Below are 195,071 nucleotides of genomic sequence, written 5' to 3' on the forward strand. Positions count from 1 at the left end.
CGCTTCGCCAACGCGGCGGGCGCCCACGTAGCGGCGCGCCTGGCCTGCGCCGACGCGATGCCCACCACCGACGAGGTCCTCACCCTCCTGAAAACCGGAGAACCCGCCCCCGGAACCGCCGGGACCGACTCCCACGCTGACTCCGGGAGCGAGGTGCGTCGTTGAGCGACGTCACGCTGCCCGGGACCGCTCCGTACGAGCGGCTGACCCACATCCGCGCCACCAGCCCCGCGGAGATCACCCAGGCGGCGGCCCGCCGGCGACGCCGGGAGCTGCCCAGTGAAGGCGGACGCCTGCTGATCATCGCCGCCGACCACCCGGCGCGGGGTGCGCTGGCGGTGCGCGACCGGCCGCTCGCCATGGCCAGCCGGACGGACCTGCTCGACCGGCTCCGGGTCGCGCTGGCCCGCCCGGGCGTGGACGGCATCCTGGCCTCCCCCGACGTGCTGGAGGACCTGCTGCTGCTCGGCGCGCTGGAGGACAAGCTGGCGTTCGGCTCGATGAACCGGGGCGGCCTGCAGGGCTCGGTGTTCGAGCTGGACGACCGGTTCACCGGGTACGACGCGGCCGCGATCGACGAGATGCGCCTCGACGGCGGCAAGATGCTGTGCCGGATCGACCCGTCGGACCGGGCCAGCGTCGCCACCCTGGAGTCCTGCGCCCGCGCCGTCACCGACCTGGCCCGGCGGCGGCTCGTGGCGATGGTGGAGCCGTTCTGGACGACCCGCGCCGAGAACGGGACGGTCCGCAACGACCTGTCCCCCGACGCGGTGATCCGCGCCATCAGCGTCGCCCAGGCGCTCGGCGTCACCTCCGCCTACACCTGGCTGAAGATCCCGGCCGTGGCCGAGATGGAGCGGGTCATGGCCGCCACCACGCTGCCGGCGCTGCTGCTCGGCGGCGACCCGCCGGACGCCGCGGCCGCCTTCGCCGGGTGGGGGCGCGCGCTGCGCCTGCCCGGCGTGCGGGGGCTCGTCGTCGGGCGCGCGCTGCTCTACCCTCCGGACGACGACGTCGCCACGGCCGTGGACGGCGCCGCCGCACTGGTTCGAGAGGCTGAAGAATGACATTCTTTCCGTACGGCAAGGCAGCGAACGAGCCGTGGGCCGTGGAGATCACGCCCTCGCTGGCCGGGTGGGACTACTCGGGGCTGCGGGTGGCAGACCTTGCGGGCGCGCCGGTGTCGTTCGGCACGGGCGGGGAGGAGATGATCGTCCTGCCGCTGGCGGGTTCCTGCGTGGTCACGGTCGCCCCGGACGGGGGCGGGGAACGGGTGTTCGAGCTGGCCGGGCGGCCGTCGGTGTTCGACGGACCCTCCGATTTCGCCTATATCCCGATTTCTGCGCAGGTGACGCTGACGGGGACAGGCCGGATCGCGCTGCCGTCCGCGCGCGCCACCCGCCGACTGGAGCCGCGCCATGTGCCCGCCTCGGCGGTGCCGGTGGAGCTGCGCGGCGCCGGGCAGGCCAGCCGCCAGGTGCACAACTTCGCCGCCCCCGGCGCCTTCGACTGCGACAAGCTGGTCGCCGTCGAAGTCCTCACCCCCGGCGGCAACTGGTCGTCCTATCCGCCCCACAAGCACGACACGCCGAACCCGGGCGAGGCCGTGCTGGAGGAGATCTACTACTTCGAGGTGGCCGACCAGGGCTTCGGCTACCAGCGCGTCTACTCCTCCGAGCGGGGCCGGATCGACACCCTGGCCGAGGTGGGCTCCGGCGACGTGGTGCTCGTCCCGTACGGCTATCACGGCCCGTCCATGGCCGCGCCCGGGTACGACCTCTACTACCTGAACGTGCTGGCCGGTCCCGCCGAGGAGCGGTCCATGGCGTTCTGCGACGACCCGCGCCACGCCTGGATCCGCGCCTCCTGGCAGGGCCAGGCGATCGATTCCAGGCTGCCCTTCGGGAGGACCCCGTGAAGCTGCCAGCGAGATTGACCGTGGCCCAGGCGGTGGTACGTTTCCTCACCGCCCAGCACACCGAGCGCGACGGCGTCGAGCACCGGATGTTCGGCGGCGTCTTCGGCATCTTCGGCCACGGCAATGTGGCCGGGCTCGGCCAGGCGCTGGCCGCCTCCGACGGCCTGCCCTACTACCTCAGCCGCAACGAGCAGGCGATGGTGCACACCGCCGCCGCGTACGCCCGGGCCCGCAACCGGCTGTCCACGCTGGCCTGCACCACCTCGATCGGCCCCGGCGCGACGAACATGGTCACCGGCGCGGCCGCCGCCACCATCAACCGGGTGCCGGTGCTGCTGCTGCCCGGAGACCTCTTCTCCACCCGGGTGGCCAGTCCCGTGCTGCAGGAACTCGAGGACCCTCGCTCGTACGACGTCTCCGTCAACGACTGCCTCAAGCCGGTCTCCCGCTTCTGGGACCGGATCAACCGGCCCGAGCAGCTGCCGTCCGCTCTGCTGGCGGCCATGCGGGTGCTGGCCGACCCGGCGGAGACGGGCGCGGTGACGCTGGCGCTGCCGCAGGACGTGCAGGCGGAGGCCGCCGACTGGCCGGAGGAGCTGTTCGCCCGGCGCGTCTGGCACATCCCCCGGCCCCGGCCCGAACGCGCCGCGCTGGCCCGGGCCGCCGAGCTGATCAAGACCGCGTCCCGGCCGCTGATCGTGGCGGGCGGCGGGGTCATCTACAGCGAGGCCGCCGGGGAGCTGCGGGCGTTCGCCGAGACGTTCGGCGTCCCGGTCGCCGAGACCCAGGCGGGCAAGGGCGCGCTGCCGCACGGGCACCCGATGGCGATGGGCGCGATCGGCGCCACCGGCACCACCGCCGCCAACGCGCTGGCCCGCGAGGCCGACCTGGTCATCGGGATCGGCACCCGCTACAGCGACTTCACCACCGCCTCCCACTCGCTGTTCGCGCCGGAGGCGAGGTTCGTCAACCTGAACATCACCGGCTTCGACGCCGCCAAGATGTCCGGGCTGCAGCTCGTCGCCGACGCCCGCGAAGGGCTCGCGGAGCTGGCGGCGGCCTGCGCGGGCTGGGCCACCGGCGAGGACTACCGGGCCCGCGCCACCGCCCTGTCACGGGAGTGGGACGCCGTCGTCGACGCCGCGTACGCCCAGGACGGCGACCCGCTGCCGCAGCCCGCCGTGATCGGCGCGGTGAACGCGGCGGCGGGCGACGACGGCGTGATCGTCTGCGCGGCCGGATCCATGCCCGGCGACCTGCACAAACTCTGGCGGCCCAGCGGGCCGGGGAGCTACCACGTCGAGTACGGCTACTCGTGCATGGGCTACGAGATCGCCGGCGGGCTCGGGGTCAAGCTGGCCGCCCCCGAGCGCGAGGTCTTCGTCATGGTCGGCGACGGCTCGTACCTCATGATGGCGCAGGAGCTCGTCACGGCCGTCGCCGAAGGGGTCAAGCTGACGGTGGTGCTGGTGGACAACGCCGGCTTCGCCTCCATCGGCCGCCTGTCGGAGAGCGTCGGCGCCGAACGGCTGGGCACCGCGTACCGCTACCGCGGCGCGGGCCGCTACGACGGCGGGCCGCTGCCGGTGGACCTGGCCGCCAACGCGGCCAGCCTCGGCGCCACGGTGCTCCGCCCCGGCTCCGCGGACGAGCTCCGCAAGGCGCTCGACACCGCCCGCGCCTCCAGCGGCGTCACAGTCGTGTACGTACGCACCGACCCGGCCATCGACGGCCCGTCCTCGGAGGCCTGGTGGGACGTCCCGGTCGCCGAGGTCTCCACCACCGACCCGGGCCACACGGCCAGAAGCACGTACGAGGCAGCAAAGAAGACCCAGCACCGCCGCCTGACCCCACCAACCAGTTGACCCCCACGCCCGGAACCTCCGCCCGGCCGGACACCCGTCCACCCAGAAAGCTCACCCGGCCGGGCACCCCATCCGCCCGGAAACCCCCGTCCGACGGGACACGCCCTCCCCCCGCCTGGCGGACAACCCAACCCAGCCCGCGACCTCCGTCCGACCGGGCACCTCATCCACCAGGCGGGTGAGTCGTCCGTGACGGCTACAAGCGCTGTGACGTGCAGGGTTGTCGTCGTCGCGCCGGGGAAAGCCACTGTCCGGGGGGGATCTCGGGGGAGGCGACGATGGACCCATGGCGCGTGCTGGGCTGGGTGGGCATCGTCGCGGTGGTGCTCTACTGCCTGACCCATGTCGGCACCGTGGTCCTGTCGATCATCCTGGGCCTGTTCGTGGCGGCGCTGCTGCTGCCGCCGACGCGGTGGCTGATGCGGCGCGGGGTGGGCAGGGCGCTCGCCACCACGGTCACGTTCGTGGGCGGCCTGCTGCTGGCGGCGGGGCTGTTCGCGCTGCTGGTGCCGCCCACCATCAGCGGCCTGGCCGAGCTGCGGGCCAGCGTGGGCACGATCCTGGGGCAGCTGCACGCCCTGGCCGCCCAGTTCGGCCTGGACTTCCAGGACCTGCTCGAACAGGGCAGGCAGTGGGCGGAGGAACGCCAGCAGCAGCTCACCACGGGCGCGGTGGCCGGGGTACGCACCGCGACCGAGATCATCGTCGGGGCCGTGCTGGCGGTCATCCTGGGGATCTACTTCGTGCACGGCGGCGACCGGCTGTACCGCTGGCTGACCGGCCTGTTCCCGCCCGGCGCGAGACGCCGGCTGCGGACGGCCGGGCCGATCGCGTTCGGCGTCATCGGCCGTTACATCCGCGGGGTGGCTCTGGTGGGCGCGGTGGACGCGTTCTTCATCGGGATGGCGCTGTGGATTCTCGGGGTGCCGATCGCGGTGCCGCTGGCGGTGCTGACCTGGATCGGGGCGTTCCTGCCGATCGTGGGCGCGTTCACGGCCGGGCTGCTGGCGGCGGTGGTGGCGTTCGTGGCGAAGGGCTGGCTGATCGCGCTCATCGTGGTCGGGGTCACCGTGCTGGTGCAGCAGATCGAGGGTCATGTGCTGGCGCCGCAGATCTACGGCAAGGCGCTGGACCTGCCGGGGCCGGTGATCCTCATCGCGATCGCGGTCGGCAGCCTGGTCTTCGGCATCGCGGGCGCTTTCCTGGCCTCACCGGTGGTGTCGGTCATCGTGACCCTGCTGAACCGGGAGGACTTCAGCGAAGGCCGCCCCCGCGCTCCCGCCTGAGTCCTTCTTGCCGGAACACGACCGCGGTGCCCAGCGCGGCCACGAACAACTCGTCCGGCCCGGTCCTGGTGACCGGGACGTCGTTGCCGCGCAGCAGCCGCTCGGTGGCGGCGAGTTCACGTACAGAAACCCCGTACGCGACGAACGCCGGAGACCCGGCAGCCCGCTCCCCCGGCAGGAGACCGCCGAGCGCCGACGCGCCCACCACCGTCACCCCGGCCCGCCCGAACCGCGCCACCTGCCCGGCCACCGCGGGCTCCTGCCCGAAGTACGTGCCGTAACGCCGGGTCACCTCGGGCAGGGACGCGTCATCGACACAGAGCACGCACTCGACCAGCCTGATCGCACCGTTGGGGTGGCTGTGGTCGGCCGGACGGTCAGCGGGTGCGGTGGCGTTCTGGGCGAAGCCGATCCTGCCTTCCGGGACGCGGCCCAGGGGCAGGTCCGGGGCGGAGATCTCCAGGTAGCGGGCGGGCTCCATGAGGGTCCCCGCCTCGGTCTGGACGGGGCGCTGGATGGCGTGCACACCGCCGTGAGGGACACCGGAAGCGGTCAGCCGCGACGCGACACCGTCGATGCCGGACGTATCGGCGATCATGATGTGGACGCCCTCGAACCGGTCGGCGAAGGACCGGATGTTCTCGACGGTGGCGCGGATGGCCGCCGCCAGTCCGGGTAGCCGATCGTCCGGCACCCGCAGCGGGAACGGGCGGGCCTCCACCGGCGGGTGGTTCGCGTCCAGGACGGCCACCAGTTCGACGAAGCCGTCGGAGAAGTACACATGGGCGTTGGCCACGGCGACCGCCTCCTCGGAGACGCCCGGGAGCACGGGATACGCGGGTGGCGCGACGGTGAAGCCGAGCCGCCGGTAGGTCTCCATCGCCTGGCCCAGGTCCCGCACGACGTGGCCGACGTGGTGCAGGCCGTTCACCTCGTTCATCGCGCCCCCCAATTCTGATAGTTGACTCTCAGATGAGAGTAAACCATCAATTGACCGTACGCTAAAATCCGCCGCATGAACGGCGGGCTGCGTGAGCGCAAGAAGGCGAAGACCAGAGAGGCGATCCTGCGCGAGGCGTTCCGGCTCTTCCGCGAGCGCGGCTACCACGCCACCACCGTCGAGCAGATCGCCGAGGCCGCCGAGATCTCCCCCGCCACGTTCTTCCGCTACTTCCCGGCGAAGGAGGACCTGGTCAGGCTCGACCGCTTCCCCCCGCTCGTCGAGGCGCTGGCCGAGCAGCCCCCGGGGCGTCCGGTCACCGTGCTGCGCGGCGCGTTCCGTGCGGCGTTCGCCAGCCTGTCCGCCGAGGAGATCGCCGCCGGCCACGAGCGGGAGGTGTTCGCGGCCACCGTGCCCGAGCTGCTGGTGGCCAACCTGCGCCGCAGCCCCGACCTCATCCGCGAGGTCCGCGCCCTGGTGGCCGACCGGGCCGGGCTCGCCCCGGACGATCCGGGCGTACGCGACGCCATCGGCGCGGTCTTCGGGGTCGTGGCGATGGTGTGGCTGGAGTGGGCCCGCACCCCCGGCATGGACGGGCCCGCCGAGATCGACCGGGCGCTGGCGAACCTGGAGTCCTGCCTGCGCGGCTAGTTCCGCTGCTCCAGCACCTCGGCGATGCCCGCGAGGAACGCGTCGACATCGGCGATCAGATACCCCGGCCGGAGCATGACGGTGGCGAACGTGACCTCGCGCACCTCCTGCGGCGTCACCGGATACTGCGTCGTGCCGCGGAGGGTGGCCACGATCCGGTCGAGGAACCCGTCGACCTCGTCCTCGTGGTAGCCGGAGCCCAGGCGGGCCGACCGGAACGCCACCCGCTCCACGCGGGCCGCCTGGCTCTCGAACCACTGCTCGCGCAGCATCTCGCCGGTGGGTTCGGCCAGGGCCAGCCGGACCGGCCGCTTGGCCGTCGCCTCCAGCGCCACCACGAACGCCTCCAGCGCGAAGTCCACGGCCGTCTCCTGATAGCCGCCGCGCCGGGACGTGAACGTGGCCCCGCGCACCTCGTCGACGGTGACGGGCTCCAGGTCGAGCGGCCCTCTGCCCAGCGTGGCCTCGATGCGCTCGATCAGTGCGTCCACTTCGGCGGGTTCATAGCCTGAACGCAGACCCATGACGCGCGGAAAGCGGTTCAAGCTCACTCCTTCGGAATTCTGCCGGGCGGTCGGTGCGAACCTTTACCCCGGCCATGCGACACGACTTGTACGGTAAACACCACCATGATCCTGACCAAGGTGGCGTTCCGGTACCGAAGACGTGATAGATCCGTCATACGGGAGATCGACGCCCAGTTGTCCCCCGGTGACGTGGTCGAGCTCTCCGGGGTCAACGGCGCGGGCAAGTCCACGCTGCTGCGCCTGCTCGCCGGACTGCTCAGGCCGACGAGCGGCACCATCACCGGCCGGCCCGCGATCGTCGGGCTGGCCCCCGACCGGTTCCCGGCCGAGCAGCCGTTCACCGTGGCGGCCTATCTGGACCACCTGGCGCGGGTGTGCGGCGGGCGCTGGCGGCCGTGGGCGGAGCGGCTGAACATGGAGCACCTTCTGGGGGTGCGGCTGCCGGAGCTGTCCAAGGGCAGCGCCCACAAGGTCGGCCTGGCGCAGGCGCTGATGGCGGACCCCGGGCTGCTCCTCCTGGACGAGCCCTTCGCCGGCCTGGACACCGGCACCCGCGGCGAACTGCCCCCGATCGTCGCCGAACTGTCGGCGCGCGGCACCATCGTCGTGGTCAGCGACCATCAGGGCGGCCTCCGCGACCTCCCGTCCCTGCGCCACTGGACCTTGACGAACGGCCGCCTCACAGAAACCGGCGATGCCGCCGAAGCGGGCGAGGTCGCCGTGGAGGTGATCGTGCCGGTCGGCGAGGTGGGGGGCTTTCTGGAGAGGGTGCGCGCGGAGGGGTATCAGGCCCGGCTGATGAGCACGGAGGAGAGCCGGTGATCGCGCTGGCCGTGTTCCGGGTCGCGGCCTATGTCCGGTCGCACCGGGTGTATCAGGCGCTGCTGGGGATTCTGGCGGCGCTGGCCATCCTGTACGCGGCCCGGGCGCCCGCCGGGAAGGAGGCCGACGTCCTGGCGGGGTCGGCGGCGCTGATCGTCCCGTTTCTGGCGTGGGCGGCGCGGAGCCTGCTCGACACCGAACCGGACCGGCAGCGGGAGATGTCCGCGGTCCTGGTGGGCGGCCGGGGACGGGAGCTGGCGGCCGGGCTGCTGGCCGCGCTGACGGCCTGTGTCGCGTTCGCCGGGCTGGCCCTGCTCTGGGGAGTGCTGCTCGGGATGAGCGCCGCCCCGGACGGCCCGGTGCTGGCGGCGGGGGTCGCGCTGCACGGGCTGAGCACGCTGACCGGGCTCACGCTCGGGGCGCTCACCAGCCGCGCCCTGCTGCCGTCACCCGCCGTGTCGATCATGGCGCTGGTGGCGGGCTTCCTGGCGATGCTGATCATCAGCGTGTCGCCGCTCTACTGGCTCACGGTCCCCATCACCGCGTGGATGAGCGCGGCGAACGCCGGGCAGCTCGTGGCCAGGCTCCCCGAGCTGGGCGCGGTCTCGCTGGTCTGGATCGCGATCGGCCTCACCTGCTACGCCTGGCTGCGCCGTACCAGACCGTAGGTCACTCGGCGGCGGCGAGCTGGCCGCAGGCGCCGTCGATCTCGCGCCCGCGGGTGTCGCGGACCGTCACCGGGACGCCGTGGAACTCCAGCCGCCGGACGAACGCCTGCTCGTCCTCCGGCCGGGAGGCCGTCCACTTCGAGCCGGGGGTCGGGTTGAGCGGGATCAGGTTGACGTGCACGAGCTTGTTCTTGATCAGCTTGCCGAGCAGGTCGGCGCGCCATTCCTGGTCGTTGATGTCCTTGATGAGCGCGTACTCGATGGAGACCCGCCGCTTGGTCTTCGCCGCGTACGCCCAGGCGGCGTCGAGCACCTCGGCCACCTTCCAGCGGGTGTTGATCGGCACGAGCGTGTCGCGCAGCTCGTCGTCGGGGGCGTGCAGCGACAGCGCGAGCGTGACCGGCAGGCCCTCGTCGGCGAGCTTGCCGATCGCGGGCACCAGCCCGACAGTGGAGACGGTGACGCCGCGGGCGGAGATGCCCAGCCCGTGGGGCGCGGGCTCGACCAGGCGGCGCACCGCCTGGATCACCTGCTTGTAGTTGGCCAGCGGCTCGCCCATGCCCATGAAGACCACGTTGTTCACCCGGCCGGGGCCGCCCGGCACTTCACCCGCCGCCAGCGCGCGGGCGCCCGCGACGACCTGCTCGACGATCTCGGCGGTCGACATGTTACGGGTGAGCCCGGCCTGGCCGGTGGCGCAGAACGGGCAGTTCATGCCGCAGCCCGCCTGCGACGACACGCACATCGTCACCCGGTCGGGATAGCGCATCAGCACCGACTCGACCAGCGCCCCGTCGAACAGCCGCCAGAGCGTCTTGCGGGTGGTGCCGCGGTCGGTGGTCTGCTCGCGCACGCGCGTGAGCAGCGGCGGGAACAGGGCCGCCAGCTTGTCGCGGGAGGCGGCGGGCAGGTCCGTCATGGCCTGCACGTCGGTGGTGAGCCGCTCGAAGTAGTGGCGGGAGAGCTGGTCGGCGCGGAACGCCTTCTCCCCCAGCTCGGTGACGGCCGCGCGGCGGTCGGCCATGGACAGGTCCGCGAGGTGCCGGGCCGGCTTGGCCCTGCGCGGGGCGACGAAGGTGAGCTGGCCTGGCTGCTGGGACACGATCCTGCCTCTGCTTGTTCGCGGGGATTACGACCAGGGTAGTGAACACCGGCCGGGCGGGGCGAATTCCGCCGGGTGCTCCTGATCGCGGAAGGCTCGCCTGAGGGTGACTCCCGGATCTACAGTTTTCTCGTATGGCGATTTACCGGTCTGCGTCGGGCGAGGGGCATACCGAGGTCGTCCTCACTTCCGGCAGCCCGTACGGGAGCCGGACGCTTGTGGTCGAGCGCGACGAGGACGCCTCGGTCGCTTACCTGTGCTCTCCTGACGGCACCGTGCACGGCGCGTGCTGGCTGGCCAACCACCGGCCCGCCCCGGCCGTGGTCGAGCTGGCGCGGATCAACGCGGGGCTGCCGCCGCTGATGCCCCGGGCCAACACTCTTCACCCGGACGGGCGCAGGCCGCTGGGGGAGCTCACGCCGCTCTGGTTCGAGGAGGGCGACGGGGTGGCGCTGTACGAGGGGGACGACCTGCTGGCCGTCATCCCGGGCTGGGCGGACATGCACCGCGGCATGCCGGGGTACGCGCGCGACGCGGTGGGCGAGTCGCCGTTCGCGTGGGCGCTGTCGGAGGCGCTCGACGGGCTGCGGCCGCGGCTGGCCAACGCCGAGTCCTACTGGCGGTGGCGCTACTCGGAGGGGTCGTGGCCGTCGTTCCAGCAGTTCGTGATGGGCCATCTGGACCGGGTGCTCGGCCCTGCCGGGCGCTACTGGGACGCCGGCGGTGACCGGCTGCCGACGGTGGGCATCACCGAGCGCCCGCCGCACGGCGACCGGCCGGCCACGGTGCTGTCGACGGTCGGGATGAGCTGTCAGCGGATGCCGACCGTGGAGCAGTGGATCGACCAGCCCGGCGCGTACGCCAGGATCGAGCTGGCGGTGTCCACCCTCGGCGACCCGCGCGACGCGGCGCTGCTGCTGGTGTGGCTGGCGCAGTATCCGTGGCACTCGGTGACCTGGCTCGGCCACGGCCACACCGCCAAGTGGTACCACGAGCCGGACACGTTCCCGCTGGGCTCGCAGTACTCAGGGGTGCTCATGCAGGCCGACCCGCCCGACATGCCGGACATGTCGGGGTTCGCCTTCGGCGGGGAGGCCGTACGGTGGCTCTGGCTCACCCCGATCACCAGCGACGCCCTCACGGGCTGACCCCTCAGACGAAAAGCGCGAGCAGCAGCCAGACCGGCAGCAGCGTGGCCACCAGCGAGTCCAGCCGGTCCATCAGCCCGCCGTGACCGGGCAGGATCGTGCCCAGGTCCTTGATGCCGAGATCCCGCTTGATCATCGACTCGATCAGGTCGCCCGCCGTGGCCAGCACCGCGGCCAGCGCCCCGAGCAGCGCGCCCTGCCACCACGCGCCGCCGAGCAGCCACGTCACCAGCCACGCGCCCACGGCCGTGCAGGCCACCACCGAACCGGCGAAGCCCTCCCAGGTCTTCTTGGGGCTGATCACCGACATCGGGTGCCTGCCGAACAGCACCCCCGCCGCGTACCCGCCGGTGTCGCTCGCCACCGTGACCGCGATGAAGACCACGACCCGGTGGCTGCCGTCGGGCGGCGCCAGCAGCAGCGCCACGAACCCCGCCAGCAGCGCCGGGTAGAACAGCAGGAACACCGACGCCGAGGCGTCGCGGACGTAGCCGTCGGTGCCGCCCGTGAACATCCGCCACACCAGCAGCACGAACGCGAACACCACGAACGTGCCGAGCAGCCAGACCCCGCCGCCCCAGTAGGCCGCCGCCTGCATCGTGACGAGACCCGCCAGGACCGGCACCCCCGGCACGTGGATGCCCCGGGCCGCGAACGCCCGCACCAGCTCCATCACACCCACGCCGACGGCCGCGACGACGACCAGGAGGAAGAGCTCCTTGACGGTGTAGAGGGAGATCAGGACCAGGGCGCCCAGACCCAGGCCCACGGCGATCGCGGCGGGGAGGTTGCGGCCGGTGCGGCTACCGCCGCCGGGGTTGGTGCCGGCCGTACGTTCTTTCAAGACTTCTCCATAGGCCACGGCCCCCGCCGTCAGGCGAGGGCCGTAGATGCGCTACCTTCAGCGGGCCGCTCAGACTTCGAGCAGCTCGGCTTCCTTGATCTTCAGCAGCTCGTCGACCTTGGCGACGTGCTTCTGCGTGATGTCGTCGAGCTCCTTCTCGGCCCGCCTGACCTCGTCCTCGCCCGCGTCGCCGTCCTTCATCATCTTGTCGAGCGCCTCCTTGGCGGAGCGCCGGATGTTGCGGATGGAGACCTTGGCGTGCTCGCCCTTGCCCCTGGCGATCTTGATGTACTCGCGGCGGCGCTCCTCCGACAGCTCGGGGAAGGTCACCCGGATCACCTGGCCGTCGTCGGTCGGGTTGACGCCGAGGTCGGAGTCGCGGATGGCACGCTCGATCGCGCCCATCGAACTCTTGTCGTACGGCTGGATCAGCACCATGCGAGCCTCGGGCACGTGGAACGACGCCAGCTGCTGGATCGGCGTCGGCGTGCCGTAATACTCGGCGGTGATCTTGCTGAACATCGCGGGGGTGGCCCGGCCTGTCCGGATGGTCGCCAAGTCTTCCTTCGCGACGGAGACGGCCTTTTCCATTTTTTCCTCGGCTTCGAGGAGAGTTTCGTCGATCACAGCGGCTCCCTGTCTTCTAGCTGGCGGTGTCGGGCTCACACCTCATTTGCCTGCGGGACTCACCAGTGTGCCGATCTTCTCACCGCGGACCGCTCGCAGGATGTTGCCCTCGCCCATCAGGTCGAAGACCACGATCGGCAGATCGTTGTCCTTGCACAGACTGATCGCCGTGGCGTCCATGACCGCGAGGTCACGCAGCAGCACTTCTCCGTAGTCGAGATGGTCGAACCGCACCGCGTCGGGGTTCTTCCGCGGGTCGGAGTCGTAGATCCCGTCCACCTGGGTGCCCTTGAGCAGCGCCTCGGCGCCGATCTCGAGCGCCCGCTGGGATGCCGCGGTGTCGGTGGAGAAGTACGGAGAGCCGAGCCCGGCGCCGAAGATGACCACGCGCCCCTTCTCCAGGTGGCGGATGGCGCGCCGCGGCAGGAACGGCTCGGCGACCTGCTGCATGGTGATCGCGGTCTGGACCCGCGTCTCGACGCCGCGCCGCTCCAGGAAGTCCTGAAGTGCCAGGCAGTTTATGACCGTGCCGAGCATGCCCATGTAGTCGGCCCGGGCGCGGTCCATGCCCCGCTCGGAGAGGGCGGCACCGCGGAACATGTTGCCCCCGCCGACGACGATCGCCACCTGGACGCCCTCGCGCACCGCTTCGGTGATCGAGTCGGCCAGGTGATCGACGATCACCGGGTCGATGCCCAGTGGCTCGGCTCCGGCGAACGCCTCACCGGACAGCTTCAGCATCACCCGCTTCCAGCGCAGCTGGTTACGGGACGGAGCAGCCGCCGACGTGGCGGGCTCCTGATTGTCCTGCACGGCGGCGGCCTCCCTTTCTCGGCGGTTCGTCTGAATCGAAAGCTCGCTCCAGCCTATGCCTGACCAACCTTGAACCGGACGAAGGCCTGGATCTGAACGCCGTTCTCCTCGGCGTACTTGCCCACGGACTTCTTGTTGTCCTTGACGAAGGCCTGCTCCACCAGCGTGAAGTCCTTGTACCAGCCCTTGAGCCGGCCGTCGACGATCTTCTCGATGGCGGCCTCGGGCTTGCCCTCCTCGCGGGTCATCTCCTCGAAGAGCTTGCGCTCCTTCTCGATGACATCGACGGGCACGGCGTCGGCCTTGAGGTACTGCGGCGCCATCGCGGCGGCGTGCTGCGCGATGTCCTTGGCCACCTCGGGGTTCGCCTTGTCGAGCTGGACCAGCACGCCGACGGTCGGCGGCAGCGCCGGGTCGGTCTTGTGCATGTAGGCGCCGATGTAGCCGCCCTCCAGCACCGCGAAGCGGCGGATCTCGATCTTCTCGCCGAGCGCGGCGTTGGCCGAGTCGAGGTGCTCCTTGACCGTCTGGCCGTCGAAGGAGGACTCCAGCAGCGACGGCACGTCGGCCGGGCGGGTCTCCAGCACGTGCGCGACCACCTGGCCGGCGAGCTCCTGGAAGCGCTCGCCCTTGGCCACGAAGTCGGTCTCGCAGTTGAGCTCCAGCAGCGCCGCGGCGGAGTCGCCGTCCTGCTTGAGCGCGACCAGGCCGTTGGAGGCGGTGCGCGCCTCGCGCTTGCCGACGTCCTTGGCGCCCTTCAGCCGGAGCAGCTCGATGGCGCGGTCGAAGTCGCCCTCGGCCTCCTCCAGAGCCTTCTTGCAGTCCATCATGCCGGCGGCGGTGATCTCGCGAAGCCGCTTGACGTCGGCCATGTTCACGGAAGCCATTGCTTTTCCTTGTGGGATGTCTGTGGATGTCGTCGTTCGGGCGGGCGCCGCGCTCGGCGCCCGCCCCTGTCGTCACGGCAACGCGTGCCGCACAGAAGCCGGTACGTGTCCCGTGCCCGTCAGCGCGGGCCCGGAACGTCCCGCCTGCCCGCCCGGCGGCTTCCGGAGCCGGAAGCGGCCGGGACGGGGAAGGCCGGTCAGGCCTGCTGCTGGCCCTCGGGCTGGGCCGGGGCCTCCGCGGCCGGAGCCTCCTCAGCCGGGGCCTCCGCGGCCGGGGCCGCCTCGGCGGACTCCTGCGGCTGGGCCTGGGCCTGCTCGCCACCGCCCTGCTCGATGAGCTCGCGCTCCCACTCGGCCAGCGGCTCGGCGGCGGCGGGCTTCTCGTCACCGCGGGAGGCGCCCGAGCGGGTCATGAGCCCGGCGGCCACGGCGTCGGCGACGACGCGGGTCAGCAGGCCGACGGCGCGGATCGCGTCGTCGTTGCCCGGGATCGGGTAGTCGACCTCGTCGGGGTCGCAGTTGGTGTCGAGGATCGCGACCACCGGGATGCCGAGCTTCTTGGCCTCGCTGATCGCGATGTGCTCCTTCTTGGTGTCGACGACCCACACCGCGCTGGGCACGCGGCCCATGTCGCGGATGCCGCCGAGCGTGCGCTCCAGCTTGTCCTTCTCGCGCTTGCGCATGAGGAGCTCCTTCTTGGTGAGCCCCGACGCGGCGACGTTCTCGAAGTCGAGCTCCTCAAGCTCCTTGAGGCGCTGCAGCCGCTTGTGCACGGTGGAGAAGTTGGTGAGCATGCCGCCGAGCCAGCGCTGGTTGACGTAGGGCATGCCGACCCTGGAGGCCTGCTCCGCGATGGCCTCCTGAGCCTGCTTCTTCGTGCCGATGAACAGGATCGTGCCCCCGTGGGCCACGGTCTCCTTGACGAAGTCGAAGGCGCGGTCGATGTAGGACAGCGACTTCTGCAGGTCGATGATGTAGATGCCGTTGCGCTCGGTGAAGATGAAGCGCTTCATCTTCGGGTTCCAGCGGCGGGTCTGGTGGCCGAAGTGAACGCCGCTCTCGAGGAGCTGTCGCATGGTGACGACGGGGGCCATGAGCTGGACCTCCAGGTTGGGCGCCCTGCTGGGGCCGGGCGCGATTCTCGGTTGTCGCGGTGGCCGGTTGGCACCGCCCTGATGCCCCGAACCGCTCCAGCCGGGCGGAGCCCGGACCGATGGCGCGGCCCTTGACGAGGCATGCGAAGTCGGCCTGAGGTGTCAGGCCACCGAAAAGTCTACCTCGCATGCCGCCTCCGCCTGACCGGACAGATCAATGGGAGCCCTCCCGGTCACGCGCCACGTCGTGGTCCTCGGTGGGCAGGCCGGGGACCGGTCTCGGGGACCGTGCGAAGAGATTGACCTGCGCCTCGGCGATCCGCGCGCCCTCCGGCGCGTCCTCGGCGCTCCGCCTGCTCGCCACGTACGGTTCGAGCAGCTTCTCGATCTGCCTACCCAGGTGCGCCATCTCGGCGGCGTCGACTCTGAGCGTCACCCGGGCGAAGAGGGTGGCGTCGCGCCACTCCTGGGGTTCCCGCTCGGTGGCGGCCTGCGCCCGGTCGAGCTCGTCGTCGGCGTTCCGGCGCAGCGCCCGTACCAGGAGGTTCTTGGCCTCCCGTACGTCCGGCCGGTCCGCGGAGCTCATGGCGACGGCGAGGGGTGCGCCGGTCGACTGCCACAGGCGCTCGCGGCCGTCGCCGCGCGGCGGCGCGTCCTCGACGAAGCCGTACTTGGCCAGCATGCGCAGGTGGTAGCTGGCCGCGCTGGGCGTGATGCCGGCGCCCTCGGCCACCTCGGTCGCGGTGGCGCTGCCCTGGGTGCCGAGCTGGGTCAGGATCGCCAGTCTCGCGGGGTGCGCCAGGGCCCGCATCGCCTTCGGATCGCTGAGCCCTTCCGTCCTCATGCGCCCAAAGTACCCGCGATCAGATCTGAAGGGTTGCCTTCACATCTATGAAGGATTACTTTCACAGTTCCGAAGGGTTTCTTTCACATTCGGGGAGACGCATGACACCCCTGCGCCAACAGCGCGACTACCGCCTGCTCTGGTCGGCCCGCACGATCTCGATCACCGGCTCGGAGGTCTCCAAGCTGGCCGTGCCGCTCACCGCGATCACCCTGCTGGCCGCGTCCCCGTTACAGATGGGCCTGCTCACCGCCGCCGCCTCGCTGCCCGCCCTGCTGTTCGGCCTGCACTCGGGCGCGATCGCCGACCGCCTGCGCCGCCACCGTCCGGTGATGGTCGCCTGCGAGCTGGTCTCCGGCGCCGCCGCCCTCACCGTGCCCGCGGCCTGGCTCCTCGGGGTGCTCACGATCCCGTGGCTGCTCGCCGTCGCCCTCGTGATCGGCACCGCCGCGGTGCTCTTCAGGGCCGTCAGCTTCCCGTACGTGGCCGCGCTCGTCCCTCCTGACCAGAGGACCGCCGCCATGGCCGGGTTCAACGCCTCCTACTCGGTCGCCTCGGTGGCCGGGCCCGGGCTGGCGGGCATGCTGGTCCAGCTCATCACCGCGCCGCTGGCCGTGCTCGTCGAAGGCGTCTCGTTCCTGCTGTCCGCGCTGCTCCTGCGCGGTATCCGCACCCGCGAGGACCGCCGGCCCGCCCCCTCACGCGGCCTCCGGCGCGACGTGGCCGAGGGCCTGCGGGCGAGCGTCTCCCAGCCCGTGCTCCGTGCCCTGCTCGGCGCCGGGGTCACGATCAACTTCTTCGCGATGGCGTACGTGGCCGTCTCGATGCTCTACATGCTCCGCACGCTCGGCATCCCGTCGGGCCTCATCGGCCTGCTCATCGCGTTCAGCGGCGCGGGCGGCGTCCTGGGCGCCTGGGCCACCACCCGCCTGGCCAAGCGCTACGGCGAGAACCTGGTGCTGCTGGGCTCGGTGCTGTTCTTCCCCATCGAGATCCTGGCGGTGGGCCTGGTCTCCGGGCCGCTCTGGTGGAAGGTCACCGTCCTCGCCTTCACCGGGACGGCCACGGGCGCCATCGTGGTGGCCTTCGCCTCGTGCATGAGCGGCATCATCATGCGCGACACGGCCGAAGAGCTGCGCGGCCGGGTGAACGCCACCATGACCTTCGCCGTCCAGGGCGTGATGTCACTCGGCGCACTCGCGGGCGGCGCGCTCGCGGAGATCCTGGGCCTGCGCCCGGTGATCCTGCTGTGCGCCGCCGGCATCGCCACCGCCATCCTCTGGATCTGGCTCTCCCCCCTCCGCCCCAGCACTCCCCCTCTCCGCCTCCGCCTGCGCCGCACCCCCTCCGTCCCCCTCGACACCTCATCCGTGTACGAGCACACCGTCCTCAAACGCCAGCCCCTCGTCTAACCCCACCGGCTGGCTCGCCCCGCAGCACCGCGCCCTCCCCGCCTCTCTCGCAAGGGATGTCTGCCTAGGCTTCGCCCGTAGAACGCACCGCGCCCTCCGCCCACACAACCGCCCCCCGGCACCCTCGCCCACAAGGCCGCCGGCACCCGCTCACTTCCCCCACAGAACCGGAAGCGTCCTCGTACCTCGTCCACAGAACCCTGAGCGCCCACGCACCTCGTCCACAGAACCACGTTCGCCGCGACGCCCTCGGCCCGCTGCACCGCACACTCGCGGGCATGCCTTCCCGCACCGCTCTGGCCACGCTCCTGCTCGCCCTCACGCTGCCCCTGCTCACGGTGCCTCCCGGCGCGGCGAGCGCCGCCCAGCACGTGCGCTTCCCCGCCCGGACCCCTGTCGCCGCGCCCTCTACCGGTGGCATGCCCGCCCGTACTCTCTGGCGCTGGCCCCTGGACGGCACCCCCGAGGTCCTTCGCCGTTTCTCCCCACCGCCCGCACCCTGGCTGGCGGGCCACAGAGGCGTCGACCTCGCCGCGTCACCAGGCGAGCCGGTCCTCGCCGCCGGCCCGGGCTCGATCGGTTTCGCGGGTCCCGTGGGGGGCCGCGGCGTCGTCACCGTCAACCACCCCGGCGGCCTGCGCACCACCTACCTGCCGGTCACCCCAGCAGTCCACGTCGGTGACCCCGTAACGGCCGGAGACCCCCTCGGCACCCTCAGCGGCCCCACCCCGCCGCACTGCCCGGAGTCCTGCCTCCACTGGGGGCTCCGGACAGGCACGACCTACCTCGACCCTCTCCTCCTGCTGGCCGGTGCCCGCATCCGCCTCCTGCCCTTCTGGCCATCAGGACCACTCACCACCCAGCCAGGCATTCCGCCATCAGACCCACCCGTACCTGCGGAGAACTCCCGGACAGCCCGGACCGCACCCACCGCGACTCCCGCCCAACTCCCGACGACAGCTCGCCCCCCGCTTACCGACGCCTCACCAGCACAACCGGGCGCGGCCCCCAGCGAAACCCAGCTCCCGCCCATCCGCCGTCACTCCGCCACCACCCCGCTACCGCACCCCCTCGGCCTGGCGGCCCTACTCAGCGCCCTCTTCCTGCTCGGACTCCTGCTCCGCATCCTCCGTAAGAGAACGCACGGCAAGCACTCCCCCCGCCCTCCCACCAGAGGCCAACACCGAAAACAGCGCCGACGCTGAAAACAGGGGAACGCCTACCCGTCAGGTAGGCACAGCGCAGACCCCACCCTCAGACACAAAGGTCGGCCCAGTCGAAGGCACTCAAGCACGAGGATGAGCCTGCTCGAAAGCGCGGCGAAGGCGTTCTATCGAGACGTGCGTATAAACCTGGGTGCTACTCAGGGATGCGTGACCGAGCAGCTCCTGAACACTGCGCAGGTCAGCGCCACCTTCGAGCAGATGAGTGGCCGCGCTGTGCCGGACCCCGTGCGGCCCCATGTCAGGCGTGCCCTCCACCTGCCGCAGCCGCGCATGCACGACCCGCCTGACCGTACCGGCGTCGATCCTCCCTCCCCGCACCCCCAGAAACAGCGCGGGACCACTCTTCTCACGCATGAACAGGGGCCTGCCATGCACACACCACCGATCGAGCGCCCCCAGCGCCGGCGCCCCGAACGGAACCGCCCGCTCCTTACGCCCCTTGCCCAGCACCCGCACGACCCGCCGATCCCGATCCACGTCGTCGACGTCGAGCCCGCACAGCTCACTGACCCGGATCCCCGTCGCGTACAGCAACTCCAGCATGGCCTGATCGCGCAGATCCTTGGGCTCCCCAGCGGACGACGCGTCAAGCACCTGCCGGGCCTGCTCCTGATCGAGTACGGCGGGCAATGCGCGAGGCGCCTTGGCCGTGCCCAGCAGCAGACCCGGATCGTCGGGCAGCCACCCCCGCCGATGACAGAAGGCCGTGAACGTCCGCAAGCACGCCGTCCGCCGTGCCAGCGTCGCCCGAGCCTTCCCCGCGTCGTGCTGCGCCGCGAGCCACTCCCGCAGCGCCGCCACGTCCGCGCCCTCCAGCGTGCCGCCGAGGTGCCGCAGCAGCGAGGCCACGTCGCCCAGGTACGCCCTGACCGTATGAGGCGAAAGGTCACGCTCGAACCGCAGATACGCCTCGAACTCCCCCAACACCTCATCGACATCCACAGCCGCCCCCATGCCCTCATCCTCCACCACCCCACAACGCCCCCGAAAGAGGCACTGCCGGGCAAGCCAGGACAGCCCCAGAACGACACCCGAGGGGCACCCCTCCACGACGACAGCCCGCCAGACGAGCCAGGACACCACCGAAACCACGATCAAGGCCCACCACCCCGAAAAGGGATCGCCGGGCGAGCTAGGGCAGGGCCGGGACGGCGGGAGGGGAGTCGGTCCAGCCGACCTCGACCAGCGTCTCGTTCAGGGTCTTACCCTCGACCGTCTTCCCGTCGAGCGTGACCCTCTGGTCCCATGACAGCAGCAGCATCGTTCCGGTGTCGACGATCAGCCTGACACTGGCCGCACTCCTCCTCTTCTTGTCCTCGTTCTGACGGATCAGGACGGCGACCCCTGACCTGCCCAGCGGATCCTTCGCCTGACCCGCGACCTGGACGTCCGGCATGGTCAGCAGCGCCTGGTAAGCGGCGGCACGCACCTCCTTCGGCGCGGGAATGCGGTGCAGGAGCTCCATCAGGCTGTGCACGACCCAGTTGTCGAGGGTTCCGCTCTGTACCCGGAAGACCTGGCCCGCCCTCCTGAGCCAGTCCTTCAGGTTGCCCGGGTCGGCGGGCAGGCGCTGGACCTCGTCGTACGTCAGGGACTGCCCCGCGAGCTGGAACGAGGTCTGGCTCCGTACGGGGGTCACGTGGCCCCTGGTGGGTTTGGTGGACAGCTTCACGATCTTGCCGTCGATCGACTTGCTCCACTTGGAGGGGGAGCCATCACGCCGCCACGCCTTCTTGTCCGCCGCGCTTTCCGGCAGTGTCCCGAGCTCCCGGTACCCCGCCCACTTCCGGCCGTCGGGCGCGCTCCAGCTTTCCGAGATCGTCCGCTCGACGAGCGAGTAGGGGTCCCGCTTCGAGCCGAACCGCCAGGGGTGGGTGCTCGTCATGATCGCCCTGGAGTGCCAGTAGGCGCCCTCGGGCGGAGCCGCCGCGGCCGGCTCAGGCATACCCGCGAGAGCGGTGGCGGCCACGGCCAGGCCGACGCCTAAAGAGATCAGCGGCCGAATCGCCGCGGTCGCGAGCTTCATAGGACTCCTCCGTGAACGCGAAGTGACGTTCTTCAATACGCCTGGGCCCCCCGATTGGTTGCCCGTCATGCGCGTGTCGATGATGGCGAGGCTCATCAGGCGGCTTCTCCTTCCGGTACGGCTGCCGGGCCTTCCGCCTTGAGCCGGGCGACACGGCGGAGCCGCGCTTCACGCCAGGCCCGGACACGCTTTCTCCGCCCGGCGGGCAACGCTCGGGGCCGCCGGGGCGTATTAGGAGGCGTGACAACGGAAAGTCTGCCGTGAGCGGCATGGAACACGACTTCGGCTCCTTCGTGGCCGCGCGCGCCACGAGCCTGCTGCGGGTCGCCTATCTCGCCTGTGGTGACGAGACAGAGGCCGAGGACCTGTTACAGACAGCGCTGGAGCGTACGTACCGGAACTGGGACCGGGTGCGCCACGACAGCCTCGAACCCTACGTGCGCCGCGTCATCATCAACGCCGCCATCAGCCGCGCCCGCCGCCGGGCGATCCTCAGCATCATCCCGACGCACAGCCCGCCGGAGAGGTCGGCCGGCGGGCGCGACGTCGACCTCCGCCACGTGCTCATGGAGGCACTGCGCGCCCTGCCGCCCCGGCAGCGCGCGGTGGTCGTCCTGCGCTACTGGGAGGACCTCAGCGAGACGCAGACCGCCGAGGTGCTCGGCTGCTCGGTCGGCACCGTCAAGAGTCAGGCGTCGAAGGCCATGACCAAGCTCCGCTCGGCGCTCGGCCGGGAATCAGCGGAAGGAGTGATCAGGAATGCCCACCTTTGAGGACAAGATCCGCCGGATCATGGCGGACGAGACCGCGAGGCTCTACGCCGCGCCCGACCTGGCGGACCGGGTCATCCGCTCCTCCCGCGACAGGCGCAAGAAGGCCCGGGTCGCCGCGCTGGCCACCTCCGCCGCCGTCATCGCCGCCGCACCCGTCGGCTACCTGACCCTAGGCTCGACGCTTGCCACCGTGCAGCAGCCCACGGCCTCCGCCACACCGGACGCCACCACCGCCGCCACCCTGGAGCCACCCCCCATCGACGACATCCCGCCACCCCCCTCCCAGACACCGGACCTCGGAGACCTGGGCGACGGAAAAGAGTTCAAGCACGTCAAAGTCGGATATCTACCCCCACGGCTGCAGTGGTCGAACTGGTCCCTGGACTTCGGCGACAGATACACGACCTCGTACAACTTCGACGGCGACGAGCACGGCTTCTACTGCGTCCAGATCTACATGTACGAGGACGCGGCGGTCCACGAGCTCGACGACCGCATCCAGGTCTACCGCGACGAGGGCGACGGCGAGGAGGTGACCATCGGCGACCGGACCGGCTACCTGATCATCCAGCACGTAGGCGAGGACGGCATGGCCGGAACCCCCACACTCTTCCTCCGCATGGGCGAAAGGCAGCGCGCCGAAATCATGTTCAGCCCCACCTATGCCAAGGAGTTCTCCGGCGCCAAAGCCGTCACCGCCGAACTCAAAAAAATCGCCGCCGGTCTCACCTCAACCCTCTAGCGGGTGAGTGACGTTCCGGGACAAAGTGCTGGCTTGTGAGTTCCTGATCGATGGATGGACCAGATGGCGCGGAGACGGTTGATGAGTGGGACGACAGAGAGGGCCGCCTCGCGCCGCAGTGGTGGCGACGCGAGGACGGAAGCTCATCCGACTCGGCTCAGTCAGGAGATGGGCGAGCTGCGGGGATCAAGGTGTCGAGGGCGGCAGGTGAGGCGTCAGAAGAGAAGGCGGGTGACTCCTCCGACGTCGAGACAGGGTCCGGAGGCTTCTCTGCTAGGGCAGGCGCATGATGTACGGACTCGACGGGCGGGTCTGACGGCCCGGTGGAGTCCGGTTGTTTCATGGGGTCCGGCAGCGCGGAGGAGTCCAGCTGACCGGTGGAATCCTGCAGCCCGACGGAGTCCTGCAGCCCGATGAGGTCCCGCTGACCGACTAGGTCCCCCTGACCGGCGGCGTCCCCCTGACCGGTGGCGTCCCGCTGACCTATGAGGTCCGGCTGACCGGTGAAGTTCTGCAGCCCCGCAGGGTCTGGCTGACCGGCGAAGTCCCGTTGACTGGTGGAGTCCGGCTGCCCGGTGTCCGGTGGCTCGGTGGGGTCCGGTGGCTCGGTGGGGTCCCGCGGCTCGGTGGGGTCCGGTGGCTCGGTGGGGTCCCGCGGCTCGGTGGGGTCCGGTGGCTTGGTGGGTGGGGGAAGGGCGGTAGCGGGGGCTTGAGGGTAGACGGGTGAGGCTGGGCGGCGGGCTCGCCAGCCGTTGGGGGTGCGGTCGAGGTAGCCCGCTGCTGCCAGGGAGCCGAGGGCACTGAGGGCGGTGTTGAGGTCTACGCCGGCGGCGACGGCGATGGTGGCGGGGCCCGCGCTGACCCGGGTGGGGACGGCGTCCAGCACGCGTCTGGTCGGCTCCGGCAGGGAGTCTCTGGGCAGGGCGGGGGCCCGTGGGACCGGGGCGAGGTCGTCGCCCATGACGCCGACGAGTTCGATCATCTCCTCCGGGGTGGTGACGCAGACGGCCTTGTTCTCGCGGATGAGGCGGTGGCAGCCGTCGGAGAGGCTGGAGGTGATGGGGCCGGGGACGGCGCCGAGATGTCTGTCGAGGGCGAGGGCGTGGCCGGCCGTGTTGAGGGCGCCACTGCGTACGGCCGCCTCCACGACCACGGTGCCTCTGGACAGGGCGGCGATCAGCCGGTTCCTGATGAGGAAGCGGGCCCGGGTCGGCCGGACGCCCGGCGGGCATTCGCTGACGAGGACGCCCTGGTCGCGGGCGCCGGCGAACAGGGAGCGGTGCTCGGCCGGGTAGCAGTAGTCGACGCCGCAGGCCAGGACCACCACCGTGGTGCCTCCGGCGGCCAGTGATCCCCGGTGGGCGGCGCCGTCGATGCCGAACGCGCCGCCGGACACCACCGTCCATCCCGCCTCGCTCAGCCCGACACCGAACTGGGCGGCGACGTGGACGCCGTAGGAGGTGGCCGCTCGTGCGCCGACCACCGCGACCGAGCGGAGGCAGGAGAAGCGCAGGTCGGCTGTGCCGTGGAGCCAGAGGCCGAGCGGGCGGCCGGCACCGAGCGCGTCGAGTTGGGTGGGCCATTCGGGGTCGCCGGGGATGATCAGGCGGGCGCCGGTGCGCTCGCCCGCTTCGAGGTCGGCCGCAGGGTCGGAGCCGTCCAGGCGGGCGTGCCAGGTCTGGAGGCGGCGCGTCAGCTCGTCGGTGGCGAACCCGGGCGGTGCGGCCCTCTCGCGGATGGCCTGGACCGCTTGCGTGGGGCCGATCTGGGCGACCAGGTCGCCCATGACGGTGTCGCCGGCGTCGGCGGCGCGCATGAGGGCGGCTCTCGCCTCATGCTCGGGGGTACTCATCGTGGTCCCTCCGGGATGGTCATGATGGGTGGTCACGGGTCGAGGCCTAGCCAGAGGGCCAGTGCGGCTGAGGTCTCGTTCTCGTCGGGGCGGGCTTTGCCTGCCAAGTCGGCGAGGGTCCAGGCCACTCGGACTACCCGGTCGAGGCCGCGGGCGCTCAGTGAGCCGGAGTCGAGGCAGCTCGTCATGGGCTTCATGGCGGCGTCGGACGGGCGGAAGCGGGAGTGCAGGGCCGCTGAGGGGATCTCGGCGTTCGTCCGCCATGGGGTGCCGGCGAGGCGTTCGGCCGCCCGGAGGCGGGCCTCGCGGACGCGGGCGGCCACGGTCTCGCTGGTCTCGACGAACTGCCGGTCGGCCATCAGCTCGCGCCTGGACGAGCGCGCCACGGTGACCTTCATGTCGATACGGTCCAGCAGCGGGCCGGACAGCCTGCCCAGGTAGCGGCGGCGGACCTTGGGCGAGCACTGGCACCCGCCGCCCTTGTCGCGCGGCTGGGCGCAGGGGCAGGGGTTGGCGGCCAGGACCAGGATGAAACGGGCAGGGAAAGTGACGGATCCCGCCGATCTCGACACGGTGACCTGACCGGACTCCAGCGGCTGGCGTAGCGAGTCGAGCACGTGGGAGGGGAACTCGGGCGCCTCGTCCATGAAGAGGATGCCCCGGTGAGCCAGGGAGACCGCGCCGGGACGGACCACGGAGCTGCCGCCGCCCACGATCGCCGCCGCCGTGGCGGTGTGGTGGGGGCTGATGAACGGCGGCCGGAACACCATCGGGCTGTCCGGCGGGAGCGCGCCGGCGACGGAGTGGATGGCCGTCACCTCCAGGGCATGGTCGAGCTCCAGGTCGGGGAGGAGGGTGGGCAGGCGTTCGGCCAGGAGGGTCTTGCCGGTGCCGGGCGGGCCGAGCATCCAGAGGTTGTGGTTGCCCGCGGCGCAGATCTCCAGGGCTCGCCTGGCCATCGGCTGGCCGACCACGTCGGACAGGTCCACGTCGGGTCGCACGCCGGTCGCCATGTGGAGGGCAGGGGACGGCTGGGGATGCCCGGTCTGCCCGAATGCGGCACGTGCCTCGGCGTCGAGCCCGGCATGCCCGTCCACAGGACTCGTACGTCCGGGCTCCCCCGACCTCGCACGCCCGTCGGCACGACCCGTATGCCCGGACTCCCCCGGCCCCGCACGCCCGTCGGCACGACCCGTATGCCCGGACTCCCCCGGCCCCGCACGCCCGTCGGCACGACCCGTACGTCCCGATTCCCCGAAGCCCTCGCCTGGGTAGCCCGACGGGGAGGGGCCTGGATCCGGGGACGGGCACGGTGGGAACTCGCCCGCGCGTAGCCATTCCACGAGCCGTCGCAGGTCGGGTGCCGGAACCACCCGCACGCCGGGGACCAGGGCCGCCTCCGCGGCGTTGGCCGCCGGGACCACGACCGTGACGTCGTCGCCCTGCTTGGCCGCGCTCAGCACGGACGGGAGCACGCCGCGCACCGGGCGCAGACGGCCGTCGAGGCCGAGCTCGCCCAGGAAGAACGGCGCGGCGACGCCTGCCACCGGCACCACGCCTGCGGCGCCCAGGATGGCCATCGCGATGGCCAGGTCGAACTGGCTGCCGCGTTTCGGGACGCTGGCGGGGAAGAGGCTGACGGTGATGCGGGCGTCGGGCCACGGGAAGTGGCTGTTGACCAGGGCCGAGCGGACTCGCTCTCTGGCCTCGCTCAGCGCCGCGTCGGGCAGCCCGATGAGATGGATGCCCGCCAGCCCGTTGCCGACGTCGGCCTCCACCTCCACGCAGCTGCCGGTGACGCCGACGAGGGCGACGCTGCGGGTGCGCGCGACGGCCATCTACGACGCCCCCCGCACGTGACGCAGGGAGTAGTCACCGGCGAACCGTTCCAGGGCGATCACGTCGATCCTGACGGCGGCGTACGAGCGGGACTCCGCGGCCAGCCACTTGGCGGCCAGGGCGCGCAGGCGGGCCAGCTTGGCGGGGCGCACGGATTCCAGGGCCGTGCCGTGTGACGTGCTCGATCGGGTTTTCACCTCGACCACCACGAGGGTGGAGCCGTCCTCGGCGAGGATGTCGATCTCGCCGTGGCGGCAGCGCCAGTTGCGCTCGATGATGGTCATGCCCTCGGCACGCAGGTAGTCGGCGGCGAGTTGTTCGCCGTGCCTGCCGAGTTCGTTCTTCGCGGCCATGTGTGCCACCTCCGGGCACCGACCTTGGCGCACGGAGGGTGGCGGGCCTCGGCCCGAACGGGGTTCTGGGGATAGCGAAGGGGACGGAGGGCGCCCTGTGGACAGCGGAAAGCGGGCGCTCGGCGGGCAGCAAAAGGCGGACGCCCTGCGGGCAGCAGAAGGCGGGCAGCACAAGGCGCCCTGTAGACAGCGAAAGCCGGGCGCTCTCCCTACAGCACAAGGCATCCTGCAGACAGCAGAAAGGGGCGCGAAGCACTCGCGCCCCCTTCCATCAGCCTGTCACCCCGAGAAGCCCTCCTTGGGCATCTCCAGGTCGGCCTTGGCCAGCTCTTCGACGTTGACGTCCTTGAACGTGACCACACGGACGTTCTTCACGAACCGCGCGGGCCGGTACATGTCCCACACCCACGCGTCCTGCATCTTCACGTCGAAGAACACGTCCCCGTTCTCCGCCGTGCGGACCTCCAGGTCGACCGAGTTCGTCAGGTAGAAGCGCCGCTCCGTTTCCACAACGTAGGTGAACAAGCCGACGACATCGCGGTATTCGCGGTAAAGCTGCAGCTCCATCTCGGTCTCGTACTTCTCGAGATCCTCTGCGCTCATCGCGGTCCTCCTGTCGTACCGGTCCCCCGGTGTGCCTGATCAGGCAACCCCGGCCCCCAATTCATTCTCGCCCATCCCCCTGGCCACCGTGACGAAGGAGTATCGGTGGTGCGGGCACGGGCCGTATGTTTCGAGTGCGAGACGATGCTGTCGTGTGACATACCCCTTGTGATCGGCGAAGCCGTACTGCGGGAACTCCTCGTCGAGGGAGGCCATCAGCCGGTCCCTCGTCACCTTCGCCACGATCGACGCCGCCGCCACGCAGGCGGCCACCTGATCTCCCTTCCAGACCGCCAGGGACGGCGCCGGCAGGCCCGGCACCGGGAAGCCGTCGGTGAGGATGTATCCCGGGTGACAGGTCAACCGCGCGACGGCCCGCCGCATTCCCGCCACGTTGCACTTGTGGAGCCCGCGGGCGTCGATGGTCTCCGGCGGGATGACCACGATGCCGACGTGCGCGGTGGCGAGGATCCGGTCGTGCAGCCGCTCCCGCACGGCGGGGGTGAGCAGCTTGGAGTCACCCAGCCCCTCGACCGGCCTGCGCAGGACGACGGCGGCGACGACCAGCGGGCCGGCACAGGCGCCACGGCCTGCCTCATCGACTCCGGCGATGGGGGTCAGCCCGCGGCGGGCCAGCGCCCGCTCGTACGCGTAGAGCCCGGAGTCTCGCCGGACCACGCTCGGCCGAGGGCGGAACGCTACTGTCATGACACAGGAAGCGTACGCCCCATCCGGCGCAAACCGCGACTACTCGACCTCTGCGAAGCTGTCCGGCTTGGTGAAGATCGTCCCGCGGCCGAGCGGCCAGTAGCGGACGACCGCCGTGCCGATGACGTCGTCCACCGGGATGAAGGCGCTGTCGCCGTCGTCCACGTGGCTGCGCGCGTCGGCGGAGGCGCTGCGGTGGTCGCCCATCAGCCAGAGCGTGCCCGGGGGCACCTTGACGTCGAACTCGTCGCCCGACGGGTAGTCGTCGGGATAGAGGTAGGACGACTCGTCGAGCGGCTTGCCGTTGATCGTGATGCGCCGCTCGGAGTCGCAGCACTTGACCCGGTCGCCGCCGACGCCGATCACGCGCTTGATGGTGTCTTCGCCGTTCCAGCCTTTGAACACCACGATGTCGCCGCGTCCGGGCGGCCCGGCGAGCTTGTTGACGAACACCCGGTCGTTGATCTTCAGGGTGTTCTCCATCGACTCCGAGGGGATGTAGAACGACCCGATCACGAACGCCTGCAGCAGCAGCGCGATGCCGATGCCCGTGATCAGCAGAAGGATGGTCTCCCGAAAGGTGCCCTTTTTCTTCTTCTCCAAGGACTCCGCCTTCTCGGTGCCGGCCATCAGCGCTTTCTCCCCAGCCAGCGCCGACGTACCAGAATCAGGGGAACGGCCAGCGCGAACCCGGACACCAGCGGTGCGGCTCCGGTGAGCGCCTGGAGCGCGGGCTGCGCGAACGTCTCAGGGATGGGGATCGTGGTGGCCCGGGAGAACGGCCAGACGATGACGAAGGCGCGCCCGATGACCTGGCTCTCGGGGATGGCTCCGCCGCCGGGGTCGCCGGTGTGGGAGCGGGAGTCCATGGAGACCTGGCGGTGGTCGCCCATCACCCAGAGGTGACCGGGCGGCACGTCGGCCTTGAACTCCTCCCGGGAGGGCAGGTCGCCCGGATAGAGGTAGGAGCTTTCGTCGATCGGCACCCCGTTGATGGTGATGCGGTGTTCCTTGTCGCAGCACTCGACGCGGTCGCCGCCGATGCCGATGACCCGCTTGATGTAGTCCTTCTCGCCGGGCACGACGCCGAACGCGGTGCCGACCCACCGGAAGAACCCCTCGACCGGGTTGCTCGGCTCCTCCATCTGGAACTCGCCGTCCCAGGAGTTGACGCCGGAGAAGACCACGACGTCGCCGCGCTCGATGTCGCGGGTGTGGTAGACGAGCTTGTTGACGAGGACCCGGTCGTTCGTCAGGAGGGTGTTCTCCATCGACTCGGAGGGGATGTAGAACGCCTGGATGACGAAGGTCTTGATGAGCAGGGCGAGTGCCAGGGCCACCACGATCAGGACGGGCAGCTCTTTCCAGAAGGAGCCCTTCTTGTCCTTGTCCGTCGTGTCGTCCTTCGCGCCTTCGTCCGGCTCTCCGCTCCGTGCCGGTTGTTGAGTGTCTTCGGCGACCACGTCCACCTCGTCCTCGACAGGGCGGCGCGTAGCGCCGTGCTCCTGGCTCTCGCTAGTCATCGGTGACGAGCCTAGATGATGTGCGGGCTCGACAAGCCTCGACCGACGTTACACCCGGCACGGGTCGCTCCACATAAAGGGAAGACCTCCGCAAAGGAGGAACGGCCCGCCCCCGGAAGGGACAGGCCGTCACCGCGCGGACCTCACTTGGCGGACGTCTCGCGCTTCTCGCGGATGCGGGCGGCCTTGCCGCGCAGGTCGCGCATGTAGTAGAGCTTGGCGCGGCGCACGTCGCCGCGGGCGGCCACGACGATCTTGTCGATCACCGGGCTGTGCACCGGGAAGGTACGCTCGACGCCGACGCCGTAGCTGACCTTGCGGACGGTGAAGGTCTCGCGGGAGCCGCCGCCCTGACGGCGCAGCACGAACCCCTTGAAGACCTGGACGCGGGACCGGTTGCCTTCGACGACGCGTACGTGGACCTCGAGCGTGTCGCCGGGCCGGAAGTCCGGCACGTCGCTGCGCAGGTTGGCCTTCTCGATCTCCTGGATCTTCGTGTGCATGAGAGATGCTTCCTCAAGTCTCGCGAGCACGCGGAGGTCCACCCGGCCGGGGCTCGCGGTGGACACGCCTGCTGATTCGGTGAACCCGGGAAGCCTCCCGGGCATGCTGGGCCAACCGCGGGGCAGTTGGCAACGCTTCAGTGTGCCATATCTTCCGGAGGGACGCGAAACTCCAGCTCCTCCAGAAGCCGCCGATCGTGCTTGTCGAGCGTGTCGGGGTCGATCGCCGCGATCAGGTCGGGCCTGGTCTCGACGGTACGGCGGAGCGCCTGGTCACGCCGCCACCGGGCGACCTTGCCGTGATGGCCGGACAGCAGCACCTCGGGCACCTCGTGCCCCCGCCAGCGGGGCGGCTTGGTGTAGACGGGGCCTTCGAGCAGGTTGCGCATGGCCCCGGGCGCGAAGGAGTCGTCGACGGCGGAGAGGGTGTTGCCCAGCACGCCGGGCAGCAGCCGGCCGACGGCCTCCACCATCACCAGCACCGCGACCTCGCCCCCGGCCAGCACGTAGTCGCCGATGCTCACCTCGTCGACGCGCAGGCGCGACCCGTACTCGACCATGACTCTGGCGTCGATGCCCTCGTAGCGGCCGCAGGCGAACAGCAGCCACTCCTCCTCCGCCAGCTCCTGGGCGAGCTCCTGGGTGAACGGCCGGCCGCTCGGCGTCGGGACGATCATCCGGGGGGCGCCGTCTCCGATCACGTCGTCGATGGCCTCGCCCCAGACCTCCGGCTTCATCACCATGCCGGGGCCGCCGCCGTACGGGGTGTCGTCGACGGTCTTGTGGACGTCGTGGGCCCAGTCGCGGAGCTGGTGGACGCGGATGTCGAGGATGCCGCGCTCGCGTGCCTTGCCGATCAGCGAGACGTCCAGCGGCCCGAAGTACTCGGGGAAGATCGAGATGATGTCGAGCCTCACAGCAGCCCTTCCGGCGGGTCGACGACGAGCCTGCCGCCCTCCAGGTCCACCACCGGGACCAGCGCCTTCACGAACGGGATGAGCGCCTCGTCGCGGCCGGCGCGGCGCACCACGAGCAGGTCCTGGCCGTGGTGGAGGACGTCCTCCACCTCGCCGACGGTCTCGCCGCCGACGGTCTCCACGGTGAGCCCGATGAGCTGGTGATCGTGGAACTCGTCGGGGTCGTCGGACGGCTCGATCTCGGAGGAGTCGATGACGATCATGGTGCCGCGCAGCTCTTCGGCCTGGTCGCGGTCGGTGACGCCGGCCAGGGTCAGCAGCAGCATGTCCTTGTGCCGGCGGCGGCCCTCGACCACCAGCGGCCCGCGCTCGGGCGGGTCGGTGGCGAGGGTGTTGCCGACGGCGAAGCGCAGCTCGGGATCGTCGGTGCGTACCTCCACGGTGACCTCGCCGCGCACTCCGTGCGGGCGGCCTATCCGGCCGACGACCAGCTGCACGTGGACCTTCCCTCTCCAAACCACGACGCCCTCACCGGGATGACCCGATGAGGGCGCGCGAATCCTGACGCTAACGGACTGCTTCGTGCAGGTCGAGCAGGTCGACCCGGACGTACTTCCCGTCGGCCAGGGCGTTCACGACCGTGCGCAGGGCTTTGGCGGTACGGCCGCCGCGGCCGATGACCTTGCCCAGGTCGTCAGGGTGCACCCGGACCTCCAGGACGCGCCCGCTGCGGATGCGGCGTGCGCGGACCCGGACATCGTCGGGATGTTCGACGATGCCCTTCACGAGGTGCTCGAGGGCCTCCTCGAGCACGTCAGCCCTCGCCCTCGGACGGGGTCTCGGCGGGGGCCTCGGCCTCGTCCTTCTTCTTGGACTTCTTCGGCGGCGTGGTGGCGGCCGTGCCGGTGTCGCCACCGGCCAGGGCCTCCTTGGCCGCGGCCTCGTAGATGGCGTGCCGGTCGGGCGCCGGCTCGGCCACCTTGAGCGGGGCCGGGGCGGGCTCGCCCTTGAACTTCTGCCAGTCGCCGGTGAGCTTGAGCAGCTTCAGCACGGGCTCGGTCGGCTGGGCGCCGACGCCGAGCCAGTAGGCCACGCGCTCGCCGTCGACCTGGATGCGCGAAGGGTTCTCCTTCGGGTGGTACAGACCGATCTCCTCGATCGCCCGGCCGTCACGCTTGGTGCGGCTGTCGGCGACGATGATGCGGTACTGAGCGTTGCGGATCATCCCGAGCCGCTTGAGCTTGATCTTGACTGCCACGGGTGTGGTCTCTCCTGCGTTCACAGACACGAGCGAGCGGCTCCGCATCGAGTGGGGCACGATGTGAGTCCGCTCAAGGGACAGGCGCGGCCGGCGGGAGGTGAGAGGGCACCCACCTGGTCACGATGTTCCAACATGTCATTCTGCCAGATGCCGGACACTGCCCGGGACTCACACGCCCGCCGCGCGACGATTACTTCTGACCGGGCAGCCGCAGCTTCGACGGGTCGAAGCCGGGAGGCAGCTCGACGCCCGGCGGCAGCTTGCCGCCGCCGAGGTTGCCCAGCAGGCCGCCCTGCTTGGGCGCGGCCGGCTGCTGGCCCGAGGAGGACTTCTTCCCGAGCGCCGCCTTGCGCGGGTCGCCGCTCACGCGCCGCCCCTTCTTGGCCTTCTTGGAGCCCTTGCCCTTGCCCTTGCCGCCGCCCGGCATGCCGGGGATGCCCATGCCGCCGGCCATCCGCTTCATCATCTTCTGGGCCTCGAAGAAGCGGGTGACCAGGTTGTTGACGGCGCTGACGGTCGTGCCGGAGCCGGCCGCGATGCGGGCCCGCCGGGACCCGTTGATGATCTTCGGGTCCTGGCGCTCGGCCGGGGTCATCGAGCGGATGATGGCGGCGATGCGGTCGAGGTCGCGGTCGTCGATCGAATTGATCTGGTCGCGCATCTGCCCCATGCCGGGCATCATGCCGAGCAGGTTCTTGATGGGGCCCATCTTCTGGACCATCATCATCTGCTCGAGGAAGTCTTCCAGGGTGAAGTTCTCGCCCGAGGTGAGCTTGCCCGCCATCTTGGCGGCCTGCTCCTCGTCGAACGTCTTCTGGGCCTGCTCGATCAGGGTGAGGATGTCACCCATGTCGAGGATCCGGGAGGCCATCCGGTCAGGGTGGAAGGCGTCGAAGTCCTCGATCTTCTCGCCGGTGGAGGCGAACATGATCGGGCGGCCGGTGATGTGGCGGACCGACAGGGCCGCGCCGCCGCGGGCGTCGCCGTCGAGCTTGGTGAGCACCACGCCGTCGAAGCCGACGCCGTCCATGAACGCCTGGGCCGTGGTGACGGCGTCCTGACCGATCATGGCGTCGACCACGAACAGGATCTCGTCGGGGCTGACCGCGTCGCGGATGTCGGCGGCCTGCTGCATCAGCTCCTGGTCGATGCCGAGGCGGCCGGCGGTGTCGATGATGACGACGTCGTGCTGCTGGCGCCTGGCCTCCTCGACGGAGCGGCGGGAGACGTCGACCGGGTCGCCGACGCCGTTGCCGGGCTCCGGCGCGAAGACCGCGACCTGCGCGCGCTCGCCCATGACCTGCAGCTGCTGCACCGCGTTGGGGCGCTGCAGGTCGGCGGCGACCAGCAGCGGCACGTGACCCTGATCGCGCAGCCACTTGGCGAGCTTGCCCGCCAGCGTGGTCTTACCGGAGCCCTGGAGGCCGGCGAGCATGATCACGGTCGGCGGCGTCTTCGCGTAGCGGAGCCTGCGCGTCTCACCGCCGAGGACCTCGATCAGCTCGTCGTTGACGATCTTGACGACCTGCTGGGCCGGGTTGAGCGCCTGCGAGACCTCCGCTCCGCGGGCCCGTTCCTTGACTCGGGCGACGAAGGCCCTGACCACCGGGAGCGCGACATCGGCTTCGAGCAGCGCGATGCGGATCTCGCGGGCGGTCGCGTCGATGTCGGCGTCGGACAGCCGACCCTTGGATCGGAGGGAGGAGAAGACCGATGTCAGCCGGTCGGAAAGCGTCTCGAACACGTGGTTGGCCAGTCCTCGAAGCGAATTGGGTCTCTACTCAGCCTATCCGCTCTGCTACCCGTTCCAGCCTGGCACAGCCATCCGAACCGACAACGCGTGTTCGACGAGGTTGATGAGAGCGGCCTTGACCGACTCCTTGGACCGCGCGTCCAGCCGGATGAGCGGGATGTGCGGCGCCAGGGTGAGCGCCTCGCGCACCTCGTTGTCGGTGTGCGCGTACTCGCCGTCCCAGCCGTTGATCCCGACGATGAAGGGAAGCTGCGCCTCCTCGAAGTAGTCGATCGCCGGGAAGCTGTCGGCCAGGCGGCGCGTGTCGACCAGTACGACCGCGCCGATCGCCCCTTTGACCAGGTCGTCCCACATGAACCAGAACCGGTGCTGGCCGGGTGTGCCGAACAGGTAGAGGATCAGGTCCCTGTCCAGCGACACCCGGCCGAAGTCCATGGCCACCGTGGTGGTCGTCTTCAGCGGGGTCATGCCGAGATCGTCGATGCCCTTCGAGGCGTCGGTCATGATGGCCTCGGTCGTGAGCGGCATGATCTCGGACACCGCCCCGACGAACGTCGTCTTGCCCACCCCGAAGCCGCCGGCCACCACGATCTTCGTCGAGGTGAGCCCGGGGCTAGAGCCTGCGAAGTCCACTGAGCACCCTTTCCAGCAGGTTGACGTCCGGCCTGCCCTCGTCCAGCTGCGGCTGGTGCACCCGTACCAGACCCTCAGCGGCCATGTCGGCGATCAGCACCCGCGCCACGCCGAGCGGCATCCGGAGCAGCGCCGACACCTCCGCGACCGACCGCACCTGGCGGCAGAGCTGGCTGATCGCCTGGTACTCGGGGGTGATGTGGGAGAACTCCCGGTGTTCGGCCGTCGCCGACGACACCAGTGCCTCCATCGCCAGCTTGAGCCTGGGGGCGGTGCGCCCTCCGGTCACCGCGTAGGGACGGACGGGCGAGGCCGGATCGCTGGCGGGCGGCGGAGGCGGCTGGGAGCTCCAGCCGCCGGTATTCCATCGGGGGTCCGTCACTCACATCACCTGGTCTGGCTGGCACGCAGCTCGGCGCGTACCGCCGGGGTCAGCACCTTGCCGGCGCGGTCCACCATCAGGGTCATCTGGTACGCGACCAGCCCCATGTCGCAGTCGGGCGCGGCGAGCACGCCCAGACAGGATCCATCGCTAATGGACATGATCAACATGAGCCCCCGTTGCATCTCGACGATCGTCTGGTTGACGGCCCCGCCCTCGAACACCCGGGCCGCGCCCTGGGTCAGGCTCACCAGGCCCGAGGCGATGGCGGCCAGCTGGTCGGCACGGTCCGCCGGGAACCCCGACGAGGTGGCCAGCGGCAGTCCGTCGGCCGACACCACCACCGCGTGCGCGACTCCGGGAACACTGTTGACGAAGTCCGTGACCAACCAGTCGACACCCCGGGCCGCCTGACTCAGGTCGTTCACGTGCCCTCCTCCCTGCTCTCGTTCCTCGGGTCAGAGGCGAAGCTCGCCCTGCCCTCGCTGATGTCGTCGCGTGCCGCCCTGAAGCCCTTCTGGAAGCTGGACAGGCGGCTGCGCACCCGATCCGGTGAGACCGGCGGCGCCGGCGGGGCGCTCTTGGGCGCGGCCGCGGTCTCGGCCGAGCCCGGCACCAGGTTGGCCTTGGGCACCCGCTTGGGCAGCCCGGAGGCCGTCGCGCCGTCCTTCACCGGCTCCGCCGCGGCCTGGGCGGCGGTCCATCCCGCGTCCGCCGTCTCCGATCCCCAGGCGCCGCTGCTGCCGCCGCGCTCGAACCAGGCCGACTCCACCGAGGCGAAGATCGGCAGGAAGTCGTCCCCTCCCCCGGAGGGGTTCACCGTGGGGATGGGGCCGGTGGCGCCCGCCTCGACCGTCTCGGGGAAGTCGTACGTCTGCCTGCCCCGGTTCGCCGCGTTCCTGCTGGGCAGCGGCTCGGCGGGGCGGTCCAGCGAGGGCGGCGGCGGCTCGGTCATCCAGCTGCCGGGGACGCGGGAGGGGATCCACACGTCGTCGGTGTCGAACCCGCCGCCGCCGCGCGGCTCGGACGTCCACGAGTCCGTGCCGGCGGAGGGCCACTCCATGCCGGACGGCCAGGAGCCGCTGGGCTCGGCGTTCTGCGGGTAAGAGGGGTGCGCCGGGCTCATCTGGAACCCGCCGTCGCCCCACTGCTGGCCGGGCGGGGGCGGCGTGAAGCTGTCGGACCGGGCGCGCTGCGCGCCGGCCAGGGCTCCCGCGGCCCCGCCGTTGTAGGTGAGCGACTGCGCGCCGAGCAGGGTCTCGGGCAGCAGCACCATCGCGGTGAGGCCGCCGCCGCTCTGCGTCCTGAGCTGTACGCGGATGCCGTGGCGCTGCGCCAGCCGGGAGACCACGAACAGGCCCATGCGGCGCGACACGGACACGTCCACGGTCACGTTCTCGGAGAGCCGCTCGTTGGCGTGGGTGAGTTCCTCGGCGGTCATGCCGATGCCGGAGTCGCTGACGGACATCATGACGCCGCCGCCGTCGATGCGGCTGCCGGACAGGGTCACCCGGGTCTCGCGCGGGGAGAACGACAGCGCGTTCTCGACCAGCTCGGCCAGCAGGTGGATGACGTCGTTGACGGCCTGGCCGGCGATGGAGACGCCGTCGGGGACGTGGAGCACGACCCGCTCGTAGTTCTCGACCTCCGAGAGGGAGGCTCGGGCGACGTCGACCAGCTTGACCGGCTGGCTCCACCTTCGCGGCGGGTCCTGACCGGCCAGCACCAGCAGGTTCTCCGAGTTGCGGCGCATACGCGTGGCCAGGTGGTCCAGCTTGAACAGGTTCGCCAGCCGCTGCTCGTCCTGCTCTCCCTGCTCCAGCCCGTCGATCAGAGTGATCTGCCGCTCCACCAGAGTCTGGGAACGCCGTGAAAGGTTCACGAACATCGCGTTGACGTTCGCCCGCAGCCGCGCCTCCTCACCCGCCAGCCGCACCGCCTCACGGTGCACCTCGTCGAACGCCCGCGCCACTTCGCCGATCTCGTCCTTGGAGGAGATCTGTATGGGCGGCACGTGCACCGACTCCGGATCGGTCTCGCCGTCGCGCAGCTGCCGGACCAGGCCGGGCAGCGTGGTGCCGGCGACCTTGAGCGCGTCTCCGCGCAGCCGCCGGAGCGGGGATACGAGCGAGCGCGCCATGATCGCGGTGACCGCGAGGACCAGGATCAGCAGCGCGACGACCAGGACGACGCTGAGGACGGCGGTCTGCCGGTCGGCGGCCTGGAGGTCGGCGGTGCGCGTGGCGATCTGCTGCGACAGCGCCCTCTGCACCTCGTTCAGCTTCTCCACGGTCCGCGTGATGGAGTCGAACCACCGGTCGACGTCCTTGGTGGTCGTGGTGTCCAGGCGCCCGAGGGGCAGCTTCGCGTTGTGCAGGAAGATCGCGCGGTTGGCGTAGAACTCGGCGCGGCCGACCTCGGCGCTGGCGACGGTGTTGTCGAAGAGCTGGCGCTGTTCCGGCGTGGCGGCGCTGCGGAAGGTCGCGCGCTCGCTCTCCCGCCGGGCTCTGGCGTCGACGAAGGCGTTGAACTCGGGGCCGGTGAACTCCGACTTCAGCAGCGCGGCCGACAGCAGCGCACGCTGCCTGGATGTCTCCTCCTCCGCGCGGGCCACGGCGCGCATGGCGGTGCTGACCGCGATGAGCTGCTCGTCGGCCGCGCCCTGGCCCACCTCGTCGAAGAGGTGCAGCAGGTCGGCGATGACCTCGCTGTACTTCTCGATGGTGGGCAGCGGCGGGAGCTGGGTCTCACGGACCGCCTTGCGCATCGTGGGGAGCTGGCCGAGCCGGAAGCGGGCCAGGGCCAGCCGCTTCTGGCCCGCTTCCGACAGCAGTTCCTGGGCGGGGCCGGCGACCCCGAGCATGCGCTTGACGCTGGCGTCGACGATGTCGTACTGCGTGGTCAGGCTCTGCAGCTCGGCCTGCCGCCGGTTGGAGGCGACGAAGCGGGCGGCGCGGTCGCGCTCGACCGCCAGGTTGTGGATCAGCGCGCCTGCCTCGCTCACCAGGCTGTTGACCTCACCGACCTGCGCGTACTGCTGGGCGCTGCTGATGGAGGTGCCGACACGCAGGCCCCCGAGAAGTACGCCGACGATCGTCGGGATGGCGATGAGGGCGATCAGGCGGGTCCGTACCCGCCAGTTACGCAGAGCGAACGAGCTGCCCGGGCTGGGCAGGAGCCGTTCCGCCGGCGCCAGCGTGGAAACGGGTGGTCCCGGCAGGTCTTGCGCCCTGCTACGACCGGAATCGGTCGTTGGTGTCCTCACTGTGGCTACCTCTCGCCTTAGCCTGCGGGTAGAGGGGATGGTGCGCATTTTTCACGCCGACGCGTGATCGCAGGCAAGTTCGGTGCCCAATTTGAGCACAAACCTCATAGTTGAGCCAACGTCTCAGGAGTTTTCCTGCCGCCAGGCGGATGCTTTGTTCGTGCCGCTCACTCCTGTTCACAGAGAGCAACCAATGCCGATCCGGACATATAACCCGTTAGATGACAGATAGTCATATATGCGACTATAAAGTGAAAAGCCGCATTTGGCGGAAAACTAGTGGATTAAAGGCATAGTGTCTTCAGCTCCCACCAGCCCTCCGGTACGCTTCACGCCCGGCAAACGAATGCCGAGCTTGAAAAGCTTCCCCCCTGGTAGGAGAGCCTCCCCATGACACGCACTCTGCGCTGTCGCGCCATTGCCGTCGGCGCCGCAGTCGCACTCGCCCTTACCGCCTGCGGCGGCGGAGAGTCCACCGACACCTCGGCCAGCACCGGCGGCCTGGAGAAAACCACCATCAAGGTAGGGGCCCTTCCCATTCCGGACCCCGTCGCCCTCTATATCGCGAACGAGAAGGGTTTCTTCAAGGAGGAGGGCCTCACCGTCGAGCCGGTCATCATTACCGGTGGCGCCGCGGCGATCCCGCAGATCAAGAACAGCTCGCTGGACATCGCGCAGACGAACTACGTCTCGACCTTCGCCGCCGTCGAGCGGGGCGAGAAGATCAAGCTCGTCGCGGACATGTACCAGGCTGGTGAAAACACCTTCAACATCATGGTCCCGAACGACTCCGACATTAAGACGGTCGCGGACCTGAAGGGCAAGACCATCCTGGTCAATAACCTGCGGAACGTCGCCACGCTCGCCGTGGAGACGCAGCTGAAGGTGGCCGGTCTTACTGAAGCCGACGTCAAATTCGCGGAGAAGCCGTTCCCCGAAATGGGCAACGCGATCGCGGGCGGCCAGGCCGACGCCGGCTGGCTCACCGAGCCGTTCATCACCGCGACCCAGAGCCAGCTCGGCTTCCGCAAGCTCGCCGACACGATGACCGGCGAGACCGAGAACCTGCCCATCGCCGGCTGGATGGCCACCGACGACTGGGTGCAGAAGCACCCCAAGACGCTGGCCGCCTTCCAGCGCGCGATCGCCAAGGCCCAGGCGCTCGTCTCGAACGACCGCAAGGAGCTCGAGGCGATGATCCCGACGTACACCAAGATCGACGCGCAGACCGCGTCGGTGATCACGCTCGGCAGCTTCCCGAGTGAGCTGAACGCCGACCGGCTGCAGAAGGTCGCCGACCTGATGCTCGAGTACGGCTATCTCAAGCAGCAGATCGACGTGAAGTCGATCATCGTGGCCCAGCCGTCCGACGGATGACCAGAGCACGTCTGACCCGCGGCGCCATCGGCGTCGCGGGCTTCCTCATCGTCGGCGAGCTGGTCATCCGGCTCTGGGTGGGCCGGACGTTCGACTTCCCGGCCCCGTCGGCGATTCTGTACGAAGCCGCGCTCCTCCCCGTCGACCCCGAGTTCCTGGAGGGGTCGCTCGTCACGATGGGGAACTGGGGGCTCGGCCTGCTGGTCGCCGTCGGCATCGCGGTCCCGCTGGGTGTCCTGCTGGGCTCGCTGCCGACGGCCGAGCAGGCGGTCCGGCCGCTGCTGGAGTTCCTGCGGCCCATCCCGTCGGTGGCCATCATCCCGCTGGCGATCCTGCTCATCCCGGACGACGCGATGATGAAGGTCTCGGTCATCGTCTACGCGTCGCTCTGGCCGATCCTGATCAACACCCTGTACGGCATGCACGACGTCGACCCGGTGGCCAAGGAGTCGATGCGGACCTTCGGCTTCGGCTCCCTGGCCGTGCTGGGCCGGGTCAGCCTGCCCAGCGCGGCGCCGTTCATGGCGACCGGCGTGCGGATCGCCGCCGGCATCGCGCTGGTGCTGGCGGTGAGCGCCGAGCTGGTGGCCGGCGGGGTCAACGGCCTCGGTGTGTACGCGGTGAAGGCCAGCTCGGGCAACCGGATGGACCTGATCATGGCGGCCACCCTCTGGGCGGGCCTGTTCGGCGTGGGCGCGAACCTGGTGCTGCAGGCGGCCGAGCGGCGGCTGTTCCGCTGGCACTGGCTGCGGACGGGAGGGGTCCGGACGTGAACGTGCTCAACCGGCTCTGGTTCGTCCCCCTGGTGCTGGCCGCGTGGGAGGTGACCACCCGCTTCGTCGTGGTGAGCATCGACTTCCCGCCGCCCAGCGAGATCGTGGTACGGGCGTACGAGCTCTGGTTCTCGGGGCCGGCCGCCCGGCTGTTCCTCACCGACGACGCGCTCGACAACATCCTGCCCAGCCTCGCCCGCATGTTCGTCGGCTGGTTCCTGGCCGCGCTGCTCGGCGTGGTGGCCGGGGTGGTCCTGGGGCGCTCGCGCAGCCTCTCCGGGTACGTGGACGGGCTCATCGAGTTCGGCCGGGCGGTGCCACCGCCGATGCTGCTGCCGCTCTTCCTCGTGCTGTTCCAGTCGGGGCTGGCGACGCAGCTGGCCACGATCGTGTTCGGCGTCATCTGGCCGGTGCTGCTCAACAGCGTCGACGGCGCCCGGTCGGTGGACCGCACCTACACCGAGACGGCCACGGTGTTCGGGCTGTCGAAGGCCCAGCACCTGCGGGTGGTCGTCATCCCCGCGGCGTCGCCCAAGATCTTCGCCGGGCTGCGGCTGAGCCTGTCGCTGGCGCTGATCCTCATGGTGATCTCGGAGATCTTCGGCGGTACCGACGGCATCGGCTACCAGCTGCTGCAGGCCCAGCGGAGCTTCGACGCGGCCGGCGTCTGGTCGGCGATCGCGCTGCTCGGCGTGCTGGGCTACCTCGTGAACTCGCTGTTCGTGCTGGCCGAACGGCGTGTCCTGGTCTGGCACCGCCAGGCCAACCGCATCCCGTGACGACATGAGATCAGAAGGGACCTGATGAGCCACTCCGACGAGCTCCTCTGGGGCGCGATAGCCGACCTCTCCCGCTTCGCCGCCTTGCTGACGATGGCCGAGCTGGGCATGGCCGACGAGCTGGCCCGCGGCCCGCTCGGCACGGACGAGCTGGCCCGGCGGTGCGAGGCGGATCCTGGAGCGCTCCGGAGGGTGCTGCGCGAGCTGGCGGCGATGGGCCTGGTGCGGCGCGCCGGGGACGACGGCTACGACCTGACCGAGCGGGGCACCGTGCTGCGCTCGGACGTCCCCGGCTCGCTGCGCTCCTCGATCCGGTCGCTGGGCGAGGAGAGCCTCTGGTACGCGCTGGGCAACCTGCCCGCCACGGTCCGCGCGGGGTCGTCGGCGCTCACCGCCCGGTTCGGCGACTTCTACGACCACCTGGCCGCCCACCCCGAGGCCAGCAGGATCTTCGGCGAGTACATGTCGGCCCGGGCGATCCCGTTCATCGAGGGCCTGGTGAAGCGGTACGACTTCACGGGCGTGCGGAGCCTGGTGGACGTGGGCGGCGGCCGGGGCCACATCCTGAGCGCGGTCCTGCAGGCGAACCCCGGCATGCGCGGCGTCCTGCTGGATCAGGAGCACGTCATCGAGGAGGCCAGGCCGGCCGTCGCCGCCGACGGGCTGAACGGCCGCTGCGAGCTGGTGCCGGGCGACTTCTTCCGCTCGGTCCCGGAGGGCGGGGACGCCTACCTGCTCGGCAGCGTGCTGCACAACTGGGACGACGAGGACGCGCTGACGATCCTGCGCAACGTGCGCCGGGCGATGAACCCGGACGGCCGCGTGCTGATCCTGGAGATCGTGCTGCCCGACGACGACTCCCCCCACGTGGGCAAGGACGTCGACATCCGGATGCTCGCGGTCTTCGACGGCGGGACGGAGCGCAGCAGGGCGGAGTACGCCGCGCTGCTGGCCGGGGCGGACCTCCGGCTCACCAGGGTCGTCGCCCTGGAGGGCCCGGCCAGCCTGGTCGAGGCCGTGGCCGCGACTCCCGCCGGCTAGCCGTTCCAGCCGGGCACGGCCGTGCGGACGGTCAGGGCGTGCTCCACCAGGTGGATGAGCGCGCCCTTGACCGAGTCCTTGGAGCGGGCGTCCAGGCGCATGAGCGGGATGTGCGGGGCCAGCGAGAGCGCGTCGCGCACGTCCGCGTCGGCGTGCTGGAACTGCCCGTCCCAGCCGTTGATCCCGACGATGAACGGCAGCTGCGCCTCTTCGAAGTAGTCGATGGCCGGGAAGCTGTCGGCCAGCCGCCGCGTGTCGACCAGCACCACCGCGCCGATGGCGCCGCGCACCAGGTCGTCCCACATGAACCAGAACCGGTGCTGGCCGGGCGTGCCGAACAGATACAGGATCAGGTCCCTGTCCAGCGATACCCGGCCGAAGTCCATGGCGACGGTCGTGGTGGACTTCAGCGGCGTCATGCCCAGGTCGTCGATCCCGGCCGAGGCGTCGGTCATCACCGCCTCGGTCGTCAGCGGCATGATCTCGGACACGGCCCCCACGAACGTCGTCTTGCCCACGCCGAAGCCGCCGGCCACCACTATTTTGGTCGAGGTCAATTCCCCGCTAGAGCCTGCGAAGTCCACTGAGCACCCTTTCCAGCAAGTTGACATCGGGGCGGCCGGCGTCCAGTTGCGGCTGGTGCACCCGTACCAGTCCCTCTGCCGCCATGTCGGCGATCAGCACCCGCGCCACGCCCAGCGGGATGTGCAGCAGGGCCGAGACCTCGGCGACCGACCGCACGTGGCGGCATAATTGCGAGATCGCTTGATATTCCGGGGTTATGTGGGAGAACTCCCGCTGTTCCGCCGTCGCCGACGACACGAGGGCCTCCATCGCCAGCTTCACCCGCGGCGCCGTCCGCCCGCCGGTGACCGCGTACGGGCGCACCGGCGACGCCGGGTCGGCCGGCGTGCGGGGCGGGACGCCTGGCTCCCACCCACCCGTGTTCCACCGCGGATCCGTCACCGGCATCACCTGGTCTGAGCCGCGCGCAGCTCCGCACGCACCGCGGGCGTGAGCACCTGCCCTGCCCGATCCACCATCAAGGTCATCTGGTACGCGACCAGTCCCATGTCGCAGTCGGGCGCGGCCAGCACGGCCAGGCAGGAACCGTCCGAGATCGACATGATGAGCATCAGCCCCCGCTGCATCTCGACGATGGTCTGCGCCACGCCGCCGCCTTCGAAGACCCGCGCCGCGCCCGCGGTGAGCGACACCAGGCCGGACGCGATGGCGGCGAGCTGATCGGCCCGGTCGGCCGGGAACCCCGCCGAGGCCGCCAGCGGCAGGCCGTCGGAGGAGACCACCACGGCGTGGGCCACGCCCGGAACCGTGCTGACGAAATCAGTGATCAACCAGTCCACACCGCGCGCTGCGTGGCTCAGCTCGTTCATATGTCGTCCTCGCCTGTCTCATCGTTCCTGCCGTTGATGCCGCCGAAGGTGTTGCCTCCGGACGCGTTGCCGCCGAAGGCCGGGCCGGGCGGGGGTGTGCCCGAGGGCGCCCGGCCGCCGTGGAGGTCGTCGCGGGCCGCGCGGAAGCCCTGCTGGAAGCTCGACAGCCGGGACCGGATCCGGTCGGGTGAGACGGCGGGCACCGGGGTGACGCCCTTGGGCGCGGACGCGGTCTCGGCCGAGCCCGGCACCAGGTTGGCCTTGGGCACCCGCTTGGGCAGCCCGGCCGCGGTCGAGCCGTCGCGTACCGGCTCGGCCGCCGCCTGCGCGGCCGACCAGCCCTCGTCGGCCTTGGACGACGAGCTCCAGCTGCCGCCGCGCTCGAACCAGGCCGACTCCACCGCGGCGTAGATCGGCAGGTAGTCGTCGCCCGCCCCGGAGGAGCCGGGGCCGACCGCGGGGAGCGGCCCGGTGGACGCCTCGTTGCCGGGGAATTCGTACTTGGGGCGTTCGGGCGGTTCGATCCGCTCGCCGTAGGCGTAGCCCATCGGCTGCCGCTCGTCGGGCATGGCGCGGCGGGGCAGCGGGTTGCCGCCGTTCCATCCGGCCGTCCGCGGGGGCACCCAGTCGTTGGTCTCGTAGGCTCCGCCGCCGCCCCGGCTCGGCTCGGGCCAGCCGCCGTCGGCCGGCCACGGCGGGGCGGGCCAGACCGAGCCGTTGCCGGGGCCGTCGGGTCCGGGGAAGGACGGGTGGCCGGGGCTCATCGGGTAGACGTTGAGCGGCATCGGCGCGGGCTGCGGCCCGGTGTAGGCGTCGCCCTGGCCGCCGGAGGCGCCCGCGAGCGCGGTCGGCTGGGCGAGCAGCGACTCGGGGATGAGCACCATCGCGGTCAGCCCGCCGGAGGCGTGCGGCCGCAGCTGCACCCGTACGCCGTGGCGGTGGGCGAGCCGGGAGACCACGTACAGGCCCATGCGGCGCGAGACCGCCACGTCCATGCCGGGGGTCTCCGCCAGCCGCTCGTTGGCCTGGGCCAGCTCGTCCTGGGTCATGCCGATGCCGGAGTCGGTGATCGACAGCATGACGCCGCCGCCGTCGATGCGGCTGCCGGACAGGGTCACCCGGGTCTCGCGCGGGGAGAACGACAGCGCGTTCTCGACCAGCTCGGCCAGCAGGTGGATGACGTCGTTGACGGCCTGCCCCGCCACCGCCACGCCGTCGGGGACCTGGAGCACGACCCGCTCGTACCCTTCCACCTCCGACAGCGAGGCTCGGGCGACGTCGACCAGCTTGACCGGCTGGCTCCACCGCCGCGGCGGGTCCTGACCGGCCAGCACCAGCAAGTTCTCCGAGTTGCGGCGCATACGCGTGGCCAGGTGGTCCAGCTTGAACAGGTTCGCCAGCCGCTGCTCGTCCTGCTCTCCCTGCTCCAGCCCGTCGATCAGAGTGATCTGCCGCTCCACCAAGGTCTGGGAACGCCGTGAAAGGTTCACGAACATCGCGTTGACGTTCGCCCGCAGCCGCGCCTCCTCACCCGCCAGCCGCACCGCCTCACGGTGCACCTCGTCGAACGCCCGCGCCACTTCGCCGATCTCGTCCTCGGTCTTGACCCCGATCGGCGCCACCGGCGCGGTCGTCGGGTCGCCGCTCTCGCGCAGCGTGCGAACGGTCTCGGGCAGGCGGTGGTTGGCCACCTCCAGCGCCTCGCGGCGCAGTCTCCGCAGCGGCCTGATCAGCGAGCGGGCGATGAGCGTGATGATGGCGAGCACCACGACCAGCAGGATCATGATGAGTACGGCCGAGATCAGGGCGGACCGGTTGGCCCCGTCCTCCAGGTCGCGGGCGCGCACGATGAGGGATGCGGCCAGCGTGCTCTCCACGTTCCGCATCGCGTCGATCTTGCCGGTGCTCACGTCGAACCAGGTGTCGACGTCCTTGCCGGGGTTGGTGCCGATGCTCAGCGGCTTGTCCTCGCCCGACTGGGCGATGGCCCGCAGCCGGAACAGGTCGGTCTGGTCGACGTCGCGGCCCACGACCGAGTTGCGGAAGAACTCGAGCTGGTCCTGGGTGGCCAGCGTGGCGAAGAGCGTCTCCTCGCTCTCCTCGCGGGCCTTGGCGGCGGTGAGCGAGTCCAGTTCGCCGGCGTCGAAGCTCTTCTTGTCCAGCGCGCTGGCGAGGATGCCGCGCTGCCGGGACGCCTGCTCCTTGGCGCGTGAGATCGCCGCCATCGCGCCCGCGGTGTGCGCCACCACGTCGTCGACGGCGACCTGGCCGAGCTGGTCGTGGAACTGCAGGATGCCGGCGTTGATCTGGGAGTACTTGGAGATCGTGGGCAGCGGCTGGATCTTGCCCTCGACGGCGGTGTCGCGCAGCGCCCTGATCTCCTCCAGCCGCCGCAGCACCGGGCGCACGGCGTCGCCGTGGGTGTCGCCGACGGTGGAGGCACGCTGCCTGACGTCGGCTATCAGGTCGTCGACCTCGTCATGCAGGCCGCGTAACTGCGGCTCGCGCACGTCGGGCCGGCCCTGGGCGATGTAGAGCGCGGTCGCGTCCCGTTCGGCGCCGAGCGCGTGGCTCACCGCGCCGAGGCCCTCGCTGAGTTCGGCGACCTCGCGCAGGGTCTGGTACGTGTTCGCGTCCCGGAGCGAGCTGACCACGTTCAGCCCGCCCATCGCCACGGCCACCGCGGTGGGAACCACGATGAGCGCGACCAGGCGTGAGCGCACGTGCCAGTTGCCCAGGCGGAACCTGCTCGGTGAGGGTCTGGCCTGGGGCCGGGCCGGACGGCCGTGCGGCTCGCGGTCGACGGTAGCTACAGCACCCTGCTTACTCACTGCCTTCGCAACCTCTCGCCCCTGAGGGGGAATCTCGATGACCATGGCTGGATTGCGGATGGGGCTCAATGCCTACCGAGATGAGGGCTATTTCGAGCATGGGGGATCCGAATCGGCCCCGATAATGCGACACGACCGGACCGTCCGTCCCACTGGAGAAATAGGACGGCCTGCTCACAGCTCGTATTAGCCGATCACCGAACGCATCACCTGTATCGGGGACCCACGGATCACCTCCCTCACCACCCGGCCCGGGCCCCTCAACCCGGGTCAAGCGCGGCGAAAGCACGAAGATGGTTAATTGTTCAAGCCAATCCCCACGATAGAACGTCAAACTGGCAATGCAACCATAAGTGTTATTTTCGCGATGATGGAACCCCATCTGGTGCTACCGTCTGTGCTTGTTGCGTGTCAGGCGCACCTCCCGCGAGAAACAGACCACCCCCCTACCTTCCGGCTCCGTCTCACCGTGCGAAGGGAGTCCCCGACATGAGGTTTGGCCGTCCCAGCAGGGCCGCCATCATCGGACTGGCTCTGGCGCTGGGAATCACCGCGTGCAGCGGTGAAAGCTCCACGACCAGCGCGCCGACCTCGTCCGCTGCCGCCTCCGGCGGCCTGGAGAAGACCGAGATCAAGGTCGTCGGCCTGCCGGCCATCGACACCGCCGCCCTGTACGTGGCCATCGACCAGAAACTGTTCGAGAAGGAGGGCCTCAAGGTCACCCCGCAGATCGTGCAGTCGTCGCCCGAGGCCATTCCGATGCTCCTGAATGGCGAGATCGACGCCATGTTCGGCAATTACGTGTCCATGTTCCAGGCACACGACCAGGGCGCGCTGAAGCTGCGGATCCTGGCCGAAGGCTCACGGGCGGCCCCGGATTCCCTGAGTATCATGGCTTTACCTGATTCGCCGATCAGGTCCGCGAAGGACCTCGAAGGCAAGACGATCAACGTGAACGTGCTGCACAATTTCCAGGAGCTCGCACTCACCCAGGTCCTAAAGGCCAATAATGTCGATCCGAAAAAGATCAAATATGTCCAGGTGACGTTCCAGAACATCATGCCCGCCTGGCAGAAAGGCCAGATCGACGCCGCATACCTGGGTGAGCCGATGGTGACCGCCGCGACTTCCGGAATGGGCGCCCGCAAGATCCTCGACCCGGCGTCCGGCCCGGCCGCCGAGTTCCCCATCTCCGGGTACGTCAGCACCCAGGACTGGTACGAGAAGAACCCGAAGACGGCCGCCGCCTTCCAGCGCGCGCTGCACGCCGCGGCGAAGATGATGGAGAGCAACCGCGAACTGGTCGTCGACGTGCTGCCCAACTTCACCCAGATCGACAAGGAAACCGCCGCGACCGTGACGTTCCCGTACTTCTCCAGCTCCGACAACCCGGTGCGGCTGCAACGGGTGGCCGACTGGATGGTCGAGGCCGGATGGCTCAGCAAGGACATCGACGTGGCCTCGCTGATGTCCCCCACCACCACGTCGGGGTGAACACACCCGCACTCGCCCGCTCACCTCTGGCGCGCCCCCGGTCCTACCGGTGGGCGCGCCGGGTGACGGGCGCGCTCGCGTTCATCGCGCTGGTGGAGCTCGCGGGGCGGGCCGGCCTGGCCGAGTTCATGCCGCCCGCCTCGGAGATCCTCCAGCGCGCCGGCGCGCTGCTGCTCGACCCGGCCTTCCGGGCGCACGCGGGCACCAGCATGCTCGCCTGGGCGATCGGGCTGGCCATCGCGGCGCTCGTCGCGGTGCCGCTCGGCGTGCTGTTCGGCAGCTTCCCGCTGCTCGACGCGGCGACCCGGGCGATCATGGAGTTCCTGCGGCCCATCCCGTCCGTGGCGCTCATCCCGCTGGTGGCGCTGCTCATCGGGACCGGTCTGCAGCACCGGATCGCCCTGGTGATCTACGCCGCCGTCTGGCCCATCCTCTACAACACGATGTACGGCATGCACGACGTCGACCCGGTGGCCAAGGAGTCGCTGCGCTCCTACGGCTTCAGCCGGCCGGCCGTGCTGTGGTGGGTGTCGCTGCCCTCGGCGGCGCCGTTCATCATGACCGGCTTCCGGCTGGCCACCGGGGTGGCCCTCATCCTGACCGTGAGCACCGAGATCGTGGCCGGGCGGGGCGAGGGCATCGGCGTGTTCATCTACTTCGCCGGCATCGCGGTGCCGGCCCGGATGGACGACATCCTCGCCGGGGTCGTCTGGGTCGGACTGTTCGGCGTGCTGGTCAACGCGCTGCTGGTGGCGGCCGAGCGGCGGCTGTTCCGGTGGCATCTGGCGCGGACGGGAGGCGGCGCATGAGGCGGCTGGCCCGGGGGCTGTCCCGGTGGCTGCTCCTGGCGGTGCTGGTGATCGTGTGGGAGCTGGTGACGAGGGCGGCGGGCAGCGCGTTCTTCCCGCCGCCGTCCACGATCGTGCGGCGGATGCACGCCATGTGGTTCTCCGGGCCGCCCGACCGGCTGTTCTTCACCGACCTGGCCGTGGAGAACATCCTGCCGAGCCTGGGCCGGATGGCGGGCGGGCTGGCCGGGGGCGCCGGGGCGGGGATCCTGCTCGGGCTGGCGCTGGGGCTGTCCGCCCGGGCCTACGACTATCTCGACGGCGTGCTGCAGTTCCTGCGCGCGATCCCGCCGCCCGCGCTGGTCACCGTGTTCCTCGTGGTGTTCGGCTTCGGGCTGCGGATGCAGCTCGCCTTCATCATGTTCAGCGTCGTCTGGCCGGTCCTGCTCAACACGGCCGACGGCGCCCGCGCGGTCGAACCGCTCTATCTGGACACCGGCCGGACCTTCCGGCTGTCGCGCCGCGAGAGGGTGATGCGGATCGTGCTGCCCGCCGCGCTGCCGAAGATCTTCGCCGGGCTGCGGCTGGCGCTGTCGCTCTCGCTGATCGTCACCGTCTTCGCCGAGCTGCTGCCCGGCACCACGAACGGCATCGGCTTCCAGCTCACCGTCGCCTACTCGATGTTCAACCTGCCCGCGATGTGGGCGGGGATCGTGCTCCTGGGCATCCTGGGCTACCTGCTGAACGAGCTGTTCCTGGTCGTCGAGCGCCGCGTGCTCGGCTGGCACCACGCGCGAGAGACGGCCGGCGCGTGAGGCTCAGTCGGCGAGCAGCACGCTCCGCACGTCCAGCCTCTCGCGCAGGTATCCGTACCGGAGCATCAGGACGGCCACCCGCTGCAGCTCCGCGGGCTCCGGGCGCAGCGGGTAGCGGCCGAGCGCGATCTGCCGCGCCGTCACCTCCCCGATCCTGGTGTACGAGGGGAGCACCGCGACGACCTCGTCCCGGCTCGTGGCGGCCAGCCGCTGACCCTTGGCGACGGCCCGGCGGAAGCCGGCCAGCGCGCGCGGGTGGTCGGCGGCCCATCGCTCGGTCACCACCCAGCCCGCGACCGGCAGGTCCCTCAGCTCTCCCGTCATGGTGTCGGCCAGCGGGCGCAGGCCCTGGCGGCGCTCGCCGGCGGTGATGAACGGCTCCGTCATCCAGGCCGCGTCGCCCTCCCCGGCGGTCAGGGCGCCGGCCATCGCGGGGAACGGCTCGGTGGCGAAGCGCACCTCGCCGGGGGCGACCCCGGCGCGGGCGAGCGTCGCGGTGACGACGAGCGTGCCGATGTTGTGCTCGGTGTTGACCAGGACGGTCTTGCCCTTGAGGCCCGCCACGTCCCTGATCGGCGAGTCGCCGGGCACCATGAGCTGGAACGTCTTCGGCCCGGCGTGGTACAGGTCGGCGACGACCTTGACGGGCTCGCCCTTCTCGGCCGCCATGAAGGTGGAGACGTAGTTCGCGAGGGTGATGTCCAGCGCGCCGCTCCGGATCAGCGGGAGCCCTTCCGCCCCGCCCCGGATGACCACCGGTTCGACGATCAGTCCTTCCTGCCGGAAGAAGCCCTTATCCTCGGCGATATACAACGGCGCGGCATCGGGAATGGGCAGCACGCCTACTTTGAGAGCTGATTTCTCCAGGTTCTTTCCCGCCACGGGCCCGGGCCCGGTCGTGCCGCAGGCCATCGGCGCCAGGGCCGCCACCAGGGCCAGGACGACCGCCTGACCTCGAAGGATGCGTGACATCGGAGTCGCTCTCACACGGTGTGTCATGACAGCGGTGAAGCGTACTCGCAGTTCATCCCATCGGAATGCGCCTTTAGCATTTGCAACCAATGGGCCCTTCGGTAGAGTCGCCGTGTTATCTGTGGACTCGCCCCTAGGAAAATCGCTTTGCTCGAGATAGAAAACCTCACCCACATCTACGGGACCGGCGGGCCCAACGCGCACCACGCCATCGACGGGCTCAACCTGAGCGTCGCCGAGGGTGAGTTACTGTGCATCGTCGGCCCCTCCGGCTGCGGGAAGTCCACTCTCCTGCGGTCCATCGCCGGCTTGATCACCCCGACGGGCGGCCGGATCAAGGTCGACGGGCATCTGGTCAAGCAGACCCCCGACAACCTGGCCGTGGTGTTCCAGGACTACAGCCGGTCCCTCTTCCCCTGGATGTCGGTGGCCGACAACGTCGCCCTGCCGCTGCGCCGTAAGAAGATGGACAAGAAGCAGCGCCGCGAGGCCGCCGCCGAGGCCCTGGCGTCGGTGGGGCTGGCCGACGCGGGCCGCAAGTATCCGTTCCAGCTCTCCGGCGGCATGCAGCAGCGGGTGGCGATCGCCCGCGCCCTTGCCTACCGGCCCACACTGATGCTGATGGACGAGCCCTTCGGCTCGGTCGACGCGCAGACCCGGGAGGATCTCGAAGATCTCGTCCTGGAGGTCCGCGGGCATCACAAGATGACGATCGTGCTGATCACCCACGACATCGACGAGAGCGTGTACGTGGGCGACCGCGTGGTGGTGCTGTCCAAGGCGCCCGCGCACGTCGTCGGCGACCTCCAGGTGGACCTGCCGGCGCCGCGCGACCAGATCAGCACGCGCGAGCACCCCGACTTCGTCCAGCTGCGCGCCGAGGTGGGCCGGCTGGTCCGCGGCCAGCCGGTGCCGCACTGACGCCCCTGAGACACCACGGCCGCCGCCCGGTGAGGCGGCGGCCCGCTCCGCACTGACGCCCCGGACCCGGAGACACGACGGCCGCCGCCCCACGTGGGGCGGCGGCCGTTCTTCACTCCCGCGGTCAGGCGGGCGCGTGCATGTGCCGGGAGAGCGCGTGCTCGACCAGCGTGATCAGGGTGGCCTTCACCGAGTCCCTGGCCCGGGCGTCCAGGCGCACGATCGGCGTCTGAGGGCCGATCGAGAGCGCCTCGCGCACCTCCTCCTCGGAGTGGGCGAACTGCCCGTCCCAGCCGTTGATCCCGATGACGAAGGGCAGCTTGGCCTCTTCGAAATAGTCGATCGCCGGAAAGCTGTCGGCCAATCGGCGCGTGTCGACCAGCACCACCGCGCCGATCGCGCCTTTGACCAGGTCGTCCCACATGAACCAGAACCGGTGCTGGCCGGGCGTGCCGAACAGGTACAGGATCAGGTCCCTGTCCAGCGACACCCGGCCGAAGTCCATGGCCACCGTGGTGGTTCTCTTGTTGGGAGTGAGCGAGACGTCGTCGACGTGCGCCGACGCGTCCGTCATCACCGCCTCCGTGGTGAGCGGCAGGATCTCGGACACCGCTCCCACGAACGTCGTCTTGCCCACGCCGAACCCGCCTGCCACGACGATCTTCGTCGAGGTCAGTCCGGGGCTAGAGCCTGCGAAGTCCACTGAGCACCCTTTCCAGCAGGTTGAGGTCCGGCTTGCCCGCGTCCAGGGCAGGCTGGTGCACGCGGATCAGGCCTTCTGACGCCATGTCGGCGATCAGCACCCGGACCACCCCCAGAGGTTGCTTTAAGAGGGCGGAGATCTCGGCAACCGACCGGACGTTCCGCGTCAGTTGGATGATCGCCTGATATTCCGGACTCAGCATTGAAATGTCTTGGTATTCGGACGTCACGGAGGACACCAGTGCCTCCATGGCGAATTTCATCCGCGGGGCCGTTCGCCCCCCGGTCACGGCGTACGGCCGGACCAGGGAGCTGGATCTAGGCGGACGTGGGGCCGACGGATGCGGCGGTGTGTTGCTGTCCCCAGCCCAACCCTGACCTGACACCATGATCTCCTGTCACCGCCCGTCTAGCGGGGGCGGGCCGCCTGCAGTTCCGCGCGTACGGCAGGCGTGAGCACCTGCCCCGCGCGCTCGACCAACAGCGTCATCTGGTAAGCGACCAGACCCATGTCACAGTCCGGCGCCGCCAGTACGGCCAAACAGGAACCGTCGCTGATCGACATGATCATCAACAGGCCGCGCTGCATCTCGATGACCGTCTGGGTCACCATTCCGCCCTCGAAGACCCGGGCGGCGCCCTGCGTCAGGCTGATCACACCCGAGGCCACGGCGGCGAGCTGGTCGGCCCGGTCCTTGGGGAACCCCTCGGAGTAGGCCAGCGGCAGGCCGTCAGACGACACCACCACGGTGTGCGCGACACCGGGCACGTTGTTGACGAAGTCCGTGATCAGCCAGTTGATGCCACGCGCTCCCTGGCTCAACTCTCTCATTGCTCCTCCTCATTCACATCTCCACGGGTGAACGCGCGGCCTTGACGCACACCTTGCTGGAAACTCGACAGCCGGCTCCGCAACCGCTCGGGCGAGATCTGCGGAGCGGGCGAGGTGGCCGCGGGTTCGGGGCTGGCCGTACCGGGCACCAGGTTGGCCTTCGGGACGCGGCGCGGCAGGCCGGACGCGGTCGTACCGGACTGGACGGGCTGCGCGGCGGCCTGGGCGGCCTGCCAGCCGCTGTCGGCGGGAGAGGACCAGGACGCGCCCGCGCCCGACTGGCCGGGCGTGCGCTGAGGCAGCGCGGGCTTGTCGGTGATCGCCGCGTGCTGCGCGGTCTCCGCCTCCTCGACCGGGGCCGCAAAGCGCGGCTCCGGCTCCGGCTCCGGCGCGCTCTGCTGGAACTGCTCGGATTCCGGGCGGCGGAACCAGTCGGAGCCTACGGAGGAGAAGATCGGCAGGAACTCCTCGCCCTGCTCCTCCATGGGCGAGTTGCGCACGGCGGGAAGCGGGCCGGTCAGATCCTGCGAGGAGTACTCGCCGGGCCCGAACGGGTCGTGGTTCCCGTTCGACGGGTAGGACTGGGCGGCCTTGACCGTCTCCGCGAAGGAGGGCCAGTTGTACTCGCCGAAGGCGTTCGGGTCCGGGCCGGCCGACCGGCTCGGCTCCTCGCCGAAGGGCGCCTGCGGCGCGGGGTCGCCGAAGCTCCCCCAGCGCGCCTCTTCCGGCTGGGGCGGGGGCTCCGTGGCGAAGGACGGCCAGCGCGGTTCCTCGGCCTGGGCGGGCTGAGGAGGCTGCTCGCCGAACGAGGGCCAGCGGGGCTCCTCGGCCTGGGGTGGCGCAGGAGGCTGCTCCGCGAAGGACGGCCAGCGGGACTCCTCGGACTGCCCGGGCGCGGGAGGCTGCTCCGCGAAGGACGGCCAGCGGGGCTCGCCCTGCGGACCGCCGGCGGGCTGCTCCGCCGTGGACGGCCAGTCCTGCTTGCCGGGCTCGGGGAAGGACGGCCAGCCGCCGTCGCCGCCGCCGGGCGCCGGGATCGTGCCGGGCCACTGGGTGTCGAGCGGCGCCTCCTCACCGCTGCGGACGTCCCGCGTCTCCATGGACAGGGACGGCGGAGCGCCGAAGATCGAGCCGTTCGCCGCCGCGGCGGCGGAGTCGAACTTGGCCGGGTCGAAGCTGGTGAACGCGTCGTACTGGGAGCGCGGCTGCGGCATCGTGCCCTGGCCGCCGACGAGCAGCACCGCCGGCAGCAGCACCATGGCGCTCAGGCCGCCGCGCTCGCGCTGCTTGAGCTGGACGCGGATGCCGTGGCGCAGCGCCAGGCGGCCGACGACGAACAGGCCCATGCGGCGCGAGACCGACACGTCGACGACGGGCGGGTTGGCCAGCCGCCAGTTGGCCTGGGCCAGCTCCTCGGGGCTCATGCCGATGCCCACGTCGTCGATGGTCACCAGCACGCCGCTGTCGGTGGGCTGGCTGCTGACCTGGACCTTGCTCTCGCGCGGGGAGAACGAGATCGCGTTCTCGATCAGCTCGGCCAGCAGGTGGACGGTGTCGGTGACGGCCGGGCCGACGACCTGGATCCCGGACGGGATCTGGATCTGGACGCGCTCGTAGTTCTCGACCTCCGACAGCGAGGCGCGGGCCACGTCGACCAGCGGCACCGGCTCGCTCCACTTGCGGGCGGCCTCCTGGCCGGCGAGGACCAGGAGGTTCTCGCTGTTGCGGCGCATGCGGGTGGCCAGGTGGTCGAGGCGGAACAGGTTGGCGAGCCGCTGCTCGTCCTCCTCACCCTGCTCCAGACCTTCGATGAGCTGCAGCTGCCGCTCGACCAGCGTCTGGCTCCGGCGGGAGAGGTTGACGAACATCGCGTTGACGTTGGCGCGCAGCTTGGCCTCGTCTCCGGCCAGCCGGATCGCCTCGCGGTGGACCTCGTCGAACGCCCGTGCCACTTCCCCGATCTCGTCTTGGGTGTCGATGCCAATGGACGGCACCTCGGGGATCTGCGCGTCCTCGCCGCTCTCGCGCAGGATGCGGACCGTCTCCGGCAGCCGGGTGGAGGCCACCTGGAGCGCCTCGGCGCGCAGCCGGCGCAGCGGGCGGACCAGCGAACCGGCCACCCGGCTGGTGATCACCAGGACGAGCAGGAGCAGGATCAGGATGGTCGCGCCGGAGACGATCGCGTTGCGCTGCTCGGCGTCGCTGAGCTCCCGGGTCTGGGTCACCACGCGGGTGGCCAGGCCGTCCTCGACCTTGCGCATGGCGTTGGCCGCCAGCGTCGTGCTCTCGTGCCAGAGGTTGAGGTCACGCTTGGTGGTGACGTCGAGGTCGCGGATGGTGCCGTACTCGCGGAGCTGGGCCAGGGCGCGCTGGCGCATCGCGTCGGCGCGGTCGATCTGCGGGCCGCGCACGGCCTGCCGGTAGGCGGCCTGGTCGGCGGCGCTCCCCTCCTGCTCGAACTGGTCGAGCTCCGACTGCTGCCGGTTCCACGAGCCCAGGAAGTCGGACAGGTCGTCGTAGTCCAGCTTCCGCTCGACCAGGGCGACGACGAGGATGCCCTGCTGGCGCGAGACCTCCTCCTTGGCCCGCTGGAGCGCGGTCAGCGCGGCCACGTCGCCCTGGAGGGTGTCGTCGGCCATGCCCGCGCCGAGGCCGTTCTGCAGGCCGAAGAGCACCTCGATCATGTCGGAGAAGGTGCTGATGGAGGCCCGCGGCGGGACGTTCTGGGCGGTCATCGACCTGCGCAGGCCGTCGAGGCCGTTGAGCCAGCGCTGGATGCCGTCGACGTCGGAGCGGACGCGCGCGGGGTAGGAGTCGTCGATGGCGGAGGCCGCCTCGAGCACCCGGTCCCTGGCGGCGTCGACCGTTCCACGCTGGGTGCGCAGCTGAGCCAGGCGGCCGGCCCGGCGGCGGTCGGCGATGTACCACGCGGTGAGCGTGCGTTCCTTGCCGACCTCGTGCGCGAGCGCGCCGACGCGCTGGGCGAGCTCGGCCACCTGGGTGAGACGCCGGTACTCGGCGCTGGTGCCGACGGCGCTCGTGAGCTGGATACCGGCGAGCAGCACGCCCACGACCGTGGGAATGAGGATCAGCGCCACCAGCCTGGAGCGCACGCGCCAGTTCGCCAGCCGGAAACGTCCGCCTGTGTTCTCCCCCGGCCTCGTGTGCTTGGGGTTTTCCGTCCTCACTGACTCTCGCTACCTCTCGCCGTTACGTGCTTGAAAAATCAGACACGCGTGTGGCGCATGGGAACCTGCCGGGCTGGGTAATTGGAACACACTCCGTACCAGATCGGCCAACCGGTCATTTCCCATCAAATGCCCCCAAAGCGACACTTGGGGGGACATTTTGCCGCACACGCTTTCAGGCTGGCCGAAAAGAGTCCCGCTCCGCGGGAGCCTCGTGCTTGATCATGAGATGCCGCGTCACCGCGTACTCCAGGACGGCTTCCTGACTCATGTCCTTGCCGAACCCGCTGCCCTTCACGCCGCCGTGCGGCGCCTCGCTGGCGATCGGCAGGTGGTCGTTCACCCAGGTCACGCCCACATCGAGCCGGTGCGAGACACGGACGGCGCGCGCCACGTCACGCGACCAGATCGAGGAGGCGAGCCCGTAGCTGGAGTCGTTGGCCAGCCGCACGCCCTCGTCCTCGCCGTCGAAGGGCAGGACCACGAGCACCGGGCCGAAAAGTTCGCCCTGAACGATCTCGCTCTCCTGTGCGACATCCGTCACAAGCGTGGGCGGGTAGTAGAAGCCCGGCCCGTCGACGGGCGCGCCGCCGTGCACGATCCTGCCGCCGGAGCGCGCCACGAAGCCGTGCACGCGCTCCCGGTGCTCCTCGGAGATCAGCGGGCCGATGTCCGTGGCCGGGTCCCAGGGGTCGCCGACCTTGATCTGCGCCAGGGTCGCCCGCAGCGCCTCCACGGCCTCGTCGTAGCGCTCCCGGGCCACGTACACGCGGGTGGCGGCGGTGCAGTCCTGCCCGCTGTTGTACGTGGCACCCAGGGCCACGCCGCGGGCCATCTCGGCCAGGTCGGCGTCCTCGAAGACCAGCGCCGGCGCCTTGCCGCCCAGCTCCAGGTGGACGCGCTTGAGCGTGGCGGCGGCACCGGTCATGACCGCCCGGCCGGTCTCGGTCGAGCCGGTCACGCTCACCATGTCCACACCGGGGTCGGTGACCAGCGCCTGGCCCACCTCGGCGTCGCCGGTGACCGTCTGGACGAGCCCGGCGGGCGCGCCCGCCTCGGCGAACAGCTCCGCCAGCCGCAGTGTGGTGCGCGGCGTCTGAGGAGCCGGCTTGATCACCACGGCGTTGCCGGCGGCGACCGCCGGGCCCACCTTCCAGACGGCCATGACCAGCGGGAAGTTCCACGGCGCGATCGACCCGACCACCCCGACCGGACGGCGCAGCAGCACCGAGGTGTAGCCGGAGCTGAAGACCCCGGCGCCGGTGCCGTCGAGCGAGCGGGCGGCCCCGGCGAAGAACCGCAGGTTGTCGGCGAGGAAGGGCAGCTCGCCGTCCCTGAAGACGGCCGCGGGCTTGCCGGTCTCCTCGACCTCCAGCCTGGTCAGCTCCTCCGCCTCGGCCTCCACCAGGTCCGCCACCCGGAGCAGGAGCCGGGCCCGCTCGGCGGGCGTGGCCTCGCTCCACTCGCCGAAGGCGGTCCTGGCCCGCCGCACGGCGGTCTCGACGGCCTCCACCGGGGTGTCCGGCACCTCGGCGAAGACGGTGCCGGTGGCTGGGTTGATCAACTTACGCATGGTCGTACTTCCCGTGCTTCTCCTCGGCCGCGGAACCAGCCGCGGCCGAAGTTCTCGATCCGGTCGCGGAACTACCCGCGGCCGAAGTTCTCGATCAGGTCCGCGGCCTTGCGCAGGCCGTCGCGGCGGCGGATCTCCTCGCCCGCCTCGGCCAGCCTGGCCCGCATCTCCGTGTCGCCGAGGAGGCGGTCGAGCGCCCCCGTCAGCTCCTCATCCTTGAAGGTGTAGGTCGAGAGCCTGACACCGTAGCCCAGTTCGTCCACCCGCTGGGCGTTGTCGTACTGGTCCCAGAAGATCGGCAGCAGGATCATCGGCTTGCCGAAGTGCATGGCCTCAGTGGTGGTGTTGTTGCCGCCGTGCGTGATGACCAGGTCGCAGAGGGGGATGATCTTGGTCTGGGGCAGGAACTCGGCGCCCCACATGTTGTCGGCGAGCTTGATCTCCTCGTGCAGCGGGCCCATGGAGACCACGTACTGGTGCGGCGTGGTCGCGAGCACGTCGATCAGCCGCTGCATGAGCTCCACGTCGGCCGAGCCCAGCGAGCCGAGCGAGAAGTAGATCAGCGAGGAGCCCTCCTTGCGCTCGAAGGGCAGCTCGAAGTCCTCGTCGGTCTCGCGGACGGAGGAGTCGACCCGGTGCCACGTCGGGCCGAGCGGCCGCTCGGCGGCGTAGTCGAGGATCTCCGGGTACACGTAGATGTTCAGGTCGCCCTCGTGCATGAACTCCAGCTCGGGCAGCGGGCGGGTGCCCTGCTCGACGCACCAGGCGTTGAACTCGTTCCACAGCTCGCGGTGGGTACGGTCGAACTCGGCCCGGAAGGCGTCCCACTCCGAACGGTCCGCGGCGGGCAGCCCGGAGAAGACCGGCGGGATGTTCTCGCCGCGGATCTCCAGCGGGTTGCAGGAGACGATGCGGACGAACTTCTTGCCCGCCGTCAGCAGCGCCGGGAAGGTGACCACGTTGTCCTCGATGATGACGTCCGGGTCGACCTTCTCGATGATCTCCTTGAGCCGCGGCTCGCAGTACTTGGCGCCGTCGACCAGCTCCTTGTAGATCGGGGCGGTGACGGTCTCCAGCTGCTCACGGGTGCTCTTGCGGTACTCCGCCCGGGTGTCGCGGATGAAGTCCTTCCAGAACTTGCCCGGGTCCGGGTCCTCCTCCTCTTCGGACGGCGGCGCGAGGTCGACGAGCTCCTCCCCGAAGCCCTGGGCTTCGAGCTTGCCCTTCCAGGACGACTCCGCCGCGAAGACGACCCGGTGGCCGCGGCGGCGGAGGATGTCAGCGATGCCGATGCAGTTGTTGGTGGGGCCGTAGGCGCTTTCCGGCCAGAACAGGATGGTGAGAGACATGGGGTACTCCGGAGGGGGTCTTGCGTGTTGAACGGGAATTCAATTACGCATCTGGCGCAAAGGTCAACTTCAGGGCACTATGGTTCACGGATTCCTGAATGTAAAGCCAACTCTGGGAAGCGAAGGCGAAGATGGCCCAGCGTAAGAGCCGCAGTGACCGGCGCATCGACCTGATCGAGGCGGCGCGGCGGGCCATCATCAGACACGGCCTCGACCGCGTCCAGCTCTCGCACGTGGCCGAGGAGGCCGGGCTGACCTCCGGCGCGGTGCTCTACCACTACCCCGACCTGAGCGAGCTGCTGGTCGAGGCGCAGCACGCGGGCATGGAGCGCTTCTACGAGCAGCGGCTGCGGCAGATCGCCTCGCTCACCGACCCGGTCGCCAAGCTGGTGCTCACCATCCGCTCGGGCCTGCCGACCGGGGCGCTCGACCCCGACGTGCGGCTGCTCAACGAGATGGGCGGCGCGGCAGGCCGCAACCGCGTCTACGGCCTGCTGCTCACCTCGCTCTACGACCGTCAGGTGTCGATGTATCAGTCGATCCTCGACACGGGGGCGGCGCTGGGCGTCTTCCGGCTCACCACCGACACGCTGACGATCTCGCGCAACCTCGTCGCGCTGGAGGACGCGTACGGGTACCGCATCACCGCGAGGCACCCCCTCATCGGGCCCGACGAAGCCGCCGAGCTGATCCTGTCGTACGCGCGGACGGTGACAGGGAACGATCTCATTCATTGATCCACCGGGATGATGACCGCCTCTTCGGCCTGCCATGCGAGCCGCACCTCGGCGCCCGGCTTCACCTCGCTCGCGCCCTGGACCGCCACCAGGACATGCCGGGGCTGGCCGGGGACGTCGACCGAGATGTGCGAGACGCCTCCGTAGAAGCTTACGTCCACCACGGTGCCCTTAAGCCCGGTTTCGCCCGTGACTTCCGAGCTTTCTGTGCCTTCTGCGCCTTCCGCGGCTTCTGTGGTCTCTGAGTCCTCTGAGACCTGGCTCAGCCCGATTTTCTCCGGCCGCACGGCCAGCAGCGCCTTGTCGCCCTGCTTCACGTCCTCGGCCGGGGTGCCGGGCAGCACGCCGAAGTCCTCGGTCTCCAGCTCGTCCTTGGCTCCGGCCGTACCCTCGAAGAGGTTGTTGGCGCCGACGAAGTCGGCGACGAAGCGGCTGCGGGGCCGGTCGTAGAGCGCGACCGGCTCGTCCACCTGGCACACCCTGCCGCGGTCGAAGACCGCGATGCGGTCGGCCAGCGACATGGCCTCCTCCTGGTCGTGCGTGACGACCACGAACGTGATGCCGACCTCGTTCTGCAGCCGTTTCAGCTCCAGCTGCATGTCGGCGCGGACCTTCTTGTCCAGCGCCGACAGCGGCTCGTCCAGCAGGAGCAGGCGCGGGCGCTTGACGATGGAACGCGCCAGCGCGACGCGCTGGCGCTGGCCGCCGGAGAGCTGGTGCGGCTTGCGGCCGGCCAGCTCCGACAGGCCCACCGTCTCCAGCACCTCGCCGACCCGCTGCTTGATCTCGGCGCGGGGCAGCTTCTCCTGCTCCAGGCCGTACGCGACGTTCTTCGCCACGGTCATGTGCGGGAACAGCGCGTACGACTGGAACATGAGGCTGATGGGCCGGCGGTTCGGCTGCCTGCTCAGCAGGTCCTCGCCGTCGAGCGTCACGGTGCCGGCGTCGGGCGTCTCGAAACCGGCGATGATGCGCAGCAGCGTCGTCTTGCCGCAGCCGGACGGGCCGAGCAGGGCGAAGAACTCGCCCTGCTCGATCTCCAGCGTGACGTCGTCGAGCGCGGTGACGTCGCCGAACCTGCGGGTGATCCCGTCAATCTTGAGCACGCGGAACCCTCTCCCCGATCTTGGTCAGTCGCTGTCCGGCGATCACCGCCGTGAAGCTCACCAGGAGCAGGATCGCGGCCAGCGCGTTGATCTTCGGGGTGACCCCGAAACGGATCATTGAGTAGATGACGATCGGCAGCGTCTGCTCGGTGTTGCCGATGGTGAAGTAGGCGATCACGAACTCGTCCAGCGACAGCGTGAACGCCAGCAGCGCACCCGCGATGACCCCGGGGGCGAGCTGGGGCAGCGTGATCCTCATGAAGGTGGTGACCGGCCCGGCGCCCAGGTCGCGGGAGGCCTCCTCCAGGGAGCTGTCCGCGCCCGACAGCCGGGTGCGGACCACGGCCGCCACGAACGCCATCGAGAACAGCGCGTGCGCCAGCACCGCGGAGTACAGCCCGAGCGTGAGCTGGATCAGGCCGTAGAAGAGCAGCAGCCCGATCGCGAGCACCAGGTCCGGCAGCACGGCCGGCATGAACGCCAGCGCGTCCAGGACCTTCGATCTGGAGTGCCTGGCCAGGCCGACGGCCAGCATGGTGCCGAGCACGGTGGCGATCACGGTGGACCCGCCGGCCACGATGAGCGTGTTGACCAGACCGCCCATGACCCGCTCGTCCCCGGCCAGCTCGCCGTACCACTCGAGGCTGAAGCCCTCGAAGGTGTAGGCGGAACGGCCGGAGTTGAACGACATCACCACCAGCACCACGATCGGCGCGTACAGGAACACGTACGTCGCCCAGAACGGGAGGTGCAGCCATCCTGATCTACGCACGGCGCGTCACCCACGCCTGCAAGACCAGGAGCACGAGCAGCACGGCGATGAGCGCCAGCGCCAGCGTCGAGCCGAACGGCCAGTCACGCGCCGACAGGAACTCGCTGCGGATCAGGTTGCCCACCATGTTCGACTTGCCGCCTCCGAGCATCTCGGGGATGACGAAGTTGCCGAAGCTGGGCACGAACACGAACAGGCTCCCGGTGATCGCGCCCGGCAGTGTCAGCGGCAGCGTGACCTTGCGGAAGGTGGTGAACGCCGAGGCGCCGAGGTTGGCCGAGGCCTCCCGCAGCTGCGGGTCGAGCTTCTCGATGGCGGCGTAGAGCGGCAGCACCATCAGCGGCAGGTACGAGTAGAGCAGGCCGAGGACGATCGCGCCCCGGTTGTAGAGCAGCTCGTACGGGCCGAAGCCGAACGCCTGGAGCCAGCCGTTGATCAGTCCTTCCGGGCTCAGCAGGATGATCCAGGCGTAGACCCGGATGATGAAGTTCGTCCAGAACGGCAGCACGATCGCGACCAGCGCGATCGTCTTCCACTTACGCGGCAGCTGGGCGATCAGGTAGGCCGTGGGGTAGCCGAGCAGCAGCGCGATCAGCGTCGCCAGACCCGCGATCTGCAGCGAGTCGAGGAGCACGCGCAGATAGAGCGAGTCGAACAGGCGGGTGAAGTTCTCCGTGGTGAACTCGTACACCACCCCGCCGAACCGGCCGCGCTGGAAGACCGTGTAGCTGAGCACCAGCCCCAGCGGCACCAGCAGCAGCACGGCCAGGTAGGCCAGCCCCGGCGCGAGGAACACGAACGCACCCAGCCGGCGCCCTCTGGATAGGGACACCGGCCGGGATTCGGGCTTGTCCTTCACACTTACTCGGCCTTGACCTCGGACGCCATCCGGGTGTACTTGGTGCTGGCCTGGCCGATGTCGATGATCGACTCACCGTTGAGCAGCTCGGCCGGCTTGATGCCCAGCAGCGAGCCCGGGACGATCTTGACCTTGTCCATCGCGGCCTTGTTGGGCACCTTGTAGTTGATGTTCTCGGCGGCCCAGCGGTGCACGTCGGGGCTGAGGATGTAGTTGATGAAGGCGTGCGCGGCCTCCTTGTTCTTGGAGGACTTCATGATCACCATGGTGTCCACCCAGAGGTCGCTGCCCTCCTTCGGCACCGCGAACTTGATGTTCTGCTTCTCGTCGGTGGTCGGGCACCAGCCGTCCCACGCCTCGACCATGACGGCCTCGCCCTTGATCAGCCGGTCGCCGAAGGTGAGGTCGTCGTAGGCCAGCAGGTGCTGCTTGGCCTCCAGGAGCAGCTCCTTGACCTTGGCGATCTCGTCGTCCTTGTCGGTGTTGACCGAGTAGCCGAGGGCCTTGATGGCGGGCAGGGCCAGCCAGCGCTCGGTGGTCATCATGGTGACCTTCTTCTCGGCCCAGGACGGCGGCTTGAGGATGTCCATCCAGCTCGTCGGCTCCTGCTTCACCAGGTCACTCCGGTAGCAGATGCCGGTCGTGCCCCAGGTGTAGGGCACCGAGAACTTGTTGCCCTTGTCGTAGGACAGCTGGGTAGCCTCGGGGTACAGGTTGGCCAGGTTCGGGATGAGCTCGGCGTGGATCGGCTCCAGCAGCCCCTGCTCGTTGAGCGCCTGCGCGTACTGCCCGGAGACGAAGGCGACGTCGATGCCGTGATCGCCGCTGGCGGTCAGCTTGCTCATCGCGACTTCGTTGGTGTCGTGCAGGGTGACGTTGATGTCAGAGATCTTGAGCTCGTTCTTGACCATGTCCTGCAGCTCCTGCGGCGTGTAGCCGTCCCACACGGTGACCGTGAGCTGCTGCTTGGTCAGGTCGGCGTTGGGGTCGAGCTGGGCTGCCTGGGCCGTGGTCTCTGCGCTGTCGGTCGATCCACCGCCGCACGCCGCGACGGCGAGCGCGAGGCCGGCGGCCGCGACGGCAGCCGGAAGACGACGGGTGAACCGGGTTCGGAACACGGTCGCTACTCCTTAGGAACTGTGCGATTGGGGGGGTCGCGCGACCAACCGGGCACGACAGACCAGATGAGGAGTGTTGCAGCAGAAATCAACATGAGCAAGACTTTGACGGACATTGCTACCTGGAAGTTTGATCTCTGTGTTGAATTCGAATTCAATTTGGGACCGATTGCTGTCTCTGGGTGAGAATCCGCTCACCGAGCGAGACCGCGGTCTCACCGCCGCTCTGCTGGAGGCGATCAAGGGGGAGGTGCCGCCGCCGTTCGAGGTCCGGCGCTTCCTGCCGCTGCCCAGCCTCTCGCATGACGCCACCGGATGCCACATCGGGGTGCCGGCGGAACGCGAGTTCGGAGCCCACGTCGATCAGACGAATTACTCCGTGGTGGTGAATGAGCGCGTCGTCGTGAAATGGCTCACACCGCCGGTCCCGATTCCGCACCCGGCGCTCGACGTGCTCCCGGAACTGGCCCGCGCCGGATTCACGCACACCGCCCCGCCCTACGCCGCGCTGCTCGCCGGGGACCGGCTGCTGGCCCTCGTCACCGGCTACCTGCCCGACGCCGTGGACGGCTGGACCTGGTGCGTGGACGACGCCGAGGCCGGCGACACCGCCTTCGCCCCCGTCCTGGGCGCCCTGGCGGCCGACCTCCACCTCACGCTCGCCGCCCTGCCCGGCGAACCGTCCGGCGGGCGCGACTACGCCGGCCGTGCCGAGGACGCCCTCAAGGAGGCCCTGGCCCTGACCGGCGGGCCCGACGGCGCCTGGCTGGAATCCGCCGCCGGTCGCCTCCGGGCGGAGCTCGCGCCGCTGGCCACCGCCCCCGCCACCCCCCTGATCCGCATCCACGGCGACCTGCACGTCGGCCAGATCCTCCGCTGGCGCGACGGCTACGCCGTCATCGACTTCGACGGCAACCCCACCGTCACCGACGCCGACCCGTACCAGCCCGCCGCCCGCGACGTCGCCCAGCTCGCCACCAGCGTCGAGCACGTCGCCCAGGTCGCGGTCAAGCGCCGCGGCCTGCCCGCCGGCCGCGCCGCGGCCTGGGCTCGCGAGGCCCGCGACCTGATGCTCGGCGCGTACGAGCGACGCCTGGCCGAACGCGGCCGGCCCGAACTGCTGGACAAGAACCTGATCAGGCCCTTCGAAGTCGAGCAGGAGTGCCGCGAGCTGATCTACGCGGCCCGCCACCTGCCTCGCTGGCGGTACGCCCCGATGGGCGTGCTGCGCACCTGGTATCCCGAGGAGAACCCGTGAATCCCGACCTGTTCCTGGCCGACCTTGAGGCCAAGCCCGCCGCCCTCGCCGACCTGGCCGCGGCGCTCGACGCCGAGGACCCGTTCGCGGGGCTGCCCGAGGGCATCGACCGGGTGCTCTTCCTCGGCATGGGCAGCTCCCGGTTCGCCGCCGGGGTCGCCGCGCTGCGGATGCGCGCCGCCGGGGTGAACGCCTGGGCCGAGTACGCCTCGGCCGCCGCGACCTTCCCGCCCGACCCCCGTACGCTGGTCGTCCCCATCTCGGCGACCGGCGGCAGCCGGGAGACGCTGGACGCGGTGGAGCGGTACGCGGGCGGCGCGTCGCTCCTGATGGCGCTCACCAACACGCCCGGCTCGCCGATCACCGAGGCCGCGAACCTGGTGGTCCCCATGCACGCCCGCGAGGAGCGCGGCGGGGTGGCCTGCCGGTCCTACCAGCACACGCTCGCCCTCCTCCTCGCCCTGGAGTCCCGCCTCACCGGCGCCGGCCGGAACGTTCCCGCCTTGGTGCGGCGCGCCGCCGAGGCCACCACCGACCTGCTGGAGCGGCGCGACGACTGGCTGCCGCGGGTGCTGGAGCTGCTGGACGGGCCGCACGGCGTCTACATGATCGCCCCCACCGAGCGGCTGTCGTCGGCGGAGCAGTCGGCGCTCATGATCCGCGAGTGCCCCCGCAGGCCGTCCGACGCCTGCGAGACGGGCGACTGGGCGCACGTGGACGTCTACCTGACGAAGACGCTGTCCTACCGGGCGCTGCTCTTCCCCGGCTCCCGCTACGACGAGCAGGCGATGGACTGGGTACGCGAGCGCGGCTCCACGATCGTCACCGTCGGCGGCGAGGTGAAGGACGCGGCGGCGGCCGTGCGGTACGCGCACGACGACGACCCGGACGTCCGGCTGCTGACGGAGACCCTGGTGGCGGAGCTCGTGGCGGCCACCTGGTGGTCGGCCCAGTAGCCGGGCTCAGTAGGGGGAACGGACCGTCAGAGCGTGCTCGACCAGCGTGATGAGGGTCGACTTGACCGCTTCACGGCTGCGGGCGTCGGTCCGGACGACCGGGATGTGCGGCGCGACGGTGAGCGCGTCGCGCACCTCGTGCTCGTCGTGCGGGAACTCGCCGTTCCACCCGTTGAGCGCGATCACGAAGGGCAGCTTGGCCTCTTCGAAGTAGTCGATCGCCGGGAAGCTGTCGGCCAATCGGCGCGTGTCGACCAGCACGACCGCGCCGATCGCCCCTTTGACCAGGTCGTCCCACATGAACCAGAAGCGATGCTGGCCGGGGGTGCCGAACAGGTACAGGATCAGATCCCTGTCCAGCGACACCCGGCCGAAGTCCATCGCCACCGTCGTGGTTCTCTTGTTGGGCGTGAGCGAGACGTCGTCGACCCCGGCCGACGCGTCCGTCATCACCGCCTCCGTGGTGAGCGGCATGATCTCGGACACCGCCCCCACGAACGTCGTCTTGCCCACCCCGAAGCCGCCGGCCACCACGATCTTCGTCGAGGTGAGCCCGGGGCTAGAGCCTGCGAAGTCCACTGAGCACCCTTTCGAGCAGGCCCCTGTCCGGCTTGCCTGCGTCCAACTGCGGCTGATACACCCTGACCAGCCCCTCTGCCTCCATGTCGGCGACCAGCACCCGGGCCACGCCGAGCGGCATGGCCAGCAGCGCGGAGATCTCCGCCACCGACCTCACCTGCCGGCACAGCTCGCTGATCTGCCGGTACTCACGCGTGTAGGTGTGACCGAGCTGGATCGACGTCGCCGAGGAGACCAGCGCCTCCATCGCCAGCGTGCTGCGGGTACGGCCGCCCGTGACGGCGTACATCCTCACCAATGAGCTGCGCTCCGGCTCCGGCTCGCCGCCATGCCACGATGCCAACGTCTACTCCCATCACCAGGGCCGCGCGGCCGACAGTTCCGCCCGCACGTCGGGCGTGAGCACCTGCCCTGCCCGTTCCACCAGGACCGTCATCTGGTAGGCCACCAGGCCCATGTCGCAGTCCGGCGCGGCCAGCACGGCCAGGCAGGACCCGTCGCTGATCGACATCACCAGGAGCAGGCCGCCTCTCATCTCCACCAGGGTCTGGACGACGTGACCGCCCTCGAAGACCTTGGCCGCCCCCTCGGTCAGGCTGACCAGCCCGGCGGCGATGGCCGCGAGCTGGTCGGCCCGGTCCTTGGGGAAGCCCCGGGAGAACGCCATCGGCAGGCCGTCGGCCGAGACGACCACGGCGTGCGCCGCTCCGGGCACCTCCTCCACGAAGTTGGACACCAGCCAGTTCACGTCCCTGGCCGCCTGGCTCAGATCCCTCATCAGTCCTCCTCAAGCTCGGCCCGGCCCTTGCGCACACCCTGCTGGTAGCTGGAGAGCCTGCTGCGGAGCCGGTCGGGAGACACCGGCGGCGCGGGCGCCGGAGACGGGGCGGGCGCCGCGGTGCCGGGCACCAGGTTCGCCTTGGGGGTCCGTTTGGGCAGGCCGGAGCTGGTCACGCCGCCCATCGCCGGTTCCCGGGCCGCGACGGCGGCCTGCCAGCCGGTGTCGGCGGGCGAGGACCACTCGTCGCTCCGGGACGGCGGCGGGGCGGAGGGGTCGATCTTGGGTATCGCGGCGGTCTCGCTCGCGGACCAGGACTCGTCGGACTGCCAGGACCGCTCCGGCGCCGCGTCCTGAGGGGCGGGCTCGTCGGTGAAGGCGGGCTTGGTGAACCAGCTCGACGCCGGCGGGCCGGACTCCACCGAGGCGAAGACCGGCAGGTACTCGCCCTGGGATGCCTCGCCCTCCGGCGGCCGCCGCCGGGGCAGACCGCCGTCCTCAGCGGGGAGACGGCGCGGCAGATCCCCGCCCAGTCCCCCGTCCGGCGGCAACCGCCGCGGCAACGCGCCTTCCTGCGAGACGTCGTGGGATGCGCCGTACCCGCCGCCCTGCTGGAAGCCGGAGGATCCGCCGAAGGCGGGGGCCTGCGGGAAGTCGCGGGAGGCGAACGGGTTGTCCTGGGAGACGAAGGGGTTGTCCTGGGAAGGGGCGGCGTCCGAGGGGAAGCTGCGGCTGTCTCCGGTGAAGGCGCCGTCTCCCGACGGGGTGTGGGACGAGCTGAACCAGGACGACGGCTCGGGCACCGACTCCAGCGACGGATAGACCGTACCCGGGACGGACGGATGGCCGATCCCCGGATGCGCGGTGCTGGCCTGCATCGGCACGTGCGCGAACGACGAAGGGTCGGCGGCCGAGGGCCCCTGCTGCTGCGGGAAGGGCGCGGCGGCGGTGGCCCCGGGGACGGGGGTCAGCAGCGCCTCGGGCAGCAGGACCATAGCGGAGAGCCCGCCCACGTCCTGGCGGCGCAGCTGCACCTTGATGTGGTGCCGCAGCGCCAGCCGCCCGACCACGAACAGCCCCATCCGGCGCGACACCGACACGTCCACGACCGGCGGGTTGGCCAGCCGCCAGTTGCACTCGGCGAGCTCTTCGCCGCTCATGCCGATGCCCTGGTCGGTGACGGCGACCATGAGCCCGCCGCCGTCGATGCGGCTGCTGGAGATGACGACCCGGGTGTCGTTCGAGGAGAACGACACGGCGTTCTCGATCAGCTCGGCGAGCAGGTGGACGACGTCGTTGACCGCCTGGCCGGCGATGGCCGCGTCCGACTGGATCTGGATGCTGACCCGGTCGTAGCTCTCGACCTCGCCGAGCGCGGCCCGGACCACGTCCATCAGCTCAACCGGCTGGCTCCACTTGCGCGCGGCCTCCTGACCGGCCAGGACCAGCAGGTTCTCGGAGTTGCGGCGCATGCGGGTGGCCAGGTGGTCGAGCTTGAACAGGTCGGCCAGCCGGTCGTCGTCGCGTTCGCCGCGTTCCAGCCGTTCGATGAGGGTGAGCTGCCGCTCGACGAGCGTCTGGCTGCGCCGCGACAGGTTGACGAACATGGCGTTGACGTTGGCGCGCAGCCGGGCCTCGTCGCCGGCCAGCCGCACCGCCTCCCGGTGGACCTCGTCGAAGGCCCGCGCGACCTCGCCGACCTCGTCCCTGGAGAAGACGCCGATGGGCGGCACCTCGGCGTCGACCGCGCCGTCGCGGGACTCCCGCAGGTGCTGGACGAACTCGGGCAGCCGCTTGCCGGCGATCTCCAGGGCCTCGGCGCGGAGCCTGCGCAGCGGGCGGACGAGGGACCGTGCCACCCCGGTGGTGATCGCCAGCACCGCGATGAGCAGGGCGAGGACGGCGCCCGCGATCACGTACGCGCGCTGCTGTTCGGCGGCGCTGAGCGACTCGCTGCGGCTGTGGATGCCCTCGGCCTGGCGCTGCTCGACCGTACGCAGGGAGTCGACGACGGTGGTGGAGGCCTCGAACCAGCGCCTGGCGTCGTCGCGGCTGGCCAGGTCGAGGCCGCGCAGCGACTGCCCCGCGGTGGCGCGGATGAGCACCAGTTCGCGCAGGAACAGCATGTCCTCGGCGGAGTGGCCGTTGACGGTCTCGTCGAAGAAGCGCCGTTCCTCGGCGGTGGCCTCCTCGGAGAAGGCCTTGCGCTGGGTCTCCTCGCGGGACAGCTCGCCGAGGAAGGTCTTGAGCTGTTCCTGGCTGATGGATCCTTCCACCAGGGCCGTGGTGAGCAGGGCCTGCTGGAGGGAGACGCTCTCCTTGGCGCGGGCGAGCGCGTCGAGCATGCGGGTCTGCCGGAACAGCTCGTCGTCCTGGCTGCCGCTGATCAGCTGGTTGTGGATGGAGAGCAGGTCGTTGACGACGGTGGTGTAGAGCTGGACGGTCGCGCCGGGGAGCAGGTCGGCCTCGATGGCCTGTTTACGCAGCCCGCGCAGGTCGTCGAACCGGTTGAGCATGTTCTGGATCTGGTCGGCGGTCCGGCCGGTGACCTGGCCGAGCAGCCCTTCGGCGGTCTCTCTGACCTCGCGGATGGCGGCGTCGGTCTTGCCGATCTGGGCGCGTACGTCGGGGAGCTGGGATTGCGGGCGGTTGCGGGCGATGAACCAGGAGAGTCTGGCGCGTTCCCCGGAGAGTTCGTGGGTGAGGCCGCCGACCTGTTCGCTGAGGCGGGCGAGCTGGTTGATCCGGGCGTAGTCGGCGGCGGCGCCGGCCGAGGCGATCACTTGAATCCCGCCGAGCAGGACGGCGGCCGCTGTCGGCACCAGGATCAGGGCGACGAGCCGGGCTCGGACACGCCAGTTACGCAGCCGCCACCTGCCTTCTTCCGGCGGACGCTCTGCTAACTCAGTACTCACCGAACACAACCTCTCGCCCTGTATCGGCGCAAATCTATGGCCTTGTGACCCCTGGAAAATCTCCGCAAGCCCGGGTAATTGGAACACACCCGCGCCAGGCCAGCCAAGAGACCATAACGCGGCATAAGTCAAGCAGTGTGACGCATGAGCATAGAACCTGGGGCTCCATTTATGAAGACCATATGGTCAGAAATAATGCATTACGCCCGGCTATGTCCGAGAATGGGTGTTTTGCACGGTCCAAGGACATAACACCGCAGATGCGCACAGGTCTCCTAACGGTCACAACGTTGAGTTTTTCTTTCTTGACGCCATATGTTGAGCCCCCTAGGCGAGAAGGCGAGGAGTGCGGGGTGTCCCCTGAGAACGCGGCCATCGCGGTCGAAGGGCTCTGGAAGATTTTCGGGCCCAAGTCCGAGAGAGTGCTGGCGAGCGAGGACAGGCACCTGGACCCCGCCGCACTCCGAGAGAAGACAGGCTGCACCGCCGCCGTGCGGGACGTCGGCTTCGAGGTCCGTCCCGGCGAGGTCTTCGTCGTCATGGGCCTGTCCGGGAGCGGCAAATCCACGCTCGTACGGTGCCTCACCCGGCTCATCGAGCCCACCGCCGGAAGCGTGACGATCGGCGGCGAGGACGTGATCGCCGCCTCCCCCGCCCGCCTGCGCGACCTGCGCCGGCACCACGTCAGCATGGTGTTCCAGCACTTCGGCCTGCTGCCGCACCGCCGGGTGATCGAGAACGTGGCGTACGGGCTGGAGGTCCAGGGCGTGCCCAGGGCCGCCAGGCACGAGCGGGCCGGGGAGATCCTGTCGCTGGTGGGCCTGGAGGGTCACGCCGACGCCTACCCCGACCAGCTCTCCGGCGGCATGCAGCAGCGCGTCGGCCTGGCCCGCGCGCTCGCCGTGGACCCCCAGGTCATGCTCTTCGACGAGCCGTTCAGCGCGCTCGACCCGCTGATCCGCCGCGACATGCAGGCCGAGATCATCCGCCTGCACCGCGAGGTCGGCAAGACGATGGTGTTCATCACCCACGACTTGTCCGAGGCGCTCAAGCTGGGCGAACGCATCGCGATCATGCGGGACGGCGAGATCGTCCAGATCGGCAGCCCCGAGGAGCTGGTGGGCGCCCCGGCCGACGACTACGTGGCCGACTTCGTCCACGACGTGCCCAGGAGCCAGGTGCTGACGCTGCGCTGGATCGCCCGGCCGCCCGAGAGCGGCGAGCCGCTGGACGGGCCCGCGCTGCCCGCCGCGACGGTCGTCCAGGACGCCATCGGCGCCGCCTCCGAGTCCTCCAGGCCGATCCGGGTCATGGACGGGGAGGAGCTGGCCGGGGTGGTCGACCGGGTGGACCTGCTCGCCTTCCTGTCCGGCCAGAAGACGCCCGCGGCGGCACGGGCCGGCGCATGAGCAGCACGACCGTCACCTCCGCCTCCGGGCTGCGGATGCCGAGATGGGCCGCCCCGGCGGGGATCACGGTCCTGTTCGTCCTGGTGTACCTGGTCTTCCGCGGCACCGGCACGCTGCCGCACAACAGCGAGGCGGCGCCGTTCACCGCCGTCACCGAGCTGCGCGAGTGGATCGACGACCACCGCAACGACAACCCGATCTTCCTGTACTTCCTCAACTACATCCGCCTGTTCGTCGACCTGGTCTACACGTTCTTCCTGTCGACGCTGGTCGCGATGGGGTGGCCGGGGCTGATCGGGGTCATGGGCGGGCTCGCCTGGCTGGCGGGCGGCTGGCGGGTGGCGCTGGGGGCGGTGGCCGGGTTCGCCTCGTTCGGCGTGTTCGGGCTCTGGCAGTCGAGCGTCGAGACGCTCGCCCTGGTCGCGGCGGCGGTGCTGCTGTCGCTGGCGATCGGCGTCCCGATCGGCGTCTGGGCGGGGCTGTCGGAGCGGGTGCGCAAGGCCATCACGCCGGTGCTGGACGTCATGCAGATCATGCCGACCTTCGCCTACCTGGCGCCGCTCGCGCTCTTCTTCCACATCGGCGCCCCGGCCGGCGCGATCGCCACGATGATCTACTCGATGCCGCCCGCGATCCGCATCACGGCGCTGGCCATCGGGCAGGTCTCCCCCACCGCGGTCGAGGCCTCCGCCTCGCTGGGCGCCACCCGTACGCAGACGCTGTTCAAGGTGTATCTGCCGTTGGCGCGCTCCACCATGGCGCTGGCCGTGAACCAGACCATCATGATGGCGCTGTCGATGGTGGTCATCGCCAACCTGATCTCCGCGCCCGGCCTCGGCTCCGACATCATCCGCGGCCTGTCCAGGGCGCAGGTCGGCATCATGCTCCCGGCCGGCATCGCGATCGTGATCATGGCGGTGGTGCTGGACCGGATAATGGTCGCGGTGGCGAGGCGCGACCCGCACAGCCGGATCGGCCGCGGCAGGCTCGCGGCGGCGGGCGCGCTGGCGCTCACCGGGCTGGCGGCGGCGGCGTTCGTGCCGCGGCAGTGGCCCGCGGAGCTCACGGTCAGCGTCACCCGCCCGATCAACGAGACCGTGCTCTGGGCCGAGACGAGCTGGTACGGCGTCACCACGTTCATCAAGGACACGGTCACGATCTACCTGCTCAACCCGCTGGAGACGGTGTTCACCACCGCGCCGTGGTGGCTGGTCGCCGCCGGGGTGCTGCTGGCCGCCTGGCGGGTCAGCGGGGCCCGGCCCGCGCTGACGGCGCTGGCCTGCCTGCTGGGCATCGCGCTGCTCGGTACGTGGGAGCACTCGATGCGGACGCTGACCACGGTCGCGGTCGCGGTCGTCGCCACCCTGGCGATCGGCGTGCTGCTGGGCATCGCCGCCGCCCGCTCCGACCGGTTCTCCGTCGTGCAGCGCCCGCTGCTGGACGCCGCGCAGACCATGCCCGCGTTCGTCTACCTGCTCCCGGCGCTGGCCCTGTTCGGCACCACCCGGTTCACCGCGATCTTCGCCTCGGTCATCTACGCCGTGCCGCCCGTGGTGCGGCTGGTCGAGGACGGCATCAGGAACGTGCCCGCCTCGGTGATCGAGGCCGCGACCTCCACCGGCTCGACCCCCGGGCAGATCCTCCGGAAGGTGCAGCTGCCGCTGGCCCGCCGGGCCATCCTGCTCGCCGCCAACCAGGGGATCGTGCTGACCCTCGCCATGGTCGTGGTCGGCGGGCTGGTCGGGGCCGGCGCGCTGGGCTACGACGTCGTACTCGGATTCTCCCAGCGTCCCGACTTCGGCATGGGCTTCGTCGCCGGTGTCGCCACGGTCCTGCTCGGAGTCATGCTCGACCGCATCACGCAGGGCGCCGACGGGCGTTCCCTCCCCCGGAAAAGGAATTTCACATGAAGATTCGCCTGTTCGCAGGCCTCTTGACGCTCGCGCTCGCCACCGGCTGCGGCGGGGCCACCGTCGACGGTGACGGCGCGACGACCGCCGCCTCCCCCGAGGGCTCCGCCGACTCCGCCTCCCCGGCCGGCACGGTGAAGATCGCGGTCAACCCGTGGGTCGGGTACGAGGCGAGCGCCAACGTGGTGGCCTACCTGCTGAAGAACGAGCTCGGCTACACCGTCGAGATGCCGGAGATCAAGGAGCAGCTCGCCTGGGAGGGCTTCGAGACCGGCGACGTCGACGTCATCATCGAGAACTGGGGCCACCCGGACCTCAAGAAGCAGTACATCGAGGAGAAGCAGGTCGCCGTCGAGGCGGGCTCGACCGGCAACAAGGGCGTGATCGGCTGGTACATCCCGAAGTGGATGGCCGACGAGCACCCCGACATCACCGACTGGAAGAACCTCAACAAGTACGCCGACCTGTTCAAGACCTCCGAGTCCGGCGGCAAGGGCCAGCTGCTGTTCGGCGACCCCTCGTACGTCAGCAACGAGGCCGCGCTCATCAAGAACCTCAAGCTCGACTTCAAGATCGTCACCGGCGGCAGCGAGGCCGCGCTGATCAAGAGCGCCCAGCAGGCGCAGGCGCAGAAGAAGCCGCTGCTGTTCTACTTCTGGGACCCGCACTGGCTGTTCAGCCAGACCGAGCTGGTCCGGGTGAAGCTGCCCGAGTACACCGAGGGCTGCGACGCCGACCCGAAGAAGGTCGCCTGCGACTACCCGGAGATGGACCTCGACAAGATCGTCAGCAAGAAGTTCGCCGACACCGGGGGCAAGGCGTACGAGCTGGTCAAGAACTTCAACTGGACCAACGCGGACCAGAACCAGGTGTCCGACGACATGACCAACGGCGGCATGTCCGGTGAGGACGCCGCCAAGAAGTGGATCGAGGCCAACCCGGACAAGTGGCAGGCCTGGATCCCCAAGTAAGCCACTCCGATCCCCCTTGAGACCCGTGACCCGCCCCGCGCGGGTCACGGGCGCCGGAGACTCTCATGCGAACCAAGATTCTCGCCGGGCCGCTCGCGCTGGCCCTGCTGCTGACCGCCTGCACCGGCGAGGAGCCCGCCACCAGGGCCGACGCCAACCGGACCGTCAAGATCGACATCCACGGCTGGGCGGGTTACCAGGCCCAGGCCGCCGTGCTGGCCCACCTGCTCAAGACCCAGCTGGGTTACCGGGTGGAGACGCGCGAAATGGCCGAAGCGGACTCCTGGAAGGGGTTCGAGAGCGGCGAGGTCGACGTCATCGTGGAGAACTGGGGTCACAACGACCTCAAGGAGGAGTACATCGAGAAGCGCAAGGTCGCGCTCTCCGCCGGTCTCACCGGCAACAAAGGGGTTATCGGGTGGTATGTCCCGGAATGGATGGTCAGGCAATATCCGGACATTACGGACTGGCGAAACCTAAACAAGTACGCGCACCTCTTCAAGACCCCGCAATCCGGCGAACTCGGGCAGATGCTCGACGGCGACCCCTCGTTCGTCACCAATGACGAGGCGTTGATCAAGAATCTCAAGCTGAATTACAAGGTCGTCTACTCCGGGAGCGAGGACGCTCTCATCAAGGCCGCCCAGTCGGCCACCAAGAACAAGACGCCGCTGCTGCTCTACTTCTACGAGCCGCAGCACCTTTTCACCAAGGTCAAACTGGTGAAGATCAATCTGCCCGCGCACGCCATCGGCTGCGACACGCGCCCGGCCAAGGTCGCGTGCGACTATCCCCCGTACCTCCTCGACAAGATCGTGAGCAAGAGGTTCGCCGAGACCGGCGGAAAGGCCTACGAGCTGGTCCGCAACTTCAAGTGGACCAACGACGACCAGAACAAGGTCGCCAGCGACATGGTCAACGAGGACCTGTCGGCCGCCGAGGCCGCCAAGCGCTGGGTGGACGAGAACGAGATCGTGTGGAAGGACTGGATCCCCCGGTGAGGTACGACTTCGTCATCGTGGGCGGCGGCTCGGCCGGCTGCGCCCTGGCCAACCGGCTGAGCGCCGACCCGTCCGTGTCGGTGCTGGTGCTGGAGGCCGGGCGCGCCGACTGGCGGTGGGACGTGTTCATCCACATGCCGGCCGCGCTGATGTTCCCCATCGGCAGCAGGTTCTACGACTGGAAGTACGAGTCCGAACCCGAGCCGCACATGAACGGCCGCCGCGTCTACCACGCCCGCGGCAAGGTGCTTGGCGGCTCCAGCAGCATCAACGGCATGATCTTCCAGCGCGGCAACCCGCTCGACTACGAGCGCTGGGCGTCCGACCCCGGCATGGAGAGCTGGGACTACGCGCACTGCCTGCCGTACTTCAAGAAGATGGAGAGCTGCCTGGCCGACCCGGACAGCGACTTCCGCGGCGGGCAGGGCCCGCTCAAGCTGGAGCGCGGGCCGGCGAAGGGGCCGCTGTTCGAGGCGTTCTTCGAGGCCGTGCAGCAGGCCGGGCACCCGCTCACCGACGACGTGAACGGCTACCGCCAGGAGGGCTTCGCGGCCTTCGACCGCAACCTGCACCGCGGCCGGCGGCTCAGCGCCGCCCGCGCGTACCTCCACCCGGTGCGCCGGCGCCGCAACCTGACCGTCAGGACCCGGGCCTTCGTGGAGCGGATCGTCTTCGACGGCAAGCGGGCGACCGGCGTCGTCTGCGACGGCGAGCGCATCGAGGCGGGCGAGGTCATCGTCTGCAGCGGCGCGATCAACTCCCCGCAGCTGCTGCAGCTGTCCGGCGTCGGCCCCGCCTCGCTGCTGGAGCCACTCGGCATCCCGGTGGTGCACGACCTGCCCGGCGTGGGCGAGAACCTCCAGGACCACCTGGAGGTGTACGTCCAGCACGCGTGCCTGAAACCGGTGTCGCAGCAGCCCTCGCTGGCCATGTGGCGCAGACCCTTCATCGGCGCCCAGTGGCTGTTCCTGCGCGGCGGGCCGGGGGCCACCAACCACTTCGAGGCGGGCGGGTTCATCCGCTCCAACGACGAGGTCGCGTACCCGAACCTGATGTTCCACTTCCTGCCGATCGCGGTCCGCTACGACGGCTCCGCCCCGGCTGGCGGCCACGGCTACCAGGTGCACATCGGCCCGATGTACTCCGACGCCCGCGGCTCGGTCCGCATCACCTCGGCCGACCCGCGGGTCAAGCCGGCCCTGCGCTTCAACTACCTGTCGACCGAGCAGGACCGGCGCGAGTGGGTGGAGGCCGTCAGGCACGCCAGGAACATCCTGTCCCAGCCCGCCTGGGCCGACCTCGACGGCGGCGAGCTGTCCCCGGGCCCGTCGGTGCAGACCGACGAGGAGATCCTGGAGTGGGTCGCCCGCGACGGCGAGACGGCGCTGCACCCGTCGTGCACCTGCAAGATGGGCGTCGACGAGCTGTCGGTGGTCGACCCGGAGACCCTGCGGGTGCACGGCGTCGAGGGCCTGCGCGTGGTGGACGCCTCGGTCATGCCGTACGTGACGAACGGCAACATCTACGCCCCGGTCATGATGCTCGCGGAGAAGTCGGCCGACCTCATCCTCGGCGACACCCCGCTGCCGCCGGAGCCGGTCGACTTCTACCGCCACCAGGTCAGCGGTCCAGGCGCTGGTACGCCCGGACCGACAGGATGAAGAAGACGACCGTCAGCGCCAGCGGCCACACCACGGCCATCAGGACCGGGTGCCGCGCCACCCACGAGTCGCCGCCCCAGCCCGGGTTGCCGAACAGCTCGCGGGCGGCGGCCACGGTGGACGACAGCGGGTTCCACTCCGACAGCGCGCCCAGCCAGCCCGGCATGGTGGACGGGGCGACGAAGGCGTTGGACAGGAACCCGACCGGGAACTCCAGCGTCTGGATCACCACGGTCGTGCCCGGGTTCCGGACCAGCAGGCCCAGGTAGATGCCCGCCCACAGCAGGGCGAAGCGCAGCAGCAGGAGCAGCGCCACCGCGCCGAGCGCGCCCTGCGGGGTGGCCGGGCGCCAGCCGACCGCGAGGCCGCAGGCGATCAGGCCCGCCAGCACGAGCACGGAGTTGAGCAGGTCGGCGACGGCGCGGCCGATGAGCACGGCCGCCGGCGCCATCGGCATGGCGCGGAACCGGTCGGTGACGCCCCTGTTCAGGTCGGTGATGACGGCGGTCATGGTGGCGCTCAGCCCGAACAGCATCGTCATGCCGTACATGCCGGGCATGAGGAAGGTGAAGTAGTCGGCCCCCTCCGGCACCGCCACCGCGCCCCCGAACAGGTAGCCGAAGGCCAGCGTGATCATGATGGGGAACACGATCCCGAACACCACGGTCATCGGCTGGGCGGCCCAGTGCAGCAGGTCCCGGCGGGCCACGGTCCAGCCGTCGGCCAGCGCCCAGCGCAGCCGTGTCAGCGGTCCGTCCGCTATCTCCGGGGCGAGCGTCGTCATCCCTCTTCCCTCCTCGTGCCGGTCAGGCTCAGGAACACCTCGTCCAGGGTCGGCCTGCGGACGGCCACGTCGTCGGCCTCGACCCCGACCCCGGTCAGGGCGGGCAGCACGGCCGCCAGGGCCGCGACCCGGTCGGTCACCGGCACGCTGACGCGCCGGGTGTCAGGGTCGGCCGCCGCCGGGCCGCCCGCCGCCGCGGCCACGATCCCGGCCGCCTCGCCCAGCCGTTCCGGGTCGCGGATCACCACGTCGAGCCGGTCGCCGCCGAGCCGGGACTTCAGCTCGTCGGGTGTGCCCCCGGCCACCACCCGCCCGGCGTCGATCACCACGACGCGCCCGGCGAGCTGGTCGGCCTCCTCCAGGTACTGCGTGGTGAGCAGCACGGTGGTGCCGCCCGCGACCAGCCCGCGCACCGCCTGCCAGACCTCGCCGCGGCTGCGCGGGTCGAGCCCGGTGGTCGGCTCGTCGAGGAAGAGCACGGCCGGGTCGAGGATCATGCTCGCGGCCAGGTCGAGCCTGCGCCGCATGCCGCCCGAGTACTCCCCCACCGGACCCGGATGGTCCAGCCCGAACGCGTCCAGCAGCTCGGCCGCCCGGTCGCGGGCCGAGCGGGCGTCCAGGTGGTAGAGCCGGCCGAACAGCTCCAGGTTCTGCCGCCCGGTCAGCAGCTCGTCGACCGCCGCGTACTGCCCGACCAGGCCGATCGACCGCCGCACCCGGCGGGGGTGGCGCGCCACGTCGTGCCCCGCCACGCTCGCGCGCCCGCCGTCGGCGCGCAGGAGCGTGGTCAGGATGCGCACCGCGGTCGTCTTGCCCGCGCCGTTGGGGCCGAGCAGTCCGCAGACCGTGCCCTCGGCCACCTCCAGGTCGAAGCCGTCCAGGGCGGTCTTGCCGCGGTAGGTCTTGCGCAGCCCGCGCGCCTCGATCACCGCCATCGCACCTCCTCATTTCCGTCGTACGGCGTACGGTACAGTGCACGGTGGAGCTGCGCAACCGTACGGTGTACCGTACGAAGGGTGACGGTGGAATACAGCGGCAAGGGAGACCCGGCGCGCAGCCTCGCGCTGCTCTGGCGCACCAGCGAGCGCGTCAGCCGGAAGGGCAAACCCGACCTCAGCGTCGACCGGATCGTGCGCGCCGCCATCGAGGTGGCCGACACCGAGGGGCTGCAGGCGCTGTCCATGCGCCGGGTGGCGGAGCGGCTGGGCGTCGGCACCATGTCGCTCTACACCTACGTGCCCGGCAAGCCGGAGCTGCTCGACGTCATGCTCGACACCGTCTACGGCGAGACGGCCAGGCCCGAGGACGTGCCCGGCGGCTGGCGGGCCCGGCTGGAGCTGATCGCCCGCGAGAACTGGGCGCTCTACCAGCGCCACCCCTGGCTGCTGCAGGTCGCCACCAGCCGCCCGGTGCTGGGGCCGAACGTGACCGCCAAGTACGACTACGAGCTGCGGGCCATCGACGGCATCGGGCTCACCGACGTGGAGATGGACTCGGTCATCACGCTGATCACCGGATTCGTGCACGGCACGGCCCGGGGCGCGGTGGAGGCCGCCCAGGCGGAGAGCCAGACCGGGATGTCCGACGAGCAGTGGTGGGCCGCGCACGCGCCCTTCTTCAGCCTCATCGCCGACCCCGACCGCTTCCCCACCGCCGCCCGCGTCGGCCAGGCGGCCGGCGAAGCCCTCGGCGCCGCCTACAGCGCCGACCACGCCTTCGAGTTCGGCCTCCAGCGCGTCCTCGACGGCATCCAAGCCCTGATCGACACCCGCTCCACCGACACCTAGCACGCAGGGTCCCGACGCGGTCGGTCCTGGCCACTCACCCCAGGGGACGGCACCTCAACTCGGGGGACATCCCTCGGCGGGCGCGGCGTCTCAGCTGGCGGGGCGGCGTTCGGTGGGGCCGGCGGCGAGGACGGTGGCGCGGTGCCTGGCGGTCGGGGGCCGGGTCCAGGCCAGGCCGGGGCCGTCCTCGGTCAGGAGGCGGAAGAGCACGTCGCGCAGGAGGGCGCGGGCGGGCATGCCGGGCCGGTCGGCGCGTAGCTTCTCGTAGGCGTCGAGCACGCGGGCCAGGTCGAGCAGGAGCGTGTTGCCCTCGTCGCCGCCCTCGGGCGCGACGGCGACCTCCAGCAGGCCGGCGTCCGGGTCCGCGCGGCAGCCGTCCCGATCCGGGCAGACGATCTCCCGCACCGCCGCGGCGAAGGCGCCCCGGTCCAGGCCGTCGATCTCGCCGTCGAGCCAGCCGGGGCGCAGGTGCAGCACGCCGGGCTGTTCGGCGGCCAGGCACGAGGTCACCAGCTGGCGCACCGTCTCCTCGGGGTCGTACAGCCCCTCGGGGCCGCGCTCGGCGAACCGGTCCGCGAGCAGGTACAGCGAGACGAGCGCCGGCGGCCGGCGCACGGTCAGCACGCCGCGGTCCTCGCCGACGTCGAGTGGGCCCACCTTGTCCTGGTACGCCCGCAGCCCTTCTCTGAAGGCCACCCGCCCGTTCTCGTCGAGCCGGTCCGCCCAGCCCCGCGGGGACCGGTGTAGAGCGGGCTCCTCAGCCCGGGAGGCGTTGCGCCTGAAGGACCAGACGATCACACCGATGACGGCGAGGCCGCCCGCCAATGCGATCCACACCATGCACGCCCTCTGTCTCCATCAGATCCTCGGAGATCAAGAGCGTAGTGTGGGCAAGCCTCATATTTCCGGTAATTCGCCTGTCCTAAACGGGCGCCGCCCGCAGCCGCACCACGTGCTCCACCAGGGAGATCAGCGTGCCCTTGACCGCCTCCCGGTCCCGCGCGTCCGTACGGACGATCGGCACCTGCGGGGAGAGCGCCAGCGCCTCGCGGACCTCGGTGTCGCCGTGCTGGAACTGCCCGTCCCACCCGTTGATCGCGATGACGAACGGCAGCCCCGCCTCTTCGAAGTAGTCGATGGCCGGGAAGCTGTCGGCCAGCCGCCGCGTGTCGACCAGCACCACCGCGCCGATCGCGCCGCGCACCAGGTCGTCCCACATGAACCAGAACCGGTGCTGGCCCGGCGTGCCGAACAGATACAGGATCAGGTCCCGGTCCAGCGACACCCGGCCGAAGTCCATCGCGACCGTGGTGGTCTGCTTGTGCGGGGTGAGGCCGATGTCGTCGATTCCCGCGGAGGCGTCGGTCATGACCGCCTCGGTGGTCAGCGGCAGGATTTCGGACACCGCCCCCACGAACGTCGTCTTGCCGACGCCGAAGCCGCCCGCGACCACGATCTTCGTCGAGGTGAGGCCGGGGCTAGAGCCTGCGAAGTCCACTGAGCACCCTTTCGAGCATGTTGAGGTCTGGCTGTCCCTGCTCCAGGCGTGGCGCGTGCAGGCGGACGAGCCCTTCATCGGACATGTCTGCGACCAGCACCCGGGCCACGCCCAGCGGGACCCGGAGCAGGGCCGAGATCTCGGCGACCGACCGGAACGACCGGCAGAGCTGCATGATCGCTTCCTGCTCGGGAGTGAGCATGGCCATCTCGTCGTCCGGAATGGACATCGAGGAGATCAACGTCTCCATCGCCAAGTGGTAGCGCGGTTCGGAGCGTCCGCCCGTCACCGCGTAGGGACGGAACAGGGGCTCTTCGTCCCCGTGCCCGTCACTCCCGTACACGGCCCTCTCCCCTCCTCCTCACTCACATCACCGCGTCCTGGCCGCTTGCAGCTCGGCGCGCAGGGCCGGCGTGAGCGCCTGGCCCGCGCGGTCGACTAGCAGCGTCATCTGGTACGCCACCAGTCCCATGTCGCACTCGGCCGAGGCCAGCACGGTCAGCACGGAACCGTCGCTGATCGCCATGACGACCAGCAGGCCGCGCTCCATCTCGACCACGGTCTGCGTCACCGCGCCGCCCTCGAACACCCGGGAGGCGCCCACGGTGAGGCTCAGCAGCCCGGCCGAGACGGCGGCGAGCTGGTCGGCCCGGTCCGGCGGGAATCCTTCCGAGGCGGCCAGGCACAGGCCGTCCGCCGATACGACGACGGCATGCGCGACTCCGGGCGTGTTCCGCACGAAATCGGTGATCAGCCAGTCGAACCGGTGCGCCTCATGACTGAGGGTCGTCACTCGCCCTCCTCAGGACGCTCGATCACTCTTGTTCCTCCTGTTCGCGTACTTCCGCGCGGCCCCGCCGGATTCCCTGCTGGAAGCTGGCCATCCTGTTGCGCATCCGCTCGGCCGACAGCGGCGGCCGGGGCGCCTGAGCCTGCTGCTGAGGCGCCGGTCTGCTCACCGATCCCGGCACGAGGTTCGCCTTCGGCTGGCGTTTGGGCAGCCCGGCGGAGGTGACTCCGCCCAGGCTGGGGTCGCTGGCGGCGGCCGCCGCCTGCCAACCGGCGTCGGCGGCGGTCTGCCACGTTTCCTCCACAGAGGGTACGGGCTGACCGGAAGTGTCGTCGCTGGTGCCCGCCCCCTGCTCCTGCTCGCCCTGCGGCCGGCGGAACCAGGCCGACTCCACCGCGGCGAAGATCGGCAGGTACTCCTCCTGGTCGGCGTCCATCGGCGAGACGTCCACCGAGGGCGGCGGCTCCGGCGTGCGCACGTCGTTCGTGCCGTACTGGCCGCCGGGCGCCGGGCGCAGGCCCTCAGAGCTGGGATAGTCCGGGCTGGGATAGTCCGGGCTCGGGTAGTCGTGGCTCGGGTAGTCGGGGCTGGGGAAGTCCGAGCGCGCGGGCTTGCGGCGCGGCAGCTCCGGGCCCGGGTACGACGGGTAGGAGCCCGGCCGTTCCTGAGCGGGCGGCGCCGCCGGGTGGGGTCCCGACGGGTAGGAGCCGGGCCGTTCCTGAGCAGGCGGCGCCGACGGGTGGGAGCCCGGCGAGAAGCCCTGCGGCTGGCCCGCCTGGCTCGGGTACGAGGGGAACGTCCCCGAGTCGAAGGACGGGTGACGCGGCGCGTCGGTGTCGGGCCCGAACGGCCCCGCCGGGGCCCGCCCGGCGCCGGAGTCGTAGGACTCGAGGCTTCCCTGCGAGAGGTAGCCGTTCTGCGCGGGCACGTGCGGCCGGTGCGGGACGGACGTGCTGCCTCCGCCGAACGCGGGCCGCTGCGGCAGCGGCTGCCTGCTGGAGTCCTGGATGAGCACCGGCGGGATGAGCACCATCGCGATCAGACCGGTGCCGTCGCCCCGGCGCAGCTGCACCCGGATGCCGTGGCGCAGCGCCAGGCGGCCGACGACGAACAGGCCCATGCGGCGCGACACCGACACGTCCACCACCGGCGGCTCGGCCAGGCGGCGGTTGGCCTCGGCCAGCTCCTCCTCGGTCATGCTGATGCCGGTGTCGGTGACCGAGAGCAGCGCCCCGCCGCCCTCGATGAGGCTGCTGGAGACGGTGACCTGGGAGTTGCTGGGCGAGAACTGCAGCGCGTTCTCCACCAGCTCGGCCACCAGGTGGACCAGGTCGTTGGCGACGCTGCCGAGCACGGAGGTGGCGCGGTGCACCTTGACCTGCACGCGCTCGTATCCTTCGACCTCCGACAGCGAGGCGCGCACCACGTCGATCAGCTTGGCCGGCTGGCTGCGCCGGCGGGTGGGCTCGTGACCGGCGAGGACCAGGAGGTTCTCGGAGTTGCGGCGCATGCGGGTGGCCAGGTGGTCGAGCTTGAACAGGTCGGCCAGCCGGCCGCCGTCCTGCTCGCTCTTCTCCAGGCCGTCGATCAGCGAGATCTGCCGCTCGACCAGCGTCTGGGTGCGCCGCGAGAGGTTGACGAACATGGCGCTGATGTTGCCGCGCAGCTCGGCCTCCTCGGCGGCCAGCCGCACCGCCTGGCGGTGCACCTGGTCGAAGGCGCGGGCCACCTCGCCGATCTCGTCGTTGCCCGCGACCTCGATCGGCCGGATCTCGGGAGCGGTGGTCTCCTGGGAGACGCGGAGCTGGCGGACCACGTCCGGCAGCCGGAACCCGGCGATCTCCAGGGCCTCGGTGCGCAGGCGGCGCAGCGGGGTCACCATCGAGCGGGCGATGGCGACGGTGAGCAGCAGCACGATCAGCAGCAGCCCGATGATCAGCGTGCCGGCGATGATCGCGTTGCGTATCTCCCGGTCGCGCAGCTCCTGCGAGCGGAGCGCCACCTGCTCGGCGACCTTGTTCTCGACAGAGACGAGCGCGGCGATGACCTTGCTGTTGTCGTCGAACCACTGGTCCGGCGCCGCCGTGTCGGGGCTGGTCGAGGCGAGCAGGTTGTCGCGGATCCGGACGCCGGGCGCGCGGCCGCTGGCCAGCGTGACCGCGCGGGACTTGGTCAGCTCGCTGTTGTAGTACTCGGGCATGGTCAGCGCGCGCTGCAGGTCCATGCCGACCTGGGCGCCGGCCTCCTGGGTCACGGCCTCGATCTGGGCGCGCTGGGCGGCGTTGGCGGCGATGAACCGCTCGACCTCTTTGGCGTCCACGCTGTCGGCGTTGTAGTGGCCGCGCAGGAGCTGGACGCGCTGGCGGGAAACCTGCTCCTTGGCCCTGGTCAGGGCGCTCAGCGCGCGGAAGTTGCCGACGATCTCGGAGTCCTCGCTGAGCAGGCTCAGCTCGTCGTGCAGCCGGAGCAGCGTGTCCATCAGCGTGTCGTAGCGGGTGGTGTCGCGCTGGCCCTCTGCCCGGATCTTGTCGAGGTTGTCCAGGTCGATGTGGGCGCGTGCGACGGCCTGGGTGACGCGGTCGCCGTAGGACTCGTCCATCTCGCCGAGGTCGGTCTTCACGGACTGGACGAGCCGGTCGACCTCCGCCTTGCGCTCCTCGTACGGCTTCTCCAGCCGCTTGCGCTGAGATCGTGCGGCGTTGTGCCAGCCGCCGGTGTCGCGCTCCAGCCCGAGGGCCTGCACGAGGGCGCGCACCCGCTCCGCCTGCACGGCCGCGACGGCCGTGCGGTCGAAGGCGGCGACACTCTGTACGGATTCCACCACGCGCGCTCCCCCGAGCACGACGCCGGCGATGGTGGGAACCAGGACGAGCGCGGTCAGTCGCCAGCGCACTCGCCAGTTACGGAGGGCAAGCCAAGGCATCGCCCGCTTCGCGCGGTCGAGCCTCGCGGCGATGCCACCGTCGGAGTTCCCCGTAGTCACTGCTCCCGATACCCCTCATTCATCCCGAAACCATGCACCGGTCTTCAGGTCGTCCACAAGGTATCCGCAGCATCTAATGCACCGAACAAACCGGACACAATCGTTACAAAGGTGACCGTACGTCGTGTGCTGTTGGTTATCGCAGTGCGGCAAGGACGGCGTCGCGGACCTGGATGCGCTGAATGTTGTCGCTGAGGGGGCGTCCGGCACGGTCGACCACGTAGAACACGTCCACCGCCTCCGCGCCGAGAGTCTCCACGTGAGCGGCCCTCACGTCAAGACCGCAATCACCGAACGCGCGCCCGATCCGCCAGAGCAATCCTGGCCGGTCATGGGCCCTGACCTCGACCACGGTGGCGGTCGCGGAGGCGTCGTCGACCAGTGTGACCTTGGGCGGAGCGACCGGAACCCGGGCCGGACGCATGGATCGGGCCCGCCGGGCGAGCCGCTGCTCGATGTCGAGACGGCCGGCGAGGACCAGCCGGAGATCGGCCTCCAGGGTCGCGGGATCCGGGGGCGCGCCGTACTCGGGGACGACGGAGAACTCGATCACGGCCGTGGCGCCGGCCGATGCCGCCGAGGCGGAGCGCACCACGAGCCGGTGCGCGGCCAGCACGCCGGCGGCGCTCCACAGCAGACCGGCCCGGTCCGGCGCGACCACGGTCACCGCGCCGCCCTGCACCCGCACCGCGCCGCCGCCGTGCCGGGCCAGCGCCGCCTGCTCCGGCGAGAGCGTGGGCGCGGCGGGCGGCGGCGAGCCGGACAGCGCCGAGCGCACCCGGCGCACCAGGTCGGCGACCAGCCCGGCCTTCCAGGCGTTCCAGGCGGCGGGGCCGGTGGCGGTGCCGTCCGCGACCGCCAGCGCCGCCAGCAGCTCCAGCACCTCGCGCGAGCCCACGGTCGCGGCGACCTTCTCGATGGTGACCGGGTCGGACAGGTCGCGCCGGGTGGCGGTCTCGGGAAGCAGCAGGTGGTGGCGGACGACCGTGGCCAGGACGTCGATGTCGCGCGGCGGCAGCCCGATGCGGGCGCCGATGTCGCGGACCACGACCTCGCCCGTCGAGGAGTGGTCGCCGGGCCAGCCCTTGCCGATGTCGTGCAGGAGCGCCGAGATCAGCAGCAGGTCGGGGCGGGAGACCTCGCGGGTGTGCCCGGCGGCGTTCGCGGCCGTCTCGATCAGGTGGCGGTCGACGGTGAACCGGTGGATCGGGTGGCGCTGCGGGCGGTGCCGCACCCGCTCCCAGTCAGGAAGGAGTCTGACAATGATCCCCGCCTGGTCCAGCTCCTCCCACACGGGGACGGCCGCGCGCCCGGCGCCGAGGATGGACACCAGCGCGTCGCGCGCCGTCTCCGGCCACGGCACCGGCATGGGGGCCGACTGCGCTGCGAGAACCGACACGGTCGCGGGGGCCAGCGGCAGCCCGGACTCGGCCGCCGCGGCGGCGGCGCGCAGCGCCAGCACCGGGTCCTTACGGGGCGAGGCGCCCCGGGCGAGCACCACCTCGCCGCCGTGCTCGACCACCCCGTCGGCGAGCGGGCGGCGGCCGCGCGGCGCTGGCCCTGACAGGAGTTTGTCAACCGTCCGCCAGGTCGAGTCGAAGGCGTGGGAGACGGTCCGGCCCGCCTCGGCGAGCCTGCGCATCACCGCCTCGGCGTCGAGCAGGCCGAGCAGCCCGGCCACCGCGTCCTGCTCCTGCAGCACGAGCCGGTCGGTGGCGCGGGCGGTGACGACGTGCAGGGCGTGCCGCACGTCGAGGATGAACTCGTGGGCCTCGCGCACCCGGGGGCCGGGCGCGGAGGCCACCCAGGCCGCCGCGACGGCCTGCATCGCCTGGACGTCGCGGAGCCCGCCGCGGCCGTCCTTGAGGTCGGGTTCGAGGAGGAAGGCCAGCTCTCCGCTGGCCTGGGCGCGCTGCTCGGCCTGGTCGCGCAGCTCGCCGAGCCTGCGCCGGGAGTCGGCCCGCCATTCGGCGAGCACCGCCTCCCTGGCCCTCCTGGTCAGCTCCCGGTCACCGGCCACGTGCCGGGCCTGGATCAGGCCCAGCACGGCCTTCAGATCGTCGCGGGCCACCGCCACCGCTTCCTCGACCGTACGGACGGAGTGGTCGAGGCCGATGGCGGAGTCCCAGACGGGGTACCAGATGCGGTCGGCGATCCGGCCGACGTCGGGCCGGCCGGTGTGGAGCAGGACGAGGTCGAGGTCGCTGCCCGGGGCGAGCTCGCCCCGCCCCAGGCTGCCGACGGCGACCAGGGAGACGTGCTCTCCGTCGCCGGCCGTGCGGAAGAGGTCCCGCAGCCAGCGGTCGATGTCCGCGGTCCGCTCCTTGCGGGCCGCCGCGTACGAGCGCGCCTCGTCCCTCACCGTTCCCCCGATCCGCCTCTACAGAGCCTCCGGCCCGCGCTCCCCCGTCCGCACCCGGACCACGGTGTCGACCGGGACGGACCAGACCTTGCCGTCGCCGATCTTGCCGGTCTGCGCCGCCTTGACGATGACGTCGATGACGTCCTCGGCGTCGTCCTCCTCGGCCAGGACCTCCACGCGGACCTTGGGCACCAGGTCCACCTGGTACTCGGCGCCGCGGTAGACCTCGGTGTGACCGCGCTGCCGGCCGTAGCCGCTCGCCTCGCTGACGGTCATGCCCTTGATGCCGAACTGCTCCAGGGCGGCCTTCACGTCATCGAGCTTGAACGGCTTGATGACGGCTGTGATGAGCCTCATGCTTCCACCTTCTTGGGAGCCGGGGTGACGGGGCCGTTGGGGGAGCTCATCCCCGAGGCGTGGACGGTGCCGAGGTCGTAGCCGGTCTCGGCGTGGGTGGTGACGTCGACGCCGGTCACCTCGTCCTCGGCCGGGATCCGGAAGCCCATCGTCCTGTCGATGACCTTGCCGATGACCCAGGTGACCACGAACGAGTAGAGGCCGACCGCGACCGGGCCGAGCACCTGGAGGCCGAGCTGGCCGAAGCCGCCGCCGTAGAACAGGCCCGTGCTCTGGTCGTCGGTCGCCGGGTAGGCGGCCACGAAGCCCAGCGCGACCGCGCCGATGACGCCGCCGACGAGGTGGACGCCGACCACGTCGAGCGAGTCGTCGTAGTCGAGCCGGTACTTCAGGCCGACCGCGAAGGCGCAGACGGCGCCCGCGATCAGGCCGATCAGCGCGGCCGCCCAGGGGTCGACGAAACCGCAGGCGGGGGTGATGGCGACCAGGCCGCTGACCGCGCCGGAGGCGACGCCGAGGCTGGTGGCGTGGCCGTCGCGGAGCTTCTCCACCACGATCCAGGCGCCGGCCGCGATGGCGGTGGCGAGCTGGGTGTTCATGAAGGCCAGCCCGGCGATGCTGTCGACGACGAGCTCGGAGCCGGCGTTGAAGCCGAACCAGCCGAACCAGAGCAGGGCCGCGCCGAGCAGCACCAGCGTCAGGTTGTGCGGCCGCATCGGCTCCTTGCGCCAGCCCTGCCGCTTGCCGATGACCAGCGCCAGCGCGAGCGCCGCGGCCCCGGCGTTGATGTGCACGACGGTGCCGCCGGCGAAGTCCTCGATCCCCATCGAGTTGAGCCAGCCGCCGCCCCACACCCAGTGGGCCACCGGGAAGTAGACGATCGTCGCCCAGACGGCCGCGAACAGGACCCAGGCCCCGAACTTCGCGCGGTCCGCGATCGCGCCGCTGATCAGGGCGACCGTGATGATGGCGAACGTCAGCTGGAAGGCCGAGAAGACGAGGCTGGGCATGCCCGTGCCGTCGTCGGCGGTGGCCGTGTCGACGAGGCTCTGCAGCCCCAGCGCGTCGAACCCGCCGACGAAGCTGTTGACGGCCGACACGGGGTTCTCCGTGAATGCCAGAGAGTGCCCGAAGAACAGCCAGAGTACGGTGACGACGATGATCGCGGAGAACGACATCATCATCATGTTCAGGACGCTCTTGGCCCTGGTCATCCCGCCGTAGAACAGCGAGAGCCCGGGAGTCATCAACAGCACCAGCGCGGTGGCGGTGAGCATCCAGGCCGTGGTGCCGGTATCGATCTGCACGGCGCGACCCTCCTTAACGGTGACGTGATCGCCCCAGCGTGTTCGGCCCCGGTTTCGGGGTTCGACCTGGTGTGTTTCACGTTCGTGAATCTCGCCGCGCCGGTGTTTCGGGAGAGTTTCGGTTGTCTCACCGCCCAGATTCCGGCGGTTTTCGGTCGTACCAGGGGCCCGGAAAGCGGCGAGGCCGGCCCCCTCTGCGGGGACCGGCCTCGGGAAGAGCTCCGTAGGAAGATCAGGCGGCGGTGTCGGCCATGCGGCGCAGCCGCGCCAGCGCGTCGCGCTCGATCCGCCGGGCGCGGTCGCGCCCGATGCCGTAACGCTCGCCCACCTCGGTGAGCGTGTGCTCGCGCCCGTCGACCATTCCGTAACGCCAGCGCAACATGTCGCGCGTGTCGCCCTCCAGCCCGGTCAGCCACTCGTCGAGCCGCTCGCGCTCCAGCACGTCGATCGCCTGCTGCTCCGGGTCCCCCCAGGTGTCGTCGGCGATCATGTCGCCCAGCTCGGTCTCGTCCTCGTCGCCCACGCCCAGCTGGAGCGAGACCGGGTCGGAGGCCCAGCGGCGCAGCTCGCGCACCCGCTCGATGGGCAGCTCCAGCACCGACGCGAGGTCCTCGTCGGTCGGCTCCGTGTCGAACTCCGCCAGCATGTCGCGGCGCACCCGCATCAGCCGGGTCATCTGCTCCCCGGCGTGCGTGGGCAGCCGCACGGGCCTGGCCTGCTCGTGGATGGCCCGCCCCACCGACTGCCTGATCCACCACGTGGCGTAGGTGGAGAACTTGTAACCCCGCTTGTAGTCGAACTTCTCGACCGCCCGCACCAGCCCGAGGTTGCCCTCCTGGACCAGGTCGATCAGGGGCATCCCGCGCCCCGAGTACTTACGGGCGACCGCCACCACCAGGCGCAGGTTGGCCTGGATGAACTCGTCCTTGGCCCGCTGGCCTGAGATCGCCAGGCGTTCCAGCTCCTCGTCGGCCGCGTCCCCGATCCGCGGCTCCGCCTTCCCGCTGTCGAGAAGCTGCTCGGCGAAGAGACCCGCCTCGATCCGCTTCGCCAGCTCGACCTCCTCCTCCGCCGTGAGCAGCGGTACCCTACCGATCTCGGCCAGGTAGGTCCCCAGCAGATCTCGATCCGCGACGTGCTGCTCCTGCCCTCGACTCCCCGTTGGCCTTGCCATCCCCAGGCACCTCGTTCCGCAGCTGCGTTCTTAACCCGCCAACGTCCGGCCGCAGGCAAAGATTCCCCAAAGAACTACGACCACAGGAGGGTTCTGGGCCTCCTACTCAAGGAGGAGACCGCCGCGGAACACCTGGTGGACGAGGGGAACGCCGGGCCGATAGGCCAGGTGAACGTACGAAGGAGCGTCGAGGAATACGAGGTCGGCGCGGCTTCCGGAACCCACCCAGCCTACGTCCGTCCGCTCAAGAGCGCGCGCCCCGCCCCGGGTCGCCGCCCGGATCGCCTCCAGCGGCGTCATCCCCATCTCCCGCACCGCCAGCGCGACGCAGAACGGCATCGAGGAGGTGTACGAGGAGCCCGGGTTGCAGTCGGTGGCCAGCGCGACCGTCACCCCGGCGTCGATCAGCCGCCTCGCGTCCGGGTACGGCGAGCGGGTGGAGAACTCGGCCCCGGGCAGCAGCGTCGCAACAGTGCCCGAGGAGGCGAGCGCGTCCACGTCGGCGTCGGTCAGATGGGTGCAGTGGTCGGCCGACGCGGCGCCCAGCTCGCAGGCGATCCGCACGCCGGGGCCCTCGCCGAGCTGGTTGGCGTGCACCCGGGGGCGCAGGCCCGCCTTCATCCCGGCGGTCAGGATCTCCCGGGTCTGGTCGCCGTCGAACGCGCCGCGCTCGCAGAACACGTCCACCCAGCGGGCGTGCGGGGCGCAGGCCCGCAGCATCTCGCCGGCGACCAGGCTGACGTACGCGTCGGGGTCGGCGCCGGCGGGCACCACGTGCGCGCCGAGGAACGTGGTCTCCTCGGTCAGCGTGGCGGCGATCTCCAGCGAGCGGCGCTCGTCCTCGACGGTCAGCCCGTAGCCGCTCTTGATCTCCACGGTGGTGGTGCCCTGCCTGTACATCTCGGCCACCAGCGCGGCGGCCCGGGCGGCCAGCTCGGCGTCGCTCGCGGCCCGGGTGGCGGCGACGGTGGTGCGGATGCCGCCTCCGGTGTACGGCTCGCCGGACATGCGGGCCTCGAACTCCGCCGTCCGGTCCCCGCCGAAGACCAGATGCGCATGACTGTCCACGAACCCCGGGATGACACACCTGCCCCCGGCGTCCACCCGCCGATCGGCAGCGGGCGCCCGCCCTGCCTCCCCAGCCCAGACGACCTTCTCGCCCTCCATCACGAGAGCGGCGCCCTCGATCTCCTCCCGCTCCGGATCCCCCGTATAGAGCAGCCCGATCCCCTCGACCAGCGTCGTCACCGCGGTCCCCTCCCGTCGGCCGGCATCCGTCACCGCAACCCCTCCATCGCCTCGGTCAGCAGTGCTCCCACGTCGCCGAGCACGTGCTCGCCCTCGTCCACGATCAGACGGCCGCCCGAGATCACCGTGCGCACATCGGCCGCCGTCGCCGCGTACACCACCGCCTCCAGCCCGGACGCGCCCGCCGTCCGTACCGTGTCCGTCCGTACCGTCACCAGGTCGGCCCACGCGCCCGGCACCAGCAGCCCCGCGTCCGGGAACCCGAGCGAGGCGTGCCCCGCCGCGGTGGCGGCGGCGAGCAGCTCGGCGGCGGTCCAGTGGCCGCGCCGCTCGGTGGCCAGCCGCGCGTTCAGCTCGACGGCCCGCGCCTCCTCGAACAGGTCGATCACCGCATGACTGTCGGACCCGAGCGTCAGCGGCGACCCCCGGTCGAACACCTCCCGCGCCGGCCCGATCCCGTCGGCCAGCTCCCGCTCGGTGGTCGGGCACATGCACAGGTAAGTGCCCGAGTCGCCGAGCAGCCCCATGTCGGTCTCCGACAGGTGCGTGGCGTGCACGGCCGTCGTCCGCGGCCCCAGCACCCCGCGATCTTGCAGCACCTGGGCAGGCGAGGCCCCGTACGCCTCCCTACAGGCCGCGTTCTCGGCCCGCTGCTCGGAGACGTGCGCGTGCAGCGGCGCGGCGTGCCGGTGGGAGAACTCCGCCACCACCGGCATCTGCTCCGGCGGCACGGCCCGCACCGAGTGGATGGCCGCGCCGATCTCCACGTCCGGCTGCCCCTCGTACGCGGCGGCCAGCTCCTCCGCCCGCGCCGCCCACCCGTCGGCGTCGCCGTCCCCGAACCGCAGCTGCGTGCCCACCAGCCCGGCGCCCGGCCCTCCCGACAGGTAGCAGGCGTCGATCAGCGCGATCCGCAGCCCCGCCTCGCGCGCGGCCGTGATCAGCGCGTGGCCCATCTCGTTGCGGTCGCCGTACGGGATCCCGCCGGGGGCGTGGTGCAGGTAGTGGAACTCGCCCACGCAGGTGACCCCGGCCAGCGCCATCTCGGCGTAGACCGCCCGCGCCAGCCTCAGGTAGGAGCCGGGGTCGAGCCGGCCGGCGACCTCGTACATGCGGTCGCGCCAGGTCCAGAAGTCGCCCTTGCCCGTCTGCGTGGCGGCGCGCAGCGCGCGGTGGAACGCGTGGGAATGCGCGTTGGCCAGCCCCGGAATGGTCAGCCCCGGCAGCCGCCGCGCCGAGCCGGGCTCACCCCTGGTCACGTTCGCGATCCTGGCCCCGTCGATCTCCACCAGCACGCCGTCGGCCACGCCCTCGGGCAGCCACGCCCGCTCACACCAGTACGTCAGCGACACAGCTCCTCCAGCACGTCGGCCAGCGCCACCACGCCCGCCCGGCAGTCGGCCTCCTCGGCGTGCTCCTCCGGTGAATGGGACACACCGGTCGGGTTCCGTACGAACAACATCGCGGCGGGCACCCCCGCGGCGGCGAGGATCCCCGCGTCATGTCCTGCCCCGGTCGGCAGCACCGGCACCTCCCCCGCCGCCCGCGCCACCCGCTCCCGCAACCCCGCGTCGAACTCCACCAGCGGCGTCCACGACTCCTCCCGTACCTCCACGACAGGCCCGGGACCTCGCTCAGGACTCCCGCCAGGACCCGGGCCTCGGACCCCGTGATCTCGGTCGTGGCCCCCGCTCTCTCCGGGAGCGCCGCCGGTGAGGTGTTCCTGAAGTTCTCGTACGAGGGCGCGCACGCTTTCCTCGGCCGGGCCGCGGGCGTCGAGCCAGGCGGCGACGTGGCCGGGGACGGCGTTGGCGTTGTTCGGAGTGACGAGGACCTTGCCGACGGTGGCGAGCACGTCGCGGCGGGCGGCGGAGTCGCGGGCGGCCAGCACCAGGCGGGCCAGCAGCAGCATCGGGTCGTCGCGGTCCTCCAGCCGGGTGGTGCCGGCGTGGTCGGCGCGCCCCCGCAGGTCGAACCGCCACCGCCCGTGCGGCCAGATCGACCGCGCCACCCCGACCGGCCGGTCCAGCGTGACCAGCGCCTTGCCCTGCTCGACGTGGAGTTCCACGAACGCGCCCACGGTGGCGAGGGTTTCCGGGTCGGGCCCGAGGGCGCGCGGGTCGCGGCCCGCCCGGGTGAGGACGTCGGCCAGGGTGTCGCCGCGGTCGTCGGTCAGCCCGAGCGCCCGTTCCGGAGTCAGCACCCCGGTGAGCAGCCGCGACCCCACACAGGGCACGCCGAACCGGGCGCCCTCCTCGTCGGTGAAACAGACGACCCCGACCGGTCTGGACGGCCGGAACCCCCGCTCCCGAAGCAGGTCGAGGGCGGCGAAGGCGGACACCACGCCGAGCGGCCCGTCGTAGGCCCCGCCCTGGCGGACGGAGTCGAGATGGCTGCCGGTGACCACGCCCGGCTCTCGGGCGGGGTCGCCCCACCAGGCCCAGAGGTTGCCGTTGCGGTCTTCGGTCAGGTCGAGGCCCCGGCGCGCGGCCTCGCCCGCGAACCAGTCGCGCAGTTCGAGGTCGGCGTCGGACCAGGCGTCCCGGTTGTAGCCGCCGGTGGCGGGGTCGCGCCCCACGTGGGCGAGTGCGTCGAGCATGCGCCCACTCTAGTGAATGGATCTATTCAGGAGACAGGCCCCGCGCTCGGCCGGATGGTCAGCTCGGTCAGGTGCGCGTCCGGCCCCGCGGTGACCGCGGCCAGCACCGCGCGGGCCACGGAGTCGGCGGTGAGGTAGCGCTCGGGCTGGTACTCGCCGCCTTCCTGCTCGCGGACGCTCCGCTGCATGGGGGTGTCGATCCGGCCCGGGTAGATCGTGGTCACCCGCAGCTCCGGCTCCTCCTGCCGGAGCGCGTCGGCGAAGGCCCGCAGCGCGAACTTGCTGGCCGCGTACGCCCCCCAGCCGGGGTTGGCCCGCTGACCGGCCCCCGAGTTCACACAGACGACGTGGCCGCCCGCCCGCCGCAGCGCGGGCAGCAGCAGCCGGGTCAGCTCGGCCACCGCGAACAGGTTGAGCTCCATCGTGTCGCGCCAGACGGAGACGGGCAGTTCGCCGATCCGGCCCAGCTTGGTCACGCCGGCGCTGTGGACGAGCACGTCGAGCCGGTCGACGCCGGCCACGTCCGCCTCGGTGACCTCGGTCAGCTCCACCGGCCAGGTCCGCGCGCCGGGCAGCCCGGCCGCGACCTCGTCCAGCGCCTTCCGGTCACGCCCGCCGAGCAGCACGTCGTGGGTCGGGGCGAGAGCCCGCGCGACGGCCGCGCCCACCCCTCGTGAGGCCCCCGTAACCAGGGCCGTGGGTCGTTCACTCATGAACGGCAGCCTTTCACGATTGACGGACACTCAAATTTGAGTACAAACTTGAGCCATGTCCACGACCCGCATCCTGATCCTCGGCACCCTCCTCGACGGCCCCCGCAACGGCTACCAGGTCCGTCGCCACCTGGAGACGTGGGGTGCGGACAGCTGGGCCAGCGTGAAGTTCGGCTCGATCTACCACGGGCTCGGCAAGATGGCCGACGAAGGGCTGCTGGAGGTGGTCGAGTCGGGCAAAGGCGGCTCGACGGTCTACGCCATCACCGACGACGGCCGGATGGAGTTCCACCGCCTGCTCCTGACGGTCTGGCACGAGCTGATGCCGATCGTGGACCCGTTCCAGGTGGCGCTCACATTCATGGACCGCCTGGACAAGGAGACCCTGGTGGAGGCTCTGCGGAGCCGGAGCGCGCTCCTGGAGCTCTCGATCGCCGGCGCCGAACGGGCGTACGGCACCAAGCAGCGCTTCGGCGCCCCCCGCCACATCGACGAGTCGCTCAGGCTCAACACGGCCATGCTGCAGGCCCAGCTCGACTGGTGCCGGCAGGCGCTGGCCAAGGTCGAGAGCGACGAGCTTCCCTAGGAGAAGCATGATCATCAACGCGAAGGGGCTGAAGAAGACCTTCACCTCGCGCAGCCGCAAAGGCGTCCAGACGGTCGAGGCGGTACGCGGCGTCGACCTGGAGGTGAGATCCGGCCAGATCTACGGCGTGCTCGGCCCCAACGGCGCGGGCAAGACGACCACGATCCGGATGCTCGCCACGCTCATCAGGCCCGACGCGGGCACGGCCCGGATCGCCGGCCACGACCTGCTGAAGGAGCCCGCCGCGATCCGCCGCGCCCTCGGCTACGTCAGCCAGGCCGGCGGGGTCGAGGAGCAGAACTCGCCGCGCGCCCAGGTCACGTTCGCGGCGAAGCTGTACGGGGTCGCGGACGCCGCGGCGGCGGCCGAGCGGATCCTGAAGAGGTTCGACCTGGCCGACCTCGCCGACCGGCCGGGCCGCACCCTGTCCGGCGGGCAGAAGCGCCGGGTGGCCATCGCGCTCGGGCTGGTCCACGCGCCCCCGCTGCTCTTCCTCGACGAGCCCACCACCGGCCTCGACCCGCAGAACCGGGCCAACCTGTGGGGCCGCATCCGGGAGCTGCGCGAGCAGGGCACCAGCGTCCTGCTCAGCACCCACTACCTGGAGGAGGCCGACGCGCTCTGCGACCGGCTGGCGATCGTCGACCACGGCGTGGTCGTCGCCGAGGGCACGCCCGCCGAGCTCAAGCGCGAGGTCTCCGGCGACGTGGTGACGCTCCGCCTCGACGAGCCCGAACGGGCCGCCGCCACGCTGGCCCCGCTCGCCCGGGAGACCCGGCTGGACGAGGGGGTGCTGCGCGTCTACGTCGACGACGGCGAGCACACACTGCCCAAGCTGCTGAGCGAGCTGCAGGAGCAGCGGCTCGCCCTCACGTCCATCTCGCTCGACAGGGCGACGCTCGACGACGTCTTCCTGGCCAAGACCGGCCGATCTCTGCGCGACACGGGAGCCGAAGCATGATCAGGGACACCCGCCTCTTCCTCGGCCACGAGCTGCGCAACACCTTCCGCAACCCGGTCTGGCCGCTGTTCGGCATCATCCAGCCGGTCATGTACCTGCTGCTGTTCGCGCCGCTCTTCGCCGGCATGGCGTACGGGGGCGACCTCGGCGAGGCGCTGGTCATGTTCGCGCCCGGCATGCTCGTCATCACGGCCCTGTTCGGCACGATGGGCGTCGCGTACGGGACGATCTACGAGATGCGCAGCGGCGTGCTGGAGCGGATCGCGGTCACCCCGGCCTGGCGGCCCTCGATCGTGCTCGGCCGGATGCTGCGGGACGTGGCCGTGCTGGTGGTGCAGTCGCTCATGGTCATCCTCATCGCCCTGCTCATGGGCATGCGGATCGGCCCGGCCGGGCTGGTGCTCACGCTGCTCCTGCTGGCCGTCACCGGGCTGTTCGCGTCCGGCGTCGCCTACGGCCTGGCGCTCAGCCTCGGCGACGAGAACGCGATGGGGCAGCTCATGCAGTTCTTCGCGCTGCCGCTGATGCTGCTGTCGGGGGCGCTGCTGCCGATGGCGCTCGGGCCCGGCTGGCTGGAGCGGGTCGCCTGGTTCACGCCCTTCTACCACCCGGTCGAGGCCGGGCGGGCGCTGTTCGCCGGCGACCTGACCGACCCGTCGATCCCGCTCGCCTTCGCCATCATGCTGGGCCTGGCGGCGCTGACCGTGACCTGGTCGGTGCGGTCACTCCGGAAGATCACCGGTTAGGAAGGTGCCGGTCTCGTCCGTCATCCGCTCGTACTCCTCCAGCCGCGCGCGGGTGCGCAGCGGCGCCGCGTCGGCGATGGCCTCCACCAGGGCCATCGCCAGGGCGAGCGGCGCCACGTGCGAGTCGAACACCAGCCGGTCGCCCACCGGCGCGTCCAGCACCACCTCGGCGGGGAAGCCGGGCCGGTCGCAGATCACGGCCACCCGGTAGCCCAGCTTCTCCGCGTACTCCAGCGCGTTCATCACCTCGACCGGGTAGCGCGGCAGCACCACGGCCACCAGCCACTCCGCCCCGGCGCGGCGGGCCGCGTGCAGCCCGTCGACCAGCTCCGATCCGCCGTGCGTGAGCAGCCGCACGTCGGGGTGGATGCGGCGGGTGTAGTACGCGAACGTGGTGGCGAGCCCGGCCGACACCCGCAGGCCCAGCACGGGCAGCGGCTCTGCGGCGGCCAGGCACTCCCCCAGCTCCTTCAGCGGCAGGGACGGCAGCCGGTCGCGGACCGCGGTCAGGTTCCTGATCTCCCGGTCGATGGCCCCTTTGATCACGCTCTCCTGCTCGCCCTGCGGCGCCCCGCCCAGCACCAGCGGGCGGAGCGCCTGGCGCAGCTCCGGATATCCGGCGAAGCCCAGCACCGTCGCGAACCTGGTCACGGACGGCTGGCTCACTCCCGCCCGCTCGGCCAGCTCCACGCTGGACAGGAAGATGGCCTCCTCCAGATGTTCCGACAGGTAGTGCGCGATCCGCCGCTGCACAGGTGAGAGCCTGCGGCCGTCGAGCAACCTGTCCAGCCAGCTGTGATATGCGCCCGTCACGCCTTCTCCAACATCGGCAGCGCGCCGTTCTCATCCCTCACCGGCATCACAAGTCGCTCAGGACTCGCGCATCGGGACGCGGACCCCGCGTTCGGCCGCCACCGCGGCCGCCTCCTCGTAGCCCGCGTCGACGTGGCGCATGACGCCGGTGCCCGGGTCGTTGGTGAGCACCCGGTTGAGCTTCTCCCCTGCCAGGGGCGTGCCGTCGGCGACCGTGACCTGGCCCGCGTGGATGGAGCGGCCGATGCCGACGCCGCCGCCGTGGTGGATGGAGACCCAGGCGGCCCCGGAGGCGGTGTTGAGCATGGCGTTGAGCAGCGGCCAGTCGGCGATCGCGTCGGAGCCGTCGGCCATCGCCTCGGTCTCGCGGTACGGGGACGCGACGGAGCCGCTGTCGAGGTGGTCGCGGCCGATCACGACGGGCGCCCGCAGCTCGCCGGAGGCGACCATGTCGTTGAACCGCTCCCCCGCCCGGTCGCGCTCGCCGTAGCCCAGCCAGCAGATCCGCGCGGGCAGCCCCTGGAAGTGGACCTTCTCCCCGGCCTGCCGGATCCAGCGGGCCAGCGGCTCGTTCTCGGGGAACAGCTCCAGGATCGCCCGGTCGGTGGCGGCGATGTCGGCGGGGTCGCCGCTGAGCGCCGCCCACCGGAACGGTCCCTTCCCCTCGCAGAACAGCGGCCTGATGTACGCGGGCACGAACCCGGGGAAGTCGAAGGCCCGCGCGTATCCGGCCAGCTTCGCCTCGCCCCTGATGGAGTTGCCGTAGTCGAACACCTCGGCCCCGGCGTCCTGGAAGCCGACCATCGCCTCGACGTGCGCGGCCATCGACTGGCGGGCCCGCTCGGTGAAGCCCGCCGGGTCCTTGTCGCGCTCGGCGGCCATGTCGTCGAAGGCGACGCCGAGCGGCAGGTACATGAGCGGGTCGTGGGCGGAGGTCTGGTCGGTCACGACGTCGATCTCGGCGCCGCGGGCCAGCAGCGCGGGCACGGCCTCGGCGGCGTTGGCCACCACGCCGATCGACAGCGGCCGTCGCGCGTCGCGCGCCTCGTAGGCCAGCCGCAGCGCCTCGTCCAAATCCGGCGCCTGGACGTCGAGGTAGCGGTGCTCGATGCGGCGGGCGACGGAGCGGGGGTCGCAGTCGATACAGATGACCACGCCGCCGTTCATGGTGACGGCGAGCGGCTGCGCGCCGCCCATGCCGCCGAGCCCGGCGGTGAGGGTGATCGTGCCGGCCAGCGTGCCGCCGAACCGCTTGGCCGCCACCGCCGCGAACGTCTCGTACGTGCCCTGGAGGATGCCCTGGGTGCCGATGTAGATCCAGGAGCCCGCCGTCATCTGCCCGTACATGGTGAGCCCGGCGGCCTCCAGCCGCCGGAACTCCTCCCAGGACGCCCAGTCGGGCACCAGGTTGGAGTTGGCGATCAGCACCCGGGGCGCCCACTCGTGGGTGCGGAACACCCCGACGGGCCGCCCCGACTGCACCAGCATCGTCTCGTCGCCCTCCAGCGTGGTGAGCGTCCTGACGAGCGCGTCGTAGGAGGCCCAGTCGCGGGCCGCCCGGCCCGAGCCGCCGTAGACGACGAGCTGCTCGGGGTGCTCGGCCACCTCCGGGTCCAGATTGTTCTGGAGCATGCGGAGCGCGGCCTCCTGCGGCCACCCCTTGGCGGTGAGCGTGGTGCCGCGCGGGGCCCGGACGGTGCGGCTCATGCGAACCTCCTGAATGAACGTATTCATCAACGTCACCCGAAGAGTACAACGCGCCGGCCCACCGCAACCCGGGCGGCGGCGAGATACGTCGCGCTAGCCCACCAGGAACTGGGTGGCGGCGAGCTCGCGATAAAGCTCGTCCGTGCCCACCAGCTCGTCGTGGGTGCCGACGGCCCGCACGACCCCGCCCTCCATGACCACGATCCGGTCGGCGTTGGTCACCGTGGACAGCCGGTGGGCGATGACCAGCACGGTCGTCTCGGCGGCGACCTCGGCGATGACCTCGCGCAGCCGCAGCTCGTTGACCGCGTCGAGCTGGGAGGTGGCCTCGTCCAGCAGGAGCAGCCGGGGCTTGCGCAGCAGCGCGCGGGCGATGGCGACGCGCTGCCGCTCGCCGCCCGACAGCAGCACGCCCCGGTGGCCGACGAGCGTGTCGAGCCCGTCGGGCAGTCTGGCCACCAGATCGTCCAGGCGGGTACGGGCGATCGCCCGGCGCAGCTCGTCCTCGGTCGCGTCGGGGGCGGCGAACAGCAGGTTCTCCCGCAGCGTGCCGGCCAGCACGGGCGCGTCCTGCTCGACGTAGCCGAGGGCGGCGCGCAGCTCCCCGAGCGGCCAGTCGCGGATGTCCCTGCCGTCCAGCGAGATGACCCCGCCCTGGTGGTCGTAGAAGCGTTCGAGCAGCGCGAACACGGTGGACTTGCCCGCCCCCGACGGGCCGACGAGCGCGGTGAGCCCGCCGGGCGGCACCTCGAAGCCGACCCCGTCGTGCACGATCGGCCGGTCGTCCCCGTACCGGAAGACCACGCCGTCGAACCGCACGCCGAGCGGGCGTCCGCCGGTGTCGGCCGGTTCGGCGACCGGCTCGCCGGGCAGGTCCTCGACCTCCTTGATGCGCTTCATCGCGGCCAGGCCCTGCTGGAGCTGGACCGCGCCCTCGACGAGCTGCCCGATCGGCGCCACCAGGTAGAACAGGTAGAGCAGGAAGGCGATCAGCGCGGAGATCTCCAGCGCGCCGGAGGCGACCCGGGCGCCGCCGACGGCGAGCACGGCGAGGAAGGCGATCTGCACGGCCATCCACGTCGACACCCCCGCCAGCGAGGTCCACCCGGCGACCTGGAGACCGCGGGCGCGTGCCTGCTCGGCAGCTCCGGTCACGACGGCGATCTCGCGCTCCTCGGCGCCGCTGGCCTTGACCGTGCGGTAGGCCTGCAGCGCCCGGTCGAGCACCGCGCCCATCTCACCCACGGCCTCCTGGGCGTCCTTCTGCGCCCGCATGATGCGCGGCATCACCAGGCCGGTCATCCCGCCGATCACGGCCACCACCAGCAGCGTGACCAGCAGCAGCGTGCCGTCCATCGCGGCCATCAGGACGACGGCGCCGACCAGCATGAACACGGCGCCGACGGAGTCGACGACGCCGTTGGTGAGCACCGCGCGGAGCAGCGTGGTGTCGCCGGTGACGCGGGAGAGCAGGTCGCCGGGCTTGAGCCGGTCGACGTCGGCCACCCGCAGCCGCAGGATGCGGTCGACCAGGCGGCGGCGCGCGCCCAGCACGACGCTCTCCCCGGTGCGTTCCATCAGGTAGGAGCCCGCGGCCGACACCACGGCTCCGACCACGACCGCGACGGTGAGGCCGACCAGCGGCCCGGTCATCGACCGGTCGTCGCCGAACGCGTCGACCACGTACTTGGCGAGCAGCGGCATCGCGAGGCCCGCGGCCGAGCCGATCAGGCCCAGCACTCCGCCCACCACCAGGATCCACCGGTGCGGGCGCAGGTAGGCGATTAAGTCCTTGATCACCGAATCTCCTTCCAGGAGCCATCCGATTCCAGACAACGAACGGGCGCGCGCGATCCGCACCCGTCAACCTAAATTGACTCCTTAAGTATGTCAACTTTAGTTGACGGCTCCTTCTCAAGGATGAGGACGTCATCCACCCGCCGCGCCCTCCGGGGCGGCGGCAGACCCTTCGACCTGCTGTACGCGGGAAACCTGTCCGAGACCGGCCGGGACACGTTCAGGGGCGGCCCCGCCGGTCACGCGCCGTCCCCGGGCAGGAGACGGCCGCGGGCGCGGGACGGCGTCTACGCCGCGCTGGACGCGCTGCTCATGCCGGTGGCCAAGAACACCTACCTGGCCAACGGGCAACTCCCGCTGCCCTAGTCGACGGCGGGCAGGTCGGGGTGGTCGTAGTCGGCGTCGCCGTCCTCGGCCCGCCGCAGCGCCAGGTCCTCCAGCCAGGCGGCGGCGAACCTGCGCGCCTGCCCGTCCTCGCGCCCCGGGCCGCACATGAACCCCAGCCGCATGCCCAGCTCCGGCAGCGAGAACCCGGGCAGGTGGCGCCTGCCGAGCCGTTCGAGATCCCGGAAGGAGTAGAGGCCCGCCAGCGCGGCCAGGTCGGCGACGTCCTCGGCCAGCCCGCGCTCGTGCAGGTCACGCACCCGCAGCCCCACGGCGTCATCCAGGCTCACCACCCGGAGCCCGGCGCGCAGGACGGGCTCGCCGAGCACGACCCCGTCGCCGGCCTCGACCGGGCAGCGCGAGCCCGCGACGGGATCGACGGCGACCAGCCGGCCGCCCTCGATGGTGACCTCCAGCCCGGCCTCCCACAGGGCCAGCGCCATCTCGTCGACGACCTCGGGCGGCCCGCCGGCGAACTCCAGCCCGTCGCCCGGGGCCACCGCGACCTCGTGCGCGCGCAGGGCCGCCCGGCCCGCCAGCGCCGCCCCGTACCGCTCGCAGACGGGCAGCACGGCGGCGAGCACCCGCTCCTGGAACGGGGTCACGCGGCGATGCCCCGGGGGCTATGCGTCACAAGTCAAGTATGGCGCTGGAAACGGCGGCTGGAAGGCAGGTCGTGGCGGCCCGACAGGAACTCCTGGAAGGCGATCTTGGCCCGGATGACCGGCCGCCGCCAGCGTTCCTCCCGGTGGATGGCCCTGGCCATCTTGCGCGGGGAGCGCTCCACGAAGAACCAGTGGGCCCACGGCGACCCCGGCCGCGCCAGCCGGATCGCGCCCACCACCAGCAGGACAGGCAGGAACAGCCCCGCCATCCCGGTCCAGATCTTCCCCTTGAGCAGGGTGATCACGGCCAGGCAGAGGTTGGCCACGATCAGCACCGCCGGGCTGACCAATGGAACGCCGAAGTCCCAGGTGAGCGGCCGCAGCCCGATGAGCAGCAGCCCGGTGACCGCCACCGCGATGAACACCGCGTCCACCGAGGTGCGGCCCTCCTCCTCCCAGTAGACGTCGTGCAGGTGGAGGATGAGCGCGAACTCGTCGAGCACCAGGGCCGCCCCGACCCCGAACACCGACGCCGCGACCGCGTACGCCGTCTGCGAGCCGCCCGACAGGATCAGCCCGGCCACCCCGCCGCCCAGCATGAGCACGACGCCGAACACCACGTGGTGGATGTGCATCTCCCCCACGTTGACGTCACGGAACCAGCCGATCTTGGCCCTGATCAGGCGGACGTTGATGCGGGTGGCGATGAAGGCCACGATGAGCGCGACGAAGAAACAGAACAGCGGAAGCCGTCCCGTCGCGATGATGCTCTGATGAAACCACTTCTCCAACACCGTGCCAACGACTCTATGAGCCCCTGAGGGGTGCTGCGGTCAGGAGAGGAAGCCGCGCAGCAGGGCGGCCGTGCCCTCCAGGTGCTCGGCCATCGCGCGGGCCGCCGCCTCGGGGTCGCCGTCCAGGATGGCGGCCACGATCGCCCGGTGCTGCGCCGCCGCGTGGTCCAGGTTGGCCTGGAGCATGGGGATCGCGTTCAGCAGGTCGCCGACCCGCAGGCGGGCGTCGGCGCAGGCGGCGGCGAGCAGCGCGGAGCCGGTCAGCTCGGCGATCGACAGGTGGAAGGCGGTGTCGAGGCGGCGGTAGTCCTCCAGCGGGGCGGCGTCCAGGTCGGCCAGCCTGCGCCGGAGCGTGTCGCGCTGCCCGCCGGTCAGCTCCATCCCGGCCAGGACGCGGGCGGCGCCGCACTCGACGGCCATCCGGAAGGTGAGCGCGTCGGCGAGGTCGTCGGTGCCCATCCGGGCCACCGCCCGGCGCAGGTCGGCCGAGCCGGGCGGGGGCGGCACGTAGGTGACGAACGCGCCGCCGTAACGGCCCCGCCGCACGTCGAGGTAGCCCGCGTCCTGGAGGGCGCGGATGGCCTCGCGCAGCGTCACCCTGCTGATGCCGAGCCGGACGGCCAGCTCGCGCTCGGGCGGGAGCTTGTCGCCGTGGGCCACCACGCCCAGTTTGATCGCCTGCAGCAGCCGCTCGACGGTCTCCTCGAAGGCGTTCCCGGCCTTTACCGGCCGCAGCACCGTCGTCAAACGCGACGAATCGTCCAACGTGTCCTCAGGCCTTGACAACCGATCCCGCCGTACACATCAATGGTCTGAGACTAGCCCAATCAGAAGGACTCCTGCCAGATCGGAGCCAGCCACGTGAGCGAGCGATCCACCGGCTTCCTCACCGTCGACGAGCTGCGGCAGGAGGTCGCGGCGGGCCTGATCGACACCGTGCTGCTGGCCGTCGCCGACATGCAGGGCCGCCTCCAGGGCAAGCGGCTGTCGGCCCGCCACTTCCTCGACGAGGTGCTCCACCACGGCTCGGAGGGGTGCAACTACCTGCTCGCCGTCGACGTCGACATGAACACGGTCGGCGGGTACGCGATGTCGTCCTGGGATCGCGGGTACGGGGACTTCGTGATGCGGCCCGACCTGTCGACGCTCCGGCGGGTGCCCTGGCAGGAGGGCACCGCCCTGCTGCTGGCCGACCTCGCCTGGCCGGACGGCGCCGAGGTCGCCGCCTCGCCGCGCCAGATCCTGCGCCGCCAGCTCGCCCGCCTCGCCGAGCGCGGCCTGCGCGCCTACGCCGGCACCGAGCTGGAGTTCGTCGTCTACGAGGACTCCTACGAGGAGGCCTGGAAACGCGCCTACCGCGGCCTGACTCCCGCCAACCTCTACAACGTCGACTACTCGCTGCTCGGCACCGCCCGCGTCGAGCCGCTGCTGCGCCGCATCCGCCGCGGCATGGAGGGCGCGGGCCTGTACGTGGAGTCCGCCAAGGGCGAGTGCAACCTGGGCCAGCACGAGATCACCTTCCGCTACGCCGAGGCGCTCGTCACCTGCGACAACCACGCCGTCTACAAGAACGGCGCCAAGGAGATCGCCGCCCAGGAGGGCCGGTCGATCACCTTCATGGCCAAGCCGAACTCCCGCGAGGGCAACTCCTGCCACATCCACATCTCGCTGCGCGGCGCCGGCGGCGAGCTGATGATGGCGGGCGACGGCCCGCACGGCCTCTCTCCGCTCGGCCGCGCGTTCATCGCCGGTCAGCTCGCCTGCCTGCGCGAGCTCACCCTCCTGTACGCGCCCAACGTCAACTCCTACAAGCGGTTCGTGCCCGGCAGTTTCGCGCCCACGGCGGTCAAGTGGGGCGTCGACAACCGGACCTGCGCGCTGCGCCTGGTCGGCCACGGCCCCGCGCTGCGGGTGGAGAACCGGGTTCCGGGCGGCGACGTCAACCCGTACCTCGCGGTGGCCGCGCTGGTCGCGGCCGGGCTGCACGGCATCGAGGAGGAGCTGGAGCTGGAGGAGCCGTTCGAGGGCAACGCCTACGCCTCCGGCGCCGAGACCGTGCCGCGCACGCTCCGCGACGCGCTGGCCCTGTTCGAGGACTCCAAGCTGGCCTGCGAGGCGTTCGGCGAGGACGTGGTCGCCCACTACGCCAACAACGCCCGGGTCGAGCTGGCGGCCTTCGACGCGGCGGTGACCGACTGGGAGCTCATTCGGGGGTTCGAGCGGCTGTGACCATGAAGATCGTCAACCCGGCCACCGAGCGGGTCATCGCCGAGGTCGAGCCCGCCGGGGTCGCCGAGGCCGACGAGGCCGTGGCCCGGGCCACACGGGCGTACCGGGAGTGGCGCGAGGTGTCGCCCGGCGACCGGGCGCGGCTGCTGCGGGCCTTCGCCGACCTGGTCGGCGCGCACGCCGAGGAGCTGGCCGCGCTGGAGGTCGCCAACGCCGGCCACCCGATCGGCAACGCCCGCTGGGAGGCCGCCACCGTCCGCGACGTGCTCCACTTCTACGCGGGCGCGCCCGAGCGCAACCACGGCAGGCAGATCCCGGTGCCCGGCGGCGTCGACGTGACCTTCCAGGAGCCGCTGGGCGTGGCGGGCGTCATCGTGCCGTGGAACTTCCCGATGCTGATCATGTCGTGGGGCGTCGCCCCGGCGCTGGCGGCGGGCAACACGGTCATCGTCAAACCCGCAGAGCAGACCCCGCTGACCGCGCTCCGGCTGGCCGAGCTGGCCCTCGCTGCGGGCCTGCCCGAGGGGGTGCTCCAGGTCCTGCCCGGGGCCGGGGAGGTCGCGGGCGCCCGCCTGGTCGAGCACCCCGGCGTCGCCAAGATCGTGTTCACCGGCTCGACCGAGGTCGGCAAGGAGATCGCGGCCAAGGCCGCCGCGCACGTCAAACGGCTCACGCTGGAGCTCGGCGGCAAGTCGGCCAGCATCGTCTTCGCCGACGCCGACGTCGCCAAGGCCGCCGCCGCCGCGCCGTACGCCGTCTTCGACAACAGCGGTCAGGACTGCTGCGCCCGCTCGCGCGTGCTGGTGCAGGAGAGCGTGTACGACGAGTTCCTGGAGCGGCTGTCGGAGGCGGTGCGCGGGCTGCGCGTCGGCGACCCGCTCGACCCCGCCACCGAGATGGGCCCGCTGATCAGCGCCGAGCACCGGGACCGGGTCCGCGGCTTCGTCGCCGACCCCTACCTGCAAGGCTCGTGCCCGCGCGGGCCCGGCTTCTGGTTCCCGCCGACGGTGCTGACCCCGCACGTCACCGACCGGGCGTTCACCGAGGAGATCTTCGGCCCGGTGGTCTCCGTGGTGCCGTTCGCCGGGGAGGCCGACGCGGTCCGCATCGCCAACGACACCCGCTACGGCCTGTCCGGCTCCATCTGGACCCGCGACGTCGGCCGGGCGCTGCGGGTGGCCCGCGCGGTCGAGTCCGGCGCGCTCTCGGTGAACTCCAACGCCTCGGTCCGCTACTGGACCCCGTTCGGCGGGTTCAAGGAGTCCGGGCTCGGCCGCGAACTGGGGCCGGACGCGCTGGCCGCGTTCACCGAGACCAAGAACGTCTTCATCTCGACGGAGTAGCGACATGCAGCGACTGCTGGACCGCGTGGCGGTCATCACCGGGGCGGGCAGCGGCATCGGCCTGGCCACCGCGCACCGGCTCGCCGCCGAGGGCGCCCGGGTCGTCTGCGCCGACATCGACGAGGAGGCCGGTGCCAAGGCCGCCACCGAGGTCGGCGGCCTGTTCGTCAGGGCGGACGTGACCAGCGAGCCCGACGTGGCGCGGATGTACGAGCGGGCGTTCGAGACGTACGGGAGCGTGGACGTCGCGTTCAACAACGCGGGCATCTCGCCGCCCGACGACGGCTCCATCCTGGAGACCGGCATGGACGCCTGGCGGCGGGTCCAGGAGGTCAACCTGACCAGCGTCTACCTGTGCTGCAAGCACGTCATCCCGTACATGCGCCGCCGGGGCAAGGGGTCGATCATCAACACCGCCTCGTTCGTGGCCGTCATGGGGTCGGCGACCTCGCAGGTCTCCTACACCGCGGCCAAGGGCGGGGTGCTGGCCATGTCGCGCGAGCTGGGCGTGGAGTTCGCCCGCGAGGGCATCCGGGTCAACGCGCTCTGCCCGGGGCCGGTGAACACGCCGCTGCTCCAGGAGTTGTTCGCCAAGGACCCGGAGCGGGCCCGGCGGCGGCTGGTGCACATTCCGCTCGGCCGGTTCGCCGAGGCCGCCGAGATCGCCGCCGCGGTCGCCTTCCTGGCCAGCGACGACGCGTCGTTCATCACGGCGTCGGAGTTCCTGGTCGACGGGGGCATCTCCGGGGCCTACGTGACGCCGCTATGAGCCGGCCGGTCATCGGGATCAGCACCTACGTGGAGCCCGCGCGGTTCACGGTGTGGGAGCTGCCCGCGGCGCTGCTGCCGTACACGTACGTGGAGCGGGTGGCGCGGGCGGGCGGGCAGCCGGTGCTCCTGCCGCCGGCGGGGGATCCGGCGGCGCTGGTGCCGCGGCTGGACGGGCTGATCCTGACGGGCGGCGGGGACGTCGATCCGGGGCGTTACGGGGAGGCGCCGCATCCCGCCAGCGCCTACGTCCGGAAATTTCGGGATACGGCGGAGTTCGCGGTGGTGGCCGCCGCGCTGGAGGCCCAGATCCCCTTCCTGGGCATCTGCCGGGGCCTCCAGGTCCTCAACGTGGCCCTCGGGGGCAGCCTCCACCAGCATCTCCCGGACGTGACCGGCCACACCGGGCACTGCCCCGCCCCCGGCGAGTTCGGCCGCCTCCCGGTCCGTCCCGTCCCGGGCAGCACGATCGCCAAGCTCCTCGGGGCCGGACCGGTCGCCGTGCCGCACTACCACCACCAGGCCGCCGACCGGCTCGGCGCGGGCCTGACCGTCACGGCCACGGCCGCGGACGGCACGATCGAGGCCGTGGAGCTCGGCTCCCACCCGTTCGCGCTGGCCGTCCAGTGGCACGCGGAGGCGGCCGACGACCCCGCGCTCTTCGAGGCGCTGGTGGCGGCGTGCTGAAGTGACAGACGCGACAATTCACCCCTCAGGCCACTAGGCTGGCCACAGCACCGTGAAAAGCCGTACGGGAGAGTGCCCTGGCAGCCGGTCAGGACCCCTGAAGGAGCAAGCCCTCCCCGCGAACCTCTCAAGGCAAAGGACCGTACAGCCGAGGTGCCCTCTGGAAAGCAGGTCACACGCGGCCTCGCCGAAGGTGAAAGTCCGGAAAAATGCCGGGTGAAGCTCTCAGGCACCGATGACAGAGGGGGAGGATCCCGGCATCCGATCCTGTCCTGAGGTGCGAGACATGTCCAGATCGACACCGCTGAGAGACGTGCACGAATCTCTCGGCGCCACCCTGACCGACTTCGCCGGCTGGCTCATGCCGCTCCGCTACGGCAGCGAGTCCGCCGAGCACAACGCGGTCCGCCAGGCCGCCGGGCTGTTCGACCTCTCCCACATGGGGGAGATCTTCCTGACCGGCCCGCAGGCGGGCGAGGCGCTGGACTACGCCCTGGTGGGACACCTGTCCGCGATGGGGCACGGGCGGGCGCGCTACACGATGCTCGTGGACGAGCGCGGCCGGGTGCTGGACGACCTCATCGTCTACCGGCTCGGTGACGAGGAGTTCATGGTCGTGGCCAACGCGGCCAACGCCGAAAAAGTCGCCGAAGAGCTGAAAAATCGTGCGAAGGCGTATGACGTACGGGTCGAGGACCGCTCCGACCAGTACGCCCTCATCGCCATCCAGGGCCCCCGGTCCCAGGAGATCCTCGCCACCCTCACCGACGCCGACCTCGCGAGCCTCAAGTACTACACGATCACGCCCGGCCGGGTCGACGGCCGCGACGCGCTCATCGCCCGCACCGGCTACACCGGCGAGGACGGGTTCGAGCTGATCATCGCCAACGACGACGCCGTCCCGCTCTGGAACGCGCTGACCGCCGCCGGCGAACCGCACGGGCTGAAGCCCGCCGGACTGTCCAGCCGTGACACGCTCCGCCTCGAGGCGGGTATGCCGCTGTACGGCAACGAGCTGAGCGCGGAGCTGACCCCGTTCGACGCGGGCATGGGCAGGGTGGTGAAATTCGACAAGCCTGGCGACTTCGTGGGCAGGCCGGCGCTGGAGGCGGTCAAGGACGACCCGCCCCGGCGGCGCCTGACCGGGCTGGTCGCGCGCGGCCGCCGGGTGCCGCGCCACGGCTACCCCGTCACCAAGGACGGCGCCGTCGTCGGCGAGGTCACCAGCGGCGCGCCGTCGCAGACGCTGGGCAAGCCCATCGCGCTGGCCTACATCGACGCCGGCGTCGACACCGAAGGTCTGGCCGTGGACATCCGGGGCAAGCAAGAACCCGTGGACGTGGTCGAGCTGCCCTTCTACAGGAGGAACAAGTGAGCAACATCCCTGACGACCTGAGCTACACCAAGGAGCACGAGTGGATCTCCGGTCTGGAGGACGGCCTGGTCGCCACGATCGGGATCACGGCCTTCGCCGCCGAAGCCCTCGGTGACGTGGTGTACGTGCAGCTCCCCGAGGTCGGCTCGACCATCGAGGCCGGGGACTCGGTCGGCGAGGTCGAGTCCACCAAGTCCGTGAGCGAGATCTACACGCCGGTCGGCGGCGAGGTGGTCGAGGTCAACCAGGCCCTGGTGGACGACCCGTCGCTGGCCAACAGCGACCCGTACGGCGAGGGCTGGATGTTCAAGGTGCGCGCCGAGGGCGACGCCGACGACCTGCTCTCGGCCGAGGAGTACGCCGCCCTGACCTCGGGCGAGTCCTGACCCACCCGCCGGGGTCCGCGCCCGGGCCCCGGCACCGCTCGTGAAAGGCGCCTGTCAATGGCGATCAGCGTCTTCGACCTCTTCAAGATCGGGATCGGCCCGTCCAGCTCCCACACCGGCGGTCCGATGGCCGCCGCCCACAAGTTCGCCCGCGGTCTGCGCCAGGACGGGCTGCTCGACCGTACAGCGCGGGTCCAAGCCATCCTGTACGGGTCGCTCGGGCTGACGGGCAAGGGCCACGGCAGCGACAAGGCCGTCCTGCTGGGCCTGTCGGGCGAGAAACCCGAGTTGGTGGACGTCGACACCGTGGACGAGCGGCTGGCCGCGATGCGCGAGTCGGGCACGGTCCGGCTGTTCGGCGAGCGCGAGATCCCGTTCGTGATCGGCGAGGACCTGGTGTTCGAGCGCAAGATCTCGCTGCCGGAACACCCGAACGGGATGCGTTTCACCGCCTTCGACCAGGCGGGCGAGCCGCTGCGGGAGAAGGTCTACTTCTCGGTCGGCGGCGGCTTCGTGGTCGACGAGAGCGCCACCGGCGCCGGCCGGATAAAGCCGGACGACACGGTCCTCCCCTACCCGTTCACCACCGGCGAGGAACTGCTCAAGCACTGCTCGGCCACCGGCCTGTCGATCTCCGGGCTGATGCTGGAGAACGAGAAGGCGTTCGGGCCCGGCGAGGACGAGATCCGCGCCCGGCTGCTCGACATCTGGCGGGTCATGACGGAGTGCGTGGGGCGGGGCATCGCCAAGGAGGGCGTGCTGCCGGGCGGGCTCAAGGTCAAGCGCCGCGCCCACCAGCTCCACCGCCGGCTGCAGACCGAGTCCGCCGAGGCGGACCCGCTGCAGGCGATGGACTGGGTGTCGCTGTTCGCCCTGGCGGTCAACGAGGAGAACGCCGCCGGGGGCCGCGTCGTCACCGCCCCGACCAACGGCGCGGCGGGCATCATCCCCGCCGTGCTCACGTACTACTCCCGTTTCGTCCCGAACGCCGACGACGAGGGCGTGATCCGCTTCCTGCTGACGGCGGCGGCGATCGGCGTGCTGTTCAAGGAGAACGCGTCCATCTCCGGCGCCGAGGTCGGCTGCCAGGGCGAGGTCGGCTCGGCCTGCTCGATGGCCTCGGCCGGGCTCACCGAGGTCCTGGGCGGCACCCCCGAGCAGGTGGAGAACGCCGCCGAGATCGGCATCGAGCACAACCTGGGCCTGACCTGCGACCCGATCGGCGGCCTGGTCCAGATTCCGTGCATCGAGCGGAACGCGGTCGCCTCCATCAAGGCCATCACCGCCGCCCGGATAGCGCTGCGCGGCGACGGCCGCCATCACGTGTCGCTCGACAAGGCCATCAAGACCATGCGCGACACCGGCCGGGACATGCTCGACAAGTACAAGGAGACCTCCCGCGGCGGCCTCGCGGTGAACGTCATCGAGTGCTGAGCCCCTGGCGGCGGACGTGGATGCGGACGACGGCGCCCAGTTCGTCGTCCCGGACCTCGCGGCGGATGCGGCCGACGATCTCCCGGTCGAGCTTGCCCACCACCATGCCCACGTCCGCCGACGCAGGGCAGGAGAACGAGATCCGCAACCGCGCGTCGCCCTCCAGGTCGCCGGCCACCCGCACCCCGGCCCGTTGCAGCCCCTCGGTGTCCTTCAGGCCCACGCAGAGCATCGCCGTGCCCGTGCCGCACCGCCTGCCGAACCGGCCCCAGCCCAGGCTGAGCACCAGCCACCGGAGCGTCACCAGCGCGAGCAGCACCAGCACCAGGGCGACCACCCAGAGCGGCCACGGATGCCCGCCCAGGGCGTCGGCGGCGCGCTGGGGCAGCACCCTGGCCCGCGGCGAGAACCCGGCGAGATGCCCCTGCCCGCGCAGCCAGGCGTAGCCGCCCGCGGCCAGCAGCACCGCGCCCACCACGGCCAGCCCTGCCCGGTTTCCTCCGTACTGCCGCATCACAGCCCCTTCCTGCGCAGCCGCATCACGACCTCGCCCGTGCCGAGCGTGCCCAGCGCCGCCAGCCGGTCGCCCACCGCCGCGCCGACCTGCCGGAGCATCGCGCCCGACGACTCGGGGCCGGTCGTCACGGTGACCTCGATGCGCCGCCTGCGCAGCCGTACCTTGGTCTTGCCCGCCCCCTCGACCTGCTGCGCGACCGCGCGGAGCGTGCGGCGCAGCCCGGAGCGGGTGATGCCGATGACGATCAGCGGGTCGGTGGTCTCCACCGGCACGAGCCTGGACCGTCCCGGCAGCACCGCCAGCAGAAGCAGGACCAGGCCCGCGAGCGCCACCCCCAGCGCGGGCAGCGACAGCTCGCGCCACGAGGTCCCGGTCGCCAGTTCGACGGCCTCGTCCACCGGGACCAGCCCGAGCGGCCGCCCCCACAGGCCCGCGACGATCTCCGCCGCGGTGAGCCCGAACCCGGCCGTCAGCAGCACCGCCACCGTCACCGCGGCGGGGGTCCGGGCCGGTCGGAGCACCCGCCGGGAGCGGCGGAGCGGGGAGTCGCGGACGGCGGCAGCCGTGCCGGGCAGGATCTGCTGCAGCGTGGTCATCACAGGCATCAGAGGTACACGGACCGGCCGTCGCTCGACCGTGTCCACGCCGCCCGTTTGCGGGATCATTACAGGACGGCACGACCAATGCGAACGGTCCTCATGTTCATTTGCCGGTTATGCCGTTACGCTGCCGGTATGGACGACCGCCAGCGCTACGACCGGGCCACCGCCGCGCTCGAGCCGCCGTTCGCCATCCTCGACCTGGCCGCGATGCGCGCCAACGCCGCGAGCATGGCGCGCCGCGCCGCCGGCAAGCCCATCCGGGTGGCCACCAAATCCCTCAGATCCCGGCCGCTGCTGGAGCAGGTGCTGGCCCTCGACGGCTTCCGCGGCCTGCTCGCCTTCACCCTGCCCGAAGCGCTCTGGCTGGCCTCCCACGGCCACACCGACATCGTCGTCGCCTACCCCACCGCCGACCGCCAGGCCCTCGCCGCCCTCGCGGGCGACGCCGACGCCGCCCGGCACATCACCCTCACCATCGACTCCCCCGAACACCTCGCCCACATGGACCAGGCCCTCGCCAGCCTCCGCCCCCGCCACGAGATCCGGCTCTGCCTCGACATCGACGCCGGCTTCGTCGCGCTCGGCGGGAAGTTCAGGGCGGGCGCGCTCCGCTCCCCCGTCCGCGACGCCGCCCAGGCCGCCGCCCTCGCCACCGAGATCGCCAAACGCCCCGGCTACCGCCTCGTCGGCCTCCTCGCGTACGAAGCGCAGATCGCCGGCGTCGGCGACGCACCCCCCAACGCCCTGTACGGCCGAGCAGTCCGCCTCATGCAGACCCTCTCGGCCAGGGAACTCGTGCTCCGCCGCGGCCGCATCGTCAACGCCGTCCGCCAGATCGCCGACCTCGAATTCGTCAACGGCGGCGGCACCGGCTCCATCGAACGCACCGTACGCGAGAAAGCCGTCACCGAAGTCGCCGCAGGCTCCGGGCTCTTCCACCCCCGGCTCTTCGACTTCTACCGCGGCTTCACCGGACGGCCCGCCGCGATGTTCGCCCTCCCCGTCGTCCGCCGCCCCGCCCCCGGAACCGTGACCGTGCTCGGCGGCGGCTACATCGCCTCCGGCCCCCCGGGCCCCGCCCGAGTCCCCCAGCCCTACCTGCCCGCCGGCCTCCGCTACAGCCCCGACGAGGGCGCCGGCGAAGTGCAGACCCCCCTCACCGGCCAGGCCGCCGAGGACCTGCGCGTCGGCGACCGCGTCTGGTTCAGGCACGCCAAGGCGGGCGAGCTGTGCGAGCGCTTCGACACCCTCCACCTCGTCGACGGCGACACCGTCGTCGAGACCGTGCCCACCTACCGGGGCGAGGGCCGGACCTTCCTCTAACCGCTACCGGCACCGGCGCCACCGCCGGTTTCCTCTAGCCGCTATCGGCAGCTTTGGCCGCTACCGGCACCGGCGCCACCGCCGGTTTTCCCTGACCGCTACCGGCGCCGGCGCCGCCGCCACAGCACCCAGGCCGCCCCCAGCACCAGCACCGCACCCACCCCGATCAGCACCGGCCCCAGATCAGGCTCCTCGTCCCACACCCGGTCCGGGTCGCTCCCCGGCTCCACCGGCCGCGGCGCGAGCCCCAGCGCGTCACCCACCTGCGACGCCAGCAGCCCCGCCCGCGTCTTCACGTCCGCCACCGTGCGCTCGGCGACCCGCTTCGGACTCACCCGGTCGGCGATGGCGTCGACCGTCTGCGCCAACTCCGCGCGCGTCCGCGCGATCCGCCGCTCCAGCTCATCGGGATCGGTGTCAGCCATGACTCTCCTTCCGGCGCGCTCCTGCTCGTGCCGATCAGTCTGTCAGGTCAGCGCCCCGGACGGCACGCCAGCCCGGCCGGTAGGTTCACAGGAGAACCACGGGAGGACCTCATGACCGAAACCAAGCTCGCGCCCGGCGACGCCGCGCCCGAGTTCACGCTGCCCACCTCCGACGGCGGCAGCGTCTCTCTCGCCGACCACCGCGGCAAGCGGGTGATCCTCTACTTCTACCCCGCCGCGATGACACCCGGCTGCACCAAGCAGGCCTGCGACTTCCGCGACAACCTGGCCCAGCTCACCGCCGAGGGCTACGTCGTCCTGGGCGTCTCCAAGGACAAGCCCGCCAAGCTGGCCAAGTTCGCCGAACGCGACGCCCTGACCTTCCCGCTGCTGTCGGACCCGGAGCTGGAGGTCCACCGGGCGTACGGGGCGTACGGGCTCAAGAAGCTCTACGGCAAGGAGGTCCAGGGGGTGATCCGCTCCACCTTCGTCATCGACCCCGACGGGAAGATCGAGCAGGCCCTCTACAACGTCCGCGCCACCGGCCACGTATCCAGCCTCAAGAAGAAGCTCGGCCTTTCCTAGCAAAAAGGGATTTTCCGCGGCCACGACTTTCATAATTGTCGGTAGGCTTTTCTAGCCTACCGACATGGCCGCTTATCAGAAGTACACGCGAGAGATGCTGGCCGAGGCGGCGGCGGCTTCACTCAGCGTCGCCGACGTGCTGCGCCGCCTGGGCATCAGGTGGACCGGCGGCAGCCACGCACACATCAGCCGCCGCCTGAAGCACTACGCCATCGACACCTCACACTTCACGGGCCGGGCGCACGGCAAGGGAAGGGCGCCCGCCACCCTCCGCTCCCATCAGCAAATACTCGTCCTCCGCCCGCCGGGGTCCATCCGGGAGAAGGCCCCCGCGCTGCGCCGGGCGATGCAGGAAGCCGGTCTACCGTACGCGTGCGCAGCCTGTAAGATTGACGGCACGTGGCAGGGAAACCCGCTCACTCTCCACGTCGACCACATCAACGGCGACTGGCTCGACAATCGACTGGAGAATTTGCGATTCCTCTGCCCGAATTGCCATTCTCAGACCGCGAACTTCGCCGGTAAGGGAAAGGTTAAGGGGCCGTAGCCCAATGGCAGAGGCACAGCTTTTAGGTGGCTGGTAGTGTGGGTTCGAATCCCACCGGCCCTACTCTTGTGATGTCTCATACATCGAAAACCCTCGATCCCACGGGTCGGGGGTTTCGTCTTGCCGGGGTCGATAGCCGCGGGCAGGATCGTTGGTCCAGCTCCACCTCCACCGCACCCGCGTCCTCCTCGCCGGCACCAGCACTGCACGACCTCGCGAACACTTGACCCGTCGTTTCCAGCCTCCCCCACGAACGCCGCTTCGATCTCGGTGTGCTCGTGCACGATGATCTGGCCTAAGCGGGTTCCACCGGTTGCCCAGCAGAGCTGTCGTTCGCTGCGTCACTCGGCGGGGTTCGTCGCCCTGGCCGACATCGAGCTCTGGCGGAACAACGCCACAGCTCACGAGACCGTGTTGGCCGGTTGCTCTCCGCGGGCGTACCGGGCGATCTGGGCGGCGGCGACCTGCCAGGCGCGGTCGTCGGCCTGGGGGACGTTGCCCGCGACGTGGGGGGTGATGAGGACGCCCGGGGCGTGCCAGAGGGCGTGGTCCGGGGGCAGCGGTTCGGGGTCGGTGACGTCGAGGATGGCGCGCAGGCGGCCGGTGCGGGTCTCGGCGAGCAGGGCCTCGGTGTCGACGATGGGGCCGCGGGCGGCGTTGAGGAGGATGGCGCCGTCCTTCATGGCGGCGAGGAAGTCCTTGTCGGCCAGGTGGCGGGTCTCGGGGGTGAGGGGCAGCATGAGGGCGACCACGTCCTGGTCCGGCAGGAGGGCCGGGAGGTCGGACATGGTGACGACGCCGGGGCGGGGGCGGCGGGCCATCAGGGTGACGCGGGCGCCGAACGGCTCCAGGCAGGCGCGGAGTCTGGTGCCGAGGTCACCGGCGCCGATGACGAGCACCCGCTTGTCCCAGAGCGTGTCGGTGGGGTGCGGCTGCCAGCGGGCGGCGGCCTGCTCCTGGGCGTAGGCGGGCAGGCCGCGGGCGACGGCCAGCAGGGTGGCGGCGGCCCATTCGGCGACGGCGGCACCATGGGCGCCGGCCGCGCTCGACAGGGTGAGGTGGGCGGGCAGGCCGGTCCAGGAGTCGGTGCCGGCGCTGAGGGTCTGGACGAGGCGGAGCGCGGGGAGCCGGTCGATGAGGGCGAGGACGCGGTCGACCGGGCGGGAGGGGACGACGATGACCTCGGCGTTCTCGGCGCCTTCCGGTGGTTCGGCGTGCACGTCGTACAGGAGCGGGGTGACGCCCTCGACGGCGGCCAGCGCGTCGAGGCCGCGCGGTTCGGGCACGAGCGCGACGACGGGCCGCGCGGACGTGTCTGGCTGCTGTTCCGCCATGCTGGCTCCCCCGATGATCGGCTGCGCGCCGCAGCCTATCGAAATCCCCGGCATGGACCGGCGCCGGCCTCGCCCCGGGGCTCCGGCCTGTGCGTAGAGGCGCCGGGGCGCTAGCCGGTGCGGAGGGGCGCCGGGTTGACGTCGCAGATCACGCGGCTTCTGGATTCGTAGCAGTACGGGCCTTCCCGGTCGGGGAGTCCCGGCCCTTCCTGGAAGAGCCGCGCGCTCGGGCCGGGCCGGTCGATGAGGGTGCCGGTCAGGGCGACGGCGCTGCCACCGAGGATGCCGCCGACGACGAGCCCGGCGAGCGCGGCGCCGACGATCTGGGTCTGCTTGCGGCGGAAGAACTCGTGGACGGCCGGCTTGGGAGGAGGCGGCGGCGGGGGCAGCGGGCCCCAGCCCGGTCCCGCGGCGCCGCCGTGGAAGTGGCCGCCGTAGGGATGGCCGTAGGGGGCCGGTTCCGGGCGGCTCGGGTCGCGCGGTGGATCCCCGCCACGCGACCCGGCGTCGCGATCATGATCTGTCATCACGATCTCCCTTTACTCACCCTGAAGGGCGTTCCCTGGTACTACGGTGCCGGATGATCCGTAAGCGTGGCGTAAGACCTGGGTCGTAGGCGTAGCTCACCCTCAAGGCTGAGCCCGGCGTCCGTTCGCGTCCGTATCGTATGGATGTGTTCGGCAGGGTGAAGGAGTGGTCGCGCCGCGAGAGGCTGATGGACGCCCTGCGGGTGGCGCTCTGGGCGGTCCTGGTCCTTCTGCCGCTGGTCCCTCAGGTGATCTACGCGCCCGGCTGGCGGTTCGGGTATCTCGTCTTGGCGCTGCTGCTGCTGACGCCGGTGCTGGTGTGGTGGCGGCGGCCGCTGGTGGCGTTCTCGGCCGTCTCGCTGGTGAGCTTCGGGCAGTGGGTGGCGGGCGTGGACGTGCTGCCGTCGAACCTCCTGGTGCTGGTGGCGCTCTGGTCGGTGGCGGCGCGGTGCGCGTTCCGGTGGGCGCTGGCGGCGCTGCTGGTGGCCGAGCTCGGGGTGTTCCTGGTGCTGCTGCGGTGGGACACGCCGACGCTGGGGATGTTCACGTCCGGGTCGATATTGGTGGTGACGGTCTGGCTGGCCGGGCTGTACGCGGGCACGCGCCGGCGTTACCTGGAGAGCCTGGAGGAGCGGGCCAGGCGGGCGGAGCTGGAGCGCGACCAGCGGGCCCGGATGGCCGCGGCGGCCGAGCGGGCGCGGATCGCCCGGGAGCTGCACGACGTGGTGGCCCACCATGTGAGCGTGATGGTGGTGCAGGCGGACGGCGCGGGTTACGCGATCGGCTCCGACGCCGAGCAGGCCCGGCAGGCGGTGCGGACGATCTCCGTGACCGGCCGGGAGGCGCTGGCGGAGATGCGCAGGCTGGTGGGCGTGCTCAAGGAGGACGAGAGCGGCGGCGGCACCGAGTACACGCCGCAGCCGGGCCTGGCGCAGCTCGAGGACCTGGTGCGCAAGGCCGGGCTCCCGGCGACGCTGCGGGTCGGCGGGACGCCGGTGGAGCTGCCGGAGGGGGTGCAGCTCGCGGTCTACCGCATCGTGCAGGAGGCGCTGACGAACGCGCTCAAGCACGGCGGCCCGGGGGTGCGGGCCGTGGTGGAGCTGGACTACGCGGGCCCGGAGCTGGTGGTGCGGGTGTCCGACGACGGCCGGGGGGCCGCGGTGCCGCTCGCCTCGGGTGGTCACGGGCTGGTGGGGATGCGGGAGCGGGTCGGCATGTACGGGGGCGCGGTCACGGCGGGGCCGCGCCCGGGCGGCGGTTTCGAGGTGCTGGCCAGGGTGCCGGTGCCGCGGGCCAGGGCGGCTTAGGGAGGCTCGGTGGGCGAGGTTGTCCGGGTGATGCTGGTCGACGACCAGGAGCTGCTCCGGGCGGGGTTCCGGATGGTGCTCGGGGCGCAGCACGACATCGAGGTGGTGGCGGAGGCCGGCGACGGGGTGCAGGCGGTGGAGCTGCTGCGCTCCGTCGAGGTGGACGTGGTGCTGATGGACGTGCGCATGCCGCGGATGGACGGGGTGGAGGCGATCCGCCACATCCACGGGCCGAAGGTGCTCATCCTGACGACGTTCGATCTGGACGAGTACGTGTTCGCGGCCATCAAGGCGGGCGCCTCGGGCTTCCTGCTGAAGGACGTGCCCCCGGCCGAGCTGGTGAGCGCGATCCGGTCGGTGCACGCGGGCGACGCGGTGGTGTCGCCGCCGACGCTGAAGCGGATGCTGGACCGGTTCGCCGGCTACCTGCCGTCGGAGTCGCGGGCCGCGGCGGCGGAGCTGACGCCGCGCGAGCGCGAGGTGCTGATGATGGTGGCGCGGGGCCGGTCCAACATGGAGATCGCCGCCGAGCTGGAGGTGGCGGAGGCGACGGTGAAGACGCATCTGGGGCGGGTGCTGGCCAAGCTGGGGCTGCGGGACCGGGCTCAGGTGGTGGTGTACGCCTACGAGGCGGGGCTGATCGTGCCGTCGTATCGGCCGAACGGCTGATGGGGGTCGTCTGACGGCGCAGGAGAAGTCCCTCCTCTGGGCCCAGGGATCGGCGGTTTCCCGGCCCTAGCGTGAGTCGCGTTCGGAAATCCCTGTCTAGGAGTGAACGTGACTCTCACCAAGTCCCGGCACCAGGCCCCTCCCGCCGTGGTGGCCGAGGCGCTGACGAAGGTGTACGGCGAGGGCGACGCCCGGGTGCACGCGCTGCGTGAGGTGGACGTGTCGTTCGCCACCGGCGCCTTCACCGCCATCATGGGCCCGTCGGGTTCGGGCAAGTCCACGCTGATGCACTGCCTGGCCGGTCTGGACACGGCCACCTCGGGCAGCGTGCGCGTCGGCGACGTGGAGCTGACCGGGCTCGGCGACAAGCAGCTCACGCTGCTGCGCCGGGAGCGGATCGGCTTCGTCTTCCAGGCGTTCAACCTGCTGCCGACGCTGAGCGCGGAGGAGAACATCCTGCTGCCGCTGCGGATCGCCGCCCGCCAGCCGGACCAGGTCCTGTACGACCGGGTGATCGACACGGTGGGGCTGCGCGACCGGCTGGGGCATCGGCCGTCGGAGCTGTCGGGCGGTCAGCAGCAGCGGGTCGCGGTGGCCAGGGCGCTGATCAGCAAGCCGCAGGTGATCTTCGCGGACGAGCCGACGGGCAACCTGGACTCGCGCAGCGGCGCGGAGGTGCTGTCGTTCCTGCGCGCGTCGGTGCGGGAGCTGGGGCAGACGATCGTCATGGTGACGCACGATCCGATGGCGGCCTCGTACGCCGACCGGGTGGTGTTCCTGCGCGACGGACGGCTGGTGGACGAGCTGCCCGCGCCCACGCCGCAGACGGTGCTGGACACGCTGATGAAGCTGGAGGCGTGAGGTGCTGAAGACGGCCCTGGCGGGGCTGCGGGCGCACCGGCTCCGCCTGATGCTGACATCTCTGGCGATCATGCTGGGGGTGGCGTTCATCGCGGGTACGTTCGTGCTGAACGACACGATCCAGGCCGGTTTCTCCCAGCGGGTCACGGCCGACGCGGACAAGGTCGCGGTCGCCGTGCTGCCCGGCAAGCCCGGCGGCACGATCGAGCCGGAGGTGCTGGACCGGGTGCGGGACGTGCCCGGCGTGCGTGAGGCCCAGGGTCTCGTACGCGGGAGCGCGCCGCTGCTGGGCAAGGACGGCAAGGCCGTCGGCAGCCTGCCCACCACGGCGGTGTCGATCGTCACGGGCGAGCTGGACCGGACCACGATCGTCAGCGGGACCGGCCCCGGTTCGGACGACCGGGCGGCGGTGCTCGACGAGAACACGGCCAAGGCCGAGGGCTTCCGGGTCGGCGACACGATCACGGTGCTCGACAGCCGCCAGCGCGCGCACACCTTCAAGCTGGTCGGTCTTCTGGACCCGGGTGTCGACCAGAACCTGGCGTTCACCGGCGCGGTCGGCTTCACCACCGCCACGGCCCAGCGGATGACCGGCGCGGAGGGCTTCGCCGAGATCGACGTCGCCGGCGACGACCCGGCCGCGCTCAAGCAGGCCGTGGCCGCCGCGGCGGGCGCCGGGCACAAGGTGTGGACCGGCGACGAACTGGCCGCCGACCTGGCCCGGAAGGCCGGTCTGGAGATTCAGGCGCTGACGGTCGGGCTGCTCATGTTCGGCCTGGTGTCGATGTTCGTGGCGGCGCTGGTCATCTACAACACGTTCAACATCCTGGTGGCGCAGCGGACCCGCGAGATGGCGCTGCTGCGCTGCATCGGGGCCACCCGGAGCCAGGTGTTCGGCGCGGTCCTGATCGAGTCGGTGGTGATCGCCCTGTCGGCGTCGGCGGCCGGGCTCGCGGCCGGGTACGGGCTGGCCGCGCTCGCCCTCACGATCCTGGACCGCCTGGACGCGCCGCTGCCGACCGAGACGGCGCTCGCGCTGACGCCGGAGACGATCGCCGCCGGCCTGGGTGTGGGCCTGGTCGTCACCGTCGGCGCCGCGGTGCTGCCCGCGCGGACCGCGACCCGGGTCGCGCCGGTGGCCGCGCTGCGCACGCAGGTAGAGGAGCAGGTCTTCCGTACGGGCGTGCTGCGGGCGGTCGTCGCCTGCCTCTTCCTGCTGGCCGGGCTGGGCGTGGCGGGTGCCGGGGCGCTGGTGATGCCCTCGGGCGAGCAGCTCTCGCTGGTCGTGGTGATGGCCGGCGGGGTGGTGACCTTCCTGGGCGTGCTGATCCTCGGCCCGGTGCTGGTCAGGCCGCTGAGCGCGCTGATCGGCTGGGTTCCGGCCAAGCTGTTCGGAGTGCCGGGGCGGCTGGCGGTGGACAACTCGGGCCGCAACCCGAAGCGGGCCGCGACCACGACGGTCGCGCTGACGATCGGCGTGACGCTGATGACGCTGATCTCGGTGGTCACCGCGTCCACCCGGGTGTCGGTCACGCACAAGCTGGACGAGCAGTTCCCCATCGACTACGCGCTCACGGCCCAGACCTACTCGGAGGGCTTTCCCCAGTCGATCGGCGAGGAACTGGCGGGCCGCCCGGAGCTGGAGGCGGTGCTGCGGGTCCGCGAGACCGAGGCGACCGTGGGCGAGGTGAAAGTGCGGGCCGGCACGTACGAGGGGCCGATCCATCCGAAGACGGTCTCCGGCGAGCTGCCGGAGCTGGGCCCCGGTCAGGTGGCGCTCGCCGAGTACGTCGCGAAGGACCTGAGGATGGGGGCCGGCGACACGCTGCGGCTCGGCACCGAGGCGGACGTCGTGCCGCTGAAGGTGGTGGCGGTGGTGGACGACGAGGCGCCGGTGCCACCGCTCACCCTGGCGCCGGAGCAGTTCACGGAGCTGTTCGGGGAGGTCCCGGACAGGCGGGTGCTGATCAACATCGCCGACGGGGTCTCCGCCGACCAGGCGCGGGCGGTCGTGAAGGCGGCCATCGACCCGTACCCGACGGTCCGGATGCAGAGCGCGACCGAGGTGCGCGGGGAGTTCGAGGAGACGCTGGACATGCTGCTGATGATCATCACCGGGCTGCTCGGGCTGTCGATCCTCATCTCGCTGCTGGGCATCGCCAACACGCTCTCCCTGTCGGTGCACGAGCGGACCAGGGAGTCGGCGCTGCTGCGGGCGCTCGGGCTGACCAGGCCGCAGCTGCGGCGGATGTTGTCGGTCGAGGCGCTGGTGCTGGGGGTCATCGGCGCGGTGGTCGGGGTGACGCTCGGCCTGGTGTTCGGCTGGGCGGCCGTCCGGGCGATGCTGCCGGGGGCGATCTTCTCGGCGCCGCTGGGGCAGATCGGGCTGTTCGTGCTGCTGTCGGGCGTGGCCGGGGTGGTGGCCGCGGTCCTGCCGGGGCGGCGGGCGGCCAGGGCGTCCATCGTGGCGTCGCTGGCGGCAAGCTGACACCCCCCGAATCCGGATAAATGCGGTTATTCGCGACCGAAAGCGGATAGAGGGAGTTCCGCTGCGGGCCGGGCGTCGATGGGGGCGGCGCCCGGCCCCGCCTCAGCGAGGGTGGCGGCCGGGCCAGAGGTCCGCGACCGACTCGGGATCCAGCAGAGGACGGGCCACCACCTCGCCCGACGACTTGTCGATGACCACGCACCCGCCGCCGATCGTGTCCGGCAGCCGGGCCGGGTCGTCGGGCTCCGGCTCCCGCGCCCACGCCACGTACCCGTCGCCGAACCCGTAGATCCCGACCGGCAGCGCCTCCTCCGCCGGGCGGACCCCGTTGAAGTACTCCTCCGCCAGCGCCCTGGCCTGGTCCAGGTTCATCGCGGTTGCCCCTGCCTGTCGAGGATGATGCAGAACACCCCGGTCACGGTGGTGTAGAGGGGTTCGACGGCCATGTGCCCCCGCTGGGCGTCGATCCAGATGATCTCGTCCTGGTAGTTGACCGCGTTCCAGGCGTGCGACCCGCCGGCGGGCCAGCGGACCACGATGATCGCCGACGCACCGTGCCCGGCCTCGCGCAGGCGGTGGGCGAGCATCGGGTACGCGTGCCGCCCCTGCCCGGCGTACTGGAAGCGCTGCCCGGCCCAGCGCTCCATCCGGGCGGTGCTGCCCGTCTCGCCGGTCAGCAGCGGCCGGCCGATGGCGTCGTACCCGGGAGTGCGCGGCGCGGCGGCGGCGGGCTCGCCGTGCCAGGTGGACAGCACGGACAGCGCGCAGTCGGCGGCGTTCGAGGCCCGGAACGGGTCGTCGGCCGGGCCGCCGCCGTTGATCAGCCGCACCCACGTGCCGCGCGGGTCGGGGAACCGGACCCCCGGCTCCACCGCCAGCACCAGGTCCTGCTCGACCTGCGGGTCCGGCCGCGCCAGCCCGCCCGGCGCGTCGTACGGTCTGCTCTCGGCGAGTCTCGGCGGCCGGTGCGGCCAGTCGAACCAGTCGTAGTCCGCGACGCCCCGCCTGGTCTCCGCGTCCGTCGCGGCGGGCATGGCCAGGTTCATCAGGAACTCCACCGGCGGGATGACCGGCCCAGCGGCGGGCGAGCCGTCCCCTTCCGGTCCCCCGCCGACAGGCAACCCCAGCGCCCCCAGCACCCCGGCAGCACCTAGTCCGGCCTCATCCCCCTGCTCCAGCAGCCCCGGCCACCCGGCCGCCGGCTCTCCCCCGGCACCGTCAGAACCTTCACCACCCCGCCAGGCAGGCGCTTCCGTACCCTGCCGCCCGTTGAGCGGAGCGTCGGCGTCCAGTGCGTCCACACCGGCCCACTGATCCCACGTGCCCGAACGATCAGAACCGGCGTCAACAGGCGGAACAACCCCTCCCTCGGGCGAGGCGCCCTCCCCCTGGACCAAACCCCACATGGGCGAGAGCTCTGAAGCTCCTTCGCCGTGAGGAACAGCCCCTCCGGCTTGCATGGAGGCGCTGCCCCAGCGTGTCGGCCCCAACTGCCCGTTATGTGACTCGGCGTGCGGGCCGGGGTGCGGGAAGTCGGCGTTCACGCTGGCCGAAGGGTCGGCCGGGTGGGAAATTTCCGGATGGACGGGTGTGTGGCGGGTTTCCGGGTGGGCGGGTGTGCGGCGGGGAACCTGGCGGCTTTCCTCGCCGGAATCGGTCTGGTCGGAGTCGGGTGGAGGTGGGTTGGCCGGTTCGGCGTCGGGCGGGCCGGGGGTGGCGGCGTTCTCGTAGTCGAGCCACCGCACCCCGTCGGCGACAACGGGGTTGTACTGCCCCTCGGGTAGGACCCACCGGACGCTGGATTTGCGGTCGCGGGACACGTCCTGCCTCCTGTCAGTGCTCGACGACCGATCGTAGGGGCGGCGACCGCGGCGGAGGGGCGAAAGCCGGGAAGATTCTCGGCTCGTACGGGCTGTCTACCAGCACAAATGCCCTCATATACGGGCGATGCGTCAGCCCACGTGGACGTCGATCGTGTGCCACCCCGAGGCGCCGTCCGGGGCCACCGGGGTGCGCTGCGCGGTCTGGGTGCGCCCGGCCGCGTCCGTCGCCCGTACCTCGATCGTGTGGTCGCCCGGCGTGGCGTCCCAGTCGAGCGCCCACTGCCGCCAGGTGTCCGGGCCGGGCACCTGCGCGAGCCGGGCCTCCCGCCACACGCCCCGGTCGACCCGCACCTCCACCGCGTCGACGCCGGTGTGCTGCGCCCAGGCGACGCCCGCGATCGTGGTGCGGCCCACCGGCAGCGTGGCCCCCGCCCTGGGGACGTCGATCCGGGACTGCGTCTTGATCGGCCCGCGGGCCGCCCAGCCGCGCGGCGTCCAGTACGCCTGATCGGTGTCGAACCTGGTCACCTTGATGTCCACCACCCACTTGGTGGCCGAGACGTACCCGTACAGACCGGGCACCACCTGCCGCACCGGGAAGCCGTGGTCCACCGGGAGCGGCTCCCCGTTCATCGCGACGGCGAACAGCGCGTCCCGCCCGTCCATGACCACGTCCACCGGGGTGCCGCAGGTGAAACCGTCCTGGGACGTGGACAGCAGCATGTCGGCCTCGGGACGGACGCCCGCCTCGCGCAGCAGGTCCGCCATCCGCGCGCCGAGCCACCGGGCGTTGCCCACGTACGGCCCGCCGACGTCGTTGGAGACGCAGGCGAGGGTGATGTCCGCCTCGATGAGCGGGCGTCTGAGCAGGTCGTCGTACGTGATCTCGATCGGGCGGCCGACGAGGCCGTGCACGCGCAGGGTCCAGGCCCGCGGGTCCACTTGGGGGACGATGAGCGCGGTGTCCACCCGGTAGAAGTCGGCGTTCGGGGTGACGAACGGGGACAGCCCGGGGATCTTCAGGTCGGCCCCGGCAGGAAGGGGCGGCACCGGTTCGGCCGGGGCGGGCAGCTTGATGCCGGTTCTCGCCGCGCCGACCGTGCGCGCCCCGCTGAGCGAACGGCCCAGGAAGGTCGCGGCCCCGGCGGCCACCACTCCCCCGGCCGCCCCGGTGAGCAGCCGCCGCCGGTCGAACACGTACGACACCCCGGGAGCCCGCATGACGGCGGGCCGCTCCACACCCCCGAGATCATGAGAACCCGGGCGGCCTCCGGAAGCGTCCTCCTGAGAAGCGGACGCGGGCGAGCCGCCGTCCGCCGGAGCAGAACCTCGGGGCTCCGGGCCGGGAAGGGTTCCGGACGCGGGCGAGCCACCACCCACCCATCCGGGAGTGGCGCGGCGGAGGAGCCAGGTCAGAGTCCAGACGCCCGCGGCCACCCCTACCAGGGTCGGCAGCGCGTCGAACACCACCGCGCCCGGCCTGGTGAGCACCGCGACCAGTCCCACCACGCCGAACGCCGCCAGCCCCGCGGCCCCGTACCCGGGACGACGCCGGGCCGCCACCCCGATCAGGGCCGCGGCCAGGGCGAGCAGCACGAGCACGCCCCCGATGAGGACGTTCTTGTCGTTCTCGCCGAACGTCCGGATGGCGAAGTCCTTCAGCGGCGCCGGCGAGAGGTCGACCACCCAGTCGCCCACGGCCACGACCGGGAACGCCTCCGCCCGTACCAGCCCCGCGCCGAGCTGCGCGACGCCGAGCGCCACGCCGCCCGCGACGATGCCTGCCAGCGCGCCCGCCCAGACGGGCGCGGCCGAGTCACTGTGCACACCACCGACGCTACGCCTCCGGCCCAGAAGGCGCGCGCGAGGGCCACACCAGCCCGCGGAGACCTCCGGACGGAAAGGTGCGGGCTGGGGTTACAGCACCTCGCAGACGCCTCCGACCGGAAGGGCTCGCGGAGGTTACAGCAGCTCGCGGACGACGGGGGCGAGGGCGCGGAAGGCGCGGCCGCGATGGCTGATCGCGTCCTTCTCCTCGGCCGTCAGCTCGGCGGTGGTACGGGTCTCGCCGTCGGGCACGAAGATGGGGTCGTAGCCGAAACCGCCGGACCCGCGCGGCGTCCGCACCAGCCGCCCGGCGAGCACGCCCTCGGCGACCCTGGACTCCCCTGACGGCAGCGCGAGCGCGGCCACGCAGGTGAAGTGGGCGGTGAGCCGGTCGTCGGGCACGTCGGACACCTGGGCGAGCAGCAGGTCGAGGTTGGCCCGGTCGTCGCCGTGCTTGCCGGACCAGCGCGCGGAGAACACCCCGGGCATGCCGTTGAGCACGTCGACGCAGAGCCCGGAGTCGTCGGCCACCGCGGGCAGCCCGGACTGCCTGGCCACCTCGCGGGCCTTGAGCAGCGCGTTCTCCTCGAAGGTGACGCCGGTCTCGGCCACGTCGCCGATGGCGGGGAACTCCTCCAGCCCCACGACGTCGAACCCGGTGAGGATGCGCCGCAGCTCAGCGATCTTGCCGGGGTTGCGGGTGGCGAGCAGGATCCTCATGCCGACAGCGCCTCCTGCTGGATGAGCGTGAGCTCCTCGCACCCGGCGACGGCGAGGTCGAGCAGCCGGTCGAGCTTCTCGCGGTCGAAGGGCGCGCCCTCGGCGGTGCCTTGCACCTCGACGAAGGTGCCCTCGCCGGTCATGACGACGTTCATGTCGGTTTCGGCGGCGACGTCCTCGACGTAGCAGAGGTCGAGCATCGGCACCGTGCCGACGACGCCCACGGAGACGGCCGACACCGAGCCGATGAGCGGGTCGCCGGGGCACATCTTGCGCTCCTTCATCCAGGCGACGGCGTCGGCGAGCGCGACGTAGGCGCCGGTGATGGCGGCGGTGCGGGTGCCGCCGTCGGCCTGGAGGACGTCGCAGTCGAGCAGGATCGAGTTCTCGCCGAGGGCCTTGTAGTCGACGCAGGCGCGCAGGGAGCGGCCGATCAGCCGGGAGATCTCGTGGGTGCGCCCGCCGATCTTGCCGCGTACGGACTCGCGGTCGTTGCGGGTGTTGGTGGCGCGCGGGAGCATCGCGTACTCGCCGGTGACCCAGCCCTCGCCGCTGCCGCGCCGCCAGCGCGGCACGCTGTCCTGGACCGACGCGGCGCACAGCACCTTCGTCTGGCCGAACTCCACCAGGACGGACCCCTCCGCGTGAGCGAGCCAGTTTCTGGTGATGGTGACGGGGCGGAGCTGGTCGGGGTTACGGCCATCCTGTCGCGACATGCAGATCACCCTATCCCCGCGTCCGCGGGGCTCACGCCAGGGTGTAGGCGGCGCCGCTGCGGGCCAGTTCGACGGGCCCGGTGAAGCCGCCCCTGGTGGCGTCGTCGAGCACGTCGGCCTCGTCGTTCCAGGGGACGAGGTGGGTGAGGACGAGCCGGGCGGCCCCGGCCTCGGCGGCGTGCTCGGCCGCCTGCTTGCCGGACAGGTGGAGCCCGACGGGCAGGTCGGGCCTGTGCAGCAGGGACGCCTCGCAGAGCAGCAGGTCGGTGTTCTCGGCCAGCTTGACCAGTTCGGGGCATTCGCCGGTGTCGCCGGAGTAGGTGACGCTCCGGCCGCCGTACTCGACGCGGAACCCGTACGCCTCCACGGGGTGGTTGACCAGCGCGGAGGTCACCCGGAACGGGCCCGCCTCGATGGTGCCGGGCGCGAGCCGGGCGAACGCGAAGGCGGTCTCCAGCCCGGGCTCCTCGGGCATGCCGTAGGCGGCGGCGAGCCGGCGCGGGGCGTCGGCGGGCGCGTGGACGGGGACCCGCGGGTACGGGGCGGCGGGGCCGTAGGTGCGGGCCACGTGGTAGCCGCACAGGTCGAGGCAGTGATCGGCGTGCAGGTGGGACAGGAAGATCGCGTCGACGTCGTACAGGCCGATGAAGCGCTGGAGCACGCCCAGGGAGCCGCTGCCGAAGTCGAGCAGCAGCCGGAAGCCCTCCGCCTCGACGAGGTAGCAGGAAGCGGGGCTGTCAGGGCCGGGAAAGCTTCCCGAACAGCCGATGATGGTCACTTTCATGCGGGCCTCCCATGACGGTGGTACCCCCCACTGGAGCGACTTCGACCGCGTCGATCTCCGGACCCAGGAAGCGGCGTCCGAGCCGGGCGAAGAGCGTGGAGTCGCCGGTGGCGCGGAAGCGGTGCCGGGGGGTGGCCTCGCCGCCGGCCGCCAGGCCGCGGTCGTGGAGGATGCGGTAGACGTCCTTGGCCGTCTCGTCCGCGCTGGACACCAGCGTGACGCCGTCGCCGGCGACGTAGGAGATGGCGCCGGTGAGCAGCGGATAGTGGGTGCAGCCGAGGATGAGCGTGTCGCATCCGGCCTCCTGGACGGGCGCCAGGTAGCCGCGGACGGCCTCGATGAGCTCGCTGCTCATCGTCTCGCCGCGCTCGACGTACTCGACCAGGCGTGGGGCGGCCACGCCGGTGAGCCGGACGTCGGGGGCGGCGGTGAAGGCGTCGTGGTAGGCCATCGACTCGATCGTGGCCCGGGTGGCGATCACGCCGACCCTGCCGTTACGCGTGGCGCGCACCGCCCGCCGGGTGGCGGGCTGGATCACCTCGACGACGGGCACGTCGTAGCGCTCGCGGGCGTCGCGCAGCACGGCGGCGCTGGCGCTGTTGCAGGCGATCACGAGCATCTTGACGCCGTCGGCGACGAGGTGGTCCATCACCTCCAGCGCGTAGGCGCGCACCTCGGCGATGCGTTTCGGCCCGTACGGCTGGCGGGCCGTGTCCGCCACGTACGTGATGGACTCGTGCGGCAGCTGATCGATGATCGCCCGGGCGACCGTCAGGCCGCCCACCCCGCTGTCGAAGATCCCTATACTCGCGTCCGGCACGCTTCAGAGCGTAGGCGACCTGCGCAGTCTTCACTGCGTAAGAATGCTCACAGCGCGCGTGTCACCCGCGCCCCACCCGTGCGATCTGACGCGACTGGGCGACCAGGCGGCCCTGCGAGTCCCACACCTCGGCGTCCTCGTCGAACCAGCCGTCGGCGATGAGCCGGCCGCTCGCGATGACGGTGAGCCAGCCGGGGGCGGGCATGGCGCGCATGTGCCAGGTGAGCTCGACGGTCGGCGCCCAGCCTCGCTGGCCGGCGGAGAACACCACGGGCGGCAGCGCGTCCACGGCCACGGCCAGCACGTACGGGTCGGGGTCCTGCGGCTCGGCCATCCGGAAGTAGGCGCGCGTCTCGGGCCTGCCGGTGGGCTCGCCGGTGAACCAGCCGAGGGTCGGGGGGTCGAACACGAGGTCCACCTGGGCGTTCATGTTCATGTTCGACTCGGGCTTGGGGTCGGGCAGCTTGACGCACTCCTCCAGCGGCGGCATGGGGTGCGCGGGCCCGTCGGCGTAGACCGGCTCGGCGTTCGTCAGCGTGGCGGTGGTGACGAGGGTCTCGATCTGCGGGACGCCGTCCTGGACGAGGGTGGCGCGGGTGAACGCGGCCGTCTTGCCGGTCTTGATGCGATCGAGGTGTACGGTGGCGGGCCCGGGCACGGGGGCCTTGAGGAACTGGGCGGCGGTGCTGACCGGGTGCGCGAACGGCGAGTCGTCGACCACCGCCCGCAGGAGCACGGCCATCAGGTAACCGCCGTTGAGGGGGCCGCCGATCTGGTAGCCGGGGTCGAGGCAGACGTCGTAGGTCGTCTCGTCGACCCGGATCGCCTGCGTGGCCTCGTCGAACTTGGTCATCCGCCCTGCCTCAACTACGGAACTATGTTCTAGTAGGTCACTACTTTACGACATGAGATGGCGCGAATCGGGGCGGGGTTCACTCTTCAGCGCATTGCAAGCGCGGGTCTAGCAACATCAGCTACGTTCTCTCTGGTTTGAAATGTCCACACTGTGAGTTGAGTGATGTCTGCGAATAATCCCCCACCGGGGCAGGATCCTGACCGGACGACGGCGTACCGGTGGAATCAGGAGCCGCAGCCCGAGAACCCACCGCCGACACCGATGTCGCACGGGCAGCCGTATCCCCCGCAGCAGCCGTACCAGCAGCAGGCCCCCTACAGCCAGCCGCAGCAGGGCCAGCCGCAGTACGGTCAGCAGCCGCAGTACGGGCAGCAACCGGCATACGGCCAGCAACCCCAGTACGGGCAGGAGGCCCAGTACGGCCAGCAGCCCCAGTACGGCCAGGAGGCCCAGTACGGGCAGCAGGCCCCCTACGGGCAGCAGGCACAGCAGGCCCCCTACGGACAGCAGCCGCAGTACGGCCAGCAGCCCCCCTACGGGCAGCCGGGCTACGGCCAGCAGCAGGCTTACCCGCAGCAGGGCTACCCCCAGCAGGGCTACGGCTCGCAGGAACAGCTCGGCTGGCAGAACCAGGGCCCCCAGGGCCCGCAGAAGAGCCGCAAGGGCTGGATCGTCGCCGTCGCGGCGGCGCTCTCCGTGATCCTCCTCGGCGGCGGCGCCTGGGCGGTCGCCTCGTACCTGGGCGGCGGCGGCACCCAGCCGCACGACGTGCTGCCCGCCGACACCGTCGCCTACGCCCGCCTCGACCTCGACCCGGCGGCTAACCAGAAGCTGGCCCTGTTCCAGATCGCGCAGAAGTTCTCCGCCACCCGGGACACCTTCCAGGGCGACGACCCGCGCAAGGCGCTCTTCGACTGGCTGAAGGAGAACCAGAGCGACCTCAAGGACGTCGACTACGCCCAGGACGTCGATCCGTGGCTCGGGAGCCGGATCGGTGTCGGCATGGTGCCCGGCGGCGACGAGCCCGAGGCCGTGGTGGCGGTCCAGGTCAAGGACGTGGAGACGGCCAAGACCGGCATCGCCAAGATGATGGGCGACGGCGAGTACGGCCTGGCCTTCCGCGAGGACTACGCCCTCTTCGCCAAGAACCAGGAGCTCGCCGACAAGTTCGCCGCCGCGGAGACGACGCTCGCCTCCGACGCGAACTTCAGCGACGACCTGCGCGCCTTCGGCGAGCAGGGGGTGCTGTCGTTCTGGACGGACGCGGGCAAGCTCGCCGAGGTGGCGCCCGGCGCGATCAAGCCCGACCAGCAGCAGGCGTTCGAGCAGATCAAGAACGCCCGGTTCATCGGCGCGCTCCGCTTCGACGGCTCGTACGTGGAGGTCGCCGGGGTGCTGCGCGGCGCCAGCGGCCTGACCGGCGGCGAAGACCTGGCCACGGCGGACCTGGCCGCGCTGCCCGCCTCCACCGCGGGCGCGTTCACGATCTCCGGCCTGGACAAGATGATCAGCCGGCAGTGGGCCGAGATCGAGAAGTCGGCCGGATCGAACCCGGAGTTCCAGAACTTCCTGCGGCAGGCGCAGAGCCAGCTCGGGCTCGCGATCCCGAACGACATCGCCACGCTGGTGGGCCGGAACCTCACCGTCGTCCTCGACAGCGAGGGCCTGGACACCCAGCAGTTCAAGGCCGGGGTGCGGATCGCCGGCGACCCCGCCCAGGTCCAGGCCATCGTGGACCGGGTGCAGCAGCGCATGGCCGCCCAGGGCCAGCAGCTCCCGATCGGCAAGGTCGCCGGTGACGGGGTGTTCACCCTGGCCTCGACCGACGAGTACGCCAAGCAGCTGGCGGCGGAGGGCACCCTCGGCGAGAGCGAGACCTTCCAGACCGCCATCCCGGACGCGGGCGCGGCCACCTACGGCCTGTTCGTGGACCTGGACAAGGTGGAGCATCTCTACCTGCCGAACATGCAGGGCGACGAGAAGGCGAACACGGAGGTGCTGCGCGCCGTCGGCATCAGCGGCAAGCACACCGACACCGAAGTGACGTTCTCGGTGCGCGTGCTGTTCAACTGACGAACACGGAAAAGGGGCGGCCGGGTGGCCGCCCCTTTCTCACGTCCGAGATCAGGCCCAGAGCTGGCCTTCGAGCCGCTCCTCCGCCTCTTCGAGGGTTCCTTCGTACGCGCCCGTCGACAGGTACTTCCAGCCGCCGTCGGCCACCACGAACACCACGTCGGCCCGCTCGCCCGCCTTGACGGCCTTGCGCGCGACGCCCAGGGCGGCGTGCAGGGCCGCGCCGGTGGACACGCCGGCGAAGATGCCCTCGGACTCCAGCAGCTCGCGGGTGCGGCGCAGCGCGTCGCCCGAGCCGACGGAGAACCGGGTGGTCAGCACCGACTCGTCGTACAGCTCGGGGATGAAGCCCTCGTCCACGTTGCGCAGCCCGTAGACCAGCTCGCCGTAGCGCGGCTCGGCGGCCACGATCTGCACGCCGGGCACCTGCTCGCGCAGGAACCGGCCGACGCCCATGAGGGTCCCGGTGGTGCCCAGGCCCGCCACGAAGTGGGTCACGGTCGGCAGGTCCTCGAGGATCTCCGGGCCGGTCGTCTCGTAGTGGGAGCGCCAGTTGGCGGGGTTGCCGTACTGGTAGAGCATGATCCAGTCGGGGTTGGTCTCGGCCAGGCCCTTGGCGACCCGTACCGCCTCGTTGGAGCCGCCCGCCGCGGGCGAGGAGATGATTTCCGCGCCCCACATGCGCAGGAGCTGGCGGCGCTCCTCGGAGGTGTTCTCCGGCATGACGCACACCAGGCGGTAGCCCTTGAGCTTGGCCGCCATGGCGAGCGAGATGCCGGTGTTGCCGCTGGTCGGCTCCAGGATGGTGCAGCCGGGGGTGAGCAGGCCGTCCTTCTCGGCCTGCTCGACCATCCAGAGCGCGGGGCGGTCCTTGATGGAGCCGGTGGGGTTGCGGTCCTCCAGCTTGGCCCAGACGCGCACGTCGGCCGAGGGGGAAAGACGCGGCAGCCCCACCATCGGCGTGCGGCCGACCGAGTCGGTCAGCGATTCGAACCGCATGTCACCCGCCGGCTACGGCCGGGAGCACGGTGATCGTGTCGCCGTCGGAGACCTTGGTGCTGAGCCCGCCGAGGAAGCGCACGTCCTCGTCGTTCAGGTAGACGTTGACGAAGCGGCGCAGGCCGTTGTCGTCGACGAGGCGGTTCTTGATGCCGGGGTGGCGGGACTCCAGGTTGGCGATCAGCTCGTCCAGGGTGGCGCCTTCGGCGCTGACGGCCTTGGCGCCGTCGGTGTAGTTACGCAGGATGGTCGGAATGCGAACCTCGATGGCCATCGCTGTCTATCTCCTCGATCTGGTCGTCGTCCCCATCGGCATGCAACGCCGACAGGTGTCTGGCAATTCCTGCTCAGGCCCTGATCAGGGCCGACGACAGTCGTACAGGATGACAGCCGGAGTGTGCGCGAAGAGAAAACTCTGCACAGGCCAGCCCATCATGGGATGAACCTTACCTCTTCCTCGGTGATCTCCCCGTCCAGGATCCGGAACGAGCGGAACTCGATGTCGTTCTCGTCCCTGGTCGAGACCAGGACGTAGTGGGCGTTCGGCTCGGACGCGTATGAGACGTCCGTGCGCGACGGGTACGCCTCGGTGGCGGTGTGGGAGTGGTAGATGACCACCGGCTCCTCATCGCGCTCGTCCATCTCCCGCCAGACCCGGAACTGCTCCATCGAGTCGAAACGGTAGAAGGTCGGCGAGCGCTCGGCGTTCTCCATCGGGATGAACCGCTCCGGGACGCCGTTCCGCCCGGCGATCACGCCGCACGCCTCGTCCGGATGATCGGCACGGGCATGAGCGATGATCTTGTCAGCCAGTTCCCTCGAGATGGTCAGCATGCTGCGGAAGTTACCAGAGCGCGCGGACCAGGCTGTCCTGCAGGTAGGTGAGCCAGTCGTAAGTCACGAACGCGGGATAGCGCGGGTCGTCCTCCGACATCGACTCGAGCTCCGCGTGGATCTCCTCGGTCACCTCCAGGCGGGTGCCGAGCGTGAGGCGGACGTCGTTGAGCGCGCGCAGCCACGCCTGGGCCTGCTCGGGCGTGAGCTCCACCCGGCCCGGCCCGGCGGTCTCCAGCAGGGTCTGGGCGTCGGCGCGCTTGCCGTCGCGGAGCGTCGCCTCGGTGTAGCGGCGGAACTCCGTCGCCTCCTGCTCGTCCTCGTACGCCGACGGGAACAGGCGCGCCAGCACCGGATCGGACGGCGGCCGGCCGTCGCCGATGCCCAGCGCCCGCTCCAGCGGGTCGTCGCTGGTCTCGCCTGGCGAGACCAGCCCGAGCACCATCGAGACGAGCGAACGCAGGATCGAGACCTCGGCGGCGTCGAACCTCGCGACGACCGCGCCGCCCCGCCCCGCGGAGAACCCCGAACTCACCAGTGCCGCCTTACTTGACCGAATCCGGCTGGACCGTCGCCCAGAGGCCGTAGGAGTGGAGAATCTGCACATCGCGCTCCATCTCCTCGCGTGTCCCGCTGGACACGACGGCCTTGCCCTTGTGGTGAACGTCCAACATCAGCTTCTCGGCCTTCTCCCGGGTGTAGCCGAAGACGGTCTGGAAGACGTAGGTCACGTAGGACATGAGGTTGACCGGGTCGTTCCAGACGATCGTCACCCACGGCAGCTCGGGCCGGACGTCCTGCGAAGGACGCTCGACGGTCATTGGAGCTGTGCTACCCACATGCATGAGTCTGCCCTATGTGGGCCGTAGTCTCGAACGCGTGACGATGACCATGAGCACGGCGTTGCTCACAGATCACTATGAGCTGACGATGCTGCAGGCGGCCCTCAGAAGCGGGGCCGCGCACCGGCGGGCGGTCTTCGAGGTCTTCGCCCGACACCTGCCGGGAGGACGCAGATACGGGGTGGTCGCGGGCACGGCACGTGTCCTCGACGAGCTGGAACACTTCCGTTTCGGTGACGCGGAACTCGCTTTCCTGCGGGAGCATCGCGTGGTCGACGAACCGACCCTGGCGTTCCTGGCCGACTACCGGTTCTCCGGCGACGTCTACGGCTACCGCGAGGGCGAGCTGTACTTCCCCGGCTCGCCCATCATGGTCGTGGAGAGCACCTTCGCCGAGGCCGTCCTGCTGGAGACCCTGATCCTGTCGGTGCTGAACCACGACTGCGCGATCGCCTCCGCCGCCTCCCGGATGGTGAACGCGGCCGGCCGGCGGCCGCTCATCGAGATGGGCTCGCGCCGCACGCACGAGCGGGCCGGGGTGGCCGCCGCCCGCGCCGCCTACCTCGCCGGGTTCGCCTCCACCTCCAACCTGGAGGCCGGGCGGCTGTACGGCGTCCCCACGGCCGGCACGGCCGCGCACGCGTTCACGCTCCTGCACGACTCCGAACGGCAGGCGTTCGAGGCCCAGATCGCCTCGCTCGGCCTCGACACCACCCTCCTCGTCGACACCTACGACGTGGCCGAGGCCGTGCACACCGCGGTCGACCTGGCCGGCGACAAGCTGGGCGCGGTCCGCATCGACTCCGGCGACCTGTCCGCCGCCGCCCAGGAGGTCCGGGAGCAGCTCGACGCGCTCGGCGCCTTCAACACCCGCATCCTGGTCACCTCCGACCTGGACGAGTACGCGATCGCCGCGCTGGCCGCCGCCCCGGTCGACGGCTACGGCGTCGGCACCTCCCTGGTGACCGGCTCGGGAGTGCCCACGGCGGCGCTGGTCTACAAGCTGGTGGCGCGCGAGACCAGGCTCGGCAAGCTGGAGCCGGTGGCCAAGCGGTCGGTGGGCAAGCCGTCGCGCGGCGGGCGCAAGCAGGCCTACCGCCTGCTGGACGAGTCGGGCCGCTACGACTCCGAGCTGATCACCACCTCCGGGCTGGCGCCCGAGGGCGGCATCCCCCTGCTCTCCGCGCTGGTCCGCGACGGTGAGATCATCGGCCGCGAACCGCTCTCCGAGGCCCGGGCCCGGCACGCCGAGGCGATCACCCGGCTGCCCCAGGACGCCCTCCACCTCGGCCGTGGATACGCGGCGATCCCCACCGAGTTCGTCTGACGTATCGTGGGGCCTATGGGTAGGGCGCTGATCATCGTCGATGTGCAGAACGACTTCTGCGAGGGAGGCAGCCTCGCCGTCGCGGGCGGCTCCGAGGTTGCGGCCGAGATCACCAAACACCTGGCCGAACACCGCTACGACCACGTGGTGGCCACCCGCGACTACCACGTCGACCCGGGCTCCCACTTCGCCGACGAGCCCGACTACGTCTCCTCCTGGCCGGCCCACTGCGTGGCCGGCTCGCCCGGCGCCGAGTTCCACCCGGCGTTCGACACCTCGGCGGTGGACGAGGTGTTCAGCAAGGGCGCCCACGACGCGGGCTACAGCGGCTTCGAGGGCAAGTCGGGCGACGGCGTGGAGCTGGCCGACTGGCTGCGCGAACGCGGCGTGCGCGACATCGACATCGTCGGCATCGCCACCGACCACTGCGTCCGCGCCACCGCCCTCGACGCTGTCGAGCACGGCTTCGCCGTCCGCGTCCTCCTCGACCTCACCGCCGGGGTCTCCAAGCAGACGACGGACGCCGCGGTGGCGGAGCTGCAAGCCGCCGGCGCCATCCTCCACGGCGCCCCGGTCGTCCGCTGACCCCGCCGGTCAGTTCACGTCCGCCGGCAACACGGTGAACGCGTCGCCGTAGAGCGGCTTCATCGCCCGGAAGTGCCGCTGATCGAGCGTCAGCACCCGCGTGGTCCGATGCCGCGCGGCGACGAGTGCGACGGACGCGTCGGTCAGCCCGATCTCCATGTCGGAGTACCGCTCCACGATGTCGACCGCTCCCTGCACTTCCAGCGGCGACATGCAGATCATCTCGTAGGACCCGTCGGCCACACTCCGCAGAAACTCGAGCTCGCGGCGGGCTCCCGCGAGCTTGAGGATCATGTAGTCGGCCTCCGCGAGCACGTACGGGGACAGGAGGATCAGCCCTCGCTCGCCGAAGAGCACTTCACGGGCTTCCTTGTGCAGCGGCTGTCCGGGGTCTATAGCCGCCAGTAGGCCGCTGGTGTCGAGGACGAGCATCAGTCGCGCCCGTCCTCGCCGAAGCCCTCCTTGAGGATCTCGTCGACGCGCTCCGCGGTCAGCGGCTCCTTGCTCAGCTCGAACACCGGCAGCGTGGGTTGCCGGTGCTGCACGAAGACGTCTTCGCCCACCCGCCGCTCGATGGCCTCGCGCATGTACTCCTCTTCGGACATGTCACGCACCCGGGCCGCCTCCGCGACCTTCTGCTTCACGTCCTCTGGCAAATACAGGCTCACCTCTGGCACCTCTCCACGGTAACGCGGCACCCCTGCGGCACCGCCGGTCACGTAGAGTACAGGCTTCGCAACGCGGAGATAATGTACGAGTCAAGAGCCCGGAGACCTTCCTCCGCCCAGGAAGAAAAGATCTCTACCCGCGGAGCAGACGGTGTCGGAAGAAGGTCAGCCGCGGACTGCGGCGTGACGCAGAGCCTCGTCCATGGTGTCGAAGACCTCGAAGGCGTTGCGCAGCCCGGTGATGGACAGCACCCGCGCCATCACCCCCTGCACGCCGCCCAGCAGCAGCCGGGTCTCGCGCGCCTCGCACCGGTGCATGATGTCGAGCAGTTCGTTCATGCCCATCGAGTCGCAGAACCCGACGGCTTGCAGGTCGAGGATGAGGTACGGGGTGGGCGACAGGTCCCAGACGCGCGTCAGGTGTTCCCGCAGCATCGGAAGCCCGTACGCGTCGATCTCGCCGCTCAGCCGGATGACGACCGCGTTGGAGAAGAGGCCGGACGACACGCCGAGCATCGCCCTTCCCGTGGCCTCTGGCGACATGAGCACGTCCCTCTGGATCTCCGGTAAGGCAGCCCATCGGAAGTGTTGCCGATCCCGCGCGTTTTCTAACGGAAGGCTACTGCTCTGTTGCCAAACGCATAGGGTCGCGGAGCGCCGCCGTCACCGGCGGCGCTCCGCGCTAGCCCTACCGGCGCTGGGTCGCCCAGCGCCGGATGAGGTCGATGCGTTCCTGGATCTGCTCGGCGGTCGCCTGCGCGATGGGCGGCCCGCCGCAGGATCGGCGCAGCTCGGCGTGGATGACACCGTGGGGCTGGCCGGTGCGGTGGTTCCAGGCGCCGACCAGGCCGTTGAGCTCGCGCCGCAGCTCGGCGATGCGTTCGTGCGGGGCCAGGGTCTCCTTGGGCTCGGCGGGCTGCTTGCGCTTGGCGGCCTGCTGCTCGGACTGGCGTTTACGCAGGAGCGTGGCCACCTGGTCGGGCTCCAGCAGGCCGGGCAGGCCGATGAAGTCCTCCTCCTCGGCGGAGCCGATCTCGGCGCCGGTGCCGAACTCGCCGCCGTCGAAGAGCACCCGGTCGAAGGTGGCCGAGGTCTCCATGGTCTCGAACGGCAGCTCGTCGCCGAGGACGTCGGGGGTGTCCTGCTTGCGGTTGGCGGCCTCCAGCAGGCTGTCGTCGAGGCCGTCTTCCGGCGGGCGCCGGTTGAGGACGTGGTCGCGCTCGGTCTCCATCTCGTTGGCCAGGCCCATCAGGGTGGGCACCGAGGGCAGGAACACCGAGGCGGTCTCGCCGCGTTTGCGGGCGCGCACGAAGCGGCCCACGGCCTGGGCGAAGAAGAGCGGGGTGGAGGTGGAGGTGGCGTAGACGCCCACGCAGAGCCGCGGGATGTCGACGCCTTCGGAGACCATGCGGACGGCGACCAGCCAGCGGTCCTGCGACGCGGCGAACTGTTTGATCTTCTTGGACGCGCCGGGGTCGTCGGAGAGCACGACGGTGGCGGGCTCGCCGGCGATGCTTCGCAGGTGGCGGGCGTAGGCGCGGGCCGTCTCGTGGTCGGTGGCGATCACCAGGCCGCCCGCGTCGGGCACGTGGCGGCGCACCTCGGTGAGGCGGCGGTCGGCGGCGTGCATGACCTGGCGGATCCAGTCGCCCTTCGGGTCGAGGGCGGCGCGCCAGGCCTGGGAGAGCTGGTCCTTGGTGAGCGGGGTGCCGAGGGTCGCGGCGAGCTCGTCGCCGGCGCGGGTGCGCCACCGCATCTCGCCCGAGTAGGCCAGGAAGATGACCGGCCGGACGACGTTGTCGGCGAGCGCGGGGCCGTAGCCGTAGGAGTAGTCGGCGCGGCTGCGCTTGAGCCCTTCGGCGTCCTCCTCGTACGTGACGAACGGGATCGGGTTGTCGTCCGAGCGGAACGGGGTGCCGGTGAGCTGGAGCCGCCGGGTGGCGGGCTCGAACGCCTCGCTGATGCCGTCGCCCCAGGACCTGGCGTCGCCCGCGTGGTGGATCTCGTCGAAGATGACCAGCGTCTTGCGGGCCTCGGTGCGGGCGCGGTGGAGGGCGGGGTGCATGGCGACCGCGGCGTAGGTCACGGCGATGCCGGTGTAATCGCGGCTGGTGGTGCCCTGGCTGTTCTTGAACTCGGGGTCGATGCTGATGCCGACGCGGCCTGCGGCGTCGGCCCACTGGCGCTTGAGGTGCTCGGTGGGCGTGACGATCGTGATCGCGCGGACGATCCCGCGGGCGAGCAGCTCGCTGGCGATGCGCAGGGCGTAGGTGGTCTTGCCCGCGCCGGGCGTCGCCACGGTGAGGAAGTCGCGCGGTTCACGGCTGAAGTAGAGGTCGAACGCCTCCTGCTGCCAGGCGCGCAGCTTGGGGGCGGTGCCCCAGGCGGCGCGGTCGGGATAGGAAGGCGACAGGTGGGATGCGGCGAAGGTGCTCACCGCATCACCTCTGAGGTTCGTGTGCTTCGCTTTCTCACAGTGTCCCAAGGGTAGACCGGCTCACTGACAAGACGTGCCGTGCACCTCGATTCTGGCCAACCGCCCGCCTGCGTGCTATGGGCGTTATAGGGCGCTCGCCATGACCTCGTCCAGCGCCTTCCTGGCCGCTGTCTCCTCCGGCTGGAGCAGGCCGACGACGAGCGCCGCTCCCCCGCCGCGGGTGACAAGAGTCACACGCAGGTACGCGGGACGGTTCACCACGTCGTCGTACTGGGCGCGCAGCGCCCTGGTGTGCCCCCGGCCGACCGGCCGGTCGTCGACCACCTTCACCCGGTCGCCCTTCAGCAGGAGCCGCGCGTAGCGTTCGGCGGCCTCCTTGACGCTCGCGCCCGGGTCGCGCACCGGGCCCGGCATCGGCTTGACCATGACCAGGCCGCCGTCGTCGTGGCGGGCGAACGAGGTGAACCCGGTGACGGGCGCCTCCTTGAGCTCCCGCCAGCCGGTCGGCAGCGACAGCCGCACTCCGGCCAGGGTGTCGGCCAAGGGCGTGGTCCGCTCGCCCGAGGGCCAGAGCCGGAGCACCGCGAGGACGACCACGCCCACCAGCCCGGCCGCGACCAGGACGGCCAGGAGGGGTCTGGCGACCCGCCGCAGGCTGTTCCGGGGCAGCCGGGGGCCCGGGTCGGCGGGAGTGCCGTACATGCGCGCGGAGGGCGGCAGCGAGTCCCAGCGCGTCCGGACGCGGTCATCACGCTCCATCGGATCCTCCCGGCTCGGCGATCGGGATCGTGCGGGCAGGGCTCGCCCTTCACCAGGCCGCGAAGCCGCTTCCCTCAGGGCGCGGAGGAGTGTCTATCACCACAGGGCGGTCCGGGTCCGGCGTTCCGTGGCGGGTGTGACTGGAGGGACGAATCAGGTGTGGTGGTCGGCCACCCGGGCCGCGAGGGCCGCGGTGATCAGCCCGACCGTGGCCAGCATCGCGCAGATCACCCCGAACCCGGCCGCGATCTGGCTGGGCGAGTGGCCGACGACGTTCGACACGGCGCCGCCGATGCCGAGCGCGAGCGCCGAGCCGAGCATGTCGGTCACGGAGAGCGAGGCGCTGTTGGCGCCCTGCTCGTTGACCGGCGACTGCTTGAGCGCGGTCACGTTGATGGTGGGCATCGCCAGCCCCATGCCCAGCCCGGCGACGATCCAGGCGGGCACGGCGACCCAGCCGCTCACCCCGGGCACGACGGCCGCGACGGACAGCACGATGCCGGCCGCCACGAGCACCGCGCCGGTGCGGATCCTGCGGTGCGGCTCGACCTCGCGCCTGCTCTGGTAGTACGAGCCCGCGGACCAGCCGAGCGAGCCGGTGGTGAGCGCGATGCCGGCATAGACGGCGCTGAACCCCTTGACGGCGGTGAGGGCGAGCGGGATGAAGCCGTTGACGCCGAAGAACGCGGCGGCGAACAGCCCCCGCATCATGACCGTGGTGGGCAGCCCGCGGCCGAACCGGAGCGCGGCCGGCGGCAGCAGCCTGATCAGCCCGTACCCGAGAGCCGCCAGCCCGGCCCCGCACCACAGGGCGCCCGTCAGCGGGGCCCGGGACAGCTCCTCGACCCCGTACAGCAGCGCGGCGCCGCCCGCGGCGGTGGCGGTGGCGGCCACCGTCATGGCGAACGGGCGCGAGCGCGGCCCGGTGGAGGGCTCGTGGTCGTCGGCGGGCCGCCTGAGCGAGGGCAGGAGCATCACCAGCGCGGGAACGACCAGCGGGATGATGCCGTAGAACACCCAGCGCCAGTTGAACTGCTGCGCGACGACGCCCGCCACGGACGGGCCGATCATCGACGGCAGCACCCACGCCGCCGACAGCGCGGCGAAGACCCGGGGCCGCACCTCCTGGGGGTAGACCCGGGCGATCATGACGTAGAGCGCCACGATCGTCGGGCCGGCGCCCAGGCCCTGCACGGCCCGGGCGACGAGGAACATCTCCTTGCCCGTCGCGGCCCCGGCCAGCGCCATGCCGAGCACGAACAGCAGCAGACCGGCCAGGAACGGCAGCGCGTAGCCCCGCCGGTCGGCCCAGAGCCCGGCCACCACGGTGGCGAAGAGGCTGGCGATGAAGAAGGCGGAGAAGCTGACCCCGTAGAGGTTCAGGGCCCGCAGGTCTTCGGAGACCTGCGGCATGATGACGCTGACCGACATGCCCTCGAAGGCGACCAGCGTGATAACGAGGAGGATGCCCAGGGTCGCCGTGCGGTACGCGGGGCCGAAGATGCGAGGGGCCTCGTGAGGGGCGTCGAGTGCTTTCGGTACTGTCACCTGAACATCGTAGTCAGCCGTCGCCTGAGGTCGGCCGGGCTACTGGTCCTTGCCGTCGCCCTCGCCGCCGGACGGCAGCCCTTCGTAGATCTCTTTGCATTCCGGGCAGACCGGATACTTCTTGGGGTCGCGGCTGGGCACCCATATTTTGCCGCACAGGGCCCGGATCGGCGTGCCCGTCACCATCGACTCGGTGATCTTGTGTTTGTCGGCGTAGTGGGCGAAGCGTTCGTGGTCGCCGTCGCCGTGTGACGTCTTCGGACGCGTTTCTTGCTCTGGCAGGATCTTCGTGCTCACCCCCCTGAGTCTATGCCCGAGGATGTCCGCCCTCGAAAGTCCGTCCCGGAAACGCCCCCGCCGGAGGAAAGCCAGGTCGTCCGTACGCATGACCCATGTCGCCGCTCAGCTCACCCGCGCGCTCCAGCGCGGCCAGGCCCGGCGGACGGGCGGGTGAGAACGGCCCCCGCCCGGTGCGGGCGGGGGCTGTCGCGGGTCATCCGGCGTGTACGGGAACGTCCTCCGTCTTGCGGCCCGCCTTGACGAACAGGGCCAGCACCGCCGTCAGCAGCGCGATGCAGGTGCTGACCAGGAAGGCCAGGTTCATGCCGTCCATGAAGGCGTTCTTGACGGCCGGGCCCACGACGTGGGCGATCTGCTCGGGGGTGCCCTGCGGGAGCCCGCCGAACGCGGCCGCCGCCTTCAGCTGCGCGAGCTGGTCGGCCGGGATGGCCTGCGCGGCCGGGCCGAGGTAGCCGGGGAGCCGGTCGGAGATCTGCCCGGCCATGACGGCGCCGAGGACGGCGGTGCCGAGCGCGCCGCCGACCTGCATGGCCGACTGCTGCACGCCGCCTGCGACGCCGGTGAGCCCCTCGGGGGCGTTGCCCACGATGATCTCGGTGGCGCCCACGAAGACCGGCGACATGCCGAACGCCAGCACCACGAACGGGATCGAGGTCTCCAGGAACGTGGCGTCCACGGTGAGCTGGGACATCAGGAACATCGCCCCCGCGGTCACCACCAGCCCCGCCGACATGGTGATCCGCGGCCCGAGCTTGCCGAGCAGGACGCCTGCCAGCGGCGAGGCGACGATCATGCCCGCACTCATCGGCAGCATCCGGACGCCGGCCTCCAGCGGGGTCAGCCCGTGCGTGCCCTGGAAGAAGAAGCCCAGAAAGAACATGGCGCCGAACATCGCGAAGGCGACCATCATCATGAGCACGGTGCCGATGGAGATCGACGCGTTGGCGAACAGCGTCAGCGGCACCAGCGGCTGCCTGGCCCGGTTCTGCCAGAAGATGAAGGCGCCGGTGAGCACCGCGAAGGCGGCCAGGAAGCCGAGCGTGGTGGAGTCGCCCCAGCCCCACTCGGGCGCCTTGATGATCGACCAGACGAGCGCGAACATGGCGCCGGACAGCAGGACCACGCCGCCCCAGTCGATCTTGTTCATGACCTTGATCGGGCTCTTCTCGATGAGCAGCGCGCCCATGACGAGGGCGATGACGCCCACCGGAGCGTTGATGAAGAAGACCGACTGCCAGCTCACGTTCTCGACCAGCACGCCGCCCACGATCGGACCGGCGGCGCTGGACAGGCCGATGATCGCCCCCCACGCGCCCATCGCCTGCTTAAGCTTCTCCCCGGGGAACGCCTGCCGCAGCAGCGCCAGCGCGGCGGGCTGCAGCAGCGCGCCGAACAGGCCCTGCATCACGCGCAGGCCGATCAGCGCGCCCGCGGGCGAGACGCCGGGGATGATCTCGGCCAGTTCCGCGCTGAGGCCGATGCCCACCGACACGACGGCGAAGCCCGCGACACCGATGAGGAACACCCGCTTGTGCCCGAACAGGTCGCCCAGCTTGCCCGCGGTGATCAGGAACACCGCGAGGGCCAGCAGGTAGCCGCTGGTCACCCACTGCAGCTCGGCCAGAGTCGCGCCCAGGTCGGCCTGGATCACCGGGTTGGCGATGCCGACCACGGTGCCGTCGAGCATCACCATGATGACGCCCAGGCTCACCGCCAGCAGCACCAGCCACGGATTGCCGCGGGCCCCGCTCCTGCCCGGCGGCGACGACGGCGCGTCCACCGTCTTCGCATCAGCCATGAATCCCCCTCAAGTGTCGCGAAAAGCCTCAGGCACAGTAGTGGCAGTCACTGCCAAATGACAAACCAGTTTTATTCGCTCACAGCTGACATGTGTCAGACTGTGACATGAGGATGGCGAAGGGATGACCGGCATGGGTCTGCGGGAGCGCAAGAAGGAGAAGACGCGGCTCGCCCTCGTGGACGCCGCGCTCGACCTCTTCCTCGAACACGGGTACGACACGACGACCATCGACCAGGTGGCCGGGTCCGCCGACGTCTCCCCGCGCACCTTCTTCCGCTACTTCACGAGCAAGGACCACCTGATCCTCTGGTTCCACGACCAGATGGAGGAGACCATGCTGGAGGCCCTGGCGGCCCGCCCCGCCGGCGAGCCGCCGTTCGCCTCCATGACCCACGCCCTGCGCGCGCAGCTGCGCACCATGGAGGAGGCGACCCCGGAGGACGTCGAGCGCTTCCTCAAGGTGCGGCGCCTGCTCGACGCCACCCCCCACCTGGCCAGCAGCGCCTACGCCCGCGCCATAGAGACCGAACGCCGCCTGGTCGAGACCGTCGCCGCCCGCAGGGGCCTGGACCCCGCCGACAACCCGCTCCCCCACCTGGTGGTGAGCTTCGTCATGGCGTCCCTGCGGGTCGGCCTCACCTGCCCCGCCGACCCGGCCGACCTGCCGGAGATCGTCCGCCGCATGGAGGAGACCCTCCAGCTCGTGGAGCGCTCGCTCCGCCCGGGCTGGGACTCCTAGGTCCTCACCCGTTTCAGGATCTTCGACGGCGCGTCGCGGTTCAGTACGCCTAGTTGAGCGTCGGGTCGTCCGGGCAGTTCGCCACGAACGCCAGCTCCCCCCGCTGCCGGCGCAGCACGTGGCGCCAGAGCGAACCCGGATCGGCGTGGAAGGTGTCGCCGGGCTCCGCGTCGACGACGTACCACGCCCCCTCGGCTATCTCGCTCTCCAGCTGACCCGGGGTCCAGCCCGCGTAGCCGGCGAAGATGCGCATCTGCGCGATCTCGTGCTGCAGGATCTCGGGCGGCGCGTCCAGGTCGACCGTGCCGAGCCTGGACACCGCCGCGGTGCCCGCGTGGAGCCTGCGCCAGCCCAGCGGCTCCTCACCACTCGGCACCGCGGCCAGCGCGAGCGCGCTGTCGGTCTGCACCGGCCCGCCCTCGAACAGCACCGGCGGCCCGGTCACCAGGGGGTCCCACACGGGCAGGACCTGGGTCACCGAGATCTCGCTCGGCCGGTTGAGCACCACGCCGAGCGTGCCGCCGTCGTGGTCGTGTTCGAGGATGAGCACGACGCTACGCCGGAAGTTGGGGTCATCGAGAAGTGGCGTCGCCACCAGCAACCCGCCGACGTAGATCGCTTCCGCCATACATCCATCATGAAGGAGGAACGGGGATTCTCGCGCCTCCAGCCGCCACATGTTACGCAACGTAGTGATACGGGCACGATCGGGGCGAACGATCGCTACCCTCTGCAACCAAGGAGGAGCAGTGCGCATCCGTGCCCGCCTCGCCCTCGCCGCCCTGCCCATCGGCGTGATCTTCCTCCTGCCGGTGGCGGCGTGGGCGTGGCCCTGGCCGAGCCCCGATCGCGGCGACCCGTTCACGATGTCGGTCGACCGCATCGGCTGCCGCCACAACACCGTGCGGGTCACCCTGCGCAACCAGACCCGCCAGCTCGCCCGCTTCGACCTACGCGCCGATTCCAGGACCGTCGCGTCCGGCTCCATCCCGGCCAGAAAGGCGATCGTCCGTACGGTGAAGATCCGCCCCGGCGGCGGCGCGGAGATCGAGGCGTACTCGGTGGGCGACGGGAGGCCCGACACGCTGATCGACTCCACGCTGGTGCGCAACGACTGCCCGTGGGGTCACCGGCTGCCGTTCACCGGCCCGCCGCTCGACCTGATGGCCAAGCTGGCGACGGCGGGCGGGCTGGTGCTCACCGGCGGCGTGCTGTGGTGGTACGGCTCGCTCTGGCCGCGCTCCGGGTCGCCCTTCGACTGAGCGTCAGGCCTCGGTGAAGCCGCGGGCCCGGCCGCCCGCCGACTCGCGGACCGCCGCGGCGACCGCGCCCGCCACGTCCGGGTGGAAGACGCTCGGGATGATGTAGTTGGGGCCCAGCTCCTCCGGCGTCACCACGGCGGCCAGCGCGCCCGCGGCGGCCAGCAGCATATCCTCGGTGACCTGGGTGGCCTGCGCGTCGAGCAGGCCGCGGAAGACGCCGGGGAACGCCAGCACGTTGTTGATCTGGTTGGGGTAGTCGGAGCGCCCGGTGGCCACCACCGCGGCGTGCTCGCGGGCGTCGTCGGGCGCGACCTCCGGCTCGGGGTTGGCCAGCGCGAACACCACCGCGCCCGGCGCCATGGTGGCGATGTCGGCGCCGGTGAGGATGCCCGGGGCCGAGACCCCCACGAAGACGTCGGCGCCCTTCACCGCGCCGCACAGGTCGCCGGTGTAGCCCTCGGCGTTGGTGTGCTCGGCGATCCAGCGCAGCGAGTCGTCGAGGTCGTCGCGGGTGCGGGAGATGGCGCCGCGGTAGTCGCAGACGATCACGTTGCGGGCGCCCGCCGCCAGCAGCAGCCGGAGCACCGCGTTGCCCGCCGCGCCCGCGCCCGCCATCGTGATGCGCACGTCCTCCAGCTTCTTGCCGACCACCCGCAGCGCGTTGGTGAGCGCCGCGAGCACGCAGATGGCGGTGCCGTGCTGGTCGTCGTGGAAGACCGGGATGTCGAGCAGCTCGCGCAGCCGCCGCTCCACCTCGAAGCAGCGCGGCGCGCCGATGTCCTCCAGGTTGATGCCGCCGAAGCCGGGGGCGAGGAGCTGGACGGTCCGGACGATCTCGTCGGTGTCCTGCGTGTCGAGGCAGATGGGCCAGGCGTCGATCCCGGCGAACCGTTTGAACAGCGCCGCCTTGCCCTCCATGACCGGCAGCGCGGCCTCCGGCCCGATGTTGCCCAGCCCGAGCACGGCCGAGCCGTCGGTGACGACGGCGACGGTGTTGCGTTTGATGGTCAGGCGGCGGGCGTCCTCCTTGTTGCGGGCGATCGCCATCGACACCCGCGCCACGCCCGGCGTGTAGGCCATGGACAGCTCGTCGCGGTTGCGCAGCGGCACCTTCGACTGCATCTCGATCTTGCCGCCGAGGTGCATGAGGAAGGTCCGGTCGGAGACCTTGTGGATGACGACGCCCTCGACGGACTCCAGCTGGTCGACGATCGCCTGGGCGTGGTCGGTGTCGCGGGCGGCGCAGGTGACGTCGATCCGGAGCTTCTCGTGGCCGGCGTTGGTGACGTCGAGGGCGGTCACGACGCCCCCCGCCGACTCGACGGCGTGGGTGAGCAGGCTGACGGCCTTGCCGCCTGCCGGCACCTCCAGCCGCACGGTTATGGAGTACGACACACTCGGGACGGTCGTCACGTCATCGCTCCTTCGCGCCTGACCATGAAGTGCTCCCATGTTATGGGGGTTCGGGCGGGGTGAGCGCCTCGGCCGCCATGACGATCAGGCCGGCGCAGGCCTGGACCGGGATCACGGTGCTGTCGATCATCAGGTGGTAGTGAGCGGGGTCGGCCGGGTCGGCGCGGTAGAAGTGGCGCACGTAGGCGGCCCTGGCGCGGTCGTTGTCCTCCAGGGCCCGGCGGGCCTCCCGCTCGGAGGCCGCGCCCAGCCTGACCGCCTGCCGGACCCGCCGCTCCACGGGGGCGTCGAGCCGTACGTGCAGCGCTCCGGGCAGGTCGGCGAGGACGATCGACCCGGCCCTGCCCAGGAAGACCCCGCCCTGGCTGCGCGCGGTGTCGAGGAGCACCCGCCGGGTCAGCCGGACGAACTCCTCCGGGGCGTGCGGCAGCTCGCCCGGCACGTACATGTCGACGCCGCCGAAGGTGACGGTCGGCAGCCGCAGCGCCCCCGAGAGCAGCCGGCTGAGGCCGTGCTCGGCCCGGTCGTCGTGCGCCAGCGCCTCCTCCAGCGAGCAGCCCAGTTCCTCGGCGACGGCACCGGCGATCGCCCGGTCGACGAAGGGCACGCCGAGCCGCTCGGCGACGGCCATGCCGATCTGGTGGCCGGCCGTGCCGTACGTCGCCGAAATCGTGACGACCCTCACACGCTCAGGTTAGAACAGCGCGCTCGCCAGCGCCCTTCGCGCCTTGGCCAGGGACGGGTCCTCGGCCGGCAGCGTCTCGAACAGGCCCAGCAGGTGGACGCGGGCCTTGTCGCGCTCGTCGCCGGAGGTGCGCTTGACCACCTTGATGATCCGGTCGAAGGCCTGGTCGATCGAGCCGGACAGCATCTCCAGGTCGGCGGCGAGCAGCTCGGCGTCGATGTCGGACGGGTCCTCCAGCCGCCGCTGCACGTCGGCCGGGTCGACACCGGAGGTCCGCTTGATCAGCCGGACCCCGGCCAGCCCCATCTTGGCGTCCTCGTTGCCGGGCACCCGCGCGAGCAGCCGCTCGTAGGCCGCCTCGGCGGCGTCGAGGTCGCCCTGGTCGATGGCCTGCTCGGCGGCGGCCAGGTCGGGGTCGGCGGGCGGCCCCTGCTCCTCGGCGGAGTCGGCGGCGGCGGGCGGCCGCGCGTCCGGGTTGGCCTGGTAGAACTGCTCCACGGCCTTCATCAGCTCGTCGAGGAAGCGGCGCACCTCCTGCTCGGGCAGCACCTGCTGGAAGCCGGTGACGGCCTGCCCCTGGAAGATCGCCAGCACGGTCGGCACCGCCTGCACCCGCAGGGCCTGCGCGATCTGCGGGCTGGCGTCGACGTTGACCTTGGCGAGCACGACCTTGCCGCCCAGGTCGCCGACCACCTTCTCCAGCACGGGGCTGAGCTGGGCGCTGCCGGGCGCCCGGGGCGACCAGAGGTCGAGCACCACGGGCACGGTCATCGAGCGGTCGATGACGTCGGTGGTGAACGTCTCCTCCGTCACGTCGACCACGGAGGCCGTCGAGGCCCCCTGGGGACCGCCTTCGGCCTCCCGCCGGGCCTGCGCTTCCAATGCCTGCTTGCGCGCGCCCAGATCCACCGCTCCGTAGAGCGATCCGGGCCTAGAGAAGTCCGCCATGCTCCTCATCTTGCCTCATGGCGGGGGCCGGGAAGTCACCCGCCGCCACCCGCAACGTGCGCAGCAGGTCGAACATCTGGCCAAGCTCGCTCTCGGCGTACATGCCGAGGCCGAACTCGGCCGCCATGAGGTCGTCCGTGGCGCGTCGCACGACGTCGCGGCCGGCCTCGGTGATCTCCGCGAGCACGCCGCGCCCGTCTCTCGGGTTGGGCCTGCGGCGCACCAGGCCGGACCGCTCCAACCGGCCGATGGTGTTGGTGACGCTGGTGGGGTGGACCATCAGCCGCTCCCCGATCTTCCAGAGCGGCAGCGTCCCGGTCCTGCTGAACGTCAGCAGCACCAGGGCCTCGTAGCGGGCGAAGGTCAGGTCGTACGGCTTCAGCAGCGCGTCGAGCTGCGACAGCAGGATCTGGTGCGCTCTCATGATCGAGGTGACGGCCGCCATGGCGGAGGAGGGGCCGAATCGTTCACGCCAGGTCTCCGCGGCACGGTCGATCGGGTCGAACGGCAGGTTGAGAGGCTTGGGCTGCGACACGCAGATACGTTAGCGCGCCCCTCGTCCAGATTCGTCTAGTTACGCTGCGCAATCGCATTCTCCGCTTGACCAAGAATCCGGGCGTCCTTCATCACGCTCAGTTATGGTTCTCGCATCGAATGGTGACGGGGGAGCCAAGTCCATCAGCCGTGGGGACCGGCCGGACAGGGCGCTCCCGCCGTCGCCCAAGGGGGCACGGGGGTGCTTTATGAACGTCTTTGGGATGACGCGTGCGTGAACACGGGGGCGTTTCACGCGAAGAGCTCAAACAGGGCGCGGCGGTCACGGTGGCCGTGCTGCTGGCGCTCGGTCTCGTCGCGGCGTGGAGCGTCCTGATACCCGGCGTGGACGCGTGGGAGAACATCGTGGCGGCGGTCATCGGCTCGCTCCGGCTGACCGGGCCGGTCGCCGCCGCCTTCGCCGCCTGGGTGGCCGTGCGCAAACGGCGGGCCTCGCGCGAGGTGCGGCTGACGACCTGGCGCGCGCTGCGCGCGCCGCTGGCGATCGTGCTGGTGGTGCTGGGGTCCTTCGCCGCGACCGTGCTGGTGCTGGCCGTCAAGACCGTGCTCACCGAACAGGCGGGCCGACTCAGCCTGACCGGCCTGGGCATGGGCATGGCGGGGCTGGCGCTCTACTCGGTGATCGGGTGGGTGGCCGGCTGGGTGCTGCCGTACGCGGCGACCGCGCCGCTGGCCGGGCTGGGCTGCTACGCGCTGTTCAGCTGGCTCGCCGACGGCGATGGCTGGGCCGACCGGCTGGCACCCGGTACGGGCGAGCCCTACGACCTGTTCCAGGGGCTGAGCGGCACCGTCTTCGTCAACCAGATCATCTGGCTGCTCGGCGTCACCGGAGCGCTGCTGCTGGGCTGGGCCGCGCTGGTCACCCGGCAGGCGGTGGTGCTGGCCTGCGCGCTGCTGGCGGTGCTGACGGCCGGCGCGGGGGTGGCGCGGGTGCTCGGCGAGCCCCGGCCCGCCGCGGCCCAGGACATCGCCTACAGCTGCCAGGAGTGGCCCATCACGGTCTGCGTCCACCCCGGCATGCGGGCCGGGCTGACCGAATTGGGCGCCGCCTTCACCGAGATCGCCTCCCGGCTGGCCGAGACCCCGGCCGCGTTCACCCGGGTGGAGCAGCGGCCGCTGGACGACCCGCTCAAGCCGTCGCACGGGCTGGCGCCGATCCACCTGCCCGACCTGTCGGCGGGCTTCGCCGAGCAGGCCGCGCACGAGTACGTGGACGCGCTGGCCGCCCGCTGCCCCGGCAGGCCGGCCGACGGCTACCGCGAGATCGTGACGGCCTGGCTGCGCGGCGAGCCGCTGCCCGGCGGGCCGCTGCTGGAGCACGAGTACGCCGCCGCCTGGTTCTCCGGGCTGAACGAGCACCAGCGCCGCGAGTGGCTGCGCATGTTCTTCAGCGACTTCCAGGCGTGCAAGCTGTCGGCCACCCACTTCGGCGGCGGCCCGGCGGGCACGCCGCCGCAGGCCGCCACCCCGGTCGCCACGCAGGTCCACCAGGAGAGCGCCCCGCAGGTGTATCCCGTCTACCCCGACCCGAGCGAGCGCCCGGCGCCGAGCTGGGGCCCGGATATGTCACCTCATAGCTGGCACAGGTGATCGCCCGGCGGGTAGCAGAGTGACATGACGACTTCGCAGACGGCGCCCCCGGGGCTCGCTCCGCGCCCGCGCCGCACGTGGCGATATCTCGCGGGGCTGCTGGTCGTGGTGGTCCTGGCGCTGGTGGCCGGACGGCTGGCCTGGACCTGGCTGAACCCCCTGGGCGAGCAGACCATCGACCGCAGCCAGCCGGCGCTGCTCCAGTCGATCAAGGACCTGAGCCGGTTCGAGGCCGCGACGGGCAGCTTCCAGGTCGTGGTGGACCTGGAGAAGGACGCCAGGTTCCTGCCGGACGCGGTGAAGGGCACCCGGACGCTCTTCGTCGGCGCGGGCGGCGTGGACGCCTACGTGGACCTCTCCGGGCTGACCGGCGACGCGGTGACCGTCTCCGAGGACCGCACCGCGGCCACGATCGTCCTCCCCCGCGCCCAGCTCGACAAGCCCAACCTGGACAACCGGCGCTCCTACGTCTTCGCCCAGCAGCGCGGGCTGCTGGACCGGGTGCAGGACTTCCTGTCCGGCTCCCCCGCCGACCAGCGCGAGGTGTACCTGCTCGCGGAACGCAAGATCGCCGAGGCGGCCGCCGAGAGCGACCTGCGGGCCAGGGCCGACGCCAACACCCGGCGGATGCTGGAGGGCCTGCTGAAGTCGCTCGGGTTCACCGAGGTCACAGTCAAGTTCGGGGACGAGCCCTAGCCCCGAGGGGACAAGTCCTGGCCCCTGGGGGGACGAGTCCCAACTCTGACGAGACGAGCCACAGCCCTGCGACGCAACGCGCCCGCCCCCGTCTCCGGGGAGCGGGCGCTCGGACGTACTACGCGCTCTTCGGCACGCTGATGATCAGGGCGTCGCCCTGGCCGCCGCCGCCGCACAGGCCCGCAGCGCCGACGCCGCCGCCGCGCCGCTTCAGCTCGTGGGCGAGGGTGAGCACGATACGGGCGCCGGACGCGCCGATCGGGTGGCCGAGCGCGATGCCGCCGCCGTTGACGTTCACGATGTCCATCGGCACGCCCAGCTCCTTGACCGACTGGATCACCACGCTGGCGAACGCCTCGTTGATCTCGATCAGGTCGAGGTCCTGCGGGGTCAGCCCCTGCTTGTCCAGGGCGTGCTTGATGGCGTTGGCCGGCTGCGACTGCAGCGAGGAGTCCGGGCCGGCCACGTTGCCGTGGCGGCCGATCTCGGCCAGCCACTCCAGGCCCAGCTCCTCGGCCTTGGCCTTGGACATGACCACCACGGCGCAGGCGCCGTCGGAGATCTGCGACGCGGACCCGGCCGTGATGGTGCCGTCGGCCGCGAACGCCGGCCGGAGCTTGGCCAGCGTCTCCACGGTCGTGTCGCCGCGGACGCCCTCGTCCTCCTTGACGACCACCGGCTCGCCGCGCCGCTGCGGGATCTCCACCGGCACGATCTCCGGCTCGAACACGCCGTTCTTGATGGCCGCGGCGGCGAGCTGGTGGGAGCGGGCCGACACCTCGTCCTGCTCCTGGCGGCCGATGCCCAGCCGCGTGTTGTAGCGCTCGGTCGACTCGCCCATCGCGCACTGGTCGAAGGCGCAGGACAGGCCGTCGTACGCCATCGAGTCGAGCACCTCGGCGCTCCCGTACTTGACGCCCTTGCGCAGGCCCGGCAGCAGGTGCGGGGTGTTGGTCATGGACTCCATGCCGCCCGCGACCACGATGTCGAACTCGCCGGCGCGGATCAGCTGGTCGGCCAGGGCGATCGCGTCGAGGCCCGACAGGCAGACCTTGTTGATGAGCATGGACGGGACCGTCATCGGGATGCCGGCCTTGACCGCCGCCTGGCGGACGGGCAGCTGGCCCGACCCGGCCTGGAGGACCTGGCCCATGATCACGTACTCGACGGCCTCGGGGGCCACTCCGGCACGTTCCAGAGCCGCCTTGATCGCGATGCCGCCCAGGTCGACCGCCTTCAGGTCCGACAGCGAGCCGAGCAACTTTCCGATGGGGGTACGGGCTCCGGCGACGATGACGGAACCAGACATGCGGGGCCTCCTGTGCACATGTGGGTAGCTCTTTGACACCATACCTAGCGGTAGCAGGGTGTTCGCTATGGAGGTGGCACACACATGTTCATGCGTATCGACCACATCGGGATCGCCTGCCACGACCTCGAAGAGAAGATCACGCTCTTCTCGGAGCTGTTCGAGCTCGAGGTGGTGGCCCGCGAGGTCAACGAGGAGCAGGGGGTCAGGGAGGCCATGCTCCACATCGCCGACGGCGACGGCGGCGGTTCCTACATCCAGCTGCTCGAACCGCTCTCACCGGACTCCCCCGTGGGGAAATTCCTCGCAAAGAGGGGTGAGGGAGTGCACCACGTGGCGTTTGGTGTTCCGGACATCTCTGAGGCAATGACTAAGATCGGCGGAAAGGGTGTGCGGCTGCTCGACGAGCGCCCCCGGCACGGCTCGATGGGTTCGCAGATCGCGTTTCTGCACCCCAAGGACGTCGGAGGAATGCTGACCGAGTTGGTGCAGGCGGCGAAAAGCTAGCAGACGCAAAAATCGTTCATAAGTAACTAGTCACGCAGAAACCCGGACGGGGCTTCGGACTCGGCATCGGCGGAGTACGCTGGCCTTCCACCGGACATGGAGCCTGCCGCGAGGCACGGGCTCCAGGCTCGGATGCCCCGAACCCCCCGTCCGGCCGTGTAGCCGTCTCGACAACCCAGGATCGAGCCTCCATGCAGTCCGACATCGACGCCCAGCTCAACAACTTCTTCGAAGACGCACCAGCTCGCGAGTTCGACGTGGTGCTACGAGGTTACGACCGGCATCAGGTTCACGACCACCTGAAGCAGCTCGACTCCGAGCTGCGCCAGGCCCGTGAGCAGGTGTCCTCCTTGCAGCGCGAGCTGACCGACTCCCAGCGTCAGCTGCAGGAGCAGGAGCGGCCCACCTACTCCGGTCTCGGCGCCCGCATCGAGCAGCTTCTCCGCCTGGCGGAGGAGCAGGCCACCGAGCTCGTCCAGGCCGCCAGGTCCGAGGCCAACGAGATAAAGGCCGCGGCCAAGGTCGAGGCGGCCGACCTGCGCGCCGCCGCCGAGGCCGAGGCCGCGGACAAGCGGGCGCAGGCCACTCGCGAGAGCGAGGAGATGCGCACCAGCGCCGAGCGCGACGCCGAGGAGATCCGCTCCACCGCCCGCCGCGAGGCCGACGAGCTGACCGCGACCACCGAGCGCGAGGTCGCCAAGCTCCGCGCCACCGCCGACCACGAGGTCGCCGAGAAGCGCGCCGACGCCGAGCGCGAGATCGCCAAGCTGCGCACCACCACCGAGCGCGAGGTGGCCCAGCTGCGCGCCTCGAACAAGCGCGAGCGCGACGAGGTGCTGACCACCGCCAAGCGGCAGGCCGACGAGATGCGCGCGCAGGCTCAGCGGGTGCTGGAGGAGTCGGAGGCAAAGCGCGCCCAGGACGAGGCCGAGTTCGAGATCCAGCTCGCCGCCCGCCGCGAGGAGGCGGAGCGCCAGGAGGCCGAGCGCCACGCCGCCACCCAGGCCGCGACGCAGAAGCTGGTCGCCGAGGCCGAGCAGCGCGCCGCGACCGCCGAGTCCCGGGCCACCAAGGCGACCCAGCAGGCCGAGCAGACCCGCCGCGAGGCCGACCTGCACGCCAAGCAGCTGGTCGCCAACGCCCGCAAGAACGCCGAGCAGATCGTCGCCGAGGCCAAGTCCAGCGCCGAGACCATCGTCACCGAGGCCAAGACCGAGGCCGAGCGCACCCGTACGACCATGCAGCGCCAGGTCGACGAGCTGACCCGCCAGCGCGACAGCATCACCAGCCACCTCGCGCAGCTGCGTCAGCTGCTCGGCGGCGCCCCGCTGCCGGGCATGGACTCCGAGCAGGCCGTCGCCGCGGCCCCGCCGAAGCCGGCCCTGGCCGCGTCGGCCGACGACCGTCCCGCCCCGATCCCCGCGCCGGCTCCGGCTCCCGCCAAGGCGGAGAGCAAGGCCGACGACGACGCCGAGTGGTGGCAGGAGTAAGCGGCACGGCCGACGGCTCGGGCTACCTACACGGGGACTGACCGAAAAACAGGAGAGAGCCTGGCGACCAAGGTCGCTAGGCTCTCTCTCGTTGTGCGTCCTCCCCTCGTGCAGGAGACCCTGTGACCACAGAAGCCGAACCCGCCGGAGCCGGCCTCACCACGCCCGCCCCGCCGCGGGCGGAGACCGGCGAAGCGGCTGACCGGACGGCGGAGACCGCCGACCCCGGTCCGCCCGCCCCCGCGGGGGCGGGCGAGGCGGCTGTCCCGATCGCCGTGCCGGTCTCCGGGATGCCGGGGAAACCGCTGGTACGGGGGCCGTTCCTGTTCGGGCTGACCGGCGGGCTCGGTGTGCTGACGGCCATCGCGATCGCCCAGATGGTCGTCAGCTCGCTGAGCGTGATCATCATCGTCGTGGTGGCGATGTTCCTGGCCGTCGGCCTGAACCCGGCGGTGGAGGCGCTGCAGCGGCGCGGCCTGGCCAGGCGGTGGGCGATCACGTCCGTGTTCGCCGTGGTGATCGTGGCGTTCGTGCTGTTCGGGCTGGCCGTGGTGCCGCCGGTGAGCCAGCAGCTCGCCGACTTCGTGGCCGCGCTGCCCGGCTACCTCCGGGACCTGAGCAACCATCCGACGCTGCGCGAGCTCGACGCCGACTACCAGATCCTGCCGCAGCTGGCCACGTTCGTCACCGGCACGCTCGGGCCGTCGCTGGCCACCGGCGTGGTGGGCGCCGGGCTGGTGGTGCTGGACGGGCTGTTCACCACGATCACGCTGCTGGTGCTCATGCTCTACTTCCTCGGCTCACTGCACACGATCAAGGCCTACCTGCTCAAGCTGGTGCCGGCCTCGCGCCGCGAGCGCACCGGCGCGATCGCCGAGCAGATCCTGAGCGGCATCGGCGGCTACGTCGCCGGCAGCATCCTCATCTCGGCCGTCGCCGGCGTGCTGACGTGGATCTTCCTGTCGATCGTGGGGGTCGAGTACGCGCTCGCGCTCGCCCTCGTGGTGGCCCTGACCGACCTGATCCCGCTGGTGGGCGCCACGATCGGGGCCGTGGTGGTGACCGGGGTGGCGCTGCTCGGCTCGGTGCCCGCGGGCATCACGTGCGCGATCTTCTTCGTGATCTACCAGCAGATCGAGAACTACGTGATCTACCCGCGGGTGATGAAGCGCTCGGTGGACGTGACGCCGGCGGTGACCGTGATCGCCGCCCTGGTGGGCGGCGCGCTGCTCGGCATCGTGGGCGCGCTGCTGGCCATCCCGGTGGCCGCCGCGATCGCCCTGATCATCCGGGAGATCGTGATACCCCGGCAAGCTCAGTGCTGAGGAAGCGCAACACGGCCTCGTTGAACGCCTCGGGCTGCTCGACCGCGATCAGGTGACCGGCCTCGGGGATGACCTCCAGCCGTCCCTCGGGCACCGCCTCGGCCATCGCCCGGGCGTCCGACGGCGGGGCCAGCTCGTCCTCCTCGCCGGCGAGCACCAGCGCGGGCACCTTGAGCCCGGCCAGCGTGTCGAAGGAGTCGGGCCGCCCGGCCATCGCGCGCTGCGCCCAGGCGACCGCCTGGGGCGGCGCCGACTGCACGAGCCCCTTGACCCGGCCGGACACCATGGCCCTGCGCTGCCGCGTGGTGGGCCCGGTCAGCCCCGGGAGCACCTCCCTGACCAGCACGTCACTGCCCTCGGCGAGCACCTCCCGGGCGACGCGCTCGCGGTTGCCGCGGGCCGCGTCGGTGTCGGGGCTCGCCTTGGTGGCGGCCAGGATGACGCCGAGCACCCGGTCGGGGTGGCGGCGGCAGAAGGCCATGGTCACGTAGCCGCCCATGGACAACCCTCCGATCACCGCCCGCTCGACGCCCTCGGCGTCGAGCGCCCTGGCGACGTCGTCGGCCATGAGGTCGAGTGAGGGCTCGTCGTCTCCGAGCCGAGACCCGCCGAAGCCGCGCAGGTCGGGGGTGATGACCCGGCACGCCCTGGCCAGACCCTCCCGCTGGGCCAGCCACATGGCCGACGAGAGCGGGAACGCGTGGAGCAGTACGACCGGGAGCCCGGTCCCGGCTGTTCTCGTGTAGAGCTGCACGGACCTCACGGTAACCCGGTTCCCCGCGACAATCACTCCGGTGGTCATCCGGATATGCGGCGAAAGGCCGGTCCCATTCGTCAGGCGGTCGTGAGGCCGCCGTCGACGATCAGCATCTGGCCGGTCATGTAGGCGGAGGCCTCGCTCGCCAGGAACACGGCCGGCTGGGCGATCTCCTCGACGGTGGCCCAGCGGCGCATCGGCACGTTCGCCACGGTCGCCTGGCCGCCGCTGCCGTCGTCCCAGAGGTTGCGGTTGAGGTCGGTGGCGGTCCAGCCCGGGCAGAGGGCGTTGACCCGGACGCCCGCCGAGGCCCACTCCAGGGCGAGCGTCTTGGTCAGGGCCACCAGCCCGGCCTTGGCTGCCGCGTACGGGGCCAGGAAGGGCGCGCCGAGCGCGGCCGCCGAGGCGATGTTGATCACGGACCCGCCGCCGCGGCCGAGCAGGTGGGGCGCGGCGGCGTGGCAGACGGCCATGGCCGAGTCGAGGTTGAGGCGCATGATCTTGTCCCAGCCGGTCAGGCGCAGGTCCTTGAACTCGACCAGGAAGTTGGACCCGCCCGCGTTGTTGACCACGATGTCGAGGTGGCCGAGCCCGGCGACGGCCTCGCGCACGGTCGTGGCGGCGGCCTCGCGGTCGGTCAGGTCGGCGGGGACGACCACGGCCTCGCGGCCGAGCGCCTGGACCTCCTTGGCCAGTTCGGCCAGCGCGCCGGCCGAGCGCGCCGTCAGCGCCACGTCCGCGCCCGCCTCGGCGTAGGCGAGCGCGATGGCCCGCCCGATGCCCTTCGACGCCCCGGTGATCAGAGCCTTCTTGCCGTCAAGAGCGAACGCGCCCACGGTGCCTCCTCCGTACTGACCGAACGATATTCTAGTGCGGTCAGACCTCCGTGGGGAGGGGGTGCCGGCCGGGGACGACGCGGCGGACGATCTCGTTGAGCACGGTGCGCACGTACGGCTCGCCCACCCACAGGTGCTTGGCGCCCGGCACGCCGACCACCTCGGCCTGCGGCACCCGGGCGAAACGCCGCTTCGCCTCCTCGGGGCGCAGGTAGTCGTCGAACTCCGGGACCAGCGCGATCAGCGGCCGGCCGAACGCGGCCCAGGCGTCGAGGTCGGCGTCGGTGGCCCGGTGGAGCGGCGGGGAGAGCAGGATGCCCCCTTCCACCACCGGGTCGTGGCCCCACTTGAGCACCAGCTCGCTGCCGAACGACCAGCCGACGAGCCAGATCCGCGGCAGATCGTGGAACTCGGCGTACTCCAGCGCCGCCGCCACGTCGAACCGCTCGCCCTCGCCGCCGTCGAAGGCGCCCTCCGAGGTGCCGCGGTCGGAGGTGGTGCCCCGGGTGTTGAAGCGCAGCACCGCCAGGTCGGCCAGCGCGGGCAGCCGGTTGGCGGCCTTCTTGTAGACGTGGCTGTCCATGAAGCCGCCGTGGGTCGGCAGCGGGTGCAGCGTCACCAGGGTCGCCGCGGGCGGCCGGTCCTCGGGCAGGGCGAGCTCGCCGACCAGGGTCAAACCGTCGCCGGTGTGCAGCTCGATCGGCTCACGCCGGGCGGGCAGCACGGTGGCCGCGCGAATCTCCACGTCGCTCCTTCGTAACGCGTCAGTAGCGGCTGCGGCCGGGGCCGCGGTCCAGTCTCTTGCGCCAGCACACCTGGTGCCAGTGGCGGCGCTCCTCCTCGCCGCCCCGCCAGGCGGGCCAGGTGACCAGGTGCGGGGTGCCGCTCCGGATCTCCTGGTCGCAGCCGGGGCAGCGGTAGTTCTTGGTGGAGCCGGCGCCGGTGAGCGAGCGTACCTTCCACTCGCCGTCGGGCCACTCCTCGACCCGGTCGGTGCTGCGCGGGAAGGCGATGGGACGGGTGGGCTCCCTGCGCCGGGAGCGGCGCGGGCTCATGCCGGCCCAGCCCCCGTCGTACTGATTTCCGTCACCGCCACCCTCTCGAACGCCATGCCCGTAGTTTTACAGAGCCGCTAGGGTGGGCTTCCATGCGGCTGGTCATCGCACGCTGCAGCGTGGACTACATCGGACGGCTCACGGCACATCTGCCGATGGCGCCCAGGCTCGTGCTCATCAAGGCTGACGGGAGCGTGTCGATCCACGCCGACGACCGCGCCTACAAGCCTCTCAACTGGATGAATCCGCCGTGCAAGCTCAAGGAGGACGGCGACACCTGGACCGTCACCCACGGCAAGACCGGCGAGAAGCTGGTCCTGACGATGGAGGAGATCCTCCACGACTCCACCCACGAGCTGGGCGTCGACCCGGGGCTCATCAAGGACGGCGTCGAGGCCCATCTGCAGGAGCTGCTGGCCGAGCACATCACCACTCTCGGCGAGGGCTTCACGCTCATCCGGCGCGAATACATGACGGCCATCGGCCCGGTCGACATCCTCTGCCGCGACGCCAAGAGCGCCACGGTGGCGGTCGAGATCAAGCGGCGCGGTGAGATCGACGGCGTCGAGCAGCTCACCCGCTACCTGGAGCTGCTCAACCGCGACCCGATGCTGGCCCCGGTGCGCGGGATCTTCGCCGCGCAGGAGATCAAACCGCAGGCCAGGGTGCTGGCGGCCGACCGCGGCATCGAGTGCGTCGTCCTCGACTACGACGCCCTGCGCGGCATCGAGCCGGAGAACCCGACCCTCTTCTGAGGCCGCCTGGTAAGCGAAGCCTTACGGGCCTATGTTGGCGTCATGACGACGCTCACGTTCGACTCCCTGAACCCGGCCACCGGCGCGGTCGTCGGCAGCCACCCCAAGCACGACGCCGAGGCGGTGCGGGCCGCCGTGGGCCGGGCGGGGAGCGCGGCCGAGTGGTGGGAGGGGCTGGGCCACGCGGGCCGCAGGCGCAGGCTGCTCGACTACAAGGCGGTCGTCACGCGCGAGCTGCGGGAGCTGGCGGCACTGGTCCACGAGGAGACGGGCAAGCCGGTCGCGGACGCCACGCTGGAGATCGTGCTGGCGATCACGCACATCGACTGGGCCGCCCGCAACGCCCGCAAGGTGCTCGGGCCGCGCCGGGTCTCGCCGGGGCTGGTCGGCGTCAACCTGGCGGCCACGGTGGAGTACCTGCCGCTCGGGGTGGTCGGGGTCATCGGGCCGTGGAACTATCCGGTGTTCACCCCGATGGGGTCGATCGCGTACGCGCTCGCGGCCGGCAACGCCGTGGTCTTCAAGCCCAGCGAGTTCACGCCCGGGGTCGGGGTGCGGCTGGCGGAGCTGTTCGCGGAGGCGGTGCCGGAGCAGCCGGTGTTCCAGACGGTGACCGGGCTGGGCGAGACCGGCGCGGCCCTGGCGCGCGACCCCCGGGTGAAGAAGATCGCCTTCACCGGGTCGACCGCGACGGCCAAGCGGGTCATGGCGGCCTGCGCGGAGAACCTGACGCCGATGGTGGCCGAGTGCGGGGGCAAGGACGCGTTCATCGTGGACGCCGGCGCCGACGTCGAGGCCGCCGCGGACGCGTGCCTGTGGGGCGCGCTGTCGAACGCCGGGCAGACGTGTGTGGGCGTGGAGCGGGTGTACGTGGTGGACGCCGTGTACGAGCCGTTCATGCGGGCGCTGAAGGACCGGGCCGCCACGGTGAAGGCGGGCGAGCACTACGGGCCCATCACCATGCCGGGCCAGCTGGACGTCATCAGGCGGCACATCGACGACGCGGCCAAGTCCGGCCGGGCGGTCACGGGCGGGCCGGACTCGGTGCGTCCCCCGTACGTGGATCCGGTGATCGTGGAGGACGTGCCGGAGGACTCCCCCGCGGTGCGCGAGGAGACGTTCGGGCCGACGATCACGGTCCGCCGCACCAGGGACGCGCGGGAGGCGCTGGAACTGGCCAACGCCACCGCCTACGGGCTGGCCGGCACGGTGTTCTCGGGGAACCGGCGCCGGGCGATGGAGCTGGCGCGCGCGCTGCGCACCGGGATGGCGGCCGTCAACTCGGTCATCTCGTTCGCGGGCGTGGCCGCGCTGCCGTTCGGCGGTACGGGCGACTCCGGCTTCGGGCGCATCCACGGCGCGGACGGGCTGCGGGAGTTCGCCCGGGCGAAGGCCATCGCGCGGCAGCGCTTCCCGGTGCCGGGGATGCGGCTCACCTCGTTCGCCCGGCAGCCCGAAGAGCTTGAGCGGCTGATCAGACTTGTCAGCTTCTTGCATGGGCGACGTAAGAGGTAATCCGCCCGCCCTTTCCCTTATCCGATCATCCATCCATAATTGTGTGCTCGGGGGCCACGATCATGTTGGACGGGTGGAATGTGAACCGGTCTTACCGGGGAATGACAGCGGAACAAAGGCTGGCGGACAGACGCGAGCGGCTGATGTCGGCTGCCTACACGCTATACGCGAAACCGGGTTTCGCGGTCACGACTATCGAAAGGCTGTGTTCGGAGGCGCGGATCTCCAACCGCGCCTTCTACGAATGTTTCGGCAGCCAGGAGGAGCTCTTACAGGCGCTGCACGAGCGCTGCGTCGAGGAGAGCCTCGCCGCGGTCTCGAAGGCGCTGCAGGACGTGCCGGACACGCTCGAGGCCCGCGTTCGCGCGGGCGTCCGGGCGTATGTCGAGTTCGCCACCGCCGACTGGCGCCGGGCCCGCATCATGCACGTCGAAGTGCGCAGATCAGGCGACGTGCTGATGATGTCGCGGCAGCGGGCCATCGACTCCTTCGCCCGGCTCGTGGAGGAGGCCTGGGCCGATTTTCCGGAGCCGCCGGGGGTGAATCGGCGGCTGGTGGCCCTGGGCGTAATTGGCGCGCTGCAGGAGTTGCTCATCGAATGGCTGCTGGCCAAGGAAGCGCCGGATCTCGACGAACTCGTGGGCGTGGCCGTGCATCTCTTCCTGCGAGCGCTGGCACCGTGACGGCATTCCGGAAAAGCGATGGGCATGAATTCACGCCACCGCGACGGTGGCCGCCTCGACGTGGAGGATCCGGTTCAGCCGGGTCACGGCCAGCACCCGCATGACCCGCGGGGGCACCGCGCGGAGCACCACGCGGCGCCCGACGTCGAGCGCGAGCCTGTGCGTGCCCACCAGCACGCCCAGGCCGGTGGCGTCGATCATTTCCAGCTCCGACAGGTCGATGATCAGGTCGCCGTCTCCCGTCCTGACCGCCTCGTGCAGGCGGTCGCGCACTCCGGCCGACGTGCCGGCGTCGAGCCGGCTGCCGAGCCGGACGACCTGCCCCTTCAGATTGCCCCGAATGCGCATGTCACCTCCTCGATGGGCACAACCCCGACATATCCCCCCTACCCACGGAGGGGCAGGGACACGACCGCTGTGAGCAGAAACTCGCCGTCGCCGTCCGGACCGGCGGTGAACTCGCCGCCCAGGGCCGCCACGCGCTCCCGCAGCCCAAGCAGCCCGCTGCCTCGGTCCTGTCCGGTCTCCGGCCCGGCGCCGTCGTTGCGTACCCGCAGCTCGGCCTCGCCGTCGGTGAACCGCACCAGGATGTCGCAGTAGGTGGCCGTGCTGTGCTTGAGCACGTTGGTCACCGCCTCGCGGACCGCGTAGGCGAACACCGGGGCCACACCGTGGGGCAGATCGCGATAGGGAAGATGAAAGCGGCACTCGATGCCCGCCGCTTCCAGCACCTCCTTCACGCTATTCAGCTCAGCCGTCAAGTCAAGCTCGCGGTAGCCGCGCACGGCCTGCCGCAGCTCGCGCAGCGCCTTCCTGGTGAGCTCGTTGACCTCGGTCATCTGTGCCTTGGCCGCCGCGGCGTCCTTCTCCGCCAGCCGCACGGCCAGCCCGGTCTTGACCGCGATCGCGGACAGCCGGTGCCCCACCAGGTCGTGCAGGTCCCGGGAGAAGCGCAGCCGCTCCTCGGCCAGCGCCAGCCTGGTGTGCGCCTCCTTGCCCTCGTGCGCCTTGATCGTCAGCGACAGCATCGACATCCAGATCCGGTTCGTGAGCGGGAAGGACACGCAGAAGAGCCCGTACGCGGCGGTCACGTACAGCAGGCTCCACTCCCCCGTCATCAGCAGCCCCGGCTGGATCAGGTGATTGGCCCAGGCCAGAGCGACCCCTGCCGCGAAGGTGCCCGCCGCCATGAGGACCGCGATCCTCGCCGGCACCTGGACCGAGGCCACCGCGACCCACACCGACAGGGCGAAACCGTAGGACATCGGGTCCGCGCCGCCTGCCGCCGCCACCCCGGCCGCGATCACACCGGCCACCACCACGTCTCTGACGGGGTATCGGAACTCGGTCAGGGCGGCGCAGATCCGCAGGTAGTAACGGGTGAAGCAGGCCGTCAGGATCAGTACGGGCACGGCGCGCACCCAGGGAAGCGGGCCCCCGCCGAGCGTCGGGAGAACGACCCCGGCGCCGACGAACACCCACAGGACGGCCACTATCGACGCCAGAATCCACCAGGTCTTGCGGCGTGCCCGCTCGATCGTGTCCATTACTTCGCGCGGAGCACTTCCCCGAGCTTCACCCTGGCCCCGGTGCGCAAGACCGCTCGCTCGTACACCTTGGCCCCGGCGAACAGCACGGCCAGCACCGCGAGGACCATGAGCCCGCCGGACGCCGCGACCTCCCAGATCGGCACCTCGGTGGCCGCCATCCGCACCGGCATCACCATCGAGGAGAACGGCGGGATCCACGACACGACCGTGGCGAGAGTCCCGGTGGGCTCGCGGGTCGAGTAGAAGGCCACGAAGTAGGCCGCCATGATGACCATGGTCAGCGGCGACATCACGTTGCCGACCTCCTCCTGGCGCGACACCAGCGAGGCCAGCGCGGCGCCCAGGGTGGCGAAGAACGCGTAGCCGAGCGCGAACCAGACCAGGACACCGACCACGATCCCCGGCATGCCCGGCGGGAAGTCGGCGGCGAACCCGGAGGCGACGGAGGCGCCGACGCCGACCACGACGATCGTGCCGAGGTTGATCAGCCCGAGCACGCCCAGACCGATGATCTTGCCGCCGAGGAGCTGCCACGGGCGCACCGCGCCGAGCAGGATCTCCACGATCCGGCTGCCCTTCTCCTCGACCACGCCCATCGCGACCATCATGACCTGCCCGAGGATGAGCATGAACAGCACCAGCACCAGCACGATCGCGATGCCCGTCCTGGCGGCCTGGTAGCGGGTGTCGGCCCCGACCGACTCCATCTGCAGCGGCTGGACCTGCACGCCGGCCGCGCCCAGCTTCACCTCGCGGTGCGTGCTCTGCAGGAGTACGCCCAGCTCGGTGTCGATCTGCCCGTCCGTGAGCACCTTGCTGCCGTCGACCAGCACCGCGTCCACGTCACCGTCGAGCACCGCCTGGGTGGCCGCCGCCTCGTCGGGGAAGCTGCGCCACTCGAACTCCATGTCCGGCGCCGCCGCCTCCAGCGGCAGCTGCTGCGAGTTCACGGTCCCGACCGTGTACGAGTCGGGCCCGCCCATGAACTTGGGCGCGAACGCCAGGCCGCCCACCACCAGCGCGGTGATCAGCAGTCCGATGACGAACGCCCGCGTCCGCATCTGCGTCGCGATCTCCCGCCGCGCGACCAGCATCATCCCGTTCACGCCACGGCCTCCTTGAAGATCTCGGTGAGGGTCGGCTGCTCGACCCCGAAGTGCTCGACCTGGCCCGCCTTCATGGCCCGGCGCAGGATCTCCTGGTCGTCCCCGTACTCGGTGACCAGCACGTGCCGGTCGCCCTGCACGCTCACCTGGCCCGGCAGGCCGTCCGCCCAGCCCGGGGCCGGGTCGCGGACCACGACCCGCAGCGTGCCGCCCTCGGCCGCGCGCAGGTCCTCCACTGTGCCGCTGGCCACCATCCGGCCCGCGGAGACGATGCCCACCGAGTCGCAGAGCCGCTCCACCAGTTCGAGCTGGTGGCTGGAGAAGATCACCGGGACGCCGCCGCGGCTCCGCTCCAGCAGCACCGTGGCGAGCGCGTCGACCGCGATCGGGTCGAGGCCGGAGAACGGCTCGTCCAGGATCAGCAGCTCGGGGTCGTGCACCAGCGCCACCGCGAGCTGGACGCGCTGCTGGTTGCCCAGGGAGAGCGACTCCACGGTGGAGTTCCTGCGCTCGGTCAGGCCGAGCCGCTCCAGCAGGTCCTCGGTGGCCTTCTTGGCCTGGCGCGGGCTCATGCCGTGCAGCCGGCCGAAGTACTCGATCTGCTCGCCGGCGCGCATCTTCTGGTAGAGCCCGCGCTCCTCTGGCATGTAGCCGAAACGCTGACGGCCCGCGTACGTCAGAGGCTCGCCCTGCCAGGTCACGGTGCCGGAATCCGGCGAGAGCACGCCCATCACGATCCGCATGGTCGTCGACTTGCCCGCGCCGTTCGCGCCCACGAAACCGAACATCTCCCCCGGACGGACGGTGAAGCCGATCCCGTCCAGGGCCTGCTTGCCCCCAGGGGAGCCGGGGGCCCCGCCGAAGTGCTTGCGCAGATCACTGATCTCCAACATCAGGTCATCTCCTTTGCCATGGGTAAAGAGTGGCCCAGGCGACATTCGACCTGGTAGTCGTGGAAATCAGCGGCCTGGGGTGCGATCCGCGTCCGTTACGGGTGACATTTGTCATTACGCTGAGCACATGACTCGCGCAGACAAGGACAAACCGGTCGTCCTCTCCCGTATCTACACTCGTACCGGCGACGACGGCACCACCACGCTCGGCGACATGAGCCGGACCGCCAAGACCGACACCCGGCTGGCCGCCTACGCCGACGTGGAAGAGGCCAACGCCCACCTCGGGCTGGCCCTGTCGCACGGCACCCTGCCCGGCGACCTCGTACCGGTGCTGCGGCGGGTCCAGAACGAGCTCTTCGACCTCGGCGCCGACCTGTCCACCCCGGTCACCGAGAACCCCGAGTTCCCCCCGCTACGGGTCGAGCAGTCGTACATCGACTGGCTGGAAGAGCAGTGCGACCTGTTCAACGCGCGGCTCAAGCCGCTGCGCAGCTTCATCCTGCCGGGCGGCGACCCCGCCGCAGCGGCCCTTCACCTGGCGCGCGTGACCGTACGCCGCGCCGAACGGACCACCTGGGCGGCACTGGGCGAGCACGACGACATGAACCCGCTGACCGCCACCTACCTCAACCGGCTGTCGGACCTGCTCTTCATCCTCTGCCGGATCGCGCACGACGGCGACGAGATCCTCTGGAAGCCCGGCGGCACCCGCTAGGCGACATCCAGGTAGGCGCTCGGCGGCGCCGACTCCAGCCAGGCCAGGAAACCGGTCAGCGCGTCGGCGCTCATCGCCAGCGACAGGTCGCGGGTCGAGCCCGAGCAGTCGATCGCGTGCAGGCCGCCGTCGAGCTCCCTGCGCCCGGAAACGACGAGGCCGCGCCTCGCGATCGCGTGACGCGGCCTCAGTCGCACACCCAGCAGGGGAATCCAGTGGAGCTCCCCGTCGGCATAGCGTGCCACCCCGGCACGCCACCGCCCGTCCCCCACCCGCAGGCGGCACGGTACGTTGCCGCGGCGGGCCACCAAGAAGATCCGGGCGGCCACCAGGGCGGCGGCCAGCAGCAGCGCGCAGATCACCAACGTTGCCACCATGCCGCCCCCCAAAGGCTCGAAAAAGTCAGACCTCTTCACCCGCCGCACGCAGCCGCGCCCGGGCCCGCTTGGCCTCGAGCACCGCGTCGGCGTCCTGCTGGTCGGCCTCGATCGAGGCCTGGGCCCGGTCGAGAGCGTCACGGGCCGCCGCGACGTCGACCTCGGAACCGAGCTCGGCCACCTCGGCGAGCACCGAGACCTCGTCGTCGGCCACGGAGATGAAGCCCCCGTGGACCGCGGCGACCAGGTCGCTCTCGCCCTCCCGCTTCACGCGCAGCACGCCGCCCTCGACGAGGACGCCGAGCACGGGCGCGTGTTGCGGCATGATACCGATCTCGCCGTCCACGGTCTTGGCAATCACCATGTCGGCCTCGCCCGACCAGATCTCACGCTCGGGTGAGACAACCCCTACGCGCAGCTTCGCCACTTGTGTAGGTTCCTTTCCGATCAGGTGGTGGCACGGCCGATCCGCCGCGCCACCACCGCAAGAGGGCGATTCAGCGGCGCTCGAGTTCCTTGGCCTTGGCCACGGCCTGGTCGATGCCACCGACCATGAAGAACGCCTGCTCGGGCAGGTGGTCGTACTCGCCCGCGCACAGCCCCTTGAAGGAGGCGATGGTCTCGTCCAGCGGCACGGTCTCGCCCGGCTGGCCGGTGAAGGCCTCGGCCGCGTACATCGGGTGCGACAGGAAGCGCTCGATGCGGCGGGCCCGCTGGACGGTGACCTTGTCCTCCTCGGAGAGCTCGTCGATACCGAGGATGGCGATGATGTCCTGCAGCTCCTTGTAGCGCTGCAGAATCCGCTTGGTCTCCTGGGCCACCTGGTAGTGCTCCTCGCCCACGATCTGCGGGTCGAGGATCCGGGAGGAGGAGTCGAGCGGGTCCACCGCCGGGTAGATGCCCTTCTCCGAGATCGGCCGCGAGAGCACGGTCTGCGCGTCGAGGTGCGCGAACGCGTTGTGCGGGGCCGGGTCGGTGATGTCGTCCGCGGGCACGTAGATCGCCTGCATCGAGGTGATCGAGTGACCGCGGGTCGAGGTGATGCGCTCCTGGAGCACACCCATCTCGTCGGCCAGCGTCGGCTGGTAACCCACCGCGGAGGGCATCCGGCCGAGCAGCGTGGAGACCTCGGAACCGGCCTGCGTGAAGCGGAAGATGTTGTCGATGAACAGAAGCACGTCCTGCTTCTGCACGTCGCGGAAGTACTCCGCCATCGTCAGCGCCGACAGGGCCACGCGCAGCCGGGTGCCCGGCGGCTCGTCCATCTGGCCGAAGACGAGCGCGGTGTCCTTGAGGACGTCCGCCTCCATCATCTCCAGCCAGAGGTCGTTGCCCTCACGGGTGCGCTCACCCACGCCGGCGAAGCACGAGGTGCCGCCGAAGTTACGGGCGACGCGGCGGATCATCTCCTGGATCAGGACGGTCTTGCCGACACCCGCACCGCCGAACAGACCGATCTTCCCGCCCTGCACGTACGGGGTCAGCAGGTCGATGACCTTGATACCGGTGACCAGCAGCTCGGTGCGGGCCTCCAGCTGGTCGAAGGCCGGCGCCTGGCGGTGGATGCCCCACCGCTCCTCGATCTTCAGCGACGAGGTCGGCACGTCGAGCGTCTCGCCCAGCGCGTTCCACACGTGGCCCTTGACGACGTCGCCGACGGGCACCGAGATCGGGGCGCCGGTGTCGACCACGGTCTGACCGCGGACCAGCCCGTCGGTGGGCTGCATGGAGATGGTCCGGACGAGGTTGTCGCCCAGGTGCTGGGCCACCTCGAGGGTCAGGGTCCGGGTCTCGTCGCCGAGGGTCACGTCGACCTTCAGCGCGTTGTAGATGTCCGGCATCGTCTCGTTGGAGAACTCCACGTCGACGACGGCGCCGGTGACACGTGCCACGCGGCCTGTGCCGGCCGCGGGGGTTTCTACAGTTTCAACAGCCTCTGCAGTCATTTCACTCTTTCCCCGCTGCGGCGTCAGCGAGCGCGTTGGCGCCACCGACGATCTCGCTGATTTCCTGGGTGATCTCGGCCTGGCGAGCCTGGTTCATCTGCTGGGTGAGCATCTGCATCAGCTCGTTGGCGTTGTCCGTGGCGGACTTCATCGCGCGCCGCCGCGCGGCCTCCTCCGAGGCCGCCGACTGCAGCAGCGCCGCGAAGATGCGGGACTCCACGTACCGCGGCAGCAGCGACTCCAGCACCTCGCCGGCGTTGGGTTCGAACTCGAAGTACGGCGGGATCACGGTGGACTCCGTCGCCTCGGTCTCCTCGACCTCCAGCGGCAGGACCCGCCTCACCACGACGTTCTGCGTGAGCATCGAGACGAAGTGGGTCGAGACGATGTGGATCTCGTCGATCCCGTTGTCGTCCTTGAAGGAGTCGATCAGCGTGGTCGCGATCTCCTTGGCGTCGGCGTACGACGGGTTCCTGGAGAAACCGGTCCACTCCCCGCCCATCTCACGCTGGCGGAAGGTGTGCCAGGTGACACCCTTGACGCCGCTGACGAACGGGACGTACTCCATCCCGCGGCCCTCGATGAGCCCGCGCAGCGCCTCGGCCTCGCGCAGCACGTTGGCGTTGAAACCACCGCAGAACCCGCTGTCGCTGGTGACGACGAGGACGCCCGCCCTGGCGGGGTTCTCCTTCGCCGTGGTCAGCGGGTGGTCGATGGACGCCGCGTTGCTGACGACGCCGGTGACGGCGCGCGTGATCTCGCGCTCGTACGGGAGAGCCGCCTGCATCCGTTGCTGGGCCCGGACGATCCGCGAGGAGGCGATGAGCTCCTGGGCACGCGTGATCTTCGCGGTCGACTTGACCGAGTTGATGCGCCGCCGCAGCAGCCTTAGCTGGGCACCCATCTGCTACTTCCCCGTCGCCGGGCGGACGACTCGCTTGATCTTCTCCTGGCCGACTTCCTCTTCCTCCAGCGGCGCCACCGGCTCGTCCTTGACCAGCAGCTCGCCCGAGGAGGTGGTGAAGCCCTTCTTGAACTCCGAGATGGCGTCCTTGAGGGCGGTCACCGCGTCGTCGTTCAGCTCGTTGGTCTCCCGGATGCCGTCCAGGATGCCCTTGTGGGAGGAGGCCACGTAGTCGAGGAACTCGGACTCGAAGCGGCGGATGTCCTCGACCGGCACCTCGTCGAGCTCACCGGTGGTGCCGGCCCAGACCGACACGACCTGGCGCTCGACCGGGAACGGCGAGTACTGGGGCTGCTTGAGCAGCTCGACCAGCCGCTGGCCGCGCTCCAGCTGGGCCCGGGAGGCGGCGTCCAGGTCGGAGGCGAAGGCCGCGAACGCCTCCAGGTCGCGGTACTGCGACAGGGAGAGCTTGAGCGTGCCGGCCACCTTGCGCATGGCCTTGACCTGGGCCGAGCCACCGACTCGGGAGACGGAGATACCGACGTTGATCGCGGGGCGGACGCCCGCGTTGAACAGGTCGGTCTCCAGGAAGCACTGGCCGTCGGTGATGGAGATGACGTTGGTCGGAATGAACGCCGACACGTCGTTGCCCTTGGTCTCGATGATCGGCAGACCGGTCATCGAGCCGCCGCCCATGTCGTCGGAGAGCTTGGCGCACCGCTCCAGCAGGCGGGAGTGGAGGTAGAAGACGTCACCGGGGAACGCCTCACGGCCCGGCGGGCGGCGCAGCAGCAGGGAGACCGAGCGGTAGGCGTCGGCCTGCTTGGTGAGGTCGTCGAAGACGATCAGGACGTGCTTGCCCTGGTACATCCAGTGCTGGCCGATGGCCGAACCGGCGTAGGGGGCGATGTACTTGTAGCCCGCGGGGTCGGAGGCCGGGGCGGCGACGATGGTGGTGTACTCCATCGCGCCCGCCTCCTCCAGGCGGGAACGCACCTGCGCGATCGTCGAGCCCTTCTGGCCGACGGCGACGTAGACGCAGCGCACCTGGCGCTCGGGGTCGCCCGACAGCCAGCCCTCACGCTGGTTGAGGATCGTGTCGACGGCGATCGCGGTCTTACCGGTGCCGCGGTCGCCGATGATCAGCTGACGCTGGCCACGGCCGATCGGCGTCATGGCGTCGATCGCCTTGATGCCGGTCTGCAGCGGCTCCTTCACGGGCTGCCGCTGGACGACCGAGGGGGCCTGCAGTTCGAGGGCGCGCAGCTCCTCGTGCTCGATCGCGCCCTTGCCGTCGAGGGGCTTGCCCAGGGGGTCGACGACGCGGCCGAGGAAGTTGTCGCCGACGGGCACGGACAGGACCTCGCCCGTCCGGCGGACCGTCTGGCCCTCCTCGATGCCGGCGAAGTCGCCGAGGATAACGGCACCGATCTCGCGAGGGTCGAGGTTCAGTGCCAGGCCACGCGTGCCGTTCTCGAACTCCAGCAGCTCGTTCGCCATCGCCGAGGGAAGGCCGGAGACATGGGCAATGCCGTCGCCGGCGTCGACGACGGTCCCGATCTCCTCGCGCGCGGCGCCTTCCGGTTCGTACGCCTGGACGAAGCGCTCAAGCGCGTCCCGGATCTCGTCCGGCCGGATCGTAAGCTCCGCCATCTCTACTCTGTCTCCCTATTCGCCTAGCCGGCCAACCGGCGGCGGACTTCTTCGATTCGTCCCACAATGGTGGTGTCGATGATCTCGTCGCCGATGCGGACCGAGAACCCACCGAGCACTCGCTTGTCCACCTCGACGTTCAGGTGCACGTCGCGGCCGTAGGAGGAACGCAGCCACGCCGTCAGACGCTGCTTCTGCTCCTCGGTCAGCTCGACCGCGCTGCGGACCACGGCGACCAGGCGCCGGCTCTGCTGTGCGACCAGGCGGCTGAACTCCGCGAGCCCAGACTCCAGGCTACGTCCTCGCGGATGCAGGACAACCTGCGTAATGAGTCGGAACGTGCTGGGCGCGACCTTGCCGTCGAGCAAGGAGCGCAGCAGCTCGCGCTTGCCCTCCTGGGGCGCGGCCGGGTCGCTCAGCGCGCGGCGCAGCTCAGGGGTGCCCTCGACGATGCGGCCGAAGCGGAAGAGCTCGTCCTCCACGTCGTCGAGCCGGCGCTGGCTCTCCGCCTCGGCGGCGGCCGCGATCACGCCGAGCCGTTCCAGCACGTCGGCCAGGTCGCCGACGCGCGACCACCGGGCCGAGACCGCGGCCTCGGCGGTGGCGAGCGCGGCCTCGCTCACCTTGCCTTCGAGCAGCACGCGCACGGTCTGCGCCTTCTGCTCACCGGGCCTGGCGGGGTCGGACAGCGCCCGGCGCAGGCCGTGCTCGCGGTCGAGCAGATCCGCGAGCGCGAACAGCTCGTCGGAGAGCCCACCGAGGTCGGCGCTCCCCGCGACCACGTTGAAGCGCTCTTCGACCTCGGCCAGCGACGTTCTGCTCATGCCCTGCATTTAACGCACCGCCTGCGCGTTGGAGCTCTCCAGCTCGTCGAGGAACCGGTCGACGATGCGGCTCTGCCGCGCCTGGTCCTCCAGCGACTCACCGATGATGCGGCCGGCCAGGTCGGTCGACAGACGGCCGATCTCGGTGCGGAGCTGGGCGAACGCCGCCTGGCGGTCGGCCTCGATCTGGGCGTGCGCGGCCTCGATGAGGCGGCGGGCCTCGGCCTGCGCCTCCTCGCGGAGCTCGGCCTTGATCTGCGCGGCCTGCTCGCGGGCCTCCTCGCGCAGCCTGGCCGCCTCGTGCCGGGCCTCCGCGAGCTGCTCGCGGTACTCCTTCTGCAGGGCCATGGCCTGGGCCTGCGCCTCTTCGGCCCTCTTGATGCCGCCTTCGATGGCATCTGTCCGCTCAGCCAGCGTCTTCTGGATGCGAGGTACGAGCATCCGGCCGACGACGAAGAAGACGACGAGGAACGCGAAGACACCGACGACGAGCTCGTACGTGTGCGGAAGGAGCGGGTTGAACACGCCCTCTTCCTGCGCTAGGAGCGTAGCTGCCATCTTCATGGGTGCAGCCTTTCGTCAGAGATTCTTCAGGTCTTTAGAGGGTCGCGAAGAGGAACGGCGCGACCAGACCGATCAGGGCGAGGGCCTCGATGAGGACGAAGCCGAGGAGCATGTTCTGGCGGATCAGGGCGTACGCCTCGGGCTGCCGGGCGATGGCCTGGAGGCCCTGGCCGAAGACGATGCCCACACCGATGCCGGCGCCGATGACGGCGAGGCCGTAACCGATGGAGGTGATGTTGCCGGAGACCTCAGCGAGAACGTTCATTTGCTCTGTTTTCCTTTACTGAACGGCCGGTGAAGCGGGTTTCCACCGGTCATGGATATTCGGAACGTTGGTTTTCAGTGCTCCGCGTGCAGGGAGCCGCCGATGTACATCGAGGCCAGCATCGCGAAGAGGAATGCCTGCAAGAACTGAATGAAGATCTCGAACGCGGTGAAGACGATCGTCATGACCACGCCGATGACCCCGACGCCGGCGCCCAGCGGGGTGAGCTTCTCGATCAGGAACCAGAAACCGACCATGCTGAAGAACGCGAGCAGCATGTGACCGGCGAACATGTTGGCGAACAGTCGCACGGCGTGCGTGAACGGCGCGATGATCATGTTGGAGAGGAACTCGATCGGCGCCAGGAGCACGTAGATGGGCTTGGGCAGGCCGGGCGGGAACATCATGTTCTTGAAGTAGCCGACCGGGCCCTGGTGCTTGAAGCCCAGGTAGATCTTGAGCACGTAGATCGAGAGCGCGAGCACGGCCGGGAAGGCGATGTGCGAGGCCACCGGGAACTGGATGAACGGGATGACACCCATCAGGTTCCAGCCGAAGACCAGGAAGAAGAGCGTTACCAGCAGGCCCATGAACCGATCGGCGTCCTTGCCCAGGAAGGGCCGGGCGATCTGGTCGCGGACGAACATGTAACCGTACTCGACGACGTTCTGCATGCCCCGCGGGACGATCTTGGGGTTGCCGAAGGCGCCCCAGCTGATCGCGATCACCACGATCGAGCTGAGAACCGCCACCAGGACCGGCTTGGTCAGCCATTCGATCCCCCCGACAGGGGCGAGGTCGAACAGTTCCTGAGGCGTCGGGGCCCTGAACTCGCCACCGGGGGAGGCTAGGAGCGACAGCGTACTCACGCGGCGTTCCCTTCAACGTCGTAGTGATTCACAAGGGTTTCCTCAACGGAGTCAGTCCCGCAGCGGGCTATTGACTGAACTTCCGGTAGGCCAGATAGCCGGCGAGCAATAGTCCCAGGACGGCGCCTATGGGGAAGAACACAGACGTGTCGAGCCACCGGTCGAGCAACCAGCCGATTCCTCCATAGACCGCCACTCCCCCGAGTAGATAGCCGGGGACTGACCACTTGGCGTCGGCGAAGTCGCGACCGTCGTCCTCTGGTCGGCGTTCCTTTGCGCTCATCGCGGGCCTGACCATAGCAGGCGTTCGAAGGACTAGTCATATCGGCCTCGCCGTGCGCCGGTTTCATGAGTCGCCCTGCCCGGGAACCTTGGCCTCCGGGTCGACGTAAAGGACCTTCGTCTTGACGAAAGCGCGCATTTCGAAGGCCGACCAGACGATCGTGCAGGCCACCACCGACCAGGCGAAGGCCGTCGTGTTCCAGGCCGTGGCGTCGCCGAAGGCCTGGAGCGCGGCGATGATGACGATGACCTTGACGAGGTAGCTGCCCATCGCCGCGAGCATCATGAGCTGCGGGGAGATCCGCCCGGCGTACGACACCACCACGATGCTGATGGTGAAGAAGACCCCGACCAGCAGGGCGCCGATCGCCGCGCCGAGCCCGCCTTCGGCGCCGGCCATCAGGAGCGCCACGGCCACGGCGACCGCGCCTACCACGGCGGTCGGGATCGCCGCGCTCTTCAGTACGCGCACGTCGTTGGCCTGCATCAGCGCTCCATCGGTGATTATCAAGCGAGCGTTTGCTTCCTCCAGCGCAGACGCGCCTGGAGTCCCTGCTCGTGAAAGATATCACAAGCTCATGGAAGACCGCTTTTACCTGCCGTTTCTAGGCCGCGGTCACGAACGTCCCGGATAGAGTGGAATGACCGAATTGGGGTCTGAGCTGGTCTGTTCCTGCGGCGGGCCGGGCGGCGGAATCCGCCGGAACTCGGCATCCGGCCGCACCGGCGGCATCGGCCCGGTGGGCGGGCCGTCGTCGTCGTCCGACGGCTTGTGCCGCGAGGCGTGCGCGGCGTTCCGGCGCCGCCAGCGCGGCAGGGCCATCAGCACCAGCACGACCAGCGCCAGCAGGATCACCACGGGGAACGCCAGCACCGGCACCGTGACCACGGACATCCCGAAGATGCCGAACGCGAACAGGAAGGTCCACGCGTACATGATCAGCACCGACTGCCGATGGGAGTGGCCGATGTCCATCAGCCGGTGATGCAGGTGGCCGCGGTCGGGCGAGAACGGCGACATCCCGTAGGAGGTGCGGCGCACCACGGCCGTGATCAGGTCGATCAGCGGGAGCACCATGACCGCGGCGGGCACCAGCAGCGGCAGCAGCACGCCGAACCGGTTGATGCCCTCGATGACCGAGGTGTCCACCGGCATGACCGTGACCAGCGACGAGGCCAGCACCAGCCCGATCAGCATCGCGCCGGTGTCGCCCATGAAGATCTTGGCCGGGTGGAAGTTGTGCGGCAGGAAACCGATGCAGGCCCCGATGAGCACGGAGGAGATGGCCGCGGTGGTCGTGATGCGGTCACCGCTGATGTTCTGGCTCAGGTAGATCGAGTAGGCCCAGGTGGCCATGGCGGCTATGCAGACGATCCCGGCGGCCAGCCCGTCGAGCCCGTCCACGAAGTTGACCGCGTTGATCGCCACCACCACCACGAGGATCGTGATGACCGTACTCAGCGTGTAGTCGAGGCTGGTCGAGCCGCCCCAGTCCTTCGGCAGCGGGATGTAGGTCAGCCGCAGCCCGTAATAGACCAGCACCCCGGCGGCGGCGATCTGCCCGGCCAGCTTGATGAAGGGATCCATCCCCCACCAGTCGTCCAGGAAGCCGGTCACCGTGATGAGGCCGCCCGCCACGATCAGGGCCAGGACCGGCTCGCCGGTGGCCGCGAGCGCCTTGCCGGTCTTGGTGAGCTGGGCGGCCACCAGCAGCCCGACGACCAGCCCGCCGTACATCGCTAGGCCGCCGAGCCGCGGCGTCGGCGTGGTGTGCACGTCACGTTCGCGGATCTCGGGAGCCGCGCCGATGCGGATCGCGAAACGACGCACCAGCGGAACCAGAAGGTATGTCACCGCTGCCGCGATGAGCGCCATGAACAGGTATTCGCGCACTGACCTAGTTTCTCGGAAGCTCCGGCCCGCTGTGACCGGAAAACGACACAGACAGCTTAATATTGGCGCAGATAAGCCTGGCGTATGACGGGAAGCGTACGCACCTCGTCTCCGACCTCCGCGATCTTCTCCGGCTCGCGCACCGCGCGGCCGATCAACGCCCCGACCTTCTCCAGGTCAGCCGGGCCGAACCCCTGCGTGGTGACACAAGGCGTGCCCACCCGGACACCCGAGGTCACCCCCGGAGGCTCGGGATCGTACGGTATCGCGCTCCGGTTCAGCGTGATGCCGGCCGCGGCGCACCGGCTCTCGGCCTCGGCCCCGGTCACCCCCAGCCCGCGCACGTCGAGCAGCGCCAGATGGGTGTCGGTGCCGCCGGTCACCGGCCGCATCCCCTCCGCCGCCAGCGCGTCGCAGAGCGCCCGCGCGTTGACGATCACCTGCCGGGCGTACGCGGCGAACTCCGGCCGCATGGCCTCGCCGAACGCCACCGCCTTGGCCGCCACCGCGTGCATCATCGGCCCGCCCTGCGTGAACGGGAACACCGCCCGGTCGATCCGCCCCGCCAGCTCGTCCGTACAGAGGATGGCGCCGCCGCGCGGCCCCCGCAGCGTCTTGTGGGTGGTGAACGTGACGACGTCCGCGTACGGGACGGCGGACGGGATCACGCCGGCCGCCATCAGCCCCATCGGGTGCGCCGCGTCCGCCAGCAGCCACGCCCCCACCTCGTCGGCGATCCCCCGCAGCACCCCGAAGTCGATCAGCCGCGGATAGCTCGTCGCGCCGCACACGATGACCTTGGGCTGATGCCGCAGGGCCAGGTCCCTGACCTCGTCGTAGTCGATCAGCTCGGTGTCGCGCCGCACCCCGTACGAGACCACGTCGAACCACCGGCCGGAGAAGTTGGCCCGCGAGCCGTGCGTGAGATGGCCGCCGTGCTGCAGCGCCATGGCCAGCATCCGGTCGCCCGGCTGCAGCAGCGCCGCGTAGGCCGCCAGGTTGGCGGACGAGCCCGAGTGCGGCTGCACGTTGGCGTGGTCGGCGCCGAACAGCTCGCGCGCCCGCCGCACGGCCAGCCGCTCCGCCCGGTCGACGACCTCGCAGCCGCCGTAGTAGCGGTTGCCCGGATAGCCCTCCGCGTACTTGTCGCTCAGCGCCGACCCCAGGGCGGCCAGCACCGCCGGAGAGGTGAGGTTCTCGCTGGCGATGAGCTGCACACCGCCGCGCACCCGCTCGACCTCGTCGAGCAGCACGCGGGCCAGCTCCGGGTCCCGCTCCTCCAACAGCTCGAAATCCGGGCCGTAGAAGCGTCCTCCGCCCATGCTTCCACTGTACGGGGACGGTTCCGGCCGCTCTCGCCCCGACGCCAGGACATGGCGTGCGACCTGTACGGGGACGGCCTGGCCGACCTCGCGCCGAGCCAGGAGGACATCAGGAGAAGGCGTCCGAACCGTACAGGGACGGCCCCTGCCGACCTCGCTCCGACGTCAGGAGGAGGTCAGGAGAAGGCGTGCGGTGCTCCTGACGGGCTGGGGATCCAGCGCGGCGTGTCTGCGGCCTCGTCGCTGATGGACGTCAGCACGGACTGGCGGTAGAGGGCCAGTCTGTTGCGCCACTGGGCGATGTCCTCGACGTAGCGCTTCCCCGCCGGGGCATCCCAGGTCTGCGGGCTCCTGGCCTTGGCGTACACCTTGTCGAGCGCGGCGGCGGCCTTGTCGAGCAGGGGCACGATCTCCTGCCAGGCGGTGACCAGGCGCTGGTACTCGGGGTTGAACTCCCAGACGCGGGGCTGCGCGTCGAGCGGGCCGGTCGCGGTGGCCGGCGGCATCTCGCCGAGCTCGCGGGGACGCGGCGGGGGCGGGTCCACGTACATCAGGCTCTCCTGCCGTCGTCGTCTCGCCTGGGCTCGCCGGGTTCGACCTGGCCCGGGGGTCCGTCGGCGGGCCCGGCGGCGCGTTCGATGAGCTCGCGCAGCTCGTCCAGGTCGAGCGGGCCCTCCAGGCGGTCGTTGCGGGCGTCTCCGTAGATCAGCGCGTCGCTGGCGTTGACGGCTACCGTGCCGGTGTCGTCCGGGGGTGGGGTGGGCGGGACCACCAGTCCGCGGTCTCCGTTCGCTGAGGTGGCGTTCTGGCCGGTCCCAGAGGTGTCTGAAACGGCCTGCCCGACCCCCTGCCCGGTCCCGGAGACGTCCGAGACGGCCTGCCCGGCCTCCGGCGTGGGGCCCACGGACGGCATCTCGGCCGGTTGGACCTGGTCGAGGCTCTCCAGCAGGTCCTCCAGCTCCTGCGCGGTGGGCGGGTCGATGGGCACCTGGAGCACCTTCACCCCGTCGATCTCGATAACCTGCGGCTTGCTGGTGTCCACGTCGTCCGGATGGTCCTTGCGCGGGGTGTCCGCGATGTTCTGGGCGGAGCCGTCTCTCGGCTCGCCGGCGTCGGGCTTCTCGGTCCCGGGCGCGCGATCGCACGCGCCGTCCGCGTCCGGTTTCCCCTGGTCGCGCGCGTCGGGCTTCTCGCCATTGTCCGCGTCCGGCTTCCCCGGGTCTCGCGCGTCCGGCTTCTCGCCGGTGTCCGGGTCGGGCTTCCCCTGGTCACGCGCGTCAGGCTTCTCCCCCGTGTCCGCGTCCGGCTGCTCGCGTTCCCGTGCGTCGGGCTTCTTCTGCTCGGGCTTCTCATCCCGGCCCTCAGCGTCGGGCTTGGTGGGAGCCGGGTTCTTGGCGTCGGGTTCGGGGGTCTTGGTGCCTTTGTCGTCGGGTGGCGGGTCGGTGGAGGGGGACTCGCCGGCGGCCCGCTTCTCCAGGAGGTCCAGCCGGGCGGAGACGTCCTTGACCATCCGGTCCGCCTCATCGGCGACCTGGCGGGGCCGGTGGGTCGTCTGGGTGGCGACGCCCGCCCGGGACAGGACCCGCGAGACGCGCGCTTCGGTCTCCCGCAGCTCGACGGCCGCCCGTTTCGTCTCCCCCAGCAGCTCGCGGACCAGCTGGGGATCCATGCCGTCGAACTTGCCCATGGGCCACTCCCGGACGTCGCTGCTCCGGATTTCACCGTAGGGCCGCGGCCGCCCGCCGCGCAGGCGGGATAAGCAGACGGTATCGGTCAGTCGTCGTCGGTCGCCACGTACCCGATGATGCCGCGCAGCTTCTGCACGGGGATGGCGCCGCGGCGCAGCAGCCGCGGCACCGCGGTCGTCAGGTCGAGGATCGACGACGGGGTGTTGTCGGCGGACTTGCCCCCGTCGAGGTAGACGGCGACCGCGTCGCCGAACTGCTCCTCGGCCTCGGCGGCGGTGACGGCGGCCGGCGAGCCGGAGCGGTTGGCGCTGGAGACGGCCATCGGGCCGGTCTCCTTGAGCAGGTCGAGCGCCACCGGGTGGAGCGGCATGCGCAGCGCGACCGTGCCCTTGGTGTCGCCGAGGTCCCAGGAAAGGGCCCGGTTCGCCTTGCAGACGATGGTCAGCGGCCCCGGCCAGAACGCGTCTATCAGGTCCTGCCCGTACGGCCCGAGGTCCTCCACGAGCGCGGTCGCCGCCCGTACGGTGCCGACGAGGACGGGCGGCGGCATGTCGCGCCCGCGGCCCTTGGCCTCCAGGAGCGCCGCGACGGCGGTGTGGGTGAAGGCGTCGGCGCCGAGCCCGTACACCGTGTCGGTGGGCAGCACGACGAGCTCGCCGCGCCGCACGGCGGCGGCGGCCTCCTCGATACCCTCCGCCCGCTGGTCGAGGTCGCTGCAGTCAAAGCGCTTTGTCACGGTCTCGTTGCCTCACGCCGCAGGCGAACGGCGCTCTTCGAGGCCTCCTCCTTCTTCCGTTCGGCCTACGCGTTTCGGCGCCGTCCGGAGAATGCCGCGCCGCTCGCGTGCATCCTAGTCCTGGCCGAGCCTGGCGGTGACGAACCGGTCTCTGCGGGTCAGATCCTGACGGAGCCGGATGTCGCGCCAGCCGTTGTCTTCGGGGAACTCCAAGTAGACCGCGTTCCCCTGGTTGTCCGCGTGCTCGACGGCGACGTAGCCGCCGGGCCGCAGCAGGCGCCGGGCGGTACGCTCGACCGCCCGCACCTCGCCGAGCCCGTCGTCGCCGGTGCCGTACAGGGCCCGGACCGGGTCGTAGTCGCGCACCTCGGGGTCGCGCGGCACGGCGCCGGGCGGGATGTAGGGCGGGTTGGAGATGACCAGGTCGACCTTGCCGTTCAGCTCGGGCAGGGCCTCGGCCAGGTCCTCCGGGTGCAGGTGGGTGCGGCCCTGGCCGTGCTCGGTGATGTTGCGCTTGGCCCAGGTGTAGGCGTCGGGGTCGACCTCGACGGCGTGCACCTCGGCCAGCGCCACCTCCTGGGCGATGGACAGGGCGATCGCGCCGGAGCCGGTGCCGAGGTCGACGACGAGCGGCGCGGCCACGTCCATCTCGCGCAGCGTCTCGATGGCCCAGCCGGCCATCACCTCGGTCTCGGGGCGCGGCACGAACACGCCGGGGCCGACGGCCAGGTCGAGGTAGCGGAAGTAGGCGCGGCCGGTGATGTGCTGGAGCGGCTCACGCGCCTCACGCCGGGCCACGCCCTCCCAGAAGAGGGCGTCGAAGTCGGAGTCCTTGACGGTGTGGAGTTCGCTCCTGCGCACGCCGTGGACGAACGCCGCGATCTCCTCGGCGTCGGTGCGTGGTGACGGCACACCCGCCTCCGCCAGCCGGGCGGTGGCGAGGGCGATCTCGTCCAGCAGAAATGTCATGAGTGTTGTGCGAGCTTCTCCGCCATCTCGGCATCGATGAGGGACTGGGTGACGGCGTGCAACTCGCCGTCGAGAACCTGGTCGAGGTTATACGCCTTGAACCCGACGCGGTGGTCGGAGATGCGGTTCTCGGGGAAGTTGTACGTGCGGATCCGTTCGGAGCGGTCGACGGTGCGCACCTGCGACTTGCGCTCGGCCTGGGCCGCGGCCTCGGCCTCCTCCTGCGCGACGGCCAGCAGCCGGGCGCGCAGGATGCGCAGCGCCGACTCCTTGTTCTGCAGCTGGCTCTTCTCGTTCTGGCAGGAGACGACCACGCCGGTCGGCAGGTGGGTGATGCGGACCGCCGAGTCGGTGGTGTTGACGCTCTGCCCGCCGGGGCCGCTGGAGCGGTAGACGTCGATACGCAGGTCGTTGGGGTCGATCTGGACGTCGACCTCCTCGGCCTCCGGGTAGACGAGCACGCCGGCGGCGCTGGTGTGGATGCGGCCCTGGGACTCGGTGACGGGCACCCGCTGCACGCGGTGGACGCCGCCCTCGAACTTGAGCCTGGACCACACGCCCTCGTCGCCCTTGGCCTTGATGGCGACCGTGACGTCCTTGTAGCCGCCGAGGTCGGACGGCTGGCTGTCGATGATCTCGGTCTTCCAGCCCAGCCGCTCGGCGTAGCGCAGGTACATCCGCAGCAGGTCGCCGGCGAACAGCGCGGACTCCTCGCCGCCCTCGCCCGCCTTGATCTCCATGATGATGTCCTTGTCATCGTTGGGATCGCGCGGGATCAGCAGGTGCGTGAGCCGCTCTTCGAGCTGGGCGGCGCGCTCTTCGAGCTCGGCCGCCTCGGCCGCGAACGCCTCGTCCTCGGTGGCCAGCTCCCTGGCGGCGCTCAGGTCGTCACGGGCCGTCTCCAGCTCGCGGTAGGTGGTGATGATGGGCGTGAGCTGGGAGTAGCGCCTGCCGAGAGTACGGGCCTTGTTCTGGTCGGCGTGCACGGCGGGGTCGGCGAGCTGCAGCTCCAGCTCGGAGTATTCCTTGAGCAACTCGTCGAGATTCACCGTGGGTCCTTCGTCGTGTGGGCTTTGCGCGAACCAAGAACGCCGGCCCGCCGCACGGTCGTGCGTCAGGCCGGCGTAGGTGAAGCTACTTGCCCGAGTCCTTCTTGCCGAAGCGCTTCTCGAAGCGCGCGACGCGGCCGCCGGTGTCGAGGATCTTCTGCTTGCCGGTGTAGAACGGGTGGCAGGCAGAGCAGACGTCGGCGTGGATCACGCCGTTCTTGGCGGTGCTGCGGGTCGTGAACGTGTTGCCGCAGGTGCAGGTCACCTGCGTCACGTTGTAGTCAGGGTGGATGTCGCGCTTCATGGCTGTCCTTTCGGGTGCGGTCGCCGGGTCGCCGGGTGCGGCGGTGCGCAGCGGGCGGGAACCGGTACCGCGAAAATCGGTCAGCTAACAGTGTGCCAGATGCTCCAACCGTCCAGCGCCGCCCGGCATTCCCCGGGATCTTGACGCCGGCGGGAACACGAGCGGGCGGCAGGGGCTCCCCCGCCGCCCGTTCCGTGGCAGGCCGTCAGTCGCGGTCGTTGTTGACCGTGGTCTTCTGGACCTGGAGCAGGAACTCCGCGTTGGACTTGGTCTCCTTCATGCGGTCGAGGAGCAGCTCCAGCGCCTGCTGCATGTCGAGCGCGTGCAGCACCCGGCGCAGCTTCCAGACGATCTGAAGTTCCTCGCGCGCCATGAGGATCTCTTCCTTACGGGTGCCGGACGCGTCGACGTCCACCGCGGGGAAGATGCGCTTGTCGGCCAGGGAGCGGTTGAGCTTGAGCTCCATGTTGCCGGTGCCCTTGAACTCCTCGAAGATGACCTCGTCCATCTTGGACCCGGTCTCGACCAGGGCCGTGGCGAGGATCGTCAGCGAGCCGCCGTTCTCGATGTTGCGGGCGGCGCCGAAGAAGCGCTTGGGCGGGTAGAGCGCCGTGGAGTCGACACCACCCGACAGGATGCGCCCGGACGCCGGGGCCGCCAGGTTGTAGGCGCGGCCGAGGCGGGTGATCGAGTCGAGCAGGACGACCACGTCATGGCCGAGTTCCACCAGGCGCTTCGCGCGCTCGATCGCCAGCTCCGCGACCGTGGTGTGATCCTCGGCGGGACGGTCGAAGGTCGAGTGGATGACCTCGCCCTTCACCGACCGCTGCATGTCGGTGACCTCTTCCGGCCGCTCGTCGACGAGGACGACCATGAGGTGGCACTCGGGGTTGTTGCGGGTGATCGCGTTGGCGATCGCCTGCAGCACCATCGTCTTTCCGGCCTTCGGCGGGGAGACGATGAGACCGCGCTGGCCCTTGCCGATCGGGGAGACGAGGTCGATGATCCGCGTGGTGAGGATGTTCGGCTCGGTCTCCAGGCGCAGGCGCTCCTGCGGGTAGAGCGGGGTGAGCTTGTTGAAGTCGGGCCGGTTGCGGGCCTGCTCCGGGTCCATGCCGTTGACGGTGTCGAGGCGGACCAGGGCGTTGAACTTCTCGCGCCGCTCGCCCTCGCGCGGCTGGCGCACCGCGCCGGTGATGACGTCGCCCTTGCGCAGGCCGTTGCGGCGGATCTGGGCGAGCGAGACGTACACGTCGTTGCTGCCCGGAAGGTAGCCGCTGGTCCTGACGAAGGCGTAGTTGTCGAGGATGTCCAGGATGCCGGCGATCGGGATGAGGACGTCGTCCTCGCCGATCACGGGCTCGGCGCTGTCGAAGCGGTCACGGCCGCGGCCGCGGCTGCGCTCCCTGAACCGGCCCCGGCGGCCGCGGCCGCCGCGGTCGTCGTCGCCGTCGCCCCGCTGGTCGCCGCCGCGCTGGTCGCCCCGGCTGCCGCTGTCGGCGGAGCGGTGGTCACCGCGGTGGTCGCCGCGGTCGTTGCCGTTGCCGCCGTTGCCGTTGCCGTTTCCGTTGCGGTCGTTGCCGTTGCGGTCACGCCGCTCGCCCCGGCTGCGGCGCTCGCGCCGGCTCTCACCGCGCTCGCTCCGCGACTCGCCCTGGTGGGCGTCGGAGGAGGGCTGGGCCGGCTGTGCGGGCTGTTCCTGCTGCTCGGCGACGGGCTCGGCCGGAGCCGCCACGGGCTCGGGCTGAGCGGGCGCGGCAGCGGGGGCCGTGGCGGTGGCCGGCTCGGCGGCCTTCTCGGCGGCCTTGGCGGTGGTCTGCGCGGCGGGTTCCTCGGCAGCCTGGGTACGGGAACGTTCCCTGCGCGTCCGGGTGGGCCGCTCCGTGGCGGGCGCCGCTTCGGCCGCGGCGGGGGCCTCGGCGGCGGGAGCCGCCGCGCCTTCTCCGGAACCGCCACCCTGCTTCTCCTGGATGGCCGCGATGAGCTGGCTCTTCCGCATCCGCCCGGTCCCGCTGATGCCGAGCTCGGCAGCGATCTTCTGCAGCTCGGGCAGCACCTTGGCGGACAGGCCGGTGCCGGAGCGACGCGCGCGGGGCTTGGCCGCGGCGCGGGTGGGGGTGTCGCCGGACGCCGCAGAGGTGCCTGATGCGTCGGAGAGGAGTTCGGTGGTGTCGCTCAACTAAAAGGTCCTTCCCAGGGGTCGGGCGCCGGCTTCATTCGGCCGAACGTCCCGGAGGTGCTTGCGATCCGGCGGGACAGACCGGGTCGGGGTGCACATTTGCGATCTTCGGCCGTCGCTTGGGACGGTCGCCTCTCTTGGCAAGGGGCTCGTCCAAGCCGCCACGGGACCGTGGCGTGTGGATGGAACCCCCCAGATTGCTGCCGACAACCAGATGTCGAGGTATCGAACGCGCACGTCCCCGTCGGCGCCACCTCGCTTCGGGCCAACCGGGTGTGGGCCAACCGGAGGCGACGGATTCCGGGGAGACAGCCGCGCCGCCCACGCCTCGCGACGTGAAGCATGATGCAGCGATGTTTGGCTGACAAGCACGCACCCATCAAAGGGGGCACCTGGTGCGGCTACCAGCCTAACATCACCAGCGCACACGGCTATTCCCTGAAGGTCTAGAGAGGCATCAGCGTGTCTCGGGGAACTGAACGTTCGCACCAATCGGGTCGACGTCCATTTGCTGGATGTGCCAGTCATTACCCACTTCTGGCGCGATCAAATCCTGCGGATCCGATGTCGAAAACGCAAGAACCGTGGGACCCGCTCCCGAAACGACGGCGGGCACGCCCACTGCACGGAGCCGTTTTACCAGATCAGCGCTCTCCCGCATGGCAGGCGCGCGGTAAGGCTGGTGCAGACGGTCCTCGGTTGCGGCGAGCAGCAACTCCCGATCCGGTCTCTGGGTCAGCGCCGCGATCAGCAGCGCGGCCCGGCCGGTGTTGAAGGAGGCGTCCTCGTGGGGCACATCCTTCGGAAGCAACCCCCGAGCGGTCTCCGTCTCCAAACGTGCCGATGGAACGACGACGACGGGACGGATGCGCGCGTCGGGCGTCAGCTTCACCATACGTGGTGTGCCGTCATGCTCGATCCAGGCGATCGTCAGGCCGCCTGCCAGGCACGGAGCCACATTGTCGGGGTGGCCCTCCATCTCGGTGGCGAGCGCGAGCACCGCGTCGTCGCTCAGCTCGCCGCCGCCCAGCGCCCGCGCGGCCAGGATGCCGGCGCAGATGGCGCCGGACGAGCTGCCGAGCCCCCGCGCGTGCGGGATGCGGTTGCGGCAGCGCAGCCGGATCCCGGCCGGCTGGGCCACACCCATCCGGTCGAACGTCCTGCGCATCGCCTTGACGACCAGGTGGCCCTCGCCGGTGTCGACCGCGCCCTCGCCCTCGCCCTCGACCGTGACCAGCACGCCCGGCTCGTCGGTGACCGTGGCCTCGACGTGGTCGTACAGGGCCAGCGCCAGCCCGAGCGTGTCGTAACCCGGTCCGAGATTCGCCGACGTCGCCGGCACCCGTACCTGGACGGTCCTCATTCCTCACCTCTCCCCGTGAACTCCGCGGCCCCCGGAACGCGACGGCCTGTCGCGCGATCCCCGCTCCGCTTTTCGGACAGGCCGGCGTGGATGCGCGGCTGAGAGCCAGCCTGCCGCAAGACGGCGTCCCGCGCGAACGCGGGCGTCAGGCCAGATTGAGCGCCGAGGCGGCGGCGTGGACGTCGATGGGGACGGTGATGGGGGCGGGAGCGCCCGAGATCGCCCAGTCGGGGTCCTTGAGCCCGTTGCCGGTGACCGTGCAGACGATCCGCTGGCCCGGCTCGACCAGGCCCTCGGCGTGCGCCTGGAGCAGGCCCGCCACGCTGGCCGCCGAGGCCAGCTCGACGAAGACGCCCTCCTCCTGGGCCAGCAGCTTGTACGCGGCCGCGATCTGCCGGTCGGTCACCTTCTGGATCAGGCCGCCGGACTCGTCCCTGGCGGACGTGGCGAGCTGCCAGGAGGCGGGGTTGCCGATGCGGATGGCGGTGGCGATGGTCTGCGGGCGGGCCACGGGGGCGCCGTCGACGATGGGCGCGGCGCCGCTGGCCTGGAAGCCGAACATGCGCGGCCGCTTGGTCGCCACCTTGTCGTCGGCGTACTCCTGGTAGCCCATCCAGTAGGCCGAGATGTTGCCCGCGTTGCCCACCGGGATGCAGTGGATGTCGGGGGCGTCGCCGAGCGCGTCGACGATCTCGAAGGCGGCGGTCTTCTGGCCCTGGAGGCGGAACGGGTTGACGGAGTTGACCAGCGCGATCGGGTAGTTGGACGACAGCTTGCGGGTCATCTCCAGACAGTCGTCGAACGACCCCTCGACCTGCAGCAGCGTCGCGCCGTGGACGAGCGCCTGGGCCAGCTTGCCCATCGCGATCTTGCCGCGCGGCACCAGCACCGCGCAGGTGATGCCGGCCCGGACGGCGTAGGCGGCGGCCGAGGCGGAGGTGTTGCCGGTGGAGGCGCAAATGACGGCCTTGGCGCCCTCTTCCACGGCCTTGCTGATGGCCATGGTCATGCCGCGGTCCTTGAAGCTGCCGGTCGGGTTGGCGCCCTCGACCTTGAGGTAGACCTCGCATCCGGTCAGGGCGGAGACACGGTGGGCGGGCACGAGCGGCGTGCCCCCTTCGAGCAGCGTGATGACGGGCGTCTTGGGGGTGACCGGAAGGCGCTCTCGGTACTCCTCGATGAGGCCACGCCAGGACCTGCTCATGTCATGTCTCCCTACCTGCGGTGTTCGGCACCGAGTGTACGGGGTCGGCGGGGGTGCGGGGGTGGCCGGGGAGGACATCGCCACTCACCCCGCAGCGTCATAATTCAGCAAATTCCCAGCAACTCCCGATAAGGTCTCCCGCCAGGGGGTCAACCACATGAACGCGCGTCCTGCTGTCCCGCAGAACGACTATTCCGCCTTGCAGCCGCCGGAGCTCGGCTCCTGGTCTCCGGAACTGTCCGTGAGCGTGGTCATCCCCGCCCACGGCGGGGAACATCTGGAGCTGGTACTCGCCGCGCTGGCGGCCCAGACGTACCCCGGCCACCTCATGGAGGTCCTGGTCGTGGACGACGGCAGCGAGCCGCCCATCGAGCTGCCCGAGCTCCGCCCGGACAACACCAGGATCGTCCGCCCGGCCTCCGGCTGGGGCATCTCCAACGCCGTCAACACCGGTGCCAAGGCCGCCGACGGCGAGATCATCCAGCGGCTCGACGCCGACATGGTGCCCTGCCGCGAGCACATCGAGGCCATGGCCCGCTGGCACCACGTGACCGACTACCTGGTCACGATCGGGATGAAGCGGTTCGTCGAGGTGCCGGAGCTCACCGCCCGCCAGGTGTACCGGGCCCGCCGCCTGGACGAGCTGTTCGACCTGGACAAGGCGTCGCCCAGCTCGACCGAGGCGACGATCGAGAAGACCGACGGGCTGCGCAAGAGCCGCAACCCCTACCACGTCTGCACCGGGCCGACCGTCGCCATGCCGCGCGAGGTGTTCCACGCCGTCGGCGGCCTCGACCCGCACGTGCACCGGGGCGGCGACACCGAGTTCGCCTACCGGCTGGCGATGCACGGCGTCGTCTTCGTACCGGCGATGGAGGCCCTGGCCGTCCACCTCGGGCTGCCCGCGCAGCACCGCGACCGGGAGCGCGCCGTGCGGGCCGTCCAGCCGTACCTGGCGCACCGCATCCCGCTCCGCCGCGACCTGCGCAAGGACCGCGGCCGGCAGTGGCTGGTGCCGTACGTGGAGGTCGTGCTGGACGTCGCCGGCGCCTCCGAGACGGTCGTGCGCGAGGCGGTGTCGGCGGCGCTCGACGGAAAGCTGCACGACGTCGTGGTGACGCTCGTCGCGCCCTGGTCCACGCTGCGCGAGGGGCGGCGGCCGGTGCTGTCGGACCCGCTGTTCGAGCTGTGGCAGCTCCGCGAGGTGTTCGGCCACGACCCCCGGATCAGGCTCATCGACGAGGCCGCGCCGTCGCCCGCGCCCACGCCGTTCCGCTACCGGGGGCCGGTGGACGTGCCGCTGCACCGGGTCACGCTGGAGCGCATGATCGAGACAGTGCAGAAGGACCTGACGGGCGTCCTGATCGTGGACCTCCCGGACGGCCGCGAAGCCCGCCTGGAACGCACCTCCGCACTCGCCCGCGCCCTCCTCCTGACCACCTCCCCCGGCGACGACCTCGACACCGTCATCGCCACCACCCACGGCGTCCGCCACGTCGCCCCCGACCGCTACTGGCCCAAGCCCAAACCACAGCAGCCCCCACCCCCGGTCACCATCCCGGCCCCCGCCCCGGCCGCCCCCGAACCCGGCCGCACCCTCCTGCGCCGCCTCAAATCGGCCCTCCGCCCCGACTGACCCCTCATCCGTACGAACGACCAGCCCCCACACACGGAGAGCCGCACTCATCCGTACGAACGAGCACGCGGAGGTGCGGGCCTGCACGCGGAAATCTCACCCACCCCGTACGAACGACCGGCCTGGGAGCGGGGGCACCCGCCCGGAGGGGCGGGCCCGCACGCGGAGGCCGACATCGCCCTGTACGGCCGAGAACGCGGAGACGGCACCGACCCCGCGCGAAGGAGCGGGCCTGCACGCGGAGGCCCACACCGCCCTTTACGAAGGCGCACGCGGAGATGACACCCTCCCCGCGCCGGGGATCGGGCCTGCACGTGGCGCCCCCACACCCGCCCCGTAACGAGCAGACCGTGTGCGGTGGGTGGCCAGCACGAACGAGCGGGCCGCGTGCGGGGGCGGTGCTCGGGTTTCTACTTGCGGAGGGCGCGTTTGACGCGGGCGGAGAAGGCGGTGCGGAGGTTGCGGGTGCGGCGTTCGGCGGCGAGGTCGCGGCGGAGGCCGGCCACTTCCTTGCGGAGGGCGGCGATCTCCCGGCGGTACTCGACGGCGCTCTTGCGCCACTTGGCCGCCTCGTCGCGCCAGCGCACCACGTCGGCGCGGATGCGTTCGGCCTCCTTGGCCAGCCGCTGCGCCTCGGCCTTGGCGGCGAGCCGGGCCCGGTAGACGCTGCGGCGGCCCTGCGGTTCCGGCTGTTCGGTGGCGAAGCCGTAGGTCTCGCCGGACACCCAGACGATGCCGGAGACCTCGTCCACCACGTCGTCGAGCTCCTCGCCGGGACGGGCCAGCATGCGGGCCCTGGCGAAGTAGGCGTTGCGTTCCAGCCGGGCGGCGACGATGCCGTCCGCCGTCTCGTCGAGCAGGACGTTGACCAGCCCGAGCCCGTCCTCGCGGGCCAGTTCGAGCAGCGCCGCCACGGAGTCCTCGCCGGGCACCCAGCCGGGCGGCAGCCGCAGCACGTACGGCACGGCGGGGTCGGCCTCGTCACTGGTGGCCAGCCGTACCCGGCTCTCGTGCTCGTAGTGGCCGCGGACCAGCACCAGTTCCAGGTTCGGGTCGCGGAGCGGGGCGCGGCGGTCGCGTTCGAGGGTGTCCCAGGGGCCGACGACGACCACGCGCAGGTCGTTCATGGTCCCCGCGAGCAGCGCGTCGACGGTGGCGCGCACGCCGTCGAAGCCGGTGGTCCCGTCGACGACGACCTCCACGTACGGGATCTTCCACTTGCGGTCGGGGTGGCGGCGCAGCCAGCGGTAGGCGGGGATGTGGTCGGCGACGTGGGCGTAGCTGACGCGGTCGATGCGCTCCTTGTGGCTCATCCGCATGGTGGGGCCGAGGTGGTAGGCGCGGGCCTCCGGCTCGGGTACGAACACGGCCCCGGCCTGCATCAGCCGGTAGCCCATCTCGGTGTCCTGCCCGAGCACGAGGTCGCCGTCCATGGGCCCGGCGGCCTCGATGAGGCGGCGGCCGACGGAGGTGGCGCCGCCGACGTGCAGGCTGAAGGGCCGGTCGGTGTTCTTGGTGAGCCCGTCGGTGCGTTCGATGAGGCGGACGAGCCAGGCGTGCGGCTCGGCGGGTTCGAAGTACGCCTCGAGGTCGTCGGGCAGTTTCTCGGGCAGCGGGGCCTCGGAGAAGCGCAGGTAGCCGGTGACGGCGAGGTAGGGGGCGGCGTGGTGCCAGCGCATGTGGGCCGCGACCGCGCCGGGGGTGGGGACGACGTCGGAGTCGAGCCAGTGGATGACGTCGCCCTCGGCCTCGGCCAGCCCGGCGTTGCGGGCGCTGCCGCGGCCGGGGGTCTCGCAGCGGATCAGCCGGGTGTGCGGCGGGTGGTCGGCGGGCAGCCGCAGGGGCGGGGTGCTGCCGTTGTCGACGACGATGACCTCGGTCAGCTCGGCCGGGTAGGTCTGCCTGGCGAGCCCGGCGAGCACCAGGTCGAGCTTGTCCTGACCGCCGTAGGCGGGGATGACCACGCTGACGCGCAGCTCCGGCGTGAAGTCGGCGTCCGGCCGGAGGGCCCGGTAGTCGTTGCCGCGTACTCTCATGCCGCTTCCATCAGCAGGCTGGGACGGAAGCCGTGCCACTGGTTGGCGGCGACCTTGACGAAGTGGGCCAGCGGCAGCCGCCACGTGTGCTGCTCGCTCAGCCCGCGGCGCAGCACGTATCCGAGCCCGTGGGTGCGGTACACCCGCGCGCCCGCGCCGGACGCGGCCTTGAGAAACTCCCTGTCCACTGCCGAACGCACCGCAGGAAACCCTCCTATTTCTCGAAATTTCTCCCGAGACAACAAGATCGTCCCGCCTGCCACGTGGTCCGACCACACCTCACTGCGGTACGCGGCCCCGCTCGCGAAGGTCGTGCGCCTGATCGTCAGGTTGAGCGGCTCCAGATAGAAGAACTCGCCCGCGACGCCGACCACGTCCGCCCCCGAATAGGCGACGGCCATCAGCAGGTCGGACAGGTGGGCGGGACCGTACCAGTCGTCGTCGTCCCACTTGGTGAGGTAGTCGCCCTCGGCGCGGGCGGCGGCCCGGTTCAGCACCTCGCCGAACGGGACCTCGTCGTCGGCCTCCACCCAGCTCACCGGCAGCGGGCAGCCCTCGACGGCCTCCCGCACCCGCTCGGACGCGAACCCGTGCAGCCCGAGCACCACCTCGGCCCGCACCCCGCGCTGCCGGGCCATCTGCTCCAGCGCGGAGGCCACGAACTCCGGCCGCTTGGTCGCCATCACGATGCTGACCAGCGGATCCGCCGGCGGGCGCGGCGCGGCCAGGCGGCGCAGCCGGATGCTGTGCTCCTCGCGTCTGAGGTCGGCGAGGCAGCGCGCGGTGCCGTCGGGCTCGTGCGCCAGCCAGGCCCGGTCGGTGAGCACGTCCCGCAGTTCGGCGGGCACCCACGCGGGGGCCGAGACCGCCGTCAGCGGCACCCCCGCGCCCGCGAGCCGCATGAGGCCGTCGAGCGGCACCTCCCGCTCCGGCCACGCCACTTCGAGCCCGCGCAGCGCCCGCAGCGCCTCCTCGGACTCCTCCTGCCCGTCCACGACCCATTCGCCGTCACGCCAGCGGAGAGGGGCCAGCCCCTTCTCCGGCGTGCGCGCGAAACCGCAGGGGGTGAGGGACATCGATGCTGCTCCTGAGTACCGGAAACGCGACCGGCGCCTACCTTACGCCGCTTTTGACACAGAAGTACTCATTCGTGTGCTTCTCCCGGAAACCCCGAAGGGAGGTCCCAGCGCACATTCAGCATCTTCAACGCGTAGTGACATCTCCAGCGAAAGATTACGCGTAGTGCCCGAAATCGTCCCGTGATCAGCCCGCGCCGATCACGGGACGGAAACATCGGTGCTTAGTCGTCGCCCTCGACCCGCATCACGCCGGCGACGGCCCGGACGATGTCGAGCTCGCGCAGCCCCTCCATCGTCGCCGAGAGCGCGGCGTCGGTGGCGCGGTGGGTGACGATGACGAGCTGGGCGTCGTCGCCGTAGCCCTCCTGGCGCACCGTCTGGATCGACACGTCGTGCTTGGCGAACAGCTCCGCCACCCGGGCCAGCACGCCCGGCTTGTCGGCCACGTCCAGGGCGACGTGGCAGCGGGTCACGGTCTCGCCCATCGGGTGGACGGGCAGCGACGCGTACGTGGACTCCTCCGGCCCCCGGGCCCCGGCCAGGCGGTTGCGGCCGACGGCCACCAGGTCGCCGAGCACCGCCGAGGCCGTGGGGGCGCCGCCCGCGCCCTTGCCGTAGAACATGAGCTGCCCGGCCGACTCGGCCTCGACGAAGACCGCGTTGTACGCCTCGCGCACCCCGGCCAGCGGGTGGGACCTCGGGATCATCGCGGGGTGGACGCGGACGCCCACCGAGCGGCCGTCGTCGGAACGGGCGCAGATGGCCAGCAGCTTGATGACGTAGCCCATCGCCTTGGCGGAGGCCACGTCGGTGGCGGTGATCTCGGTGATGCCCTCGCGGTGGACCTGCTCGGCGGTGACCCGGCTGTGGAAGGCGAGCCCGGCCAGGATGGCGGCCTTCGCCGCGGCGTCGAAGCCCTCCACGTCGGCGGTGGGGTCGGCCTCCGCGTAGCCCAGGGTCTGGGCCTCCTCCAGGGCGTCGGTGAAGGACGCGCCGGTCGAGTCCATCTTGTCGAGGATGTAGTTGGTGGTGCCGTTGACGATGCCGAGCACGCGGTTGACCCGGTCGCCCGCCAGGGACTCGCGCAGCGGCCGCAGCAGCGGGATCGCCCCGGCCACGCTGGCCTCGAAGTAGAGGTCGCCCCGGCCGGCCCTGGCCGCCTCGTACAGGCTCGCGCCGTCCTCGGCCAGCAGCGCCTTGTTGGCGGTGACGACGGCCTTGCCCCGGTTGAGCGCGGCGACGATGAGCGAGCGGGCGGGCTCGATGCCGCCGATGACCTCGATCACGATGTCGACGTCGTCGCGGGTCACCAGCGCCTCGGCGTCGGTGGTGAGCAGGGCGGGGTCGATCTCGACGTCGCGCTTGCGGCCGAGGCGGCGCACCGCGACGCCGGCCAGCTCCAGCGGGGCTCCGACCCGGGCGGCCAGGTCGTCGTGCTGCTCCCGCATGAGGCGGATGACCTGGGAGCCGACCACACCACACCCCAGCATGGCCACCTTCAACGGTTTCACACTTGCCCCCTCAGCAGGTCGTCTTCGGTCTCGCCCCGCACGATCACCCGGGCCCGGCCGTCGGCGACGGCCACCACGGCGGGCTTCGGCAGGTAGTTGTAGTTGTTGGCCAGGGACCGGCAGTAGGCGCCGGTGGCGGCGATCGCGATGAGGTCGCCGGGCGCGAGGTCCGCGGGAAGGTAGCAGTCGCGCACGATCATGTCGCCGCTCTCGCAGTGCTTGCCGACCACGCGGCTGAGCATGGGCCCGGCGTCGCTCTCGCGGCTGGCCAGCACGGTGGTGTACTCGGCGCCGTAGAGCGCGGTGCGGATGTTGTCGCTCATCCCGCCGTCGATGCTCACGTACGTGCGCAGCCCCTCGACGTCCTTGATCGTGCCGACCTCGTACAGCGTGATGCCGCCGGGGCCGACGATGGAGCGGCCCGGCTCGACGGTGAGGCGAGGCACGGGCAGCCCGGCGTCGGTGCAGACCTTCTGCACGATCTCGCGCAGGCTGTCGGCGATGGTCTTGACGTCGAGCGCCTCGTCGCCGTCGACGTAGGCGATGCCGTAGCCGCCGCCAAGGTCGAGCTCGGGCAGCACGACGCCGTGCTCCTCCTTGATCTGCACGAGCAGCGTGGTGAGGCGGCGCGCGGCCACCTCGAACCCGGCCGTGTCGACGATCTGGGAGCCGATGTGGGAGTGGAGGCCGACCAGCTCCAGGGACGGCATCTCCAGGATGCGCCGCACGGCCTCGGCGGCGGCGCCGGAACTCAGCGACAGGCCGAACTTCTGGTCGTCGTGGGCGGTGGCGATGAACTCGTGGGTGTGCGCCTCGACGCCGGTGGTCACCCGGACCATGACCTTGGGCCGCAGGCCGCGCTCGGCGGCCAGGTAGCCCAGCCGGGCGATCTCCTCGTACGAGTCGACGACGACGTGGCCGACGCCGGCCTCCAGGGCACGGGTCAGCTCGGCCACCGACTTGTTGTTGCCGTGGAGGGTGATGCGCTCGGGCGGGAAGCCGACGCTGAGCGCCACGGCCAGCTCGCCGCCACTGGCCACGTCGAGGCCCAGGCCCTCGTCGTCCAGCCAGCGGACCATCTCCTTGCACAGGAAGGCCTTGCCGGCGTAGTGGACGTTGGAGCCCGCGAACGCGGTGACGTAGTCGCGCATGCGGGAGCGCACGTCTTCCTCGTCGAGCACGTACAGCGGGGTGCCGTGCTCGCGGGCCAGATCGCGTACGTCCACCCCGCCGACCGTCAGCACCCCGCCGGTCCGGCCGGACGTTCGCGGCCAGATCGCGGGGTTGATCCGATTGAGGTCGTCGGGCGCCAGCGGGGGGCGCTCGTGGGGCGGCGGCTCGGCATGCCGGTCCCCTGCGGGATGGGCGAATCGACTCACCCGATTGAGGCTATCGGAACGGCCCCTCTGCCCGTGCCCGGTGCCCACCTTTCGAGACGCCGGGCCCCGTCAGCTGCCGAAGATTTTACGTTTTTTTACGGTATCGACGGATATTTCTCATATCCGGTCGGGTCCGATCAGCACGCTCTCCACCGCAGCCGCCAGCCGTACCCTGGCGGTGTGCACCGGCTCCGGCTCCGCGTCGCCCATCGGCACCGCCGGGGCCCGCTCGTGCGCGTCGTGGTAGGCCGTCGCCAGCCGCACCAGCCAGTTCGCCCACCCCGGATCCCGGCTCACCGCCCGACCGGGCAGCTCGGCCAGCACCCGCAGGACCGCTCGATCGTACGGCGACGACAGCAGCTCCGGCCGGAACCCGCTCTCCGGCACCCCGAGCTCCCGCGCCCACCGCCGCACGGCCGCCGCCCGCGCGTGCCCGTAGCGGACCACGAACCCGGGGTTCTCCCACGTACGAGGGAAGTCCGGCCACTCCGGCTCGGCCAGCACGGGCGGTTCCAGCTCGTCCAGCAGCGCCCCCGGCACGGCGACCACCACCCGCACGAACCCGCTGGGCAGCGCCTCCGCCCGGCTCACCCCCGGCACCTCACGCACCCGCGCGGCCAGCTCCTCCGGCGGCACCCCCCGCCGCAGCGCGGCAGCCGAGACGTAGACGGCCTCCCGCTCCCACGACCCCTCGGGCACCGGCGCCTCCCCCAGCACCTCCGCCAGCCGCCGGACGGTCACTAGGGCACCCTCTTTCTCGCAGGCACCACTACGGTGCTTGGTGAAGGGACTCGGCGGGAGCCGGGGTGACGGTCTAGTCCGGTCGCCGCTCGACGGCCCGCATGACACCACCGCCCCCGGTTC

General features: G+C 71.0%; 198 protein-coding genes, 1 tRNA gene and 1 riboswitch (1 of these 200 running past the window's edge). Of the genes, 64 read left to right on the forward strand and 135 right to left on the reverse strand.

Annotated features, from left to right (window positions below; all coding sequences use genetic code 11):
* The 5 genes from iolC to AB0J42_RS14590 form a co-directional block, all read left to right on the forward strand.
* On the forward strand, positions 1-165 hold the final stretch of the coding sequence (iolC, locus tag AB0J42_RS14570) for a 5-dehydro-2-deoxygluconokinase (protein WP_364293496.1). The gene continues 831 nt to the left of window position 1, outside the view; the window shows 165 of its 996 coding nt (coding positions 832-996); the start codon falls outside the window, past its left edge; the stop codon is at positions 163-165.
* A 71-nt stretch (positions 166-236) separates the two neighbouring features.
* A complete protein-coding gene (locus AB0J42_RS14575; RefSeq protein WP_364294039.1) occupies positions 237-1,067 on the forward strand; it encodes a deoxyribose-phosphate aldolase in 831 nt (276 codons plus the stop codon).
* Positions 1,064-1,918: a 5-deoxy-glucuronate isomerase gene (gene iolB / locus AB0J42_RS14580; protein ID WP_364293498.1), complete on the forward strand. Its 855-nt coding sequence runs from the start codon at positions 1,064-1,066 to the stop codon at positions 1,916-1,918. The genes AB0J42_RS14575 and iolB overlap by 4 nt, the downstream gene beginning before the upstream one ends.
* Positions 1,915-3,783: a 3D-(3,5/4)-trihydroxycyclohexane-1,2-dione acylhydrolase (decyclizing) gene (gene iolD / locus AB0J42_RS14585; RefSeq protein WP_364293501.1), complete on the forward strand. Its 1,869-nt coding sequence runs from the start codon at positions 1,915-1,917 to the stop codon at positions 3,781-3,783. Before iolB ends, iolD begins: the two co-directional genes overlap by 4 nt.
* A gap of 278 nt (positions 3,784-4,061) precedes the next feature.
* The gene (locus AB0J42_RS14590) at positions 4,062-5,069 is read left to right on the forward strand and encodes an AI-2E family transporter (protein WP_364293504.1); all 1,008 of its coding nucleotides are present in this window, start codon (positions 4,062-4,064) and stop codon (positions 5,067-5,069) included.
* On the opposite strand, the gene AB0J42_RS14595 is transcribed toward AB0J42_RS14590, so the two are convergent.
* The gene (locus tag AB0J42_RS14595; protein WP_364293507.1) at positions 5,038-6,009 is read right to left on the reverse strand and encodes a VOC family protein; all 972 of its coding nucleotides are present in this window, start codon (positions 6,007-6,009) and stop codon (positions 5,038-5,040) included. The genes AB0J42_RS14590 and AB0J42_RS14595 overlap by 32 nt on opposite strands.
* A gap of 75 nt (positions 6,010-6,084) precedes the next feature.
* Here AB0J42_RS14595 and AB0J42_RS14600 point away from each other — a divergent pair, with 75 nt between their 5' ends.
* A complete protein-coding gene (locus tag AB0J42_RS14600; RefSeq protein WP_364293510.1) occupies positions 6,085-6,660 on the forward strand; it encodes a TetR family transcriptional regulator in 576 nt (191 codons plus the stop codon).
* Here AB0J42_RS14600 and AB0J42_RS14605 read toward each other — a convergent pair.
* The gene (locus tag AB0J42_RS14605) at positions 6,657-7,205 is read right to left on the reverse strand and encodes a DivIVA domain-containing protein (RefSeq protein ID WP_364293513.1); all 549 of its coding nucleotides are present in this window, start codon (positions 7,203-7,205) and stop codon (positions 6,657-6,659) included. The genes AB0J42_RS14600 and AB0J42_RS14605 overlap by 4 nt on opposite strands.
* Positions 7,206-7,289: 84 nt before the next feature.
* Between AB0J42_RS14605 and AB0J42_RS14610 the strand changes: the two genes are divergently transcribed.
* Together AB0J42_RS14610 and AB0J42_RS14615 are read left to right on the forward strand one after the other, a co-directional pair.
* The gene (locus AB0J42_RS14610; RefSeq protein WP_364293516.1) at positions 7,290-8,009 is read left to right on the forward strand and encodes an ATP-binding cassette domain-containing protein; all 720 of its coding nucleotides are present in this window, start codon (positions 7,290-7,292) and stop codon (positions 8,007-8,009) included.
* Positions 8,006-8,677, forward strand: coding sequence for a hypothetical protein (locus tag AB0J42_RS14615; protein ID WP_364293519.1), 672 nt, complete (start codon positions 8,006-8,008; stop codon positions 8,675-8,677). Before AB0J42_RS14610 ends, AB0J42_RS14615 begins: the two co-directional genes overlap by 4 nt.
* Before the next feature lies 1 nt (position 8,678).
* Here AB0J42_RS14615 and rlmN read toward each other — a convergent pair whose 3' ends face one another.
* Positions 8,679-9,779 (reverse strand): 23S rRNA (adenine(2503)-C(2))-methyltransferase RlmN, encoded by a 1,101-nt coding sequence (rlmN, locus tag AB0J42_RS14620; protein WP_364293522.1) that lies wholly within the window; start codon positions 9,777-9,779, stop codon positions 8,679-8,681.
* A 134-nt stretch (positions 9,780-9,913) separates the two neighbouring features.
* Here rlmN and AB0J42_RS14625 point away from each other — a divergent pair, with 134 nt between their 5' ends.
* Complete coding sequence (locus AB0J42_RS14625; protein WP_364293525.1) at positions 9,914-10,927, forward strand: suppressor of fused domain protein; 1,014 nt, start codon at positions 9,914-9,916, stop codon at positions 10,925-10,927.
* A 4-nt stretch (positions 10,928-10,931) separates the two neighbouring features.
* On the opposite strand, the gene AB0J42_RS14630 is transcribed toward AB0J42_RS14625, so the two are convergent.
* The 6 genes from AB0J42_RS14630 to AB0J42_RS14655 form a co-directional block, all read right to left on the reverse strand.
* Positions 10,932-11,771 (reverse strand): phosphatidate cytidylyltransferase, encoded by an 840-nt coding sequence (locus AB0J42_RS14630; protein ID WP_364293528.1) that lies wholly within the window; start codon positions 11,769-11,771, stop codon positions 10,932-10,934.
* 69 nt (positions 11,772-11,840) lie between these two features.
* Positions 11,841-12,398 (reverse strand): ribosome recycling factor, encoded by a 558-nt coding sequence (frr, locus tag AB0J42_RS14635; RefSeq protein ID WP_364293531.1) that lies wholly within the window; start codon positions 12,396-12,398, stop codon positions 11,841-11,843.
* A gap of 42 nt (positions 12,399-12,440) precedes the next feature.
* Positions 12,441-13,139: a UMP kinase gene (gene pyrH / locus AB0J42_RS14640; protein ID WP_364294042.1), complete on the reverse strand. Its 699-nt coding sequence runs from the start codon at positions 13,137-13,139 to the stop codon at positions 12,441-12,443.
* 125 nt (positions 13,140-13,264) lie between these two features.
* Positions 13,265-14,098: a translation elongation factor Ts gene (tsf, locus tag AB0J42_RS14645; RefSeq protein WP_364293534.1), complete on the reverse strand. Its 834-nt coding sequence runs from the start codon at positions 14,096-14,098 to the stop codon at positions 13,265-13,267.
* 197 nt (positions 14,099-14,295) lie between these two features.
* Positions 14,296-15,192: a 30S ribosomal protein S2 gene (gene rpsB, locus AB0J42_RS14650; RefSeq protein WP_364293537.1), complete on the reverse strand. Its 897-nt coding sequence runs from the start codon at positions 15,190-15,192 to the stop codon at positions 14,296-14,298.
* 214 nt (positions 15,193-15,406) lie between these two features.
* The gene (locus AB0J42_RS14655) at positions 15,407-16,036 is read right to left on the reverse strand and encodes a winged helix-turn-helix domain-containing protein (RefSeq protein WP_364293540.1); all 630 of its coding nucleotides are present in this window, start codon (positions 16,034-16,036) and stop codon (positions 15,407-15,409) included.
* Between the two features lie 101 nt (positions 16,037-16,137).
* Between AB0J42_RS14655 and AB0J42_RS14660 the strand changes: the two genes are divergently transcribed.
* On the forward strand, positions 16,138-17,448 hold the full coding sequence (locus AB0J42_RS14660) for an MFS transporter (RefSeq protein WP_364293543.1): 1,311 nt from the start codon (positions 16,138-16,140) through the stop codon (positions 17,446-17,448).
* 419 nt (positions 17,449-17,867) lie between these two features.
* Positions 17,868-18,653, forward strand: a complete 786-nt coding sequence (locus tag AB0J42_RS14665; protein WP_364294045.1) for a peptidoglycan DD-metalloendopeptidase family protein — start codon at positions 17,868-17,870, stop codon at positions 18,651-18,653.
* Between the two features lie 81 nt (positions 18,654-18,734).
* Here the strand turns inward: AB0J42_RS14665 and AB0J42_RS14670 are convergent, their stop codons facing one another.
* Positions 18,735-19,766, reverse strand: a complete 1,032-nt coding sequence (locus AB0J42_RS14670; RefSeq protein ID WP_364294048.1) for a tyrosine recombinase XerC — start codon at positions 19,764-19,766, stop codon at positions 18,735-18,737.
* A 40-nt stretch (positions 19,767-19,806) separates the two neighbouring features.
* Entirely contained in the window at positions 19,807-20,700 is an 894-nt protein-coding gene (locus AB0J42_RS14675) for a CU044_5270 family protein (RefSeq protein ID WP_364293546.1), read from the reverse strand.
* 269 nt (positions 20,701-20,969) lie between these two features.
* Here AB0J42_RS14675 and AB0J42_RS14680 point away from each other — a divergent pair, with 269 nt between their 5' ends.
* Positions 20,970-21,473 carry a SigE family RNA polymerase sigma factor gene (locus AB0J42_RS14680; protein ID WP_364294051.1) on the forward strand — a complete coding sequence of 168 codons (504 nt, stop codon included), beginning with the start codon at positions 20,970-20,972 and terminating at the stop codon, positions 21,471-21,473.
* On the forward strand, positions 21,460-22,215 hold the full coding sequence (locus AB0J42_RS14685) for a hypothetical protein (RefSeq protein WP_364293549.1): 756 nt from the start codon (positions 21,460-21,462) through the stop codon (positions 22,213-22,215). The genes AB0J42_RS14680 and AB0J42_RS14685 overlap by 14 nt, the downstream gene beginning before the upstream one ends.
* A 157-nt stretch (positions 22,216-22,372) precedes the next feature.
* Here the strand turns inward: AB0J42_RS14685 and dprA are convergent, their stop codons facing one another.
* From dprA to AB0J42_RS14770, 17 genes are all read right to left on the reverse strand, one after another.
* Complete coding sequence (gene dprA / locus AB0J42_RS14690) at positions 22,373-24,067, reverse strand: DNA-processing protein DprA (RefSeq protein WP_364293552.1); 1,695 nt, start codon at positions 24,065-24,067, stop codon at positions 22,373-22,375.
* Positions 24,068-24,099: 32 nt separating this feature from the next.
* Complete coding sequence (locus AB0J42_RS14695) at positions 24,100-25,905, reverse strand: YifB family Mg chelatase-like AAA ATPase (RefSeq protein WP_364293555.1); 1,806 nt, start codon at positions 25,903-25,905, stop codon at positions 24,100-24,102.
* Positions 25,906-26,259 carry a YraN family protein gene (locus AB0J42_RS14700; protein WP_364293558.1) on the reverse strand — a complete coding sequence of 118 codons (354 nt, stop codon included), beginning with the start codon at positions 26,257-26,259 and terminating at the stop codon, positions 25,906-25,908.
* Between the two features lie 279 nt (positions 26,260-26,538).
* Positions 26,539-26,862 carry a DUF2469 domain-containing protein gene (locus AB0J42_RS14705; protein ID WP_219511909.1) on the reverse strand — a complete coding sequence of 108 codons (324 nt, stop codon included), beginning with the start codon at positions 26,860-26,862 and terminating at the stop codon, positions 26,539-26,541.
* Between the two features lie 39 nt (positions 26,863-26,901).
* Positions 26,902-27,570, reverse strand: coding sequence for a ribonuclease HII (locus tag AB0J42_RS14710; RefSeq protein WP_364293561.1), 669 nt, complete (start codon positions 27,568-27,570; stop codon positions 26,902-26,904).
* A 39-nt stretch (positions 27,571-27,609) separates the two neighbouring features.
* Positions 27,610-28,200: a signal peptidase I gene (lepB, locus tag AB0J42_RS14715; protein WP_364293564.1), complete on the reverse strand. Its 591-nt coding sequence runs from the start codon at positions 28,198-28,200 to the stop codon at positions 27,610-27,612.
* Positions 28,200-29,093, reverse strand: coding sequence for a signal peptidase I (gene lepB / locus AB0J42_RS14720; protein WP_364293567.1), 894 nt, complete (start codon positions 29,091-29,093; stop codon positions 28,200-28,202). The genes lepB (AB0J42_RS14715) and lepB (AB0J42_RS14720) overlap by 1 nt, the downstream gene beginning before the upstream one ends.
* A 143-nt stretch (positions 29,094-29,236) precedes the next feature.
* Positions 29,237-29,596, reverse strand: a complete 360-nt coding sequence (gene rplS, locus AB0J42_RS14725; RefSeq protein ID WP_364293570.1) for a 50S ribosomal protein L19 — start codon at positions 29,594-29,596, stop codon at positions 29,237-29,239.
* Positions 29,597-29,733: 137 nt separating this feature from the next.
* The gene (trmD, locus tag AB0J42_RS14730; RefSeq protein WP_364293573.1) at positions 29,734-30,513 is read right to left on the reverse strand and encodes a tRNA (guanosine(37)-N1)-methyltransferase TrmD; all 780 of its coding nucleotides are present in this window, start codon (positions 30,511-30,513) and stop codon (positions 29,734-29,736) included.
* On the reverse strand, positions 30,510-31,010 hold the full coding sequence (gene rimM / locus AB0J42_RS14735) for a ribosome maturation factor RimM (protein ID WP_364293576.1): 501 nt from the start codon (positions 31,008-31,010) through the stop codon (positions 30,510-30,512). The genes trmD and rimM overlap by 4 nt, the downstream gene beginning before the upstream one ends.
* A gap of 70 nt (positions 31,011-31,080) precedes the next feature.
* Positions 31,081-31,326: an RNA-binding protein gene (locus AB0J42_RS14740; protein ID WP_148033779.1), complete on the reverse strand. Its 246-nt coding sequence runs from the start codon at positions 31,324-31,326 to the stop codon at positions 31,081-31,083.
* Between the two features lies 1 nt (position 31,327).
* A complete protein-coding gene (gene rpsP / locus AB0J42_RS14745) occupies positions 31,328-31,771 on the reverse strand; it encodes a 30S ribosomal protein S16 (protein WP_364293579.1) in 444 nt (147 codons plus the stop codon).
* A 193-nt stretch (positions 31,772-31,964) separates the two neighbouring features.
* Positions 31,965-33,518: a signal recognition particle protein gene (gene ffh / locus AB0J42_RS14750; protein WP_364293582.1), complete on the reverse strand. Its 1,554-nt coding sequence runs from the start codon at positions 33,516-33,518 to the stop codon at positions 31,965-31,967.
* 54 nt (positions 33,519-33,572) lie between these two features.
* Positions 33,573-34,160, reverse strand: a complete 588-nt coding sequence (locus AB0J42_RS14755; RefSeq protein ID WP_364293585.1) for an ATP/GTP-binding protein — start codon at positions 34,158-34,160, stop codon at positions 33,573-33,575.
* Entirely contained in the window at positions 34,141-34,449 is a 309-nt protein-coding gene (locus tag AB0J42_RS14760; RefSeq protein ID WP_364294054.1) for a DUF742 domain-containing protein, read from the reverse strand. Before AB0J42_RS14760 ends, AB0J42_RS14755 begins: the two co-directional genes overlap by 20 nt.
* Before the next feature lie 98 nt (positions 34,450-34,547).
* On the reverse strand, positions 34,548-34,970 hold the full coding sequence (locus AB0J42_RS14765; protein WP_364293588.1) for a roadblock/LC7 domain-containing protein: 423 nt from the start codon (positions 34,968-34,970) through the stop codon (positions 34,548-34,550).
* Positions 34,967-37,807: a nitrate- and nitrite sensing domain-containing protein gene (locus tag AB0J42_RS14770; protein WP_364293591.1), complete on the reverse strand. Its 2,841-nt coding sequence runs from the start codon at positions 37,805-37,807 to the stop codon at positions 34,967-34,969. The genes AB0J42_RS14765 and AB0J42_RS14770 overlap by 4 nt, the downstream gene beginning before the upstream one ends.
* A 390-nt stretch (positions 37,808-38,197) precedes the next feature.
* Here AB0J42_RS14770 and AB0J42_RS14775 point away from each other — a divergent pair, with 390 nt between their 5' ends.
* The 4 genes from AB0J42_RS14775 to AB0J42_RS14790 are packed head-to-tail and all read left to right on the forward strand — an operon-like array spanning position 38,198 to position 41,777.
* Entirely contained in the window at positions 38,198-39,184 is a 987-nt protein-coding gene (locus tag AB0J42_RS14775; RefSeq protein WP_364293594.1) for an ABC transporter substrate-binding protein, read from the forward strand.
* Positions 39,181-39,957, forward strand: coding sequence for an ABC transporter permease (locus AB0J42_RS14780; protein ID WP_364293597.1), 777 nt, complete (start codon positions 39,181-39,183; stop codon positions 39,955-39,957). The genes AB0J42_RS14775 and AB0J42_RS14780 overlap by 4 nt, the downstream gene beginning before the upstream one ends.
* Positions 39,954-40,736 carry an ABC transporter permease gene (locus AB0J42_RS14785; RefSeq protein WP_364293600.1) on the forward strand — a complete coding sequence of 261 codons (783 nt, stop codon included), beginning with the start codon at positions 39,954-39,956 and terminating at the stop codon, positions 40,734-40,736. Before AB0J42_RS14780 ends, AB0J42_RS14785 begins: the two co-directional genes overlap by 4 nt.
* Before the next feature lie 24 nt (positions 40,737-40,760).
* On the forward strand, positions 40,761-41,777 hold the full coding sequence (locus tag AB0J42_RS14790) for a methyltransferase (protein WP_364293603.1): 1,017 nt from the start codon (positions 40,761-40,763) through the stop codon (positions 41,775-41,777).
* Here AB0J42_RS14790 and AB0J42_RS14795 read toward each other — a convergent pair.
* The 4 genes from AB0J42_RS14795 to AB0J42_RS14810 all read right to left on the reverse strand — a co-directional run bounded on the left by AB0J42_RS14795 (position 41,774) and on the right by AB0J42_RS14810 (position 46,002).
* Positions 41,774-42,334 carry an ATP/GTP-binding protein gene (locus AB0J42_RS14795; protein WP_364293606.1) on the reverse strand — a complete coding sequence of 187 codons (561 nt, stop codon included), beginning with the start codon at positions 42,332-42,334 and terminating at the stop codon, positions 41,774-41,776. The two genes, AB0J42_RS14790 and AB0J42_RS14795, sit on opposite strands and share 4 nt — an antisense overlap.
* A gap of 7 nt (positions 42,335-42,341) precedes the next feature.
* On the reverse strand, positions 42,342-42,665 hold the full coding sequence (locus AB0J42_RS14800; RefSeq protein ID WP_364294057.1) for a DUF742 domain-containing protein: 324 nt from the start codon (positions 42,663-42,665) through the stop codon (positions 42,342-42,344).
* An 83-nt stretch (positions 42,666-42,748) separates the two neighbouring features.
* Positions 42,749-43,171: a roadblock/LC7 domain-containing protein gene (locus AB0J42_RS14805; RefSeq protein ID WP_364293609.1), complete on the reverse strand. Its 423-nt coding sequence runs from the start codon at positions 43,169-43,171 to the stop codon at positions 42,749-42,751.
* Entirely contained in the window at positions 43,168-46,002 is a 2,835-nt protein-coding gene (locus tag AB0J42_RS14810; RefSeq protein ID WP_364293612.1) for a nitrate- and nitrite sensing domain-containing protein, read from the reverse strand. Before AB0J42_RS14810 ends, AB0J42_RS14805 begins: the two co-directional genes overlap by 4 nt.
* Before the next feature lie 489 nt (positions 46,003-46,491).
* Between AB0J42_RS14810 and AB0J42_RS14815 the strand changes: the two genes are divergently transcribed.
* The 3 genes from AB0J42_RS14815 to AB0J42_RS14825 are packed head-to-tail and all read left to right on the forward strand — an operon-like array spanning position 46,492 to position 49,099.
* Positions 46,492-47,496 carry an ABC transporter substrate-binding protein gene (locus tag AB0J42_RS14815; protein WP_364293615.1) on the forward strand — a complete coding sequence of 335 codons (1,005 nt, stop codon included), beginning with the start codon at positions 46,492-46,494 and terminating at the stop codon, positions 47,494-47,496.
* On the forward strand, positions 47,493-48,305 hold the full coding sequence (locus tag AB0J42_RS14820) for an ABC transporter permease (RefSeq protein ID WP_364293618.1): 813 nt from the start codon (positions 47,493-47,495) through the stop codon (positions 48,303-48,305). The genes AB0J42_RS14815 and AB0J42_RS14820 overlap by 4 nt, the downstream gene beginning before the upstream one ends.
* Positions 48,302-49,099 (forward strand): ABC transporter permease, encoded by a 798-nt coding sequence (locus AB0J42_RS14825; protein ID WP_364293621.1) that lies wholly within the window; start codon positions 48,302-48,304, stop codon positions 49,097-49,099. The genes AB0J42_RS14820 and AB0J42_RS14825 overlap by 4 nt, the downstream gene beginning before the upstream one ends.
* Positions 49,100-49,102: 3 nt before the next feature.
* On the opposite strand, the gene AB0J42_RS14830 is transcribed toward AB0J42_RS14825, so the two are convergent.
* Positions 49,103-50,071 (reverse strand): ABC transporter substrate-binding protein, encoded by a 969-nt coding sequence (locus tag AB0J42_RS14830; protein ID WP_364293624.1) that lies wholly within the window; start codon positions 50,069-50,071, stop codon positions 49,103-49,105.
* A 147-nt stretch (positions 50,072-50,218) separates the two neighbouring features.
* Here AB0J42_RS14830 and AB0J42_RS14835 point away from each other — a divergent pair, with 147 nt between their 5' ends.
* A complete protein-coding gene (locus AB0J42_RS14835) occupies positions 50,219-50,992 on the forward strand; it encodes an ABC transporter ATP-binding protein (protein ID WP_364293627.1) in 774 nt (257 codons plus the stop codon).
* Positions 50,993-51,116: 124 nt separating this feature from the next.
* Here AB0J42_RS14835 and AB0J42_RS14840 read toward each other — a convergent pair whose 3' ends face one another.
* The 6 genes from AB0J42_RS14840 to AB0J42_RS14865 form a co-directional block, all read right to left on the reverse strand.
* Positions 51,117-51,695 (reverse strand): ATP/GTP-binding protein, encoded by a 579-nt coding sequence (locus AB0J42_RS14840; protein WP_364293630.1) that lies wholly within the window; start codon positions 51,693-51,695, stop codon positions 51,117-51,119.
* Positions 51,676-52,083: a DUF742 domain-containing protein gene (locus AB0J42_RS14845; protein WP_364293633.1), complete on the reverse strand. Its 408-nt coding sequence runs from the start codon at positions 52,081-52,083 to the stop codon at positions 51,676-51,678. The genes AB0J42_RS14840 and AB0J42_RS14845 overlap by 20 nt, the downstream gene beginning before the upstream one ends.
* Positions 52,084-52,103: 20 nt before the next feature.
* On the reverse strand, positions 52,104-52,517 hold the full coding sequence (locus AB0J42_RS14850; protein ID WP_333486698.1) for a roadblock/LC7 domain-containing protein: 414 nt from the start codon (positions 52,515-52,517) through the stop codon (positions 52,104-52,106).
* Between the two features lie 5 nt (positions 52,518-52,522).
* Positions 52,523-55,639 carry a nitrate- and nitrite sensing domain-containing protein gene (locus AB0J42_RS14855; RefSeq protein WP_364293636.1) on the reverse strand — a complete coding sequence of 1,039 codons (3,117 nt, stop codon included), beginning with the start codon at positions 55,637-55,639 and terminating at the stop codon, positions 52,523-52,525.
* A 250-nt stretch (positions 55,640-55,889) separates the two neighbouring features.
* Positions 55,890-57,326 (reverse strand): aminobutyraldehyde dehydrogenase, encoded by a 1,437-nt coding sequence (locus tag AB0J42_RS14860; RefSeq protein ID WP_364294060.1) that lies wholly within the window; start codon positions 57,324-57,326, stop codon positions 55,890-55,892.
* Positions 57,327-57,358: 32 nt separating this feature from the next.
* A complete protein-coding gene (locus AB0J42_RS14865; RefSeq protein WP_364293639.1) occupies positions 57,359-58,636 on the reverse strand; it encodes a glycosyltransferase in 1,278 nt (425 codons plus the stop codon).
* Between the two features lie 131 nt (positions 58,637-58,767).
* Here AB0J42_RS14865 and AB0J42_RS14870 point away from each other — a divergent pair, with 131 nt between their 5' ends.
* Positions 58,768-59,373 carry a helix-turn-helix domain-containing protein gene (locus AB0J42_RS14870; RefSeq protein WP_364293642.1) on the forward strand — a complete coding sequence of 202 codons (606 nt, stop codon included), beginning with the start codon at positions 58,768-58,770 and terminating at the stop codon, positions 59,371-59,373.
* Here AB0J42_RS14870 and AB0J42_RS14875 read toward each other — a convergent pair.
* The 4 genes from AB0J42_RS14875 to AB0J42_RS14890 form a co-directional block, all read right to left on the reverse strand.
* Positions 59,367-60,479: an ABC transporter ATP-binding protein gene (locus AB0J42_RS14875; protein WP_364293645.1), complete on the reverse strand. Its 1,113-nt coding sequence runs from the start codon at positions 60,477-60,479 to the stop codon at positions 59,367-59,369. The two genes, AB0J42_RS14870 and AB0J42_RS14875, sit on opposite strands and share 7 nt — an antisense overlap.
* The gene (locus tag AB0J42_RS14880) at positions 60,466-61,251 is read right to left on the reverse strand and encodes an ABC transporter permease (RefSeq protein ID WP_364293648.1); all 786 of its coding nucleotides are present in this window, start codon (positions 61,249-61,251) and stop codon (positions 60,466-60,468) included. The genes AB0J42_RS14875 and AB0J42_RS14880 overlap by 14 nt, the downstream gene beginning before the upstream one ends.
* Entirely contained in the window at positions 61,244-62,047 is an 804-nt protein-coding gene (locus tag AB0J42_RS14885) for an ABC transporter permease (RefSeq protein WP_364293651.1), read from the reverse strand. The genes AB0J42_RS14880 and AB0J42_RS14885 overlap by 8 nt, the downstream gene beginning before the upstream one ends.
* A 65-nt stretch (positions 62,048-62,112) precedes the next feature.
* The gene (locus tag AB0J42_RS14890) at positions 62,113-63,228 is read right to left on the reverse strand and encodes a spermidine/putrescine ABC transporter substrate-binding protein (RefSeq protein ID WP_364293654.1); all 1,116 of its coding nucleotides are present in this window, start codon (positions 63,226-63,228) and stop codon (positions 62,113-62,115) included.
* Positions 63,229-63,397: 169 nt separating this feature from the next.
* On the opposite strand from AB0J42_RS14890, the gene AB0J42_RS14895 reads away from it, so the two are divergent.
* Positions 63,398-64,486, forward strand: a complete 1,089-nt coding sequence (locus tag AB0J42_RS14895) for a hypothetical protein (RefSeq protein WP_364293657.1) — start codon at positions 63,398-63,400, stop codon at positions 64,484-64,486.
* A complete protein-coding gene (locus AB0J42_RS14900; RefSeq protein ID WP_364293660.1) occupies positions 64,483-65,442 on the forward strand; it encodes an SIS domain-containing protein in 960 nt (319 codons plus the stop codon). The genes AB0J42_RS14895 and AB0J42_RS14900 overlap by 4 nt, the downstream gene beginning before the upstream one ends.
* Positions 65,443-65,448: 6 nt before the next feature.
* Here the strand turns inward: AB0J42_RS14900 and AB0J42_RS14905 are convergent, their stop codons facing one another.
* The 4 genes from AB0J42_RS14905 to AB0J42_RS14920 form a co-directional block, all read right to left on the reverse strand.
* Complete coding sequence (locus AB0J42_RS14905) at positions 65,449-66,021, reverse strand: ATP/GTP-binding protein (protein ID WP_364293663.1); 573 nt, start codon at positions 66,019-66,021, stop codon at positions 65,449-65,451.
* Positions 66,002-66,310, reverse strand: coding sequence for a DUF742 domain-containing protein (locus AB0J42_RS14910; protein ID WP_364294063.1), 309 nt, complete (start codon positions 66,308-66,310; stop codon positions 66,002-66,004). Before AB0J42_RS14910 ends, AB0J42_RS14905 begins: the two co-directional genes overlap by 20 nt.
* Positions 66,311-66,376: 66 nt before the next feature.
* Complete coding sequence (locus AB0J42_RS14915; protein WP_364294066.1) at positions 66,377-66,790, reverse strand: roadblock/LC7 domain-containing protein; 414 nt, start codon at positions 66,788-66,790, stop codon at positions 66,377-66,379.
* 8 nt (positions 66,791-66,798) lie between these two features.
* Positions 66,799-69,714 (reverse strand): nitrate- and nitrite sensing domain-containing protein, encoded by a 2,916-nt coding sequence (locus AB0J42_RS14920; protein ID WP_364293666.1) that lies wholly within the window; start codon positions 69,712-69,714, stop codon positions 66,799-66,801.
* Between the two features lie 353 nt (positions 69,715-70,067).
* Between AB0J42_RS14920 and AB0J42_RS14925 the strand changes: the two genes are divergently transcribed.
* The 5 genes from AB0J42_RS14925 to betA all read left to right on the forward strand — a co-directional run bounded on the left by AB0J42_RS14925 (position 70,068) and on the right by betA (position 76,666).
* Positions 70,068-71,123, forward strand: a complete 1,056-nt coding sequence (locus AB0J42_RS14925; RefSeq protein ID WP_364293669.1) for a glycine betaine/L-proline ABC transporter ATP-binding protein — start codon at positions 70,068-70,070, stop codon at positions 71,121-71,123.
* Entirely contained in the window at positions 71,120-73,033 is a 1,914-nt protein-coding gene (locus tag AB0J42_RS14930; RefSeq protein WP_364293672.1) for an ABC transporter permease subunit, read from the forward strand. Before AB0J42_RS14925 ends, AB0J42_RS14930 begins: the two co-directional genes overlap by 4 nt.
* Entirely contained in the window at positions 73,030-74,004 is a 975-nt protein-coding gene (locus AB0J42_RS14935; protein ID WP_364293675.1) for an ABC transporter substrate-binding protein, read from the forward strand. The genes AB0J42_RS14930 and AB0J42_RS14935 overlap by 4 nt, the downstream gene beginning before the upstream one ends.
* Positions 74,005-74,069: 65 nt before the next feature.
* Complete coding sequence (locus AB0J42_RS14940; protein WP_364293678.1) at positions 74,070-75,005, forward strand: ABC transporter substrate-binding protein; 936 nt, start codon at positions 74,070-74,072, stop codon at positions 75,003-75,005.
* On the forward strand, positions 75,002-76,666 hold the full coding sequence (gene betA / locus AB0J42_RS14945) for a choline dehydrogenase (protein WP_364293681.1): 1,665 nt from the start codon (positions 75,002-75,004) through the stop codon (positions 76,664-76,666). Before AB0J42_RS14940 ends, betA begins: the two co-directional genes overlap by 4 nt.
* On the opposite strand, the gene AB0J42_RS14950 is transcribed toward betA, so the two are convergent.
* Together AB0J42_RS14950 and AB0J42_RS14955 are read right to left on the reverse strand one after the other, a co-directional pair.
* On the reverse strand, positions 76,626-77,450 hold the full coding sequence (locus tag AB0J42_RS14950; RefSeq protein ID WP_364293684.1) for an ABC transporter permease: 825 nt from the start codon (positions 77,448-77,450) through the stop codon (positions 76,626-76,628). The two genes, betA and AB0J42_RS14950, sit on opposite strands and share 41 nt — an antisense overlap.
* Positions 77,447-78,385: an ATP-binding cassette domain-containing protein gene (locus tag AB0J42_RS14955; protein WP_364293687.1), complete on the reverse strand. Its 939-nt coding sequence runs from the start codon at positions 78,383-78,385 to the stop codon at positions 77,447-77,449. Before AB0J42_RS14955 ends, AB0J42_RS14950 begins: the two co-directional genes overlap by 4 nt.
* Before the next feature lie 81 nt (positions 78,386-78,466).
* Here AB0J42_RS14955 and AB0J42_RS14960 point away from each other — a divergent pair, with 81 nt between their 5' ends.
* On the forward strand, positions 78,467-79,237 hold the full coding sequence (locus AB0J42_RS14960) for a TetR/AcrR family transcriptional regulator (RefSeq protein WP_364293690.1): 771 nt from the start codon (positions 78,467-78,469) through the stop codon (positions 79,235-79,237).
* A gap of 90 nt (positions 79,238-79,327) precedes the next feature.
* Here AB0J42_RS14960 and AB0J42_RS14965 read toward each other — a convergent pair whose 3' ends face one another.
* The 13 genes from AB0J42_RS14965 to AB0J42_RS15025 all read right to left on the reverse strand — a co-directional run bounded on the left by AB0J42_RS14965 (position 79,328) and on the right by AB0J42_RS15025 (position 94,268).
* Complete coding sequence (locus tag AB0J42_RS14965) at positions 79,328-80,077, reverse strand: hypothetical protein (protein ID WP_364293693.1); 750 nt, start codon at positions 80,075-80,077, stop codon at positions 79,328-79,330.
* A gap of 82 nt (positions 80,078-80,159) precedes the next feature.
* Positions 80,160-80,735 (reverse strand): ATP/GTP-binding protein, encoded by a 576-nt coding sequence (locus AB0J42_RS14970; protein ID WP_364293696.1) that lies wholly within the window; start codon positions 80,733-80,735, stop codon positions 80,160-80,162.
* Entirely contained in the window at positions 80,716-81,078 is a 363-nt protein-coding gene (locus tag AB0J42_RS14975; protein ID WP_364293699.1) for a DUF742 domain-containing protein, read from the reverse strand. Before AB0J42_RS14975 ends, AB0J42_RS14970 begins: the two co-directional genes overlap by 20 nt.
* Positions 81,079-81,105: 27 nt before the next feature.
* The gene (locus AB0J42_RS14980) at positions 81,106-81,528 is read right to left on the reverse strand and encodes a roadblock/LC7 domain-containing protein (protein ID WP_364293702.1); all 423 of its coding nucleotides are present in this window, start codon (positions 81,526-81,528) and stop codon (positions 81,106-81,108) included.
* Between the two features lie 22 nt (positions 81,529-81,550).
* Entirely contained in the window at positions 81,551-84,418 is a 2,868-nt protein-coding gene (locus AB0J42_RS14985) for a nitrate- and nitrite sensing domain-containing protein (RefSeq protein WP_364293705.1), read from the reverse strand.
* Positions 84,419-84,644: 226 nt separating this feature from the next.
* Complete coding sequence (locus AB0J42_RS14990; protein ID WP_364293708.1) at positions 84,645-86,870, reverse strand: [protein-PII] uridylyltransferase; 2,226 nt, start codon at positions 86,868-86,870, stop codon at positions 84,645-84,647.
* 18 nt (positions 86,871-86,888) lie between these two features.
* Entirely contained in the window at positions 86,889-87,227 is a 339-nt protein-coding gene (locus AB0J42_RS14995) for a P-II family nitrogen regulator (RefSeq protein ID WP_358515589.1), read from the reverse strand.
* Entirely contained in the window at positions 87,224-88,534 is a 1,311-nt protein-coding gene (locus tag AB0J42_RS15000; RefSeq protein ID WP_364293710.1) for an ammonium transporter, read from the reverse strand. Before AB0J42_RS15000 ends, AB0J42_RS14995 begins: the two co-directional genes overlap by 4 nt.
* Positions 88,535-88,766: 232 nt before the next feature.
* On the reverse strand, positions 88,767-89,708 hold the full coding sequence (locus AB0J42_RS15005; RefSeq protein WP_364293713.1) for a sigma-70 family RNA polymerase sigma factor: 942 nt from the start codon (positions 89,706-89,708) through the stop codon (positions 88,767-88,769).
* Between the two features lie 102 nt (positions 89,709-89,810).
* The gene (gene hutI, locus AB0J42_RS15010) at positions 89,811-90,956 is read right to left on the reverse strand and encodes an imidazolonepropionase (protein WP_364293716.1); all 1,146 of its coding nucleotides are present in this window, start codon (positions 90,954-90,956) and stop codon (positions 89,811-89,813) included.
* A gap of 29 nt (positions 90,957-90,985) precedes the next feature.
* The gene (locus tag AB0J42_RS15015) at positions 90,986-92,308 is read right to left on the reverse strand and encodes a formimidoylglutamate deiminase (protein ID WP_364293719.1); all 1,323 of its coding nucleotides are present in this window, start codon (positions 92,306-92,308) and stop codon (positions 90,986-90,988) included.
* Positions 92,299-93,555: an allantoate amidohydrolase gene (locus AB0J42_RS15020; protein ID WP_364293722.1), complete on the reverse strand. Its 1,257-nt coding sequence runs from the start codon at positions 93,553-93,555 to the stop codon at positions 92,299-92,301. The genes AB0J42_RS15015 and AB0J42_RS15020 overlap by 10 nt, the downstream gene beginning before the upstream one ends.
* Positions 93,556-93,581: 26 nt before the next feature.
* Entirely contained in the window at positions 93,582-94,268 is a 687-nt protein-coding gene (locus tag AB0J42_RS15025; RefSeq protein WP_364293725.1) for an SDR family oxidoreductase, read from the reverse strand.
* Positions 94,269-94,323: 55 nt separating this feature from the next.
* Here AB0J42_RS15025 and AB0J42_RS15030 point away from each other — a divergent pair, with 55 nt between their 5' ends.
* Genes AB0J42_RS15030 through AB0J42_RS15040 form a run of 3 tightly spaced genes read left to right on the forward strand, consistent with a single transcriptional unit; the run spans position 94,324 to position 96,561 of the window.
* Positions 94,324-94,854, forward strand: a complete 531-nt coding sequence (locus AB0J42_RS15030) for a PadR family transcriptional regulator (RefSeq protein ID WP_364293727.1) — start codon at positions 94,324-94,326, stop codon at positions 94,852-94,854.
* 7 nt (positions 94,855-94,861) lie between these two features.
* A complete protein-coding gene (locus AB0J42_RS15035; protein WP_364293730.1) occupies positions 94,862-95,815 on the forward strand; it encodes an ATP-binding cassette domain-containing protein in 954 nt (317 codons plus the stop codon).
* A complete protein-coding gene (locus AB0J42_RS15040) occupies positions 95,812-96,561 on the forward strand; it encodes an ABC transporter permease (protein WP_364293733.1) in 750 nt (249 codons plus the stop codon). Before AB0J42_RS15035 ends, AB0J42_RS15040 begins: the two co-directional genes overlap by 4 nt.
* Here the strand turns inward: AB0J42_RS15040 and AB0J42_RS15045 are convergent.
* The 3 genes from AB0J42_RS15045 to AB0J42_RS15055 all read right to left on the reverse strand — a co-directional run bounded on the left by AB0J42_RS15045 (position 96,538) and on the right by AB0J42_RS15055 (position 100,881).
* Positions 96,538-97,374, reverse strand: coding sequence for a MurR/RpiR family transcriptional regulator (locus tag AB0J42_RS15045; RefSeq protein ID WP_364293736.1), 837 nt, complete (start codon positions 97,372-97,374; stop codon positions 96,538-96,540). The two genes, AB0J42_RS15040 and AB0J42_RS15045, sit on opposite strands and share 24 nt — an antisense overlap.
* A gap of 57 nt (positions 97,375-97,431) precedes the next feature.
* Positions 97,432-99,081, reverse strand: coding sequence for a urocanate hydratase (gene hutU / locus AB0J42_RS15050; RefSeq protein WP_364293739.1), 1,650 nt, complete (start codon positions 99,079-99,081; stop codon positions 97,432-97,434).
* A gap of 93 nt (positions 99,082-99,174) precedes the next feature.
* Positions 99,175-100,881, reverse strand: a complete 1,707-nt coding sequence (locus tag AB0J42_RS15055; protein WP_364293742.1) for an ABC transporter ATP-binding protein — start codon at positions 100,879-100,881, stop codon at positions 99,175-99,177.
* Between the two features lie 120 nt (positions 100,882-101,001).
* On the opposite strand from AB0J42_RS15055, the gene AB0J42_RS15060 reads away from it, so the two are divergent.
* The gene (locus AB0J42_RS15060) at positions 101,002-101,244 is read left to right on the forward strand and encodes a hypothetical protein (protein ID WP_364293745.1); all 243 of its coding nucleotides are present in this window, start codon (positions 101,002-101,004) and stop codon (positions 101,242-101,244) included.
* Here AB0J42_RS15060 and AB0J42_RS15065 read toward each other — a convergent pair.
* Genes AB0J42_RS15065 through AB0J42_RS15075 form a run of 3 tightly spaced genes read right to left on the reverse strand, consistent with a single transcriptional unit; the run spans position 101,241 to position 103,399 of the window.
* Positions 101,241-101,867, reverse strand: coding sequence for a hypothetical protein (locus AB0J42_RS15065; RefSeq protein ID WP_364293748.1), 627 nt, complete (start codon positions 101,865-101,867; stop codon positions 101,241-101,243). The genes AB0J42_RS15060 and AB0J42_RS15065 overlap by 4 nt on opposite strands.
* 32 nt (positions 101,868-101,899) lie before the next feature.
* Complete coding sequence (locus AB0J42_RS15070; protein WP_364293751.1) at positions 101,900-102,661, reverse strand: hypothetical protein; 762 nt, start codon at positions 102,659-102,661, stop codon at positions 101,900-101,902.
* A 39-nt stretch (positions 102,662-102,700) separates the two neighbouring features.
* Positions 102,701-103,399, reverse strand: coding sequence for an FCD domain-containing protein (locus AB0J42_RS15075; RefSeq protein WP_364293754.1), 699 nt, complete (start codon positions 103,397-103,399; stop codon positions 102,701-102,703).
* A gap of 123 nt (positions 103,400-103,522) precedes the next feature.
* On the opposite strand from AB0J42_RS15075, the gene AB0J42_RS15080 reads away from it, so the two are divergent.
* The 7 genes from AB0J42_RS15080 to AB0J42_RS15110 all read left to right on the forward strand — a co-directional run bounded on the left by AB0J42_RS15080 (position 103,523) and on the right by AB0J42_RS15110 (position 110,883).
* Positions 103,523-104,890 (forward strand): glutamine synthetase family protein, encoded by a 1,368-nt coding sequence (locus AB0J42_RS15080; protein WP_364293757.1) that lies wholly within the window; start codon positions 103,523-103,525, stop codon positions 104,888-104,890.
* 2 nt (positions 104,891-104,892) lie between these two features.
* A complete protein-coding gene (locus AB0J42_RS15085; protein ID WP_364294069.1) occupies positions 104,893-106,233 on the forward strand; it encodes an aldehyde dehydrogenase family protein in 1,341 nt (446 codons plus the stop codon).
* A gap of 4 nt (positions 106,234-106,237) precedes the next feature.
* Positions 106,238-107,002 (forward strand): 3-oxoacyl-ACP reductase, encoded by a 765-nt coding sequence (locus AB0J42_RS15090; protein WP_364293760.1) that lies wholly within the window; start codon positions 106,238-106,240, stop codon positions 107,000-107,002.
* Positions 106,999-107,688 carry a gamma-glutamyl-gamma-aminobutyrate hydrolase family protein gene (locus AB0J42_RS15095; protein WP_364293763.1) on the forward strand — a complete coding sequence of 230 codons (690 nt, stop codon included), beginning with the start codon at positions 106,999-107,001 and terminating at the stop codon, positions 107,686-107,688. Before AB0J42_RS15090 ends, AB0J42_RS15095 begins: the two co-directional genes overlap by 4 nt.
* Positions 107,689-107,743: 55 nt before the next feature.
* Positions 107,744-107,841: riboswitch (glycine riboswitch) on the forward strand.
* A 133-nt stretch (positions 107,842-107,974) separates the two neighbouring features.
* The gene (gene gcvT / locus AB0J42_RS15100; RefSeq protein ID WP_364293766.1) at positions 107,975-109,063 is read left to right on the forward strand and encodes a glycine cleavage system aminomethyltransferase GcvT; all 1,089 of its coding nucleotides are present in this window, start codon (positions 107,975-107,977) and stop codon (positions 109,061-109,063) included.
* Positions 109,060-109,449, forward strand: coding sequence for a glycine cleavage system protein GcvH (gcvH, locus tag AB0J42_RS15105; RefSeq protein ID WP_364293768.1), 390 nt, complete (start codon positions 109,060-109,062; stop codon positions 109,447-109,449). The genes gcvT and gcvH overlap by 4 nt, the downstream gene beginning before the upstream one ends.
* 57 nt (positions 109,450-109,506) lie before the next feature.
* The gene (locus tag AB0J42_RS15110) at positions 109,507-110,883 is read left to right on the forward strand and encodes an L-serine ammonia-lyase (protein ID WP_364293770.1); all 1,377 of its coding nucleotides are present in this window, start codon (positions 109,507-109,509) and stop codon (positions 110,881-110,883) included.
* Here the strand turns inward: AB0J42_RS15110 and AB0J42_RS15115 are convergent.
* Both AB0J42_RS15115 and AB0J42_RS15120 read right to left on the reverse strand, forming a co-directional pair.
* On the reverse strand, positions 110,870-111,397 hold the full coding sequence (locus AB0J42_RS15115) for a hypothetical protein (protein WP_364293772.1): 528 nt from the start codon (positions 111,395-111,397) through the stop codon (positions 110,870-110,872). The two genes, AB0J42_RS15110 and AB0J42_RS15115, sit on opposite strands and share 14 nt — an antisense overlap.
* Positions 111,397-111,996, reverse strand: a complete 600-nt coding sequence (locus tag AB0J42_RS15120) for a DUF6286 domain-containing protein (RefSeq protein ID WP_364293775.1) — start codon at positions 111,994-111,996, stop codon at positions 111,397-111,399. The genes AB0J42_RS15115 and AB0J42_RS15120 overlap by 1 nt, the downstream gene beginning before the upstream one ends.
* Before the next feature lie 138 nt (positions 111,997-112,134).
* Between AB0J42_RS15120 and AB0J42_RS15125 the strand changes: the two genes are divergently transcribed.
* Complete coding sequence (locus AB0J42_RS15125; protein ID WP_364293778.1) at positions 112,135-113,325, forward strand: amino acid deaminase/aldolase; 1,191 nt, start codon at positions 112,135-112,137, stop codon at positions 113,323-113,325.
* Positions 113,326-113,423: 98 nt separating this feature from the next.
* Here the strand turns inward: AB0J42_RS15125 and AB0J42_RS15130 are convergent, their stop codons facing one another.
* Positions 113,424-113,750, reverse strand: coding sequence for a DUF3618 domain-containing protein (locus tag AB0J42_RS15130; protein ID WP_364293781.1), 327 nt, complete (start codon positions 113,748-113,750; stop codon positions 113,424-113,426).
* A 111-nt stretch (positions 113,751-113,861) separates the two neighbouring features.
* Between AB0J42_RS15130 and bcp the strand changes: the two genes are divergently transcribed.
* The 3 genes from bcp (at position 113,862) to AB0J42_RS15145 (ending at position 114,945) form a co-directional block, all read left to right on the forward strand.
* Positions 113,862-114,335, forward strand: a complete 474-nt coding sequence (gene bcp, locus AB0J42_RS15135) for a thioredoxin-dependent thiol peroxidase (protein ID WP_364293784.1) — start codon at positions 113,862-113,864, stop codon at positions 114,333-114,335.
* 64 nt (positions 114,336-114,399) lie between these two features.
* Complete coding sequence (locus AB0J42_RS15140; protein ID WP_364293787.1) at positions 114,400-114,882, forward strand: HNH endonuclease signature motif containing protein; 483 nt, start codon at positions 114,400-114,402, stop codon at positions 114,880-114,882.
* Positions 114,873-114,945, forward strand: a tRNA-Leu gene (locus AB0J42_RS15145). Before AB0J42_RS15140 ends, AB0J42_RS15145 begins: the two co-directional genes overlap by 10 nt.
* 338 nt (positions 114,946-115,283) lie before the next feature.
* Here the strand turns inward: AB0J42_RS15145 and AB0J42_RS15150 are convergent.
* Both AB0J42_RS15150 and AB0J42_RS15155 read right to left on the reverse strand, forming a co-directional pair.
* On the reverse strand, positions 115,284-116,216 hold the full coding sequence (locus AB0J42_RS15150) for an NAD(P)-dependent oxidoreductase (RefSeq protein ID WP_364293790.1): 933 nt from the start codon (positions 116,214-116,216) through the stop codon (positions 115,284-115,286).
* A gap of 110 nt (positions 116,217-116,326) precedes the next feature.
* Positions 116,327-116,743: a hypothetical protein gene (locus tag AB0J42_RS15155; RefSeq protein ID WP_364293793.1), complete on the reverse strand. Its 417-nt coding sequence runs from the start codon at positions 116,741-116,743 to the stop codon at positions 116,327-116,329.
* 146 nt (positions 116,744-116,889) lie between these two features.
* Between AB0J42_RS15155 and AB0J42_RS15160 the strand changes: the two genes are divergently transcribed.
* The 4 genes from AB0J42_RS15160 (at position 116,890) to AB0J42_RS15175 (ending at position 122,068) form a co-directional block, all read left to right on the forward strand.
* Positions 116,890-118,050 carry a histidine kinase gene (locus tag AB0J42_RS15160; protein ID WP_364293796.1) on the forward strand — a complete coding sequence of 387 codons (1,161 nt, stop codon included), beginning with the start codon at positions 116,890-116,892 and terminating at the stop codon, positions 118,048-118,050.
* A gap of 30 nt (positions 118,051-118,080) precedes the next feature.
* Positions 118,081-118,719, forward strand: a complete 639-nt coding sequence (locus AB0J42_RS15165) for a response regulator transcription factor (RefSeq protein WP_364294072.1) — start codon at positions 118,081-118,083, stop codon at positions 118,717-118,719.
* A gap of 108 nt (positions 118,720-118,827) precedes the next feature.
* On the forward strand, positions 118,828-119,580 hold the full coding sequence (locus AB0J42_RS15170; RefSeq protein ID WP_364293799.1) for an ABC transporter ATP-binding protein: 753 nt from the start codon (positions 118,828-118,830) through the stop codon (positions 119,578-119,580).
* A 1-nt stretch (position 119,581) separates the two neighbouring features.
* A complete protein-coding gene (locus tag AB0J42_RS15175) occupies positions 119,582-122,068 on the forward strand; it encodes an FtsX-like permease family protein (RefSeq protein WP_364293802.1) in 2,487 nt (828 codons plus the stop codon).
* A 102-nt stretch (positions 122,069-122,170) separates the two neighbouring features.
* On the opposite strand, the gene AB0J42_RS15180 is transcribed toward AB0J42_RS15175, so the two are convergent.
* From AB0J42_RS15180 to AB0J42_RS15215, 8 genes are all read right to left on the reverse strand, one after another.
* Entirely contained in the window at positions 122,171-122,440 is a 270-nt protein-coding gene (locus tag AB0J42_RS15180) for a hypothetical protein (RefSeq protein WP_364293805.1), read from the reverse strand.
* Complete coding sequence (locus tag AB0J42_RS15185; protein ID WP_364293808.1) at positions 122,437-123,369, reverse strand: toxin glutamine deamidase domain-containing protein; 933 nt, start codon at positions 123,367-123,369, stop codon at positions 122,437-122,439. Before AB0J42_RS15185 ends, AB0J42_RS15180 begins: the two co-directional genes overlap by 4 nt.
* Positions 123,370-124,020: 651 nt before the next feature.
* The gene (locus AB0J42_RS15190; protein ID WP_364293811.1) at positions 124,021-125,718 is read right to left on the reverse strand and encodes a molybdopterin-dependent oxidoreductase; all 1,698 of its coding nucleotides are present in this window, start codon (positions 125,716-125,718) and stop codon (positions 124,021-124,023) included.
* A 135-nt stretch (positions 125,719-125,853) separates the two neighbouring features.
* Positions 125,854-126,438, reverse strand: a complete 585-nt coding sequence (gene rdgB / locus AB0J42_RS15195) for an RdgB/HAM1 family non-canonical purine NTP pyrophosphatase (protein ID WP_364293814.1) — start codon at positions 126,436-126,438, stop codon at positions 125,854-125,856.
* Positions 126,435-127,154 carry a ribonuclease PH gene (rph, locus tag AB0J42_RS15200; RefSeq protein WP_364293817.1) on the reverse strand — a complete coding sequence of 240 codons (720 nt, stop codon included), beginning with the start codon at positions 127,152-127,154 and terminating at the stop codon, positions 126,435-126,437. Before rph ends, rdgB begins: the two co-directional genes overlap by 4 nt.
* 31 nt (positions 127,155-127,185) lie before the next feature.
* Positions 127,186-127,938, reverse strand: a complete 753-nt coding sequence (locus AB0J42_RS15205; protein WP_364293820.1) for an MBL fold metallo-hydrolase — start codon at positions 127,936-127,938, stop codon at positions 127,186-127,188.
* Positions 127,892-128,758, reverse strand: coding sequence for a glutamate racemase (gene murI / locus AB0J42_RS15210; RefSeq protein WP_364293823.1), 867 nt, complete (start codon positions 128,756-128,758; stop codon positions 127,892-127,894). Before murI ends, AB0J42_RS15205 begins: the two co-directional genes overlap by 47 nt.
* A 61-nt stretch (positions 128,759-128,819) precedes the next feature.
* A complete protein-coding gene (locus AB0J42_RS15215; protein WP_364293826.1) occupies positions 128,820-129,611 on the reverse strand; it encodes a thioesterase family protein in 792 nt (263 codons plus the stop codon).
* 264 nt (positions 129,612-129,875) lie between these two features.
* Here AB0J42_RS15215 and AB0J42_RS15220 point away from each other — a divergent pair, with 264 nt between their 5' ends.
* Positions 129,876-131,687 (forward strand): DUF3352 domain-containing protein, encoded by a 1,812-nt coding sequence (locus AB0J42_RS15220; protein WP_364293829.1) that lies wholly within the window; start codon positions 129,876-129,878, stop codon positions 131,685-131,687.
* A gap of 51 nt (positions 131,688-131,738) precedes the next feature.
* On the opposite strand, the gene AB0J42_RS15225 is transcribed toward AB0J42_RS15220, so the two are convergent.
* The 5 genes from AB0J42_RS15225 to clpS all read right to left on the reverse strand — a co-directional run bounded on the left by AB0J42_RS15225 (position 131,739) and on the right by clpS (position 134,359).
* Entirely contained in the window at positions 131,739-132,686 is a 948-nt protein-coding gene (locus AB0J42_RS15225) for a cysteine synthase (protein ID WP_364293832.1), read from the reverse strand.
* A 1-nt stretch (position 132,687) separates the two neighbouring features.
* The gene (locus AB0J42_RS15230; RefSeq protein WP_364293835.1) at positions 132,688-132,960 is read right to left on the reverse strand and encodes a MoaD/ThiS family protein; all 273 of its coding nucleotides are present in this window, start codon (positions 132,958-132,960) and stop codon (positions 132,688-132,690) included.
* Between the two features lie 158 nt (positions 132,961-133,118).
* Positions 133,119-133,520, reverse strand: coding sequence for a M67 family metallopeptidase (locus tag AB0J42_RS15235; RefSeq protein ID WP_364293838.1), 402 nt, complete (start codon positions 133,518-133,520; stop codon positions 133,119-133,121).
* A 10-nt stretch (positions 133,521-133,530) separates the two neighbouring features.
* A complete protein-coding gene (locus AB0J42_RS15240; RefSeq protein ID WP_364293841.1) occupies positions 133,531-134,055 on the reverse strand; it encodes a DUF2017 domain-containing protein in 525 nt (174 codons plus the stop codon).
* A gap of 10 nt (positions 134,056-134,065) precedes the next feature.
* Positions 134,066-134,359: an ATP-dependent Clp protease adapter ClpS gene (gene clpS, locus AB0J42_RS15245; RefSeq protein WP_364293844.1), complete on the reverse strand. Its 294-nt coding sequence runs from the start codon at positions 134,357-134,359 to the stop codon at positions 134,066-134,068.
* 40 nt (positions 134,360-134,399) lie between these two features.
* On the opposite strand from clpS, the gene AB0J42_RS15250 reads away from it, so the two are divergent.
* Both AB0J42_RS15250 and AB0J42_RS15255 read left to right on the forward strand, forming a co-directional pair.
* Positions 134,400-135,689, forward strand: a complete 1,290-nt coding sequence (locus tag AB0J42_RS15250; RefSeq protein WP_364293847.1) for a nicotinate phosphoribosyltransferase — start codon at positions 134,400-134,402, stop codon at positions 135,687-135,689.
* A 15-nt stretch (positions 135,690-135,704) separates the two neighbouring features.
* Entirely contained in the window at positions 135,705-136,274 is a 570-nt protein-coding gene (locus tag AB0J42_RS15255; protein ID WP_364293850.1) for a nicotinamidase, read from the forward strand.
* Positions 136,275-136,283: 9 nt separating this feature from the next.
* On the opposite strand, the gene AB0J42_RS15260 is transcribed toward AB0J42_RS15255, so the two are convergent.
* From AB0J42_RS15260 to AB0J42_RS15295, 8 genes are all read right to left on the reverse strand, one after another.
* Positions 136,284-136,706: a VapC toxin family PIN domain ribonuclease gene (locus AB0J42_RS15260; RefSeq protein ID WP_364293853.1), complete on the reverse strand. Its 423-nt coding sequence runs from the start codon at positions 136,704-136,706 to the stop codon at positions 136,284-136,286.
* Positions 136,706-136,942: a CopG family transcriptional regulator gene (locus AB0J42_RS15265; RefSeq protein WP_364293856.1), complete on the reverse strand. Its 237-nt coding sequence runs from the start codon at positions 136,940-136,942 to the stop codon at positions 136,706-136,708. The genes AB0J42_RS15260 and AB0J42_RS15265 overlap by 1 nt, the downstream gene beginning before the upstream one ends.
* 165 nt (positions 136,943-137,107) lie before the next feature.
* On the reverse strand, positions 137,108-137,485 hold the full coding sequence (locus AB0J42_RS15270) for an STAS domain-containing protein (protein WP_364293859.1): 378 nt from the start codon (positions 137,483-137,485) through the stop codon (positions 137,108-137,110).
* A 145-nt stretch (positions 137,486-137,630) separates the two neighbouring features.
* On the reverse strand, positions 137,631-139,379 hold the full coding sequence (locus AB0J42_RS15275) for a DEAD/DEAH box helicase (protein WP_364293862.1): 1,749 nt from the start codon (positions 139,377-139,379) through the stop codon (positions 137,631-137,633).
* Positions 139,380-139,502: 123 nt separating this feature from the next.
* The gene (locus AB0J42_RS15280; RefSeq protein ID WP_364293865.1) at positions 139,503-140,138 is read right to left on the reverse strand and encodes a hypothetical protein; all 636 of its coding nucleotides are present in this window, start codon (positions 140,136-140,138) and stop codon (positions 139,503-139,505) included.
* 153 nt (positions 140,139-140,291) lie between these two features.
* The gene (locus AB0J42_RS15285) at positions 140,292-141,686 is read right to left on the reverse strand and encodes an MFS transporter (protein ID WP_364293868.1); all 1,395 of its coding nucleotides are present in this window, start codon (positions 141,684-141,686) and stop codon (positions 140,292-140,294) included.
* Between the two features lie 39 nt (positions 141,687-141,725).
* Positions 141,726-141,983, reverse strand: coding sequence for a DUF3039 domain-containing protein (locus tag AB0J42_RS15290; RefSeq protein ID WP_364293871.1), 258 nt, complete (start codon positions 141,981-141,983; stop codon positions 141,726-141,728).
* Positions 141,984-142,179: 196 nt separating this feature from the next.
* The gene (locus AB0J42_RS15295) at positions 142,180-143,784 is read right to left on the reverse strand and encodes an MFS transporter (protein ID WP_364293874.1); all 1,605 of its coding nucleotides are present in this window, start codon (positions 143,782-143,784) and stop codon (positions 142,180-142,182) included.
* A gap of 124 nt (positions 143,785-143,908) precedes the next feature.
* On the opposite strand from AB0J42_RS15295, the gene AB0J42_RS15300 reads away from it, so the two are divergent.
* Positions 143,909-144,526 (forward strand): TetR family transcriptional regulator, encoded by a 618-nt coding sequence (locus tag AB0J42_RS15300; protein WP_364293877.1) that lies wholly within the window; start codon positions 143,909-143,911, stop codon positions 144,524-144,526.
* Between the two features lie 49 nt (positions 144,527-144,575).
* Here AB0J42_RS15300 and AB0J42_RS15305 read toward each other — a convergent pair whose 3' ends face one another.
* Positions 144,576-145,154, reverse strand: a complete 579-nt coding sequence (locus tag AB0J42_RS15305; RefSeq protein ID WP_364293879.1) for a YqgE/AlgH family protein — start codon at positions 145,152-145,154, stop codon at positions 144,576-144,578.
* Between the two features lie 121 nt (positions 145,155-145,275).
* Between AB0J42_RS15305 and AB0J42_RS15310 the strand changes: the two genes are divergently transcribed.
* Positions 145,276-145,788 carry a hypothetical protein gene (locus tag AB0J42_RS15310; RefSeq protein ID WP_364293882.1) on the forward strand — a complete coding sequence of 171 codons (513 nt, stop codon included), beginning with the start codon at positions 145,276-145,278 and terminating at the stop codon, positions 145,786-145,788.
* Between the two features lie 3 nt (positions 145,789-145,791).
* Here AB0J42_RS15310 and AB0J42_RS15315 read toward each other — a convergent pair whose 3' ends face one another.
* From AB0J42_RS15315 to AB0J42_RS15330, 4 genes are read right to left on the reverse strand one after another with little or no spacing between them, the layout of a single operon-like run.
* Entirely contained in the window at positions 145,792-147,201 is a 1,410-nt protein-coding gene (locus tag AB0J42_RS15315; protein WP_364293885.1) for an NAD-dependent malic enzyme, read from the reverse strand.
* 40 nt (positions 147,202-147,241) lie between these two features.
* Positions 147,242-147,886 (reverse strand): cytidylate kinase-like family protein, encoded by a 645-nt coding sequence (locus AB0J42_RS15320; protein ID WP_364293888.1) that lies wholly within the window; start codon positions 147,884-147,886, stop codon positions 147,242-147,244.
* Between the two features lie 9 nt (positions 147,887-147,895).
* Positions 147,896-148,834, reverse strand: coding sequence for a tetratricopeptide repeat protein (locus tag AB0J42_RS15325; protein ID WP_364293891.1), 939 nt, complete (start codon positions 148,832-148,834; stop codon positions 147,896-147,898).
* On the reverse strand, positions 148,818-149,369 hold the full coding sequence (locus AB0J42_RS15330; protein WP_364293894.1) for a MarR family transcriptional regulator: 552 nt from the start codon (positions 149,367-149,369) through the stop codon (positions 148,818-148,820). The genes AB0J42_RS15325 and AB0J42_RS15330 overlap by 17 nt, the downstream gene beginning before the upstream one ends.
* Positions 149,370-149,599: 230 nt before the next feature.
* Between AB0J42_RS15330 and AB0J42_RS15335 the strand changes: the two genes are divergently transcribed.
* Positions 149,600-150,979 carry a hypothetical protein gene (locus AB0J42_RS15335; protein ID WP_364293897.1) on the forward strand — a complete coding sequence of 460 codons (1,380 nt, stop codon included), beginning with the start codon at positions 149,600-149,602 and terminating at the stop codon, positions 150,977-150,979.
* 24 nt (positions 150,980-151,003) lie between these two features.
* Complete coding sequence (locus tag AB0J42_RS15340; RefSeq protein WP_364293900.1) at positions 151,004-151,675, forward strand: DUF4230 domain-containing protein; 672 nt, start codon at positions 151,004-151,006, stop codon at positions 151,673-151,675.
* A 118-nt stretch (positions 151,676-151,793) separates the two neighbouring features.
* On the opposite strand, the gene AB0J42_RS15345 is transcribed toward AB0J42_RS15340, so the two are convergent.
* Positions 151,794-152,984 (reverse strand): acetyl-CoA C-acetyltransferase, encoded by a 1,191-nt coding sequence (locus tag AB0J42_RS15345; RefSeq protein WP_364293903.1) that lies wholly within the window; start codon positions 152,982-152,984, stop codon positions 151,794-151,796.
* Positions 152,985-153,068: 84 nt separating this feature from the next.
* On the opposite strand from AB0J42_RS15345, the gene mce reads away from it, so the two are divergent.
* From mce to AB0J42_RS15360, 3 genes are all read left to right on the forward strand, one after another.
* Positions 153,069-153,491, forward strand: coding sequence for a methylmalonyl-CoA epimerase (gene mce, locus AB0J42_RS15350; RefSeq protein WP_364293906.1), 423 nt, complete (start codon positions 153,069-153,071; stop codon positions 153,489-153,491).
* A 191-nt stretch (positions 153,492-153,682) separates the two neighbouring features.
* Entirely contained in the window at positions 153,683-154,981 is a 1,299-nt protein-coding gene (locus tag AB0J42_RS15355; protein WP_364293909.1) for a DivIVA domain-containing protein, read from the forward strand.
* Positions 154,982-155,103: 122 nt separating this feature from the next.
* Positions 155,104-156,306, forward strand: coding sequence for an AI-2E family transporter (locus AB0J42_RS15360; RefSeq protein ID WP_364293912.1), 1,203 nt, complete (start codon positions 155,104-155,106; stop codon positions 156,304-156,306).
* Here AB0J42_RS15360 and AB0J42_RS15365 read toward each other — a convergent pair.
* The 4 genes from AB0J42_RS15365 to AB0J42_RS15380 all read right to left on the reverse strand — a co-directional run bounded on the left by AB0J42_RS15365 (position 156,266) and on the right by AB0J42_RS15380 (position 158,954).
* On the reverse strand, positions 156,266-157,060 hold the full coding sequence (locus tag AB0J42_RS15365; protein ID WP_364293915.1) for an alpha/beta fold hydrolase: 795 nt from the start codon (positions 157,058-157,060) through the stop codon (positions 156,266-156,268). The two genes, AB0J42_RS15360 and AB0J42_RS15365, sit on opposite strands and share 41 nt — an antisense overlap.
* A gap of 80 nt (positions 157,061-157,140) precedes the next feature.
* Entirely contained in the window at positions 157,141-157,899 is a 759-nt protein-coding gene (locus tag AB0J42_RS15370) for an SDR family NAD(P)-dependent oxidoreductase (RefSeq protein WP_364293919.1), read from the reverse strand.
* Positions 157,900-157,939: 40 nt separating this feature from the next.
* Positions 157,940-158,644, reverse strand: coding sequence for an alpha/beta hydrolase (locus AB0J42_RS15375; RefSeq protein WP_364293922.1), 705 nt, complete (start codon positions 158,642-158,644; stop codon positions 157,940-157,942).
* Positions 158,645-158,663: 19 nt separating this feature from the next.
* Positions 158,664-158,954 (reverse strand): ATP/GTP-binding protein, encoded by a 291-nt coding sequence (locus tag AB0J42_RS15380; protein ID WP_364293925.1) that lies wholly within the window; start codon positions 158,952-158,954, stop codon positions 158,664-158,666.
* Positions 158,955-159,046: 92 nt separating this feature from the next.
* On the opposite strand from AB0J42_RS15380, the gene nucS reads away from it, so the two are divergent.
* The 3 genes from nucS to AB0J42_RS15395 all read left to right on the forward strand — a co-directional run bounded on the left by nucS (position 159,047) and on the right by AB0J42_RS15395 (position 161,907).
* Complete coding sequence (gene nucS / locus AB0J42_RS15385; protein ID WP_364293928.1) at positions 159,047-159,709, forward strand: endonuclease NucS; 663 nt, start codon at positions 159,047-159,049, stop codon at positions 159,707-159,709.
* Between the two features lie 42 nt (positions 159,710-159,751).
* Positions 159,752-161,224, forward strand: coding sequence for an aldehyde dehydrogenase family protein (locus AB0J42_RS15390; RefSeq protein ID WP_364293931.1), 1,473 nt, complete (start codon positions 159,752-159,754; stop codon positions 161,222-161,224).
* Positions 161,225-161,367: 143 nt separating this feature from the next.
* Entirely contained in the window at positions 161,368-161,907 is a 540-nt protein-coding gene (locus AB0J42_RS15395; protein WP_364293934.1) for a TetR/AcrR family transcriptional regulator, read from the forward strand.
* 30 nt (positions 161,908-161,937) lie between these two features.
* On the opposite strand, the gene AB0J42_RS15400 is transcribed toward AB0J42_RS15395, so the two are convergent.
* From AB0J42_RS15400 to AB0J42_RS15415, 4 genes are read right to left on the reverse strand one after another with little or no spacing between them, the layout of a single operon-like run.
* On the reverse strand, positions 161,938-162,255 hold the full coding sequence (locus tag AB0J42_RS15400) for an STAS domain-containing protein (RefSeq protein ID WP_364293937.1): 318 nt from the start codon (positions 162,253-162,255) through the stop codon (positions 161,938-161,940).
* Between the two features lie 38 nt (positions 162,256-162,293).
* A complete protein-coding gene (locus AB0J42_RS15405; RefSeq protein WP_364293940.1) occupies positions 162,294-163,454 on the reverse strand; it encodes a histidine kinase in 1,161 nt (386 codons plus the stop codon).
* A complete protein-coding gene (locus tag AB0J42_RS15410) occupies positions 163,454-164,554 on the reverse strand; it encodes an ABC transporter permease (protein WP_364294075.1) in 1,101 nt (366 codons plus the stop codon). Before AB0J42_RS15410 ends, AB0J42_RS15405 begins: the two co-directional genes overlap by 1 nt.
* 5 nt (positions 164,555-164,559) lie before the next feature.
* Positions 164,560-165,456 carry an ATP-binding cassette domain-containing protein gene (locus tag AB0J42_RS15415; protein WP_364293943.1) on the reverse strand — a complete coding sequence of 299 codons (897 nt, stop codon included), beginning with the start codon at positions 165,454-165,456 and terminating at the stop codon, positions 164,560-164,562.
* Positions 165,457-165,583: 127 nt separating this feature from the next.
* Here AB0J42_RS15415 and AB0J42_RS15420 point away from each other — a divergent pair, with 127 nt between their 5' ends.
* The gene (locus AB0J42_RS15420; RefSeq protein WP_364293946.1) at positions 165,584-166,174 is read left to right on the forward strand and encodes a cob(I)yrinic acid a,c-diamide adenosyltransferase; all 591 of its coding nucleotides are present in this window, start codon (positions 165,584-165,586) and stop codon (positions 166,172-166,174) included.
* Here the strand turns inward: AB0J42_RS15420 and AB0J42_RS15425 are convergent.
* The 22 genes from AB0J42_RS15425 to thrC all read right to left on the reverse strand — a co-directional run bounded on the left by AB0J42_RS15425 (position 166,171) and on the right by thrC (position 186,566).
* Positions 166,171-166,551 carry a DUF2550 domain-containing protein gene (locus AB0J42_RS15425; RefSeq protein ID WP_364293949.1) on the reverse strand — a complete coding sequence of 127 codons (381 nt, stop codon included), beginning with the start codon at positions 166,549-166,551 and terminating at the stop codon, positions 166,171-166,173. The genes AB0J42_RS15420 and AB0J42_RS15425 overlap by 4 nt on opposite strands.
* A gap of 25 nt (positions 166,552-166,576) precedes the next feature.
* Positions 166,577-166,978, reverse strand: a complete 402-nt coding sequence (locus AB0J42_RS15430) for a F0F1 ATP synthase subunit epsilon (RefSeq protein WP_364293952.1) — start codon at positions 166,976-166,978, stop codon at positions 166,577-166,579.
* Positions 166,979-167,048: 70 nt separating this feature from the next.
* On the reverse strand, positions 167,049-168,497 hold the full coding sequence (atpD, locus tag AB0J42_RS15435; RefSeq protein WP_364293955.1) for a F0F1 ATP synthase subunit beta: 1,449 nt from the start codon (positions 168,495-168,497) through the stop codon (positions 167,049-167,051).
* A gap of 1 nt (position 168,498) precedes the next feature.
* Positions 168,499-169,401, reverse strand: a complete 903-nt coding sequence (locus AB0J42_RS15440) for a F0F1 ATP synthase subunit gamma (RefSeq protein ID WP_364293958.1) — start codon at positions 169,399-169,401, stop codon at positions 168,499-168,501.
* A 3-nt stretch (positions 169,402-169,404) separates the two neighbouring features.
* Complete coding sequence (atpA, locus tag AB0J42_RS15445; RefSeq protein WP_364293961.1) at positions 169,405-171,054, reverse strand: F0F1 ATP synthase subunit alpha; 1,650 nt, start codon at positions 171,052-171,054, stop codon at positions 169,405-169,407.
* Between the two features lie 23 nt (positions 171,055-171,077).
* Positions 171,078-171,887, reverse strand: a complete 810-nt coding sequence (locus AB0J42_RS15450; RefSeq protein WP_364293964.1) for a F0F1 ATP synthase subunit delta — start codon at positions 171,885-171,887, stop codon at positions 171,078-171,080.
* Positions 171,888-172,442 (reverse strand): F0F1 ATP synthase subunit B, encoded by a 555-nt coding sequence (locus tag AB0J42_RS15455; protein ID WP_364293967.1) that lies wholly within the window; start codon positions 172,440-172,442, stop codon positions 171,888-171,890.
* A 34-nt stretch (positions 172,443-172,476) separates the two neighbouring features.
* Entirely contained in the window at positions 172,477-172,707 is a 231-nt protein-coding gene (gene atpE, locus AB0J42_RS15460) for an ATP synthase F0 subunit C (protein WP_364293970.1), read from the reverse strand.
* Positions 172,708-172,781: 74 nt separating this feature from the next.
* Positions 172,782-173,576, reverse strand: coding sequence for a F0F1 ATP synthase subunit A (atpB, locus tag AB0J42_RS15465; protein WP_364293973.1), 795 nt, complete (start codon positions 173,574-173,576; stop codon positions 172,782-172,784).
* A gap of 67 nt (positions 173,577-173,643) precedes the next feature.
* On the reverse strand, positions 173,644-173,859 hold the full coding sequence (locus tag AB0J42_RS15470) for an AtpZ/AtpI family protein (protein ID WP_364293976.1): 216 nt from the start codon (positions 173,857-173,859) through the stop codon (positions 173,644-173,646).
* A 63-nt stretch (positions 173,860-173,922) separates the two neighbouring features.
* Positions 173,923-174,345, reverse strand: a complete 423-nt coding sequence (locus AB0J42_RS15475) for a hypothetical protein (RefSeq protein WP_364293979.1) — start codon at positions 174,343-174,345, stop codon at positions 173,923-173,925.
* A gap of 129 nt (positions 174,346-174,474) precedes the next feature.
* Positions 174,475-175,752 (reverse strand): MraY family glycosyltransferase, encoded by a 1,278-nt coding sequence (locus AB0J42_RS15480; RefSeq protein WP_364293982.1) that lies wholly within the window; start codon positions 175,750-175,752, stop codon positions 174,475-174,477.
* A gap of 56 nt (positions 175,753-175,808) precedes the next feature.
* Positions 175,809-177,074, reverse strand: a complete 1,266-nt coding sequence (gene glyA, locus AB0J42_RS15485) for a serine hydroxymethyltransferase (protein ID WP_364293985.1) — start codon at positions 177,072-177,074, stop codon at positions 175,809-175,811.
* A gap of 176 nt (positions 177,075-177,250) precedes the next feature.
* On the reverse strand, positions 177,251-177,625 hold the full coding sequence (locus AB0J42_RS15490) for a hypothetical protein (RefSeq protein ID WP_364293988.1): 375 nt from the start codon (positions 177,623-177,625) through the stop codon (positions 177,251-177,253).
* Positions 177,625-178,761, reverse strand: a complete 1,137-nt coding sequence (locus AB0J42_RS15495) for a hypothetical protein (RefSeq protein WP_364293991.1) — start codon at positions 178,759-178,761, stop codon at positions 177,625-177,627. Before AB0J42_RS15495 ends, AB0J42_RS15490 begins: the two co-directional genes overlap by 1 nt.
* A gap of 86 nt (positions 178,762-178,847) precedes the next feature.
* Complete coding sequence (locus AB0J42_RS15500; protein ID WP_364293994.1) at positions 178,848-179,498, reverse strand: L-threonylcarbamoyladenylate synthase; 651 nt, start codon at positions 179,496-179,498, stop codon at positions 178,848-178,850.
* 114 nt (positions 179,499-179,612) lie between these two features.
* The gene (gene prmC, locus AB0J42_RS15505) at positions 179,613-180,467 is read right to left on the reverse strand and encodes a peptide chain release factor N(5)-glutamine methyltransferase (RefSeq protein WP_364293997.1); all 855 of its coding nucleotides are present in this window, start codon (positions 180,465-180,467) and stop codon (positions 179,613-179,615) included.
* A complete protein-coding gene (gene prfA / locus AB0J42_RS15510; protein WP_364294000.1) occupies positions 180,464-181,516 on the reverse strand; it encodes a peptide chain release factor 1 in 1,053 nt (350 codons plus the stop codon). The genes prmC and prfA overlap by 4 nt, the downstream gene beginning before the upstream one ends.
* 85 nt (positions 181,517-181,601) lie before the next feature.
* On the reverse strand, positions 181,602-181,820 hold the full coding sequence (gene rpmE / locus AB0J42_RS15515; RefSeq protein WP_364294003.1) for a 50S ribosomal protein L31: 219 nt from the start codon (positions 181,818-181,820) through the stop codon (positions 181,602-181,604).
* Between the two features lie 205 nt (positions 181,821-182,025).
* The gene (gene rho, locus AB0J42_RS15520; protein ID WP_364294006.1) at positions 182,026-183,999 is read right to left on the reverse strand and encodes a transcription termination factor Rho; all 1,974 of its coding nucleotides are present in this window, start codon (positions 183,997-183,999) and stop codon (positions 182,026-182,028) included.
* Positions 184,000-184,456: 457 nt separating this feature from the next.
* Complete coding sequence (thrB, locus tag AB0J42_RS15525) at positions 184,457-185,362, reverse strand: homoserine kinase (RefSeq protein WP_364294009.1); 906 nt, start codon at positions 185,360-185,362, stop codon at positions 184,457-184,459.
* A 145-nt stretch (positions 185,363-185,507) separates the two neighbouring features.
* On the reverse strand, positions 185,508-186,566 hold the full coding sequence (thrC, locus tag AB0J42_RS15530) for a threonine synthase (RefSeq protein ID WP_364294012.1): 1,059 nt from the start codon (positions 186,564-186,566) through the stop codon (positions 185,508-185,510).
* Between the two features lie 157 nt (positions 186,567-186,723).
* On the opposite strand from thrC, the gene AB0J42_RS15535 reads away from it, so the two are divergent.
* On the forward strand, positions 186,724-188,202 hold the full coding sequence (locus tag AB0J42_RS15535; RefSeq protein WP_364294015.1) for a glycosyltransferase: 1,479 nt from the start codon (positions 186,724-186,726) through the stop codon (positions 188,200-188,202).
* A gap of 410 nt (positions 188,203-188,612) precedes the next feature.
* Here AB0J42_RS15535 and AB0J42_RS15540 read toward each other — a convergent pair whose 3' ends face one another.
* The 5 genes from AB0J42_RS15540 to AB0J42_RS15560 all read right to left on the reverse strand — a co-directional run bounded on the left by AB0J42_RS15540 (position 188,613) and on the right by AB0J42_RS15560 (position 194,948).
* Complete coding sequence (locus tag AB0J42_RS15540; RefSeq protein WP_364294018.1) at positions 188,613-190,238, reverse strand: glycosyltransferase; 1,626 nt, start codon at positions 190,236-190,238, stop codon at positions 188,613-188,615.
* Positions 190,235-191,314, reverse strand: a complete 1,080-nt coding sequence (locus AB0J42_RS15545; protein WP_364294021.1) for a glycosyltransferase — start codon at positions 191,312-191,314, stop codon at positions 190,235-190,237. Before AB0J42_RS15545 ends, AB0J42_RS15540 begins: the two co-directional genes overlap by 4 nt.
* Positions 191,315-191,538: 224 nt before the next feature.
* Positions 191,539-192,828: a homoserine dehydrogenase gene (locus AB0J42_RS15550; protein WP_364294024.1), complete on the reverse strand. Its 1,290-nt coding sequence runs from the start codon at positions 192,826-192,828 to the stop codon at positions 191,539-191,541.
* Positions 192,825-194,207, reverse strand: a complete 1,383-nt coding sequence (gene lysA / locus AB0J42_RS15555; protein ID WP_364294027.1) for a diaminopimelate decarboxylase — start codon at positions 194,205-194,207, stop codon at positions 192,825-192,827. Before lysA ends, AB0J42_RS15550 begins: the two co-directional genes overlap by 4 nt.
* A gap of 117 nt (positions 194,208-194,324) precedes the next feature.
* Positions 194,325-194,948: an anticodon-binding protein gene (locus AB0J42_RS15560; protein WP_364294030.1), complete on the reverse strand. Its 624-nt coding sequence runs from the start codon at positions 194,946-194,948 to the stop codon at positions 194,325-194,327.
* Positions 194,949-195,071 lie beyond the last annotated feature (123 nt).

The organism is Nonomuraea sp. NPDC049649, assembly GCF_040675175.1.
GTDB lineage: Bacteria > Actinomycetota > Actinomycetes > Streptosporangiales > Streptosporangiaceae > Nonomuraea.

Excerpts from the sequence above, each read along its gene's own strand:
- iolB (WP_364293498.1), top strand. The coding sequence starts at position 1,064 with ATGACATTCTTTCCGTACGGCAAGGCAGCGAACGAGCCGTGGGCCGTG.
- AB0J42_RS14590 (WP_364293504.1), top strand. The coding sequence starts at position 4,062 with ATGGACCCATGGCGCGTGCTGGGCTGGGTGGGCATCGTCGCGGTGGTG.
- AB0J42_RS14595 (WP_364293507.1), bottom strand. The coding sequence starts at position 6,009 with ATGAACGAGGTGAACGGCCTGCACCACGTCGGCCACGTCGTGCGGGAC.
- AB0J42_RS14600 (WP_364293510.1), top strand. The coding sequence starts at position 6,085 with ATGAACGGCGGGCTGCGTGAGCGCAAGAAGGCGAAGACCAGAGAGGCG.
- AB0J42_RS14610 (WP_364293516.1), top strand. The coding sequence starts at position 7,290 with ATGATCCTGACCAAGGTGGCGTTCCGGTACCGAAGACGTGATAGATCC.
- AB0J42_RS14625 (WP_364293525.1), top strand. The coding sequence starts at position 9,914 with ATGGCGATTTACCGGTCTGCGTCGGGCGAGGGGCATACCGAGGTCGTC.
- pyrH (WP_364294042.1), bottom strand. The coding sequence starts at position 13,139 with ATGCTGAAGCTGTCCGGTGAGGCGTTCGCCGGAGCCGAGCCACTGGGC.
- tsf (WP_364293534.1), bottom strand. The coding sequence starts at position 14,098 with ATGGCTTCCGTGAACATGGCCGACGTCAAGCGGCTTCGCGAGATCACC.
- rpsB (WP_364293537.1), bottom strand. The coding sequence starts at position 15,192 with ATGGCCCCCGTCGTCACCATGCGACAGCTCCTCGAGAGCGGCGTTCAC.
- AB0J42_RS14655 (WP_364293540.1), bottom strand. The coding sequence starts at position 16,036 with ATGAGGACGGAAGGGCTCAGCGATCCGAAGGCGATGCGGGCCCTGGCG.
- AB0J42_RS14660 (WP_364293543.1), top strand. The coding sequence starts at position 16,138 with ATGACACCCCTGCGCCAACAGCGCGACTACCGCCTGCTCTGGTCGGCC.
- AB0J42_RS14665 (WP_364294045.1), top strand. The coding sequence starts at position 17,868 with ATGCCCGCCCGTACTCTCTGGCGCTGGCCCCTGGACGGCACCCCCGAG.
- AB0J42_RS14675 (WP_364293546.1), bottom strand. The coding sequence starts at position 20,700 with ATGAAGCTCGCGACCGCGGCGATTCGGCCGCTGATCTCTTTAGGCGTC.
- AB0J42_RS14680 (WP_364294051.1), top strand. The coding sequence starts at position 20,970 with ATGGAACACGACTTCGGCTCCTTCGTGGCCGCGCGCGCCACGAGCCTG.
- AB0J42_RS14685 (WP_364293549.1), top strand. The coding sequence starts at position 21,460 with ATGCCCACCTTTGAGGACAAGATCCGCCGGATCATGGCGGACGAGACC.
- dprA (WP_364293552.1), bottom strand. The coding sequence starts at position 24,067 with ATGAGTACCCCCGAGCATGAGGCGAGAGCCGCCCTCATGCGCGCCGCC.
- AB0J42_RS14695 (WP_364293555.1), bottom strand. The coding sequence starts at position 25,905 with ATGGCCGTCGCGCGCACCCGCAGCGTCGCCCTCGTCGGCGTCACCGGC.
- AB0J42_RS14700 (WP_364293558.1), bottom strand. The coding sequence starts at position 26,259 with ATGGCCGCGAAGAACGAACTCGGCAGGCACGGCGAACAACTCGCCGCC.
- AB0J42_RS14705 (WP_219511909.1), bottom strand. The coding sequence starts at position 26,862 with ATGAGCGCAGAGGATCTCGAGAAGTACGAGACCGAGATGGAGCTGCAG.
- AB0J42_RS14710 (WP_364293561.1), bottom strand. The coding sequence starts at position 27,570 with ATGACAGTAGCGTTCCGCCCTCGGCCGAGCGTGGTCCGGCGAGACTCC.
- lepB (WP_364293564.1), bottom strand. The coding sequence starts at position 28,200 with ATGGCCGGCACCGAGAAGGCGGAGTCCTTGGAGAAGAAGAAAAAGGGC.
- lepB (WP_364293567.1), bottom strand. The coding sequence starts at position 29,093 with ATGACTAGCGAGAGCCAGGAGCACGGCGCTACGCGCCGCCCTGTCGAG.
- rplS (WP_364293570.1), bottom strand. The coding sequence starts at position 29,596 with ATGCACACGAAGATCCAGGAGATCGAGAAGGCCAACCTGCGCAGCGAC.
- AB0J42_RS14775 (WP_364293594.1), top strand. The coding sequence starts at position 38,198 with ATGACACGCACTCTGCGCTGTCGCGCCATTGCCGTCGGCGCCGCAGTC.
- AB0J42_RS14780 (WP_364293597.1), top strand. The coding sequence starts at position 39,181 with ATGACCAGAGCACGTCTGACCCGCGGCGCCATCGGCGTCGCGGGCTTC.
- AB0J42_RS14790 (WP_364293603.1), top strand. The coding sequence starts at position 40,761 with ATGAGCCACTCCGACGAGCTCCTCTGGGGCGCGATAGCCGACCTCTCC.
- AB0J42_RS14805 (WP_364293609.1), bottom strand. The coding sequence starts at position 43,171 with ATGAACGAGCTGAGCCACGCAGCGCGCGGTGTGGACTGGTTGATCACT.
- AB0J42_RS14815 (WP_364293615.1), top strand. The coding sequence starts at position 46,492 with ATGAGGTTTGGCCGTCCCAGCAGGGCCGCCATCATCGGACTGGCTCTG.
- AB0J42_RS14825 (WP_364293621.1), top strand. The coding sequence starts at position 48,302 with ATGAGGCGGCTGGCCCGGGGGCTGTCCCGGTGGCTGCTCCTGGCGGTG.
- AB0J42_RS14830 (WP_364293624.1), bottom strand. The coding sequence starts at position 50,071 with ATGTCACGCATCCTTCGAGGTCAGGCGGTCGTCCTGGCCCTGGTGGCG.
- AB0J42_RS14845 (WP_364293633.1), bottom strand. The coding sequence starts at position 52,083 with ATGGTGTCAGGTCAGGGTTGGGCTGGGGACAGCAACACACCGCCGCAT.
- AB0J42_RS14865 (WP_364293639.1), bottom strand. The coding sequence starts at position 58,636 with ATGTCTCTCACCATCCTGTTCTGGCCGGAAAGCGCCTACGGCCCCACC.
- AB0J42_RS14870 (WP_364293642.1), top strand. The coding sequence starts at position 58,768 with ATGGCCCAGCGTAAGAGCCGCAGTGACCGGCGCATCGACCTGATCGAG.
- AB0J42_RS14910 (WP_364294063.1), bottom strand. The coding sequence starts at position 66,310 with ATGTACGCCGTCACGGGCGGCCGTACCCGCAGCACGCTGGCGATGGAG.
- AB0J42_RS14930 (WP_364293672.1), top strand. The coding sequence starts at position 71,120 with ATGAGCAGCACGACCGTCACCTCCGCCTCCGGGCTGCGGATGCCGAGA.
- AB0J42_RS14935 (WP_364293675.1), top strand. The coding sequence starts at position 73,030 with ATGAAGATTCGCCTGTTCGCAGGCCTCTTGACGCTCGCGCTCGCCACC.
- AB0J42_RS14940 (WP_364293678.1), top strand. The coding sequence starts at position 74,070 with ATGCGAACCAAGATTCTCGCCGGGCCGCTCGCGCTGGCCCTGCTGCTG.
- AB0J42_RS14950 (WP_364293684.1), bottom strand. The coding sequence starts at position 77,450 with ATGACGACGCTCGCCCCGGAGATAGCGGACGGACCGCTGACACGGCTG.
- AB0J42_RS14955 (WP_364293687.1), bottom strand. The coding sequence starts at position 78,385 with ATGGCGGTGATCGAGGCGCGCGGGCTGCGCAAGACCTACCGCGGCAAG.
- AB0J42_RS14965 (WP_364293693.1), bottom strand. The coding sequence starts at position 80,077 with ATGGTGTGGATCGCATTGGCGGGCGGCCTCGCCGTCATCGGTGTGATC.
- AB0J42_RS14995 (WP_358515589.1), bottom strand. The coding sequence starts at position 87,227 with ATGAGGCTCATCACAGCCGTCATCAAGCCGTTCAAGCTCGATGACGTG.
- AB0J42_RS15005 (WP_364293713.1), bottom strand. The coding sequence starts at position 89,708 with ATGGCAAGGCCAACGGGGAGTCGAGGGCAGGAGCAGCACGTCGCGGAT.
- AB0J42_RS15020 (WP_364293722.1), bottom strand. The coding sequence starts at position 93,555 with ATGCTCGACGCACTCGCCCACGTGGGGCGCGACCCCGCCACCGGCGGC.
- AB0J42_RS15025 (WP_364293725.1), bottom strand. The coding sequence starts at position 94,268 with ATGAGTGAACGACCCACGGCCCTGGTTACGGGGGCCTCACGAGGGGTG.
- AB0J42_RS15030 (WP_364293727.1), top strand. The coding sequence starts at position 94,324 with ATGTCCACGACCCGCATCCTGATCCTCGGCACCCTCCTCGACGGCCCC.
- AB0J42_RS15035 (WP_364293730.1), top strand. The coding sequence starts at position 94,862 with ATGATCATCAACGCGAAGGGGCTGAAGAAGACCTTCACCTCGCGCAGC.
- AB0J42_RS15040 (WP_364293733.1), top strand. The coding sequence starts at position 95,812 with ATGATCAGGGACACCCGCCTCTTCCTCGGCCACGAGCTGCGCAACACC.
- hutU (WP_364293739.1), bottom strand. The coding sequence starts at position 99,081 with ATGAGCCGCACCGTCCGGGCCCCGCGCGGCACCACGCTCACCGCCAAG.
- AB0J42_RS15060 (WP_364293745.1), top strand. The coding sequence starts at position 101,002 with ATGAGGACGTCATCCACCCGCCGCGCCCTCCGGGGCGGCGGCAGACCC.
- AB0J42_RS15085 (WP_364294069.1), top strand. The coding sequence starts at position 104,893 with ATGAAGATCGTCAACCCGGCCACCGAGCGGGTCATCGCCGAGGTCGAG.
- AB0J42_RS15090 (WP_364293760.1), top strand. The coding sequence starts at position 106,238 with ATGCAGCGACTGCTGGACCGCGTGGCGGTCATCACCGGGGCGGGCAGC.
- AB0J42_RS15095 (WP_364293763.1), top strand. The coding sequence starts at position 106,999 with ATGAGCCGGCCGGTCATCGGGATCAGCACCTACGTGGAGCCCGCGCGG.
- gcvT (WP_364293766.1), top strand. The coding sequence starts at position 107,975 with ATGTCCAGATCGACACCGCTGAGAGACGTGCACGAATCTCTCGGCGCC.
- AB0J42_RS15110 (WP_364293770.1), top strand. The coding sequence starts at position 109,507 with ATGGCGATCAGCGTCTTCGACCTCTTCAAGATCGGGATCGGCCCGTCC.
- AB0J42_RS15115 (WP_364293772.1), bottom strand. The coding sequence starts at position 111,397 with ATGCGGCAGTACGGAGGAAACCGGGCAGGGCTGGCCGTGGTGGGCGCG.
- AB0J42_RS15120 (WP_364293775.1), bottom strand. The coding sequence starts at position 111,996 with ATGACCACGCTGCAGCAGATCCTGCCCGGCACGGCTGCCGCCGTCCGC.
- AB0J42_RS15125 (WP_364293778.1), top strand. The coding sequence starts at position 112,135 with ATGGACGACCGCCAGCGCTACGACCGGGCCACCGCCGCGCTCGAGCCG.
- AB0J42_RS15130 (WP_364293781.1), bottom strand. The coding sequence starts at position 113,750 with ATGGCTGACACCGATCCCGATGAGCTGGAGCGGCGGATCGCGCGGACG.
- bcp (WP_364293784.1), top strand. The coding sequence starts at position 113,862 with ATGACCGAAACCAAGCTCGCGCCCGGCGACGCCGCGCCCGAGTTCACG.
- AB0J42_RS15140 (WP_364293787.1), top strand. The coding sequence starts at position 114,400 with ATGGCCGCTTATCAGAAGTACACGCGAGAGATGCTGGCCGAGGCGGCG.
- AB0J42_RS15150 (WP_364293790.1), bottom strand. The coding sequence starts at position 116,216 with ATGGCGGAACAGCAGCCAGACACGTCCGCGCGGCCCGTCGTCGCGCTC.
- AB0J42_RS15155 (WP_364293793.1), bottom strand. The coding sequence starts at position 116,743 with ATGACAGATCATGATCGCGACGCCGGGTCGCGTGGCGGGGATCCACCG.
- AB0J42_RS15165 (WP_364294072.1), top strand. The coding sequence starts at position 118,081 with ATGCTGGTCGACGACCAGGAGCTGCTCCGGGCGGGGTTCCGGATGGTG.
- AB0J42_RS15180 (WP_364293805.1), bottom strand. The coding sequence starts at position 122,440 with ATGAACCTGGACCAGGCCAGGGCGCTGGCGGAGGAGTACTTCAACGGG.
- rdgB (WP_364293814.1), bottom strand. The coding sequence starts at position 126,438 with ATGAGGATCCTGCTCGCCACCCGCAACCCCGGCAAGATCGCTGAGCTG.
- rph (WP_364293817.1), bottom strand. The coding sequence starts at position 127,154 with ATGTCGCGACAGGATGGCCGTAACCCCGACCAGCTCCGCCCCGTCACC.
- AB0J42_RS15205 (WP_364293820.1), bottom strand. The coding sequence starts at position 127,938 with ATGAAAGTGACCATCATCGGCTGTTCGGGAAGCTTTCCCGGCCCTGAC.
- AB0J42_RS15215 (WP_364293826.1), bottom strand. The coding sequence starts at position 129,611 with ATGACCAAGTTCGACGAGGCCACGCAGGCGATCCGGGTCGACGAGACG.
- AB0J42_RS15220 (WP_364293829.1), top strand. The coding sequence starts at position 129,876 with ATGTCGCACGGGCAGCCGTATCCCCCGCAGCAGCCGTACCAGCAGCAG.
- AB0J42_RS15225 (WP_364293832.1), bottom strand. The coding sequence starts at position 132,686 with ATGCGGTTCGAATCGCTGACCGACTCGGTCGGCCGCACGCCGATGGTG.
- AB0J42_RS15230 (WP_364293835.1), bottom strand. The coding sequence starts at position 132,960 with ATGGCCATCGAGGTTCGCATTCCGACCATCCTGCGTAACTACACCGAC.
- AB0J42_RS15235 (WP_364293838.1), bottom strand. The coding sequence starts at position 133,520 with ATGCTGACCATCTCGAGGGAACTGGCTGACAAGATCATCGCTCATGCC.
- AB0J42_RS15255 (WP_364293850.1), top strand. The coding sequence starts at position 135,705 with ATGGGTAGGGCGCTGATCATCGTCGATGTGCAGAACGACTTCTGCGAG.
- AB0J42_RS15260 (WP_364293853.1), bottom strand. The coding sequence starts at position 136,706 with ATGCTCGTCCTCGACACCAGCGGCCTACTGGCGGCTATAGACCCCGGA.
- AB0J42_RS15270 (WP_364293859.1), bottom strand. The coding sequence starts at position 137,485 with ATGTCGCCAGAGGCCACGGGAAGGGCGATGCTCGGCGTGTCGTCCGGC.
- AB0J42_RS15280 (WP_364293865.1), bottom strand. The coding sequence starts at position 140,138 with ATGGAGCGTGATGACCGCGTCCGGACGCGCTGGGACTCGCTGCCGCCC.
- AB0J42_RS15295 (WP_364293874.1), bottom strand. The coding sequence starts at position 143,784 with ATGGCTGATGCGAAGACGGTGGACGCGCCGTCGTCGCCGCCGGGCAGG.
- AB0J42_RS15300 (WP_364293877.1), top strand. The coding sequence starts at position 143,909 with ATGACCGGCATGGGTCTGCGGGAGCGCAAGAAGGAGAAGACGCGGCTC.
- AB0J42_RS15305 (WP_364293879.1), bottom strand. The coding sequence starts at position 145,154 with ATGGCGGAAGCGATCTACGTCGGCGGGTTGCTGGTGGCGACGCCACTT.
- AB0J42_RS15325 (WP_364293891.1), bottom strand. The coding sequence starts at position 148,834 with ATGGCGGACTTCTCTAGGCCCGGATCGCTCTACGGAGCGGTGGATCTG.
- AB0J42_RS15340 (WP_364293900.1), top strand. The coding sequence starts at position 151,004 with ATGACGACTTCGCAGACGGCGCCCCCGGGGCTCGCTCCGCGCCCGCGC.
- AB0J42_RS15345 (WP_364293903.1), bottom strand. The coding sequence starts at position 152,984 with ATGTCTGGTTCCGTCATCGTCGCCGGAGCCCGTACCCCCATCGGAAAG.
- mce (WP_364293906.1), top strand. The coding sequence starts at position 153,069 with ATGTTCATGCGTATCGACCACATCGGGATCGCCTGCCACGACCTCGAA.
- AB0J42_RS15355 (WP_364293909.1), top strand. The coding sequence starts at position 153,683 with ATGCAGTCCGACATCGACGCCCAGCTCAACAACTTCTTCGAAGACGCA.
- AB0J42_RS15380 (WP_364293925.1), bottom strand. The coding sequence starts at position 158,954 with ATGAGCCCGCGCCGCTCCCGGCGCAGGGAGCCCACCCGTCCCATCGCC.
- nucS (WP_364293928.1), top strand. The coding sequence starts at position 159,047 with ATGCGGCTGGTCATCGCACGCTGCAGCGTGGACTACATCGGACGGCTC.
- AB0J42_RS15390 (WP_364293931.1), top strand. The coding sequence starts at position 159,752 with ATGACGACGCTCACGTTCGACTCCCTGAACCCGGCCACCGGCGCGGTC.
- AB0J42_RS15395 (WP_364293934.1), top strand. The coding sequence starts at position 161,368 with ATGTCGGCTGCCTACACGCTATACGCGAAACCGGGTTTCGCGGTCACG.
- AB0J42_RS15400 (WP_364293937.1), bottom strand. The coding sequence starts at position 162,255 with ATGCGCATTCGGGGCAATCTGAAGGGGCAGGTCGTCCGGCTCGGCAGC.
- AB0J42_RS15405 (WP_364293940.1), bottom strand. The coding sequence starts at position 163,454 with ATGGACACGATCGAGCGGGCACGCCGCAAGACCTGGTGGATTCTGGCG.
- AB0J42_RS15410 (WP_364294075.1), bottom strand. The coding sequence starts at position 164,554 with ATGATGCTGGTCGCGCGGCGGGAGATCGCGACGCAGATGCGGACGCGG.
- AB0J42_RS15415 (WP_364293943.1), bottom strand. The coding sequence starts at position 165,456 with ATGTTGGAGATCAGTGATCTGCGCAAGCACTTCGGCGGGGCCCCCGGC.
- AB0J42_RS15420 (WP_364293946.1), top strand. The coding sequence starts at position 165,584 with ATGACTCGCGCAGACAAGGACAAACCGGTCGTCCTCTCCCGTATCTAC.
- AB0J42_RS15425 (WP_364293949.1), bottom strand. The coding sequence starts at position 166,551 with ATGGTGGCAACGTTGGTGATCTGCGCGCTGCTGCTGGCCGCCGCCCTG.
- atpD (WP_364293955.1), bottom strand. The coding sequence starts at position 168,497 with ATGACTGCAGAGGCTGTTGAAACTGTAGAAACCCCCGCGGCCGGCACA.
- AB0J42_RS15440 (WP_364293958.1), bottom strand. The coding sequence starts at position 169,401 with ATGGGTGCCCAGCTAAGGCTGCTGCGGCGGCGCATCAACTCGGTCAAG.
- atpA (WP_364293961.1), bottom strand. The coding sequence starts at position 171,054 with ATGGCGGAGCTTACGATCCGGCCGGACGAGATCCGGGACGCGCTTGAG.
- AB0J42_RS15450 (WP_364293964.1), bottom strand. The coding sequence starts at position 171,887 with ATGCAGGGCATGAGCAGAACGTCGCTGGCCGAGGTCGAAGAGCGCTTC.
- AB0J42_RS15455 (WP_364293967.1), bottom strand. The coding sequence starts at position 172,442 with ATGAAGATGGCAGCTACGCTCCTAGCGCAGGAAGAGGGCGTGTTCAAC.
- atpE (WP_364293970.1), bottom strand. The coding sequence starts at position 172,707 with ATGAACGTTCTCGCTGAGGTCTCCGGCAACATCACCTCCATCGGTTAC.
- AB0J42_RS15470 (WP_364293976.1), bottom strand. The coding sequence starts at position 173,859 with ATGAGCGCAAAGGAACGCCGACCAGAGGACGACGGTCGCGACTTCGCC.
- AB0J42_RS15475 (WP_364293979.1), bottom strand. The coding sequence starts at position 174,345 with ATGCAGGCCAACGACGTGCGCGTACTGAAGAGCGCGGCGATCCCGACC.
- glyA (WP_364293985.1), bottom strand. The coding sequence starts at position 177,074 with ATGGGCGGAGGACGCTTCTACGGCCCGGATTTCGAGCTGTTGGAGGAG.
- AB0J42_RS15490 (WP_364293988.1), bottom strand. The coding sequence starts at position 177,625 with ATGTACGTGGACCCGCCCCCGCCGCGTCCCCGCGAGCTCGGCGAGATG.
- AB0J42_RS15495 (WP_364293991.1), bottom strand. The coding sequence starts at position 178,761 with ATGGGCAAGTTCGACGGCATGGATCCCCAGCTGGTCCGCGAGCTGCTG.
- prmC (WP_364293997.1), bottom strand. The coding sequence starts at position 180,467 with ATGACATTTCTGCTGGACGAGATCGCCCTCGCCACCGCCCGGCTGGCG.
- rpmE (WP_364294003.1), bottom strand. The coding sequence starts at position 181,820 with ATGAAGCGCGACATCCACCCTGACTACAACGTGACGCAGGTGACCTGC.
- thrB (WP_364294009.1), bottom strand. The coding sequence starts at position 185,362 with ATGAGGACCGTCCAGGTACGGGTGCCGGCGACGTCGGCGAATCTCGGA.
- thrC (WP_364294012.1), bottom strand. The coding sequence starts at position 186,566 with ATGAGCAGGTCCTGGCGTGGCCTCATCGAGGAGTACCGAGAGCGCCTT.
- AB0J42_RS15535 (WP_364294015.1), top strand. The coding sequence starts at position 186,724 with ATGAACGCGCGTCCTGCTGTCCCGCAGAACGACTATTCCGCCTTGCAG.
- AB0J42_RS15540 (WP_364294018.1), bottom strand. The coding sequence starts at position 190,238 with ATGAGAGTACGCGGCAACGACTACCGGGCCCTCCGGCCGGACGCCGAC.
- AB0J42_RS15545 (WP_364294021.1), bottom strand. The coding sequence starts at position 191,314 with ATGTCCCTCACCCCCTGCGGTTTCGCGCGCACGCCGGAGAAGGGGCTG.